General features: G+C 65.2%; 180 protein-coding genes and 1 tRNA gene (2 of these 181 running past the window's edge). 98 read left to right on the forward strand and 83 right to left on the reverse strand.

The features are described 5' to 3' along the window. The 16 genes from ACZ5BO_RS18805 to ACZ5BO_RS18880 form a co-directional block, all read left to right on the forward strand. Positions 1-846, forward strand: partial view of a copper resistance protein B gene (locus ACZ5BO_RS18805; protein WP_464696062.1) — the 3' portion only. 36 nt of this gene lie to the left of the window's left edge; only the last 846 of its 882 coding nucleotides appear in the window; the start codon falls outside the window, past its left edge; the stop codon is at positions 844-846. A gap of 62 nt (positions 847-908) precedes the next feature. Continuing rightward, positions 909-1,286: a copper homeostasis periplasmic binding protein CopC gene (gene copC / locus ACZ5BO_RS18810; RefSeq protein WP_025127478.1), complete on the forward strand. Its 378-nt coding sequence runs from the start codon at positions 909-911 to the stop codon at positions 1,284-1,286. Between the two features lie 3 nt (positions 1,287-1,289). Continuing rightward, positions 1,290-2,195, forward strand: a complete 906-nt coding sequence (gene copD, locus ACZ5BO_RS18815; protein WP_464696063.1) for a copper homeostasis membrane protein CopD — start codon at positions 1,290-1,292, stop codon at positions 2,193-2,195. A 113-nt stretch (positions 2,196-2,308) separates the two neighbouring features. After that, positions 2,309-2,758: a DUF411 domain-containing protein gene (locus tag ACZ5BO_RS18820; protein ID WP_025127480.1), complete on the forward strand. Its 450-nt coding sequence runs from the start codon at positions 2,309-2,311 to the stop codon at positions 2,756-2,758. Continuing rightward, positions 2,755-3,192, forward strand: a complete 438-nt coding sequence (locus tag ACZ5BO_RS18825) for a YqaA family protein (protein WP_025127481.1) — start codon at positions 2,755-2,757, stop codon at positions 3,190-3,192. Before ACZ5BO_RS18820 ends, ACZ5BO_RS18825 begins: the two co-directional genes overlap by 4 nt. 157 nt (positions 3,193-3,349) lie before the next feature. Further along, positions 3,350-4,360: an alpha/beta fold hydrolase gene (locus ACZ5BO_RS18830; RefSeq protein WP_464696065.1), complete on the forward strand. Its 1,011-nt coding sequence runs from the start codon at positions 3,350-3,352 to the stop codon at positions 4,358-4,360. 15 nt (positions 4,361-4,375) lie between these two features. Further along, positions 4,376-5,329, forward strand: coding sequence for a D-2-hydroxyacid dehydrogenase family protein (locus tag ACZ5BO_RS18835; RefSeq protein ID WP_464696066.1), 954 nt, complete (start codon positions 4,376-4,378; stop codon positions 5,327-5,329). A 471-nt stretch (positions 5,330-5,800) separates the two neighbouring features. Then, complete coding sequence (gene glgA / locus ACZ5BO_RS18840) at positions 5,801-7,369, forward strand: glycogen synthase GlgA (protein ID WP_025127484.1); 1,569 nt, start codon at positions 5,801-5,803, stop codon at positions 7,367-7,369. A gap of 13 nt (positions 7,370-7,382) precedes the next feature. Beyond that, a complete protein-coding gene (gene treZ, locus ACZ5BO_RS18845) occupies positions 7,383-9,170 on the forward strand; it encodes a malto-oligosyltrehalose trehalohydrolase (RefSeq protein WP_464696067.1) in 1,788 nt (595 codons plus the stop codon). After that, positions 9,167-11,248, forward strand: coding sequence for a 4-alpha-glucanotransferase (gene malQ / locus ACZ5BO_RS18850; RefSeq protein WP_464696068.1), 2,082 nt, complete (start codon positions 9,167-9,169; stop codon positions 11,246-11,248). The genes treZ and malQ overlap by 4 nt, the downstream gene beginning before the upstream one ends. Next, on the forward strand, positions 11,245-14,031 hold the full coding sequence (locus ACZ5BO_RS18855) for a malto-oligosyltrehalose synthase (RefSeq protein ID WP_464696069.1): 2,787 nt from the start codon (positions 11,245-11,247) through the stop codon (positions 14,029-14,031). Before malQ ends, ACZ5BO_RS18855 begins: the two co-directional genes overlap by 4 nt. 21 nt (positions 14,032-14,052) lie before the next feature. Then, a complete protein-coding gene (locus ACZ5BO_RS18860; protein ID WP_464696070.1) occupies positions 14,053-14,352 on the forward strand; it encodes a DUF2934 domain-containing protein in 300 nt (99 codons plus the stop codon). 140 nt (positions 14,353-14,492) lie between these two features. After that, positions 14,493-16,670 carry a glycogen debranching protein GlgX gene (glgX, locus tag ACZ5BO_RS18865; protein ID WP_464696071.1) on the forward strand — a complete coding sequence of 726 codons (2,178 nt, stop codon included), beginning with the start codon at positions 14,493-14,495 and terminating at the stop codon, positions 16,668-16,670. Between the two features lie 273 nt (positions 16,671-16,943). After that, the gene (locus tag ACZ5BO_RS18870; RefSeq protein ID WP_025127490.1) at positions 16,944-17,702 is read left to right on the forward strand and encodes a PIG-L deacetylase family protein; all 759 of its coding nucleotides are present in this window, start codon (positions 16,944-16,946) and stop codon (positions 17,700-17,702) included. Positions 17,703-17,783: 81 nt separating this feature from the next. Then, on the forward strand, positions 17,784-18,590 hold the full coding sequence (locus ACZ5BO_RS18875) for an endonuclease/exonuclease/phosphatase family protein (RefSeq protein WP_025127491.1): 807 nt from the start codon (positions 17,784-17,786) through the stop codon (positions 18,588-18,590). 106 nt (positions 18,591-18,696) lie between these two features. After that, positions 18,697-19,386, forward strand: a complete 690-nt coding sequence (locus ACZ5BO_RS18880) for an alpha/beta hydrolase (RefSeq protein WP_025127492.1) — start codon at positions 18,697-18,699, stop codon at positions 19,384-19,386. A 108-nt stretch (positions 19,387-19,494) separates the two neighbouring features. Here the strand turns inward: ACZ5BO_RS18880 and glgB are convergent, their stop codons facing one another. From glgB to ACZ5BO_RS18895, 3 genes are all read right to left on the reverse strand, one after another. Then, complete coding sequence (gene glgB, locus ACZ5BO_RS18885; RefSeq protein ID WP_464696073.1) at positions 19,495-21,726, reverse strand: 1,4-alpha-glucan branching protein GlgB; 2,232 nt, start codon at positions 21,724-21,726, stop codon at positions 19,495-19,497. Then, positions 21,723-25,067 (reverse strand): maltose alpha-D-glucosyltransferase, encoded by a 3,345-nt coding sequence (gene treS, locus ACZ5BO_RS18890; protein WP_464696074.1) that lies wholly within the window; start codon positions 25,065-25,067, stop codon positions 21,723-21,725. The genes glgB and treS overlap by 4 nt, the downstream gene beginning before the upstream one ends. Positions 25,068-25,183: 116 nt before the next feature. After that, a complete protein-coding gene (locus ACZ5BO_RS18895) occupies positions 25,184-27,172 on the reverse strand; it encodes an alpha-1,4-glucan--maltose-1-phosphate maltosyltransferase (protein ID WP_464696075.1) in 1,989 nt (662 codons plus the stop codon). Between the two features lie 205 nt (positions 27,173-27,377). On the opposite strand from ACZ5BO_RS18895, the gene ACZ5BO_RS18900 reads away from it, so the two are divergent. Beyond that, entirely contained in the window at positions 27,378-27,560 is a 183-nt protein-coding gene (locus tag ACZ5BO_RS18900; RefSeq protein WP_464696076.1) for a hypothetical protein, read from the forward strand. Positions 27,561-27,596: 36 nt separating this feature from the next. Here ACZ5BO_RS18900 and ACZ5BO_RS18905 read toward each other — a convergent pair whose 3' ends face one another. Continuing rightward, positions 27,597-28,091, reverse strand: a complete 495-nt coding sequence (locus ACZ5BO_RS18905) for an MgtC/SapB family protein (RefSeq protein ID WP_464696077.1) — start codon at positions 28,089-28,091, stop codon at positions 27,597-27,599. Between the two features lie 296 nt (positions 28,092-28,387). Between ACZ5BO_RS18905 and ACZ5BO_RS18910 the strand changes: the two genes are divergently transcribed. From ACZ5BO_RS18910 to ACZ5BO_RS18935, 6 genes are all read left to right on the forward strand, one after another. After that, entirely contained in the window at positions 28,388-28,621 is a 234-nt protein-coding gene (locus tag ACZ5BO_RS18910) for a DUF3203 family protein (protein WP_025127498.1), read from the forward strand. 207 nt (positions 28,622-28,828) lie between these two features. Beyond that, positions 28,829-30,244, forward strand: a complete 1,416-nt coding sequence (gene ccoG, locus ACZ5BO_RS18915; protein WP_025127499.1) for a cytochrome c oxidase accessory protein CcoG — start codon at positions 28,829-28,831, stop codon at positions 30,242-30,244. 156 nt (positions 30,245-30,400) lie between these two features. Continuing rightward, positions 30,401-31,810, forward strand: a complete 1,410-nt coding sequence (mapR, locus tag ACZ5BO_RS18920) for a GntR family transcriptional regulator MpaR (protein ID WP_025127500.1) — start codon at positions 30,401-30,403, stop codon at positions 31,808-31,810. A gap of 601 nt (positions 31,811-32,411) precedes the next feature. Beyond that, on the forward strand, positions 32,412-33,467 hold the full coding sequence (locus ACZ5BO_RS18925) for a hypothetical protein (RefSeq protein ID WP_464696079.1): 1,056 nt from the start codon (positions 32,412-32,414) through the stop codon (positions 33,465-33,467). Between the two features lie 14 nt (positions 33,468-33,481). After that, positions 33,482-34,279, forward strand: coding sequence for a PoNe immunity protein domain-containing protein (locus ACZ5BO_RS18930; RefSeq protein WP_464696080.1), 798 nt, complete (start codon positions 33,482-33,484; stop codon positions 34,277-34,279). A 42-nt stretch (positions 34,280-34,321) separates the two neighbouring features. Further along, positions 34,322-34,888, forward strand: a complete 567-nt coding sequence (locus ACZ5BO_RS18935) for a hypothetical protein (protein WP_464696081.1) — start codon at positions 34,322-34,324, stop codon at positions 34,886-34,888. A gap of 649 nt (positions 34,889-35,537) precedes the next feature. On the opposite strand, the gene ACZ5BO_RS18940 is transcribed toward ACZ5BO_RS18935, so the two are convergent. From ACZ5BO_RS18940 to ACZ5BO_RS18980, 9 genes are all read right to left on the reverse strand, one after another. Continuing rightward, positions 35,538-36,284 carry an SDR family oxidoreductase gene (locus tag ACZ5BO_RS18940; protein WP_025127504.1) on the reverse strand — a complete coding sequence of 249 codons (747 nt, stop codon included), beginning with the start codon at positions 36,282-36,284 and terminating at the stop codon, positions 35,538-35,540. A 104-nt stretch (positions 36,285-36,388) separates the two neighbouring features. Next, the gene (locus ACZ5BO_RS18945; RefSeq protein WP_025127505.1) at positions 36,389-38,464 is read right to left on the reverse strand and encodes a putative bifunctional diguanylate cyclase/phosphodiesterase; all 2,076 of its coding nucleotides are present in this window, start codon (positions 38,462-38,464) and stop codon (positions 36,389-36,391) included. A 356-nt stretch (positions 38,465-38,820) separates the two neighbouring features. Then, positions 38,821-40,314: an efflux transporter outer membrane subunit gene (locus ACZ5BO_RS18950; protein ID WP_464696082.1), complete on the reverse strand. Its 1,494-nt coding sequence runs from the start codon at positions 40,312-40,314 to the stop codon at positions 38,821-38,823. After that, a complete protein-coding gene (locus tag ACZ5BO_RS18955) occupies positions 40,311-43,418 on the reverse strand; it encodes an efflux RND transporter permease subunit (RefSeq protein WP_025127507.1) in 3,108 nt (1,035 codons plus the stop codon). Before ACZ5BO_RS18955 ends, ACZ5BO_RS18950 begins: the two co-directional genes overlap by 4 nt. A gap of 121 nt (positions 43,419-43,539) precedes the next feature. Next, complete coding sequence (locus tag ACZ5BO_RS18960; RefSeq protein ID WP_464696083.1) at positions 43,540-46,632, reverse strand: MdtB/MuxB family multidrug efflux RND transporter permease subunit; 3,093 nt, start codon at positions 46,630-46,632, stop codon at positions 43,540-43,542. Next, positions 46,629-47,960: an MdtA/MuxA family multidrug efflux RND transporter periplasmic adaptor subunit gene (locus ACZ5BO_RS18965; protein WP_464696084.1), complete on the reverse strand. Its 1,332-nt coding sequence runs from the start codon at positions 47,958-47,960 to the stop codon at positions 46,629-46,631. Before ACZ5BO_RS18965 ends, ACZ5BO_RS18960 begins: the two co-directional genes overlap by 4 nt. A gap of 177 nt (positions 47,961-48,137) precedes the next feature. Next, positions 48,138-48,638, reverse strand: coding sequence for a thiol peroxidase (tpx, locus tag ACZ5BO_RS18970; protein ID WP_025127510.1), 501 nt, complete (start codon positions 48,636-48,638; stop codon positions 48,138-48,140). A 337-nt stretch (positions 48,639-48,975) separates the two neighbouring features. Then, positions 48,976-49,659 (reverse strand): type 1 glutamine amidotransferase domain-containing protein, encoded by a 684-nt coding sequence (locus ACZ5BO_RS18975; protein WP_025127511.1) that lies wholly within the window; start codon positions 49,657-49,659, stop codon positions 48,976-48,978. A gap of 49 nt (positions 49,660-49,708) precedes the next feature. After that, on the reverse strand, positions 49,709-50,152 hold the full coding sequence (locus tag ACZ5BO_RS18980; protein ID WP_464696085.1) for an SRPBCC family protein: 444 nt from the start codon (positions 50,150-50,152) through the stop codon (positions 49,709-49,711). A gap of 399 nt (positions 50,153-50,551) precedes the next feature. On the opposite strand from ACZ5BO_RS18980, the gene ACZ5BO_RS18985 reads away from it, so the two are divergent. The 17 genes from ACZ5BO_RS18985 to ACZ5BO_RS19065 all read left to right on the forward strand — a co-directional run bounded on the left by ACZ5BO_RS18985 (position 50,552) and on the right by ACZ5BO_RS19065 (position 71,786). Then, positions 50,552-51,343: a hypothetical protein gene (locus ACZ5BO_RS18985; RefSeq protein WP_464696086.1), complete on the forward strand. Its 792-nt coding sequence runs from the start codon at positions 50,552-50,554 to the stop codon at positions 51,341-51,343. Positions 51,344-51,352: 9 nt separating this feature from the next. Then, a complete protein-coding gene (locus tag ACZ5BO_RS18990; protein WP_464696087.1) occupies positions 51,353-52,810 on the forward strand; it encodes a DUF1254 domain-containing protein in 1,458 nt (485 codons plus the stop codon). 35 nt (positions 52,811-52,845) lie between these two features. After that, positions 52,846-54,261: a DUF1254 domain-containing protein gene (locus ACZ5BO_RS18995; RefSeq protein ID WP_464696088.1), complete on the forward strand. Its 1,416-nt coding sequence runs from the start codon at positions 52,846-52,848 to the stop codon at positions 54,259-54,261. Between the two features lie 12 nt (positions 54,262-54,273). Next, positions 54,274-55,227: a SphA family protein gene (locus ACZ5BO_RS19000; RefSeq protein WP_464696089.1), complete on the forward strand. Its 954-nt coding sequence runs from the start codon at positions 54,274-54,276 to the stop codon at positions 55,225-55,227. Between the two features lie 12 nt (positions 55,228-55,239). Further along, positions 55,240-56,004, forward strand: a complete 765-nt coding sequence (locus ACZ5BO_RS19005; protein ID WP_464696090.1) for a DUF2092 domain-containing protein — start codon at positions 55,240-55,242, stop codon at positions 56,002-56,004. Then, entirely contained in the window at positions 56,001-56,630 is a 630-nt protein-coding gene (locus tag ACZ5BO_RS19010) for a hypothetical protein (protein WP_464696091.1), read from the forward strand. Before ACZ5BO_RS19005 ends, ACZ5BO_RS19010 begins: the two co-directional genes overlap by 4 nt. A 23-nt stretch (positions 56,631-56,653) precedes the next feature. Next, the gene (locus ACZ5BO_RS19015) at positions 56,654-57,634 is read left to right on the forward strand and encodes an AAA family ATPase (RefSeq protein ID WP_464696092.1); all 981 of its coding nucleotides are present in this window, start codon (positions 56,654-56,656) and stop codon (positions 57,632-57,634) included. Positions 57,635-57,645: 11 nt separating this feature from the next. Then, entirely contained in the window at positions 57,646-58,596 is a 951-nt protein-coding gene (locus ACZ5BO_RS19020; protein WP_464696093.1) for a DUF58 domain-containing protein, read from the forward strand. Further along, a complete protein-coding gene (locus ACZ5BO_RS19025) occupies positions 58,593-59,258 on the forward strand; it encodes a DUF4381 domain-containing protein (protein WP_464696094.1) in 666 nt (221 codons plus the stop codon). The genes ACZ5BO_RS19020 and ACZ5BO_RS19025 overlap by 4 nt, the downstream gene beginning before the upstream one ends. Beyond that, positions 59,245-60,243, forward strand: coding sequence for a vWA domain-containing protein (locus ACZ5BO_RS19030; RefSeq protein WP_464696095.1), 999 nt, complete (start codon positions 59,245-59,247; stop codon positions 60,241-60,243). Before ACZ5BO_RS19025 ends, ACZ5BO_RS19030 begins: the two co-directional genes overlap by 14 nt. A 1-nt stretch (position 60,244) precedes the next feature. Further along, entirely contained in the window at positions 60,245-61,837 is a 1,593-nt protein-coding gene (locus tag ACZ5BO_RS19035; protein WP_464696096.1) for a VWA domain-containing protein, read from the forward strand. Then, on the forward strand, positions 61,834-63,162 hold the full coding sequence (locus tag ACZ5BO_RS19040; RefSeq protein ID WP_464696097.1) for a BatD family protein: 1,329 nt from the start codon (positions 61,834-61,836) through the stop codon (positions 63,160-63,162). The genes ACZ5BO_RS19035 and ACZ5BO_RS19040 overlap by 4 nt, the downstream gene beginning before the upstream one ends. Continuing rightward, complete coding sequence (locus tag ACZ5BO_RS19045) at positions 63,159-64,184, forward strand: HAD family hydrolase (protein WP_464696098.1); 1,026 nt, start codon at positions 63,159-63,161, stop codon at positions 64,182-64,184. The genes ACZ5BO_RS19040 and ACZ5BO_RS19045 overlap by 4 nt, the downstream gene beginning before the upstream one ends. 88 nt (positions 64,185-64,272) lie before the next feature. Then, on the forward strand, positions 64,273-65,859 hold the full coding sequence (locus ACZ5BO_RS19050) for an arylsulfatase (protein WP_464696099.1): 1,587 nt from the start codon (positions 64,273-64,275) through the stop codon (positions 65,857-65,859). A 682-nt stretch (positions 65,860-66,541) separates the two neighbouring features. Beyond that, the gene (locus ACZ5BO_RS19055) at positions 66,542-69,049 is read left to right on the forward strand and encodes a spermidine synthase (RefSeq protein WP_464696101.1); all 2,508 of its coding nucleotides are present in this window, start codon (positions 66,542-66,544) and stop codon (positions 69,047-69,049) included. 125 nt (positions 69,050-69,174) lie between these two features. Next, a complete protein-coding gene (locus ACZ5BO_RS19060; RefSeq protein WP_464696102.1) occupies positions 69,175-70,812 on the forward strand; it encodes a molecular chaperone DnaJ in 1,638 nt (545 codons plus the stop codon). After that, complete coding sequence (locus ACZ5BO_RS19065) at positions 70,809-71,786, forward strand: DUF3829 domain-containing protein (RefSeq protein ID WP_464696104.1); 978 nt, start codon at positions 70,809-70,811, stop codon at positions 71,784-71,786. The genes ACZ5BO_RS19060 and ACZ5BO_RS19065 overlap by 4 nt, the downstream gene beginning before the upstream one ends. Positions 71,787-71,837: 51 nt before the next feature. On the opposite strand, the gene ACZ5BO_RS19070 is transcribed toward ACZ5BO_RS19065, so the two are convergent. After that, positions 71,838-72,509 (reverse strand): DUF3313 domain-containing protein, encoded by a 672-nt coding sequence (locus ACZ5BO_RS19070; protein ID WP_464696106.1) that lies wholly within the window; start codon positions 72,507-72,509, stop codon positions 71,838-71,840. Positions 72,510-72,722: 213 nt separating this feature from the next. Between ACZ5BO_RS19070 and ACZ5BO_RS19075 the strand changes: the two genes are divergently transcribed. Beyond that, the gene (locus tag ACZ5BO_RS19075) at positions 72,723-75,080 is read left to right on the forward strand and encodes a tetratricopeptide repeat protein (RefSeq protein WP_464696108.1); all 2,358 of its coding nucleotides are present in this window, start codon (positions 72,723-72,725) and stop codon (positions 75,078-75,080) included. A gap of 140 nt (positions 75,081-75,220) precedes the next feature. Here the strand turns inward: ACZ5BO_RS19075 and ACZ5BO_RS19080 are convergent, their stop codons facing one another. Then, positions 75,221-75,715, reverse strand: coding sequence for a DUF934 domain-containing protein (locus ACZ5BO_RS19080; RefSeq protein ID WP_025127516.1), 495 nt, complete (start codon positions 75,713-75,715; stop codon positions 75,221-75,223). Further along, complete coding sequence (locus ACZ5BO_RS19085; protein WP_025127517.1) at positions 75,712-77,385, reverse strand: nitrite/sulfite reductase; 1,674 nt, start codon at positions 77,383-77,385, stop codon at positions 75,712-75,714. The genes ACZ5BO_RS19080 and ACZ5BO_RS19085 overlap by 4 nt, the downstream gene beginning before the upstream one ends. Before the next feature lie 267 nt (positions 77,386-77,652). Here ACZ5BO_RS19085 and ccoN point away from each other — a divergent pair, with 267 nt between their 5' ends. Continuing rightward, positions 77,653-79,080 (forward strand): cytochrome-c oxidase, cbb3-type subunit I, encoded by a 1,428-nt coding sequence (ccoN, locus tag ACZ5BO_RS19090; RefSeq protein WP_025127518.1) that lies wholly within the window; start codon positions 77,653-77,655, stop codon positions 79,078-79,080. A gap of 59 nt (positions 79,081-79,139) precedes the next feature. After that, positions 79,140-79,358, forward strand: coding sequence for a hypothetical protein (locus ACZ5BO_RS19095; RefSeq protein WP_029978206.1), 219 nt, complete (start codon positions 79,140-79,142; stop codon positions 79,356-79,358). Positions 79,359-79,450: 92 nt separating this feature from the next. Here the strand turns inward: ACZ5BO_RS19095 and ACZ5BO_RS19100 are convergent, their stop codons facing one another. Both ACZ5BO_RS19100 and ACZ5BO_RS19105 read right to left on the reverse strand, forming a co-directional pair. Further along, the gene (locus ACZ5BO_RS19100) at positions 79,451-79,942 is read right to left on the reverse strand and encodes a hypothetical protein (protein ID WP_025127520.1); all 492 of its coding nucleotides are present in this window, start codon (positions 79,940-79,942) and stop codon (positions 79,451-79,453) included. A 183-nt stretch (positions 79,943-80,125) separates the two neighbouring features. Next, on the reverse strand, positions 80,126-80,914 hold the full coding sequence (locus ACZ5BO_RS19105; RefSeq protein ID WP_464696112.1) for a helix-turn-helix domain-containing protein: 789 nt from the start codon (positions 80,912-80,914) through the stop codon (positions 80,126-80,128). 78 nt (positions 80,915-80,992) lie between these two features. Here ACZ5BO_RS19105 and ACZ5BO_RS19110 point away from each other — a divergent pair, with 78 nt between their 5' ends. Beyond that, positions 80,993-81,727 (forward strand): aspartate/glutamate racemase family protein, encoded by a 735-nt coding sequence (locus ACZ5BO_RS19110; RefSeq protein ID WP_464696114.1) that lies wholly within the window; start codon positions 80,993-80,995, stop codon positions 81,725-81,727. A gap of 131 nt (positions 81,728-81,858) precedes the next feature. On the opposite strand, the gene ACZ5BO_RS19115 is transcribed toward ACZ5BO_RS19110, so the two are convergent. The 11 genes from ACZ5BO_RS19115 to ACZ5BO_RS19165 form a co-directional block, all read right to left on the reverse strand. Further along, the gene (locus ACZ5BO_RS19115) at positions 81,859-82,377 is read right to left on the reverse strand and encodes a GNAT family N-acetyltransferase (protein WP_464696116.1); all 519 of its coding nucleotides are present in this window, start codon (positions 82,375-82,377) and stop codon (positions 81,859-81,861) included. Positions 82,378-82,654: 277 nt separating this feature from the next. Next, a complete protein-coding gene (locus ACZ5BO_RS19120) occupies positions 82,655-83,632 on the reverse strand; it encodes a LysR substrate-binding domain-containing protein (RefSeq protein WP_464696118.1) in 978 nt (325 codons plus the stop codon). A 344-nt stretch (positions 83,633-83,976) separates the two neighbouring features. Next, a complete protein-coding gene (locus ACZ5BO_RS19125) occupies positions 83,977-84,933 on the reverse strand; it encodes a peptidylprolyl isomerase (protein WP_464696120.1) in 957 nt (318 codons plus the stop codon). Next, positions 84,930-85,427 (reverse strand): YbjN domain-containing protein, encoded by a 498-nt coding sequence (locus ACZ5BO_RS19130; protein WP_464696122.1) that lies wholly within the window; start codon positions 85,425-85,427, stop codon positions 84,930-84,932. Before ACZ5BO_RS19130 ends, ACZ5BO_RS19125 begins: the two co-directional genes overlap by 4 nt. Before the next feature lie 20 nt (positions 85,428-85,447). Then, the gene (locus ACZ5BO_RS19135) at positions 85,448-86,095 is read right to left on the reverse strand and encodes a hypothetical protein (RefSeq protein ID WP_025131851.1); all 648 of its coding nucleotides are present in this window, start codon (positions 86,093-86,095) and stop codon (positions 85,448-85,450) included. Between the two features lie 17 nt (positions 86,096-86,112). After that, complete coding sequence (locus ACZ5BO_RS19140) at positions 86,113-87,816, reverse strand: putative porin (protein WP_464696124.1); 1,704 nt, start codon at positions 87,814-87,816, stop codon at positions 86,113-86,115. Positions 87,817-87,855: 39 nt separating this feature from the next. Then, positions 87,856-88,572, reverse strand: coding sequence for an energy transducer TonB family protein (locus ACZ5BO_RS19145; RefSeq protein WP_464696126.1), 717 nt, complete (start codon positions 88,570-88,572; stop codon positions 87,856-87,858). 3 nt (positions 88,573-88,575) lie between these two features. Then, the gene (locus ACZ5BO_RS19150; protein WP_011061113.1) at positions 88,576-89,001 is read right to left on the reverse strand and encodes an ExbD/TolR family protein; all 426 of its coding nucleotides are present in this window, start codon (positions 88,999-89,001) and stop codon (positions 88,576-88,578) included. Between the two features lie 11 nt (positions 89,002-89,012). Continuing rightward, entirely contained in the window at positions 89,013-90,830 is a 1,818-nt protein-coding gene (locus tag ACZ5BO_RS19155; protein WP_464696130.1) for a DUF2341 domain-containing protein, read from the reverse strand. 25 nt (positions 90,831-90,855) lie between these two features. Further along, positions 90,856-92,499 (reverse strand): ShlB/FhaC/HecB family hemolysin secretion/activation protein, encoded by a 1,644-nt coding sequence (locus tag ACZ5BO_RS19160; RefSeq protein WP_371261372.1) that lies wholly within the window; start codon positions 92,497-92,499, stop codon positions 90,856-90,858. A gap of 74 nt (positions 92,500-92,573) precedes the next feature. Beyond that, the gene (locus ACZ5BO_RS19165) at positions 92,574-93,185 is read right to left on the reverse strand and encodes a transposase (RefSeq protein ID WP_177330334.1); all 612 of its coding nucleotides are present in this window, start codon (positions 93,183-93,185) and stop codon (positions 92,574-92,576) included. 723 nt (positions 93,186-93,908) lie between these two features. Between ACZ5BO_RS19165 and ACZ5BO_RS19170 the strand changes: the two genes are divergently transcribed. From ACZ5BO_RS19170 to ACZ5BO_RS19205, 8 genes are all read left to right on the forward strand, one after another. Then, entirely contained in the window at positions 93,909-94,892 is a 984-nt protein-coding gene (locus tag ACZ5BO_RS19170) for a DUF1852 domain-containing protein (RefSeq protein ID WP_464696132.1), read from the forward strand. Positions 94,893-94,919: 27 nt separating this feature from the next. Further along, positions 94,920-95,948: a methionine synthase gene (locus ACZ5BO_RS19175; protein ID WP_025131858.1), complete on the forward strand. Its 1,029-nt coding sequence runs from the start codon at positions 94,920-94,922 to the stop codon at positions 95,946-95,948. A gap of 115 nt (positions 95,949-96,063) precedes the next feature. Continuing rightward, a complete protein-coding gene (locus ACZ5BO_RS19180; protein WP_025131859.1) occupies positions 96,064-96,573 on the forward strand; it encodes a flavin reductase family protein in 510 nt (169 codons plus the stop codon). Between the two features lie 179 nt (positions 96,574-96,752). Next, positions 96,753-97,406, forward strand: a complete 654-nt coding sequence (locus ACZ5BO_RS19185) for an epoxyqueuosine reductase QueH (protein ID WP_025131860.1) — start codon at positions 96,753-96,755, stop codon at positions 97,404-97,406. A gap of 207 nt (positions 97,407-97,613) precedes the next feature. After that, on the forward strand, positions 97,614-98,639 hold the full coding sequence (locus ACZ5BO_RS19190) for a DUF2931 family protein (protein WP_157838131.1): 1,026 nt from the start codon (positions 97,614-97,616) through the stop codon (positions 98,637-98,639). A 311-nt stretch (positions 98,640-98,950) separates the two neighbouring features. Further along, the gene (locus ACZ5BO_RS19195; RefSeq protein ID WP_025131862.1) at positions 98,951-99,484 is read left to right on the forward strand and encodes an RNA polymerase sigma factor; all 534 of its coding nucleotides are present in this window, start codon (positions 98,951-98,953) and stop codon (positions 99,482-99,484) included. A gap of 29 nt (positions 99,485-99,513) precedes the next feature. Continuing rightward, positions 99,514-100,473, forward strand: coding sequence for a FecR family protein (locus ACZ5BO_RS19200; RefSeq protein ID WP_464701322.1), 960 nt, complete (start codon positions 99,514-99,516; stop codon positions 100,471-100,473). A 148-nt stretch (positions 100,474-100,621) separates the two neighbouring features. Further along, positions 100,622-103,099 carry a TonB-dependent siderophore receptor gene (locus ACZ5BO_RS19205; protein WP_025131864.1) on the forward strand — a complete coding sequence of 826 codons (2,478 nt, stop codon included), beginning with the start codon at positions 100,622-100,624 and terminating at the stop codon, positions 103,097-103,099. Between the two features lie 203 nt (positions 103,100-103,302). Here ACZ5BO_RS19205 and ACZ5BO_RS19210 read toward each other — a convergent pair whose 3' ends face one another. Together ACZ5BO_RS19210 and ACZ5BO_RS19215 are read right to left on the reverse strand one after the other, a co-directional pair. Further along, the gene (locus ACZ5BO_RS19210; RefSeq protein ID WP_464696134.1) at positions 103,303-104,499 is read right to left on the reverse strand and encodes a contractile injection system protein, VgrG/Pvc8 family; all 1,197 of its coding nucleotides are present in this window, start codon (positions 104,497-104,499) and stop codon (positions 103,303-103,305) included. Between the two features lie 371 nt (positions 104,500-104,870). Beyond that, complete coding sequence (locus ACZ5BO_RS19215) at positions 104,871-105,974, reverse strand: polyamine ABC transporter substrate-binding protein (RefSeq protein WP_025131866.1); 1,104 nt, start codon at positions 105,972-105,974, stop codon at positions 104,871-104,873. Between the two features lie 139 nt (positions 105,975-106,113). On the opposite strand from ACZ5BO_RS19215, the gene ACZ5BO_RS19220 reads away from it, so the two are divergent. The 3 genes from ACZ5BO_RS19220 to ACZ5BO_RS19230 all read left to right on the forward strand — a co-directional run bounded on the left by ACZ5BO_RS19220 (position 106,114) and on the right by ACZ5BO_RS19230 (position 107,715). After that, the gene (locus ACZ5BO_RS19220; protein ID WP_025131867.1) at positions 106,114-106,905 is read left to right on the forward strand and encodes a helix-turn-helix transcriptional regulator; all 792 of its coding nucleotides are present in this window, start codon (positions 106,114-106,116) and stop codon (positions 106,903-106,905) included. A gap of 139 nt (positions 106,906-107,044) precedes the next feature. Then, a complete protein-coding gene (locus ACZ5BO_RS19225; protein ID WP_025131868.1) occupies positions 107,045-107,257 on the forward strand; it encodes a hypothetical protein in 213 nt (70 codons plus the stop codon). Positions 107,258-107,283: 26 nt separating this feature from the next. Beyond that, positions 107,284-107,715 carry a hypothetical protein gene (locus ACZ5BO_RS19230; protein WP_025131869.1) on the forward strand — a complete coding sequence of 144 codons (432 nt, stop codon included), beginning with the start codon at positions 107,284-107,286 and terminating at the stop codon, positions 107,713-107,715. Between the two features lie 55 nt (positions 107,716-107,770). On the opposite strand, the gene ACZ5BO_RS19235 is transcribed toward ACZ5BO_RS19230, so the two are convergent. The 7 genes from ACZ5BO_RS19235 to ACZ5BO_RS19265 form a co-directional block, all read right to left on the reverse strand. Beyond that, the gene (locus ACZ5BO_RS19235) at positions 107,771-108,820 is read right to left on the reverse strand and encodes a type III polyketide synthase (RefSeq protein WP_025131870.1); all 1,050 of its coding nucleotides are present in this window, start codon (positions 108,818-108,820) and stop codon (positions 107,771-107,773) included. Positions 108,821-108,860: 40 nt separating this feature from the next. Then, on the reverse strand, positions 108,861-109,460 hold the full coding sequence (locus ACZ5BO_RS19240) for a LysE family translocator (protein WP_029978780.1): 600 nt from the start codon (positions 109,458-109,460) through the stop codon (positions 108,861-108,863). Between the two features lie 67 nt (positions 109,461-109,527). Then, positions 109,528-111,024: an efflux transporter outer membrane subunit gene (locus ACZ5BO_RS19245; RefSeq protein WP_464696135.1), complete on the reverse strand. Its 1,497-nt coding sequence runs from the start codon at positions 111,022-111,024 to the stop codon at positions 109,528-109,530. Positions 111,025-111,035: 11 nt separating this feature from the next. Continuing rightward, on the reverse strand, positions 111,036-112,154 hold the full coding sequence (locus ACZ5BO_RS19250; protein WP_025131873.1) for an ABC transporter permease: 1,119 nt from the start codon (positions 112,152-112,154) through the stop codon (positions 111,036-111,038). A 4-nt stretch (positions 112,155-112,158) separates the two neighbouring features. Continuing rightward, positions 112,159-113,307, reverse strand: coding sequence for an ABC transporter permease (locus tag ACZ5BO_RS19255; RefSeq protein ID WP_051586124.1), 1,149 nt, complete (start codon positions 113,305-113,307; stop codon positions 112,159-112,161). A 3-nt stretch (positions 113,308-113,310) separates the two neighbouring features. Further along, positions 113,311-115,074 carry an ATP-binding cassette domain-containing protein gene (locus ACZ5BO_RS19260; RefSeq protein ID WP_025131875.1) on the reverse strand — a complete coding sequence of 588 codons (1,764 nt, stop codon included), beginning with the start codon at positions 115,072-115,074 and terminating at the stop codon, positions 113,311-113,313. Beyond that, the gene (locus ACZ5BO_RS19265) at positions 115,071-116,084 is read right to left on the reverse strand and encodes an HlyD family secretion protein (protein WP_464696136.1); all 1,014 of its coding nucleotides are present in this window, start codon (positions 116,082-116,084) and stop codon (positions 115,071-115,073) included. Before ACZ5BO_RS19265 ends, ACZ5BO_RS19260 begins: the two co-directional genes overlap by 4 nt. Positions 116,085-116,195: 111 nt before the next feature. Here ACZ5BO_RS19265 and ACZ5BO_RS19270 point away from each other — a divergent pair, with 111 nt between their 5' ends. Beyond that, positions 116,196-116,831: a TetR/AcrR family transcriptional regulator gene (locus ACZ5BO_RS19270; RefSeq protein WP_464696137.1), complete on the forward strand. Its 636-nt coding sequence runs from the start codon at positions 116,196-116,198 to the stop codon at positions 116,829-116,831. A gap of 5 nt (positions 116,832-116,836) precedes the next feature. Here the strand turns inward: ACZ5BO_RS19270 and ACZ5BO_RS19275 are convergent, their stop codons facing one another. The 8 genes from ACZ5BO_RS19275 to ACZ5BO_RS19310 are packed head-to-tail and all read right to left on the reverse strand — an operon-like array spanning position 116,837 to position 136,356. Further along, positions 116,837-117,619, reverse strand: a complete 783-nt coding sequence (locus tag ACZ5BO_RS19275) for a thioesterase II family protein (protein ID WP_464696138.1) — start codon at positions 117,617-117,619, stop codon at positions 116,837-116,839. Between the two features lie 3 nt (positions 117,620-117,622). Beyond that, the gene (gene pltF, locus ACZ5BO_RS19280; protein WP_464696140.1) at positions 117,623-119,119 is read right to left on the reverse strand and encodes an L-proline--[L-prolyl-carrier protein] ligase; all 1,497 of its coding nucleotides are present in this window, start codon (positions 119,117-119,119) and stop codon (positions 117,623-117,625) included. Continuing rightward, positions 119,116-120,258 carry an L-prolyl-[peptidyl-carrier protein] dehydrogenase gene (pltE, locus tag ACZ5BO_RS19285; protein WP_464696141.1) on the reverse strand — a complete coding sequence of 381 codons (1,143 nt, stop codon included), beginning with the start codon at positions 120,256-120,258 and terminating at the stop codon, positions 119,116-119,118. Before pltE ends, pltF begins: the two co-directional genes overlap by 4 nt. Before the next feature lies 1 nt (position 120,259). Then, positions 120,260-121,894, reverse strand: coding sequence for an NAD(P)/FAD-dependent oxidoreductase (locus ACZ5BO_RS19290; protein ID WP_025131881.1), 1,635 nt, complete (start codon positions 121,892-121,894; stop codon positions 120,260-120,262). A gap of 50 nt (positions 121,895-121,944) precedes the next feature. Then, complete coding sequence (locus ACZ5BO_RS19295; protein ID WP_464696142.1) at positions 121,945-127,275, reverse strand: type I polyketide synthase; 5,331 nt, start codon at positions 127,273-127,275, stop codon at positions 121,945-121,947. A gap of 48 nt (positions 127,276-127,323) precedes the next feature. Further along, entirely contained in the window at positions 127,324-134,694 is a 7,371-nt protein-coding gene (locus tag ACZ5BO_RS19300) for a beta-ketoacyl synthase N-terminal-like domain-containing protein (RefSeq protein ID WP_464696143.1), read from the reverse strand. Positions 134,695-134,726: 32 nt separating this feature from the next. Continuing rightward, on the reverse strand, positions 134,727-136,076 hold the full coding sequence (locus ACZ5BO_RS19305) for an NAD(P)/FAD-dependent oxidoreductase (protein WP_025131884.1): 1,350 nt from the start codon (positions 136,074-136,076) through the stop codon (positions 134,727-134,729). 13 nt (positions 136,077-136,089) lie between these two features. After that, complete coding sequence (locus ACZ5BO_RS19310; RefSeq protein WP_025131885.1) at positions 136,090-136,356, reverse strand: acyl carrier protein; 267 nt, start codon at positions 136,354-136,356, stop codon at positions 136,090-136,092. A gap of 485 nt (positions 136,357-136,841) precedes the next feature. On the opposite strand from ACZ5BO_RS19310, the gene ACZ5BO_RS19315 reads away from it, so the two are divergent. Both ACZ5BO_RS19315 and ACZ5BO_RS19320 read left to right on the forward strand, forming a co-directional pair. Then, positions 136,842-137,870 (forward strand): LysR family transcriptional regulator, encoded by a 1,029-nt coding sequence (locus tag ACZ5BO_RS19315; protein ID WP_025131886.1) that lies wholly within the window; start codon positions 136,842-136,844, stop codon positions 137,868-137,870. Continuing rightward, positions 137,867-139,378, forward strand: coding sequence for an NAD(P)/FAD-dependent oxidoreductase (locus ACZ5BO_RS19320; protein ID WP_464696145.1), 1,512 nt, complete (start codon positions 137,867-137,869; stop codon positions 139,376-139,378). Before ACZ5BO_RS19315 ends, ACZ5BO_RS19320 begins: the two co-directional genes overlap by 4 nt. 182 nt (positions 139,379-139,560) lie before the next feature. Here ACZ5BO_RS19320 and ACZ5BO_RS19325 read toward each other — a convergent pair whose 3' ends face one another. Then, positions 139,561-140,256: a tRNA (adenine(22)-N(1))-methyltransferase gene (locus ACZ5BO_RS19325; protein WP_081818734.1), complete on the reverse strand. Its 696-nt coding sequence runs from the start codon at positions 140,254-140,256 to the stop codon at positions 139,561-139,563. Positions 140,257-140,526: 270 nt separating this feature from the next. Here ACZ5BO_RS19325 and ACZ5BO_RS19330 point away from each other — a divergent pair, with 270 nt between their 5' ends. After that, the gene (locus ACZ5BO_RS19330; protein ID WP_464696146.1) at positions 140,527-141,072 is read left to right on the forward strand and encodes a P-loop NTPase family protein; all 546 of its coding nucleotides are present in this window, start codon (positions 140,527-140,529) and stop codon (positions 141,070-141,072) included. A gap of 84 nt (positions 141,073-141,156) precedes the next feature. Here ACZ5BO_RS19330 and ACZ5BO_RS19335 read toward each other — a convergent pair whose 3' ends face one another. From ACZ5BO_RS19335 to ACZ5BO_RS19360, 6 genes are all read right to left on the reverse strand, one after another. Further along, positions 141,157-141,657, reverse strand: a complete 501-nt coding sequence (locus tag ACZ5BO_RS19335; RefSeq protein WP_464696147.1) for a GNAT family N-acetyltransferase — start codon at positions 141,655-141,657, stop codon at positions 141,157-141,159. 105 nt (positions 141,658-141,762) lie between these two features. Next, the gene (gene lepB, locus ACZ5BO_RS19340) at positions 141,763-142,515 is read right to left on the reverse strand and encodes a signal peptidase I (RefSeq protein WP_464696148.1); all 753 of its coding nucleotides are present in this window, start codon (positions 142,513-142,515) and stop codon (positions 141,763-141,765) included. A 341-nt stretch (positions 142,516-142,856) separates the two neighbouring features. Continuing rightward, positions 142,857-143,018, reverse strand: a complete 162-nt coding sequence (locus ACZ5BO_RS19345) for a DUF2986 domain-containing protein (RefSeq protein WP_081818735.1) — start codon at positions 143,016-143,018, stop codon at positions 142,857-142,859. Between the two features lie 101 nt (positions 143,019-143,119). Beyond that, positions 143,120-143,566 carry an HIT family protein gene (locus ACZ5BO_RS19350; RefSeq protein WP_464696149.1) on the reverse strand — a complete coding sequence of 149 codons (447 nt, stop codon included), beginning with the start codon at positions 143,564-143,566 and terminating at the stop codon, positions 143,120-143,122. Positions 143,567-143,727: 161 nt separating this feature from the next. Then, positions 143,728-143,922 (reverse strand): hypothetical protein, encoded by a 195-nt coding sequence (locus ACZ5BO_RS19355; RefSeq protein WP_464701324.1) that lies wholly within the window; start codon positions 143,920-143,922, stop codon positions 143,728-143,730. Between the two features lie 168 nt (positions 143,923-144,090). Then, a complete protein-coding gene (locus ACZ5BO_RS19360; RefSeq protein ID WP_025131893.1) occupies positions 144,091-144,450 on the reverse strand; it encodes a DUF7677 family protein in 360 nt (119 codons plus the stop codon). A 200-nt stretch (positions 144,451-144,650) separates the two neighbouring features. Between ACZ5BO_RS19360 and ACZ5BO_RS19365 the strand changes: the two genes are divergently transcribed. The 6 genes from ACZ5BO_RS19365 (at position 144,651) to ACZ5BO_RS19390 (ending at position 149,763) form a co-directional block, all read left to right on the forward strand. Continuing rightward, on the forward strand, positions 144,651-145,511 hold the full coding sequence (locus ACZ5BO_RS19365; protein WP_464696150.1) for a suppressor of fused domain protein: 861 nt from the start codon (positions 144,651-144,653) through the stop codon (positions 145,509-145,511). 44 nt (positions 145,512-145,555) lie between these two features. After that, a complete protein-coding gene (locus ACZ5BO_RS19370; RefSeq protein WP_464696151.1) occupies positions 145,556-145,996 on the forward strand; it encodes a hypothetical protein in 441 nt (146 codons plus the stop codon). Beyond that, the gene (locus tag ACZ5BO_RS19375) at positions 145,984-146,868 is read left to right on the forward strand and encodes a tetratricopeptide repeat protein (RefSeq protein WP_464696152.1); all 885 of its coding nucleotides are present in this window, start codon (positions 145,984-145,986) and stop codon (positions 146,866-146,868) included. The genes ACZ5BO_RS19370 and ACZ5BO_RS19375 overlap by 13 nt, the downstream gene beginning before the upstream one ends. A gap of 246 nt (positions 146,869-147,114) precedes the next feature. Next, positions 147,115-148,827: an amidase gene (locus ACZ5BO_RS19380; RefSeq protein WP_464696153.1), complete on the forward strand. Its 1,713-nt coding sequence runs from the start codon at positions 147,115-147,117 to the stop codon at positions 148,825-148,827. Between the two features lie 166 nt (positions 148,828-148,993). Next, positions 148,994-149,164, forward strand: a complete 171-nt coding sequence (locus ACZ5BO_RS19385; RefSeq protein WP_115658651.1) for a YhfG family protein — start codon at positions 148,994-148,996, stop codon at positions 149,162-149,164. Continuing rightward, positions 149,164-149,763, forward strand: coding sequence for a putative adenosine monophosphate-protein transferase Fic (locus ACZ5BO_RS19390; RefSeq protein WP_464696154.1), 600 nt, complete (start codon positions 149,164-149,166; stop codon positions 149,761-149,763). The genes ACZ5BO_RS19385 and ACZ5BO_RS19390 overlap by 1 nt, the downstream gene beginning before the upstream one ends. A gap of 56 nt (positions 149,764-149,819) precedes the next feature. On the opposite strand, the gene ACZ5BO_RS19395 is transcribed toward ACZ5BO_RS19390, so the two are convergent. Next, positions 149,820-150,350 carry a hypothetical protein gene (locus tag ACZ5BO_RS19395; RefSeq protein WP_464696155.1) on the reverse strand — a complete coding sequence of 177 codons (531 nt, stop codon included), beginning with the start codon at positions 150,348-150,350 and terminating at the stop codon, positions 149,820-149,822. Between the two features lie 106 nt (positions 150,351-150,456). On the opposite strand from ACZ5BO_RS19395, the gene ACZ5BO_RS19400 reads away from it, so the two are divergent. The 3 genes from ACZ5BO_RS19400 (at position 150,457) to ACZ5BO_RS19410 (ending at position 151,701) form a co-directional block, all read left to right on the forward strand. Further along, positions 150,457-150,708 (forward strand): hypothetical protein, encoded by a 252-nt coding sequence (locus ACZ5BO_RS19400; RefSeq protein WP_464696156.1) that lies wholly within the window; start codon positions 150,457-150,459, stop codon positions 150,706-150,708. Between the two features lie 193 nt (positions 150,709-150,901). Further along, positions 150,902-151,399, forward strand: a complete 498-nt coding sequence (locus ACZ5BO_RS19405; RefSeq protein WP_025131900.1) for a hypothetical protein — start codon at positions 150,902-150,904, stop codon at positions 151,397-151,399. A 152-nt stretch (positions 151,400-151,551) separates the two neighbouring features. Next, a complete protein-coding gene (locus ACZ5BO_RS19410) occupies positions 151,552-151,701 on the forward strand; it encodes a hypothetical protein (RefSeq protein ID WP_177330335.1) in 150 nt (49 codons plus the stop codon). A 98-nt stretch (positions 151,702-151,799) separates the two neighbouring features. Here ACZ5BO_RS19410 and ACZ5BO_RS19415 read toward each other — a convergent pair whose 3' ends face one another. From ACZ5BO_RS19415 to ACZ5BO_RS19455, 9 genes are all read right to left on the reverse strand, one after another. Next, positions 151,800-153,926 carry a TonB-dependent receptor family protein gene (locus tag ACZ5BO_RS19415; protein WP_464696157.1) on the reverse strand — a complete coding sequence of 709 codons (2,127 nt, stop codon included), beginning with the start codon at positions 153,924-153,926 and terminating at the stop codon, positions 151,800-151,802. Between the two features lie 328 nt (positions 153,927-154,254). Beyond that, positions 154,255-154,548, reverse strand: a complete 294-nt coding sequence (locus ACZ5BO_RS19420) for a hypothetical protein (RefSeq protein ID WP_464696158.1) — start codon at positions 154,546-154,548, stop codon at positions 154,255-154,257. A gap of 222 nt (positions 154,549-154,770) precedes the next feature. Then, entirely contained in the window at positions 154,771-155,016 is a 246-nt protein-coding gene (locus ACZ5BO_RS19425) for a hypothetical protein (protein WP_025131904.1), read from the reverse strand. Between the two features lie 63 nt (positions 155,017-155,079). Then, positions 155,080-155,556 carry a hypothetical protein gene (locus ACZ5BO_RS19430; RefSeq protein ID WP_464696159.1) on the reverse strand — a complete coding sequence of 159 codons (477 nt, stop codon included), beginning with the start codon at positions 155,554-155,556 and terminating at the stop codon, positions 155,080-155,082. A 322-nt stretch (positions 155,557-155,878) separates the two neighbouring features. Further along, complete coding sequence (locus ACZ5BO_RS19435; protein ID WP_464696160.1) at positions 155,879-156,328, reverse strand: hypothetical protein; 450 nt, start codon at positions 156,326-156,328, stop codon at positions 155,879-155,881. Positions 156,329-156,527: 199 nt separating this feature from the next. Further along, positions 156,528-158,105 (reverse strand): FGGY-family carbohydrate kinase, encoded by a 1,578-nt coding sequence (locus tag ACZ5BO_RS19440; protein ID WP_029978783.1) that lies wholly within the window; start codon positions 158,103-158,105, stop codon positions 156,528-156,530. Between the two features lie 20 nt (positions 158,106-158,125). Next, positions 158,126-159,721, reverse strand: a complete 1,596-nt coding sequence (locus tag ACZ5BO_RS19445; RefSeq protein WP_464696161.1) for a glycerol-3-phosphate dehydrogenase/oxidase — start codon at positions 159,719-159,721, stop codon at positions 158,126-158,128. Positions 159,722-159,726: 5 nt separating this feature from the next. Continuing rightward, positions 159,727-161,322 carry an FAD-binding oxidoreductase gene (locus ACZ5BO_RS19450; RefSeq protein WP_025131909.1) on the reverse strand — a complete coding sequence of 532 codons (1,596 nt, stop codon included), beginning with the start codon at positions 161,320-161,322 and terminating at the stop codon, positions 159,727-159,729. A gap of 203 nt (positions 161,323-161,525) precedes the next feature. Then, positions 161,526-162,119, reverse strand: a complete 594-nt coding sequence (locus tag ACZ5BO_RS19455) for an FMN-dependent NADH-azoreductase (protein WP_025131910.1) — start codon at positions 162,117-162,119, stop codon at positions 161,526-161,528. Between the two features lie 112 nt (positions 162,120-162,231). Between ACZ5BO_RS19455 and ACZ5BO_RS19460 the strand changes: the two genes are divergently transcribed. From ACZ5BO_RS19460 to ACZ5BO_RS19470, 3 genes are all read left to right on the forward strand, one after another. Then, on the forward strand, positions 162,232-163,164 hold the full coding sequence (locus tag ACZ5BO_RS19460; protein ID WP_025131911.1) for a LysR family transcriptional regulator: 933 nt from the start codon (positions 162,232-162,234) through the stop codon (positions 163,162-163,164). A gap of 90 nt (positions 163,165-163,254) precedes the next feature. Next, the gene (locus tag ACZ5BO_RS19465; protein WP_464696162.1) at positions 163,255-163,953 is read left to right on the forward strand and encodes a hypothetical protein; all 699 of its coding nucleotides are present in this window, start codon (positions 163,255-163,257) and stop codon (positions 163,951-163,953) included. Between the two features lie 166 nt (positions 163,954-164,119). Then, positions 164,120-164,194, forward strand: a tRNA-Gln gene (locus tag ACZ5BO_RS19470). Positions 164,195-164,207: 13 nt separating this feature from the next. Here ACZ5BO_RS19470 and ACZ5BO_RS19475 read toward each other — a convergent pair. Then, positions 164,208-165,116, reverse strand: a complete 909-nt coding sequence (locus ACZ5BO_RS19475) for a LysR family transcriptional regulator (protein ID WP_464696163.1) — start codon at positions 165,114-165,116, stop codon at positions 164,208-164,210. Between the two features lie 124 nt (positions 165,117-165,240). Here ACZ5BO_RS19475 and ACZ5BO_RS19480 point away from each other — a divergent pair, with 124 nt between their 5' ends. Next, positions 165,241-166,446 (forward strand): MFS transporter, encoded by a 1,206-nt coding sequence (locus ACZ5BO_RS19480; RefSeq protein WP_464696164.1) that lies wholly within the window; start codon positions 165,241-165,243, stop codon positions 166,444-166,446. Positions 166,447-166,467: 21 nt separating this feature from the next. On the opposite strand, the gene ACZ5BO_RS19485 is transcribed toward ACZ5BO_RS19480, so the two are convergent. Both ACZ5BO_RS19485 and ACZ5BO_RS19490 read right to left on the reverse strand, forming a co-directional pair. Next, complete coding sequence (locus tag ACZ5BO_RS19485) at positions 166,468-166,758, reverse strand: hypothetical protein (protein WP_025131915.1); 291 nt, start codon at positions 166,756-166,758, stop codon at positions 166,468-166,470. Positions 166,759-166,815: 57 nt separating this feature from the next. Continuing rightward, entirely contained in the window at positions 166,816-167,220 is a 405-nt protein-coding gene (locus ACZ5BO_RS19490; RefSeq protein ID WP_464696166.1) for a hypothetical protein, read from the reverse strand. A 190-nt stretch (positions 167,221-167,410) separates the two neighbouring features. On the opposite strand from ACZ5BO_RS19490, the gene ACZ5BO_RS19495 reads away from it, so the two are divergent. Then, a complete protein-coding gene (locus ACZ5BO_RS19495) occupies positions 167,411-167,863 on the forward strand; it encodes a hypothetical protein (protein ID WP_464696167.1) in 453 nt (150 codons plus the stop codon). 134 nt (positions 167,864-167,997) lie between these two features. On the opposite strand, the gene ACZ5BO_RS19500 is transcribed toward ACZ5BO_RS19495, so the two are convergent. From ACZ5BO_RS19500 to gspG, 10 genes are all read right to left on the reverse strand, one after another. Continuing rightward, a complete protein-coding gene (locus ACZ5BO_RS19500) occupies positions 167,998-180,567 on the reverse strand; it encodes a filamentous haemagglutinin family protein (RefSeq protein ID WP_464696168.1) in 12,570 nt (4,189 codons plus the stop codon). A gap of 200 nt (positions 180,568-180,767) precedes the next feature. Next, positions 180,768-181,946 (reverse strand): substrate-binding domain-containing protein, encoded by a 1,179-nt coding sequence (locus ACZ5BO_RS19505; protein ID WP_464696169.1) that lies wholly within the window; start codon positions 181,944-181,946, stop codon positions 180,768-180,770. Positions 181,947-182,093: 147 nt separating this feature from the next. Next, positions 182,094-183,272, reverse strand: a complete 1,179-nt coding sequence (locus tag ACZ5BO_RS19510) for a substrate-binding domain-containing protein (RefSeq protein WP_464696171.1) — start codon at positions 183,270-183,272, stop codon at positions 182,094-182,096. 543 nt (positions 183,273-183,815) lie between these two features. After that, positions 183,816-185,027, reverse strand: coding sequence for a type II secretion system inner membrane protein GspF (gene gspF, locus ACZ5BO_RS19515; protein WP_025131921.1), 1,212 nt, complete (start codon positions 185,025-185,027; stop codon positions 183,816-183,818). Continuing rightward, a complete protein-coding gene (gene gspE / locus ACZ5BO_RS19520) occupies positions 185,027-186,445 on the reverse strand; it encodes a type II secretion system ATPase GspE (RefSeq protein ID WP_464696172.1) in 1,419 nt (472 codons plus the stop codon). Before gspE ends, gspF begins: the two co-directional genes overlap by 1 nt. 160 nt (positions 186,446-186,605) lie before the next feature. After that, positions 186,606-188,999, reverse strand: coding sequence for a type II secretion system secretin GspD (gene gspD / locus ACZ5BO_RS19525; protein WP_464696173.1), 2,394 nt, complete (start codon positions 188,997-188,999; stop codon positions 186,606-186,608). Next, positions 188,996-189,559, reverse strand: coding sequence for a type II secretion system protein GspM (gene gspM / locus ACZ5BO_RS19530; RefSeq protein WP_025131924.1), 564 nt, complete (start codon positions 189,557-189,559; stop codon positions 188,996-188,998). The genes gspD and gspM overlap by 4 nt, the downstream gene beginning before the upstream one ends. Then, positions 189,552-190,742, reverse strand: coding sequence for a type II secretion system protein GspL (gspL, locus tag ACZ5BO_RS19535; protein ID WP_464696174.1), 1,191 nt, complete (start codon positions 190,740-190,742; stop codon positions 189,552-189,554). The genes gspM and gspL overlap by 8 nt, the downstream gene beginning before the upstream one ends. Then, a complete protein-coding gene (gene gspK / locus ACZ5BO_RS19540; RefSeq protein ID WP_464696175.1) occupies positions 190,739-191,722 on the reverse strand; it encodes a type II secretion system minor pseudopilin GspK in 984 nt (327 codons plus the stop codon). Before gspK ends, gspL begins: the two co-directional genes overlap by 4 nt. 8 nt (positions 191,723-191,730) lie before the next feature. Continuing rightward, complete coding sequence (gene gspG, locus ACZ5BO_RS19545) at positions 191,731-192,180, reverse strand: type II secretion system major pseudopilin GspG (protein ID WP_025131927.1); 450 nt, start codon at positions 192,178-192,180, stop codon at positions 191,731-191,733. 148 nt (positions 192,181-192,328) lie between these two features. On the opposite strand from gspG, the gene gspI reads away from it, so the two are divergent. Beyond that, entirely contained in the window at positions 192,329-192,715 is a 387-nt protein-coding gene (gene gspI / locus ACZ5BO_RS19550; RefSeq protein ID WP_025131928.1) for a type II secretion system minor pseudopilin GspI, read from the forward strand. Between the two features lie 3 nt (positions 192,716-192,718). Here the strand turns inward: gspI and ACZ5BO_RS19555 are convergent, their stop codons facing one another. After that, complete coding sequence (locus ACZ5BO_RS19555) at positions 192,719-193,159, reverse strand: type II secretion system protein N (protein ID WP_464696176.1); 441 nt, start codon at positions 193,157-193,159, stop codon at positions 192,719-192,721. 118 nt (positions 193,160-193,277) lie between these two features. On the opposite strand from ACZ5BO_RS19555, the gene gspH reads away from it, so the two are divergent. Then, positions 193,278-193,739 (forward strand): type II secretion system minor pseudopilin GspH, encoded by a 462-nt coding sequence (gspH, locus tag ACZ5BO_RS19560; RefSeq protein ID WP_464696177.1) that lies wholly within the window; start codon positions 193,278-193,280, stop codon positions 193,737-193,739. After that, positions 193,736-194,353, forward strand: coding sequence for a type II secretion system protein GspJ (locus ACZ5BO_RS19565; RefSeq protein WP_025131931.1), 618 nt, complete (start codon positions 193,736-193,738; stop codon positions 194,351-194,353). The genes gspH and ACZ5BO_RS19565 overlap by 4 nt, the downstream gene beginning before the upstream one ends. A gap of 230 nt (positions 194,354-194,583) precedes the next feature. Here the strand turns inward: ACZ5BO_RS19565 and ACZ5BO_RS19570 are convergent, their stop codons facing one another. Genes ACZ5BO_RS19570 through ACZ5BO_RS19580 form a run of 3 tightly spaced genes read right to left on the reverse strand, consistent with a single transcriptional unit; the run spans position 194,584 to position 196,861 of the window. Beyond that, positions 194,584-195,534 carry a FecR family protein gene (locus ACZ5BO_RS19570; RefSeq protein WP_464696179.1) on the reverse strand — a complete coding sequence of 317 codons (951 nt, stop codon included), beginning with the start codon at positions 195,532-195,534 and terminating at the stop codon, positions 194,584-194,586. A gap of 38 nt (positions 195,535-195,572) precedes the next feature. After that, positions 195,573-196,118, reverse strand: coding sequence for an RNA polymerase sigma factor (locus ACZ5BO_RS19575; protein WP_464696180.1), 546 nt, complete (start codon positions 196,116-196,118; stop codon positions 195,573-195,575). Further along, positions 196,115-196,861 carry an STN domain-containing protein gene (locus ACZ5BO_RS19580; protein WP_371261377.1) on the reverse strand — a complete coding sequence of 249 codons (747 nt, stop codon included), beginning with the start codon at positions 196,859-196,861 and terminating at the stop codon, positions 196,115-196,117. The genes ACZ5BO_RS19575 and ACZ5BO_RS19580 overlap by 4 nt, the downstream gene beginning before the upstream one ends. Before the next feature lie 154 nt (positions 196,862-197,015). Between ACZ5BO_RS19580 and ACZ5BO_RS19585 the strand changes: the two genes are divergently transcribed. Then, positions 197,016-197,330 (forward strand): hypothetical protein, encoded by a 315-nt coding sequence (locus ACZ5BO_RS19585; RefSeq protein WP_025131935.1) that lies wholly within the window; start codon positions 197,016-197,018, stop codon positions 197,328-197,330. Positions 197,331-197,360: 30 nt separating this feature from the next. Here the strand turns inward: ACZ5BO_RS19585 and ACZ5BO_RS19590 are convergent, their stop codons facing one another. Together ACZ5BO_RS19590 and ACZ5BO_RS19595 are read right to left on the reverse strand one after the other, a co-directional pair. After that, positions 197,361-197,987 carry an FMN-dependent NADH-azoreductase gene (locus ACZ5BO_RS19590; RefSeq protein WP_464696181.1) on the reverse strand — a complete coding sequence of 209 codons (627 nt, stop codon included), beginning with the start codon at positions 197,985-197,987 and terminating at the stop codon, positions 197,361-197,363. A gap of 36 nt (positions 197,988-198,023) precedes the next feature. Further along, positions 198,024-198,464 carry a carboxymuconolactone decarboxylase family protein gene (locus ACZ5BO_RS19595; RefSeq protein WP_025131937.1) on the reverse strand — a complete coding sequence of 147 codons (441 nt, stop codon included), beginning with the start codon at positions 198,462-198,464 and terminating at the stop codon, positions 198,024-198,026. 258 nt (positions 198,465-198,722) lie between these two features. Here ACZ5BO_RS19595 and ACZ5BO_RS19600 point away from each other — a divergent pair, with 258 nt between their 5' ends. The 4 genes from ACZ5BO_RS19600 to ACZ5BO_RS19615 all read left to right on the forward strand — a co-directional run bounded on the left by ACZ5BO_RS19600 (position 198,723) and on the right by ACZ5BO_RS19615 (position 203,285). Then, positions 198,723-200,084, forward strand: a complete 1,362-nt coding sequence (locus ACZ5BO_RS19600; RefSeq protein WP_464696182.1) for an ArnT family glycosyltransferase — start codon at positions 198,723-198,725, stop codon at positions 200,082-200,084. Between the two features lie 95 nt (positions 200,085-200,179). Further along, positions 200,180-201,613: a MocR-like pyridoxine biosynthesis transcription factor PdxR gene (gene pdxR, locus ACZ5BO_RS19605; RefSeq protein WP_464696183.1), complete on the forward strand. Its 1,434-nt coding sequence runs from the start codon at positions 200,180-200,182 to the stop codon at positions 201,611-201,613. A gap of 122 nt (positions 201,614-201,735) precedes the next feature. Beyond that, the gene (locus tag ACZ5BO_RS19610) at positions 201,736-202,146 is read left to right on the forward strand and encodes a cupin domain-containing protein (protein WP_464696184.1); all 411 of its coding nucleotides are present in this window, start codon (positions 201,736-201,738) and stop codon (positions 202,144-202,146) included. Positions 202,147-202,562: 416 nt separating this feature from the next. Continuing rightward, entirely contained in the window at positions 202,563-203,285 is a 723-nt protein-coding gene (locus ACZ5BO_RS19615; RefSeq protein ID WP_256245228.1) for an META and DUF4377 domain-containing protein, read from the forward strand. Positions 203,286-203,389: 104 nt separating this feature from the next. Here ACZ5BO_RS19615 and ACZ5BO_RS19620 read toward each other — a convergent pair whose 3' ends face one another. Further along, complete coding sequence (locus tag ACZ5BO_RS19620; protein ID WP_464696185.1) at positions 203,390-208,249, reverse strand: NAD-glutamate dehydrogenase; 4,860 nt, start codon at positions 208,247-208,249, stop codon at positions 203,390-203,392. 546 nt (positions 208,250-208,795) lie between these two features. On the opposite strand from ACZ5BO_RS19620, the gene ACZ5BO_RS19625 reads away from it, so the two are divergent. The 17 genes from ACZ5BO_RS19625 to ACZ5BO_RS19705 form a co-directional block, all read left to right on the forward strand. Then, a complete protein-coding gene (locus ACZ5BO_RS19625; RefSeq protein ID WP_025131943.1) occupies positions 208,796-209,152 on the forward strand; it encodes a hypothetical protein in 357 nt (118 codons plus the stop codon). 692 nt (positions 209,153-209,844) lie between these two features. After that, a complete protein-coding gene (locus ACZ5BO_RS19630) occupies positions 209,845-210,804 on the forward strand; it encodes an AAA family ATPase (RefSeq protein WP_025130052.1) in 960 nt (319 codons plus the stop codon). 5 nt (positions 210,805-210,809) lie between these two features. Continuing rightward, positions 210,810-211,751, forward strand: coding sequence for a DUF58 domain-containing protein (locus tag ACZ5BO_RS19635; protein ID WP_025130051.1), 942 nt, complete (start codon positions 210,810-210,812; stop codon positions 211,749-211,751). After that, positions 211,748-212,242, forward strand: a complete 495-nt coding sequence (locus ACZ5BO_RS19640) for a DUF4381 domain-containing protein (RefSeq protein ID WP_025130050.1) — start codon at positions 211,748-211,750, stop codon at positions 212,240-212,242. The genes ACZ5BO_RS19635 and ACZ5BO_RS19640 overlap by 4 nt, the downstream gene beginning before the upstream one ends. Beyond that, positions 212,235-213,311 (forward strand): vWA domain-containing protein, encoded by a 1,077-nt coding sequence (locus ACZ5BO_RS19645; protein WP_464696186.1) that lies wholly within the window; start codon positions 212,235-212,237, stop codon positions 213,309-213,311. Before ACZ5BO_RS19640 ends, ACZ5BO_RS19645 begins: the two co-directional genes overlap by 8 nt. Next, positions 213,308-215,047, forward strand: a complete 1,740-nt coding sequence (locus tag ACZ5BO_RS19650; protein WP_464696187.1) for a vWA domain-containing protein — start codon at positions 213,308-213,310, stop codon at positions 215,045-215,047. Before ACZ5BO_RS19645 ends, ACZ5BO_RS19650 begins: the two co-directional genes overlap by 4 nt. Then, positions 215,044-216,678: a BatD family protein gene (locus ACZ5BO_RS19655; RefSeq protein WP_464696188.1), complete on the forward strand. Its 1,635-nt coding sequence runs from the start codon at positions 215,044-215,046 to the stop codon at positions 216,676-216,678. The genes ACZ5BO_RS19650 and ACZ5BO_RS19655 overlap by 4 nt, the downstream gene beginning before the upstream one ends. 249 nt (positions 216,679-216,927) lie before the next feature. Continuing rightward, complete coding sequence (gene capB, locus ACZ5BO_RS19660) at positions 216,928-218,673, forward strand: caprolactamase subunit beta (protein ID WP_464696189.1); 1,746 nt, start codon at positions 216,928-216,930, stop codon at positions 218,671-218,673. 23 nt (positions 218,674-218,696) lie between these two features. Continuing rightward, positions 218,697-220,787: a caprolactamase subunit alpha gene (capA, locus tag ACZ5BO_RS19665; protein ID WP_464696190.1), complete on the forward strand. Its 2,091-nt coding sequence runs from the start codon at positions 218,697-218,699 to the stop codon at positions 220,785-220,787. 99 nt (positions 220,788-220,886) lie between these two features. Beyond that, positions 220,887-221,858, forward strand: a complete 972-nt coding sequence (locus ACZ5BO_RS19670; protein ID WP_025130044.1) for an AraC-like ligand-binding domain-containing protein — start codon at positions 220,887-220,889, stop codon at positions 221,856-221,858. 135 nt (positions 221,859-221,993) lie between these two features. Beyond that, positions 221,994-223,238: an exonuclease SbcCD subunit D C-terminal domain-containing protein gene (locus ACZ5BO_RS19675; RefSeq protein ID WP_025130043.1), complete on the forward strand. Its 1,245-nt coding sequence runs from the start codon at positions 221,994-221,996 to the stop codon at positions 223,236-223,238. After that, positions 223,235-226,876, forward strand: a complete 3,642-nt coding sequence (locus ACZ5BO_RS19680; protein WP_464696191.1) for an AAA family ATPase — start codon at positions 223,235-223,237, stop codon at positions 226,874-226,876. The genes ACZ5BO_RS19675 and ACZ5BO_RS19680 overlap by 4 nt, the downstream gene beginning before the upstream one ends. Next, a complete protein-coding gene (locus tag ACZ5BO_RS19685) occupies positions 226,873-227,499 on the forward strand; it encodes a glutathione S-transferase (protein WP_464696193.1) in 627 nt (208 codons plus the stop codon). The genes ACZ5BO_RS19680 and ACZ5BO_RS19685 overlap by 4 nt, the downstream gene beginning before the upstream one ends. A gap of 187 nt (positions 227,500-227,686) precedes the next feature. Continuing rightward, positions 227,687-228,328, forward strand: a complete 642-nt coding sequence (locus tag ACZ5BO_RS19690; RefSeq protein ID WP_025130040.1) for a DUF1345 domain-containing protein — start codon at positions 227,687-227,689, stop codon at positions 228,326-228,328. A 79-nt stretch (positions 228,329-228,407) separates the two neighbouring features. Next, on the forward strand, positions 228,408-229,247 hold the full coding sequence (locus tag ACZ5BO_RS19695) for an AraC family transcriptional regulator (RefSeq protein WP_025130039.1): 840 nt from the start codon (positions 228,408-228,410) through the stop codon (positions 229,245-229,247). Between the two features lie 50 nt (positions 229,248-229,297). After that, on the forward strand, positions 229,298-229,909 hold the full coding sequence (locus ACZ5BO_RS19700; RefSeq protein ID WP_464696194.1) for a LysE family translocator: 612 nt from the start codon (positions 229,298-229,300) through the stop codon (positions 229,907-229,909). A gap of 132 nt (positions 229,910-230,041) precedes the next feature. Next, on the forward strand, positions 230,042-230,686 hold the 5' portion of the coding sequence (locus ACZ5BO_RS19705) for a choline ABC transporter substrate-binding protein (protein WP_025130037.1). The gene runs 297 nt beyond the window's last position; only the first 645 of its 942 coding nucleotides appear in the window; its start codon is at positions 230,042-230,044; its stop codon lies beyond the right edge, outside the window.

Below are 230,686 nucleotides of genomic sequence, written 5' to 3' on the forward strand. Positions count from 1 at the left end.
CTGCTCGGCCTCGGCTTGTGCAGCGCCCAGGCCGCCGACCATCGGCCAGCCTCCGGTGCCGGCGAACAGCTGCAGATGAACACAATGGCCGACGATGGCTGGCAGGCCATGGACAGCGCCCCGGCGCGCAGCACCTCGCGCACGCCGATACCGACACCGACCGATGCCGATCGCCGGGCCGCCTTTCCCGAAGTGTCCGGGCATGGCGTGCATGACAAGGCCATCAACTCGTTCTGGCTGCTCAATCAGCTGGAGTACCAGGACGCCGACCAGGGCAGCGCCCTGGCCTGGGAATTGAACGGCTGGGTCGGTGGCGACATCGATCGCCTGTGGCTGCGCAGCGAAGGCGAACGCAGCGCGGGGGTCACCGAAAAAGCCGAACTCGAGGCCCTCTGGGGACACGCCATTGGTCCCTGGTGGGATCTGGTTGGTGGCGTGCGCCAGGACTTCAAGCCCGGTTCACCGCAGACCTGGGCCGCGTTCGGCCTGCAAGGCATGGCCCTGTACAACTTCGAGAGCCAGGCCACCTTCTATATAGGCGAAGCGGGCCAGACCGCCCTGCGCCTCAAGGGCGACTACGACATCCTGCTGAGCAACCGGCTGATCCTGCAACCCACAGCCGAGGTCAACCTCTACAGCCGCAACGACCCGCAGCGCGGCAGCGGCTCCGGGCTGGCGCAAACCGAAGCCGGCCTGCGCCTGCGTTATGAACTGCACCGCCAGTTTGCGCCTTATGTGGGGGTGACCTGGAACCGCAGCTATGGCAGTACCGCCGACTATCGCCACGAAGAAGGCGAAAAGCGCAGCGAGGCGCGCTGGGTCCTGGGCCTGCGCCTGTGGTTCTGAGCCTGTACCCCGCACCTCAACAGCAATCCCCCACCTCTCCCCCTTGTCGCCAGGAGCCTTGCATGCCCTACCTGAAAAAACTCAGCCTTGTTCTCGGCTGCTCACTGCTGTTGGCCGGAATCGCCCAGGCCCACCCGAAACTGCTGTCCTCGCTGCCCAGCGAAGGCGCTCGCGGCCCTGCGCCGGAACGCATCGAGCTGAAGTTTTCGGAAAGCCTCACCCCGGCCTTCTCTGGCGCCCGGCTGATGATGACCGCCATGCCCGGCATGGCTCACCCACCGATGCCGATCAAGGCCGGCATCGCGCCGGGCAGCGACCCCAAGACCATGATCATCACCCCGGCCAGCCGCCTGGCAGCCGGTGGCTACAAGGTCGAATGGCGGGCGGTTTCCGCCGACACCCACCCGATCACCGGTGCCGTTACCTTTACCGTGGATTGAGCTATGGACCCTGCCATCACCATCGGCCTGCGCCTGGCCCTGTACCTGGACCTGATGCTGCTGTTCGGCCTGCTGCTCTTTCACAGCCCCACAGCCTGCCAGTCGCGGCACCTGCAACGCCTGGTGCCGGGCCTGGCGCTGCTTGGCCTGCTGCTATCGCTGGCCGCCATGCTGCAGCTGGCCCTGGACCTCAGCGGCTTGAGCCACGTCAGCGAGTTGCAGGCCCAGACGCTGTGGATGCTGTGGACGCAAACCGCCGTCGGCCAGAGCTGGGGCGTACGCCTGCTGATGCTGCTGGCGGTCCTGGCCCTGGCCGGCCATGCCCGGGCATCCCTCCGACGCTGGATCGCGCTCGGCTGCGCAGGCATCGCCCTGGCGACCCTGGCCTGGGCCGGGCACGGCGCCATGAGCGAAGGGACGCGCCATGTCCTGCACCTGTTCAACGACATCCTCCACCTGTGGGCGGCCGGAGCCTGGATCGGCGCGTTGGCCGCATTCCTCCTGCTGCTGTACAGCCGGGCCCCGGCCGACGAAGCACAGGTACGCCTGCTGGCCAGTCGCCTCAGGGGGTTCGAGCAGGCCGGTGGGCTGATCGTGTTCACCCTGCTGCTGAGCGGGGTACTCAATCACCTGCTGGTCAGTGGCCCGGAGTTCATCACCCTGCAGGACGGCCTCTATGGCTCACTGTTGCTGCTCAAGCTACTGCTGTTCGCCGTCATGCTCGCGCTCGCCGCACTCAACCGCTGGCAGCTGACACCCCAACTGCAGCGCTCAATCCAAAGCGGCGACCACCGGCCAGCGATCGCCGCCCTGCGCCGCAGCCTGGCACTGGAGGCATCGTTGGCAGTACTGGTGCTCTGCCTGGTGGCCTGGCTCGGCACCCTGAGCCCGACCAGCGCCCGCAGTTGATTGGTATAACTTTGATACACAAGCCTCGCTCCTGGCGCGTTAAAAACCGCAAAATGCATGACGATCCATCCGGGCCTCCCGGGCCTTCTCTTTCGCTCAACACGAGACACTGCATGAAACACTCCCTGCGTCTGGCGGCCTTGTCCGCGCTGTTCCTCACCTCCCTGGCCCAGGCAGGCGACTTGATCCCCATCGACGTGCACCGGGACGCCAACTGCGGCTGCTGCAAGAAATGGATCGAGCACCTGCAGGACAACGGCTTTGCCGTCACCGACCATGTGGAGGACAACATGAGCGCGGTCAAGCAGCGCCTGGGCGTCGCGCCCCGCCTGGGCTCCTGCCACACCGCGGTGATCGACGGCAAGTTCGTCGAGGGCCACGTGCCCGCCGAACAGGTGCTGGCCCTGCGCAAGCGCGACGACCTGCTGGGCATCGCCGCCCCGGGCATGCCCATGGGCTCGCCCGGCATGGAAATGGACGGCATGGGCGCCGACGCGTTCCAGGTCATCGGCCTGACCCGTGAAGGCCGGGACGTAGTGGTCGCGGACTACCCGGCCCGTTGATCCTCGGCGCCTACTTCAGCCTGTTCGGGGCGGCGTTCATTGCCGCCACCCTGCTGCCCCTGCAATCGGAAGCGCTGCTGGTAGGGTTGCTGCTCAACAGTCAGGCCGCCGTCCTCGGCCTGTGGCTGGTGGCGACCCTGGGCAATGTGCTGGGCTCCCTGGTCAACTGGTGGCTGGGGCTGCGCCTCGAACACTACAAGGACCGTCGCTGGTTCCCGGTCAGCCCGCGCCACCTGGAACGGGCCCGGGTGCATTACCAGCGCTGGGGCCACTGGTCGCTGCTGCTGAGCTGGATGCCGGTGATCGGCGATCCGCTGACCCTGGTGGCCGGGGTGATGGGCGAGCCGCTCAAGCGCTTCGTGCTGATCGTCACCCTGGCCAAGGGCCTGCGCTATGCGCTGCTGGTGTGGCTGACCCTGGGCTGGATCGGCTGACCCTGAGCCCGTTACCTGGCGGGGCCGCACCCCCTGCCGCAGCTTTTACCCGCCAATCCTGCGACCCCGTTGAACCTTTGGTTGCCGGGGCTGCCTGTGCTTAACGTTGCCCTAATCGCACCGTTCCAGCATCGCCCACACCCTCAGGAGTGCTTCCATGTTGCCCATTGCCGCTCGTTGGCTGAGCCCCCTGCTGCTGACCCTGGCCCTGCCTGCCCTGGGGGCCGAGGCACCGGTCTACGGCCCGCAGTTGCAGGGCTTCGCCTACCCCTATGCACTGCAGCACTTCGATTTCCAGTCTCAGGGCCAGTCCCTGCAGATGGGCTACATGGACGTCCCGGCCAAGGCGCCGGCCAATGGCCGCAGCCTGGTGCTGATGCACGGCAAGAACTTCTGCGGCGCCACCTGGGACAGCTCGATCAAGGCCCTGAGCGCCGCTGGCTACCGGGTGATAGTCCCGGACCAGATCGGCTTCTGCAGCTCCAGCAAACCCGAGCACTACCAATACAGCTTCCAGCAACTGGCGCAGAACACCCATCAACTGCTGGACCACCTGGGAATCGACCAGGCCAGCCTGCTCGGGCACTCCACCGGCGGCATGCTGGCTACCCGCTATGCCCTGCAGTACCCGGACCAGGTGCAGCAACTGGCCCTGGTCAACCCCATCGGCCTGGAGGACTGGAAAGCCCTCGGCGTCCCCTGGCGCAGCGTCGACCAGTGGTATCAGCGGGAATTGCAGCAAAGCGCCGAGGGCCTGCGGGCCTACGAACAGCAGACCTACTACGCCGGGCGCTGGAAGCCCGAATACCAGCGCTGGGTGGACATGCTCACCGGGCTCAACCAGGGCCCCGGCAAGCGCCTGGTGGCATGGAATTCAGCGTTGATCTACGACATGATCTTCACCCAGCCGGTGTACTACGAGTTCCAGGACCTGAAGGTGCCGACCCTGCTGCTGATCGGCACCGCCGACAGCACCGCGATCGGCAGCGATATCGCCGCGCCCGAGGTCAAGGCGCGGATCGGCCATTACCAGGACCTGGGCCGCCAGGTGGCTAAGCGCATCCCCCACTCGACCCTGATCGAGTTCCCGGGGTTGGGCCACGCACCGCAGATGGAACAACCCGAACCCTTTCACCAGGCCCTGCTGGGCTGGTTGCAACGTCCCTGACCGAGGAGCCCGGACATGCCCCTGCAGATTGCGGTAATCGACGATTGGCAAGACGTGGCCCGCGACGTGGTCGACTGGTCGCCGCTGCAGAACATCGGCCAGGTCAGTTTCCTCCACGACTACCCGGCGGACACCGCGACCCTGATCCAGCGCCTGCAGCCCTTTGAGGTGATCTGCGTGATGCGCGAGCGCACGACCTTCGACGAACCGCTGCTGCGCGGCCTGCCCCAGCTCAAGCTGCTGCTGACCGGCGGCATGCGCAACGCCGCCATCGACCTCCAGGCGGCCACGGCCCTGGGCATTCAGGTGTGCGGCACCGACAGCTACAAGCACGCCGCGCCGGAGCTGACCTGGGCTTTGCTCATGGCCCTGAGCCGCAACCTGGTGAACGAAGCCAACGCCCTACGCAATGGCCACTGGCAACAGGGCCTGGGGGGCGATCTGCAGGGCAAGACCCTGGGCATCCTCGGCCTGGGCAGCATCGGTCAGCGGGTGGCGCAGTTCGGCCAGGTGTTCGGCATGCGCGTGATTGCCTGGAGCGAGAACCTTACCGCCGAGCGTGCCAGCGCTGCGGGCGTCACCTATGTCAGCAAGCAGCAGTTGTTCGAACAGGCCGATGTGCTCTCGGTGCACCTGGTGCTCAGCGAGCGCAGCCGCGGCCTGGTGGATGCCCAGGCCCTGGCCTGGATGAAGCCCCAGGCGCTGCTGGTGAACACTGCCCGGGGGCCGATCGTCGATGAAACGGCGTTGATCGCCGCCCTGGAGCAAGGTCGGCTGGCCGGCGCCGCCCTCGATGTGTTCGCCCAGGAGCCACTGCCTGCCGACCACCCCTTGCGGCGCCTGCCCAACGTCCTGGCCACGCCCCATATCGGCTACGTCAGCCAGCAGAACTACCGCCAGTTCTTTTCGCAGATGATCGAAGACGCACAAGCCTGGCACGCCGGCCAGCCGATCCGCCGGCTCAACTGAACGCCCGGGCGCGCCCCACGCTGCCCGTTTTCGGGCAGTGCCCGGGGGGCGGCGCACCAGCCCCTTGCGTCCCCTCACCGTTTTCGTGCCGGCAGCGCCAACGCCACGCTCCGGGCCAGTGCACGGCCGACCTTTCGTCGGGAGAAATCCACCCAGCTCTCCCGGGCACGGTAAAAAAACCGCTCGGCTCGGCACCGCTCTAGGTTCTGTCCTAGACTGGTTTTCGCCGCGTGACCGGGCAGTCACATCGGCCATGAAAAAGTCGAAACTTTTCGCTTCGGCCCACGGTCAGCTTAAAGGTAGGGTCGCTGCCACTGGTGCATTCCTTGCAACGGCTCCTCCACCCTTTCTGCTTCAGCATTCGAGCAGCTCAGGCTGATCGAAGTGTGGCGCCTTGCGCCCGGCCACAGGAATTGGCCGACAGCATCGGCTGAGGCACAGGAACAGATCGATAAAAAACGGGAGAGACATATGATCAGCGCCGTATTGGACACTCAGGGAGAGCATCCTCAACAGCCAGCCGGTGAACGTGCCGCCCCCTCGACACCGGTTCCGGGGGGCAAGACCCTGTTGCCGCTGGCACGGCAGAACCCCAACCGCAAGCGGGTGCTGTTCGTCACCTCGGAGCTCGCCGACCTGGTGAAGACCGGCGGCCTGGGCGACGTTTCCGCCGCCCTGCCCCGGGCCATGGCCCATCTGCATGATGTACGGGTGCTGATCCCCGGCTACCCCCAGGTGCTGCACAGCGAGAACCCGATCCATGTCATCGGCGAACTGGGCGGCCATGCGGCGCTGCCAGCGTGCAAGATCGGGCGCATGGACATGCCCGACGGCCTGGTGATCTATGTGCTGATCTGCCCTGAGCTCTACGAGCGCGAAGGCACCCCCTACGGCGCCAACAACGGCCGTGACTGGCCGGACAACCACATCCGCTTCGCCCGCCTGGGGCTGGCAGCGGCCGACATCGCCGCCAACCTGGCGCAGATCCACTGGTGCCCCGACCTGGTGCACGCCCATGACTGGCCTGCGGGCCTGACTCCGGCCTACATGCACTGGCGCGGGCAACGTACCCCGACCCTGTTCACCATCCACAACCTGGCCTACCAGGGCGTGGTCAGCCTGGCCTCGTGCCCGGAGCTGGGGATTCCCGAACACGCCCTGCAACAGGAAGGCATGGAGTTCTACGGCAAGCTGTCGTTCTTGAAGGCTGGCATGGCCTACGCCAGCCACATCACCACGGTCAGCGCCACCTACGCCCAGGAAATCACCACCCCGGCCTTCGGCTGCGGGCTGGACGGTTTTCTTGCCAGCAAGACCCAGCAGGGCCTGCTCAGCGGCATCCCCAATGGCATCGACGAGAGCTGGGACGCCGCCACCGATCCACATCTGTTCTGCCCCTTCAGCCTCGGTGACTGGGAGGGCAAGGCCGCCAATGCCAGCCACGTGCGGCAATTGTTCGGCCTGGAGCCCAGCGATGGCCCGCTGTTCGCCGTGGTCTCGCGGCTGGTCTACCAGAAGGGCCTGGACCTCACCGAAGCCGTGGCGCAGTTCATTGTCGAGTCTGGCGGCCAGATCGCCATCATTGGTCGCGGCGAACCCGAAGAAGAGCAGTCCATGAGCGCCCTGGCCCGGCGTTTCCCGGGGCGCATCGGGGTGCACATCGGCTTCAACGAAACCGATGCCCGGCGCATGTTCGCCGGCAGCGACTTCCTGCTCATGCCGTCACGCTACGAGCCCTGCGGCCTCAGCCAGATGTACGCCCAGCGCTTTGGCTCGTTGCCGGTGGCGCGTAACACCGGCGGCCTGGCGGACACCATCGAGAATGGCGTCACCGGTTTTCTCTTCGATGAGTCCACCGTGGCCAGCTACCAGGAAGCCCTGACCCGGGCCTTCAAGGTGTTCGCCTATCCGGCGTTGCTCAACGCCATGCGCTGCCGCGCCATGGCGGCCCCCTTCAACTGGTGCAAGGCAGTGGAGCCCTACGCCGAGCTCTACGAACAACTGGTGGCCAAGGCCCTCGGACAAGCCGCCCGGCAGTAGGGAGGCCCCACCGATGCCGCCAAGCACCGTGCAAACCTGGACCCACGGCGCCCTGCTGCTGGATCCTGCGCGAACCCGCTTCGCCCTGTGGGCGCCGGATGCGGGTTCGGTCAGCGTCGAGCTGGACCACGGCCGGTCGCTGCCCATGCAGCCGCGGCCCGAGGGCTGGTTCGTGCTCGAGGCCGATTGCCCGGCAGGCAGCCGCTACCGCTTTTCCATCGACGGCCAACTCCAGGTGCCGGATCCCGCGTCCCGGTCCCAGGACGGCGATGTCCACGGCCCCAGCCGGGTAGTCGATCCGGCGGCCTATCAGTGGCAGCACCAGCAATGGCGTGGCCGCCCCTGGCACGAGGCGGTGATCTACGAGCTGCACGTGGGCGTCATGGGCGGCTACCTGGCGGTCCGCCAGGCGTTGCCAGCCCTGGTGGAACTGGGGGTGACCGCCATCGAGCTGATGCCCCTGGCGGAATTTCCCGGCGAACGCAACTGGGGCTATGACGGGGTCCTGCCCTATGCCCCGGAAGCCTCCTACGGCACTCCCGAAGACCTCAAGGCGCTGATCGACGCGGCCCACGGCCTGGGCCTGGCGGTGCTCCTCGACGTGGTCTACAACCACTTCGGCCCCGATGGCAATTACCTGCAGCGCTATGCCGCGCCGTTCTTTCGCGACGACCTGCACACCCCCTGGGGCGCAGCCATCGACTTTCGCCAGCGCCCGGTGCGCGAATTCTTCATCGACAACGCCCTGATGTGGCTGCTGGAGTACCGCTTCGACGGCCTGCGCCTGGATGCGGTGCACGCCATCGACGACCCGGACTTTCTCGTGGAGCTGGCCCAACGGGTGCGCCAGGCGGTGCCGGCCGAACGTCACGTGTGGCTCAACCTGGAAAACGAGTTCAACCAGGCCAGCCTGCTGCAGCAGGGTTTCGATGCGCAGTGGAACGATGACGGGCATAACGCCCTGCACGTGCTGCTGACCGGGGAAACCGACGCCTACTACGCCGACTTCGCCGACCGGCCCACCGAGCAACTGGCCCGCTGCCTGAGCCAGGGTTTCGCCTTCCAGGGCCAGGCCAACCGCCACGGTGAATCCCGCGGCGAACCCAGCGGGCACCTGCCCCCCAGTGCCTTCGTGCTGTTCCTGCAGAACCACGACCAGATCGGCAACCGCGCCTTTGGCGAGCGCCTCAACCAATTGGCGCCGCCCCAGGCGCTGCAGGCAGCCACCGCGCTGTTGCTGCTGTCGCCGATGATCCCGCTGCTGTTCATGGGCGACGAAGTGGCCGCCCAGGAACCGTTCCTGTTCTTCACCAGCCACCAGGGCGAACTGGCCGAGGCGGTGCGCGAAGGCCGGCGCAACGAGTTCGCCGCGTTCAGTGCCTTTGCCGACGCCGGGCAACGCCAGCGCATCCCCGACCCGAATGCCCCTTCGACCTTTCACGCCTCGCGCCCGCAAGCCTTGGCGCAACAGGCCGCGGCGACCCGCGAGTGGTACCGCAGTCTGTTGCAGATCCGCCATCGCGAGTTGATCCCGCGGCTGCCCGGCGCCCGCGCCCTGGGCGCTCGGGTGCTGGCCGAAGGCGCCCTGAGTGCAGGTTGGCGCCTGGGCGACGGCAGCCTGCTGTGCATCGATTTGAACCTCAGCCCGCACCGGGTCGAGTGCGCGCCCCTGAGCGGCGCTCGACTGTGCTTCGAGCATCCAGCACAGGCCCACCCGACCGGCGCCCCGCCATTCCTGCCGGCCTTCAGCGTGCGGGTGCAACTGGACGACAAGACCGCCCCTGATGGAGAACGCCCATGAGCAACGCGCCACTGGAAATACTCGCCAGCCGCGCCGGCCTGGCCGTGGACTGGATCGATGCCAACGGCCGCCCGCAAAAGGTCGAGGACCGGGTGCTGCGGGCGGTGCTGGCTGGCCTCGGTCACCCGGCCGACGACGACCAGCAGATCCGCGACAGCCTGCAGCAGTTGCAACAACAGCAACAAAGCCGCCACCTGCCACCGCTGCTGACCGCCGATATCGGCCAGGCCCTGGACCTGGCCCGCTACTTCGCGCCCCTGACGCCATGCCAGGTGCAACTGGAAGACGGCCAGGCCCTGCAACTGCAACTCGATGACGCCAGCCGGCTGCCCGGGCTGCTGCCCCCCGGCTACCACCAGGTGAACGTCGAGGACGAGCGCTTCATCCTCGCCGTGGCCCCCGAGCGCTGCTACAGCGTGGCCGACGCCGTGGACCAGGCCACCCCGCGGGCCTGGGGCCTGAGCGTGCAACTCTATGCCCTGCGCCGCAGCGGCGACGGCGGTTTCGGTGACGCCCAGGCCCTGGAGGAGCTGGCCCGCCAGGCTGCCGAACGTGGCGCCGAGGCCCTGGCCATCAGCCCGCTGCATGCGATGTTCAGCAGCGACCCCCAGCGCTACAGCCCCTATTCCCCCTCCAGCCGCCTGTTCCTCAATAGTTTGTACGCCGCCCCCGGGGCGATCTTCGGCGAGCGCGCCTGGCGCAACGCGATCGAAAGCTGCGGCTTGAGCGAGCAGTGGCAGGCACTGGAGCAGCAGCCCCTGATCGACTGGCCCCAGGCCGCCCAGGCCAAGCTGCAGGCCATGCGTGCCTTGTACCAGGGCTTTTGCCACAGTGAGCACCCACTGCATCCGGACTTCGCCAGTTACCGCCAGGCCGCCGGCGAGGCCCTGGAAAACCACTGCCGCTTCGAAGCCATCCAGGCCCAGCGCGCGGCCCGGGGCGAACCCCTCGACTGGCGCCAGTGGCCCGAACACTGGCGCGACCCGGCCAGCCCGGCCCTGGCTCGCTTCGCCGAGGAGCAGGCCGAGGAAATCGGCTTCCATGCCTTTTGCCAGTGGCTGATCGCACGCAACCTGCAACGGGCGCAAAGCGCAGCCCGCAGCAGCGACATGGGCATCGGCCTGATCGCCGACCTGGCGGTGGGGGCCGACGGCGGCGGCAGCCAGGCCTGGAGCCGCCAGGACCAGTTGCTGGCGGCGCTGACCGTGGGCGCGCCACCGGACATCCTCAATCGCCAGGGCCAGGGCTGGGGGATTTCCGCCTTTTCCCCCGAGGGCCTGCAACGCCATGGCTTTCGCGCCTTCATCGAGATGCTCCGGGCCAACTTCGCCCACGCCGGTGGCTTGCGCATCGACCATGTGATGGGCCTGCAGCGGCTCTGGGTGATTCCCCTCGGCGCCCCTCCCAGTGACGGCGTCTACCTCTACTATCCGGTGGACGACCTGCTGCGCCTGCTGACCCTGGAATCCCACCGTCACCAGGCCATTGTCCTGGGCGAAGACCTGGGTACAGTGCCCGACGGCCTGCGGGAGAAACTCGCGGCCCGGGCCATGCTCGGCATGCGGGTGCTGCTGTTCGAACAGGACCACGGCTGCCACTTCAAACCCATCCTCGACTGGCCGGACAATGCCCTGGCCACCACCAGTACCCACGACCTGCCGACCCTCAACGGCTGGTGGCACGGCCGCGACATCGACTGGAACCTGCGCCTGGGCCTGGTGGACGAACCCGGTGCGCTGCAGTGGCGCGAACACCGCCAGCGTGAACGCGAGGGCCTGCGCCAGGCCCTCGCCCAGGACCCGCAGAACTTTCGCGAAGAGGCCCACGAAGCCGACCAGGTGCTGGACGCCAGCGTGCGCTTCCTTGGCCATACCCGGGCCCCGTTGGTCCTGCTGCCGCTGGAGGACGCCCTGGGCATCGACGAGCAGGCCAACCTGCCCGGCACCCTCGACACCCACCCCAACTGGCGCCGGCGCCTGGCCAGTGCCAGCCGGCACCTGCTGGACGACGCCGACGCCGCCCGGCGCCTGGAACTGCTGGCCTGCGCCCGGCAACAAGCCCTTGAGCGTGATCGATGAACGAGCCGAGCCAACCCACCCTGCGGGCCAGCCTGCGCCTGCAGTTCCACCGCGACTTCACCCTCGACGACGCCGTGCCCCTGGTGCCCTATTTCGCTCGCCTGGGCATCAGCCACCTCTACGCCTCGCCGCTGCTGTGCGCCCGGGCCGGTTCGATGCACGGCTATGACGTGGTCGACCCGACCCGGGTCAACCCGGAGCTTGGCGGCGAAGCGGCGCTCCGACGCCTGGTGGCGGCCCTGCGCCAGCAGCGGATGGGCCTGATCCTGGATATCGTCTCCAACCACATGGCCGTGGGCGGCGCCGACAATCCCTGGTGGCTGGACCTGTTGCAATGGGGGCGCCTGAGCCCGTACGGCGAGTTCTTCGATATCCAGTGGCACTCCCCGGACCCGCTGATGGAAGGCCAGTTGCTGCTGCCCTTCCTTGCCAGCGACTACGGCGTGGCCCTGCAGGAAGGCAGCCTGCAGCTGCAGCTGGACCACGACCTGCAAGGCTTTCATGTGCAGCACCACGAACACTGCTTCCCGATCTGCCCCACCGATTACGGGGAACTGCTGCGGCTGGACAGCCTCCTGGACAGCAACGCGGCCGTCGCCCTGAAGGACCTGGCCGACGGCTTTGCCGCCTTGCGCTTCAACAGCGACGCCCATGCCCAGGCCCAGCCCTTGCAGCAGGCCCTGGGCCAACGGCTGCAGCAGGCGCCGCTGCGCCAGGCCGTTGAGGGCCACCTGCAGCACTACGATTCCCGGCAGCCGCAAGGTTTCAACCGCCTGCATCAGCTGCTGGAGCAGCAGAGCTACCGCCTGGCCAGTTGGCGTACCGCAGCCGACGACATCAACTGGCGGCGCTTCTTCGACGTCAATGAACTGGGGGGCCTGCGGGTCGAGCGTCCGGCGGTGTTCAAGGCCACCCACGCGAAGATCTTCGAGTTGATCGAACAGGGCCTGGTGGACGGGCTGCGCATCGATCATGTCGACGGCCTGGCCGATCCCCGGGGCTATTGCCGCAAGCTGCGGCGGCGGGTCGATGCCCTGCGCCCCGGCGAACACCTGCCGATCTACGTCGAGAAGATCCTTGGCGCCGGCGAGACCCTGCACCGCGACTGGGGGGTGGACGGCAGCACCGGCTACGAATTCATGAACCAGCTGTCGCTGCTGCAACAGGCGCCCAGTGGCCAGCCGCTGCTGGCTGAGCTCTGGAGCCGGCACAGCCAGCGCCCGGCCGACTTCGAGGCCGAGGCCCGGCTGGCGCGCCAGCAGATCCTCAACGGCTCCCTGGCCGGCGACTTTGAAAGCGTCGCCCAGGCCCTGCTGCAAGTGGCGCGGCTGGACCTGATGAGCCGCGACCTGACCCTGGGCGCGATCCGCCGGGCCCTGCAGGAGCTGATCGTGCATTTCCCGGTGTACCGCACCTACATCAGCGCCTGCGGCCGAGGCCGGCAGGACCAGCACTTTTTCCAGCAGGCCCTGGACGGCGCCCGGTCCCGCCTGAGCGAGGCCGACTGGCCGGTGCTCGACTACCTGCAGCACTGGCTGGGTGGCCAGGGTTGGCGCCGCCAGCCGCCCGGCCGCCCGCGCAAGCTGCTGCGCCATGCCTGCGTGCGCTTCCAGCAACTGACTTCACCGGCGGCGGCCAAGGCGGTGGAGGACACCGCCTTCTACCGCAGCGCGGTGCTGCTGGCGCGCAATGACGTGGGCTTCAACCCCGAGCAGTTCAGCGCCCCGCCGGCGGCCTTCCACAGGGCTTGCGAACAGCGCCTGGAGGCCTTCCCCGACAACCTGTTGAGCACCGCCACCCATGACCACAAGCGCGGTGAAGACAGCCGGGCGCGCCTGGCGGTGCTCAGTGAGCGCGCCGACTGGTACGCACGCCAGGTTGCCGATTGGCGCCAGCAGGCGACGGCCTTGCGCCAGCGTGCCGACGCCCCCTCTGCCGGCGATGAACTGATCCTCTACCAGAGCCTGCTGGGCAGTTGGCCCCTGGACCTGCAGGCCGACGATCCCGAGGCCCTGGAAGAATACGCCGGGCGGATCTGGCAATGGCAGCTCAAGGCCTTGCGCGAAGCCAAACTGCACAGCAGCTGGGCCGCCCCGAACCCGGAATACGAAGGCGCGGTGCAGGCCTTCGTCGAGTCCCTGCTGCGTTCACCCCGGGGCCTGGCGCTGCGTCAGTCGATCGCTGCGGCAGTCCAGGCCATCGCCCCGGCCGGGGCCCTCAACAGCCTGGCGCAAACTTTGCTGCGCATGACCGTACCGGGGGTGCCGGACCTGTACCAGGGCAACGAGTTCTGGGACTTCAGCCTGGTCGACCCGGACAACCGCCGGCCGGTGGACTACCTGGCCCGGCAACGGGCACTGGAGGGCCCGGACGATCCACGCGAGTGGCTTGCCCAGTGGCGCGACGGGCGTATCAAGCAAGGCCTGATTGCCCGCACCCTGGGCCTGCGCCGCCAATACCCGGAGCTGTTTCGCCGGGGGCATTACCAGCCCTTGCCGGTGCTTGGTGAACAGGCCGGGCGGGTCCTGGCCTTCATGCGCGAATACCAGGCGCAACGGCTGCTGGTGATCGTGCCGATCCAGGTCGCCGGGCTGCTGGAGCACAGCGCACGGCCCCAGGTGAATGCGCCACTTTGGGGCGATACCCGGGTGCAGCTACCGTTCGCCGCCTCGGCTCGCAACTTGAATGGACTTTTTCCGATGGGGGCAGTCACACCCCACAGGGAGCTGATGATCAGTGCCGTTTTGCAAGATTTTGCGCTCAACCTTTTGATCCAACCTTGAGTTCAGTCCAGGAGCATTGCGATGAGTACCGACGACAAACGCATTCGAGAGTTTGCCTATCAGATCTGGGAATCGGAAGGCAAGCCTGAAGGCCACGAGGCCCGTCATTGGGAGATGGCGCGCAAGCTCGCCGAGGCCGAGGCCCTGGCGCCGAGCAAATCGCCCAGGGCCGGCAAGGCCAAACCTGCGCCAGCCAAGCCAGACGCCAAGGCCGCCGCCAAGCCCAAGGCCAAGTCGGCCGCTGCCCTGGTGGTGCCGCCGGGCGAACAGCCGCAGGTGGCGAAGAAACCCCGGGCACCGCGCAAGCCGCCCGCCAACTGACACCGCTCCCGCCCTGATCGTTGGCGTGCCCCCGTGGTGCCGTGCGGCGCCACAACCACCGCGCGCGCCCGCAACAAACCCGACGACCTGGCCCGTCACCCGGCCCAGTAACCGCGCACACCTTGACTGCAGGAGCAACCATGACCCGATCCCAGCCGCCCCAAACCTCCACTCCCGAGTGCGACGCCTCGCGCATTCGTGAAGGCTTGCCCTTCCCCCTCGGCGCCACCTGGGACGGCCTGGGGGTCAATTTCGCGCTGTTCTCGGCCAATGCCACCAAGGTCGAGCTCTGTGTGTTCGACGACGCCGGTGAAGTGGAACTCGAACGCATCGAACTGCCGGAGTACACCGACGAAATCTTCCACGGCTACTTGCCCGACGCCCACCCCGGGCTGATCTACGGCTATCGGGTATACGGCCCCTACGATCCGGCCAACGGTCACCGCTTCAACCCCAACAAGCTGCTGATCGACCCCTATGCCAAGCAGTTGGTGGGCCAATTGAAATGGTCCGAGGCGCTGTTCGGCTACACCATCGGCCACCCCGATGCCGACCTCAGCTTTGACGAGCGCGACAGCGCGCCCTTCGTGCCCAAGTGCAAGGTCATCGACCCGGCCCACACCTGGGGCAACGACCAGCGGGTCAGCGTGCCCTGGGACAAGACCCTGATCTACGAGACCCACGTGCGCGGCTTTACCATGCGGCACCCGGCGGTGCCGGAGCACCTGCGGGGCACCTTCGCCGGGTTGATGGTGGACGATGTGCTGGAGCACATCCGCAAGCTCGGGGTGTCATCGGTGGAACTGCTGCCGATCCACGCCTTCGTCAACGACCAGCACCTGCTGCACAAGGGCATGACCAACTACTGGGGCTACAACAGCATCGCCTTCTTCGCCCCCGACCCGCGCTACCTGGCCAGCGGCAAGATCGCCGAGTTCAAGGAAATGGTCGCGCACCTGCATGAGGCCGGGCTGGAGGTGCTGCTGGACGTGGTCTACAACCACACCGCCGAAGGCAACGAGCAAGGCCCGACCCTGTCCATGCGCGGCATCGACAATGCCTCCTACTACCGCCTGATGCCCGATGACAAGCGCTTCTACATCAACGACTCGGGCACCGGCAACACCCTGGACCTGAGCCACCCCTGCGTGCTGCAGATGGTCACCGACTCGCTGCGCTACTGGGCCACGGAAATGCACGTGGACGGCTTCCGCTTCGATCTGGCAACCATCCTCGGGCGCTACCACGAAGGTTTCGACGAGCGCCACAGCTTCCTCGTGGCCTGTCGCCAGGACCCGCTGCTGCGCCAGGTGAAGATGATCGCCGAACCCTGGGACTGCGGGCCCGGCGGCTACCAGGTGGGCAATTTCCCACCGGGCTGGATGGAATGGAACGACCGCTTCCGCGACACCGTGCGCGCCTTCTGGAAAGGCGACGACGGCCAGTTGGCAGACTTCGCCGGGCGCCTGACCGCCTCCGGCGAGATGTTCAACCAGCGCGGCCGGCGGCCCTATGCCTCGGTCAACTTCGTCACCGCCCATGACGGTTTCACCCTGCACGACCTGGTGTCCTACAACGACAAGCACAACGAAGCCAACGACGAGAACAACCAGGACGGCAGCAACAACAACCTGTCCTGGAACCACGGCGTCGAAGGCCCCACCGACGACCCCGAGATCAATGCCCTGCGTCTGCGCCAGATGCGCAACTTCTTCGCCACCCTGCTGCTGGCCCAGGGTACACCGATGCTGGTGGCCGGCGATGAGTTCGCCCGCACCCAGCACGGCAACAACAATGCCTACTGCCAGGACAGCGAGATCGGCTGGGTCAACTGGGACCTGGACGCCGACGGCAAGTCGCTGCTCAAGTTCGTCAAGCGCCTGATCAAGCTGCGCATGAGCTACCCGATCCTGCGGCGCGGGCGCTTCCTGGTGGGCAACTACAACGAGGACATCGGGGTCAAGGACGTCACCTGGCTGGCCCCGGACGGTACGGAAATGACCACCGAGCACTGGCAGGATGCCCACGGCCGCTGCCTGGGCATGCTCCTCGACGGTCGCGCCCAGGAAACCGGAATTCGTCGCCCCGGGGCCGATGCCACGGTGCTGCTGGTGGTCAACGCCCACCACGACATTGTCAACTTCCGCCTGCCCCAGGTGCCCGCCGGAGAGTTCTGGACCTGCATGATCGACACCAATCAGCCCGCGGTGCGTGGCCAGGAGCGTTTTGCCTTTGACCATGAATACTCGGTCACCGGGCGCTCGCTGCTGCTCTTCGAACTCCAGCACGGCTCGGGCAACGGCGAGGCCGAGGGCTGAAAAACTGTGACGCAGTGCGTTGTTGCAGCTTTATCGGCGATTGCTTGCGCTGCGGGAGGCAATTGCCGTCTACCCTGATAAACGACACCTCAAGGGGCCAACGAGCCGTGTATGATTGGCCCCCTGATTCACGGCAACCCAAGGTAGGGAACGCCGGTATGCCACGCTGCGGCCGATGCCGGATACACAGCGTGGGGTACGAACCCCAGGACACCTGCGAACGTCGAACCACTGACCCGCGTGTGCCGCACAGGAACAGGGATGTGACACCTCATGAAAGCCATACCCGCTATAGACAGCATCTGGCCCAGCCAGATCTGGAACTCTGCCCGCAGCCTGGCCGATGTCCCGGCCATCAACCTCGCCAACCTGGTGCCCGCCGGCTCCCGCGCGGTGATCGTCGCCCCCCACCCCGGTGACGAAGTGGTCGCCAGCGGCGGCCTGCTGCAAGTCCTCGCCCATCACGGCCACCCCTTGCAGCTGATCTCCATCAGCGACGGCAGCGCCAGCCACCCGGGCTCGGAACTGTGGCCCAAGCGCCGCTTAAGTGTCTTTCGCCCCCAGGAGAGCGCCGAGGCCCTGCGTCGCCTGGGGTTGCCGCTGCACAGCCTGAAATGGATTCGCGGCGGTTTTACCGACCGAGCCCTGAGCGAACGGGAACAACAGCTGGTGCCCTTCATCAGCCGCTACCTGCGCGCCAGCGATGTGGTGTTCAGTACCTGGCGCGCCGACGGCAACCTGGATCACGAAGCCGTGGGCCGGGCCACCGCCAAGGCCGCAGCGCTGGTGGGTGCGCGCTTTCATGAGATCCCCGTGTGGGCCTGGCACTGGTCGCCCCGGGAGGAGCACCAGATCCCCTGGCATCGGGCCCGCAAGCTGCGCCTGGACACCTGGACCGTGGCCCGCAAGCGCCACGCCGCCCATGCCTACGCCAGCCAGTTGCAGGGCGAACCCGCCATCGGCCTGGAAGCGTCGCTGTCGCCGGTGCTGCTGGAGCGCCTGCGCCTGCCCTACGAAATCATCCTGATGTAGCCGGCCGGGTCAAAATCCACTGGAACGCCGGCGCCGGTCATCAGTCCCAGTGGTATCGGCCACTGATTCAGAGGAGCCAGCGTGAGCAGTGATTCCCCCCGCCAGCCAGCCCCCGACGCGACCCGCCGCCTGCGCGTGCTGACCGTCAACACCCATAAGGGCTTCACCGCCCTGAACCGGCGTTTCATTCTCCCGGAGCTGCGCGAGGCAGTGCGCAGCACCGGTTCCGACCTGGTGTTTCTCCAGGAGGTGCTGGGCGAGCATGAGCGCCATGCCTCGCGCCTGGACAACTGGCCACAGCAGTCGCAATACGAGTTTCTCGCCGACAGCATGTGGAGCGACTACGCCTACGGGCGCAACGCGGTATACCCCGACGGTCATCATGGCAACGCCCTGCTGTCGAAGTTTCCGATTCGCCAGTACCGCAACCTCGACGTTTCCATCACCGGCCCCGAGCGCCGGGGGTTGCTGCACTGCGTCCTCGATGTGCCCGGGCACGCCGAAGTGCACGCCATCTGCGTGCACCTGAGCCTGCTGGAGAGTCACCGGCAGCTGCAGTTGGCCCTGCTCTGCCAGTTGCTCGAATCCCTGCCCGACCAGGCTCCGGTGATCATCGCCGGCGATTTCAACGACTGGCAGCTGCGCGGCAACACCACCCTGGGCCGGCGCAACGACCTGCATGAGGCCTTCGAGCGCCATCACGGGCGCCCGGCCAAGACCTACCCGGCGCGCTGGCCGCTGCTGCGCCTGGACCGCATCTACCTGCGCAACGCCAGCAGCCAGCGCCCGCAGATCCTCGGCAACAAACCCTGGACCCACCTCTCCGACCACCTGCCCCTGGCGGTGGACGTGCACCTGCCGCTCGGGGCCGCACATCAGAATCCCTGAGCAAAAGACCGGCGGCACGGGCAGAATCGTCCATGCTTTTTCCCCGACCTGATCCTCGGCGCATCCGCTCCGGGGCTGGCCGGATCCGAGCAGAAGGAGTCAAGCGATGAGCGATAAACCCACGATCGTCCTGGTCCATGGATTCTGGGGCGGTGCCGCCCACTGGAACCGGGTCATAGCTGAACTGCTGGACCGGGGCTACGAGAAGATCCGCGCGGTGGAACTGCCCCTGACCTCCCTGGCCGAGGACGTTGCCCGCACCCGCAAGATGGTGGCCCAGCAAACCGGGCCGGTGTTGCTCGTGGGGCATTCCTACGGCGGCGCGGTGATCACCGAGGCCGGCCACGAAGCCAATGTTGCAGGCCTGGTGTACATTGCCGCCTTCGCCCCCGACCAGGGTGAAAGCCCCGGCGGCCTGACCCAGGAGTTCCCTCCTGAAGCGGCGGCCAACCTGGAGCCGGACAGCGACGGCTACCTCTGGGTGCGCCCGGAGCGCTTCCAGCAAAGCTTCTGCCAGGACCTGAGCCCCCGGGAAGGCCTGGTCCTGGGCCTGACCCAGAAGGCGCCCCTGGCCAGCACCTTCGGTGACACCCTCGGCGCCCCGGCCTGGCGCAACAAGCCGTCGTGGTACCAGGTGTCCAGTGCCGACCGGATGATCGCCCCCAAGAACCAGGAGCGCATGGCCGCGCGCCTGAACGCGCGCAAGGTGATCCACCTGGACGCCAGCCACGCCTCTCTGGCCTCCCAGCCCGCTGCCGTGGCGACGCTGATCGCCGAAGCCGCGCAAGCCCTCTAGTCCACCCTTCCGATCGCGGCGACAAGGCCCGCCAGGCCTTGCTCGCCGGATGGTCGCGTACTTACCCAGGGGCCCGGATCCGTCACCGGCCTGTGACCGGCGCCGGGATCAGCGATCTGGCCGCAGGATCAGCACTGCCAGGGGCGGTAGGTTGAGCGCCAGGGACAGGGCCTGGCCATGGCTCGCCAGTTCCTCACTGAATGCTTCGCCGCCGTTGCCGTAGTTGGAACCGGCGTACAACTGCGAGTCACTGTTGAGCAACTCGCTCCAGCGCCCCGCCACCGGCACCCCAACGCGGTAGGCCTGGCGCGGCACCGGGGTGAAGTTGGCCACCACCAGCAACGGCTCGCCCTGCCGGCTCCAGCGCAGCCAGGCATACACGCTGTTGATCGCGTCGTCGCCGATCAGCCACTGGAAGCCCTGAGGCGCATCGTCCTGATCGTGCAACGCCGGATACTCGCGGTACAGCTGGTTGAGGTCGCTTACCAGGCGCTGCACCCCGCGATGCTCGGGGTATTGCAGCAGGTACCAGTCCAGTTGCTGGTCGTGATTCCACTCGCGCCACTGGCCGAACTCGCACCCCATGAACAGCAGCTTCTTGCCCGGGTGGGCCCACATGAAGCTCAGGTAGGCCCGCAGGTTGGCGAACTTCTGCCAGCGGTCGCCGGGCATCTTGTCGATCAGCGAATGCTTGCCGTGCACCACTTCATCGTGGGAGATCGGCAGGATGAAACGCTCGGACCAGGCGTACACCAGGCCGAAGCTCAACTCGTTGTGATGGTGGGCGCGGTACACCGGGTCCTGCTGGATGTAGTGCAGCGAGTCGTGCATCCAGCCCATGTTCCATTTATAGGCGAACCCCAGCCCGCCCTGGGCCGTGCCCTGGCTGACCCCGGGCCAGGCCGTGGACTCCTCGGCAATCACCAGCGCGCCCGGGGCTTCCAGGGCCACCACATCGTTGAGGTGGCGCAGGAAATCGATGGCCTCCAGGTTCTCCCGGCCGCCGTGGCGGTTGGGCACCCACTCCCCGGCCTTGCGCGAATAGTCGCGATAGAGCATCGAGGCGACGGCGTCCACCCGCAGCCCGTCGACATGGAAATGCTTGAGCCAGTGCAGGGCCGAGGCCAGCATGAAGCCATGGACCTCGGTGCGCCCGAGGTTGTAGATCAGGGTGTCCCAATCCTGGTGAAAGCCTTCCAGGGGGTTGCCGTACTCATACAGCGCGGTGCCGTCGAACTGGGCCAGGCCGTGGGCATCGGTAGGGAAATGCGCCGGCACCCAGTCGAGGATCACCCCGATCTGCTCCTGGTGGCAGGCGTTGACGAAGGCCGCGAAGTCGCTCGGCGTGCCATAGCGGGCGCTGGGGGCGAACTGCGACAGCGGCTGATAGCCCCAGGAGCCGCCAAACGGGTGCTCCATGATCGGCATCAGCTCGATATGGGTGAACCCCAGGTCCTTGACGTAGGGGATCAGCCGCTCGGCCAGTTCGGCCCAGCTGTACTGGCGCGCCACTTCCCCCAGGTCGTCCACCTCGCACTGCCAGGAACCGGCATGCAGTTCATAGATCGACAGCGGCGCGTCCACCCGCTGGCGCTCGCCCCGGGCCTGCATCCACGCCTGGTCCTGCCAGTCGACCTGCAGGGGCGCGGCAACCTTGGAGGCGGTGTCCGGCGGCAGTTGGGTGGCCAGTGCCATGGGGTCGGCCTTGAGCGGCAGGATCCCGTCGGGGCCGAGAATCTCGTACTTGTAGGCCTCACCGGCCTGCAGGCGCGGAATGAACAACTCCCAGACCCCGGAGGGATGGCGCAGGCGCATCGGATGGCGGCGCCCGTCCCAGATGTTGAAATCCCCCACCACCGAGACCCGCCGGGCATTCGGTGCCCAGACCGCGAAGCGCACACCGGCGATGCCATCGACCGTCACCAGCTGCGCCCCCAGGCAGGCACTCAGGTCCCGGTGATTGCCTTCGGCAAACAGGTACAGGTCCATCTCCCCCAGCAGTGGGCCAAAGCTGTAGGGGTCCTCGGTGACCTGTTCGCCACCGGCCCATTGGATCCACAGCAGGTAAGCCCGCTCCTGGGGCAAATGCCCGGTAAACAGCCCCGCTACCTCGCCGACCTGGAGGCTGCCGAGCACCTCCTGATGCTCAGGGTCCAGCACCTGCACGCTCAGGGCACCGGGCAGGAAGGCGCGGATGAATTGTCCGCCGGCGCCATCGCCATGGGGGCCGAGGATGGCGAACGGATCGTTCTGTTCGGCCCGTACCAGGGCATCGATGGCCTTGGCTGAAGGTTGCGATGCCGATGGGTTCTTTCCCTGTTCCTTGTTCGAGAAACTCATGACTGCTCTCCACCACTCTCAATATCGGAAAAGGGTTTCAGTTCACTCAACAACCCCACCAGGCCACGCAACGGTACGTGCAGCCAGGCGGGACGGTTTTCTGCTTCATAGGCCAGCTCATAGGCGGCCTTCTCCAGGCTGAACAGCGCCAGGGCGGCCTCTGCGGCGTCGGGTTCCTGCCAGCCATGGCCAAGATTAGCCGTCGCCAGCCGATACGCCTCGACAAAGGCCTGGCGCGACTCCTTCAGGTAGCGCTGCAGCACTTTTTCCCGCCCGCTCCGGGCCTGTGCCCCGTCCATGGCCGGGGCCTCAAGGGCCATGGCCGCAGCGTAATCGAAGGAGCGCAACACCCCGCTGACATCCTTGTAGGGGCTGTGCTTGCCTCGGCGCTCGGCCAGGGGCCGCGCCGGCTCGCCCTCGAAGTCGATGAAGTAGGCGTCGCCCTTGATCACCAGCACCTGGCCCAGGTGCAGGTCGCCGTGGACGCGGATGCGCAAGCCCCCCACCAACTGTTTCGCCAGGTGCCGGACATGCCCCAGGATCTGCGCCTGGTGCTGCACCAAGCGATCCACCCGCTGCTGGTCAGCCGCACTCAACCCCGCCTGGTGCTGGGTGAGCAATTGCAACCCGCGTTCCAACTGCCCGGCGACCTGGCGCTCCCAGGCCTCGACATCCTTGCCGGTACTGACTTGCGGGGCAAAGTCCGGGTTGTCGCCGGGGGTGGCCAGCAGCCCGTGCATCTGCCCCAGGCGCAACCCCAGCAGGCCGGCGAAGTCCTTGAGCTCGCCCAGGGCGTTGTAGTGCTGCTCCTGCTCGGAAATGGCCTCGGCCAGTTCGTCGCGCATCGCCCGCTCCAGGTTGTTCTGGGTCCACTCCCAGGCGTCGCCCTGATTGCTCAGGTAGCCCTGGGCGATCATCAGCAAGTGATCCTCGCCCTGCTCGTCGCGGCGCACCACCGAACCGAGCAAGGGCGAGATGTGGGCAAACCCTGCCGCGGTGAGGAAGGCGCCCATTTCCAGTTCCGGATGCACGCCCGCTGCCACCTTGCGTATCAGCTTCAACACCAGGCTGGTGCCCACCACCACCGAACTGTTGGACTGCTCCGCCGACAGGTAGCGCACCTCGGACTCGGCCCCCAGGCCCAGCCCGGCCAACTGCGTGGTGGCCTGGAAGCGGATCTGCCCGGCGCTGCTGTCCAGCCGGGTCTGTGCCTGCAGCGCCAGGAGCACGCTACGCACGAAACTGTCGAGGGCGAAAGCGTCGGTGATCAGCCCCACCTGCCGGCCACGGCGTACCCGGGCCATGGCCAGTTGCTGGGGCAAGACACTGCTGATCTGCTCTTCTGCCAGCAGGCCAAAGGGCAACTGATAACGCTGCGCCTGGCCCGGGCTGCCGACCTCGATCTCGCTGAGCAGCACCGGGTGCTGCGGGTCGCCAAAACGCACGCCGTAGGCGATCCGCACCTGCCCGATGGCGGCATCCTTGCCGGCGAACCAGCGACGCTTGGGCAGCCAGTTGGGCAGCACTTCGTGCTCCAGGGTGGTGCGCGAGGGTGCCTCGAGCAATTCTTCGAGGCGTTTCTTCAGCACCAGGGTGGTGAAGTCGGGCAGGCTCTGGGCCGGTTCCACGTGCCAGCTGGGCATCTGGTTTTCCGCAGCCAGGGCAAACCAGTAGAAGCCATAGGGCGCCAGGGTCAGGAGGAAATTCAATTGGCCGATGGGCGGAAAGGCGTTCCCGCCGAGCATCTCCACCGGCACCATGCCGGCGAATGCCGAGAGGTCCAGCTCCGCCGCCTGGGCGCTGCGCGAGACGTTGGCCACGCAAAGGATGATTTCCGGCTTGCCGTCGGGCCCGGTGTATTCCCGGGTGTAGGCCAGGATCCGCCGGTTGCTCGGCGACAGCATCTTCAGGCTGCCGCGGCCAAAGGCCTTGGACTGCTTGCGCAGCGCCAGCATGCGCCGGGTCCAGTTGAGCAGCGAATGGGGGTCGGCGGACTGGGTCTCGACGTTGACCGACTGGAAACCGTACAGCGGATCCATGATCGGCGGCAGCACCAGGCTGGCCGGATCGGCCCGGGAGAAGCCGCCATTGCGGTCGATCGACCATTGCATCGGCGTGCGCACGCCGTCACGGTCTCCCAGGTAGATGTTGTCGCCCATGCCGATCTCGTCGCCGTAGTAGAGGGTCGGGGTGCCGGGCATCGACAGCAGCAGGCTGTTGAGCAGTTCGATGCGCCGCCGGTCACGCTCCATCAGCGGCGCCAGGCGGCGGCGAATCCCCAGGTTGATCCGCGCACGGCGGTCGGCGGCGTAGTAGTTCCACAGGTAGTCGCGTTCCTTGTCGGTGACCATCTCCAGGGTCAGCTCATCGTGGTTGCGCAGGAAGATTGCCCACTGGCAGTGGGCCGGGATCTCCGGGGTCTGGCGCAGGATATCGGTGATGGGAAAGCGGTCTTCCTGGGCCAGGGCCATGTACATCCGCGGCATCAGCGGAAAGTGGAAGGCCATGTGGCATTCGTCGCCGTCGTCGCCCTTGGCGTCGCCGAAATACAGCTGGGTGTCCTCCGGCCACTGGTTGGCCTCGGCCAGGAGCATGCGGTCCGGGTAGTTGGCGTCGATCTCGGCGCGGATCGCCTTGAGCACCTCGTGGGTCTCGGGCAGGTTCTCGTTGTTGCTGCCATCACGCTCGATCAGGTAGGGAATGGCGTCCAGGCGCAGGCCGTCGATGCCCATGTCCAGCCAGTAGCGCATCACCGACAGCACCGCCTTGAGCACCTGGGGATTGTCGAAGTTGAGGTCCGGCTGGTGGGAGTAGAAGCGGTGCCAAAAGTACTGGCCGGCCACCGGATCCCAGGTCCAGTTGGACTTTTCCGTATCGAGAAAGATGATCCGCGTACCGGCGTACTTCTGGTCGTCATCGGACCACACATAGAAGTTGCGCGCCGCCGAGCCAGGCCGGGCCTTGCGTGCCCGCTGGAACCAGGGGTGCTGGTCGGAGGTGTGGTTGATCACCAGCTCGGTGATCACCCGCAGGCCGCGCTTGTGGGCCTCGGCGATGAAGCGCCGGGCGTCCGCCAGGGTCCCGTAGTCGGGACTGACCCCTCGGTACTCGGCAATGTCGTAGCCATCGTCGCGCCGTGGCGAGGGGTAGAACGGCAGCAGCCAGAGGGTGTTGACCCCCAGGTCCTTGATGTAGTCAAGCTTGGCGATCAGCCCCGGAAAGTCGCCGATCCCGTCGTTGTTGGAATCGAAATAGGACTTCACATGCACCTGGTAGATCACCGCGTCCTTGTACCAGAGCGGGTCCTTGATAAAGGTCGTGGGGCGAGGCTTCTTGGCCATGTCGGACTCCTGAAAAAAGTGAATTCGCAGCCGCCACAAACCACGCCCCCATGGCAGCTGGCTTGCCAGCGAAGGCGGCGGCCGGGCCTGCACAAGGCGCGCCGGCTTGCCGGCGCCTACGCAGCGCTGATGCGCCAGATGCCGAAAGGCTGCGCTGGTTCGATGCGCATGAACTGAGTCTTGCCGTACCAGGTCCAGCGGTGGCCGTTCATCAGGTCCTCGCCCTGGGTCTGGGCGTCATCGGCCAGCCCCAGCTCCCACAACGGCAGCTCGAAGTGCGCCTCCTGGGGATTGAAGGGATCGAGGCTGACCGCCACCAGCACGAAGTTGCCAGCGCTGCGCTTGCCGAAGTACAGGATCCGGTCGTTCCAGGCGTTGTACAGCTTGAGCCCCAGGTGGCTGTGCAGGGCCGGGTTCTGCCGGCGGATGCGATTGAGCTGGGCGATCTCGGCAATGATGTTGCCCGGCGCGCTGAAGTCCCTCGGGCGGATCTGGTACTTCTCCGAATCCAGGTATTCCTCCTTGCCCGGCAGCGCCGCCGATTCGCACAACTCGAACCCGGAGTACATGCCCCACAGGCCCGAACCCATGGTGGCCAGCACTGCGCGAATGAGAAATCCCGGGCGTCCCGAGTCGTGCACAAAGCTGGGGTTGATGTCCGGGGTGTTGACGAAGAAGTGCGGCCGGAAGCATTCGCGCCACGGCGCCTGGTTGAGCTCGCTGAAATAGCTCGACAGCTCGCTCTTGGTATTGCGCCAGGTGAAGTAGGTGTAGCTCTGGGAATACCCGACCTTGCCCAGCCGGGCCATCATCGCCGGGGTGGTGAAGGCTTCGGCGAGGAAGATCACCTCCGGGTGCCGGCCGCGCACGTCGCCGATCAGCCATTGCCAGAACGGCAGCGGCTTGGTGTGCGGGTTGTCCACGCGAAAGGTCTTGACCCCCTCCGCGACCCAGCCCAGGACTATGTCCCGCAGCTCCAGCCACAGGCTGGGAATGGCATCGGCGGCATAGAAATCGACATTGACGATGTCCTGGTATTTCTTCGGCGGGTTCTCGGCGTATTTGATGCTGCCGTCCGGGCGCCAGTTGAACCAGCCCGGGTGCTGCTTGAGCCAGGGGTGGTCCTGGGAACACTGGATGGCGAAATCCAGGGCGATCTCCAGGCCATGCTCGGCGGCGGCGGCCACCAGCCGGCGAAAATCCTCTCGGCTACCCAACTGCGGATGGATCGCCTCATGGCCGCCCTCTTCACTGCCGATGGCATAAGGGCTGCCGGGGTCGTCCGGGCCGGCCGTGAGCGCATTGTTGCGGCCCTTGCGGTGGCTGCGGCCAATGGGGTGGATGGGCGGGAAATACAGCACGTCGAAGCCCATGTCTTGAATCATCGCCAGGCGCGCGTGCACATCATCGAAGCTGCCGTGGCGAGCAGGATCGTCGGTGATAGAACGGGGAAACAGCTCGTACCAGCTGGCGAACTGCGCGCGCACACGCTCCACATCGATCGGGTATTCGGGGCTCAAACTGCGGTACGGCCGCTGGTCGGCCGCGGCCATCAGGCGGGCGCTGTGCGGATCCAGGAACAGCGCCACCTGTTCGGTCTCGAGCAACCCGGCCAGCTGCTGCAGCAGCACCAGCAACTGCTCGCGCAACGCCCCTTCGCTGCGTTCAGCGGCCTGCTGGACCTGGGTCCGGCCTTCCTGCAGCTCCAGGCTCACCGGCACCCCGGCCAGGTGTTTTTTCTCCAGCTCGTAGCAAAAGCTGGCGAACTGATCGAGCCAGGCCTCGATACAGAAACGGTAGCGGCCCACTGCCGGTACCGGGAAACGCCCCAGCCAGCCGTCGTTGCCCTGGTCTTCCAGGGGCTGGCTGTCCCAGTGCTCCTGCTGCTCGTTGCGCCAGCGCACACGCACCGCCAGCTGGTCGTGGCCGTCGGCGAACACCTTGCACGTCACTTCAATGTCCTGGCCGGCCACCGCCTTGACCGCGAACTGCCCGCCGTCGAGCACCGGACGGGTGTTCTCGATGGCAATGCGCGGCAGCAGCAAGGCCTGGGACAAAGGCAGCTGCGCCTGGTATTGCTGTTCGGTCGGTTTGTCTGCAGTCATCGAGCCTCACCCCCTTTCCCACGTCGTCGACGCTCTGGTTGCGGGGCTGGCAGCGCCCCGGTGAATCAATGCACTTAGGTTCCGAGCCACGGGCCCGGATGAAAGTTCATCGCGATTGCGCGGCAAATCGACGGGAATCAAACTCGCGCTGGCGCGGTCCACCCCATGAGCCTGTGCATCTGCAAGCACAAAGGAGGCCATCGCCATGAACATCCCGATCCCGGCAGAAACCCCTGATCCCAACATCGACCAACCGACCCTGCCCCCCAGTGAGCCGGAGCCGGTTCCGAAGCAGGAACCACCGCACAGCACTCCACCGCCCAAGGGCGACCCGCCCAGCACCACGCCCCCGGTGGTGGTCCAGCCAGTGTCGAGCCAGCAAGCATAGACAGCCCCTGGGCGATCTCCGAAAGATCGTGGTCGCTCAGGGTTTTTCCAGGCGCCGGACAATCAGCGGCATGAGGCTGAACACCATCAGCGCCAGCAAGGTACTGAGCACCGCCGTGGCTTCCCGGCCCAGGCCCGCAGCGACGCCGATGGCCGCGGTCATCCACAAGCCGGCGGCGGTGGTCAGGCCCTTGACGTGCTGCCCGCGGTCTTCCTCGTGCCCCTTGAGGATGGTGCCCGCCCCCAGGAAGCCGATCCCGGCGATCACCCCCTGCACCACCCGGCTCATGGCGTCGGCCTCGGCCCCGGACAGGCTCGGCACCAACACAAACAGCGCCGCGCCCATGGCCACCAGCATGTGGGTCCGCACCCCGGCCGCCTTGCCCTGGTGTTCGCGCTCGAAACCCAGGATGCCGCCCAGCAGCGCCGCCACCAGCAAACGCAGAGTGATCTGGGTGACCTGCCGGGCATCGCCGATATCGGCGAACTCGGCTTGCAGGGTCAGCCAGACTTCATGCCACCAGGTGTTCATGCCATCGCTCCTCGTCCCACCGCGGGCTCTTGAGCGATGGACCGCGGCCGCCAGCAAAAGGTGCCGCCCGACCACCGTGGTCACCGTAGCAGCCGGCTTGCCGGCGAACAGGCCCCTGGGCCGGCTGCCCACCTCACGGGCGCCCTCGCTGGCAAGCCAGCTGCTACACAAGCCAGCGCCTATAAGAGCCCGTGTCCATTCCCGCCAGCGTCTGCCCACACCGTTGATCGCCGCTGGCGAACCCTGGCCGGCCCCTGCGCCCTAACCTGTATAGCCATTGCCTTGAGGTAACCGCCATGAGCCTGCGCATCGAAGACCAGACCTGCTATTTCGACACCGACACCCTGCACCAGCGCCTGCCCGCCAGCGCCGTGACCATCATCACCGACGGCGCCAAGTCGATGTCGGCGGTGGACCTGGGCGGCGAGCGCATCTACATCACCGAAGCAGAAGCCGACGCATTGACCGTAGCAGGTGCCACCGACGGCCGACGCCATCTGAAGGCCAGCGACGGTGATTCGGTGATTTGACTGATCTGGATCAGGGTACGCCGCGCAGGCCTGTGTCTACAGGCACCGCGGCCATCCCTGGGGGCACTTCGAGGGGTGCAGCAAGTTGTCGCAGGGGCCTGGAAAAGGCCATCTGATCCGGTTTTTTATCAAATACCTGAGTCTGTTATGCAAACAGATCCGTGGTCATAGTTGCCGGGCCTGATGGAGGCTGATGAGCGAACGACCATGAGCGAAAGAATTCCCGTCCGATTAGTAGAGACCTTCGAACCTTCACACCCTAAACAGATGAAGTCGAAGACCACCGACAAGCAAGTCTTCACCCGTAGTTTCACTGGTTTGTTCCGAACCCTGCGCATGAGCGGCGCGGGTTTCCTGTTCCTGCTGTTCTTCGGCACCGTGTGGCTCAACTGGGGTGGCCGCCAGGCCGTGCTCTGGGACCTGGCCGAAAGCAAGTTCCACATTTTCGGCGCAACCTTCTGGCCCCAGGACTTCATCCTCCTCTCGGCCCTGCTGATCATCTGCGCCTTCGGCCTGTTCGCCATCACGGTGTTCGCCGGCCGCGTGTGGTGCGGCTACACCTGCCCGCAAAGTTCGTGGACCTGGCTGTTCATGTGGTGCGAAAAGGTCACCGAAGGCGAGCGCAACCAGCGGATCAAGCTGCAGGCCGCGCCCTGGGGCCTGAACAAGCTGGCCCGGCGGGCGATGAAGCACACCCTGTGGCTGGCCATCAGCCTGCTCACCGGCCTGACCTTCGTCGGCTACTTCACCCCGATCCGGCCCCTGGCCCAGGAACTGCTGACCCTGCAGATCGGCGGCTTGAGCCTGTTCTGGGTGCTGTTCTTCGCCGCGGCCACCTACATCAACGCCGGCTGGCTGCGGGAGGCGGTGTGCATGCACATGTGCCCTTATGCGCGCTTCCAGAGCGTGATGTTCGACAAGGACACCCTGACCATCTCCTACAACCCGGTTCGCGGTGAAAGCCGCGGCCCGCGCAAGCGCGATGTGAAACCCGCCGACGTTGGCCTGGGCGACTGCATCGACTGCCATCTGTGCGTGCAGGTCTGCCCTACCGGCATCGACATCCGCGACGGCCTGCAGATGGAATGCATCGGCTGCGCCGCCTGCATCGACGCCTGCGACTCGATCATGGACAAGATGGGCTATGCCCGGGGCCTGATCGCCTACACCTCGGAACATGAGCTGCAAGGCGGCAAGACGCACCTGCTGCGGCCACGGCTGGTGGGCTACAGCCTGGTGCTGCTGGTGATGATCGGCGCCCTGGCCCTGGCCCTGGTGCAACGGCCGATGGTGTCCCTGGACGTCAGCAAGGACCGTGGCCTGTTCCGCGAGAACGCCCTGGGGCAGATCGAGAACATCTACAGCCTGAAGATCATCAACAAGACCCAGGAGCGCCAGGAATACCGCGTGGCCCTGGTAAACGGGGACGGCTTCGAGTTGCAGGGCAAGACCCAATTGAGCCTGGCCCCGGGTGAAATCATCGACGTGCCAGTGTCGGTGGCGATGACCCAGGAACGTCCGCAGAGCAGTTCCCAGGCCATCAGCTTCAAGGTCGCCGACAGTGATGATCCAAGCGTCTACGCCGTGGCCAAAACTCGTTTTGTCGCGCCGATGAACCGCTGAGCCTCTAGAATGCCGTGGCGAGGGAGCCCGCTCCCGTAGCCACTGGCAAGCCGCAACGCCCCGTGCCATGGCCAAGTCCATGGCACGGCTGCCAGACCACTCCCTCGCCACCGTATGTACCTTGACTCAATGACCAGACTGGATCTTCAACCGCAGATGAAACGCTACGAAAAATTCGCCGATGACATCGCCGAACTGATCCGCTCAGGGGTCCTCGGCCCGGGCCAGCGCGTGCCTTCAGTGCGCTACGCCAGCCAGACCTATGGAGTCAGCCCGTCGACGGTGTTCCAGGCCTATTACCTGCTGGAGCGTCGCGGCCTGATCCGCGCCCGCCCGCGCTCCGGCTACTTCGTCAACGCCCATGCACCGAGCCCGTTCTCCGAGCCGGTGATCAGCAGCGAGGTCAATGAATCCACCGAGGTCGATGTCAGCGAGCTGGTGTTCTCGGTACTCGATTCGATCAAGGACCCGAGCACCGTGCCCTTCGGCTCGGCCTTCCCCAGCCCGACCCTGTTCCCCCTGCAGCGCCTGTCGCGCTCCCTGGCCAGCGCCAGCCGCGAGATGGACCCGCGGGTGGTGGTCACCGACATGTCCCCGGGCAACCCGCAACTGCGCCGGCAGATCGCCCTGCGCTACATGGTGGCCGGGCTGATGCTGCCCATGGAAGAGCTGCTGATCACCAATGGCGCCCTGGAAGCGCTGAACCTGTGCCTGCAGGCGGTGACCGAGCCCGGCGACCTGGTGGCCATCGAGGCCCCGGCCTTCTACGCCAGCCTGCAAGTGCTGGAACGCCTCAAGCTCAAGGCGGTGGAGATTCCGGTGCACCCCCGGGACGGCATCGACCTCGGGGTCCTGGCCCAGACCCTGGAGCGTCACCCGATCAAGGCCTGCTGGTGCATGACCAGCTTCCAGAACCCCATGGGCGCGAGCATGCCCGAGGCCAAGAAGCAGGAGCTGGTGGAGCTGTTGCGTCAGCACCAGGTGCCGCTGATCGAGGACGACGTCTACGCCGAGCTGTACTACGGCCAGCAGGCACCGAAGCCGGCCAAGGCTTTCGACACCGAGGGCCTGGTGATGCATTGCGGCTCCTTCGCCAAGAGCCTGGCCCCGGGCTACCGGGTCGGCTGGGTCGCGGCCGGGCGCTATGCGCAGAAGATCGAACGGCTGAAGCTGATGACTTCGCTGTGCGCCTCGATGCCGGCCCAGGCGGCGATTGCCGACTACCTGCAGCATGGCGGCTACGACCGCCACCTGCGCAAGTTGCGCTACGCCCTGGAAGAGCAGCAGAGCGCCATGCTGGCGGCGATTGCCCGTTACTTCCCGGCCCAGACCCGGGTCAGCCAGCCGGCCGGGGGCTACTTCCTGTGGCTGGAACTGCCGCCGCAGATGGACTCGCTGAAACTGTTCCAGATGGCCCTGGCCCAAGGCATCAGCATCGCCCCGGGGCCGATCTTTTCCCCGACCCAGCGCTTTCGCAACTGCATCCGCCTGAACTACGGCAGCCCCTGGAACGAAGCCGCGGAACAGGCCATGGAAACCCTGGGCCGCATCATCCGCTCCTTCTGATGTCGGAGCGGGCTTGCCCGCGAAAGCGCCCGCAAGATTCCAGGGCCTCTTCGCCGGCAAGCCGGCTCCTACAGGGAACTGCACGATCTATCTGACTGCTGTAGGAGCTGGCTTGCCAGCGAAAGCGTCGGCCCAGGCGCTGCATGACTTGCAGGCCCCTTCGCCGGCAAGCCGGCTCCTACAGGGAACTGCACGGTCTATCTGACTGCTGTAGGAGCTGGCTTGCCAGCGAAAGCGTCGGCCCAGGCGCTGCATGACTTGCGGGCCCCTTCGCCGGCAAGCCGGCTCCTACAGGGAACTGCCCGGTCTATCTGACTGCTGTAGGAGCTGGCTTGCCAGCGAAAGCGTCGGCCCAGGCGCTGCATGACTTGCAGGCCCCTTCGCCGGCAAGCCGGCTCCTACGGGAAATTGCACGGTCTATCTGACTGCTGTAGGAGCTGGCTTGCCAGCGAAAGCGTCGGCCCAGGCGCTGCATGACTTGCGGGCCCCTTCGCCGGCAAGCCGGCTCCTGCGCACCCGGGGCCGCCAAACAATCCCCTTGCCCCACCCCCTCAATTCATTCAGCATCCGCGCTCCATTTTTCCAGGGAAAGGAACACGTCATGGTCGAAGACCTGTATTACGACGACTACCCAGAGGCCAAGGCCGAACTGCTCCAGGCCATCGAACGCGGCCGCTTGCCACTGCTGACCCAGGAACTCAACGCCTACGACTGCATCCAGGCGATCTTCGAGCTGGACGCGATCAACAACCCCAAGGACGAAGAAGACGCCTTCTTCGATCTGGCCCTGGCCCTGATCGGCTGGATCCCCGGCCCCGGCCAGGGCCTCAAGACCCTCCTGCGCCTGATCAACCGCGCGCCCCAGCGCCACGCCGAAAGCCTCTTCGACCTGATCCGCCATACCCTGCTGGCCTGCCGCTTGAAAACCAGCCCCGAACAGTTGCTGGAAAAGTGCCTGGACCCACAGCGCCTGGCCGAAGAACTGCCGCAGATCATCAGCGGCGTGCGCGCCTCTTCCACCTTCGACAAGCTCACGCCCCAGCAGCGACAACTGGTGCTTCACAACCTCAACGAAGCCCAGGAACACACCGAGTTCCTCATGGTGTCGGTGCAAGAACGCATCGCCCCGTGGATCGCCGAGCAGCGCAACAACTCCGCCGCCGCCCACAGCCGCGGCCCGGCCCTGGCGCCCAAGCCGCAGTCCTCCCTGGAGCCGCGGCCAACGACCATCAGCCTGGCGCCACAATCGGCATCCCGGGATGCCGCAAGCATCGCCCAGGACATCAACCAGGGCCTGGAGCACCTCACCGGCGAGGGCCACTGGCTGGAACTGAACCTGCACTACCCCAACCTCGAACCGGTATCCGGCGCCGCCTACCGAGCCGTCTTCAGCGACGGCTCGCAAGCCGAGGGCAACCTCGACCAAGAGGGTTTTGCCCGCCTGGAAGGCATTCCTGAAGGACCGGTGAAGATTTATTACGGCGAAGACCCGCGGCCTTACCTGCGCCTGCCGATCCAGGCCCTGGCCGCCGATCCGCAGCAACTGGAACAAGAGCTGCAAGAGCTGGAGCTGGAACCGGCCGAGGTCGACTTGCCGACCCTGCTGCTGGAAGCCTCGTACCGCAAGGCGCCCTTCACCCTGATTCCCGTTTACTGAGACAAGGCGCCGACATGAACCGCAGACAAGTGTTTCTCAGCCATAAGCATTACCACCAGTACCTCGAAAGCCTGGCTGGCGAAGAAGCCCATTGGCAAACCCACTCGATGATGGCCGACAGCCCTTTGCAGGAAGCCTCCCTCAAGGCCTGGCAAGTGCAGCAGGCACGCCTGCACCACCTGATCCTGAGCTACACCGGCGGCGCCCCCATGGAAGAACTGGCCCAAGCTCTGGACGGCGTGATCGAAAGCTACGAGGACTACCAGCGCAAGCTGGAGCTGTACGAGGAGCGGCCAGGTATCGCCCCCATAACCATCGACCATTACCCCCACGACTACGAAGAGTACGTACAGGTGATCAGCCTGTGCATCCTGCTGCAGCGCAGTGACCTGCTGCCGCGCCTGGTGCTGTTGCAGGACCGCGCCGGCTATCACGCCGACGACACCCTGGTCGAAGACCTGCTCAAGGCCTACCTGCCTGATCGCGAGGACATTGACGAGTGGTACCACCCCGTCTACACGCCGCTGATCAGAGCCATCTACACCGAGGACCCGAACGAGGCCCGGGAACTGCTCGTGGAGTACTGCAACCAGTGGTACATGGCCTTCGAGCACGCCTCCTGGCACGACAGCCACCTGGATGCCGACGATGGTTGCTACTTTGGCTACTGGGCCTTTGAAGCAGCGGCGATTGCCTACCTGTACGGTCTCGACGACAGCGCCGTGCGGCACATGATCTTCCCTCGGGAGATGCTCGAATACGCCCGGCGCTTCACCCCGCCGCCGATCCCCGAGCTGACCACCCAGGACTGATAGGCGCCCTGCGCCCTGACCCATACAGGCGATGCAAACTTCATGAAGTCCTGGATCAAGACCCTGCTGATCACCCTGCTCGCGGCCGCCTTGTGCCTGCTGTTCGCCCGCGTTGTGCTGCCCCCGCTGCTGATGCACCTGATGCCGCCAAGCTGGGAAGGCGCTGGGTGGTACTGGGCCAATCTGCTGCTGGCCGGTTTCCTTGCCGGGCTGCTGGTCGCGCCCCTGCTGAGCACCCGGCGTTATTACCCAGTGCCGCTGCTGCTGTTGTTGTCTGCCCTGGTGGTGGTCGATGGCTGGGCGCAGAGCCGCTGCAACGAGGCCCAGCTGCAGGCCATCGAACAGCTGGCAATGCGCAGCGCCAGCCACTCGAACCTGGGGTTCTCGAATGAGCCACCAGCGCCTTCGACGCCAGTGGACGTGAGCGCCACACCGGGCGTCTGGGCGGATGAACAAGGCTACGGATTTGGCTACAGCTGTACTCGCCCGGAGGAAACACTGGGGTACGTAATGCCCTTGGCGATGAGCTTCGGCACCAGCGTACTGGGGCTGTCGCTGGCCTTGCTGATCGGCCCCGGCCGACGCCGCACCAACCGAGGGAAACGGTAGGAGCTGGCTTGCCAGCGAAAGCGTCGGCCCAGGCGATGCAAGACTCAAGGGCCTCTTCGCCGGCAAGCCGGCTCCTACGGGAAATTGCGCGGTCTGTCTGACTGCTGTGGGAGCTGGCTTGCCAGCGAAGGCGTCGACCCAGGCGATGCAAGACTCAAGGGCCTCTTCGCCGGCAAGCCGGCTCCTACGGGGATCTGCGCGGTCTATCTGACTGCTGTAGGAGCTGGCTTGCCAGCGAAGGCGTCCACCCAGGCGATGCAAGACTCAAGGGCCTCTTCGCCGGCAAGCCGGCTCCTACGGGGATCTGCGCGGTCTGTCTGACTGCTGTAGGAGCTGGCTTGCCAGCGAAGGCGTCGACCCAGGCGATGCAAGACTCAAGGGCCTCTTCGCCGGCGAGCCGGCTCCTACGGGAAATTGCACGGTCTGTCTGACTGCTGTAGGAGCTGGCTTGCCAGCGAAGGCGTCCACCCAGGCGCTGCAAGACTCAAGGGCCTCTTCGCCGGCAAGCCGGCTCCTACGGGGATCTGCGCGGTCTATCTGACTGCTGTAGGAGCTGGCTTGCCAGCGAAGGCGTCGGCCCAGGCGCTGCAAGACTCAAGGGCCTCTTCGCCGGCAAGCCGGCTCCTACAGGGATGGTGGTGCGCCGGGCTCAGCGACCGCCGCCCAGGTCGACGAAGGTGCCGGTGGCGTAGGAGGCCTTGTCCGAGAGCAGCCAGACAATCGCCTCGGCCACTTCGTCCGGGCGCCCGCCACGGCCCATGGGGATCGCACTTTCCAGCTTGCTGACCCGGTCGGCATCGCCGCTCAGGGCATGGAAGTCGGTGTAGATGTAGCCCGGACGCACCGCGTTGACGCGGATGCCCTCACCCGCCACTTCCTTGGACAGGCCGAGGGTGAAGGTGTCCAGGGCGCCCTTGGAGGCGGCGTAGTCGACGTATTCCCCCGGGGAACCCAGGCGCGCCGCCACCGACGACACGTTGACGATACTGCCGCCCTGCCCGCCATGGCGCGGCGACATGCGCAGCACCGCGTGCTTGGCGCAGAGGATCGGCCCCATGACATTGGTCTTCATGATTTTCTGGATACGGAACTCGGACATTTCGTCGAGGCGCGACTTGTGGCCCACGGTCCCGGCATTGTTGACCAGGGCGGTGACCCGGCCCAGTTCGCTGTCGACCCGCTGGAACAGGCCGATCACTTCATCCTCGATGCTGACATCGGCCCGCACCGCGATGGCCTGGGCGCCCAGGGCGCGCACCTGCTCCAGCACCTGCTGGGCCGCCTGTTCGTCGGCCTGATAGTTGATGCACACCTTGTAGCCCTGCTGCGCGGCCAGCAATGCCGTGGCTGCGCCAATTCCCCGCCCGCCACCGGTGATGACGATGACTTTGTCCATACTGCCAACTCCCACACTGATCAGTTCAACGCGAGCCATTAAACACCGCGCAGAGGGCGATGAAAACTGCGGCAATATCGTTTAGCCATATATTCCGTGTGGAATCAGGCCTTGTGCTCCGCCAGGTGGATGCCCTGCATGAAGCCATCGGCGGGCAGCGGGAGCCCGAGGAAGTAACCCTGCAGGGAATCGCAGCCCAATTGGGTGAGGAAGGTCTGCTGCACGCCGGTCTCCACGCCCTCGGCGACGATCCGCAGGCCCAGGGCCTGGCCCAGGGCGACAATCGCCGAGACGATGGCCGCGTCATCGCTGTCATGCTCCAGGTCACGGACAAAGCCGCGGTCGATCTTCAGTTCGTTGGCCGGCAGGCGCTTGAGGTACATCAGGCTCGAATAACCGGTGCCGAAGTCGTCGATGGACAGGTCCACTCCCATGTCCGCCAGCTGCTGCAGCACCAGCATGCTGACGTCGGCGTCGTTCATCGCCGTGGTCTCGGTGATTTCCAGGGTCAGGCTGTTGGCCGGCAACTGATAGCGTTCCAGGGCCGTGGCCACACTCTTGACCAGCCCCACGTGACAGAACTGCAGGGCCGAGAGGTTCACCGCGATACGCCAGCCGGTATAGCCCTGCCCATACCACTCGCTCATCTGCCGGCAGGCTTCATGCAGCACCCAGTCGCCAATGGGGATGATCAGCCCGGACTTCTCCGCCAGTTCGATGAACTTGTCCGGCAATAGCAGGCCGTGCTGCGGGTGTTCCCAGCGCAACAGCGCCTCGGCTCCCACGGGTTGGCCGTTGGCGGCGTCGAACTTGGGCTGGTAATGCAGGCGGAACTGGTGCTGCTCCAGGGCATTGCGCAGGTCCTGCAGCAGTTGCAGTTGGCGCCGGGCGTTGCTGTTCATCGACGCGTCGAAAAAGCTGTAGCCGTTCTTGCCGGTGCCCTTGGCGTGATACATCGCCGCATCGGCGTTCATCAGCAGCTCCTGGGCACTCAAGCCGTTGCCGGGGTACACCGCGATGCCGATGCTGGCGGAAATCTGCAGCTCATGCTCGACCACCCGGAACGAACGGGACACCAGGCCCACCTGGCGTGCCGCCAGGCGCAGGGCATCGTCGGCCTCGGCGAGCTGCACCAGGAGCACGAATTCATCGCCGCCGATCCGCGCCAGGGTGTCCTCGCTGCGCAGGTCCTCGCGCAGGCGCTGGGCCACTTCCCGCAGCAACTGGTCGCCCATGTGGTGGCCGAAGGCGTCATTGACCGGCTTGAAGCCGTCCAGATCGATGAACATCAGCGCAAAACAGCCACCGTGAGCGGTGACCCGATGCATCGCCTGGTCGATGCGGTCCGCCAGCAGGATGCGGTTGGGCAAGCCGGTCAGGGTGTCGTGCAGGGCCAACTGAGTGAGTTCCTTGTTGGCCTCGGTCAACGACTGGGCCAGCACCGCCGTGCGGGCCTCCAGGCGTGCATCCAGCACCGAGGTCAGCAAGGCGATGATCAGCACCGCCAGGGTGGTGATCAGCACCATGTTGTCCAGGCCCTTGCCGCTCAGCCCACCTGCCAGGGCACCGCAGAAGCTGCCATCGGGAAAGCGCGCCGCGGCCATGCCGGTGTAGTGCATGCCGACGATGGCAAAGCCCATGACCACCGCCGCGCCGCTGCGGGCCAGGCGTACATAAGGGGTGTTGCGCCGCAGGTGGAAGGCAATCCACAGCGCCGCGGTGGACGCACCAAAGGCGATCAGCAGCGAGGCGCCGAACAGGCTCGGGTCGTAGTCGATGCCCGGCTGCATCTGCATTGCCGCCATGCCGGTGTAGTGCATGCCGCTGATCCCCGCGCCCATCACCAGGGCGCCGTACAGCAACTGCAGCAGGGGCAGCTTGGGCTGGCTCACCAGCCACAGGGCAAAACCGCAGGACAGCACCGAAATCAGCAAGGACAAGGCCGTGAGCGAGAAATCGTAGCCAAGCTCCACCGGCAAGCTGAAGGCCAACATGCCGATAAAGTGCATGGACCAGACCCCGACCCCCATGGCCAGCGCCCCGCCAGCGATCCACAGGTAGGCCGCGCGGCCCTGGGCGGTCGCGATGCGTCCGGTCAGATCCAGAGCGGTATAGGAAGCCAGGATCGCCACGAGAATGGAGATCAGAACCAATGCGGGGGAGTAACTACCGATGAGCATGAGGCATCTCTTGGCCGTTGTGCCGACATCCCTGCTCGGCGGGCAAAACCGCAGATTGTACTGATTGCGAAGAAGAACGCATCTACAAAATTGGCAAAAAGCCATTAGTCTGACGGAACGTCTGTTTCGGGCCTTTCATGCCCCTACAAGCCTTGTGGACATGGGCTTTGCTCGCCCTGGACAGCCCCTGCGACTCGCCGCCTGATACAGCCCGCGAGTCGCTGCCAAGGGCTGCGCGGCGGCGGCAATCGGGGCCCCCTCAACCTCAAGCATTGCGCAATCAGGTTTCAACGGTGTTGCTCTGCGCCGCCGGCAACGGCAACGGCGGCGCCCGGGATCCGGCCGGGCCGGCCCGTCTATGGTTTCTCGCTGGCCTGCAACTGGCCATCCCAGCCGCCGCCCATGGCCGCGATCAGTTGCACGCTGGCAATCAGCCGGCTCTGCAATAGCGTCAACACACTGCGCTCGTTGCTCAGGGCGGTGGTCTGGCTGGTGACCACGTCCAGGTAGGCGATCAATCCGGCCTTGTACTGGTTCTCGGTCAGGCGCAGGGCTTCACGGGCCGAATCCAGGGCTTGCTGGCGCACTCCGGCCTCGTCTTCCAGGACCTTGAGCTGGACCATGTAGTTCTCCACTTCGCGAAACCCGTCGAGCACGGTCTGCCGGTACTTGGCCACGGTCTGGTCGTACACCGCCTCGGTGCGATCGACTTCCGCCGAGCGCTGGCCGCCGTCGAACAGGGTCATGGCGAGCTTCGGCCCCACCGACCAGAAACGGTTCGGCAGGCTGATCCAGTCGGCGTAGGTGCTGCTGCTGTAGCCACCGGCCAGGCTCAGGGTCAGGTCCGGGTAGTAGGCGGCCTTGGCCACACCGATCTTGGCGTTGGCTGCAATCACCGAGCGCTCCGCCGAGGCGATGTCCGGGCGGCGCTCCAGCAGTTGCGACGGCACGCCCAGGGGCACCTGTGGCAGCACCGGGATGTTGTTGCTCGCGGCCAGGTTGAACTCGGCCGGCGGCACGCCGATCAGCACGGCGATGGCGTTCTCGAACTGCGCCCGCTGCCAGATCAGGTCGATCAGGTCGGCCTGGGTGCTTTTCAGCTGGGTCTGGGCCTGGGCCACCGCGTCCTTGCCGGAGACTCCAGCCTGGTACTGATTCTGGGTCATGGTCAGCGAGCGCTGGTAGGCCGCCACCGTGGCTTCCAGCAGGCGCTTCTGCTCGTCGATCACCCGCAGTTGCAGGTAGTTCTGCACCAGCTCCGACTGCTGGCTCAGGCGCATCGCCGCCAGGTCGGCAAAGCTGGCCTCGGCACTGGCCTCGTTGGCCTCCAGGTCACGCCGCAGCTTGCCCCACACGTCCGCCTCCCAGCTCACCCCCAACTGGGTGTTGTAGGTGTCGCGGATGCCGCTGCTGGAACTGCTCAGGGCCGAACTGCTGCTGCCGGTGCCCTGGCTGGCGCGGGTCTTGCCGGCGCTCAGGTCGACGCTGGGAAAGAACGAACCCCGAGAACTGCGCACCAGGGCCCGGGCCTGGCGGAATTGCGCCTCGGCCTGGGCCACGCTCTGGTTGGAGCTGTTGAGCTTGTCGATCAGGCCATTGAGCTGGGCATCGCCATACAGCTCCCACCAGGCGCCACGGGCCAGGGCGTCGCTGGGGTTGGCCTGGCGCCAGCCCTCGGCCTCCTTGTAATGCACCGGCTCGGCCACCTCGGGCCGCTGGTAGTCGGGACCGATGGCACAGGCGCTGAGCAGCAGCACGCACAAGCTCAGGCTCAGGGCTCGCGAGCCCCGGGCCAGGGCCAGGCGCTGGGCGGACAGCGGGAAAACAGGACGGGACGAGTGTTCGGTCATAGCGGCGTTTCCAGAGCAGCATCGGTACGGACCCCACGCCAGTGGTTGAACTTGTGGCGCAGGCGATCGAGATAGAGGTAGACCACCGGGGTGGTGTAGAGAGTCAGGACCTGGCTGAAGACCAGGCCGCCAATGATGGTCAGGCCCAGGGGCTGGCGCATTTCCGAACCTTCGGCGCCGCCCAGCAGCAAGGGCAGCGCGCCAAGGATCGCCGCCAGGGTGGTCATCAGGATCGGCCGCAGGCGCTGCAAACAGGCGCTGCGGATCGATTGCAACGGGTCCATCCCGTGGTGGCGCTCCAGTTGCAGCGCCAGGTCGATCATCAGGATCGCGTTCTTCTTCACCACGCCGATCAGCAGGAACAGCCCCAGCAGGGAAATCAGGCTGAATTCACTGCCCAGCACATAGATCGAGAGCAAGGCGCCGACTCCCGCCGATGGCAGGGTCGAGAGAATGGTCAGCGGGTGAATGTAGCTTTCGTACAGCACCCCAAGCACCAGGTACACCGCCAGCAAGGCACCGAGGATCATGAACGGCTGGCTCTTCTGGGTCGCGGCGAAGGCATCGGCGGTACCGGCCATCTTGACGATCACGTCCTCGGGCATGCCGAGCTTGGCGATCGCCCGCTCGATGGCGGCGGTGCCCTGCTCCACCGTCACGCCTTCGGCCATGTCGAAGGAAATGCTTTCCGAGGCGAACTGCCCTTCGTGGCTGACCCGGTCGTCTTCCAGGCTGTTTTCATAGTGGGCGATGGCCGACAGCGGGATCCGTGCCCCGTCCGCAGTGATCACCTGCACCTGGTTCAGGGTGATCGGGTCCTGGGCGTATTTCGGATTGACCTCCATCACCACCTGGTACTGGTTGAGGCTGTCGTAGATGGTCGATATCTGCCGCTGGCTGTAGGCGTTGTTGAGCACCGCGGTGACCATGTCCATGTCCACCCCCAGGCGCTTGGCCTGGTCGCGGTCCACCATCAGGGTCACTTGCTGGGCGCCGCGGCCTTCCCGGGCGTCGATGGCCGTCAGCTCGGGCAAGGCGCGCAGCGCCGTGACCACTTTCGGGTACCACTCGCGCAGGGCCCCCAGGTCGCCGCTCTGCAGGATGTAGGAGTACTGCGAAGTGGTCTGCTCGCGGCCGCCGCCGAACTGCAGGTCCTGGTCGGCCATCAGCATCAGCTGGGCCCCGGCCACCTTGGGCATTTCCTTGCGCAGGCGCTCGATGACCTTCTGCGCCGAGATATTGCGCTCCTTGATCGGTTTCAGGCGCACCAGCATGAAGGCGTTGTTGGTGCCGTTGTTGCCACCGATAAAGCCGGCCACGCTTTCCACTGCCGCATCCTTGAGCACCGCACGGCGGAAGATTTCCATCTTCGGCTGCATCACGGTGAACGACAGCCCATCGTCACCGCGGACAAAGCCGATCAACTGGCCAGTGTCCTGCTGCGGCAGGAAGGTCTTGGGCACCACCACGTACAAGGCGATGTTGACGCCAATGGTCAGCAGCAGGCTGAACAGGGTCAGGCGCTTGTGGCGCAGCACCCAGTCCAGGCTGGTGGCGTATTTGCCCATCATCCAGTCGTTGCTGCGCCGGCTCCAGCGTTGCAGGCCGTTCTCCTGGCCCGGGACGTGGGGCTTGAGCCAGCGCGCACAGAGCATCGGGGTTAGGGTCAGGGACACCACCAGGGACACCACGATGGCCGCCGCCAGGGTGATGGAGAATTCGCGGAACAGGCTCTGGATGATCCCGCCCATGAACAGGATCGACAGGAACACCGCCACCAGCGACACGTTCATCGACAGCAGGGTGAAACCGACCTCCTTGGCCCCCAGGTACGCCGCCTTCATCGGTGCGATGCCTTCGTCGATGTGCCGGGAGATGTTCTCCAGGACCACGATGGCATCGTCCACCACCAGCCCGGTGGCGAGGATCAGCGCCATCAGCGACAGGTTGTTCAGGGAGAAGCCGTACAGGTACATCACCGCGAAGGTGCCCACCAGCGACACCGGCACCGCCAGGGTCGGGATCAGCGAGGCGCGGAAATTGCCGAGGAACAGGTACACCACCAGGATCACCAGGGCCACGGCGATCAGCAGGGTCATCTCGGCCTCGTGCAGGGTGGCCTTGATCACCGGCGAGCGGTCCATGGCCAGGTTGAGCTTGACGCTGGCCGGCAATACCGCCTGCAACGCCGGCAACTGGGCCTTGATCTCGTTCACCGTCTCGATGATGTTGGCCCCGGCCTGGCGGTTGATCACCAGCAGCACCGCGGCGTCATCGTTGAAGAAACCACTGTTGTAGCGGTCCTCGACGCCATCGGTGACCTTGGCCACATCCTTCAGGCGCAGGGTCGAACCGTTCTGGTAGCGAATGATCAGCGGCTCGTAGTCACGGGCCTTTTCCAGCTGGTCGTTGGCCTGGATCTGCCACAGCCGCTGGTCATCCTCCACCGAGCCCTTGGGCCGGCGCTGGTTGGCGTTGGCGATGGTGTTGCGCACATCGTCCAGGGCCACGCCGTACTGATTGAGCAGTTGTGGCTCAAGCTCGATGCGGACCGCCGGCAAGGAACTGCCGCCGACCTGCACCTCCCCCACGCCCTGCACCTGGGACAGGCTCTGGGACAGGATGGTCGAGGCCAGGTCGTAGAGCTGGCCCTTCTCCAGCACATCGGAGGTCAGCGACAGCACCATGATCGGCGCCTGGGACGGGTTGACCTTCTTGTAGGTGGGCATGCTGCGCATGCCGCTGGGCAACAGGTTGCGCGAGGCGTTGATGGCCGCCTGCACTTCCCTGGCGGCACCGTTGATGTCGCGGTCCAGGTCGAACTGCAGGATCACCCGGGTCGAGCCCTGGCTGGAACGGCTGCTCATGGTGTTGACCCCGGCGATGGCGCCGAAGGAGCGCTCCAGGGGCGTGGCCACGGTAGAGGCCATGACTTCGGGGCTGGCCCCGGGCAGGCTGGCCTGGACCACGATCACCGGGAAATCCATCTGCGGCAGCGGCGCCACCGGCAGCAGGCCGAAACTGACCCCGCCCAGCAGCATGATTGCCAGTGAAAGCAGCATGGTCGCCACCGGGCGCTTGATGAAAGGACCGGACAGGTTCATGGGCGACCGCTCCAAGCTTCAAGCGGCAAGCGGCAAGAGAAAAGCGGGATCGGTGCACGCGCTTGCTTCTGCTTCTGATCGAGCTTGCAGCTTGCGGCTTGCAGCTTGCCGCTGACGCCCCTCACACCACTTCTCCTGCGGCGGGCTTGGCAAACCGGCGGCCCAAGCGGTCGAAGTACAAGTAGATAACGGGCGTGGTGAACAGGGTCAGGACCTGGCTCACCAGCAGGCCGCCCACCATCACCAGGCCCAGGGGCTGGCGCAGTTCGGCGCCGGAGCCGGTGGCCAGCATCAGCGGCACGGCGCCGAACAGCGCCGCCAGGGTGGTCATCAGGATCGGCCGGAAACGCAGCAGCGCCGCCTGGTAGATCGCCTGCTCCGGGGCCATGCCCTGGTGGCGTTCGGCGTCGAGGGCGAAGTCGATCATCATGATCGCGTTCTTCTTGACGATGCCGATCAGCAGGATGATGCCGATGATCGCGATCATGCCCAGGTCGTTGCCGCTGAGGATCAACGCCAGCAAGGCCCCGACCGCCGCCGAGGGCAAGGTCGAGAGGATGGTGATCGGGTGGATGTAGCTCTCGTAGAGCACCCCGAGCACGATGTACATGGTCACCACCGCCGCCAGGATCAGCAGCAAGGTACTCGACAGCGAGGCCTGGAAGGCTTCGGCCGCGCCCTGGAAGCGGGTCTGCACCCCCACGGGCATGCCGATTTCCTGCTGCACCTGCTCGATGACGTTGACCGCCTCGCCCAGGGCCACGCCGGGCGCCAGGTTGAAGGACATCATCACCGCCGGGAATTGGCCGATATGGGCAATCGCCAGTTGCGCCTGGCGCTCTTCGACCCGGGCCAGGCTCGACAGCCGCACTTGCCCGCCGTCAGTGGTCTTGACGTGGATCTGCTCCAGGGCCTGGGGCCCGATGCGCTCCCCGGCCTGGGCCTGGAGCACCACCCGGTACTGGCTGGCCTGGGTGTAGATGGTGGAGATCTGCCGCTGGCCGAAGGCGTCGTACAGGGCGTCGGTGATGTTCGACACCGACACGCCGATCCGCGACGCCGCGTCACGGTCGATCACCAGGTACACCTGCAGGCCCTTGTCCTGCAGGTCGCTGGCCACATCGGTGAGTTCCGGGCGCTGGGCCAGGGCTTCCACCAGGCGGCCGCTCCACAGGCTCAGCAACTCGGCGTCCGGCGACGACAGGCTGAACTGGTACTGGGTGCGGCTGACCCGGTCCTCGATGGTCAGGTCCTGCACCGGCTGCATGAACAGGCGGATGCCCAGCAGCTTGTCCACCTCGGGCTGGATCCGCGCGATCACCTGGGCCGCGCTCAGGTCGCGCTCGCGGTGGGGCTTGAGGTTGATCAGCAGGCGGCCGCTGTTGAGGGTGGCGTTGTCGCCGTCGACCCCGATGTAGGACGACAGGCTCTGCACCGCCGGGTCCTGCAGGATGATCTTCGCCAGGTCCTGCTGGCGCTGGCTCATGGCGGCGAAGGACACCGACTGCGGCGCCTCGGAAATGCCCTGGATGACCCCGGTGTCCTGCACCGGGAAGAAGCCCTTGGGCACCACCATGTAGAGGAACACGGTCAGGCCCAGGGTGCCGACGGCCACCATCAGGGTCAGGAACTGGTGCTTGAGCACCCACTGCAACTTGCGCCCGTAGCTTTCGATCAGCCAGTCGATCCAGGCCCCGCTGGCACGATAGAAGCGCCCCTGCTGTTCCGGCTTGGGCTCGGGCTTGAGCAGCCGGGCACACATCATCGGGGTCAGGGTCAGGGACACCACCAGGGAAATCAGGATCGCCACCGCCAGGGTGATGGCGAACTCGCGAAACAGCCGGCCCACCACGTCGGCCATGAACAGCAGCGGAATCAGCACCGCGATCAGCGACAGGGTCAGGGAGATCAGGGTGAAGCCGATCTGCTTGGCGCCCTTGAGCGCGGCCTGCATCGGGCTGTCGCCCTCCTCGATGAAGCGCGAGATGTTCTCCAGCATGACGATGGCGTCATCCACCACGAAGCCGGTGGCGATGGTCAGGGCCATCAGGGTCAGGTTGTTGACCGAGAAGCCGGCCAGGTACATCACGCCGAAGGTGCCGATCAGCGACAGCGGCACGGCAATCGACGGAATGATGGTGGCGCTGGCCCGGCGCAGAAAGAGGAAGGTCACCATCACCACCAGGGCAATGGCGATGAACAATTCATGCTGCACGTCGGTGACCGAGGCGCGGATGGTCTGGGTGCGGTCGGTGAGCACGGTGACGTCGAGGCCCGCCGGCAGGTTGTCGGTGATGCTCGGCAGCAGGGCCTTGATCCGGTCCACCACCTCGATCACGTTGGCCCCGGGCTGGCGCTGGATGTTCAGCAGCACCGCCTGGTTTTCATTGGCCCAGGCCGCCAGGCGCTCGTTCTCGGCGCCGTCGACGATCTGCGCCACGTCCTTGAGGCGCAAAGGCGCGCCGTTGTTGTAGGCCAGGATCAGCTCGGCGTAGTCCTTGGGCGAGGTCAACTGGTCGTTGGCATCGAGCATCGAGACCCGGGTCGGGCCGTCGAAGTTGCCCTTGGGCTGATTGACGTTGGAGGCGCCGATCAGGGTGCGCACATCCGCCAGGTTCAGGCCGTTGGCCGCCAGGGCCTCGGGGTTGACCCGGATCCGCACCGCCTGGCGCTGGCCGCCGGCGATGCTGACCATGCCCACGCCGCTGATCTGGGCGATCTTCTGCGCCATGCGCGTGTCCACCAGGTCATTGAGCTTGGGCAGGAGCATGGTCTTGGAAGTGATCGCCAGGGTCAGCACCGGAGTGTCCGCCGGGTTGACCTTGTTGTACACCGGTGGCGCCGGCAGGTCCTTGGGCAACAGGTTGGTAGCGGCGTTGATCGCTGCCTGCACCTGCTGCTCGGCCACGTCCATGTTGATATCGAGGCTGAAGCGCAGGGTCAGTACCGAGGCCCCGCCGGAGCTGGTGGAGGCCATCTGGGTCAGCCCGGGCATCTGCCCGAACTGGCGTTCCAGGGGCGCGGTGACCGCGCTGGTCATCACGTCCGGGCTGGCGCCTGGGTACAGGGTCATGACCCGGATGGTCGGGTAGTCGACCTGGGGCAAGGCCGAGACCGGCAGCAACCGATAGGCGATCAGGCCGGCCAGGACAATGGCCAGCATGCTCAGGGTGGTGGCTACCGGACGGAGGATGAACAGCCGCGAGAAATTCATGCGCCGACCTTTTGCGCCTTGCCTTCAGCCGGCTGGCCATTGGCTGCCGGTGCACCGGCCGAGCCGGCGGGCTGGCCCTGCAGGTGCTCGGTCGGGGTGGTGGGAACGTCGATGCTGTCGTTGACCACTTCGACCTCGCTGCCGTCCTTGAGGCGGTCGGTGCCTTCCATCACCACCCGGTCGCCGGCCTTGAGGCCATCCTTGATCACGGTTGCGTCGCCGTTGCTGGCGCCGACCTGCAGGGTGCGGATCTTGACCTTGTTGTCGCCGTCCAGGGCGTAGACGAAGGTGCCGTTGGTGCCGAACTGAATCGCCGCCGAGGGCGCCATCACCACATTCTTCAGGGTGTCGGCCAGCAGCCGCACGTTGACGAACTGATTGGGGAACAGGCTCTGGTCGCGGTTATCGAAGCGCGCCTTGAACTTCAGGGTGCCGGTGGTGGTGTCGATCTGGTTGTCCAGGCTCTGCAGCACGCCGCTGGCCTGCAGTTTCACATCGCCACGATCCCAGGCTTCCACCGGCAGCTTGGCGCCGCTGTGGTAGCGGCCGAGCACGGTTTCCAGGCTGTTTTCCGGCAAGGTGAAGGCCACGCTGATCGGTTGGGTCTGGGTGATGATCACCAGTGCCGTGGTGTCGTTGGCCGCCACCAGGTTGCCCACGTCCAGCTGGCGCAGGCCCAGGCGCCCGGCAATCGGCGCGCGGATCTGGGTGAATTCGAGGTTGAGCTTGGCGTCGTTGACCGCCGCCTGGTTGGTCTTGACCGTGCCCTGATACTGGCCCACCAGCGCCGCGGCGGTGTCCAGGGTCTGCTTGGCGATGCTGTCCTGGGCGTAGAGGCCGCGGTAGCGCTCCAGGTCGACCTGGGCGTTCTTCAACTGGGCCTGGTTCTGCAGCAAGGTGCCTTCGGCCTGGAGCAAGGCGTTCTGGTAGGGACGCGGGTCGATCTGCGCCAGCAGGTCACCAGCCTTGACCGTCTGCCCTTCCTCGAAGTTGACCTTGACCAGTTCCCCCGCCACCCGGCTGCGCACATTGATGGTGTTCAGCGCCGTCACCGTGCCCAGGGCCTTGTAGTACACGGCGAAATCCCCCTGGGTCACCGGCGCCACGCGCACCGGGATCGGCCCGCTGGCACCGCCAAAACCGGGGCGCATGCTGCCGCTGCGCCCGGTATGCCCGGTGGCGGACTTTTGCCCTGCGGCCTCCTGGTGAGTGCTGCCGGCTGGCCAGAACTTCCAGCACAGGCCGCCAACCAGCAGCAGGACAAACAGGCCGAACAGCCAGCGACGGGAGTTGCGGGGAGCAGAGGATTGCATGGAGTGATCAACCATTGGGCGCGAGGGAGCTTCTTTTGAGAAGGCTGAAAGATAAGCACTGGAGCTGTTTTAGCAAAGCGCCTTTACCGGCAATTTACCTTTGCCTGACGTTTCAAGGTGCGGCGCTAAGCCACTGAAGCACAAATAAAAACGGCCTGGACAGTGCCAGGCCGTGAATAATTGTAAAACCTGTTACTTGAGCACGGCCAAGGCGGCGGCGTAGTTCGGTTCTTCAGCGATTTCCTTGACCAGCTCGCTGTGCAGCACCTTGTCGTTTTCATCCAGCACCACCACGGCGCGGGCAGTCAGGCCAGCCAGGGGGCCGTCGGCAATCGCCACGCCGTAGTTCTCGATGAACTCGCGGCCACGCAGGGTCGACAGGTTCTGTACGTTTTCCAGGCCTTCGGCGCCGCAGAAGCGCGCCTGGGCGAACGGCAGGTCGGCGGAGATGCACAGCACCACGGTGTTGGCCAGGCCATTGGCCTCGGCGTTGAACTTGCGCACCGACGTGGCGCAGGTCGGGGTGTCGACGCTTGGGAAGATGTTCAGCACCTTGCGCTTGCCAGCAAGGCTGCTCAGGGAAACATCGGCCAGACCGGCGCCCACCAGGGAGAACGCAGGGGCCTTGGAGCCGACTTGCGGCAGTTGGCCGTTGACCTGGACCGGGTTGCCTTTGAGAGTGACTTGAGCCATGAACGGAGTCCTTTATTGAACAGTGATGATGGAACAGCAATGAGAAATTCTTGAGAGGCGGAAGTTAAGCATGAAACGGCCCGGGCACCTATGCCCCACGGGCAAATTGTCCAACAACCCGCCCCGACACCGGCATTACCGGATGCAGGAGCTGGCTTGCCAGCGAAAGCGCTTTCAAGCCTTGCGCAAGCCTTAACGACCTCTTCGCCGGCAAGCGGCTCCTACGGGGAGCCGCACGGTCTATCTGACTGCTGTAGGAGCTGGCTTGCCAGCGAAAGCGATTTCGAGCCTTGCGCAAGCCTCAAGGCCGCCTTCGCCGGCAAGCCGGCTCCTGCGGTTATTTGTTGAGGTGCGCCAGGAGCAGATCGGCCACCGGGCCGCCGGACGCCGGGTTCTGCCCGGTGATCACCCGCTGGTCTTCCACTGCAAACGGCGCCCAGGGCGCGGCGGCCTTCTGGTACAGGGCACCACGCTTGACCAGCTCGGTTTCCGTCAGGTAGGGCACGTACTGGTCCAGTTCGGCGAGTTTCTCTTCTTCATTGGAGAACCCCGTGACCTGTTTGCCGGCGATCAACAGCGAACCGTCCCCCAGCTTGATGTTCAGCAAGCCCACGGCGCCGTGGCACACCGAACTGACGTAGCCGCCCTGCTCGTAGATCTCGCGGCTCAGGGCCTGCAGCTCGGGGTTGTCGGGAAAATCCCAGACCACGCCGTGGCCACCGGCGTAATAGATCGCTACATAATCCCGGGCCTTGACCTGCGCAGGCTTCAGGGTTGCGCCCAGGCGGCTCATGAAGGCGCTGTCCTGGTACCACTGCCAATCGGTTTCGTCGGCCATGGCCAGGCTGTGGGGATCAATCGGCACATAGCCGCCCTTGGGGCTGACGTAGTCGACCTGGAAACCGGCGGCTTCGACCTTCTTCACAAAATGCACCGCCTCCCCCAGCCACAGGCCGGTGGCGCGGTTCAGGTTCGGGTATTTGGCCACGCTGGTCAGGACCACCAATATCTTCTTGCTCACGGGCATGCTCCTTGTCGTCGCAAAAGAGGAAAAACCACGGCGGCGCCCATCAGCTCAGCAGGCGCAACATGTTGCGGTGCCGGGCGTCGAAAATCCGCGCCATGTAGGCGTTGACCATCAACCACTCAAAAGGTGCACCGCCGATGGCCCGATAGGTCACCCGGTCGGTGTACAGCGTGCCCCCTTCGGCAGCCTCGACCCGGTGTTCATGACGAAAGGCACGCAACGGCCCCTTGAGCATCTCGTCGACAAAATGCCGATCACTGACCTCACGTATAACCACTGTCCATTTCGCCGGTATAACACCGAACATCCAGTGCAGAAAACTGAACTGGCGCCCGGCACTGATGCGCAGATCATTGATGTCGACGCCCCCCAAGGGCGTGACAGGCTCGGGAAAGATCTTCGGGAAGTTGGCGCCCTCAAGGCAGAAGTCCAGCACCTGCTGCGGGCTGTAGCCGGCGAAAAAAGTCGTGCGCTCTACTACTGGCATGCTTGTCATCCCTCCCTGAATCCGGCGATATCCGGCCGCATAACTTCCAATAAAACACTTTAATAAAAATCGATATCTTATTGTTTTATATGTATTTTTTATAAAAATAAAATACATCACCATAACCATGCACAAAGCATGGAAATAATCACAAAGCACATGAACAACAAACCCTGTGCCCGGCCCATTGCGTGACTGCTTCAGGGGCATGCTCTGTTCACCGCAATGGAGTGATCTGCCGCACAAAAGCCAATGAATTAATACCTTCGACTGGCTAAGCAAAAGTTAGCTGCTAGCTTCATCAGACAATTCCTACGGGCAGTCGAGAGAAACATTATCAGGTGGCCAACGGCTCAAGAAGTGCCGCTCGGTGACAATTCGCAAAAGGATTGAACCCGCATGTCCAGAGCATTTCTTGCCCCCGCTGTCTCAGCCGTAATCGCCCTGATCTCATCGCTGCCGGCCTTGGCCGACAACGCGCAAATCGCTAACAAAAGCAACAATCCGCTGAACCTGGCCCCCGGTCTCAACCTGCAGGATTACTACACCCCGCGCCTGTACGACAGCAATGCCCACAGCAACGATCTGCTGCTGCGGGGCACCCTGCCCATCGCCCCCGGCGATGTCATCGGCGTTCCCCAGTTGCTGCGTGCCACCCTGCCGGTCAGTACCCGCCCCGATCCGCACCACGGCTACAGCAGCGGCATCGGCGACCTCAACCTGTTCGATATCTTCCTGCTCAAGACCGACGGCGTGCAGCTGGGCATTGGCCCGCAGATCACCGCGCCCAGTGCCGAACAGGACGAACTGGGCACCGGCAAATGGCAGGCCGGGCTGGCCGCAGTGGCCATCGATGCCTCGCCCCGGGGCCTGCTGGGGGCGCTGGTGCAGTACCAGAGTTCATTCGCCGGCGACCATGACCGCGCCCATGTCGAAAGCGCCACCCTGCAGCCCTTCATCATCCACAACCTGCCCCGGGGCTGGTACCTGCGCTCCACCGGCACCTGGACCTTCGACCTGAAGAACAACAGCCACTACATCCCCATCGGCCTGGGGATGGGCAAGGCCTGGAAAGCCGGTGACAACATTCTCAACGCCTTCGTCGAGCCGCAGTGGACCGTGGAGCGCAAAGGCGACGGCATGCCCCAGTTCACCCTGTTCGCCGGGGTCAATGTCACTTTCGGAAAGTAAGGACGCCCCATGCAGCCACTAGTGCGCACTGCCGGTTTCAGCCTGTTGCTCCTGGCCGCCAGTTGCGGGGTCGGCGCCCAGCCCGAGCCGCAGAACAGCCGCCTGACGGCGATCAAGATGGACGGCGAACTGCCGGCCCGTGCAGCCATTGCCGGGCTGTTTGCCGAGCTGGATTTCCAGCAGGCCACGCAAAGCTACCTGTGGGCCCTGCCGCTGGTGTCCTACGCCCAGTGGCAGGCGGAATTTCGCGACAAGCTGCACGCCGGCAATGGCGACCTGATGGTGCTGGAAAGCTACGAAGACAAGCTCGGGGTGATCACCGCCAACGCCACCACGCCCTATATCCTGGGCTTTGTCGACCTCAACCAGACCGGGCCGATGGTCGTCGAGCTGCCCCCCGGCCCCACCGCTGGCGGGGTCGGCGACTTCTGGCAACGGGCGATCACCGACATGGGCCAGACCGGCCCGGACCAGGGCAAGGGCGGCAAGTACCTGGTGCTGCCGCCGGGCCATCCGGAACCGGCCGACGCCGACCAGTACTACCTGGCCCAATCGGAAACCATGAATGTGCTGGTGGGCTTTCGCGTGCTCGACCCGGACCCGGCCAAGGGCAAGGCCCTGGTGCAGCAGTTCAAGATGTACCCCTACGCCCAGCGCGCGGCGCCACCGGCAACCCGCCTGCTGTCTCCCGGCGGCAAGCCCTGGTCCGGCACCCAGCCGCGGGGCATGGCCTACTGGGAACGCCTGCACCAGATCATCCAGCAGGAGCCGGTCAACGAGCGCGATCGCTTCTACATGGCCATGCTCGCCAGCCTCGGCATCGAGAAGGACAAACCCTTCAACCCCAACGCGCACCAGCGCCAGGCCCTGGAACAGGGCGCGCGCCTGGGTGAGCTGATCGCCCAGGCCAACACCTTCGCCAAACGCTTTGCCGATGCCCAGTACTGGCCGGACCGGCAGTGGGACAAGGTGCTGAACATCGCCGCCCCATCCCAGCGCGTGGCCTATTACGACCAGTTGTGGGAGCGCAGCGCCTGGTTCTACGAAGCGGTCACCAACACCAAGGGCATGGTGTCCAAGACCCCGGGCCTGGGCCAGACCTACCTCGGCGCCTACACCGATCACAACGGCCAGTGGCTGGACGGCGGCAAGCACTATCGGCTGCACCTGGGCAGCAATCCGCCGGCCAGGCAGTTCTGGTCGCTGACCGTCTACGACAGTGCCAGCCGCTGCCTGATCGACAACCCGCAGCGCAAGGCCGATCTGTCCTCGCGCCAGGACCTGAAGCCAAACCCCGACGGCTCCCTGGACCTGTATTTCGGCCCCAGCGCCCCCAAGGGCCTGGAAAGCAACTGGGTGCAGACCCTGCCGGGCAAGCACTGGTTCAGCTACTTCCGGCTCTACGCGCCCACCGAGGCCTACTTCGACAAGAGCTGGAAACTCGACGACATCACCCTGGTGCAATAACCCCCGCCCCCTGACATTGGCAAAAGGATTCGACGATGTTCATCAAGGCTGTGATTCCCACCCTGCTCGGGGCAATGGCACTGACCCTCAACGGTCCGGCCCTGGGGGCCTTCAGCGCGTCCCCGGAGCAAGCCCGGGGCATCGCCAAGCAGGCCTATCTCTACGGTTTCCCGGTGGTGGAGATGTACAAGACCCTCTACACCCAGGCCGTGGACCAGGGCGGGCCCAACTTCAAGGCGCCGTTCAACCGCATCGGCAACACCGCCCAGGTCTTCAGCCCCAAGGATACGGCCTTCGTCACCCCCAACTCGGACACCCCCTACTCCTTCGCCTGGCTCGACTTGCGGGCCGAACCCCAGGTCCTGAGCCTGCCGGCCATCGATGCCCAGCGCTACTACTCGGTGCAGTTGATCGACCTCTACACCCAGAACTTCGACTACCTGGGCACCCGCAGCACCGGCAACCAGGGCGGCCACTACCTGATCGCCGGGCCTGACTGGCAAGGCCCTACGCCGGCAGGTATCGACAAGGTGCTGCACAGTGAAAGCAACATCGTCTACGCCCTGTACCGCACCCAACTGTTCGATGAAAAAGACCTGGAGCAGGTGCAGAAGATCCAGCAGCGCTACCAGGTCCAGGCGCTGAGCCAGTTCCTCGGCCGGCCGCCGCCCCCGGCGCCGGCAGCGATCCACTGGCCCCCACCCAGCCCCGGCATGAGCGACAGCCCGGAACTGTTCAGCTACCTGAGCTTCATGCTGGCCTTCGCCCAGCCCCAGCCCGAGGAAAAGGACCTGCTGGCACGCCTGGCCAGCATCGGCATCATTCCCGGCCAGCCCTTCCCCCTCAAAGCACTGGACAGCGCGCAAAAGCAGGCCCTGGAAGACGGCATCAGCGATGGCAAGGCCGCCTTCGCCGCCTTCAAGAAAGAACAGGTCGATACCCACAAGATCACCAGCGGCGACCTGTTCGGCAGCCGCCAGCACCTGCAGGACAACTACCTGTACCGCTACGCCGGGGCCAACATGGGAATCTTCGGCAACTCCGCCGAAGAGGCCAGCTATATCGGCTATTTCGTCGATGACCAGGGCCAGCCGCTGAACGCCGGCCAGCAGCGCTACCGCCTGCACTTCGCCAAGGGCCAGTTGCCACCGGCCAATGCCTTCTGGTCGCTGACGATGTACGACGGCAAGAGCAAGCTGCTGGTGGCCAACCCGCTGCAACGCTACCTGATCAACTCACGCATGCTGCCCTCGCTGAAAACCGACGCCGACGGCGGCCTGACCCTCCATGTGCAGCACCAGCCGCCGGCCAAGGAGCTGCAAAGCAACTGGCTGCCGGCCCCCGACGGCCCCTTCTATGGGGTGCTGCGGATCTACCTGCCCAAACCCGACGTCGGCAACGGCCAGTGGAAGATGCCGCCGCTGACGCCGGTTGCCACTCAAAAACAATAAGCGGAGCCCGTCATGCCCAGCCCTTCGCCCCTGCGTTCATCCCTGGCCCTTTGCCTGCTGGCCGCCAGCCCCTGGCTGCATGCCGCTGAAGGCGGGGTCGGCCGGCCCATCACCGGCCAGCAGATCTACTCCAATGCCGGGATCATCCCCCCGGAACCGGGCTGGGTGATGTCCCTGACCAGCATCTACTACGACGGCGAGCTCAAGGGCAGCGGCCAGGTGCCGATCATCGGCGATCTCAGCTCGGGGCTGAAAATGAAGGTGTCCTACACCATGGGCAACTTCACCCGGGTCTGGGACACCGGCAAGGGCCGCTGGAACTACGCCTCGGCCATCGGCGTGCCGGTGCAGTACACCGACATCCAGGCCAGCCTCACCGGCCCTCGCGGGCGCACGGTGGGCACCCAGGACAGCGGCACCCAGTTCGCCGACCTGCTGGTCACGCCGATCGCCGCCGGCTACCACATCAACCAGCGCGACCACATCGCCCTGTCGCTGCCGATCTACGTGCCCACCGGGGCCTACAACGACAACCGCCTGGCCAACCCCGGGCAGAACAACTACACCTTCATGCCGACCATCGCCTTCACCCACCTGGACGGCAAGGGCGGCGAGTTCAGCCTGATGGGCGCCCTGGAGTTCTACACCCGCAACGACGCCGCCGATTACCGCAACGGCAACATCCTGCGCCTCGATGGCTTGTGGACCCACGGCTTCGCCAGCGGCTGGAACGCCGGGCTGGTGGTCGGTTACATCCAGCAGATCAGCGACGACCAGGGCCCCACCGCCGACAGACTCAACGGCTATCGCGGGCGCTCCGTGGGCGCCGGGCCGACCCTGGGCTGGAGCGGCAAGTTCGCCGACGCCCAGGCCAACATCAGCGCGCGCTGGATCCCCGAGTTCGACACCAAGAACCGCCCCGAGGGCAACGGCGTCAGCGTCAACCTGACCCTGGCCTTTTTCTGACAGGAGTGCGCCATGCCGCATTATCCAAGGGTCCTTGGTGCCCTGCTCGGCCTGCTCTGGGCCGGCGCCCCGCTGCAGGCCGCCGATGAGCTGGAGCCCGGAGCCCTGAGCGCCCTGCAGCAGATGGGCAGCTACCTGCGCGGCCTGCGCCAGTTCGCGATCGAGGCCGACAGCGTCACCGACCAGTTGCTGGAAAGCGGCCAGGCCCTGGAGTTTCGCCACCACACCGAACTGCTGGCCCAACGGCCCGACAGGCTGCGGGTCAGTGTCGACAGCCAGGGCGTGCGGCGCAGCCTGTACTACGACGGCGAAGCCTTCAGCCTCTACGACAGCCGCGGCCACTACTACGCCCAGGCCCCGGCGCCTGCCAGCATCGATGCTCTGGTACAGCGCCTGAGCGACAGCTACGGCATCGAACTGCCCCTGGCGGACCTGTTCCGCTGGGACGCCGACACCGCGCAGAAGGTCGGCCTGAGCGCGGCGCTGTACATCGCCAGCGAGACCCTGGGCGACCAGCGCTGCGCCCACTATGCCTTCCGCCAGAGCGACATCGACTGGCAGTTGTGGCTGCGCGAAGGGCCTCAGCCGTTGCCCTGCCGCCTGGTCATCAGCCGCCGCGACAGCCCCGAGCAGCCGCGCCACAGTGTCGACTATCGCTGGCAGCTCAAGCCGGCGTTGAATGCCGCAAGCTTTGTCTTCAAGCCCCCGACCGGCGCCACGCAAGTGCCACTGCGGCGCCTGGAGCGCAGCGAGCCACACACGCAGGTGCAGCCATGACGCGCAATCATTGGCTGTTGTGCAGCGTGCTCACCCTCGGCCTGTTGCAGCTGTCCGTGGCCCAGGCCTGGCAATTGCGCGGAGGTGGCGGTGGCGCAGCCCGCACCTTCGTCGTGCCCCACGGCGGTGGCGGGCCGGCACCAAGGCCCATGCCCGAGCCACGGCCAATGCCGCCGCCCATGCCCCATCCACCACCGCCGGGGCCGCACCCCGAGCCCGGGCCCCATCCCTATCCGCAACCCCATCCCGGGCCGGGCCCGGGGCCAGGGCCGCATCCTGATCCAGGTCCGGGGCCCGAGCCACGCCCTTACCCCTATCCGGGCCCGGGCCCTGAGCCACACCCCTATCCAGGGCCAGGGCCCCAGCCCTATCCGGGACCGCCGGGGCCACCGCCACCACCGCCCGATCACGCTGATGACTGGTACCACCCCTGGGCCGCAGCGGCGGTGGTCGGCGCCACCAGCGCCGCGGCATTCGCCCTTGGCACCCAGGTCGACAGCGTGCCGCCGGACTGCGTTTCGGTGGTGGCCAGCGGCGTGGCCTATCAACACTGCGGCAACACCTGGTACCAGCCGCAATACATCGGCGGCAGCCTGCGCTACGTGGTCGTGGCAGCCCCCTGGTAATGGCTATGCACAAGGAACCGAGCATGAGCGCACGTAACGATATACAGGCCCTGCAAGCCAGCATCAGCGAAGCGGTGCTGGGCCAGGACGCGGTGATCCGGCAGATCGTCATCGGCCTGCTGGGCAACGGCCACCTGCTGCTGGAAAGCCTGCCCGGGCTGGCCAAGACCCGCACGGTCAAGGCCCTGGCCCGACACCTGGAGGCCAGCATGCGGCGCATCCAGTTCACCCCCGACCTGCTGCCCTCGGACATCACCGGCGCCGAAGTGCTGCACCAGGAACAGGGGCAGAACCAGATCCGCTTCCAGCCCGGGCCGCTGTTCGGCAACCTGATCCTGGCGGACGAGATCAACCGCGCCCCGGCCAAGGTCCAGGCAGCGCTGCTGGAAGCCATGGAGGAACGGCAGATCACCGTGGCCGGCACCAGCCATGCCCTGCCCGAGCTGTTCATCGTCCTGGCGACCCAGAACCCCATCGAGCAGGAAGGCACCTACCCGCTGCCGGAAGCGCAGATGGACCGCTTCCTGATGAAGGTGCTGCTGGACTACCCCCAGCCCGAGGACGAAAGCCAGGTGCTGCGCCTGTTGCGCGCCGAAGAACAGGCCCTGGGCAGCGCCACGCCCGGGGTGCCGGGCTTTGCCTTGTCCCAGGCGGTGATCTTCGATGCCCGCCGCGAAGTCAGCGCGGTGGCCGTGGCCCCGGCCATCGACCGCTACCTGATCGACCTGGTCAACGCCACCCGCCACCCCGCCGACTATCACCCGGACCTGGGGCGCTGGATCGCCATCGGCGCCAGCCCCCGGGGCGGCATCGGCCTGGACCGCTGCGCCCGCGCCGATGCCTGGCTGCAGGGCGAGGCGTTCGTCAGCCCGGACAACGTGCGCAGGGTGCTGCACCCGGTGCTGCGCCACCGCCTGCAACTGAGCTACGACGCGGTGGCCGACGGCGTCGGCGCCGACCAGGTGCTGGACCTGCTGCTGGACAGCGTGGCCATCCCGGCCTGAGGAGAAACGCCATGGCAATGCCACTGCACGAAGCCGACGGGCAGGTCTATGTCGCCCTGAGCCAGCTGATGGCCCTGGAGTTCCAGGCCCGTTGCCTGAGCTTTGTCGCCCGCCAGCCACAAGCCAGCATCCTCGCCGGCAACCACGCCTCACGCCTGCGCGGGCGCGGCCTGAACTTCGACGAACTGCGCCGCTACCAGCCCGGCGACGACCTGCGTCACCTGGACTGGCGTGCCACCTTGCGCACCGGCAAGGCAGTGGTGCGCACCTTCACCGAAGAGCGCGACCGCCCGGCGCTGATCCTGGTGGACCAGCGCATGTCGATGTTTTTCGGCTCGCGGCGAGCCTTCAAGTCGGCCCTGGCCGCCGAACTGGCGGCCCTGGCGGCGTGGATGGTGTTCCAGGCCGGCGACCGGGTCGGCGGCCTGGTGTTCAACGACCAGGGCATCGACAGCATCGCCCCGCTGCGTAGCCGCAAGCGCGTGGAAGCCCTGTGCAGCCGGATCGTCCAGCACAACCAGCAACTGCACGCCGGCAACCCCGACCATGAGGGCGACGGGCAGTTGGACCGGGTGTTGCAGCAATGCCTGAACCTCGCCGCCCACGACCACCTGGTCTGTATCGTCAGCGACTTCGCCGGCACCAGCCCGCGCACCCTGCAGTACCTGCGCCAACTGGCCCGGCACAACGACGTGATCGCCCTGCAGGTCTATGACCCCCTGGCCCTGGAACTGCCGCACAACGGCCGACTGCTGGTGACCCAGGGCCAGCTGCAAGTGGAACTGGCGGTGGAGCAACGCCAGGTGCACCGGCCCCTGGGGGACTTCCTCAGCGGCCGGCTCAAGGACGTGGCCAGCCTGCTGCGTCGCAGCCAGGTGCCGCTGATGATGTTCAGCACGGCCCAGGAGGCCCTGGGGCAACTGCGCAGCGAGCTGGGCAGGCTGGGAGCGCCGCGGCGATGAACCCGACCCTCCCCAGCATCGACCAGTTGCAGGAAATGCCCTTGCCGCCCGCGCCCGCCTACCTGCCGCAGACCTGGGGCTGGGCCGTGCTGCTGGCCCTGCTGGTGCTCGGTGCGTTGGCCTGGGGCGCCTGGCGCTATTGGCGCTGGCGCCGGGATGCCTATCGGCGCGAAGCGCTGGCGCAACTGGCCCGGCTGCAAGCCAGCGCCGACCGCCTCGGCGCCCTGCGCGCATTGCCCGAACTGCTCAAGCGTGTGGCCCTGTCCATGCCCGCCCCCATCAGTCTGCGCAGGGGCCGGCCTGCCGACCCGGATCTTGTCGCAGCCGCCTTCGCTGGCGAGCCAGCGCCTACAACAGCCGAACCGCCCCATACCTCAGGTAGGAGCCGGCTTGCCGGCGAAGCTCTTGCCGCGGCCCACTCCGCCTTGGCTGGCAAGCCGGCCCCTACAGCCCGCCATGGGGTGGCGACACTGCAGGGGGCGGGCTGGCAGGCCTTTCTGCAACAGCATTGTCCGCTGCCGCTGCCCGAGGATTTCAGCCAGCAACTGGCCAGGCTGGCCTATGCGCCCGAGACGCAACTGCTGGCCCTGTCGCCCGCAGAGCAGCAACAGCTGTTCGCCCATTGCCGGACCTGGGTGGAGCAGCACCATGTGGCAGCTTGACTACCCCTGGCTGTTGCTCCTGCTGCCGCTGCCCTGGTTCGGCTACCGCTGGCTGCCCGCCTACCGCGAGGCCCGCAGCGCGGTGCGGGTGCCGTTCTTCGCCGCCATGAGCCGCGCCGTCGGCCAGGCGCCGCAACCGTCCGGCAGCCGCCGCAACCGCGGGCAGTTGCTGCTCAACCTGCTGGTCTGGGCCCTGCTGGTGCTGGCGGTGGCGCGGCCGGTGTGGGTCGAGCCGCCCCTCGAACAGCAGCGGCCGGTACGCGACCTGATGCTCGCCATCGACCTCTCGCAATCGATGCAGACCGAGGATTTCAACGACGCCAACGGCCAGCGGATCGACCGTCTGAGCGCAGTGAAACAGGTGGTCCAGGGCTTTATCCAGCGGCGCACGGACGATCGCCTGGGGCTGATCGTGTTCGGCAGCGGCGCCTTTGCCCAGGCGCCCCTGACCCTGGACCACGCCAGCCTGAGCCTGCTGCTCGAAGACAGCGGCATCGGCATGGCCGGGCCCAACACCGCGATTGGCGACGCCATCGGCCTGGCGCTCAAGCTGCTGGAACAGGCCAATGAGCCGGAGAAAGTGCTGATCCTGCTCACCGACGGCAACGACACCAGCAGCGCCATCACCCCGCAGCACGCCGCCGCCATGGCCGCAGCCAAAGGCGTAGTGATCCATACCATCGGCATCGGCGACCCCAGCGCCGCAGGTGAAGCCAAGGTCGACCTGTCGGCCCTGGAGCAGATCGCCCGGACAACCGGAGGCCGCTACTTCCGCGCCGAGGACCGCAACGCCCTGGACCAGGTCTACGCCACCCTCGACCGCCTCACCCCCCATCAAGTGCAGACCCTGCGCCACCAGCCCAAGCGCGATTTGTTCCACTGGCCCCTGGGCGCGGCCCTGGGCCTGCTGGCGCTGTATCACCTGCTGGCCTGGCTGGCGCCGCGCCTGCGCCCGAGCCGGGTGCGCCCGCCGCAGGAGGCCTGAAATGCAGATCAACCTCAGCGACCTGCACCTCCTGCGCCCACTGTGGCTGCTGCTGATCATTCCCGGGGCCTTGCTGCCCTGGCTCTGGCAGCGCCGGCATGACCTGCAGGCGCGCCTGCGGGGCAGCATTGCCCCCCACCTGCTGACGCACCTGCTGGTCACCCCGCAGGACTCCCAGCGCCTGCGGCCGGTGCATCTGCTCAGCGCGCTGCTGGTGCTCGGCGCCCTGGCCGCTGCCGGCCCGACCTGGGAACAGGACCGCCCGGATTTCCTGCAGAACCGCGCACCGCTGATCATCGCCCTGGACCTGTCTGCCTCGATGAACGCCAGCGACCTGCCGCCCAGCCGCCTGGAGGCCGCCAAGCACAAGCTGCAGCAGCTGGTGCAGCAACGCCGTGGCGCCCGCACCGGGCTGATCGCCTACGCCGGCAGCGCGCACCTGGTGCTGCCGGCCAGCGACGACCCGGCCTTGCTCGACAGCTTCATCCAGGCCCTGGGCAGCGAGCTGATCCAGCGCCCGGGCAAGGATGTGCTGGGGGTGATCCGGCAAGCCCAGCGCCTGCTCCAGGCCGAGCACAGCCCGGGCAGCCTGCTGTTGATCAGCGACGGCGCCGACACCTCGCAATTGGCGGCGATCAAACAGCAACTGGCCGGCAGCCCCTTGCAGGTACTGATCCTGGCGGCCGGCAGCAGCGACGGCGGGGTCATCCGCGATGCCAACGGCCAGCCGCTCACCGACAGTGACGGCCGCCCGCAACTGGGGCGTTTCGACAGCGCCGCGCTCAAGCAACTGGCCGCCGCCAGCGACGCGCCCCTGGGCAGCCTGACCCTGAATGACGACGACCTGGACTGGGTGCAGTTGCATGCCCAGCAGCATTTCACCGCGGCCAACGACACCGACCGGCAACTGCAATGGAAAGACGCCGGCTACTGGCTGTGCTGGCCGCTGCTGCTGTTGGCGTTCTGCTGCGTGCGCCGCGGCTGGAGCCTGAACTGGCTGGGTGCCCTGCTGCTGGGCCTGGGCCTGAGCCTGCAAGCGCCGACGGCCCGGGCCAATGCCCTGGCCGATGCCTTCTTCAGCGCCGACCAGCAAGGCCGCTGGGCCTTCGAACACGGCCACTACCCGGCCGCTGCAGCGCTGTTCACCGATCCCTGCTGGAAAGGCATCGCGGCTTATAAAGCCGCTGACTTCGACCTGGCCCTGGCCAGCTTCGCCCGCCTGGACAGCGCCGCGGCGTATTTCTACCTGGGCAATATCCATGTGCGGCGCTTCAGGTTCGACGAGGCCATCGCCGCCTATCAGCAAGCCCTGAAGTTGCAGCCGCGGTTTGCCGAAGCCCGCGCCAACCTGGCCCTGGCCCAGGCGCTGAAAAAAGACACCGAGAGCGCGCAGCAGAACGCCCCCGAGGTCAAGCCCGATGCCATCAAGTTCGACAAGCCTGCGGGCCAGGGCCAGAGCAAGAAGGTCGAGACCCAGCAGGCCGCCAGCGACGAGCTTTGGCTGCAGAACCTCAACACCTCCCCGGCGGCCTTCCTGCGGCAGAAGTTCAGCCTGCAGGACCTCGACAACACCCCGCCGCAGGTGACGCCATGAACCCGATAGCGTTGAGAGGTCTGTGGGCAGTGGCGCTTGGGCTGCTGCTCTGGGGCTGGCAGGCGCTGGCGGCCGAGCCGCAGTTGCGGGTGCAGGCCCAGTTGCAGCCCGATACCTCGGTGATGGTCGGACAGACCCTGCAGTTGCAGGTCGATGTGCTGACCAATACCTGGTTCACCCAGGCCGCGACCCTGCCGCAGCTGCAACTGCCCGGGGCCCTGGTGCTGGCACCCGACGGCGAAGCCGAGCACTTGAACCAGACCCTCGACGGGCAGCCGTTCTTCGGCATGCGCTACCGCTACCGGATCACCCCGCAACAGGCGCGTTCGTTCCAGATTCCGCCCCTGGTGGTGCGCGCCACCCCGGCCCAGGCCAGCGCCGAGCAGTCGGCGCAGACCCCGCCCCTGGCCTTCAGCGCCAGCCAGCCGCCGGGCTTCGCTCCGGGGGAAGCGGTGCTGGTGGCCGATGATCTGCGCCTGACCCAGGCCCTGCACTGGTCCACGACGCCAGCGGCGGTGGGCGACACCCTGGTCCGCGAACTGACCCTGCAGGCCGACGGCCCACCGGGGTTGTCCCTGCCGCCGCCGCAAACGGCCGCCGTGGCCGGCCTGGAGGCCTACCCGGTGACCCCGCGCATCAGCAACCTGGATGACGGTCGCGGGCATATCAGCGGTGGCCAGCGCATCGATCGCCTGAGTTACAGGATCCAGCGCCCCGGGCACTACCAACTGCCGGCGCTGCGGATCAAATGGTGGAACAGCCGGACGCATCGGGCCCAGGTCAGCGAGGTGCCGGCCTTGAGTTTCGAGGCCACGGCCGCCAGCCGCTATCAGCCGGTGTTTTCCATCAGCGACGATCTCAAGGCCCTGGGCCGGCAAAACCCCTGGCGCATTTCCCAATACCTGGTCGGCCTGGCCCTGCTGCTGGCGCTGAGCGTTTTGGCGCTGTACCTGGGCCGCCCCTGGTGGCAACGCGGGCAGCAGGCCTGGCAACACTGGCGGGCCGCACGCCAGGCCGCCTGGCAGCGCTCTGCCGCCTGGGCCTGGGAACAGCTGCCGGGCCAGCTCAAGCAGCAGCCGCCGCAACTGAGTGCCCTGTACCTGTGGTACCGGCGCAGCAGCGGCCGCCTCGATCTGGCCCGCCTGGGCCCGCGCCTGCGCGCCCTGCTGCAGGCCTGCTATGGCCCTGCGCCCGACACCGCTGCGGCCCTGGAGCAACTGCGCCAGGCGCTGCCGGCGCTGCACGCCGAAGGCACGCCGCACGCCCCTCCACAAGGCCACGGCCTGCGCCCCCTCAACCCCGGTCACGAGAAGGATTTCCCATGACACTTCCAGCCCCCTGGCGCCTGCGCCACCTGCCTCTCCTGCTGCTGTTGCTGGCCGCCCCGCTGCTGGCCCTGGCCAACAGCGACCCCTTGCCCTCGTGGAAGGACGGCCCGAGCAAGCGGCACATTCTCGCCTTCGTCCAGGCGGTGACCACCCAGGGCGGCCCGGACTACGTGAAACCCGCCGAGCGCATTGCCGTGTTCGACAACGACGGCACCCTGTGGAGCGAGCAGCCGGCCTATTTCGAGGTGCTGTTCGCCTTCGACGAAATCAAGCGCCTGGCGCCCCAGCACCCCGAGTGGAAGACCCGCCAGCCGTTCCAGGCGGTACTCGAAGGCGATCACCAGGCCCTGGCCGCCAGCGGCATGCAGGGCCTGCTGCAGATCATTGGCGCCACCCATACCGGCATCAGCAGCGAGGCCTTTATCGACAATGCCCGGCGCTGGCTGGCCGAAGCCCGCCACCCGAAGACCGGGCGGCCGTTCAACCAGATGATCTACCAGCCCATGCTGGAGATGCTCGACTACCTGCGCAGCCAGGATTTCAAGACCTACATCGTCTCCGGTGGCGACACCGCCTTCATGCGCGCCTTCGCCGAAAGCGCCTACGGCATCCCGCCGGAACAGGTGATCGGCAGCAACTTCGTCACCCAGTGGCAGTTCCAGGACGGCCAGCCGTCGATCCTGCGCACCGCCAAGCTGGCCCACAACGACGACGGCCCGGGCAAGCCGGAAAGCATCGACGGGATCATCGGCCGGCGCCCGCTGCTGGCCTTCGGCAACTCCGACGGCGACCTGCAGATGCTGCAGTGGACCGCCGCCGGCAGTGGCAAGCGTTTCATGGGGCTGGTGCACCACACCGACGCAGCGCGCGAGTGGGCCTACGACCGCAAGTCCCAGGTCGGGCGCCTGGACCAGGCCCTGGATCAAGCACAGCAGCACGGCTGGACCCTGGTGGACATGGCCGCCGAATGGCGGCGGATCTACCCCTTCGAGCCCCTGGCACCCGAGCAAGCGCAATGACCACAGGAGCACTAACAACAGACGTAAGGCAGGACAGCACTCAACGTGGCTCGCCCCAGGCGAGCGAACCCGAAAAGGAGCAAGTCAGATGACGTGCATACGCAAGTGGCTACCCAAGGCCGCCCTGGTGGCGACCGCGGTGATGGCGTTCTCGGCAACTGCCGGGGCGGCAGAGAAACCCAATATCCTGGTGATCTTCGGCGACGATATCGGCCAGACCAATATCAGCGCCTATTCCATGGGCGTGGTCGGCTACAAGACGCCGAACATCGACCGCATCGCCAAGGAAGGCATGCTGTTCACCGACTACTACGCGGAGAACAGCTGCACCGCCGGGCGTTCTTCCTTTATTACCGGGCAGACGCCGCTGCGCACCGGGCTGTCCAAGGTGGGCATCCCCGGGGCCCCGGTGGGCCTGCAAAAACGCGACATCACCATCGCCCAGGCGCTGAAGTCCCAGGGCTACGCCACCGGCCAGTTCGGCAAGAACCACCTCGGCGACCGGGATGAGTACCTGCCCACCGCCCACGGGTTCGACGAGTTCTTCGGCAACCTCTACCACCTCAACGCCGAAGAGGAGCCCGAGCGCCCCTACTGGCCCAAGGACGACCCGGACTTCGTCAAGGCCAACTCGCCACGCGGGGTGATCCACAGTTTTGCCGACGGCAAGATCGAAGACACCGGCGCCCTGACCAAGAAACGCATGGAGACCATCGACGACGAAACCACCGCCGCCGCCCAGGCCTTCATCGAGAAGCAGGCCAAGGCCGACAAGCCGTTCTTCGTCTGGATGAACACCACGCGCATGCACGTGTTCACCCATGTGCGCGAGTCCATGGCGGGCCAGAGCGGCATGCCCGGCAACGAATACGCCGACGGCATGGTCGAGCACGACAACGATGTGGGCAAACTGCTCAAGACCCTCGACGACCTGAAAATCGCCGACAACACCATCGTCGTCTACACCACCGACAACGGACCCAACCAGTTCTCCTGGCCAGATGCGGCGACCACGCCGTTCCGCAACGAGAAGAACTCCAACTGGGAAGGCGCCTACCGGGTGCCGGCGATGGTTCGCTGGCCGGGCAAGGTCAAGGCCGGGGAAGTCTCCAACGAGATGTTCTCGGGGCTCGACTGGTTCCCCACCCTGCTGGCGGCGGCCGGCGACAACGGGGTCAAGGACAAGCTACTCAAGGGCTGGGCCCCCAGCACCGGTGGCGCCAGCTTCAAGGTGCACCTGGACGGCTTCAACCAGTTGCCCTACCTGACCGGCCAGCAGCCCAAGGGGGAACGCCACGAGTTCTACTACTTCAACGATGACGGGGTGCTGGTGTCGATGCGCTTCGACAACTGGAAAGTGGTGTTCTGCGAGCAGCGCCAGCCGGGAGGGTTCCGGGTCTGGAGCGAGCCGTTCGTATGCCTGCGGGTGCCGAAGATCCTCAACTTGCGGATGGACCCCTACGAGCGGGCGGACGTGGTCTCCGACCAGTTCTATGACTGGAACACCAAGAACGTCTACCTGGCCGGGGTAGCGGTGACCAAGTCGGCGAAGTTCCTCGAGACCTTCATCGAATACCCACCGAGCCAGAAACCGGCGAGCTTCAGCATCGATCAGATCCGCGCTGCGGTGGATGCCAAGATCGCCGAGAAAATGAAGGCTCAACCGGCCCAATGACCCGACGCCGCCCGTCCCACCGGGCGGCCTCTCCCCCCACACAGCAGGCGTCGGCTTGCCAACGAAGAGGCCCGCAAGCCCTGCGCCATCCTCGACAACGCCTTCGCTGGCAAGCCAGCGCCTACGGACGGGCACGCATATTCCCTGTAGGAGTCGGCTTGCCGACGAAGAGGCCCGCAAGCCCTGCGCCATCCTCGACAACGCCTTCGCTGGCAAGCCAGCACCTACGGACGGGTACGCATATTCCCTGTAGGAGTCGGCTTGCCGACGAAGAGGCCCGCAAGCCCTGCGCCATCCTCGACAACGCCTTCGCTGGCAAGCCAGTTCCTACGGGCGGGCACGCATGTTCCCTGTAGGAGTCGGCTTGCCGACGAAGACGTCCGCAAGCCCTGCGCCATCCTCGACAACGCCTTCGCTGGCAAGCCAGCTCCTACGGGCGGGTACGCATACTCCCTGTAGGAGTCGGCTTGCCGACGAAGAGGCCCGCAAGCCCTGCGCCATCCTCGACAACACCTTCACTGGCAAGCCAGCTCCTACGGACGGGCACGCATGTTCCCTGTAGGAGTCGGCTTGCCGACGAAGACGTCCGCCAGTCTTGTACTACGCTTGAGTCCGCATTCGCCGAGACTCCGGCACCTGCCAATCCGTAGGGCATTTCGATTTCTGCATAAGGCCATGGAACATGAGTTCTCCCCTCTCGCGGCCACACCTTGCCAGCCACAGCCTCGACACCCGCGCGCAGTGGTTTCCGGCACTGCTGTTATTTGTCTCCGGCACCGCGGCGCTGATCTTCCAGGTGCTGTGGATCAAGCAACTGTCCCTGGTGGTGGGGGTCGAGGTCTATGCCATCACCACCGGTATCAGCGCCTTCTTCGCCGGGCTGGCCCTGGGCGGCTGGCTGTTCGGCCGCCTGGCCGACCGGGTGGGCAACCCCTGGCGCCTGTACGCGCTGCTGGAGTTGCTGGTGGCGCTGACGGCCGTGGGTGCGACCCTGGCCCTGGCCGGCGCCGCCGCGCCCTTCGCTGAATTGGCCCTGCACCTGGGCCTGCTGGCCTGGGGCCTGCCGCTGCTGCTGGTGGGCGCCCCGGCGGTGCTGATGGGCGGCACCCTGCCGGTGCTGGTGCGGGCCCTGGCGGCCGACCCGAGGCAACTGGGCCGCGCCGCTGGCAGGCTGTACGCGGCCAACACCGCCGGGGCAATTGCCGGCACCCTGCTCAGCGCCTTTGTGCTGATTGCCACCCTCGGCGTGCGCGGCAGCGCCCTGGCCGCAGCACTCCTGAACCTGCTGGCGGCCCTCGGTGCCCTGGCCCTGCGACAACCGCAGGCCCTGCCCGCCAGCGCGCCGGCAAAGCTGGTCCGCAACCCGCCGCCGGCACGACTGGCCCTGCTGCTGTACAGCATCGCCGGCGGCGTGGCCCTGGGCTACGAGGTGGTCTGGTCGCAGTCCATCGTGCCGTTCATGAGCACCCGCACCTACGCCTTTGCCGTAGTCCTGGCCACCTACCTGGGCGGGCTGTTCCTGGGCAGCAGCCTGATGGCTTCGCGGGCCGACCGGGTGCGTGACCCCTGGGGCCTGTTCGGCCTGCTGATTGCCGGTGCCGGGCTCCTGGCCCTGCTGGAGATGGCGCTGCTGGGGCGCTGGCTGATCCTCGCCCAGACCCAGGTCGAAGCCCTCATCCTCAGCCTGGGGGGCAGCCCGCTGCTGGGCATGAGCGGGCGCTTTGCCGTGGCCGCGCTGTGCATCGTGTTCCTGCCCACCCTGCTGCTGGGGGCGGCCTTCCCCCTGGCCCTGCGCCTGTGCTGTGACGGCCGCGCAGTGGGCCGCGACGTTGGCGCCGTGCTGGCCTGCAACACCCTGGGCGGGATCATTGGCGTGGCCCTGTGCGGCTTTGTGCTGATCCCCTGGCTGGGGCTGGTGCGCACCCTGGGGCTGCTGGCGCTGATCGCAGCGCTGGTGGGCCTGCTTGCCGTGCGCCAGGGCCCCGGGGTACGCAAGGGCCGGCGCCAGGGGGTGGTTGCCCTGGGGCTGCTGTCCCTGGCCGTGGCCCTGCTGACCCCGCCCCAGCGCCTGGCGCAACTGTTGCCCGGGGCCCGCCACGCCGAACTGAGTTTCTACCAGGAAGGCCGCGGCGCCACGGTGGCGGTGGTGACCCAGGGCCAGCCCGAGCGGCGCTTCCATCGCCTGTATATCCAGGGCGTGTCGAACACCGGCGATGCCATGCCATCACTGCGCTACATGCGCATCCAGGCCCTGCTGCCGCTGCTGATCCACAACGGCGAACCGCGCTCGGCGCTGGTGATCGGCTTCGGCACCGGGATCACCGCCGGGGCCTTGCTGCGCTACCCGGGGCTGGAACAACGGGTGGTGGCGGAATTGCTGCCGGCGGTACTGCAAGCCGCGCCGCTGTTCCAGGGCAACTTCAATGCCGCCAGCGATCCGGGCATACAGATCCGCCTGCAGGACGGGCGCCAGGAACTGCTGCGCAGCCCGCAGAACTATGACCTGATCACCCTGGAACCGCCGCCGCCCTCCGCTGCCGGGGTGGTCAACCTGTACTCCCGGGACTTCTACCAACTGGCCGCGCGGCGTCTCAACACTCAAGGCCTGGTGGCCCAATGGCTGCCCCTGCCGACCCAGAACAGCGAAGACTCCCGCGCCCTGGTGCAGAGCTTCCTCGAGGTCTTCCCCTACGCCACCCTGTGGACCAGCGAGTTCCACGAGATGCTGCTGGTGGGTTCCCTGGACCCCATCGAGCTGGACGCGGCCAGGATCGAGCGGCGCTTTGCCCAGGACAGCGTGCGCAGCGCCCTGGGGGAAGTCGGGGTCGATTCCGCCCAGGCGCTGCTGGCCACCTGGGTCAGCGACCGCGATGGCCTGCAGCGCTTTGCCGGCGATGCCCCGGCGGTCACCGATGACCGGCCGCACATCGAGTACGCACCCTGGGTGCGCCCACGGGAGATCATCCGGGTTCTGCCGGAGCTGCTGAACCTGCGCCATCCACCGGTGCTGGTGAATGTCAGCCCCGAGTTTCGCCAGCGGATGAACCAGGAAAGCCGCAACCTGATGCAGTTCTACCGCGCCAGCCTGCACGCCTATGATGGCGACCGCGAAGCCTGGGCCCGGGAGATCCGCGAGCTGCTCCAGGTCGATGGCGGCAACCCCTACTACCGCTGGTTCGTCGGCCAGTGAGCTGAAGCGCCCATCCCGGGCCGCGGCATGCGGCCTGGGACTTTTTTTCAGGAAACCGGTAGGGTGCGCGGTTTCAGCGCGCCTGTGCCCGGGCGCGGCGGTCTTTCATGGAGTCGTACCGCCCAATGAGTTGCTGGACCCTGCTCGGCCTGCCGGCCACGACCGATACCCGCACCATCAAACGCCACTACGCCAGGCTGCTCAAGCAGACCCGCCCGGATCAAGACCCGGTGGCGTTCCAGCGCCTGCGCGAAGCCTATGAATCGGCGCTGGAGCAAGCCCGCTGGCTGGGCATGCAGGAGCAGGATCCACACCCGGACGAAGCCCCGGTGCCGCTGGCCGTGCAGGCGCCGCACGGCCCAAAGCCGTTGTCGCCGGCGCAGCGAGTCGCCCCCTTGCTGGAGGGCATCCGCATCGAGCAACTGGACCTGCGCTATCAGCAGGCAATCGAGAGCGACTGCCTGCTGGAGTTCGAGCTGGGCCTGTTGCGCCACTGCGTGGAACGCCCGGAACAGTCGCAACAGCTGCTGGCCTGGGCCTTTGTCACGTTCCACTGGCTCAGCGCCTGGCAGCGCCTGGAACTGCCGGAGTACCTGACCGAAGCCTTGTTGGAACAGTGCCAGGAAAAGCTCTTGCAGCCCCTGCAGGACGCCCTGGCCCAACGCGACGACCAGGCCCTGCTCCAGGCCTACGCGCGACGCCAGCAGCAGCCCTGGCTGAACAGCCTGGACCAGGGCCAATGGTTCAACCTGCAACTGGTGCAGTTGCTGCTCAACAGCCCCTACTGGTCCAGCCCGGGGTTCGCCGCGGTGTGTGCTGGTCAGGGCTGGCACAACGGTGAGGACAACTCCTGCCCGGCGCTGGAATGGGCGCGCCTGAAAACCCGTGACGAAGCACCGGTATTCATTGCCCAGCAGCAGGCCCTGGCCACGCAGGCGCCGGCCAGCCCGCAACAGCGCGCCGCCTACCTGCTGCTGGCGCCCATCAGTTTTACCCGTCGGCGCAATTTTGCCCGGCGCCTGCGCCCCGATGACTGGGCCTGCTGCCGCCAACTGAGCTCGCGGCTGCACGCCAATCACCCCGAGGTATCGGCCGGCATGCCCGGCGGCACGCCGTTCTTCTGGCGCGACTGGGAGTTCGCCTTCAACACCTGGCCCATGTACCTGGGCATGGTCCTCGCCTGCCTGCTGGGGGCTGTGGCCCGCTATGCGCCGCAAGCCGCCAGCCTGGGTGAAATCATCGGCGTGACGCTGTTCTGGAGCACCTGTTTTGCCGGCGCCGGGGCCCTGCTGGGGTGGCTCTGGCAGCCTCTGGCTCAGCGCCTCTGGGTGCGCGACCAGGCACTCGGCGCACGCCTGCCGCGCTGGCTCGACCCGGACCGCGAGGTGCTGATCCTGCGCGACCTGCTGCCGGCCCTGCTGCTCAGCAGTGCCCTGGGGTACTTCTGCGGCCCGCTCAGCGCTGCCACTTACCTGGCCGTGCTGCTGGGGGTGGCGATCCTGCGGCGCCGCGAACTCAAGGCCCCGGCTTCCTGGGAAAAAGCCGCGCCCTGGCGCCGACGGCTGTTGATCGGCCTGGGCTGCATGGTGCTAGTGGCAGGCCTGGGCAGCCTCCAGCTGTTCACCAGCCAGCGCACGCTCAAGCCCAACCAGGGCCTGCAGCAATGGAGCGAACGCCTGTGCGCGCGCATGCCCGCCAATGCCGAGGGTTGCGCGGCCCCGGCCAGCGCCCGCCAGTGGTACGGCCAGGAGGGCACGCCATGAAGCCCGACTGGTTGCTGCCCATCGGCCTGGGTCTGGGGCTGACGCTGGTCGGCCTGGCCGGGGCCAGCAAGCCCCTGGTGCACCTCGACCTGTGGCTGGACCGCCTGGACAGCCCGGCCACCGCCCAGGCCAATGCACTGGCGCCGATCATCAACTGCATGAACCAGCTGGACGTGCCCTGGCGCATGGCCCATGAGGCCTTCCTGGCCGAGGGCGCACCCCGGGCCAAGGCGACCGGCGCCTTCGACCTGAGCCCCAATGGCGGTCAGGACATCGACGCGCTGCAGCGCTTCGTCTGCACCCGCCACATCACCGAAAAACTGCAGTCCCTGGCCCCGGACAGCCCCCTGCTCGCCGCCACCGAAGACTATCTGCAAGTGCTCGGCCCCTTCGCCGCCCTGACCAAGGATGCCTACATGCAGCGCCGGGGCTTTGGCCGGCCCCTGGACGAGGCGCAACTGGATGAATTTGCCCGCCAGCTGGCGCAACAGAGCGAGGCTTACCTGGAAGCTTCCAATGCCGTGCGCCAGTTGCTCCCGGCCCTGGATATCGAGCCGCGCAGCGAACAGTTGCTGCGCCTGGAACAGCGCTTGGGGCGCACTGCCCACTGGGCGCTGCTGGAGTACATGATCCAGGCCCGCAGCACCGTGGAATTTCTCGAACAAGGCGTACGCCAGCAGAGCCTGACCCCGGACGAGCTGGAAGAAGTCACCCGCCAGTTGCGCTACGCCTGGGACGCCCGTCAGCCGTTTCTCAAGATCGACCCGACGGACAAGAACACCGAGCAGGTGCTGTACCTCTGGCAACTGATCGCCCAGCCCGGCGAACAGTACCTCAAGGCCCTGGACACCCTGCACCGCGACTGGCGGGCGCACGCCGAGCCGCAACGCCTGAGCGACGATTACCACGCGGTCACCCAGGGCTACGACCAGATGCTCTACCACTACAACAAGCTGGCCCGTAAACAGTACTGAAGCGCAACGACGGCCACGGCCCTTTCAGGTGCCGCGGCCGTCAACGGTCGGTCATTTTTTCTTCAGTTGCAGGTAGGACTGGTGCATGTCCGAAGCCCAGCCGTCGATCACGTTCTTCACGTCGCTGGCCTGCATCACCTGGGTATCGTTCTCCAGGGGCTTGCCGGTGCCTTTGCGGACCACTTCGGCAATCACCGCGTGGGTGCTGCCATCCAGGAACGCCGCCTCGGTGGCCAGGGTGGTTTCCTGGTCGCGGATGCCACTGGCGGTGCTCACCGCCGCCGCCACCAGGGCCACGGGAATGATTTCATAAGGCTTCAGGCCCTCGGTCTTGCTGGTGACGGCGGTAATCGCCGCGCGCACCACGATCACCCCCGGGCCCGGGCCGGTGGCCAGCGGCAGGGATTTGCTCACCTCGCGCTGCAGTGCCTGGTCGTAATAGCGGGTGATGGCGGTCAGGGTGCTCTGGGGGATCTTCGCCGTCGGCTGCGGTTGCGGATAGAACTGGGTCGGTTCGATGTACACGCTGCTGTAGTTGCTCAGCTTGAGCTTGGGATCGATCCAGCGCATCACCTCCACCCCGGACGGCGACTTGGCTTCCTTGAGCTGGCTGTAGTCGCTGAGAAACCCGGAGTACTCGTCAGGCTGGGGCACTTTGCTGGAACAGCCCACCATCCCGAGGGTGGCGAGGCACAGCGTGCTGAGGGTCAGAGCAAGCTTCATGTGTAACTCCTGTAGGTGCAGCAGCCAGGGACTGGCTAGGGGGAAATTAAGGTATAGCCAAAAGCCGGCGCTTTGCCCCGCCGGCGCGGGTTGTTTGTCACGGCTTGCGGGCTGATTCACAGCCCGGATTTGACAGACCGGTAGCTGCCGTCAAAGCTCCATCGAGCCTGAGAGAGCCGATCAAGGCAGCGCATTCTGGATACGGACGTCGTAATGCCCAAGCCGAAGAAGAATAACCCACGCCCAACACCCCCTGATTCCACTGCAGCTTCGCCCCACCGCTACCTGTTCCCCTTCGGCGCCCTGCTGTTGCTGCTGGTGCTCGGCGGGCTCGGCTGGTTCCTGCTGGCCGAACCGCCCCGCCTGGCGGCGCCGCCGGTGGCTGCGGCCCCGCCCCCCGCGCAGCCCAAGGCGGTGCCGGCGCTGCCGGCCGCCCACTACGTCGATGAACAGGCCTGCCAGGGCTGCCACCAGGCCCAGGCCAGGGACTGGCAAGGCTCGCACCATCAACTGGCGATGCAGGAGGCCAACCCGCAGACGGTGCTGGGCAATTTCAATGAACAGCGTTTCAAGGCCGCAGGCGAAAGCACCCGGTTGTTTCGCCGCGGGGCCGAGTTCTGGGTCAACACCCCCGGCGCCGACGGCAGGCCCGCGGACTTCAAGGTGGCCTACACCTTCGGCATCGAACCCTTGCAGCAATACCTGATCGAGGTCGGCCAGGGGCGCCTGCAAGCCCTGGGCGTGGCCTGGGATAGCCGCAAGCAGCAGTGGTTCCACCTGTATCCGGGCCAGGGCGTTAATTTCAAGAACCCGCTGCACTGGAGCAAGCCCAGCCAGAATGCCAACTTCATGTGTGTGGAATGTCACACCACCGGCTACCAGCGCAATTTCAGCGCCAGCCAGGAGCGCTTCGACAGCCGCTGGAACAGCCTCGGCGTTGGCTGCCAGGCCTGCCACGGCCCGGCCTCCAACCATCTGCAGGCCACGGCCAGCAACGCCACCCTGGCCAACGCCGGCTTCGCCGTGGACCTCAAGGCCGCAAGCGCCACCCAGGAGATCGAGACCTGCGCCCGCTGCCACGCCCGACGCGCGCCCCTGGGCGACGGCTACCACGTCGGCCAGCGCTTGATGGATGACTACCTGCCCAGCGCCCTGACCCGGGAGCTGTACGCCCTGGACGGCAAGATCAAGGACGAGGTGTTCGAGTACGGCTCCTTCGCCCAGAGCAAGATGTTCGACAAGGGGGTGCGCTGCAGCAATTGCCACAACCCCCACAGCACCCAGCTCAAGGCCCCGGGCAACGCCGTATGCCTGCAATGCCACAACCCCGCCGGCAAGGGCACGGCAGCCGGCATCGACGGACGCGGGTTGCAGGCCAAGAATTACGATGCCCCCGAGCATCACCGGCACACCCCGGGCCAGCCCGGTGCGCAATGCGTGGACTGCCATATGCCGGGCAAGGTCTACATGGGCAATGACTATCGCCATGACCACAGCTTCAGCCTGCCCAATCCGCTGCGGGCGCAGAAGCTTGGCACCGCCGATGCCTGCCTGAGCTGCCACCAGGGGCCACAGGCCGGCGAACGCATCAGCCGGCAGTTCCAGCTATGGACCGCCAACAGCCCACCCCAGCCACCGCGCTACGACGACAGCCTGTGGCTGATCCGCGGCGGCCGGCCAGGGGCGGCCCAGGCGCTGCAGGAGCAACTGCAGCGCAGCGATCTGCCAGCGATCCAGCGGGCCACCCTGCTGGCCGAACTGGCCAACTATCCCAGCGCCCAGGCACTGCAACTGGCCACCCAGGCCCTCGGGCATGCACAGCCCCAGGTGCGCGAAAGCGCAGTGCGAGCCACCAGCGCCCTGGTGCCGCCGGCCGAACGCGGCCCGCTGCTGGTGCCCCTGCTGCAAGACCCGGTCAAGGCCGTGCGGATCGCCGCGGCTCGCGATCTGCTGGGCGCCGCACGCAATGGCCTGGGCCCGGCTCAAGGGGCCTGGGACAAGGCCCTTGGCGAATATGAAGCGGTGCAGTTGAGCCTCGTGGAGCGGGCCGAAGCCAACCTCAACCTGGCCATGCTCTACCAGGCCAGCGGTCGCGGCGCCGAGGTCGAACCCTACCTGCGCGCAGCCCTGCGCCGCGACAGCGACTTCTTCCCGGCCCTGGTGACCCTCGGCCAGTGGCTGGAAGCCAACGGCCGCAGCCAGGAGGCGCAGCAACTGCTGGCCCAGGCCCTGCAACAACACCCGGGGTCGGCGCTGTTGCAGCACACCCAGGGCCTGAGCCTGATTCGCCGTGGAGACACTGCCCAGGCCATGGCCGCCCTGAAAGAGGCTGCCGAGCTGGAACCGCAGAATGGCCAGTACGCCTATGTGCTGGCGGTGGCCCTGCATGACAGTGGCCAGGAGGACGCTGCCAACCGTCAACTGGAAACCCTGTTGCAGCACCTGCCAACCCAGCGCAACGCGCGCCTGAGCCTGATCCAGTACTACCTGGAGAGCGGCCAGGAACCCAAGGCCCAGGCACTGATGCAGCAATGGAAACAGCTCAACCCCGGGGACCCGGCGCTGCAATAGGTGGGCTGGCAAGGAGGGCTCGGTTACCCGAGCCCCCTACCAAAACCAACAAACAAGATTAAATATCAGCTTTAATGCATTGTTTTTAAACGATTATTTATTCTAGAAATTACATTAACTTGAGCGGTTGGCCGCCAGCCTCAGCGCCGACGGAACAGCGGCCGCGGCTCGATCACCGAGCGCCCATACAGCACGCTCATCCCTGCCAACCCTTTGAGTGCGTCCAGCGCGCACTTGTCTTCACGCACGGCAAAACTGTCGAAACCGCATTGGCGCATATGGCTCAACTGGTCACGCAGTACATCGCCAATCGCTCGCAGTTCGCCCATCCAGCCCAGGCGAGTGCGCAGCAGGTAGGCCTGGCTGTAGCCACGGCCATCGCGAAAGCTCGGGAAGTCCACGGCGATCAGCGGGATCAGCTTGAGCCAGGGCTTGAGGCTTTCCACCTCGTCGTCCGGGCCGATCCACACCCCGTCCCGGGCCGGGTGGTGCTCGATGCGGCGCATCAGCCACAGGGCCAGGGGCAGAATCAGCGGCCCGCCTGGCAAGGCGTCGTCGACCCCGCGCACCAGGCTCCAGGCATCGTCTTCCACCAGTTGGGCCTCGCCTTCGTGCAAACGCAGCAGGTTGTTCATGCCAGCGCCTCCAGGGCCTTGGGGTAGACCCGCTCCTTGAACGGCTCCAGGCCGATGCGCTGCAGGGTCTCGACGAAGGGTTCGTCGCTTTCCCGGTAGCGTACGAAGGTGGCGATGATGCGTTCGATCACCTCGGGGATTTCCTCGGCGCTGAAGGACGGGCCGATCACCTTGCCCAGGGCGCTGTCACGGCCCTTGGCCCCGCCCAGGGTGACCTGGAACCACTCGCTGCCGTTCTTGTCGACGCCGAGGATGCCGATATTGCCGATGTGGTGGTGGCCACAGGCGTTCATGCAGCCGGAAATGTTCAGGCTGATGTCCCCCAGGTCGTGGAGGTAGTCCAGGTCGTCGAAGCGCTGCTGGATGGCCAGGGTAATGGGGATCGAGCGGGCGTTGGCCAAGGCGCAGAAGTCACCGCCCGGGCAGGCGATGATATCGGTCAGCAACCCGGCGTTGGCGGTGCCCAGGCCGTGCTCGCAGGCCCGCTGCCACAGCTCGAACAGGCGCGACTTGGGTACATCCGGCAGGACGATGTTCTGTTCGTGGGCAATGCGGATCTCGCCAAAGCCGTAGTCCTCGGACCATTCGGCCACCGCGTCCATCTGCTGGCCGGTGACGTCCCCCGGTGGCGAAGCCGGGCCCGGTTTGGTCGACAGCACCACGCAGGTGTAGCCCGGCACCTTGTGCGGGTGCACGTTGCGCGCCACCCAGCGGGCGAAGGCCGGGGACTCGGCCAGGTGGCTGCCGTACTCCAGGTCGGTGTCCGCCAGGCGCTCGTAGATCGGCGGCACAAAGGCGCTGGCCACCCGCTGGTATTCGTCCTCGGTGAGTTGCGCCGGGCCGTCCCTGAGGTGCTGCCACTCCTCCTCCACTTCCCTGGCGAAGGCCTCGATGCCCAGGGCCTTGACCAGGATCTTGATCCGCGCCTTGTACTTGTTGTCGCGCCGGCCGTAGCGGTTGTAGACCCGCAACACCGCTTCGACATAGGACAGCAAGTGCTGCCAGGGCAGCCCGTCGCGGATCTGCAGGCCGAGGATCGGCGTGCGCCCCAGGCCGCCGCCGACTATCACCCGCAGGAGCATCTCGCCGCTGCGGGCGCGGTAAAGATAGAGGCCGATGTCGTGCATCATGATCGCCGCGCGGTCTTGCTTGGCCGAGCAGATGGCGATCTTGAACTTGCGCGGCAGGAACAGGAATTCCGGGTTGATGGTGGACCACTGGCGCAGGATCTCCGCCAGGGGGCGCGGGTCCAGGTATTCATCGCCGGCCACGCCGGCAAAGGCTTCGGTGGTGATGTTGCGCACACAGTTGCCGGAAGTCTGGATGGCGTGCATCTCCACTTCGGCCAGGCGCTGCAGGATGTCCGGCACCTGGGCCAGCTCGATCCAGTTGAACTGCAGGTTCTGCCGGGTGGTGAAGTGGCCGTAGCCGCGGTCGAAGTCCCGGGCGATGCTGGCCAGGGTGCGCATCTGCCGGGCGCTGAGGGTGCCGTAGGGAATCGCCACCCGCAGCATGTAGGCGTGCTTCTGCATATACAGGCCGTTCTGCAGGCGCAGGGGCAGAAACTCCTCCTCGCTCAGTTGGCCGCCCATGAAGCGCTCGACCTGGTCGCGAAACTGCGCCACCCGCTCAAAGACCAGGGCCCGGTCATAGTCGTCGTACTGATACATGTCCCTACCTCATCGAAGCTGATCGTGCTCTAAACGGCGCGTGGTGTGAGGAGGCGACTATGCGCGTACGGCGCAGAACGTTACAGATTCAGGTAAAAACTAAAAAACCATATCAGCCAGCGCCACGACACCGTGAACATGAGGAAAATCTGATCCGTATTAATGTGGTTTTTCTGAGCCTGTTTTGTTTCCCCGCTGATTCCTACAGTGCACCCCGTGCCAGACCGGGTGGCCTGGCAAGACTTTGCAACCGTGGAAGCATTGACCATGAACTCAGCAACAATCGGACAGGCCTACAACTACAAGGTGGTTCGCCAATTCGTCGTCGCAACAGTGGTATGGGGCGTGATCGGCATGGCCATGGGGGTGTGGATCGCCTCGCAACTGGTGTGGCCGGAAATGAACCTCGACCTGCCCTGGACCAGCTTCGGCCGCCTGCGGCCCCTGCACACCAGCCTGGTGATCTTCGGCTTCGCCGGCAGCGCCCAGTTCGCCGCCAGCTACTACGCGGTACAGCGCACCTGCCAGGTGCGGCTGTACTCCGACAGCCTCGCCGCCTTCACTTTCTGGGGCTGGCAATCGGTGATCGTGATCATGCTGGTCACCCTGCCCCTGGGCTACACCACCACCAAGGAATACGCCGAGATCGAATTTGCCGGCGCGGTGTGGATGGCGGTGGTCTGGGTGGCCTACGCCATCGTGTTCTTCACCACCGTGGTGCGGCGCAAGTGTCAGCACATCTACGTCGGCAACTGGTTCTTCGGCGCCTTCATCCTGGTGATCGCCATGCTCCACGTGGTCAACCACCTGTCGATCCCGGTGGACTGGTTCAAGTCCTACCCGGTGTACTCCGGCGCCACTGACGCCATGGTCCAGTGGTGGTACGGCCACAACGCCGTGGGCTTCTTCCTGACCACCGGCTTCCTGGGAATGATGTATTACTTCGTGCCCAAGCAAGTAGGGCGCCCGGTGTACTCCTATCGCCTGTCCATCGTGCACTTCTGGGCGCTGATCACCCTGTACATCTGGGCCGGCCCCCACCACCTGCACTACACCGCCCTGCCGGACTGGGCCCAGTCCCTGGGCATGGCCATGTCGCTGATCCTCCTGGCCCCGAGCTGGGGCGGCATGATCAACGGCATGATGACCCTGTCGGGCGCCTGGCATAAGCTGCGCACCGACCCGATCCTGCGCTTTCTGGTGCTGTCCCTGGCGTTCTACGGCATGTCGACCTTCGAAGGCCCGATGATGGCGATCAAGACCGTCAACGCCCTGTCCCACTACACCGACTGGACCATCGGCCACGTGCATGCCGGGGCCCTGGGCTGGGTGGCGATGATCACCTTCGGCGCCATCTACCACATGGTGCCCAAGGTCTTCGGCCGCGAGCAGATGTACAGCGTGCCGCTGATCAACCTGCACTTCTGGCTGGCGACCATCGGCACCGTGCTGTACATCGCCTCGATGTGGGTCAACGGCATCACCCAGGGCCTGATGTGGCGCGCGGTCAACGAGGACGGCACCCTCACCTACTCCTTTGTCGAGGCGCTGGTGGCCAGTCATCCGGGCTTTATCGTGCGCTTCGCCGGTGGCGTGTTCTTCCTCAGCGGCATGCTGCTGATGGCCTACAACACCTGGCGCACCGTCCGCGTGGCCGATGAAAAACTCGCCCTGAACGACGCCCAGATCGCCTGACCACTCTTGCCACGCCGGTCATCGCGACCGGCGCCGGCATTTCAGGAAGCCAAATGCTGATGGACATTCTCTTCAACCTGCTGGGGGTGGCGTTCCTCTACCTCTGCATCGAGTACTGCCTGCGCCACCAGAGCGCCAAGAGCCTGGACGAGGCCAGCCTGATTCCTTTCGCCGATGATCCGGACGTGGCGCGCCGGGTCGAACTGGCCACCGGCAAGAAGATCAACGCCGTGGCCCCGGAGGAAGCCAAGCCGGGCTGGATCAACCTCGACATGTAGCCCCCCCGGCTTGCCGGCGAAGAGGCCCGCAAGACCTGCACATGGCCGGCGAGCGCCTTCGCTGGCCAGCCAGCTCCTGCAGTAGGTGGCGGTCAGGCGCGCTCGCGGGGGATCAGGCTCTGCAACTGAGCGGCGAGGAAATTGCCGTCAAAGGCAAAGACGTCAGGGTCCTTCAGGCCGTTGGTCTTGCGCCATTGCCAGTCGCCCGACGCCTCGCCTACCAGGGACACGCTGCCCAGGCGCGCCGCAGTCAGGCCGATCACCGCCAGGGAAATCTGCCCTTGGGGGCCCATCACATCCGGCACGAACTCCACCGGTTTGCCGGCGATGTGGATGGTCAGCTTCTCGCTCTTGAAGGTCGAGACCTCCAGCGGCACCGCGGGGCTGAAGGCCACATAAGGCTCGCGCTGCAACGCCAGCAGGTCCGGCAGCAATACCGGCGCCAGCCAGTCTTCGATCTGCCCGAACAATTGATGAATGCGACGCGCCCAGACCACCGACTGGCTGTCGAACAGCTGCTTCTTGTGGGCTTCACTGGCCGCGTAGTGGCGCAGCATCTCGCCCAGTTGCTGGATATCGTCCATTGCGCTGTGTCCCTGGCTTCGACCTTTGAGAACAGCAGGTCGCCGGCCCTGAGCATGGCAGATGCCGGTGTCGGGCGTTGAGTTGTTTGCCCGCCGGCTCGCCGATCCCTGTAGCTGCGACCAGCGATGATGATCCTGCGGGACGCTGGCGGCGATCAGCGGCGGAGCATTACCAGGCAAAAGCTACGGCGCGGTATCCGCCGCTCGGCGCTGAAACTGCAGCCGGTACTGACGCGGCGTCAGGCCAGTGGCCTGGCGCAAGGCGCTGCCCAGGTGGGACTGATGGGCAAAACCACAGTCCTGGGCAATCGCCGCCAGGGGCAGGTCGGTGTGCTCCAGCAGACGCCGGGCCGCTTGCAGACGCACCTCGGTGATCCAGGCATGGGGCGTGATGCCTACAGCACGACGAAAGTCGCGCAGCAGGCGCAGTTCGTTGTGGCCGTAGGTCAGGGCCAGTTGCGCCAGTGACAGGGGCCGGGCGTATTCATCGGCCATCTGTTGCAGCACCTGCCCCAGATCCGGCGCCGGGGCCGGCGTTGCCCGACCGGGCTGGGCCAGCCCCAGAAACGCCAGCGCGCATTGCTCCAGGGCCAGCTCATCGGCCTCGGGCGCCAGCAGCAGGCGCCGGGCTTCGCGCCCCAGGGCCAGGGCGCGGGCATGCCCCGGGCTCTGCATCCGGCGCTGGCCAGGAACCAGCGGCGCCGCGCCCTGCCAGCGCAACAGCAGGTACTCGCCACCCATGGCGGATTCGGAAAACACTTCAATGCCTGCGGGCGTCAGGGCCAGGGTGCCGGGCCAGGTGTCGAAATCCTCGCGGCGGTCGGAGTCGATGGCATGCACCCCGCGCTGACGTTCCAGGGTCACGCCCAGGGTCTGCCACTGGGCCGGATCGCGGGCGCTGTAGGCCGCGGCCGGCAGCAGTTGCAGCAGCAGGCGGCCGTCCAGCAGGCGATGTTCGAGCACCTGGGGCATGTGAAATTTCCTGATAGATCGCCACCCGGGGCGGCGTGAAACTGAGGCTTACCCAACCGCACCACAGAGGAGTTGCCCATGCGTACCATCGGCCTGATCGGCGGCATGAGCTGGGAATCCAGCGCCGAATACTATCGCCTGATCAATCAGCAGGTCCGTGATCGACTGGGACCGCTGCGCTCGGCGCGGTTGCTAATGTACAGCGTCGACTTCGGGCCTGTCGAACAGGCCCAGCATGCCGGACGCTGGGACCTGGCGGCAGCGATCCTGGTAGACGCCGCCCGGCGCCTGGCGGCCGGCGGCGCCGATTGCCTGGTGCTCTGCACCAACACCATGCACAAGCTGGCCGGCCAGATTCAGGCCGCAACCAGCCTGCCGTTCCTGCACATCGCCGATCCCACCGCACAAGCGGCGCTGGAGGCCGGCACCCTGAGTGTGGGCCTGCTGGGCACCGCCTTCACCATGGAGCAGGATTTCCTCAAGGGACGCCTGGAGCAGCAGGGCCTGCAGGTGCTGGTGCCCGATGAACAGGAGCGCCAGGCGGTGCACCGGATCATCTACGAAGAGCTGTGCGTGGGCATCATCAGTGCGCAATCGCGCCAGGTGTACCAGCGGGTGATCGAGTCCCTGCAGGCCCGTGGCGCCCAGGCGGTGATCCTCGGCTGCACGGAGATCGGCCTGCTGCTCAAGCCCGAGCACAGCCCCCTGCCCCTGCTCGACACCACCGAGCTGCACGCCCGGGCGGCAGTGGCTTTCGCCCTCACGGATGAAGCCAAAGAGCCGGGGCGCGACCAGCCATTGACCGCCCCCTGAAAACGCCAGCGACTGCCCATCCGGGCCCGGGCCTCACGGAGTCCCGGGGCAAGGCGGCGCTGCGGTCGAGCGCCACCGGCTGCCGGAACAGCAAGGCGACCCACTCAGCGGCAAAGTCGACGCCGGCCTCGTCAGGGCATGGTGCGCAAGCGCGCCATGCTCAGTACGTCGAGGTAACGGCCATCGCGAATGGCGTAATCGCGCAGTTGGCCTTCGGTTTCGAAACCGAACTTCTGGTACAGGCCGATGGCGGGCAGGTTGTCGGCATAGACCGTCAGTTCGACCCGGCGCAGGTTCATCCAGTTATCCGCCACCTCCAGCACCGCGGCCAGCAGGCGGCTGCCGATGCCCTGGCGCTGCCAGGCCGACGCCACGCCCATGCCGATGCCTGCGCAATGGGACCGGCGCACCCGGGAAAACTGCTCAAGGCTGCAACTGCCGATCACCGTGCCCTGGTGCACGGCCACCAGGGACACCAGGCGCTCATTGTCCGCCCGCTGGGCCAGGCGCTGGCGCCACAGCTCGCGCGACTGATAAGGCATCTGCAGGGTCTGGGCCGCCACGCTGGGTTCGCTGTACAGCACCGTCAGACCGTCGATATGGGCTTCGTTGCACCGCTCGATGACGATGGTGGGATGGGCGTTGGGCATGGCGAGGTCATCCTTGAAGTCGAAGTGGCCATCGAGTGTACGTGCATGCGCCTCTGGATGACGAGGGGCATGGAGCTCGTCCGCCGGCAAGGAATCGCCGCGCAGCCCTCCCCGCAGGAGCTGGCCGGGCGGCGCTCCGCTTGCCAGCGAAGGCGTTTTCGAAGGCAGCGCCGGGCTTGCGGGCCCTTTCGCCGGCAAGCCGGCTCCTACACGGAGTCGCGGTGGCTGCCCGCTCGTGGGCGCTGGGGTGAATGTCCGGGCGAGCGGGCGAGCCAGTTCAGGCAAACCACTCCTGGCGCTCGCTGAAGGTGTTGAGGATCAGGTCCGCCAGTTGCTGCACTTGGGTTTCGTGCTGCACCTGGGCATTGATCGCCAGCCAGGCCCGGCGCTGCATGCCTTCGTTGAACAGCCCGGGCAAGGCGATCAGGCCGCGATCGTAGCTGCTGATATAGCTGGGCAGCAGGCCGATGCAGGCGCTGCAGCGGATCATCTCCAGCATCAGTTCGTAGGAATGCACGTGCACCACCCCGGCCAGGCGCTGCTCCACCAGGCTGTTCCAGGGCCGGAAATGCTCCACCTGGCGATCGTGCTGCCACTGCACCAGCATGTAGTCCGCCAGGTCGTCGAGGCTGTCCGGGCGCACCGCCACCCGCGAATAGCGCTTGGCAATGTGCGGCAGGTAGTCGATGCGGGCCAGGGGCTGGGGTTCGCGGGTGGCGAAGCTGGGGCCTGGCAAGGGTGAATCCTCGGCTGCCAGCCACAGCACCAGGTCGGCACTCAGGGCCTGCAGTGACAAGTCGCTGTCGATGGCGATGATCTCCAGGCGCGCACTGGCGTTGCGCCGCAGCAAGGCGATCAGGTCGCGCCCGAGAATGTCATGAAGGATGCTTTCGGCCACCGCCAAGCGGATCAGCGGCTGCTCGATCACCGGCAGCCGCCGCTGGTGGGCCAGGGCGATCAACTGCGCCTGCAACTGCAGGCCTTCGCGACTCAGGCTCAAGGCATTCCCCTGATAACAGAACAGTGAACGGCGCAAATGCTCTTCCAGCAGCGCCAGTTGCTTGCGCAACAGCGTGGCCTTGATATTCAGGCTGCGGGCCGCCTGCATGAAGCAGCCGCAGCGGGCGCTCACCAGAAAATACTGCGCCACCTCCGGGTCGATCCCCGCTGCCAGGGCCAGCCAGGCTTCCCGGGGTTCGCTGGGGGCGATATAGGGCGCAACCCCCTGGAGTGGAACAGGCTCTAGAAATGACATCGTTGACTCCCTGTCTTGTTGAATGTTGCTTCCTTGGCGGGCGGGCGAAGGGGACCGTGAGATCGCCTTCGCTGGCAAGCCAGCTCCTACAGTTGTCGGTGCTGTGTGTTGCCCCCGTGGGAGCCGGCTTGCCGGCGAAGGGGGCCGTGAGTTCGCCTTCGCTGGCAAGCCAGCTCCTACAGTTGTCGGTGCTGCGTGTTGCCCCCGTAGGAGCCGGCTTGCCGGCGAAGGGGGCTGTGAGATCGCCTTCGCTGGCAAGCCAGCTCCTACGGTTGTCGGTGCTGCGTGTTGCGCCCGTAGGAGCCGGCTTGCCGGCGAAGGGGGCCGTGAGTTCGCCAGCAGTCCTAGAGCTTTTCCTCCAGCACTTGGTTGAGCACGGCACCGTCGATGCTCAGGGTCGCGGTGTTGAGCATGCCTTCCAGGTAGGCCTTGGCGATCTGTTCCTGGCGCTGGGCGCGCAGGGCCTGGGTCAGGCGATCACGCAGTTCGTCCAGGCTGGCAGTCCGTGCAGGTTGCTGTTCGGTGAGCTTGAGCACGTGGAAACCCGCCGCGCTCTGCACCACGTCCGAGACCGCGCCAACCTTCAACCGCGCCACCGCGTTGCGCACCTCCGGTACCAGTTGCTGCAAAGGCTGCAAGCCGGAATCGCCGCCGCGCTTGGCGCTGTCGGGGTCCTGGGAGTATTGCGTCGCCAGGGCGGCGAACTCTCCCGGCGCGGCCTGGGCCTTGCGGCTCAACTCCTGGGCCTGCTTGCGCACCGACTCCAGGGCTTGCGGGTCACCGACCCCGAGGAAAATCTGGCTGACCCGGTACAGCGGCGGGGTCAGCCACGCCGATTTGCCGCTGTCATAGGCCTGTTGCAGTTCCGTGGCGCTGGGGTAGTCCGCCGGCACCTGGCTGACCGATTGCAGGTAGTCGCGAAAGACGATCTGCTCGGTGACGGCACGGGTCTGCAGCTCCACCTCGGGGCGCTGGCGCCAGCCCTGGGCATCGGCCTGCTCCAGCACGGCCTTTTGTGCCAGGCGTGAACGGATCCACGCCTCCAGGGCCGGGCGATTGCCCCGCAACTCCTCGCGGGACACCTCGGGCAAGCCGGCGAACAGGCTCTTGAGCTCTTCGGCCGCCACTTGCTGGTTGCCCAGGCGCGCCACCGCCGGGCCACTGGCCGCGCTCTGCTGCAGCGCTGCCGTGGCCGGCTGCTGGGCCGCCACCGGCTCGTTGCCCGGGCGCAGGCTCAAGCCCACCGCCAGCCCGAGCAAGGCCAGGGCCCCGGCACCTATTACCAGGGTTGGCTTCTTCACAGGCTGGTTGCCTCCTCGCGCAGCTGGGCCTCGGGCGTCGCCGGTTCGGCCTGGGCCTGGGCTTGCAGTTGGGCGGCCTGCTGGCTGTATTCGCGCAAGTAGACGATGAACTCCTGGAGCAGGCGGTCCCACAGTTCCAGGTTGCCCCGCAGGTGGGTTTCACCGACACCGGCCACTACCACGTCCATTTCCATGACCAGGAACTCGCCCTGCAGCGACAGCCGGGCAAAACGCCGCGAGGCGTTCCACAGCTCCGCCAGGCCCGCCGGCAGTTCACCCTGGACCCGCAACGCGCAACTGAAGGTGAAATCCACGTAATGGCCCGACTGCGCCGCCGGGTTGCCGAAGCGCACCGCGTAGCCGATGCCCTGGCTGGCACTGAGCAGTTGCACGATGCCGTTCTGCTCGGTCTGGTTGACCCGGTAGCCAGCGCCTTGCAGCAGGTCGGTGAGGCTGTCGATGGAAACGCTGTTGATCAGAGTGCCTTGAGTCATGGCTGATTCTTCCCTGTTGTTCAGTGAGCGAGCGCCGCCTTCGGCGCATCGAACTGGTTAGTGTAGAGCTCATCGCCAAAACCCTGAGCCAGCTCTTCGAACTTGACCCGGGCGCTGCCGGCGAACGGCTGGCGGATCTTCACCACCTCGGCCACGTCGATCTTCTCGTAGGCCGTGAGGATCTCCTTGGCGATGCCGTACATCTGTTGATTCTTGACCGCACATTGCTGCACTTGTGTGTCACGTTCGGCCAATTGCGCCTGCAACCTGGCCCGTTCGGCCTCCTTGCCCCGGGCCAGTACCAGCAAATCGTCGTAGGCCTTCTTGAACTTGCCCAACTGTTCACTGCTGGCCGCCGCCTGGGCCTGGGCCTGGCTGTGGAGGGTCTGCTGCTGGCCAGCCAACTGCTCGGCCACGCCGCGGGCCTTGGCCAGCTCGGCGCTAAGCTGCTTGACCTGGGCCTGGGCGTCCTTGGCCGCGCTCTGTGCCGCATCCCGTGCGGCGCTGGCCTGGGCCTGCTCGCTCTGCAGGGCCTGCAATTGCTGGGTGGTGCTGCGCAGTTGGGTACGCAGGCGCTCTTCCATGCCTTCGGCCGCGGCAGGCCCTGCGGCTAGCGCCCCCCAGACCAGCAACAGGCCTGCGGCCCCTGCCCTCGCTCGGCTGTTCATAACGATCCTCCCTGCGCTTAGAAGCGCGTGTTGAGTTCAAGCTGCATGACGTCGACCTCGTAGCGCGGGCCATAGACTTCCGAGCCATTGAGGTAGCGAGCGCTGGCGTAGATGTTCTTGTCGATGCCGTAGTTGCCGCCGATGAAATAGCCCTTGGCGTTGGTCCCGCCGAGGTGGAACGAGGAGTCGTTGAAGCCGTCCGGCAAGGCATCGGGCTGGATGTACTTGTAGCCGGCCAGCAGGTTCCAGTCGCCGGCCTTCTTCATCTCCAGGGCGTTGCCCAGGGTGAACTGCACCATCAACGCATTGCCGCCACTTTCAAACTGGCCGTCGCGGTTGATGTTGTTGACGATCTGGCCCTCGCTGCGCTTGAGCATCTCGCCCTTGTCGTAGGCCAGGTTGTGAATGAAGTTGGTCTGGCTGCGCAGGCGCAGGTCGTCCGGCAATTCAGTGTCCCAGGCCAGGTTCAGGTCCAGCACATCGAACTTGGAGGCCAGGCCGACGAACTGCGGCTGCGGGGTCAGGCCCGGCGTGGCCGGATTGGGGGTGATGTTGCGCAGCAGGAACACGCTGTTGCCCTTCTGCATGAAGGCCACCCGCGAGCCGTCGGTGTCGCAGCCCGGGGCCCCGGCCCAGGGTGCGCAGGGGCTCGAGCGCTGGCCTTCGATGTCGTCGAAGCGGTAGTAGGCCAGGGCGCCCTTGAGGCTGTTGCTGCGGTTGATCTTCCAGTTGGCGCCGATCTGCCCGCCGAACAGCCACTTGGTGTCGCTCTCTTCCTTGTCCCAGCCGTTGCTGCTGGCGGTGTCGTTGGTGTATTCCACGGGGAACGCGCCGAGGGTGCCGAACAGGCCCCAGTCGCTGTTGAGCTTGTGGTTGAAGATGGCCGCCACACCGTCGAAGTTCAGGTCGTTGGAATACATCATGTCGGTGGAATAGAACGGGTTGGCGAAGCGCCCGCCGGTCAGGGTCAGGTCCGGGGTGGCCTTCCAGGTCAGGTAGCCCTGGTCGAGCCAGATGTCCTTCTTGCCGAACCCGCCGCCCAGGGTCTGGGTGGTGGACACCGGGTTGTTGTCCGAGCCGGTGCCGATGCGGATACCCGCGGTCCACTCCGGGGTGATCACTGCCTTCATCCCCAGGCGCGCCCGCAGGCGGAACAGGTTGTCACGGTCTTCCCGGCTGTTGAGCAGCGGCGGCAGACGGGTGTTGGTGTCCTTGTTGACGTCGTAGGGGCCGTTGTCATTGAGCTTGGCGTAGTCCACCAGCTCGTTGCTGTTGTTGTCGTCGAAGAACCGCGATTCGCTGCGCAGGCGGATATCGCCGTCGAAGCTGATGCGCGACACCCAGTCCGGGAAGGTGTTGGGCTGGGCCCAGTTCTCCTGCTTGGCGGTGGCCATGACCTCGGCCTTGACCTGATCGCGAATCTGCTCGCGGACAATCGCCGGCACGTACTGCACCCGCACATCCCCCGGTGCCGCGGCGGGCCCGCTGGCTGCCACGGCAACTGCGGCGCTGGCCTGGCGGGCCTGCTGGGCTTCCTTCTCGGCCTGGGCGATCAGGCCGTCGGCCTGCTCCTGCTTCAGTACCCCCTGCTGCACCAACAGACGGATCAGGTTGATCGTGGCGTTCTCCGAGGGCGCGGCCGCGGCGGCCACGGCCTGTCCGGCCAGGGTCAGGGCGACCATGCCGAGCGCCAGGGTCAATCGATTCACGGTGGAAATCATCTGCACACAACTCCTGTAGAAACTGCAAAAGGGGTTCGATCAATCCGGACGCCGGCCCTTCAGGGACAGGCGCACCGGCAGGGTCAGGGAAGCCGGGACGCGCTCCTTCAAGCGCGGCGTGGCACGCAAGGCGGCCAGCACCTGTTCATCGATCTGCGCGTCGCCGCTGGACTTCACCAGCTCGGCACGGGTGACCTGGCCATCGGCGCCGAGCCACAGGTCGGCCTGCACCGCATAGGCCTTCTTGCGCAGTTCCGGGTCATCACGCAGGACCTTCTGGAACATCGAGGCCAGGTACTGCTTGTAGGTCCCGGTGCCCAGGCCGCCACCGCCGGAACCGGCCATGCCGCCGCCCTTGCCGGCGCCGATGTTGAAGGCGTCATTGCCGGACTGGGCGTCGCCGTCGATCTGCATCGGGTTGGCCAGGTCGTCCGCCGGCGAAGGCGGCGCCTCCTCCTCGGGCTTGACCTCTTCCGGGGTCGGCGTGGGTTCGGGCTCGGGTACCTTTTCCTCCACCGGTTCAGGCTCCTTGGGTTTTTCCGGCGGTGGCGGCGGAGGCGGTGGTGGTGGCGGCAACGGGATGATGGTCGGCACCTTCGGCGCTTCGCGGCGCACCCCGGCCATGTCATTGGCCCACTGCCACAGCAGCCAGGCGGCCACGGCCCCGAGCAGCAGCCCGGCGCCCCATTTCAACAGGCGCAGAGGGGCGGGCTTGCGCTGCACCGGCGGTGGCTGGATTGGTGGTTGTGCGGTCATGACTCAGCCCTGGCTCGGTTTGCCGGTGACCAGGCCGACCTGGGACAACTCCAGGCGACGCAGCAGGTCGAGGACTTCGATGACCTTCTGGTACTGCACCGTGGCGTCGCCGCGGACGATGATCGGGAAATCCGGGTTCTGCGCCTTCTCGATGCGCAGGCGCTCTTCCAGCTCGCCCAGGGTCACCGGGTAGGCGTCGAGGAACACCTGGCCGCCGTCATTGACCGAGATCGCCTTGGTCTTGGCCTCGGACAGCGACACCGAGGCACTGGCCTTGGGCAGGTGGATCTGGATGCCCGAGACCTGAGCGGTGGCGGTGAGGATGAACATCACCAGCACCACCATCAGCACGTCCACCAGGGGCGTGATGTTGATGCTGTCCACCGCTGCGTCGTCTTCGTCATCGTGGGAGGCATTCACGGAAGCCATGGCAGTTCTCCTCAGGCCGGAACCGACGCGTTGCTGTGGGCCACCCGCCAGTGCGCGGCTTCGCTGTGCTGGCTCTCGCCATGCAGCTCCGCCAGGCGGGTGATGAACTCGTCGACGAACACCCGCATGTCGGCACCCACTTCCTTGTTGCGGGTGATCAGGCGGTTGTAGCCAAACAGCGCCGGGATCGCCACGAACAGGCCCATGGCGGTGGCCAGCAGGGCCGCGGCCATGCCCGGTGCGATGGCATTGATGTTGACGTCACCGGCCATGGCGGTGCCGAGGAACACCACCATGATCCCCAGTACCGTGCCCAACAGGCCGATGTAGGGGCCGCCGGCAATGGCGTTGGACAGGGTCGAGAGCTTGGAACTGAGCTGCTGGTTTTCCCGGGTGCGCACCCCGTCCATGGAGCAGCGAATGGCTTCGATGGTGGCCGCCGACACCGACGAGGTATCGGCGCCCTGCTCGCGGCGGGTGCGGATCTCCTTGACCGCCACCTGGTACAGGCGCCACAGCGAGGAATCCACCAGGCGCTGGGCCAGGTCGTGGTCGTCGGCGAACATCTCCAGGCGCGTGCCGACCTTGGCGAACTGCTCGCGAAACACCTGGTTGGCGGCGCTGATCCGGCTGACCATGCGGTTCTTGCGCAGCATGATGACCCACGACTGGATCATCATCCCCACCAGTACCAGGATGATCACCCAGGCATCCACCGGCACTGCCTTGAGCAGGAAGCCCAGGCTGCCGAAACCGAAGCCCGACTGTTCCTCATCGACGCCGTAGGCCACCAGCTTCGATTCGGCGCCCTGTGCGCTGGCATCCGCCAGGATCAATGCTGCCGTACGCGCCACCTTGGACAGGCGCACCTCGTCCATGGCCCCGGTGAACGGCAGGAAATGACTGGCCTCGGCCCCGGCCGCCGGCGGCAGGTCGGCCCCCAGCGCCAGCACTGAATTGAAGGTCGGGATGGCTTGGGCCAGGGTCGCGGTTTCCCGGCCGTTGACGTACAGGCCGAGCTTGCTGCCCTCGCCGCTCAGGGCCAGGTGCTGCCACTGGCCCGGGTTCAACGGCTGGGTGGACACCGCGCGCTGGCCGTCCACTTCAACGAAAGGCATGCCCTGGTTGACCCCGACCAGCAGGCTGCCGGCGCCTTCGCGACGGGCCAGGATCAGTTGCTCGCCATTGGCCTGGTCCAGGCGCACCCAGGCGCTGAAGGTGAACGCGCCACCGGCGTTGTGCTGCAGCGACGGGCTGGCCGGCAACAGCAACGGCTGGCCGCTGAACTGCAAGGCGCGGCCGATCACCCCGTCGATGCTGGCACCCACTGCGTTCTGTGCGGTGTTGCCATAGGCGGTGGTGTCTTTCGCTGGGGTTCCGTTACTGCCGTCGAAGTGATAGATCGCGGTGTAGCTGGGGTCGAAGGTCAACTGGCCATTGGCGGTGCTCGGCGCCTTCTGGTTGCCGTAGTACATCCAGATGTCCTGGCGCTGGCCGCCCTGGACCTGGGGCACATCGACCCAGATCAGCGCCATGCCCATCAGCGGATCGAAGCTTTCGATCTGATGGTTGAGCACGGTCTTGTCATCGGCGGCGACAAAACGCAGGTCGGCGCCGTCTTCCTTGACCCCGTCGAAGGTGAAGTTGCCGGTGTGCAGCCGCACCAGCAGCGCGGTGCGCCCCAGGTTCTCGTTGATGCCGGCGCCCTGGGGCGTGGTGTCCACCGAGATCTGCTTGCGGTAGTGCCAGTCGTCCTGCCACCAGGCATGGGCCGTGGCCGGGAGCACGAAGCCCAGGCAGATCAACAGGCTCAGGAATAAGCGTTGCATGTGAAGGGTTCTCCGTAAGAAGGCGTCAGAACGTCGCCTGCACACTGAAGTGCACGCGCGGGTCGTATTTCTGGGTATTGGGTCCGTCCAGCAGCGGATAGCCCCAGTCCAGGCTGCCGGACAGCCACTTGCTCAAACTGGCGCGGGTGCCCAGGCCAACGCTGGCCAGGCTGTACTCGTCTTCCTGTTCCACCAGGGGTTCGTGCAGGCGCATCCGCGCGCCCTCGGCAAAGGCGTAGAAGCGCCACTCCTGCACATAACTGCCCAGGAACTTGGCCAGCGACGGCGTGCGCAGCTCCTGGGACAGCAGGTAGCCCTCGTCGCCGGTGCGCTCGGCGGCCAGGTAGCCGCGCACCGACGTGGCGCCACCGGCGGAATACTGCTCGTTGGACACCAGGGGCCCCGAGGCCAGCTGGAACGCGCCCTTGGTCGCCGACTGCCAATCGTTGGCAAAGGTGTAGGTGAAGTTCAGATCGCCCTTGAGCACCGAAAAACTGGCGCTGGCTTCGTCGCGCTTGTACTGGAACTCCTTGGCGTCGCTGCCGTAGCCGAAGGAGCGCCGGGTGCCGATGACCAGGTTCAAGCCCAGGCCCAGCTGCGACTGCTCGCTGTAGCGGTAGCCGTTGTAGCCGAAGGTCAGCGGCGCGTACTTCAGCGGAATCTGGTCGCTGCTGCGGCCAAAGCGCATCTCTTCGTCGAAGTCCTTGAAGTCCACCCCCACCGACAGCGAGTTGGCCCACTGGCCTGCGGTGGGCAGGCTGTAGATCGCCGACACCCCATAGGAATGGCCCTTGCCCAGCACGTTACTGCCGCCGATGGTGGCGATATTGCTGTCCGACTGATAACCGGAGAACTGCAGGCTCCAGCGCTCGTTCAGCGGTGCGGTGTAGGACCCGGACCAGACCTTGGCGTTATCGGTGTCCTGGGGGGCGGTGAAAAAAGTCAGGGACACGCTGTGGCCCAGTTGCCAGAGGTTGTCGTAACCCACAGTCGCCACGCTGCGCAGCTTCTCGGTGTCGGCGCTGTAGTCGTTGTTCAGGCCGACGCTGGCGTGCCAGGGGTTCTGGTCCTCCACCTGCAGGTCGACGTCCATGGTCCCCGGGCGCTGGCCCTCGCGCACCACCGGCATGACCTGGCGCCCGGCGCCACGGTTGAGCCCGGACAGCTGGTTCTGCACCGTGGCAAAATCCGGCACCTGGCCCTCCTTCAGCGCCGGCACCTGCTCGCGGATATCCACCGGCGAATAGTGCTTGGCCCCGACCACCCGCACCCGGCCGACCTTGGTTTCACTGACCTGCAGATAGACGATGCCGTCCTCGACCTTCTGCTCCGGCAGCTCGACGAACACCGACTGGTAACCCTTGGCCTGATAGGCCTTCTGCAAGGCATCCCGGGCGCCCTCGATATCGCTCAAGGCCTTCTGCGGCCCGAGAAACGGATACACCGCCTCCTCGATGGCCCGGGCATCGAGTACGGTATTGCCGCGCACGAAGTACTCATTGACGTCCACCAGCCGCGCCGGCGCCGCCTCCTGAGCGGCCTGTGCCGGAACCGGCTCGCCCTCCTCGGCCTGCACCGCCGGCACCAGCGCCAGCAGGGTCAGCCAGCCGCACAATGGCCACCAGCGCCCACTACTGCCCGGCCGTCCTGATTTCAACAGATGCTCCACAGCGCCCCCTAGATGTCCGAAGATTGGCGCCCAGGCGCCCCTGGCCGTCGCCGATTGCACGGCGTTTGGCCGACTCAATTACTGGCTGTCGAGGTGGTTTCGTGGCGGGCCAGCCAGGTGTGCAGCAACGCGAAGTTCAGGGAGAACTCCGGCATTTGCAGCAAGGCGCCGCAGAACACTTCACCGATGATTTTCTGGATCAACTGCACCGCTCGCGGGTTGTTCAACAGCGTGGCGATGTCGCGGCTCAAGACGTTGAAGCTCCAGACCTTCTGATTCAGGTCCAGGCCGACGAACCAGCGGAACAGCAGGTTGTAGCTGAGCTGCTCGTACAACTGCTGCTCGCTGGGCACCGAATACAGCAACTGCAGCAACAGAATGTGCATCACCGTGCGCGGCGCGATCAGCATCCCCGGCTCGGCGTCGAGGGCCTGAAACAGCGGACGGTGCTGATCCAGCAAGTCATCGATCTGCGGGCGCAGCAGCACCAGCGAATGCCCTGGCGGGATATAGCTCGACACTTCCTTCAAGGCGCCCTGCCAGTCATCCTGGGACACGATCCAGACCCACGGCGCACCGTAGCGATAGACCGACACCGGCTTCTTGCGCGCGGCCTCAACGATCTTCGACAGTCGCTGATCCAGCTCCTGCATGCCCACTTTCGAGTAGCGTTCCATAGTCCCCATAGCCTCACTCCCGGCGTCCCGCCTCGGCTTAAAAAAGTGGCCTTGCGGCCCCCTCAAGCGCGTTACATAGCCAAGACGTGCGTGGCGATGTGCTACCGAACTTTTGTCATAAAAGCTTCATTCACAGAGAGAGGGGCTGGGGATGGCGCAGGAGGTGGCGAGTTGAGGAGGTGTTGCAGAAGGCCGTCATCGGCGTAGACAGGATTGCAGGCGAGACAGAGCAGGGTCGGTACCCGCGCAACCCGAGCGCCCTCCTTCACCGGCATGCGGGTTCTCACGGAAAACAGCTCGTTCACATTGATAAGAATGAAAAAGGCGTGACCCGGGCGATGCGCAATCGACTCTGGCGTGTGGCTTGCGCTGTTGCGCCAGCCGCCAATCGGTGTTGGCAGCAGAGCCCCTCAAAGTTCAACGGCCCACTGGATTTCAAGGTGCCGGGTTATCCGCCCTCAAATGAAACGGCCGCCACAAAAGCCAATATCACCCAGTAAATGCTGCAAGACAGAAACTTGCGCAAACAACCCTGCAGCCATCATGAACACGGCTAAAGATTCAGTGAAATCAATTCATTTTCACTCAATCCATGGCCCGACATAAAATACATCTCAATTACAGATTAATAAATACCATTGAGCAGAAATCAGACAAGAGAATTTGAACACACCGAAAGGTGCAACTAACAAATTCCGATTTCGCCTCAAATTACCAGGGTGCCAAGTCACAATGAACAAAGACTTTACATTCGCCATTAAAAGCACTTCTTTCGACGAAAACTATCACCCATCGGAAAACACCCGCATCACCACCAACTTTGCCAACCTGGCCCGTGGCAAGAGTCGCCAAGAGAACTTGCGCAAGACCTTGAGAATGATTGACAACCGTTTCAACGCCTTGGCGCACTGGGACAACCCCAAGGGCGACCGTTATGCGGTCGAACTTGAAATCATTTCCGTGGAGATGGACATTGAGGGTGAAAAGAATGGCAATGCCATCCCGCTGATTGAAATCTTGAAAACCAACATCATTGATCGCAGGACTGACGAGCGTATTGAGGGCATTGCAGGAAACAACTTTTCCTCTTACGTGCGAGACTACGACTTTAGCGTAGTGTTGTTGGGGCACAACAAGGACCAGGCAAACTTCAGCACTCCGGACAACTTTGGAGAGCTGCATGCAAAGCTGTTCAAATGCTTTTTAAACTCAAGTGCCTATAAAGAAAACTTCAACAAGCCACCGGTCATATGCCTGAGTGTTTCGAGCAGCAAGACCTATCACCGGACTGAAAACCGACATCCCGTACTGGGGGTGGAATACCAGCAGGATGAATACTCTCTGACTGATGAGTACTTCAACAAGATGGGCTTGAAAGTTCGCTATTTCATGCCTTCGAACAGCGTTGCGCCTTTGGCCTTTTATTTTGTCGGCGATTTGCTCGGTGATTACACCAACCTTGAACTGATCAGCACCATCAGCACGATGGACACCTTCCAGAAGATCTACCGCCCTGAAATTTACAATGCGAACTCAGCGGCAGGAAAGTCCTATCAGCCCAGCTTGAAGCACCAGGACTACTCACTGACGCTGATTGTCTATGACCGCGAAGAACGCAGTCGCCTGGCTATCGAGCAGGGAAAGTTTGTTGAAGAAAACTTCATCAAACCCTACCAGGCCGTTCTTGAGCAGTGGTCCGCCGATTACGCTCTTTGATCCATTAAAAATACAAGGTCATCTTTCATGAAAAAACTGTTGCCCACTTCAACTGCTGGCAGCCTGCCTAAACCCTCTTGGCTTGCACAACCCGAGACACTCTGGTCTCCCTGGAAACTGCAAGATGAGGAGCTGATCGAGGGCAAGCAGGATGCCCTGCGCTTGTCATTGCAAGAGCAACAACAAGCAGGCATCGATATCGTCAGTGACGGTGAACAAACGCGCCAACACTTTGTCACCACGTTTATCGAGCACCTGAGCGGGGTTGATTTCGAGAAGCGCGAAACCGTCAGGATTCGTGATCGCTATGATGCGAGTGTGCCAACGGTCGTGGGGGCTGTAGCTCGGCAAAAGCCGGTTTTTGTCGAAGATGCCAAGTTCCTGCGTCAGCAAACCCAACAACCCATCAAATGGGCGCTGCCAGGCCCCATGACCATGATCGATACGCTGTACGACAACCACTATAAGAGTCGCGAAAAGCTCGCCTGGGAATTCGCCAAGATCCTCAATGAAGAAGCCAGGGAGTTGGAAGCTGCGGGCGTCGACATCATCCAGTTTGACGAGCCGGCTTTCAACGTCTTCTTTGACGAGGTGAATGACTGGGGAGTGGCCACCCTGGAGCGGGCAATCGAAGGCCTTAAATGTGAAACGGCCGTGCATATTTGTTATGGCTACGGCATCAAGGCCAATACCGATTGGAAAAAGACCCTGGGGTCAGAGTGGCGGCAGTATGAAGAGGCTTTCCCCAAGCTGCAAAAATCCAGTATCGATATCATCTCGCTGGAATGTCACAACTCTCATGTGCCCATGGATCTCATTGAGCTCATTCGCGGTAAAAAAGTGATGGTAGGGGCCATTGATGTGGCAAACCATGCAATTGAAACGCCTGAGGAAGTGGCCACTACCCTGCGAAAAGCCCTGCAGTTTGTAGATGCCGACAAACTCTATCCTTGCACCAACTGCGGCATGGCCCCATTGCCTCGTCAAGTCGCCAGGGGCAAGTTGAAGGCATTGAGTGCAGGCGCCGAAATCGTCCGCAGAGAACTCTCGAACTAGTACTCAGCTAAAGCCGGAAGTGTCCTGAAGAGGTACAGCGGTAGATTGAAAACTACCGAACGACTTCAGGCCTTCCCTGGCATTTTCGAGCGGTACTCAATATTCAGGATCTACCATGTCACTTCCTAGTACGGCTATCGAGCCATTGAGCTTTCGCCAAGCGCTCGGGCACTACGCCTCCGGAATCACGGTGATTACATCGCACATTGATGGCGAGCCGATTGGCTTCACATGCCAGTCGTTCTATAGCGTGTCGATGAACCCACCACTGGTGTCGTTCAGTGTAATGTCCAGTTCGGCCAGCTATCCCAAAATCCGCCAGGCAGGACGATTCGTAGTCAACATTCTCTCCGGTGAACAGGTGCGGATCTCCAACCAGTTCGCACGCAAAGGCACGGACAAGTGGCACGGGGTCGACTGGCAGGAATCACCGTTGGGGAACCCGATCATTGCCGGCAGCCTGCACTGGCTCGATTGCGAAATTCACGCCGAACACGCCGCTGGGGATCACCTGATCGTGATTGGTGAAGTCAAAGCGTTGAACCTGCAAGAAGCCGCTGCTACGCAGCCATTGCTGTACTTCAAAGGGCAATACTGCAACCTCGCCGCCCATGGCGCGGTGTGAGCCTGTACTGGCGCGCCCCTCTTTGACACTGCAATCAATCGAGCGTCTTGCCCGTCCGTGAAGCTTCATGGCATCGGAGCCGCTCTTGAGGCCCCCTGGGGCCTTTGCCTACAAGCTGCCGGAGCACTTTCGCGTGCTCGGCTTTTTCATTTGGCTCGCTACTCCCGGGACACACCGCCATGACAGGCATCAAAAGGCCTCAACTCAGCCTTCCCAATGGCGCGGACAGCTTGCTGTTGCACTCCTGCTGCGCGCCCTGTTCAGGAGAAGTGATGGAGGCGATCAGCGCCTCGGGCATCGACTACACCCTCTTCTTCTACAACCCGAACATCCACCCGGAGCGTGAGTACCTGTTGCGCAAGGACGAGAACATCCGTTTTGCCGAAGATCACAAAGTGCCGTTTATCGATGCCGATTACGATAAAGACAACTGGTTCGAACGTGCCAGAGGCATGGAACATGAACCCGAGCGCGGCGTGCGCTGCACCATGTGCTTCGACATGCGCTTCGAACGTACGGCGCTTTACGCCTATGAGAACGGCTTCAGTGTGATTTCCAGCTCCCTGGGTATCTCACGCTGGAAAGACATGAAGCAAATCACCGACAGTGGCATCCGCAGCGCGCAAAAGTATCCTGGAATTAGCTATTGGGACTACAACTGGCGCAAGGGTGGCGGCTCGGCACGGATGATCGAAATCAGCAAGCGCGAACGTTTTTATCAGCAGGAGTATTGTGGTTGCATTTATTCCCTGCGCGACACCAACCACCATCGCAAGGATCAGGGGCGGGACATCATCCGTATTGGCGTCAAATACTACGGGGACGATGAATGATCGCCTCGCAATCTGTCTCCAGGGAGTTGATGCGGGGTCTGGTGCCACCGGTTAAGCAGGCATTCTCGACCTGTGAGTGCTCGGTAAAAGGTACTGGACGGCCAGTCCTCCGTTCAACTTGAAGCCAGGTAAAATGCCGGCCAATAAAGCCCCCTATCAACAAGGAAGTGGTGACGGCACATGCGAGCAAAAACTCAAAAAACAATAATGACTTCCATCCTGTGCTGTTTCTCGTTGCTCGGTTGCAAGCACACAAGTACCGCAGAAGGCTATGACTGGTCGGGAACGGTATCGGCCCCGCAGGAATACCCGATGGAAGTCTATAGCGGCGCGATAGTTTCCAAGGACTATAGCTTCGCCTTTGACTCGATCTGGGGCACCCAGAATACAGGCTGGGGCAACGGTGGCGGGACCATGAGTGTGGGGGCCAGGGAAAAAGCAGCCCCGTATCAACTGGAGTTCACCTGGTACTCCCTGGTAGAGAAAAAGTTCTATACCGGCAAATGGGCGTTGGACAAAGAGAGAATCGAACACCTCTTTGATCAAGGCTTTATCGACCAGGACACCCACAAGAAAGACACCTACAGCGTTTTTAAAGTAGGCCTGGCGCCCAAGGGACGAGTCGTGCTTTGGCTGTCCGGGCCTGGCAATCAAAAGGAAGTCGGCGCATTCAGTGCGCAGAGCGTCATCATCAAGCCAGAGGACGCCTACAGCAATGCACAGTACATGTTCAAGGATGGCTATGCAGAGCGCATGCTGAACGACCCTGCTTATAAAACCTTCACCCCGGCCATCAGAGAGAAAATACGAGCCCAAGGCTATCCCGCGGCGGAGGTCTATGACACATACCGAGAAAAATACGTTTGGAAGCCGGTAGTTGTGTTGCCCGATGGCGGTCACTGGATGGACTTCGGCATGCACACCTTCAATGGTGAACAGGAAAGCCTTTTCGGCGACAGTTTGCTGAACAATCAATATGAAAAAAGAGCCATCCCCAAGTTCACTGCCTTCTACTGGCAAGACGCGGCAGCAAACAGGTATGGCGTATGGATTGACGCTTATGATGAGCAAGAGATGTTTGAAATTTTCCAGAAGCTCGGCCAAGAAACAAACATCGACCTCATAATGAAAGTCAATTCAGACAATACCAGGCTGTCTCTGGCATTGAAGTCGGCGGATCAACAACTGCCGATTACGAAAGCCACAATCAGACTCTCGCGTAAAATCGAATGAACAGGCATTTCTCATGAACCCAGGAGCGGCTGCGTCGCGCCGCTTGCCGCCTCCGCTCAACAAGCCGAACCGTGAAAGCGATGAAACCGCCCGCACCGAGCAGCGCTTCGGCAAGTCCGGAGCGCTCTTGCCAGCCCGTCAGGCTCTGAGGAATCACCGGTAACTCCCCGACTCTTGCCATATGGGCCCCGCCTTCTCCATCCCCTGAACGGCGCCACCCCGGCGTCCCCCGCAAAACATATCAATTGCGAATCACTCGCATCTTCTGCTAGCGTGCGCGCTCCCGAACGCCCCTTGATCAAGGTAGTGCTGTGCCCTCCTGGAATAAGCAGATTGCGCGCCTGTTCACCGAACAGAAGAAGGCCCTCGAAGCGTTCGTCACCCGCCGCACCGGTAGCGCCCAGGTGGCCGCCGACCTGACACAGGAATCATTCCTGCGCCTGGCCCGCCTGGAGTCCGGCCAAAAGATCGAAAACCTGCCGGCCTTCCTCTTCACCATCGCCAGCAACCTGGTGCGTGATCATCAGCGCCAGGCCATCCGCCGTGAGCGCCTGGAGGTCGGCGAGCCCAGCGAAGAACTGCCCTGCGACAGCCCCTCGGCGGTCGAACAACTGTCTGCCTATCAGGACGAAAGCCTGATGCAGGATGCGATTCACGCCCTGCCCGAGGCCACCCGGCAGATCTTCCTGCTTTATCATGTCGACGAATATTCCTATCGGGAGATCGCCGAACGTCTGGCCATCAGCCCGCGGAGTGTCGAATACCAATTGCGTCGCGCGCTGATCGATTGCCGGGCCTATATCCAGGCACGGCTGGCGGGCGACTCCCGAGGATCGCGGCCATGACTCGCGAACCCGTAGCCGTGGAATCACTGATGACCGACTCCGTTGCGCCGTCGCTTGACGACGATCTGTTTGCTCAGGCTTCGGGCTGGTACTTCCGCCTGCAGGCCGAGGACGTGAGCGCGAGCGACCTCGACGCCTTCGCCCTGTGGCTGGCTCAAGGGCAGCCCGAGGAGGATGCATGGCAGGAGGTCCAGGCGCTGCTTGGCGCCCTGCGCGCCCCCGCGCGGGCCATTCGTCAACAGCAGCAGGCGCGCTGGCGCAAACCCGCGGCCCGACAATGGATGCAGTGGTCTTGCGCTGCTGCGGTGCTGTTGATGGTCGGGCTGCTGGCAGTGCAAACGCCCTGGCTCGACCGCCTGCGCGCCGACTACGCCACCGGCACCGGCGAGCAGCGCCGGGTGCTGCTCGCCGACGGTTCCGAGCTGCTGCTCAATACCGACAGCGCGGTACAGGTCCGCATGAGCGATGGTGAACGGCAAATCCGCCTGCTGCGCGGCGAGGCCTGGTTCGCGGTCACCAAGGACCCGACACGGCCCTTTGTCGTCAAGTCCGGTGCTGGCCGGGTGAAAGTGCTCGGTACCCAGTTCAGTGTCGCCCGGCGCGCTGAACAGACCCAGGTGCAGGTGGCTGAAGGACGGGTCGAGGTCAATGCCGGCAGCGGCGAACCGGTCTACCTGGAACCCGGGCGTGCCGTGGAGTATCAGGACCGGGCCCTGACCCCGGTCCATGGATTCGATCCCCTGGTCGGTCTGGCCTGGCGCCAGCGCCAACTGGTGTTTCGCCAGCAACCGCTGTCCGAGGTGGTGGCCGAGTTGAACCGCTACTGGCCGGGCCACACCCTGGTACTGGGGGATGAGCTGCGCAATCGGCAGGTATCCGGTGTGTTCGACATCGACAAACCGGATGCCGTACTCAAGGCACTGGTCTACACCCTGGGTTTGCGCGCCGAGCATTACACCCCGTATCTGCTGGTCCTGCGTGGCGATTGATGGGGTATTTCGCCGCGCCTGCAAATAATTCTCAAATAGTTTCAGGGTTTTCCCGTGGCGCGTCGTCCTTGATCACTGAGGCGTAAACAATAAGCACTCTCAAGTAGTGCCGCGCCGCCACATCGACTTCGATCATTGGGGAACATCCATGGGACATCCGATTGCTGCCCGGCGCCTGCCCGGCGTGCCGACCTTGTTAACGCTGGCCCTGGGCTGTGCCCTCGTGGGCTTGCCGGTCCAGGCGCAGACCAGCGCCGCGGCGCAGGCTCAGCTCTACCGTTTCGATATTCCGGGGCAATCCCTGGATGCGGCCCTGGCGGCCTTTTCGGCGGCAACCCGGGTCCAGGTGCTGGTCTCGGCAGAGGTGACCCAAGGCCTGCACTCCCCCGGCTTGCACGGCAGCTTTGCCAAGGACGAAGCCCTGAGCCGGCTGCTGGCCGGCACGGCGCTGCAGGCCCGGTTCATCGACGCTGACAGCGTGACGCTGGAACAACCTCGAGCCACCGGCTCGGCCCTGGAGCTGGGAACCACCCAGGTGAATGCGCAACGCTTGGGGACCACCACTGAAGACAGCGGCTCCTACACCACCGGGGCGGTGACCATCGGCAAGAGCACACAGAAACTCAAGGAGATTCCGGAGTCGGTCAGCGTGCTGACGCGCAAGGCCATGGATGACCAGAACATCAGCACCCTGACCCAGGCTGTGGAAGCGGTGCCGGGCCTGGCTTCGGTCAAGTCGCCGGGGCCGGGCATGTTCATGTTCGCCCGGGGCTTCGAGATCGAGTCCCTGCAGTACGACGGCGTACCCGTGCCGCGCAATGTCTATGCCCTGGGCAGCTACATCACCGAAAACATGGTGATCTATGACCGCATGGAAGTACTGCGCGGCTCGGCCGCTCTGCTGCAGGGGGCCAACAGCCCCGGCGGCGCGATCAACATGGTGCGCAAGCGTCCGCAAGCCGTCCCGACCGTGACCTTGAGCGCCAAGGCCGGTAGCTGGGACCGCTACGCCTCCCAGGCCGATGTGGGTGGGCCGCTGAACGAAGCCGCAACAGTTCGCGGCCGAGCGGTGGTCAACTACGAGAAAGGCCATTCCTTTTCCGATTACGTGTGGAACTGGGAGCAGACCCTGTACGGTGCCCTGGATTTTGACCTGAGCGACGACACCGTGCTGGGAGTCGGCTTCAGCAACAAGAAGAGCCATGGCCGTCCGTACTTCATTGCCTTGCCGCGTTACGCCGATGGCAAGGCCCTGGACCTGTCGCGCTCCACTTACACCGGCTCGACCTGGAACCGTTCGGCGAACGACCAGACGGCGCTGTACCTGGACCTGGAGCATCACTTCAACGACAACTGGAAGCTCAAGGTCGCAGCGACCGGGATGAACGAATCCAACGCAGCGACCTATCAGTTCATCGCCGGTGCCGTGCAGCCCGGGACCACCAGCGGCCCGAGCTATTCCGACTTCGCCACCGACTTCTACGGCAAGAGCCGCGGCCTCGACCTGTTCATCAACGGCGATTTCCAAGCCCTGTCGTTCAAGCAGAGCCTGGTGCTGGGCGCCAACTACTCCAAATACACCACGAACGACGGCTATGCCCGCAGGTTTACACCTGGCGCGGACATCAGCGACATCGACCATCACCGCCCTCAACCGAGCTATGACTCCATTGCCGACCAGGCCAACCTGGCGCTCAGCACCTATGACGTGCGGCAAAAAGGCATCTACGGCTCCTGGCGGGTCAAGCTGACCGAGCCGCTGACCCTGATTCTCGGCGCACGCACCAGCTGGTACGACTACAAGTTCGACCAGGACAACTACTCGGCCCGCAAGCTGCAGGAAGGCGGTGAGAAGAACTCGGTCAAGACCAGTGGCAAGGTCACGCCCTACACGGGCCTGGTGTATGCACTCAATGATCAGTGGTCGGTGTATGGCAGCTACGCCGAGGTATTCATTCCCCAGGTGCAGTTGACCAAGGAAAAGTCCGCACTGATGCCGGTCGAAGGCAAGAACTACGAAGTGGGGATCAAGGGCGAACTGATGGATGGCCAGCTCAACACAGCGTTGTCGCTGTTCCGCTACATTCACCAGAACCGTGCCGTGACCGACCTCACAACCGACATCAACAGCGATGAGGCGTGCAATGGCTGGTACTGCTCGACGGCCTCGGGGAAAGTCCGCAGCCAGGGCATCGAAGCCGAGCTCAGCGGTGAAGTCGCACCGGGCCTGCAACTGGCCAGCAGCTACACCTACAACACCACCACGTTTCTGGAAGATACCAAACTCAAGGGCAAGGTATTCGCCACCTCCACCCCCAAGCACATGCTGCGCATCTGGAGTGACTACCGCTTGCCGGGGGACTTCAACAAGGTCAGCGTTGGCGCCGGGGTCAATGCCCAAAGCAGCACCATCAGTTTTGACCGCGCGTTCGAGCAGGCCGGGTTTGCCATCTGGAACTCACGCATAGCCTACGACGCCAGCGATGAGGTGCTGCTAGCGGTCAACCTGAACAATATGTTCGACAAGCACTACTTCATTCCGTCCTACAGCCAGGTGACGGGCAACAACTACTTCGGTGATCCGCGGAACTTGATGTTCAGTGTGACCTACAAGCCACAGTTCTAAGCCGGGGCAGTCGAACATACTTCGCCGCGGGCGGGGTATGTTCGTAACCATCATCGATAAGCATCTCCGCGCTTCTGTGCTGGTCATGCCGCTCAAGCGCCCTGCCCTGCATGCCCCACCAAACAGTATCCCGGTCGATTCGCAGCTCCATCTTCCGGGCGCTGCCCAACTGCCCTGGAGAGCGCGCCAAGAACGCTTGGCATTCAGCCGCAGCACGGGCAGGCGCTGATCCACGGACGGCAAGGGTCGCTGTCGATAAATGTGACCATGACTTCAGTCCCCGGCCCCAGGAGAATCGCCTCACACTGCCAGTGAGAGGCGTCCAGCCAACAACTGCTCTTGTCATCAAACCGACCTTCGCGGTCCCAGGGAAATTTGACCTTGACCCGGGCGGGGCGCGCTTCTTCGCCTTCCACTGCAATGACCACTGCGGTCTGAGTGCTGGGCACCAGGGGTTTGCGGTGAGCCACAGGCGGACGATAGGGCCGATCCCAAGGTAGAGCGGTGAAGCGGTTGCGATACCCCTGATCAAAGTCGTTCTGGCTGCCAGTGCTGCCTAGGGCAGTCTTGTCCCTCAGCACCTGGGGTTGCTTGCCCTCGTGGATGACCCGGGTCAGTAGCCAGAGGTCGTTCCGCTCCTGGCCCAACGTGCCCGAGATCGGCACAACCTGGCCGCTGGCCAGCCAGGCCTGGTCGCCTCGCCCTTCAGTGTGAAGATAAGTCTCGTGGCCGTGCTCCAGCGCTGGACGGTCAAACGCCGCCAGGCCCGGATGGCATGGCTGGCCCCGTTGCGCCTTGGTCAGTCTATCGTTCCCCTGTCTCTTGGCGGTGACTTGTGCGCCCCGGGGAAAAGCGGCTAACTCATCGCCAAACACCAGCACATGGCCCTGGGGGCTGTGTTGGAAGTGAAAGTGAATCCCCTCTTCCTCACACAGGCGCTGGATAAAGTGCAGGTCCGTTTCGTCGTACTGGGTACAGCACTCACGCTTGGGGTAAGTCGCCCGTAGATGAAAGCGATAGGCACCTCCCAGAATCCCGTGTTCCTCCAGTATCAGGGCGACGATGTCCGGCACTGAGTACTGTTGATAGACCCTGCGGTTAAGCCGGTGGCGCAAGTAGGACAAGTGCGGAACCAGGGCCAGGTTGTAGCGCCCCTTGCCGCGTTGGGCAATGTGATAGACCCGCCCATGAATGCCTTCACCCTGAGTGCCGAAGGCCAGAAAGGCCTCTGTGTCGAACAGGCGCTGGAGATCCAGGCCGGCCTCCTCGCCCACCAGCTCCAGATTGAAGAAGTAAGGCCTGTTGATCGCCTCTTCCCCGGTGAAGGCCAGTACTTGAAAGTCAGGCTCAAAGCCATCGATTGTCAAACTCAAGGGCGTCTGATTGGCTGGGCTGAACATCCGCTGTTCTCTTCTTGCATAGATGTTGAATGGATGCTGTCGCAGACAGCGATGTCAGGACACCGGAGCAATCCGGTCCGGAACTAGAACCTGCAACCTGGGCTCGGCAGCCCACTCGCCCCAGCAGCGACGCAACAGCCATTGCCGGCAAGCGTCAACGCTGGCAGTACTCGTTCAGTACCCGGGAACGCCCTTGCGGGAATTCAAGGATGCAGTACCCGCGACGCTGCACTTCGAGCGCCCTCCCACTGGCATCTTGAAACCCGCACGGCGATAGCCTCGACCTGCTGTCCCGCGTCCTTGTTCATGGCCATGGCCATGGCCTGCAACAAGACACTGTCGGAAACCGCAAGTGATCCATCAAGCCGCTATCAAATACTGCTCTTCACCTTGGTCCAGACCCGGGTGCGGATACGCTCCAGTTTCAATGGCAGCGGCTCAAGGGGCACCAGTGTGGCAAGGGTATTCCTGTCTGGATAAATCCACGGATTGTCCCGCAGCTTCTGCTCGACAAACTCGGTGGCGTCCTTGTTGGCGTTGGGATAAAGAGTGTGGTTTGAGGTTTTGGCAATGACTTCCGGTTGCAACATGTAGTTGATGAACGCCATGCCCGCCTTGGGATGGGGGGCATCCTTCAGCAACACCAGGTTTTCCGACCAGACCAGCGCGCCTTCGCGCGGAAGGCTGTAGGTAATCCTGCGCCCGGTGTTGGACTTCTCATTGATGGCCTGGGCAGCAAGGGCGCCATTGGCCCACCCCACCACCGCACAGATATTGCCGTCCGCCAGGTCGGCGTCGATCCTCGACGAGTCGAAATAGAGGATGTAAGGGCGGATCTTCAACAGCAGGGCTTGAGCTTTCTGATAGTCCTCCGGGTTCCTGCTGTTGCTGGGCAATCCCAGGTAATGCAAGGCAATCGAAATGATCTCGCTGGGAGAATCAAGCATGGCCACGCCACAGGACTTCAGCTTGCTGATGTTCTCTTCCTTGAAGATCAGGTCCCAACTGTCCACCGGAGCCTTGTCGCCCAGTGCCGCCTTGACCTTATCAATGTCATAGCCAATCCCGGTGGTGCCCCATAGATATGGCACGGCATAGCGATTGCCCGGGTCATTGACCGCAAGCTGGGACAGAATGTCAGGGTCGATATGGGACAAATTGCTCAGTTGGGCGGGATCCAGCGGCTGCAGCACTCCCGCCTGGATCAGGCTGGGCAACACATTGGAAGTGGCCACCACCACGTCGTACCCCGTGCGCCCGGCCATGACCTTGCTCTGCATGATTTCGGCGCTGTCGAATGCATCCATATGGATCCTGTTGCCGGTCTCTTGCTCGAACGCCTTCGGCGTCTCGGGAGCAATGAGCCCGAACCAGTTATACAGATACACTCCAGGCCCTGCCGCTGCGACAGATGTGCTTATCCCTGCACAGAGAAGCGAGACCGAAAAAAGGGTTCGCAAAGGTGAATTTCTCATGCAACATCCTTGTAAAAAACGATGTGCCTTCATGGCCATCGCAAATCCTGGCAGTGAATATACGGGGCATTCCCGAATAGTAAATACCTACGAATACTTACCTCAGACCCACGACTCCCTAACCCTAAAGGGGTAGAAGATGCCACTCGACCTTCACAGCCTGGCCTGGCACCGTTCGATTGGAAAACTGATCATGCAATTGAACCGTCCAGAGTTCTGGAGCTCGCTTGTTCGCACCCTGAATGAGTATGTGCAGATCGATAACTGGGTTGTACTGATCTTCAGTAACCAACATGTACAAGTTGTCAGTCTTCCGGAGATAGCCGATGCAGAGGAAGTCGATGCCTTTATCCATCGCTACGTGAAGGGGCTTTACCTGCTGGATCCTTTTTACATAGCCAATCGAGAAAACCCGCAAAGCGGATTCTTTCATCTGCTGGATATTGCGCCTGAGTACTTCATTGAGACCGAGTACTACCATCAGTATTTCGAGCAGTATATTTCCGTAGATGAGGCGCAGTACAACGTCCAGCTCGACGCCGACAGAACCTTGTGCATTTCCATTGGCAGCAGCGTTCGCTTCAATCAAGAGCAGATTACGATGCTTGATCTCATCAAGCCTTGGGTGAGCGCGTTAATGCACCAGCGCATGAGCTTCGAGACGGAGGTGGAAAAGAACCTCGCCGCGCCCCCTCTCTGGCCGGAAACCATCACCCGCCTCGGCACCCAGATAACAGCCCGGGAAAGTGATGTACTCAGGTTGTTACTGAGTGGTTTCTCCAATAAGGAGATTGCGGGGAAACTTTCCCTTTCGTCAGAAACGATAAAAGTCCACCGTCGCAATATCTACGGCAAATTGAACATCAAGTCACAGTCCGAGCTGTTTGCCCGATTTTTCATGCCCAAACACGAGGCCCTTGCTTCAAGTTGAAAGCAGCGAAGCCGCCGGAGCATTCTCTGCATCAGCCCCCGTTCGGCGCATGATCAATGGCCTGTCATCCACGCCAGCGACAAGGATCCAGACCTCCCTGGCAACCCCCTCGCCCTGCAACACGGACGTAAAGGAAAAAATGTTCAACGCGATTCTCTTCAGCCTGCTCTCGAGCATCTTGGTCCTGATTGTTTTCGGCTTCTTGATATCACAATTGCTCCCTGCCCAGTTCATCGCGGGCAGCCAAATGGACTGGGGGTATTTCACCTCCTGCCTGCTCATCCTGCCCGCCGCGCTTGCCGGCGCCAGGCAGGTCAGGAAAATCACAGGCCCGAACCCTCGGGTTGCCTGAGGCCCACAGAAAAGCCGAGTTGCCCCATGAAGTTCACATCCGCCGGCAAACCCATCGACCCTCGTACCCTCAGCTACCGCAGCCTCGGCTTCGGAGAAGCCGTCAGTCTTGATACAACACCCTATGAACTGATCTTGGAGCACAGCGACTTTCCACAACACTTCCTCGAATGTGCCGACACCTTCATCAGCGAATGCAGGACAGACGACCTTGAGCAAGGCTTTGCAGACATCCCGGGGCTCGAGCGGCTGAATTACCCGACCTTTCAGGAGCTGTTGGAGAGTCAACCCGAAGTGGCAGCCGCCTTGATTGACGACTACCTGTATTTCGAGTTGTTTTTCGCGCTGTTCCGGGACCCAAGTCCCCTGGCGTTAGTGATTAACAGCCTCACCAGCACCTCTGCAAAAGGCAGGTCGATCATCATGGTCGGCGAGACCTTTGCTGCCAGGCAGGTCTGAACAGCCTTCACCTTGAGGCCTGGATGCCCCGCCCGCCCACGCCGCTCGCTGCCCCTCAGGCATGCCATTGGCCCAGGCTCATCTCGACGCTGAAGCCCGGGCCAAAGGCGGCCATCAGGCCTTTGCTACCGGCCTTGGGGGGCGATTCGAACTGGCGGCGCAACACGTCGAACACCGCCACGCTGGCCACGTTTCCAGCCTCGGCCAGGCTGGTTCGGGACAACCCTACACTGTCCTCAGGTAACTGGAGGTGGATGACCAGCTCATCAAGGATCTTGCGGCCACCGGTGTGAAAAATGAAAAAGTCATTGTCCGCACAGCCCTGCCGCTGGTGATCCTGGTTGAACCGTTCAAGGACCGGAGCGATGTCCTTGATCGAGTGCATGACGGCCTTGTCCAGCGCGAAATGAAAGCCGCTGTTCTTTACCTCGTACCTGATGAAATGCTCGCTGTCGGGCAACAGGTACGAGCGTCCAGCCGTGATCCGGACCCCCTGCGCTCGGTCATCGGCACGCAAGACACAGGCGCCGGCGGCATCGCCGAACAACGCCGCGCTGATCAGCGAATGCAATTGCTTGTCCCCCGCCTGATAGCACAGCGAGGAAAACTCCAGGGAAACCATCAGTACATGGTTGTCGACATCCAGGGCGGCAAAATCCCGAGCCCGGTTGATCGCCGCCATGCCGGCCACACAGCCCAACTGGGCAATCGGCAATTGCACGGTCGTCGCCGGCAGGCGCAGGTCGTTGATCAGGTGGGCGGTCAGGGACGGCATCATGAACCCGGTACAGGAAGTGACAATCACCATCCGTATCGCGCTCGGGGTCAGGTCGGCATTGACCAGTGCCTGACGTGCCGCGGCGCACGCCATGTCTCTAGCAGCGCGCTCATAGAGGATGCTGCGCCGGGTAATGTCGGACTGCTGGAGCAGTTCATCCAGCGGCAGCAGCAGGTGGCGCTGTTGCACCTGGCTGTTGCGGATCATGCGCTCGGACAACGCCGTGCCTGGCTGATCGCCGTGCAGCCGCCGCAGATGCTCGATCATCTGTTGCTGGCTGATCCTGTGCTCCGGAAACAGTACATGAGGCAGACAAAGGGTCGGCATCGAACTTCCTTGTTGAAGGCTGGCCGGTCAAGGCCCGGGCTTATACCGCGCGAACCACGGTGTAGGTGAGCGTGGCGGAAAACAGCGCCAGGACGATGGCGGTCCCCCTCGAGAACAAGGGCCCCGAGACACGTCCCAGGTACTGGGCGCGAATCCCCGCCCCCAACGAGACCCAGAGCAAGGCAATGGGCGCCAATGCCAGGAAGAACGCGCACAACGCGGGCAGGAATTCCCCCACGCTGGAGAAGGACCGGGCCGGAAATATCACACTGGCAAAGATCAGCCCCTTGGGGTTGAGCAGGGTCGCGATCAGCAAATGCCGGGGCCAGCTCTCGAAGCGTTCGGTGTGCTGGGCGCCGGCGGTCGAGGTCTTCCAGGTTTTCAGAGCCAGCGCCGCGATATAGAACGCGCACAGCAGCTTGATCAGGTGGATCAGCCACGGGTAGTCGTGGGACAGCAGCACCAGCCCCCAGCCCCAGGTGCAGATTGACACGGTGTAGCCGAGCATCTCGATCAGCACCAGCGGCAGCGAGCGCAGCACGCCGAACTTGAAGCCCGAGGCCAACAACAGGGTGTTCGAAGGCCCCGGTACCACCAGTATCAGGGATGAAAACAGCGCGATCTTGTAGAGGTCATCCATTTGCAGGGTTTCCTATTCCGTTAGGAAAAATCAGTCCGAAAGGGTTGTGCTGCGGTGCTGCGACGGGTCAGGAGGAACGCCCGCCCATGGATTTGTAGAGGCTGATCAGGTGGGTCCTGAGCTGGCTGTCGCTATTGACCAGGTCGCGCTGCGCCTCGAGCAGCATCTGTTGCGCCTCCAGTTCCTCCAGGTAACTGGCATCCCCGGCGGCAGACCTGACACGAGTCCACTGGTAGGTGCGGGCCCTGCTCTCATAACTGTCCTGGAGGTGTGCCGCACGCTGGTATTCGTGGTGATACCGACTGAGGGCATCATCCACCTCCTGCCAGGCCGCCAGGACGGTTTGCTGAAACGCCACGGCCGCTTCTTGCTGCTCGAGCTTGCGCAATACCACCGTCTTGCTGCGGCGTCCGCGATCGAACAGCGGCAGGTCCAGACGCGGCCCCACCGACCAGGCCCTGCTGCTCCAGTCGGCAAACTTGCCGCCCTTGTAGGATTCAAAACCGAAGTCGGCGCCCAGCGTCACGCTCGGGTAGAGCTCCGCTTCAGCCACCCCGATGCCGGCCGTGGCCCGGTGCAAGCGGGCTTGTGCAGCGCGGATATCCGGACGCTCACGCGCCAGCTCTGCCGGTACGCCCAGCTGCAGGTTGGGCAGCGGGCTCCCCAGGGCGGTGTCCGGACGATCCGCCAGCAAGGTTTCCAGGGCCCCGGGATGCTCCCCCAGAAGCACTGCAATACGGTTCGCGGCCTGGGTGTGCAGGGCCTTCCAACCCGGTATCTGTGCATTCAGCGCCGCCAGCCTCGACTGCTGGCGCTCGACGGCGAAGCCATCCTCATCACCTTCGCGAGCCTGTACCACAACCACCTGCAGGCGCGCGTCCAGCACGTGCAACTCCTGCTCCAGCAGACGGGTCTGGCGCTGCGCAGTGCGCATCTCGATGTAGTTTCTCGCCAGCTCGCTTTGCACGCTGAGCAACACATCGTCCAGCGTCGCCGCCGCGCCGTCGACTTCGGCCTGGGCGGCTTCGCCCAGGCGCGCCACCCGGCCCCAGAGATCCAGCTCCCATGAAACATCGAACCCGGCCTGGTAGAGGCTGTAAGGGTCGGTCAGGACCTTCTCCAGGGCCTCGCGGTCGCTGCCCAGTGCTTCGAGCATGCGATTGTTCGGGGCATACCGGCTTTGCCGGTTGCGGGTTGCAGCGCCCGTGAAGGACACCTCTGGGGTCTCCAGGGAAGAGACAATCTGGCGTTGCAACCTGACCTGGGCGAATCGCAGCATGGCCGTGTGCAGATCCGGGTTGCCCTCGCGCACTTGGGCCTGCAGCTGATCCAGGACAGGATCGGCAAATACCCGCCACCAGTTGGCCTCGGTCCCCGGCACGACGCTCGCGGTGTTCTTTGCCGACAGCACCGGCGTCACCGGGCCGCTGTGCCAGTCAGTCCATTTTTCCGGGCTTGGCACCACAGGCGCCTTGAAATCGGGCCCAAGGGTGCAGGCGCTGAGAGCCATCATCAAGGCCGCCGCCAGCCCGTTGAACAGGTATCCAGAGTGAGTCGTTTTCATGACGTTCCTTATCACACCAATCGATTGCGAAACAGCCAGGCCGCCAGTGGCAGGGTCACCAGCGCGACCGCGAGCATGGGCACCAGATTCCAGGAGACGTCGGCCAGCGTCGCCCCCTCCAGGTAGATCCTTCTGACCAGGTCAATGGCGAAGCGCAGCGGGTCCAGGTAGGTCAGCACCTGCAACGCTTGGGGCATGCCGTGCACCGGGGTGATCAGCCCGGACAGCAGAATCAGCGGCATCATCAGCACGAAGGTGTACACCATGGCCTGCTGCATGTTGGCCGAGAGCGCCGAGATGGACAGGCCGATGCCCACGCAGGCGCAGGTGAAGACAAACAGCCCCAGGTACAAATCGAGCACGGAGCCGATCATCGGGATCTCGAACCAGAACAAGCCAATGGCCAGGATCAGGCTCGACTGCAGGAGGCCGATCAGGACCGATGGCAGCGCCTTGCCCAGGAGAATGACGAAGGGTGTCAGGGGGGTGACCAGCAACTGGTCGAACGTCCCCTGCTCGCGCTCTCGGGCCACCGACAGCGCTGCCAGCATCAAGGTCTGGATCATGCTCAACGCGGCGATCAGGCCGGGCACTATGTTCCAGCGGGTTTGCAGGTTGGGGTTGAACCAGGCCCGGGTTTCCAGGCGTACAGGCGCATTCTCCAACGCCAGGAACTGCTGGTTGAAATCAGCCACCAGATTGGCAATGTGCCCCGCCGCCATCCCCGCGGTCGTCGAGTTGCGCCCGTCCAGCACCAGCTGCAGGCCGGCATTGTCATGCCGGCTCAAGCGCTCATCGAAGTCCGAGGAGAACTGCAGCACCAGCAGGGCCTTGCCCTGGTCGATCACCGGGGCAATCTCGCCCACGCTGTTCAAGGTCGCCACCCGGGCAAACACTCCCGAGGCATCGAAACGCGCCAGCAGCTCCGTCGAGGCCCGCCCCTGGCTTTGGTCCAGCACCGCATAGGGCACGTAGTTCAGGTCATAGGTGGCGCCGTAGCCAAACAGCAGTGACTGGACAATCGCCGGTGCAATCAGGATCACCCGATTGGCCGGGTCCTTGACGATGGCCAGGAACTCTTTCTGAAACAGGAACAGCAATTCGCGTATGAAACTCATCAGCTTGTCCATGGCGTCAATCCAGCTTCTTGCGGGTGCACAGCCGTGCAGCGTTCAACAGAAACAAGGCGTAGGCCGTGAGGATGGCCAGGTTCTTGGCAATCAGCGGCCAGTTGTTGCCCGCCAGGAACAGGGTCTTCACCAACTCCATGAAATAGGTCGCCGGCAGGATCGAGCCGACCATGCGGATGAAGGTCGGGACATTGCGCAAGTCAAAGAGAAAGCCCGACAGCATCAGCGCCGGCAGGAAGCTGAAGATGATTGCGATCTGGCTCGCCAGGAACTGGTTGCGGGTCTTCGCCGAGATCAGCAGGCCGATGCCCAGGGTCACCACCAGGTAAAGCATCGAGCTCAATAGCAAGAGCACCAGCGAGCCCTGGATCGGCACCTGAAACAGCAGTCGAGCGGACACCAGGCACATCATCAGGCCCAGCAGGCCCACCAGAAAGTAGGGAATGATCTTGGCCAGGAGTATCTCGATCGACCTGACCGGGGTGACGAACAGCGATTCGAGGGTTCCCCTCTCCCACTCCCGGGCCAGCACCAGTGAGGTCAGGAACGCCCCCACCAGCGTCATGATCAGGGCAATGAGCCCGGGCACCAAATACCAGGTACTGCTGTTGGCCGCGTTGAACCACATCCGCTCGACCAGCAGCACCCGCCCTGCAGCCTGTGATGGCCTGGCACGGTCAAGCTGCTGCTGTTGCCAGACATTCAGCGCCCCCCTGACGTAGCGTCCAAGCGTCGCCGCACTGTTGGCGTCGGCGCCATGCAGCAGCAGTTGCAAGCGCGCATCCTGGCGCTCGAGTCGGCGGGAAAAGTCCGCCGGTATGCGCACGATGCCATCGACCCGACGCCGGTCCATCAAAGCCTGTGCATCGGCCATGCTGGTGACCCGGATCACCGAGAAGTAATCCGAGCTCTCAAGCTTGGCCACGACGCTGCGAGCACTGGGCGAGCTGTCTTCCATCACCACCGCCAGAGGCGAATTGCGAATATCCAGGGACAGGCCGTAACCGAATATCAGGATCAGGACGATGGGCAGGACGATGCCTATCGCCAGGTTGCTCTTGTCCCGCAGCAATTGGCGGAACTCCTTTTTGGTCAGTGCCATCAGGCGGCGCCTGAAACCTGATGCAGCTCCATTGAAATCGGACATGCTCATTCCTCACTGCACCCTGGCACTGGCCTGCGCTCGAGCACGCTCGACCACGGCAATGAAGGCGCTGTTCATGTCGGCAAGCGACTCATCGCCCTGGTGGCGGACCTGCTCCGGGGTGCCCAGGGCCAGCAACCGCCCGGCATCCTGGATCACGATGCGGTCGCAGTACTCGGCTTCTTCCATGAAATGGGTGGTGATGACGATGGTGGTACCGCTTTGCGCCAGGGCGGTGATACGTCGCCAGAAAGCCCTGCGGGCCAGGGGATCGATGCCGCTGGTGGGCTCGTCGAGAAACAGGATTTCAGGCTCGTGCAGCAGTGCGACTGCCATCGCCAGGCGCTGCTTGTAGCCACCAGGCAACTCACCACTGCGCAGGTGCTTGTGCTCGTCGAGGTCGAACTGTTCGAGCATCAGCGCCATTCGCGCCTTCAACTGCGCACCGTGCAGGCCATAGGCGCCGCCGAAGAAACGCAAGTTCTCCAGGGCCGAGAGGTTGGCGTACAAGGCGAACTTCTGCGACACGTAGCCGATCTTGCGGCGCGCCGCCGCTCGCGCGGTACGCAAATTGACCCCAGCCACTTCCAGCTGCCCGCTGGAAGCGGGAAGCAGGCCGCAGAGCATGCGAAAGGTCGTGGTCTTGCCTGCGCCATTGGGCCCCAGCAAGCCAAATATCTCGCCCTTGAGAACCTCGAACGAGGTGCTGGCCACCGCGGTGAAGTCGCCGAACTTGCGCACCAGGTCACGAACTTCGATGACCACCGCGCGGCCGGCATCGGCGGCGTCCTGGCTATCGCCGGAGGGTGGCGTGTCAAAGGGTAGCGTGACCGCTGCCACCTGTTGCCTGAGCAGCACCATGAAGCCGTCTTCCAGACGCGCTTGCAGGGCCTCGGGGGCGCTCAGCCCGTCCAGGGAGGGGATGTCCTGCAGGGGCACCTGGGCATTGCGGATGAATCGCACCTTGCCGCCTTCGGGCACGGCATCGACGATGTGCTCGCGGTCATCGAGCAAGTGCGCCTGCAGCAGCCTGGCCGGGTTGCCGGAGCGGGGGGCGACGCCATAGCACAGCCCCTGCGCCAGCTCACAGAGTTGTGCTGGCGGCCCCTGGGCAATCAGCCGTCCCTGATACAGGACGAAGACCTGAGCACAACGCTGAGCCTCGTCCATATAGGCGGTGCTGATCAGCACCGTGAGGTTTTCCTGCTCGATCAATTGCTCGATGATGCTCCACAGCTCCCGGCGCGACAGCGGGTCGACTCCCACCGTGGGCTCGTCCAGCAGCAACAGCTGGGGCGAACGGACCAGCGTGCAAGCCAGCCCGAGTTTCTGTTTCATGCCGCCGGACAACTGCCCGGCCAGGCGCCCGCGGAATCGCGTCAGGTCCATCATCTGCAGCAACCGGGCAAATCGTTCATCGCGCTGCTGGGCAGGGACGCCATGCAGGTCGGCGTACAGCTCGAGGTTTTCCTGGATGGTCAGGTCTTCGTACAGGCCGAATTTCTGCGGCATGTAGCTGATGCGGTCCTGTACCTGCTGGGGGTGCGCGGCGACGTCCAGCCCCAGCACATTCAGCTGTCCCTGGTCCGCCTTCATCAATCCGGCAATCAGCCGCAGTAACGTGGTTTTCCCTGCCCCGTCCGGCCCCACCAGCGCGCTCAGCTTGCCCTGGGGAATGTCCAGGGAAATACCCTCCAGGGCCGTCTGCTGGCGCGCACCAACGCGAAAGTGCTTGACCAGATCGACAGCCTGGACCGTTGCCACCGACGCGCTCATGGCGCGGTCCCGACGGCCGGAGAACGCTCAAGGTAGACCGTCGCCGGCATGCCTAGCCGCAGGCGGTCGTCGGGGTCCTTGACCAGCACCCTGATCTCGTAGACCAGGCTGGTACGCAGGTCGTCGGTCTCCACCGATTTGGGGGTGAATTCAGCGACCGAAGAGATATAGCCGACCTTGCCGTCGATGGATTGCTCCGGAAAGCTGTCGGTAAACACCTGCGCCACCTGACCCGGCCGCACATGGCCCAATTGACGCTCATTGACATAGGCCCGCACCCACTTGGGGTCGGTCAGGGCCAGGGCGAATACCGGTCGCTGCGGCGAAGCCATATCGCCCGGCTCCAGCAGGCGTGTGCGAACCCGTGCCTGGGTAGGCGCCTTGAGCTGAGCGCGTGCCAGATAATGTTGCAGCAGCTCCAGGTCGGCCTTGGTGGCTTGCAGGTCCGCCGATGCCTGGGCGATGTCTTCATTGCGCGGGCCGATCTTGGCCAATGACCAGGCTTCGCGCTGTTCCTGCACCTGGGCCTGGGCGACCTGCAGGCGTGCCGCCGCCTGGTCCAGGCGTTGCTGGCTGACGCCTCTGCCCTGAGTCTCGGCGGCGATCCGACGCAAGCGCTGCGACTCCAACCGAGCCAGTTGCACTTGTGCCTGCGCGGCATCCAGACGTGCCCTGGACTGTTCGATCTCCTGGGGGCGCGTGCCATTTTTCAAACGCAGCAGCGCCTGTTCCTGGACGCCGATCCGGGCCTGAGAACGACTGATTTCAAGGCGCAACGTGCGCGTGTCGAGTTCGGCCAGCACCTGGCCCGCCTGCACCAGGTCGCCCTCCTCGGCATACAGCGCGGTGATTCGCTCGCTGCCATCGAACGCCAGGGAGACCTGACGAATATCGACGTTGCCATGAAGCTTCAGGCGATCGTGCTGTTCCTCGGGGCGAAGGAGAAACCAGGAAACACCTGCTGTTACCGCCAGCAGTACGGCAACCCCTGCAATCCACTGCTTCTTCATCCGTGAATCCTTTGTTTACCAAGACCTAGTTTAAATTCAATTTGAATTTAATCTAAAAAATAACAGATACTGGCGGTGAAGCAACCCCTATGTCCAACCATGAGGAACGCCATGAGCACTCGACGCAGATCCAGCAGAAGCGACGGCGAGCACACCAGGATCCGGATTCTCGAGGTGGCTGCCCGCCTGTTTGCCCAGCATGGCTATGCCAACACCGCGAGCAAGCTCATCAGTGAAGAAGCCGGCACTGACCTGGCCGCCATCAACTACCACTTCGGCAGTCGGGAGGCCCTGTACAAGGCCGTCTTGATCGAAGGACACAAGCAGTTGGTGAGTTTCGAAGCCCTGTCGCAACTGGCCGGGAGCGACGAACCGGCACTGGTCAAGCTCGACGTGTTCATTGATGCCATCGTCAGCCGGGTACTCGATGAGCAAAGCTGGCAAAGCAAAGTCTGTGCACGGGAAATACTCGCGCCTACCGTCCATTTCTCCAGCCTTGTCCAAGAAGAAGTGATGCCCAAGTTTCGGCTGTTGGAAACGATCATCAGCCAGATCACCGGCTTTCCGTCCGGCGACCCGGCGCTGGCGCGCTGCGCCATCAGCATCATCGCCCCCTGCCTGATGCTGGCGGTGATCGACCGCCAGCAGCCCAGCCCACTCCAGGCCGTACTGCAACACGATGCAGACGCCCTGAAAGCGCACCTCAAGCTGTTTGCCCGGTCCGGACTCGCCGCCATTGCCCACTGAACGGTTCATCCCACCAGACTGCCCGGCTGATTGTGCAGGGCACTCCCCAGCACCGCCTTGATCCGCGACATAACCTGTCCATCGAGAAAGAAATGGCCTCCGGCAAACACGAACTGCTCGAAGCGGCCCCGGGTATAGCCTCGCCACTGCTGCATCTGCTCGGGCGGCGCGATCAGGTCCTGGGTACCGCTCAGGCAGACCATGTCGATGTCCAGCGGCCGGGCCTGAGCCTGGGCATAGGAGTAGACCATCTGGATATCGGCCTGGATCACCGGCAGGTACATCTGCATCAGGTCCTCTTCGGCCAGCACCACTGCGGGAACCCCGCCCATGGCCTGCAGCACCGCGGTGGCCTGGGTCGCCGGCAACTGATGCAAGGGCTCGACCCGTTGCGGTACATGGGGAGCGACCATGCCCGATAGCATCAGTTGCAGCGGCACCTGCCGCTGCCGCTGTTGCAGGACACTGGCGACCGCGAAGGCCAGCAACGCCCCCATGCTATGGCCGAAGAAGCAGCAGGGAATGTCATCGCTGAACTGTTCCAGGCAATCGGCCACGTCATTGGCCGCCGCCTGCATGTCACAGTAACGGTGCTCCTGGCTGCGACCCTCACGGCCCGGCAACTGCAGGGCATACAGGTCGACCTGGTCATACAGCGGCAGAAACCAACGGTGAAAGACCGACGCCCCGCTGCCGGCATAGGGGAAAGTGAAGAGTCGCATCTTGCCCCGTGGCCGGCTGGCATAGGGAAACCAGACTTCCCGGGCGATGGATGATGGCGTCGACATCGCTCAACCCTCCACTCGCCGGGCCAGGGCGAAGCGATCGACCTTGCCGTTGGCGTTGCGCGGCAGCGCCTCCAGGCACAGCATCTTGTCGATGATCATGTAGCGCGGCAGGCACTGTGCACAGTGGCGCTTGAGGTCGATGATCGAGAGGCTGGCCCCCGCCCGGGGCACCAGCGCTCCCCAGAGTTGGGCATTCATCCCCTCCCCGATCACCAGCACCGCGGCCTCGCTGACCTGGGGGTGGGCCAGTAGCGCAGCTTCCACTTCACCCCGCTCGATCCGGTTGCCACGCACTTTGAGCATGTCATCGCGGCGCCCCAGGTATTCGTAGTTGCCATCGGCCAGTTGCCTGACCATGTCGCCGGTCTTGTAGGGCCCCTGCTGTTCCGGCAGGGCGAAATACCCCAGCATCACCGTGGGCCCCTGGACCACCAGTTCCCCCTCTTCCCCCGGGGCGCAGCGACTGCCGTCGGGTTTCTGCGCCCACACCTGGTTGCCCGATGCCGCCGTACCGATCGGTACCGGAAGCAAACGCTGAGGATCAATGGCATCGACCTCGAACGCGGTGCAGACATTGGTTTCCGTAGGGCCGAACAGATTGGCCAGGCGGACCTCGGGATAAGCTGCGCGCAGCTCGCGCAGGTGTTTGATCGGGAACGGCTCGCCGGCGAACAGCAGTACCCGCAGGGTGCCTTGCAGGTCCGTCAGCAGGCCGCCGTCCTGCATCATCATCATGAGCACCGAAGGCACCGAGTACCAGACCGTGATCTCGTGGGAGCCGATGAAGTCAGTCAGCAGCCGCGGCGAGAAAGCCATGGCCTCGGGCACCAGGTGCACCGTAGCGCCCACATTCAGCGCGCAATAAAGGTCCAGGACCGAGAGATCGAAATGAAACGGCGCGTGGTTGGCGAAACGCTCGTTGGCCTTGAAGCCATAGCGTTCGCACGCCCAGTCGACGAACGCCAGGGCATTACCGTGACTGAGCGACACCCCTTTGGGAGTGCCGGTGGAGCCTGAGGTGTAGAGGATGTAGGCCAGGTCGTCCGGCTGAATCTCGACCTTCGCCATGACGCTGGAGCGGGTATCGATGCTGCGCCAGTAGCGCGCACTGGTGGGGTCGTCCAGCACCACGCAGCGGGCCTGGGCAAGTTCGCCGCCAGCGATTTCTTCCAGGTGCGCGGCCGTGCAGATGATCAGCACCCCCTGGCAATCGCGGGCAATCTTTTCCAGGCGCGACACCGGGCTCAGCGGGTCCACGGGCACGTACACCACCCCCAGCCGCAGGGCCGCCTGCATGAGCGCCACCAGGTCGACCGACTTGTGTGCCCAGAGCAGAATCCGCTGCCCCTGGCGCATGTCCAGGGCACAGAGCATGGCGGCGAACTCAGCGGTCCGCCGCTCCAGCGCGGCATAACTCAGGCCTTGCTGTTCATCCACCACCGCCATCTGCTGCGGATAGCGCGCGGCACTGCGCATCACTCGTTCATGAATCAGCGTCATAGTCTCAGCTCCCGGGCGATGATTTCGTGTTGCATATCGGTGGTGCCGGAAAAGATCGTGGTGCCAATGGAATCGCGCAGCATTGCCTCGATACCGAAGGACTCGAGACAGCCCCGGCCGCCGAAGATCCTCACCGCATCGATACTGGAGGCCAGTGCACCTTCGCTGATGGCCAGCTTCGACAGGGCGATGTTGAGTTGTCCCGGATCGCCCTGGTCCATGCCCCAGCACGCCCTGAACAGCAGCAGGCGGGCCGACTCCAGGCGCAGCTTCATCTGCGCAATCCGGTGGGAGACCGCCTGGTTGTCGCCGATCGGCTTGCCGAACTGGCGCCGCGTGCGCGCATGCTCGATGCATTGTTCCAGCTGCCGCTCCATCATCCCCAGGAAAGCCGCGAACAGGCAGGCGCGCTCCCATCCCATGGAACTCTGGAACACCTGCCGGCCCTGCCCCTCCTCGCCCAGGCGGTGGACCCCAGGGACCATGCAGTCATCGAAGAACACCTCGCCAGCCGGGCAGCTTTTCAGGCACACCTTGCCCAGGGGCTCGCTGACTCGCAGGCCCGGCGTGTTGCAGTTGACGATGAACCCACTGACGCCCAGGGCGCCATACTCGGGCTGGGTGGTGGCGTAGGTCACGAAGATGTCGGCGATCGGCGCATTGCCGGCAAAACTCTTGTGGCCGCGGAGGCGATAACTGCCATCGGCCTGAGGCAAGGCCCGGGTCTTCAGATTGCTCGCATCCGAGCCCGCCTCGGGCTCGGTAATGGCGTTGGAGCCGATGAACTCACCACTGGCCAGTTTCGGCAGGACATCGCGCTTGGTTGCCGGCGAGGCGAACTCGACGATCGGCATGGCACAGGCAAACTGGTGCGCGGCCGCCGCAAATACCAGCCCCATGTCCGTGCAGCCCAGGCCAAATGCGTGCATCGCAATGGCCGTCGACAGCGCCCCCAGGCCCTGGCCACCGTACTCTTTGGGAATCGACAGCCCCAGTAACCCGGCCTCGCCGCAGATGCTCCACTGCTGCTGGGTGAAATATGGCGAATGCTGGTTGCTGCAGGCCGCCAGTTGCTCGGCACACACCTGCGCGATCATTGCTGCGTGTTCTTTCTGGGTGGCGTCATAGTTGAAGTCCATTTCAACTCTCCTTGCGCATGGAAGGTTTTCTGAAGGATCGATAGAAGATCAGCCGCCCGACCTCTGAAGGCACCTGCATCAGGCCCCACCAGAGCGCCTTGAGTTTTCTCAGGGTGGTCAGTTGATAGACACGAGCGTGAGGATTAGCAAAATCAAAAATAGGCGGAACAAAGCTGGCATTGGCAAGCGCCGAGAAAATGCTGCTTGCAGCTTGCGCAGCCGAGACCTTGGCGCTTTTGACGTCATCACAAAGGCCCAGCGTAGTGTTGAGAATATCCTTGTACCCTTGATACAGAGGCATCCAGAAACCGTCCTCGGCGAGGCGGTCGATGTCATCGAACACCCGCGGGTCCAAGGCCTTGGCAAAGGCATCGTTGATCTTGCGCGCAGTGATGGTGGCGGCAATCGACTGCAGCAACCACACCCGGGCGAAGGCATTCCACAGCTCGGGGTCACGGAACGCGACATGGGCCGCCGCTGCGATCCGGTCGCTCAAAGCGATGATGCTGTCCTGGGTCATGACAAAGTCGTTCAGCGCCGGGCTGCGGTAGTCACCGCTGTGCGCCGCCTCGATCAAGCGGTGCGCCAGGGCCAGGACCAGTTCCGCGCCATTGGAAAGCTTGCGCGAGAACAACAGGTCGTTGCTCGCGGCGCCCTGATCGAACATCAGGCAGCGACGTTCGAGTGCCGTGCGATAGACCTCACGTTCAGGCTCGCGCACTGCCCACTCACGCACCCGCCTGGCGCCGGACAAGTGCTTGCCCAGGCCGGGGTATTGCTCGATCAGTCCAGCCAGGACCTGGTCGCCGTCGGTACTCTGGCAGGCCTCCTCGCGCAGCGACACCAGCACGCTGACCAAAGGATTGCGCGAGTGCTGATGGTTGTTGAACCCAATGACGCCGATCCAGCCTCCATCGAACACATGGTGCAGGGTGCCGCCATGCCACTGGCCGGGAAAATCCCCGTGGGCGCACTCATCGAATGGCACCACTCCGAGCATGTGGGTGGAAAACTCCAGGGTGCGGGTCTGCAGCGTCGCGGGCCGGCAATCCAGCCCCGCCTGACCAGCGATTCGATGCCCGGCCGGGCTGCCGTCGACCATGAACCGGGCACTGACCCACGGCCCCTGGGCCGTCGCCACCTTGATCCCATCGACTTCGAGCACGACTTCCGGGCTGTCGTCGATCTCCACCAGCTGTGCGCCATAGCGCACCGCCGCGGCCAGCAGATAGGCGTCGATATCAGGCCGGAACAAATGGTTCTCGCCGTGCTCGGAAGGCACGTTGAACTGCAGCGCCTGCCCCAGGTCGACGGCCTGGCCAGGCCGGTGATAGATGAAGCCGAGGTTCTTCTTGACCCCTGAAGACGGCATCACCTTCTGCTGGATATCGCGGGTGCGGGCAATATCCTTGATTTCCGGCACGCCATAGCGGTCGGCGATCAGCTCGAAGATCATCGAGGTATAGGGAATGGTCGCTTCGCCGGTCAGGTCCGGCGGCAGGTGGCGGTTGCGCAACAGGCCAACCCGTACATTGTTCCTGGCCAGGCAAGCTGCGAGCATGAGTACGCTCAGGCTGTTGCCCGCCAAGAGAATATCGTAATGGTTTGGCGCCTGGCCAAACGGCTGGTCATTCATATTCACCTCAATCACAGATCATTGCTCAGGGTTGCACTCACCGCAGGCCGTCAGGCCTCGACCAGGCAGCCCTGTTCCTTTATCGAGCGGGCCAGGAAGTCCGGCCACATCAGGCCCGGGCACTCGAGAAACTCTCGGGCCTTGATCTCCAGCTTCAGGTCTCGACGACAGCGCGCGACCATGTCCATCACCAGCAACGAGTCCAGGCCGAAGTCCATCAGGCTGCCGCCATCCTCGAGCTTGGCCCGGACCTGCTCGGTCTTGACCCCGAGCAACTGCGCGTACTGCTCCCAGACGTAGTCATCGAGCAGTGCCAGGGCGCCGGCGTCATCCACCCCTTCCAGTTGCTGCAGAATGTCGGCGTGCATGCTCTCCCCAGGTCGGCAGACGGCGACCTGGGCGCGGATGTACTGCAGCAGAGGTTGCGGCCCGCGGGATTCGAGCAGTGGCTTGAAGCGGTTCCAGTCGACTCCGGACACCACCATCTGGGGCAGGTCGCTGGCGAGGATCCGCGACAGCAGGCCGATGTTCTGCGCCGGCGCGATCTGCTTCAGTCCGACGCTGGTCAGGAAATTCAGCACTTGCTCGTCGAACAGGTGGCTGCTTGCCGCCCAGAGCCCCCAGTCGATCACCAGGGCACTCAAGCCCATGGCCCGGCGATGCCACGCCAGGCTGTCGAGGAACTGGTTGGCGCCGGCGTAGCTGGCCACGTGCTGCGATCCCCAGACGCTGGCGATGCTCGAGCACATGACGAAGAAATCCAGCTCCAGCTCCTGGGACAGCTCGTGCAACAGCCAGGCGCCTTCGACCTTGGGCCGCATGACCTGATCGAAGCTGGTGCTGTCGATGTCCTGCAGATCCTGCGGGATGGAGATCCCCGCCCCATGGAAAATCCCCTTCAGCCCTGCTCCCGACGATGCCAGCACGGCGAACACCCGGAGCATGTCCTGGCGTGAAGTGATATCTGCCTGTATGTAGTGCACCCGCGATGCCGCCGGACCAAAGCGGTCCAGCCCCGCCGCGACCTGCTCAAGGGGACGCCGGCCGGTGATGACCACCCTGGCAGCGCCTTGGTCCAGCAGCCATTGGCCCATGGCCAGGCCAATGCCGCCCATTCCGCCAGTGATCAGGTAGCTGCCCTGTGCACAGGGTGCATAGGCCTGTGCCGGCAACTGCGCGGCGCTGAAGTGGTTCAGGCGCTGCACGTAGCGTTTGCCCGGGCGCAGGCAGATCTTGTCCTCGCCGTCCGGGTCACTGACCTCTTCGGCCAGTGCCCGCGCCCATTCGGGGTCCCCGGGTGCCAGGTCGACCAGTGCTCGCCAGTGCTCGGGATGCTCCAGGGCCAGGGTCTTGCCCAGCCCCCACAAGGGGCCAGTCGCCACTTGCAGGGCCTGGCCGCGCTCCAGACCAATCGCGTTCGCCCCCTGGGTAATCAGCCACAACCTGCCGCCACGCTGACCCAGAGCGATCAGCGCCTTGAACAGCTCCAGCAGCGGGTGGTACAGCGTTGCCAGCAGGCTCGACAGGCTGTCCTGGGTGGTCTCGCCGGCATCCTCGATGTGCGTGCCGTCAAGCACGATGATCTCGCCAGCCAACGCCTGCGCGTCATCGGTGAGTGGCAGGTTCGGGTCCTCGGCCAGCGCGACCCGGGCAGCATCGAGCAGTACCTGCAGGCTGGTGATCCGCGTCCGGTGGCCGGCACGCTGCAGGTGCTCGGCCAGGGGCCGGGCAGCCTCCGGCGAATCGCTGACCAGGGTGAACAGCCGATCCTGTGGCGGCACCTCGGTACGCTGGCGCGGGCGCTCGAGCCAGTCGAGGCTGTAGAGCACATCCGGCTGGTAAACCGAGCCACGCAGTTGATCGTCACTGAGGGTTGCAGCAAACGTCACCCCTTCCAGGCTCCCCACGCACTGGCCATCGGCGTCGTACAGCACGCAGTCGAACTGCTGCGGATGCGCGGCACTGGCGGCAATGACCAGGCTCTGCGCGCGGTGCGTGGCGCAGCGGTTGGCGACCCAGCGGCGGATGCCAGTGATCGATCCTGGCGCATCACCGGGCACCGCCTGCCCCAGGTACTCGAGGATCTGCCCATGGCGGTTGCCGCAGGGGTCGGCGTCTGCGGGCAACTGCAGGTGGTAGACGAAACCTGCATCCTGGGTGGCCGCATGGCCCGGGTCCGACAGCGGCTCATCGGCGGTCGCGGGCATCGCCTGCAGGGTCAGCGACAACACCGGCTGCCAGGCGGCACCGGCGGCTTTTGCCCCATCGCTCAAGGCAGAGCAGCAGACTTCCCAGGCCGATGCAGACAACGGCTTGAGCTCAGTGAACAGGTGCAGCTGATCGTCGGGATGAAGCACCAAGCCATGGGTGATGCTCGCAAGGCTTACTGCGTAGGTGTCCAACTGCAACTGCGCGGCGATCTCATCGGTCAGGGTCGCCAGCAGCCGGGCCGGGCGCAGCAGCGCCAAATCGTTGAGGATCTCGCCGCCCAGGCGTTGCAACAGCGCACTGTCCAGGGTTGATTCGAATGCCGGGGTGGGGGCGTTGACCCGGTGCCCGAGCAACAGCCCAGCCTCCCCCGACACGCCGTGAGCCTGCTGCGCGGCGCCGCTGCCGGCAGTCTCAAACCAGTAGCGCTGGCGCTGGAACGCGTAGCTGGGCAAGGGTTGGCGCAAGGCCCCGTCATGCTCGTGCAGCCGGGCCCAGTCAAGGTTCTGGCCGCCAACGTAAAGCTGCGCGGCGGCCAGTCGCAGGTCCCTGGGTGGATCGCCGGCACGGCGCAGGCTGGCGAGGGCAATCCCATCGGCCGTCCCTTCGTGGCGCCCGATCAACGGCGTCAGGATCGCGTCGGGGGCTACTTCGAGGAAAGTCTTCACCCCCAGTTCTTCGAGCAAGGCAACGACCCCGTCGCTGAACCTCACGGTCTGCCGGGTATGCCGGCACCAGTAGTCCGGCGAGCGCAGGCTGGCAAGCGTGTGCGCCCGGCCGCTGACACCGGAGATGACCGGCAGGCGCGGCTCGCTGAAGGCAACCTGCGCCACCACCTGCCGGAAGGATTCGAGCATCGGCTCGGTGGCCGCCGTGTGGAACCCATGGGACACCGCCAGCCTGCGGACCTTGTGGCCACTGGCGAGCAGCTGTTCGGCCAGCGCCTGGACCTGCGCCAGCGGACCGGCCATCACCACATCCTGCGGACTGTTGATCGCGGCCAGCTCGATGGCGGTGCCTGGCAGGTCCTGGAGCACGGCGTTGAATGACGCCTCGCTCATCCCCAGTGCGTACATGGCCCCGCCCGCCGTCATCAGTTCCTGCGCCAGGCGCCCCCGCGCCTCCACCATGCGCAGTGCATCACTCAGGGAAATCGCCCCTGCCACGCAGATGGCGCTGATTTCACCGAAACTGTGCCCCAACAACGCATCGGGAATGATCCCCCAGTGCATCCAGAGACGGGCCAATGCATATTCGACGGCGAATATCGCCGGCTGGGCGTACCGGGTCTGCTCCAGGTAACGGTCACTGTCGGCCCCGGCGTCCAGGACCAGGGTCAGCAGGTCGACCTCCATCATCGGGCTCAACAGGGCCCGGCATTCATCGATCTGCGCCTTGAAGAATGGCTCGCTGTCATACAGCGCCTGAGCCATCGCCCGATACTGGCAGCCCTGCCCCGGAAACAGCATCGCCAACGGCGCCGCGGCGCCCTGGCAGCGGCCGTCGAACACATGCCCCACGAGTTTGCGCGAGGCGTAGGCCGCCAACTGCTGGCGCAACCCCTCCGGGCTGTCGGCAACGGCGGCGAAGCGATGGCCAAAATGCGCCCGCCCAAGGTTCGCCGTGTAGCACAGGTCCTTGAGTTCGAGCGAACTGTTGTCGGCGATGAAGCGCTCATAGCGCCCGGCGATCTGGCGCCGCGGCGTCTCGCCCTTGGCCGAGATGGTGAGCAGTTGCCAGGGGTTCTCGCGCCCCAGGGCGCGTTCCCTGAGCGGTGGCTCGCCCACCACCACATGGGCGTTGGTGCCGGTAACGCCAAAGGAACTGACACCGGCGTGCCGGGCTGTTGCCTGGCGCGGCCAGGCCGTCGGCTGGGTAACGACTTTCAGGGCCAGGCGGTCCCACTCGACTCGCGGATTCGGCGTATTGAAGTGGACCTGCGGAACCAGCGTTTCCTGTTGCAGGCACAGCAGCACCTTGGCCAGCCCGGTCACCCCGGCGACAGGCTCCAGGTGCCCCATGTTGGCCTTGATCGATCCCACCAGCAGGGGCGACTCGGCTGGCCGCTGCGGCCCCAGCACCGCATGCAGGGCATGCAGTTCGATCGGATCGCCCAATGCCGTGCCGGTGCCGTGGGCCTCGACATAATCCACCTCGCGGCCCTGGATCCCGGCCTGGGCCAGCGCCAGCCTGATGACGTCCTCCTGGGCATGGATATTGGGCACGGTAATGCCGCTGCTGGCACCGTCGTTGTTCACCGCGCTGCCCTCGATCACGGCCATGACCGGGTCCTGATCGCGCACGGCATCGCTGAGGCGCTTGAGGGCCAGGATCACGCAGCCTTCAGCCCGTCCGTAACCGTCAGCCGCGGCATCGAACGTCTTGCAGCGTCCATCGGGCGCGACTGCCCGCAGCTTGCTCACCAGGATGAATCCGTAGGGCGAGAGGATCAGGTTGACCCCGCCGGCCAGTGCCACCTCGCTCTCGTGGTTGCGCAGGCTGGTGCAGGCCTGATGCAGGGCCACCAGCGAGGATGAACAGGAGGTGTCGAGGACCACGGCCGGCCCCCTGGAACCCAGGGTGTAGGCAATGCGTCCGGCGACGAAACTGGTTTCGCCATAGAACTGATAGGCGTTGACGTCCTCGATCGGGCCCAACTGCTGGCGCAGGCGCACATAGTCATTGGTACTGACCCCCATGAACACGCCCAGCTTCTTGCCGTGCAGGCTGTCGGGGGCGATGGCGGCGTTCTCCAGGGCTTCCCAGGCAACCTCCAGGGCCAGCCGCTGTTGCGGGTCCATTCCTTGGGCTTCCTTTGGCGAGATGCCGAAAAAGCCCGGGTCGAACTGGTCGACCCCATCAATGAAGCCGCCACGCATGACGTAGGCCTTGCCCGGGGCCTGCGGGTCCGGGTCGTAGTAGTCGGTTCCGTACAAACGATCGCTGGGCATGTCGCCCACGGCATCGGTTGCGTTCTTCAGCAGGTTCCACAAGCGCCGGGGGGTGTCGGCGCTGCCCGGCAGCCGACACCCCAGGCCGACCACGGCGATGGGTTCGCTGGAGGCCGGGGTTTTGCCGGCCACCTTTTCCTTGAGCGCACGAATGGTGGTGATGGCTTGGGCAAGGCTCTCCTGCAGCTGTTCCTTGCTTACGTCGCGGGTCTCGTTATCCATAAAAAGCCTCGATCGATGATTCTCTGGCAGTGGTGATCCAGCCGCCGGTCAGTAGTTGGCGATGTCCCGCAACTCGTCCTCGAGCGCGCCAATCAACTCGGCCCGTGACAGTCCATTCAGGTCCTGGTGCTGCGATGCAGGTGTTGCCGATGCGGGCGCCGCCACCGGCTCAGGGGCGCCCGAGAGCCTGCCGATGAGGTAGTCCGTGACCTGCTCGATGGAGGTGTACTCGAAGCCGAACGTCGACGGCAGGTCGAGACCCAGCGCTCGGCCCAATCGTGAGCGAAGGTCCAGCGACATGACCGAGGACATGCCCATGTCGAAGAAGCCCTTCCTGGCATCGAGCGCCAGGCCATCGGCAAAACCGAATACCTGCCCGACGACTTCGCAGACCAGCGCCTGCATGGCCCGGCGCTGTTGCATGGGCGGCAGGCCGGCGAGCTCGCGCAGGCGTTGCCCTTGATCCGCGTCCGGCGCGCCGAGGTGTTCGAACAACGGCCAGGGCAGGACGCTCCGGTACAGCCCCTTGAGTTGCTGCCAGTCGACATTGAGCAGGCCGCACGGGCCCTGGCCAGGCCCAAGCAAATCAGCCACGGCATGCACGATCTGCTCACGCACCAGGGGCTGCAGGCCACTGCTGTGCATCGCCGCCCGCGCTGCCGGGTCGTGCTCCAACTCCTGTTCGCTCTGGGTGATGTGCAGCATCTGGCAATTCAAGCCCCGGCGCTGACGCTGGGCACACAGCCAGGCGCCATAGGCATCGGCAATCGCACAGGAAGCAAAACCGGCGCCGCCCAACAGGGAGGAGACACTGCCCAGGATCAGGAAAAAAGCCTGGGGGCTGTCGATGAAAGAGTCGACCCATTGCAAGACTTCAAGCTGCCGGGCCATCTCCTGCAGCCGGGCGCTGAACGCTTGCTCCTTGAGCGCGAGCGTCCGCCAGTCATGCCCCAGGTGGACAAAACCGGCGATGCCGTCTTGCGCCTGCAACGCTGCGAGCACGCGCTCCAGCGCTTGCCGGTCGACGGTTGCCTGGGTGCTGACCAGCAAGGGGGGCGATTCAGCCAGCTGCAGTTGCTCGGGCGCTTCGCAGAGCAGCAGCACGCGCTGTACGCCGCGCTGTGCCAGGGCAGCCAGTACCGGCTCCGGGTCACTCCCGGGGCTGGCATGAACCAGCACCGTGCCGTGCAAGGCAGGAGGCTCCAGGAAACGAGCGCCACTGGCTTGGTCCTCGAACAGGTATTGCACCTGGACCCGTGCACCGTGGATCGCAAAGTGATCATGGCTGGGCTGCCCATGCAGCAACTGGCACAGGCTGGCATAGCTTCTTCTGTCGCTGCTCGCAAGAGTGACCCGCCCGCCCCACCAGGCCGGATGTTCCAGGGCGAACATCGGTACCGCGCCCTGCCAGGTCGCCAGGGCTGCCGCCGCCGCGGGCCCTGCGCTATCGCTGGCGTGGAGGGCGAACCAGATCGGCTTGGCCTGGGCCCCGGCACTGGCAACCGCGGCGGCCAGCGCTTGCACCTGCCCGGAAGCAGTCGCGAAGGCTTGGCCGATACTGCCACCCTCCGCCGCAGCAGCCCCCTCGACACCGGCCACGATCAGCCCCAGGCAGGTGCTGTCTGCCGTTGCGCGACGCAGCGCCTGCATCAGATCCCGGGCCAGCGACGGTTGCCCGTGCTGCAGTTCGCTGACCTCGACCGCAAAGCCCTGGGCTGCGAACGCTGCGGCAAGCGGTTGCACCGCATCGCGGTGCCAGGCCAGTACCCTCCAGTGCCCCTGACGGCGGACGGTGCTTGTATCCATCAGCGGGTAGTCTCGCCATTGCTGACGAATCATCGGCCTGTCCGCCACGGCCTCGGCGCAATCGGCCCCGTACAACGAACCGGGAGAGGCAAACTGCGGCCCCTCGAACAACGCCACCTGGCACCCCTCTGCATCAAGGACCTGCAGATGATCGGGCCTGCCGGTGGCGCCTGCGGACAGCCGGACCCGCACCAGCGTCGGCAGGTCGGTCAGCACCTGGGCACGAGCCAAACCCAGCAGGGCTGCGGCGTGAGCCCCTTCAAACAGGTCGACCATGCTTTGCAGCAACTCGGCTTGGCGCCCGCTGGCCGTCAGCTCGGGGGCAAAGCGGTACCAGGCCTGCTGCCGGCCCCCGGGCGCACACTCGGACAACGCAGCCAGGCAGGCCGCCGAAGCCTGCTGCGGGGCTTCCTCCTGCATCGGTGCATCGGCGCAGGTTTCCCCGACCGGCTGAGCCTCACAGTCGACCAGTGTGCCGCGCAGGCAGACAAGGCGGTTCTGCGCCTGGGCGCCTTGCAGGGCCAGTTCGAACCTGGCAGTTCGCTCCTCGGTGAGGCTGATGGTCAAGTGCGTAATGATGCTCGCCTCGCCCTGCAACAGCACCGGGGTAATCTCCAGCTCGCGAACCTGCTGCACCCCGCGAGGCGTTTGCTGCGCAGCCTGGAGCACCGCGTCCAGCAGCAGGTGCACCTTCACCTTGCGCCCCTGGCCCAGCGTGTCGCAGTACTCGGCCTGGGGTTGCAGCACGCCCGACCAGTACCAGAGGCTGTCGGCGGGTTGCGCCTGAAATTGCAGACAGGGAGAGTTGGACCCTGCCGATGCGTGGGGCATCGGCGGTGCCGATAGGTTGGCGTCGATCCAGTAATCGTTGAGCTGCCACGGATAGCTGGGCAGTTCGATTGCCGGGCAGTCATCCGGCAGGCGCCCAGGGCCGGGCTGCTGGTCACCCCGGGAGAACGCCTCGGCCAAGGCTGGCCAGGCACTCCCAGGCTCAGGAACAAGACCCGACTCAAGCGTTGTGCCGGCAAGCCAGGCCTGCAACGCCTGGCTCAGTTCGCGGCAATCCTGTCCCTGCACGACCAGGCGCTCCTTGAACGCCGTACGCCGCACCAAGGCGTTGTAACAGACGGTCCGCGCAGCCTGTTCAGTGGCGGCCAGGAACGCTACATAGCGGGCGGCCAGTGCCGACAAGGCGGCCGGCGTGGCGGCGGACAGGCACAGTGACACCGGCGCCTCAGGACGCGGCAATGGCGTTGCCGGTGCTGCCTGGCAGCCCTTGAGCAGCACGTGCACATTGGTACCGGTGAACCCGAAGGCACTGATGCCGGCAATCCGCGATTGCGCCGGCTCCGGCCAGGCCACGGCCTGGCGCGCCAGCTGCAGGTTCATCGCCGCCCACTCCACACGAGTGTTGGCCCTGTGCAGGTGCGGTTGCGGCGGAATCAGGCCCTTGCCCACCACCAGGCAAGCCTTGATCAGCGCAGCGATGCCCGCCGCCGCTTCCAGGTGGCCGATGCTGGCCTTGATCGATGCCACCGTCAGCGGCGCACTGCCCGGGCAATCCTGGCGGTAGGCCCTGTTCAAAGCATTGAGTTCGATGGGATCGCCGAGCACGGTCCCGGTGCCGTGTGCCTCGACATAGCTGACCTGGGCAGCCTGGACCCCGGCATTGGCCAGTGCCTCGCAGATCAAGGCCTCCTGGGCCGGCCCGTTGGGTACTGTCAGCCCCGCACAGGCGCCGTCGTGATTGACCGCCGAACCGAGGATCGTTGCCAGGATCGGGTCCCGGTCCTGCTCGGCCTGCGCCTGGCGCTTGAGAATCACCACCCCACAGCCCTCGCCTCGACCGTAGCCATCGGCGCTGTCATCGAAGGCCTTGCTGATGCCGTCCGGCGACAGTGCACCAGCCTGCCCCATCGATTGAAAGATCGAGGCCGATGCAATGACATTCACCCCACCGACGATCGCCAGGTCGCATTCCCCCGAACGCAGGCTGGTGCAAGCCAGGTGGATGGCCGTGAGCGACGACGAGCACGCGGTATCGACCGTCAGGCTGGGTCCGCGCACACCGAGAAAATGCGAGAGACGCCCGCAGATGGCCGAAAACGAGCTGCCGGTGCCGTAGTGAGCATCCACCCCCTCAGCGCAGTTCAGCACTCGGGCTTCGTAGTCATGGGAGTTGGCGCCGACAAACACGCCGACCCGCTGATCCAGCAGTGCCTCCTGCCTGATGCCCGCGTGCTCCAGGGCCTCCCAGGCGACCATCAACAGCAATCGCTGCTGGGGGTCCATGCTGCGTGCTTCCTTGGGAGAGATCCGGAAAAACCCTTCGTCAAACCCTTCGGGTCGTTCGATCAGGCTGGCAAACCGCGGGAAGTTATCCGCCAGGGCTGCCCCGGCCAGACGCGACGCCGGGACCGGAGCCACGGTCGGTGTCTGCTCGAGCAACAGCGTCCAGAGCGCCTCGGGGCTATCGGCGTGAGGCAGGCGACAGGCCATGCCAACCACCGCGACGCCGCCGTCAGAAGGCGCCACCCCCTCGAGCTTGAGCGGGGTGCTCTCGATCTTGCTGGACAGCAGCCCTTCCAGATAGTGTCCGAGCCGGTTGATGGTGGGGTAGTCGAAGCCCACGGTTGCCGACAACTTGAGGTCAAACTGCCGCTCCAGCTTGCGCCTGAACTCCACCAGGGAAATAGAGCTCAGGCCCAGCTCGAAGAAACCGCGATCCGGGTCGGGATCGGCGCAGGCTGCACCGACGATCTCTGCCAGCAGCACGCCGATCTGTGCGCGCACATCCACCCTGGGCGAAGCCGCGACTGGTTCGCTGCTCTTTACCGCCGGCCCTGGCAGCGGTTGCACCACCTGGCTCAGCAGTACGTCATTGGCCTGGGCGCAGACATTGCCATGCGCGTCATACACCAGCACCTGGGCTCGCAGGTCCGCCAACGGCAGCGCCTGGGCCGATGCCGGCGCGGGGGTGAACCAGTAGCTGTGGTGCTGCCAGGGATAGGCCGGCAGTTCGAGCGCCGCTTCCCTGGGCTGGTAGGCTTGCCAGTCGGGCACCACGCCCTTCTCGTACAGCCGGGCAACAACGTTCGCCAGTTCCAGGGCTCCATCGCCCTGCTTGTGCAAGGCACCGCAGACCAGCCCCTCGACTCCCTTGTCGGCCAGGGTCTGATTGATCGACGCCGCCAGTACCGTGTGGGGGCCAATCTCGACGAACAATCGGTGCCCTTGCGCCACCAGGTGTTCGATGGCGCGATCAAAGCGCACGATACCGCGGGCATTCCGCGCCCAGTAGTGGGCATTGGCTACGATCTGCTCGCCCACCGGGGCACTGGTGGAAACCCAGGGCGTTTGCGCCGCTTCGACCGGCAGCGTCTGCAGCCCGGCGTGGATCGCCGTCAGACAGTCTTCCATCTGATAGGAATGGAAGGCGTATTCGGCGGGCATCAGGTAGGTAAACACACCCTCGCCGTTCAGTTGCTGTTCCAGCGCCTGCACTGCCTGCGGGCTACCCGAAACCACGCAACTGTTGCGACTGTTGACCACCGACAGCTCCAGTTGTGGCTCACCGGCCACTCGCTGTTCAAGGGATTCTGCAGGCAAGCCCACCACCAGCATCCGTCCTTGTCCCAGCGTGTCCTTCATCGCCTGGGCGCGGTGATGGATCACCTGCACCGCCGACGCCAGGTCCAGTGCCCCCGCGCAGTAGGCCGCGGCCACCTCCCCCATGGAATGCCCGACCACTGCCGCGGGCAGCACGCCCCACTGGCGCAGGCATTCGCTGATCGCTACCTGAATGGCGAAGATGCAGGGCTGGGCGAACTCCGTCAGGTGCAGCCGGGAAGTACTGGCATCGCTGCGCAGTTCGGCCTCGACAGACCACGAGGCCCACGCCGCCATGGCGTGATCGCAGCGGCGGATCATCGCCAGGAAAATCGGTTCGCGCTCCAGCAGGTCCCGGCCCATGCCGACCCACTGGGCGCCCTGCCCGGTGAACACGAACACCGGGCAAACCTCCTCCTCGTCGTCTGTCAGGCACGCCGAACGCGGGGCCGCCAACTGCGCCAGTTGGGTCTTCAGCTGGTCGGCCGTCGAACCGACTACGGCCGAGCGATAGGCGAAGTGGTCACGACGGTGGATCGCACTGGCGACAAAGGCCTGCAACCGCACCTCGTCCTGCTCAGGCAGGTGGGTCGCATAGGCCCGGGCCTGATCGACCAGCGCCGCCGCCGATTTCGCCGAAACCGGCAGGATCCACGGCCTGGCCCCTGGTGATGAAAGAGCCTTGGCGCCTGCTTGCCGATAGGCGCCAGCATCCTCGAGGATCAGGTGCACATTGGTGCCACTGAGGCCAAAACCGCTGATCCCGGCCAGGCGCCGCCGCTCCGGCAAACGCTGGAGCTCGGTGGGTATGCACAGCCTGGAGCGCTTCCAGTCCACCAGTTCGTTGAGTCGCGTGAGGTGCAACTGTGCAGGCACCTCGGCGTGTTCGAGGACCATCAGGGTCTTGATCACACTGGCCATACCGGCCGCGGCGTCCAGGTGCCCGATGTTGGCCTTGACCGAGCCCACCAGCAGCGCGCGTTCACGTCCCTGGAACACACGCTCCAGGGAGGAGATCTCGATGGGATCGCCCAGCGGTGTTCCGGTGCCATGGGCCTCAACGTAGTCGATGTCGTCCACCGTCAACCCGGCGACCTGCAAGGCTTCGCTGATCACCGCCGCCTGGGCATTGGCGTTTGGCACGGTCTGGCCGGCACTGGCGCCGTCCTGGTTGATCGCCGATCCACGGATCACCGCCTGGATCGGGTCGCCGTCACGCAGGGCATCCGCCAGGCGCTTGAGCACAGTCACCCCACACCCTTCGCCACGGACAATGCCGTCGGCCGCCGCGTCGAATACACGGCAGCGCCCGCTGGGCGAGATGGCCCTGATCTGACTCATGTAGATCGTCAGGTCCGGCGCCAGCATCAGGTTCACCCCGCCGGCCAGGGCCAGGTCCGCCTCGCCGGCCTGCAGGGCGCGGCAGGCCAGGTGCATGGCGACCAGGGAGGAGGAACAGGCGGTGGTCACGGTCATGGCCGGACCATGAACCCCCAGGTGATAGGCGATTCGCCCCGCCGCGAAACTGAATTCCTTGCCTGCGGCGTAGTAAGGGTTGATCTGCTCGATACCGGCCTCACGCGAGTGCAGGGCCAGGTAATCCATGCCCAGCATGCCGACATACACCGCGGTCCGGCTGCCCTTGAGCTGTTCGCGGCTCATGCCGGCGCGGGCGATGCTCTCACAGGCGACTTCCAGCAGCAGGCGCTGCTGGGGGTCCATTTCCTTGGCTTCGGAGGCGCTAATACCGAAGTAATGTGCATCGAAGCGATCAATGTGGGGCAGGAACGCTCCCACCTTGCAGTAGGTCGTCCCGGTTTCAGCTGCGTGTTCATCGTAGATCGCCTCTGTATCCCAACGCTGGTCAGGCACCGGTCCGACAAAATCGGTCCCAGCACGAAGGAGTTCCCAGAATGCCTCGGGAGTCGATGCGCCTTTGGCAAAGCGGCAGCCACTGCCAATGATTGCAATGGGTTCAAATTCCATGGGCGCACGGGCATCCATTCAGTCATCTCCTTCGACTGGGTATTTATCGTTTAGAACGCGGGTTTGGCAGTAGGGACTTGCATGTCGCCCAGGTACTTATGCCAGAGATGCTCCGGGTCACTCTCAACGGCGGCGATGACTTCGCGCATCTTGTCCAGCACTTCGAGGCGCTTGCCGCTGTAGACGTCGCCCTGGAGCAATTGCAGGATGTCCAGGCGATAGCGCGGGTCTTGAACGAACGCGGTGAACAGGATGTTCAGTCGGTAATAGAGCGTGATGAACTCGTACCAGTTCTTGATACCGTTTCTGATCATGCCTTCGTAGTGAGTGAAACTGGACTTGGAAAAATCGTTGTTCTTGACCGCCTCGATAATGTCGCCGCTGGCAATCCGTGCACTGTTGAGTGCAACGCTGACACCGCTGGAGAAGATCGGATCGACAAACCGGGCGGCGTCGCCGATCAGCACGAAGCTGTCACCGCACACTTCCTTCATGCCGTAGCTGTAGTCCGCCTCTTTCTTGAACGGACGAACCTGCTCCGAGGCTTTCAGGGCGTCATGGAGGTTTTCCCGGGTCTTGACCGCTTCCCAGAAGAACTCCTCGTAGGAGAGGTTGGAGTTGGTGTAGTTCTGCTTCTGCGTAACCACGCCGACACTGGTGATCGTCTCGGTGATCGGGATCTGCCAGACCCAGGTATTGGTCAACGGCAGGAAGTGAATGAAGATGTAGTCGACCTTGTCCGGGCTCTGGGTCGCGGACTTGCGGTCAAAGTTGTCAAACCAGGAATGGATCGCGAACTGGTTGAAGACCGGATCCTTTTCCCGCAACCCCAGGCGACGCCCCAGCAGCACGTTTCGCCCACTGGCATCGACCACCATCTTCGCCTTGATCTCGACGCTGCGCTTACCCAGCTTCGCATTGACGATGACATTGCCCGGACTGAGAAACTCGACATCGGCAATTTCTACCCCCTGGAACACCTTGGCCCCCAGGGACCCGGCGTGCTCCAGAAGGATCCGGTCAAACTTGCCGCGATCGACGTGGAAGGTGAAATCGCGATCCACGCCTTCCTGCTTGCGTTCATTGAAGAGGATTTCCGCTGAACGAAAATCGTGATCCAGCCCCTGGAACCCCATCTTGTCCTCCGGGCCAGAGTCCGCCGACGTCCAGGCAGCACCGAACTTCTTCGGGAAGTTGGCCTTTTCAATCTTTTCCATCACCCCGATATCCAGCAGCACCGGGGTGGTGGCCGGCACCAGGGACTCGCCGACATGCTCGCGCTCGAACAGCTCCTTTTCGAAGACAGCGCATTTGACACCCGCCTTTGCCAGGTAGGAGGCCATGGTCGAACCCGCCGGGCCTCCCCCGATAATCACTACATCATAATCATGATCGTTCATTGCACACTCCCTGTTATGCGCACTCGGCCTTTAGTTGTTCGACGGTCTTAACTATTGCATTCAGGTCTTTGAAGTACCTGCCGGTGATATGCGTGCTTGGTATCGAAACACCCATCTCATCCCGAATGTAAACCATCAGTTTGACGATATTCATGGAGTTCAGAACGCCCCACTCAAGTAGTGGAGTCTGGTCATTAAGCTCATCGTCTTTTGCACTTGGCCCGATCAGATCTTCCATGATGTACCGACGAATTTTTTCTTTTACTTCATCTCTTTCCATAGACGTTCGCTCCTGAAGTCAACAACCGTGGATTGGAAAAACCCGTCCACCTTCCGCAATAAGAGCGCACTTGTGAATAGCCTGTTTTGCAAAGCGCCTTTGCAGAATTGCAAAGGCAAAGAGCCCCCAGCTACATGGGTGCCAGAGAACTTAACAATGTTTCACATCAATGACGGTCACCCGCCGACTGATGCTTTAGGGGGGGCCAAGCATAGTTTTGCCATCCAGCGCAATTAGTCTCTTGACCTATGTCCGCATCCGGATAGCGCAACCTCAGCCTGGCACTTAACGCCGCTACGGGCTGCGTCAAAATGACCACCCGGCAACTGAAACGTTATGAATTAATTTTTTCAGGAGCAGCGAAACGGGGCCTTCGGCATGGCTTGACAAACAAAAAGCCTAGCCGTACTAAGGAGGTTGTCCTGATCTATTTGTAATTTGCCTTTACAAAAATAAGACACAGCAAAATCTAAAAGGATTTAGAAATGAAGGCGCTAGGCGTTGTCAATGACATAGACCTTTATATCTCCGTTACCAAGACGGGTAGTTTCTCCGAAACAGGAAGACTACTTGGTATCCCTCCCTCATCAGTGATGCGCAGAATAAACAGCCTGGAAAAGGAGCTGGAGACCTGTTTATTCAATCGCTCGACAAAATGCCTGGTTCTTACCGAAATAGGCCTACTCTTTCTCGAGCACGCAAAGAGCATTTCAAAATGCATCGGGCATGCCAGGTCTGACGTCAAGGAACATACCGCCTCGACTTTGGGCGTTCTTAAAGTATCAGCCCCCGTGGCGTTTGGCCGACGTCATGTTGCGCCCTTGTTGAGCCGGATCTTGAATCATCATCCCGGCTTGAAAATCGACTTCTCGTTGAATGACAAAGTTCTCGACCCGAGCACCGACAATGTCGATGTGTGCATCAAACTAGGCATATTGCCGGACAGTGACTTGATCCCATCGAAACTTGCAGACATGCGACGCGTACTCTGTGCAAGTCCGGAGTACATCCGCCAGCGCGGCTGCCCGCAGACCCTGGATGACCTGTACGAACATGCCTGCCTGATCCACAGCACCTGCAGCAACTTTTCCCTGACCTGGCAATTCATGGTGGACGGGCAGATCAAGAAGCTGATCCCCAACGGCCGGCTTTCGGTCAACAGTGCAGAGTTGCTGGTGGATGGCGCCCTTCAGGGCATCGGAATCATTCATGCACCCACCTGGCTGGTCCATGAGCAGATTGCCAGCGGCCAACTGGTGTCCATTCTCGATGAGTATTGCGTCGCCGATCCGCGGCAGGGGGCGATCTATGCCCTGCGGGCGCGCAGCAGCGTGGTACCGGCAAAGACCAGTCTGTTCATCAATGAGCTGAAGCGCTCGATCGGCAGCACACCCTACTGGGAACTGCCCTTTGACAAGGAAACACCTCGGCCCCTGGCAGCCCTGCATTTCGACGGCGCGCTACATGCGTCACATTCCAGATCCATCACGATGCAGGAAAAGAGCCGGCCATGATGAACAAGTACGACGTGATTATCATTGGAAGCGGCATCAGCGGCGCGCTGACCGCCGCGATCCTCGCGAGGTCCGGGTTGAGCGTGCTGATCCTCGACTCGGCCCAGCACCCGAGGTTTTCCATTGGTGAAGCCACGACACCGGAAAGCGGCGTGCTGTTGCGCCTGCTCTCGCGGCGTTTCGACATCCCTGAAATCGCCCACCTGTCCTCCCCCGATCAAATCATCGAGCATGTTGGCTCGAGCGCCTGCGGGATCAAGCTGGGGTTCAGCTTTGCCTGGCATCAACAGGGAGCGGCGTCTTCCCCCGAGCATCTGGTTGCCCCGCCGCTGAAAGTGCCGGAAGCGCACCTCTTCCGTCAGGACATCGATTATTTCGCCCTGCTGATTGCCTTGAAATATGGGGCTGAATCACGGCAGAACATCAAGATCGAGGGCATCACCCTCACCTCCGATGGCGTCGAGGTGGCGTTGGCCAATGCCGCCCCGGTGCAGGCGGCGTTCATCATCGATGCGGCGGCCCAGGGCGCCCCGCTGGCCCGGCAACTGGGGGTGCGCACCACCGAGGGGCTGGCGACCGACACCTGCTCGTTCTTCACTCACATGCTCAACGTCAAGAGCTACGAAGACGCGCTTGCCCCCCTGTCTCGTAGCCGCGCGCCCATTGCGTTGTTCCAGAGCACCCTGCATCACATCTTCGAGGAAGGCTGGCTGTGGGTCATCCCGTTCAATAACCACCCACAGGGCACCAACCCCTTGTGCAGCGTCGGCTTTCAGTTCAACAACGCCAAGTATCGCCCCACCGAGGCGCCCGAGATCGAGTTTCGCAAACTGCTGAAGAAATACCCGGCCATCGCCGAGCACTTCAAGGATGCAGTCAATGCCAGGGAATGGATCTACGCCCCGCGAATCAACTACCGCAGCGTACAGAGTGTTGGAGATCGTTTCTGCCTGCTCCCCCAGGCCACGGGGTTCATCGACCCGTTGTTCTCCAGAGGGCTGATCACCACCTTCGAGTCAATCCTGCGGCTGGCTCCCAAGGTGCTCGAGGCCGCACGCACCCAGCGCTGGCAACGGGAGCATTTCATCGAGGTCGAGCGCCATTGCCTGAACGCGGTCAGCACCAATGACCAGTTGGTTTCCTGCTCCTATGAGGCCTTCAGCGACTTTCACCTGTGGAACGTCTGGCATCGGGTGTGGCTCAGCGGTTCCAACCTGGGCAGTGCGTTCCTGCAAGGCCTGCTGCGTGACCTGGAACACAGCGGTGACTGTGATCAGTTCGACGCCGCGCTACAGGCCGCACGCTTTCCTGGGTGCCTGTCCTTGAACTCGCCGGCCTACGAAAGCCTGTTCGCACAGTCGTGCCAGGTGGTTCAACGCGCCAGGGAACTGGCTGCGCCAGTGGCGGAAACGGCCAGGAAGCTGCATGAGCTGATCAAGGAGCATGAGTCCGAATTACTGCCCTTCGGCTATTCGCAGATTTCCAATCGCTTTATCGTCAAGACCTGAATGCCCAGCCGGGCTCGATGCCGGTCAGTGATCGGCATCACACCGCGCCAGCCAGCAGGCTGCAAGCCTGCCCCCCAGCGTGAATTGCCGGGCCGGATACAGGTCCGAACCCGCACGGCCATTGATGCTTGTACGCCGGGCATGGGTCGATAGGCCAGCAAGCACCTCCCCCGGGGCAGGGATCAAGCCAGCAACTCGGTGATCCAGCGGACCTGTCGGCGAATGTCTTGCACCTTGTCCTCGGGCACCCGTTGTTGCGCCCGGGCGAAGTGGGCCAGGGTCTTGTGCCGGACTCGCAGCAGCCGCTGCCACTTGGCCAGAAACGCCGGGCTGCGGACCTGCATCTGCAACGGGCCAAAGTACAGCTCCCGGGCACTGTAGGTCACAGGCCCAGTGCGTTCGGCGACGATGATTTCGTAGTCGAAGCGGTTCTCCCGCAGCACTTCCTCGAAGACGATGCGGTAGCCGTTTTCCATCAGCCACTGGCGCAATGGCTGCTCGCCGCCGTTGGGTTGCAGGATCAGTTGTTCCTGACCGCTCAGCTGTGCCTTGCCGCTGTCGAGAATGTCGCGAATGGTTTCGCCACCCATGCCACAGAGGCTGATGGCCGTGACCGCATCGCCCGGTTCAATCGCCGCCAGGCCATTGGCCAGGCGCACGCTGATCCGCTGCGCCAGCCCGCTTGCGCCGACCGTGCGTTGCGCTGCATGAAACGGCGTCAGTGCGATTTCACCCGCCACCGCCGCGGTGATGAGGCCACGCTGCATCAGCGCCACCGGCAGGTAGCCGTGGTCCGAACCGATATCGGCCAGGCGTGCACCTGGGGGTACGTGCGCCGCCACGCGCTCCAGGCGCATGGACAATGTCTGTCGATTCAACTGCTAACCCTTGTCACTACGAACATCCGGCACCGATGGCCGGATCGGGGGGCGATTCTGTCGATCAACGCCGCGCATTTCAACTTTATGTGATCAAGCTCATGCTTCGATCCGTCGCAATCATCCCTCACACGCTCATTTTGCCCGCTTGGCTGGCGCATAGAGCGCCGGCGACAGCTGTCAGGAACCAAGGAGTTCTGGGCTTTGAATTGAATACCGGGGACAGCCGGTTGTTGATAATCTGGCGCGTTTACAGCAAGGACCTGAACCATGCGGCGCATCGTGATATTGGGCAACGCAGGAAGCGGCAAGTCGACCCTTGCGCGCAAGCTAGGCAGCCGCCTGGGACTACCCGTGGTCCACCTGGACAGGTTGTTCTGGGAGCCTGGCTGGGTCGAAGCCGATAGCGAGGTTTTCCGCAGCCGGGTTCGACAAGCCCTCTGCGAGGATGAATGGATCTGCGAGGGCAACTATTCGCGGCGAACCTTCGATTTACGCTTGCCTCGTGCCGACCTGGTCATTTGGCTCGATACCCACCGAGCCACCTGCTTGAGGCGAGTGATGCTGCGCAGTGCGTTGAACCGGCCCCGTGCGGATCTGCCTTGCGGCTGTATCGAGAAGTTGGACCGGGAGTTCTTGAAATTCCTCAATTTCATCTGGAACTTCGACCGGGTAAACCGCCCTGGCATCGAGGCGGTGCGCCTGGCCATCGGGCCGCAGGTTCCGGTGATCCATCTACGCAGTGCTCAAGAGTTGTCAGGATTCCTGGATGACCTGCCCACCCGCACTCAGGTCACCGCCCAGCGGCAACCCTAGCGCGTTGCAGTTACGCCAGCTGCGGCAACACCATCCCTGTGTTCGCTCCGGGAGCGATTTGCCCTGCACATTGCAAGGCCCCTGCTAAAGCGCAAGAACGAGGCAGTATTCGCTTTGCGCAGGCTGATTCGCAGCAGGTTCTTCAAGCAGGAACCCACAGCGGTCGAGCACTTTTCTGGAGCCGATATTTTCCTTGAAGACATAAGCCACCAGCTGCCTCAGTTGCCAGCGCACCTGGGCCTGCTGAATCAGGTGTTTCAGCGCCAGCGTCGCCAGGCCCTGGCCACAGAGCTGCTGATCCACCCGATAGCCGACTTGTGCCACACCCTGCGCTGGGTTGATGCTTTTCAGATTGGCGCGGCCGACGATCCGCTCATCGGCGTCCTCGATGACAAAGGGGTGCCAGGTCCCCTGCGCCAGGCCGCACAGATACTCTTCTATGTGCTCGCCGACGCCCTGCACAGAGTAGAACGCAGGGTCACGCGCATCGATCTGGGATTCGAACCATTCGCGGTTACGCACTTCGAATGCCAACAATCCATCGACATCGGTGCTTCGCAACTCACGCACCTTGAATCTTGCCATGGGTGCCCTCTCCTTTACCGCGTTTCGAAAGCCGGACACCCTGATGGTGTCAGCGCCAGGAACTTGCGCAGCACAGCATCACGACTTGATCATCGATGACTGCACTCACTCAAACGTACGGCCGATCTTCGCAGTGTCCTTGGAGAACCAGATCCCCGTCACTTTGCCGGTTAAATCGGCCAGTGCGACCTGGCCCATGAAGCGGCTGTCGTTACTGCCATCGCGGTTGTCCCCCAGCAGGTAAACATGGCCCGATTCAACCTGGAGCGGCGCCAGGTCCAGCGAGTAGTCCTTTCTAACCCGGTCGGCAGGCGCGAAGAACAGCCCGAGGTTCTGCCCGTTGACGATCAACTCGCCGTTGGCGATTTGCAGGGTGTCGCCTGCCACGGCGGCAATACGCTTGGTCGCCTCGGTAGCGTTGAACCGGTACACCACGATGTCGCCAACCTTAGGTTGGCTGTAGCGGGTGTTCGTGACGATGTAATCATCGATCTCCAAGGTCGGCACCATCGAGCCGCTGGGGATGTGGTACAGCTGATAACCCAGCACCGGCGACCTGAGCGGATAGAGCAGCACCAGGGTGATGACAGAGAGCGCGGCCACATAAAGGAGATGGCAGCCCAGGCTGGGCAGCGTCGTTGCCGCATCGGTTCGACGACACAGCACTGCCGCGGCGATGGCCGACGTCAGCTTGACCAGGACAATGAACGCAAGGAGCCCATACAGCCCTTTGGGGCTTGCCAGCCATCCCAGCACGCCCGCCAGGATCAGCCCCCCGTACAGCACGGCGGCGACACGCAGCGCCCATTTGACCCGTCCGACATACACCAGCCCCCAGCCGGCGATCAGGCAGGACATGACAAAGGCAGCAGAGGGCAATCGAGGAGAAGGCATAAGGTTCACTGTGCTTGATTGAGGTTTCACCACCGATGTGGCAACGCAAAAGCCTGATGGGACGGTTCGAACAGAGCGGTTTCGTGGCAAACGACCATGACCGTCTCGACAGGCGGGTCATCCATCACCGCCCTGGTGCACAGGCAGTGATCGGCCAGCTGTGGCCAATCTGCTGTGCCTTGGGCGGGCGAACGGCAAATGTTCTCGACCCGGGCAGGTGCCAAGGCCCCATCCTCGCGGCATGGGTCGTCGGCCCGCCTGCCGCTGACAGAGGCACGAATGCCGCTGCGGCCTGTACCCCCGGATCAGCTTTCAGAGGACTGGAGCGAATCTTCAGCGGACTCGGCCGCCAGCTTCAAGCGGTCCGCCTTGCTGATGTACTTGGGCTTGTTTTTCGGCGCCAGTTTGGCACTGGCTTTTTTGGCGTGGGCCTCTAATAGCTGCTTGATCTTTTTGCGGCGATTCATGGGTTTCTACTCGGTTTTTGCATTCGTCGAATGATATCAGCTTGAATGTTGGCGTCGCTGCCCATGCCGCGTTATTGGTCCAGGCCGTTATGCCCATGACCTCATGCGGCTGGATTCGATGCCTCCAGTAACTGGGCAATGCGCTTGCGCAACGCCCCATGGGTTGGCTCGGCATAGGCAATCGCGGTTTTCCAATCGTAGAACCAGACGGGCATCTTGCGTTTCTGCTCCGGCTCGGTGGCATAGCGCGGGAAAATATGACAGTGCAGCTCCGGCTCCGAGTTGCCGAGAATTTCATAGTTCATGCGCGAGGCCCCCGTGGCCTGCAAAACCGCATCGCCGATGCGCGCCATGTCCAGCAGGTAGGTCGCTCGGGCTTCGGCATCCAGATCATTGAGGCTGGGAACCACGGGGTCAGGCAGCAACAGGCAGTAGCCCTCCAGGAACTGCACATCGCCCATGACCGCCCAACCGGAGGCCATCCGGCAAATGACTTTATCGTTGGCGCCAATACGCGCCAGTTCTACTCGTTGTGAAATCAGTGACATGCACAATCCTTGATGATGAAGTGTGGGCTTGCAGGAGCCTGAGCCAGGGCCAGGGCCAGCGAGCCGGTTAACTTTTTGCCTGTTTGCTCGACCAGATCTGCCTGGGGGTTGCCGGGATTGATACGCAGAGTGCCTTGCGCTACATCGGCCAGGCCATGCGCTTAGGCCTCCCCCGACTGCACATCCAGGCCAATACAGGTCGCTGCGAACAGGCAGCGATCAACCCCCTCTTTAGCCGACGGCAGTTGAGCGAAAGACCTGCCGAATCGCTGCTCGTACCCAAGGTCAACGCGCGCCTGACTGTTGATGTCAACGGTGGCGCCCAGGTCCTGGAACCGCCTCTGAACCGCGCGGATGGCTTCATTCTCAGCCTCCCAGGACTGGTCATTGCGAGGTCAAAGACCCCATCGTCCTTCCCCAGGCGGCCGGCAATTGCGACTGGCGGTTGCCTACCGTCTGGAACAGGCCGCCGGCGCTGAGCCTGCACGGCTTCCCTCCGAGTGAAGGCCCGCGTGAGTCGATACCTAAGCCACTCCCGGCGGCCAGGGTTTGCAGTCCTGGCGATCAGGCGGCTCAAACAATTCCTGCTCCCACGCCTCGAACTTCGGCATGGCGCTGTACCCCGGATCGCAATACTGGCGGATATATTGCGCAGCCCTGAACTCTGCATACTTGGCATTCACCGGAACGCCCTGCTCATCCAACTCCAGTACATTGGCAAAGATCGCATAGGCGATCTCCAGCATGCTCGGTTCCTCGACCAAGCAGGCGCGATAGTCCACGCCTTCCAGCAACGGATAGCCAAGAGTGCCGTTGGCGACCCAAAAACTGAATGTTCTCAGCGCCCCGGAAAACTCCGGGCTCAGCTTCTTCGGGTAGTGCATCTTCAGCCCCTCTCCATGGTCTCGCGTCGGGGCGGATTCTCGGCTGCAGATCGTTTCCAAGGCAAGGCCCAAGTTGACTGGATCGCTCGCTTTCGAGCAAAAACCACCTTGCGGTTTGCGGCACCCGCGCAACCCGTCACAATGCTCGGCATTTGATCCGCTGTACCGGGTACAGCCCAGCCCCACTGCAAGGACCGCCCATGGATTTTCTGAAAAAACTCTTCAATGCCTTCAACAAGCCCCGCCCACAACAGCTCGAACCCGGCCTTGCCACGGCGGCCCCGGCCCCGGCCACTACTGACACCAATGACACCGCTGCACCCTTCGACCTGAGCCCAGCCGAGCAGGCCAACCAGGCGCTTCGCGATGCCTCTGCTGCCAGCCTCGACCGTCACTGGCAGACCGTCGGCACCTGCGAAACCGATGTCCTGGGCTACATGATCAGCCCCAGCCTGATGGGCGGCCCGGACTGGCCCTCGACCCGCCAGGCCTTTCGTATCGTCCGTCGCCCCCACTCCCTGCTGCTTGCGACCGAAGGCCTCAGCGACCCGTTCGACGGCGTCGAGGGCGATGACCTGGGCAATGGCTTTGAAATGGAGCTGTTCATTGAAACCCCGGACATCCCCGCCCACGCCCAAGGCCCGGTGGGCGATGTCGCGCCCTTCGTCAACAGCTGGACCTTCGAACTGCTGCGCCATGTCGCCAACACCGTGGCCGAGGCCGGCGGCATTACCCATCAACTGGCACAACACGGCGTGCTGTCCCTGGAGCTGCCCGGGTTCAGCCAGTCCCATGCCATGAGTGAGCAACTGCCCGCGCACTTCGCCACCGAGGACGACTGCGTCGGCGTGCTGCTCGGCGGCCCTGCCCCCGACTTCCCGACCCGTCTGGAAGACATGCCGCTGTCCCCGGTCAGCCTGGTGCCGCTGGTGCTGATTACCGCCGCCGAACTGGAGTTCGTGCGCCAGGGTGGCCGTGCCGCCCGGGAAGACCTGGTGAGCCGCCTGAACGCCGCCGGCCTTGGCCATGTCGTCCGCCTGGAACGCGCCAGCGTCGTCTGACCCTGGCCCCGAGCGCCCCGCCCACCGGAAGAGTTCGTCACCCGATGCAAGAACACGATGCCTATTATGCCTTCCACCTGTTCGCTGGCAGGTTTGCCGACGATCAGCAAGCCCAAGGGTTCGCCTTCGAGCAGTGGGAACCCGAGCCGGACGCCAGCGCCAGCAACGCCGAGTACCAGGCCTGGGAAGAGCGCAACCCCAGTTGGCGCCTGGAGCAGGAGCTGGGCTTCTACATGGACTCTGACTTCATCGAGCTGGTGTCCAGCCAGGACTGTCCGCAGTACCTGGAATCGCTGATCCGCGACGACGCGCAGAAGCAGCGGCTGCGCTCCCGGGTAGAGCCGGGCCACAGCCATTTCATCATCGTTGCCCAGCAGTCGATCTACGGCGACCGGCAATCGACGACGTCGGGAGCGCCTCAACGTCAGCCGTCCAGCACTGCCACCCTCGACTACCTGGGTGAGTTCAACAGATGCCCTGCATGAACAAAGCTATCGCCCTGCTGCTGGCCAGTACCTTACTCACAGGCTGTCAAAGCACTGCCGAGCGAGAAACGGAAAACAAGCTCGCCAGCCTGCGCTGCTGGCATTTTCGTGATCAGCAACCCATCACCCGGGAACAGATCAGCTATATCCGTGAACGCAGCGACAACGGCGACCTGCTGTGCAAGACCATGCTCGGCGACCTTTACGAACGAGGCCACGGCGTGCCGCAAGACGTGAGCAAGACCAAGGTCCTCTATCAAGCGGTAGCCGAGGTGAATCCCTCGGCCTACTACCAACTTGGTCGCCTGGAGGATGAAGGCATCGGCGCGCCCCCTGACTACGTCAAGGCCAGGGAATTTTACCAGCGTGCCGCGGCCCTGCCCGACAACTCGGCGAGCAAGAACCACCTGGCCAGGCTGATGGAGGACGGCAAGGGCGGACCAGAGGATCCTGAGGGCGCGTTGCGGCTGTATTTCAGCGCGCTCACCGTCAGTTGGGGTGACGCCTGGGAGGGGATCGGGCGGCTGCGCGCCAGGGGCCTGGTGCTGACGGCCGAACAGGAAAAACGCTACAACCAGGCCTGGGTCGCCAGCACCACGGCCAGGCTACGTAGCAAGCTGCGCAGCGTACAACGGGGCTTGTCGAAGAATCTCGAGCCGGGCGCTGCGAAAAGGCCGGTCAAGTTCCAGCTTGAATATATCCCGGGCTCCAATGTGCCGACGATCTCGCTGCTGGAAGGGTCGGGCGACGACGCCATTGATCAGGCCGTGCTGCAGGCCATGAGCAGCTACCGCTTTTCCGGTGAGCCGATCCTGCCCGAGGGTCAGAAAAGCTGGAAGGTGAATTCCAGTCTCCACCTGAACGTGCCGTGATACGCCCCAGGGGTTGAGCGGTGGCGCAACGCAGATGCGGCGCTCTTTTATCGGTGGCCAGGGTGCACAAAACCTCGCAACGATTCCTCTGCCCCGCGCTAGATGCTAAAAAGACCCACGGATTTCCCCTGTCACCCTTGTCGTGCCCAGTCGTACCACGAGAATCGAAATGAACACCCAGTACAACAGCGGCGCAACCGTGCGCCCTCTTCACCCTGCCCCCCATCAGCCAGCGGCGAGAGCAGCATGATCGAAGTCACCGAAGTCTCCATCGCGCAATTGCGCGCCGCCCTTGAATCCGGCCAGGCCACCGCCGTGGAACTGGTCCAGGCGTACCTGGCACGGATCGACGCCTATGACGGTCCGAACACCTCTACCGCCCTCAATGCGGTGGTGGTGCACAACCCCGATGCCCTCAGCGAGGCTCGTGCATCCGATGCCCGTCGCGCCCAGGGCCAGACCCTCGGACCGCTGGACGGCATTCCCTACACCGCCAAGGACAGCTACCTGGTCAAGGGCCTGACCGCCGCCTCCGGCAGCCCGGCCTTTGCCGACCTGGTGGCCTACCGCGACGCCTTCACCATCGAGCGCCTGCGGGCTGCCGGGGCCATCTGCCTGGGCAAGACCAACATGCCCCCCATGGCCAACGGCGGCATGCAGCGCGGGGTCTATGGCCGCGCCGAAAGCCCCTACAACGCGGACTACCTCACCGCGCCTTTCGCCTCGGGCTCATCCAACGGCGCCGGTACTGCCACCGCCGCCAGCTTTGCCGCCTTCGGCCTGGCCGAGGAGACCTGGTCCAGCGGTCGCGGCCCGGCCTCGAACAATGGCCTGTGCGCCTACACCCCGTCCCGCGGGGTGATCTCGGTGCGCGGCAACTGGCCGCTGACCCCGACCATGGACGTGGTAGTGCCCTTCGCCCGAACCATGGCCGACCTGCTGGAAGTGCTGGAGGTGGTGGTGGCCGAAGACCCGGACACCCGTGGCGACCTGTGGCGCTTGCAGCCCTGGGTGCCGATCCCCAGCGTGGCCTCGGTGCGCCCGGCGTCCTACCCGCAACTGGCGGCGGCCCCTGGCGCCCTCGCTGGCAAGCGCTTCGGCGTGCCGCGCATGTACATCAATGCCGACCCCGAGGCCGGCACCAGCGAAAAACCCGGCATCGGCGGCCCCACTGGCCAGCGCATCCACACCCGGCCTTCGGTGATCGCCCTCTGGGAGCAGGCGCGCAAGGCCCTGGAAGCGGCCGGCGCGCAGGTGCTGGAGGTGGATTTCCCCCTGGTGTCCAACTGCGAGGGCGATCGCCCCGGTGCGCCCACCGTGTACAACCGCGGGCTGGTCAGCAAGCAGTTCCTGCATGACGAGCTGTGGGAGCTGTCGGGTTGGGCCTTCGATGATTTCCTGCGGGCCAACGACGACCCCAAGCTCAATCGCCTGGCCGATGTCGACGGGCCGAAAATCTTCCCCCACGACCCCGGCACCCTGCCCAACCGTGAAGACGACCTGGCCGCCGGCATGGATGAATACGTGAACATGGCCCAGCGCGGGCTCAAGACCTGGGACCAGATCGCCAGCCTGGCGGACGGCCTGCGCGGCCTGGAGCAGACCCGGCGCATCGACCTCGAAGAGTGGATGGACCGCCTCGGGCTGGACGCCGTGCTGTTCCCCACCGTGGCCGACGTCGGCCCGGCCGATGCCGACATCAACCCCGCGTCGGCGGACATTGCCTGGAGCAACGGCGTATGGGTGGCCAACGGCAACCTCGCCATCCGCCACCTGGGGGTGCCGACCGTGACCGTGCCCATGGGGGTGATGGCGGACATCGGCATGCCGGTAGGGCTGACCTTCGCCGGCCGCGCCTATGACGATTCGAGCCTGCTGCGCCTAGCTTCGGCGTTCGAGGCCACCGGCAGCCAGCGCCTGATTCCACCGCGCACGCCGGCATTGCACCGCGGTCAGTGACGAACCGGGACCGGGGCCGCAACGGCCCCGATTCACGCCGCGGGTAATCCACTTGGCAATTGACTTGCCTGCACCAGGCTCAGACAACTGATTGCAAAGGGCTAGCGCTGCGGTCCTCTAGTGAGATCGACTATAATTCGCCCACTCACGCCATTGAGACCTCCCCATGGGAACCATCAGCCTAGAAGCCAAGAAGGCTTACGCCGCCAAGACCCGCAAATCCAACTATGCAGCCAGCCTGCGCCTGGAAGGCTTCAAGGTCTCTCCCGCAGACGCTGAGCGTGCCCTGCCTTCACGAGAGGAACTGTTGAAGGCCTTCGCCAAGTCCAAAGCCTGATGTCCGACAAATATGGAGTTGGCCAGGATCCCTACTGTTACCCCAACTCTACTGTGCTGCGTAACAAACTCGGCATTCGCAACGATCTGAGCCTGAGCACCGCTGAACAACTGTTCTCCTCCCTGGCTGCAGAAAGCCTCGAGTTCAGCCCTCCACCCTATGACCTGAACTATCTCAAGAGCATCCACCTGACTCTGTTCGAGGACCTGTATGACTGGGCCGGAGAACTTCGAACAGTGGGCATATCCAAGCAGGACACACGCTTCTGCCAACCGGCCTACATGGAGAAAGAAGCCGGCAAGATCTTCAAGATCATGGCCGCGGCCAACTGGTTCGACGGCATGCAGCGTACAGAACTGATAGCCGCTGTTGCCCATGCCTATTCCGAACTCAATGTAGTGCATCCATTTCGCGACGGTAATGGCCGAGCACAACGCATCCTGTTCGAACACCTGATCATGAATGCCGGGTTTGAAATCAGCTGGTGGGGCATCGAAAGCGATGAGTGGATCCTGGCCAATATCGCTGCCTACAACGGCCACCTGGAGCCTATGGAACAGGTCTTCCAGCGCTGCATCGGCCAGCCGATTCACGCCTGATCCGAGCGTGTCAAAGGCGCCTCATGCAGGCTCCGGCCCTGGCTCTGCAAACTCCCTCACTGCTCATCCTCTGGCCGCAATGGCGAGTGCTGCCAATCGAAGTGGGTGAGCAACTGCCGGCACAGGTCGTCCAACTGCGGGTGATAGTGGTGGGTATGGGGCACGGGCAACTGCGGCTCGCCATGGCCGAAGCCCAGTGCGTGCAGGGCCGTGACGTAGTCTTCCACTGGTCCGTAGCCGTAGATCAGGTTGTGCCGATCCCAGACCACGGTGGCCTGCTGCTCGGGCGAGTGGACCCACAGGTCGAAACGGCTGTCGCCACAGAGCAGTGGCTTGAAGTCGTAGATGAAATCCTGAACGTCTTCACGCGATAGCTCCGGACTCCAGTAGCGGCCGGCTTGCGATTCGTCCCGGGGCGTGTGCAGCACGAACAGCAGCACCAGCGGCTCGGCCAGGCAGCCCAGCAGGCTGAGCAGGACCTGCGGGTCCGAGCCTGGGGCACCCGCCACCACGCGCTGCCCGTCGCCGATGGGAGCAACCACGAATACCGGCGGATAACTGTGCTCCACCCACTGGTTGTCTATCATGTGCCCAAGTCTGTACATAGCCAGCCTGATCCTCCTGATCAATTCCTAGGTTTAGCCAAAAAGGCCGCGCATTATGCCGTACCCGGCAGGGCCGCTCACTGCCTGATTGACCCAACAGCGCGCTGCAGCAGAGCCCGCCAAGGTCATCCCCTGCGCGCTTCATGCCCTGATTCGCGACGGCCCACCGCTGGCCCCACAGCAACCCCAGCCACGGGTGCCCTGCTGGAGTTTCACCCAGACCCTGCGTTGCGCGGCGCCCCTGAACCTGGTGCGCGACAGCCTGCCGGGGCTGGATCAGCCGCTGCCCCAGGGCCCCTTCAGCCTGCGCCAGTTGCTGCGGTATCAGGCCGGAGAGTGACCAGGGCCAGGTCGAAACCCGGGCCCTGGCGCATGTGCGCCACGCACTGGCGTGGCTAGCCATAGGGCACTGCCACAGGCACAGGAAAACTCGCATGCCGACAAGACTGATCGGGCGCCACGGATCCTGCCGTTTCCCACAGCGGCTGACGTACAATTCCCAGCCTTCAGGGACAGCCAACACCAGGACGACCATGACCACACACAGCATCACCCTTGCCAACGGCTGGACTGCAAAATTCACCGAGCAAGGCGAGTTCCGCATGGGCGCCGTCGGCTGGAACCTGCAGTTGCACGGCCCCGAGCAACAGGCCATCCGCTATTTCGAAAGCCAGATCGTGCTGGTCAACGACGAGGATGGCGTGCAGGCACGAAAAGCCATCAGCCTCTCCGAGGATGGGGTCTACGGTTACCTGGGCAGCGACATGAGCCATGGCTGGGTGATCGACTTCTCCCGCGGCATGATCGCGCCCCACCGGGTGACGATTTCCCACTACCACCACGCCTATGACGAATACATCTCGCTGCTGGAGCAGCCGGCGTACAAACGGGTGCGGGAGTACATCAGAGTCATCGGTCGGACTTACTACCTGACCTTCCCCCTGACCCGGGACGAGGACTTTCCCAAGGTCTGGGAGGAGTACCTGGTGATACGCCGGCGGCAGCTGGACGAGCTGTATTTTTGCAACTGAGCCTGGGCCGGGCGGCACAGTGCTGCACATGGGCCATTAGCACATTCGGGCTAATAGTGCCGGGGGCAGTCTGGGCCTATAGTCCGCAGCAGCCCCCCCCCTTCAGGATGGCGCCTACAAGAACGTGCGGCTTCATAACAAGGAGTTTTCCCATGTCGCTGAAGAAAATCGTCTATGCCTCGGCCATCGCCCTGGCCCTCACCGCCTCCAACGCCCACGCCTTCGCCAACGACTGCGGCGACTCGCTGTGGAAGTTCAGCGCCCTCGAAGCGCTGACCTGCGTGTTCTCGGGCCAGTGGTAAATCACTGCCACCTGGGCTGACACCGCCCGGCCTCAACAAAGTGCCCGCTGTTGCGGGCACTTTCATTTGCGGGTGTCGGCTCGCTCGCAGCCCTGCTCTCAGCGCAGGTTCCAGGACACGCCCAGGTACACCCCCAGCCCCTCCCCCGGCGTCGAACGCGCCACGTCCAGCCCCTTGTCGTCGTAGCCCGGAGTCACGGTGGCGGCGTAGCGCTTGTCGGTCAGGTTGCGCACATCGACCCAGGTCTGCCAGTCGTTCTTCGGCGCGTTGTAGCCCAGGGTGGCGCCGAACAGCGCATAGGGATCGGCGTAGTAGCTGTTGGCGTAATCCACCGCCACCTTGGACACCAGCTGGGTATTGACCGCAGCGAAGAAGCCCAGGGGCCAGTCGTAGCGCAGCTCACCCTGGTAGTAGTGCATCGGCAGGCCCGGCAGGCGGTTGTCGCCAAAGCGCGAATCGTCACGATAGTGGAAGTCGCTGAAGGTGTAGGCCTGGCGCAGGCTCAGGCGGCCGACGCCCGGCTGCGACCACAGTTCACTCTGCAGGCTGGCCTCCACGCCCTGGTGCACCGTGGGGCTGGCGTTGAGTTCGTAAGGCGTGGTGGCGCTGGCGTCCGGCAGCACCGAAAGCAGTTCGTGGCGCACCTGGGCGTAATACCAGGCCAGGCTCCACTGGCCCAGGCGGCTATCGCCGCGCCCGCCCAGTTCCAGGGTGGTAGCGGTCTGATTGCGCAGCTTGATCGGATTGCGCTGGGCACCGCTGGCGACGCCGCTGCCGGCCGGGAAACGCTGATTGGCGCTGTAGATCAGCGACCAGGGATGGGGCGCTTCCACCGAGCGGCTGAGGTTGGCGAACAGTTGCAGATCCGGGTTCAGCTGGTAGCGCAGGCCCAGGCGCGGCGCGTAGTCCCAGTCACCGAGGCTGGTCTTGCCGCCGCCCTCGGGGTAGGTCACCGCGCTTTCGCGGCGGGTGTAGATCGCCGCCAGGCCGGTGGTCAGCCACAGGTCTTCGGCCATCTCCAGGTCATTGCCAAAGTGCAGGACGGTATCCGAGCCCTGGTAGGTGAAGTTGCGGATCCGCGTGCCCGGCGCGTAGGTCTTGGTATTGCCGCCAGGAATGCGCACGAACTCGCTGGCACCGTCATTGGGCAGGTGTTTGGTCACCCGCAGGCCCAGGGTGCTGCGGCTTTCCATGCCCCAGAGGCTGTCGCGGCGCTTGTAGTCCAGGGTGCCGCTGACGTCGCTGTAGGCCACTTTCAGGCGGTTGGGGCCTTCGCGCAGGTCCATGGGGTAGTCGTGGTACACCAGCCCGGCCTGGAGACTGGATTGGTCATCGATGTAGTAGGTGGTCTTGTTGCCGATGAAGGTGCTGCCCGGCTGCTTGCGCCGGTCGTCGCGGCTGACGTAGGCCGGGTTGGCCGCCCGGGGGCTGTGTTCAATGGAGCGCTTGGTGACGCGCCCGGCCAGATCGTTGTCGGTCTCGCGGTAGCGCAGGTAGAAGCGGGTTTCCAGGTTCGGGTTGAAGCGATAGCCGAAGTTGCCGATCACCCCCCTGCTCTGGCTGCGGGTGTGATCCTGGTAGCCATCGGCATTGGAGTCGGTCAGCGAGACGTAGTAGTCGAAGTCCCCCAGCACTTGCCCGGAACTGACCTGACGCTGCTGGTAGCCATGGCTACCGGTGGCGTAGCGCACCTGCAACAACGGCGCGTCATAGCCGGTGTGGCTGACGTAGTCGATGGCCCCGCCCAGGGCCAGGGCGCCACGGTCGAACCCGTTGGCGCCGCGCAGCACTTCCACGTGGTCGACCCACAAAGGTTCCAGCAATTCGTAGGGCGTGCCACCAGGGCCGGTCAGGGGCAGGCCGTCGAGCATCGTATACAGCCCCGAGGCATGGGCGCCCGGAGCACGGTTGATGCCCGAGCCGCGGATCGAGATCTTCACCCCTTCGTTACCCGCCGACTGGGCATAGACCCCGGGCTGGTAGGCCAGTACATCCTGGTTGCTGGCCACCCGGCCCTGCAGCGGGCGGCGCATGTCCACCAGATTGCTGCCCCCAGGCACCTGGGCCAGCCGGGCCCGGGCCTCTTCCACCCCCTGCCCTTCCCCGGCCGGATCCTGCCCCTGGATCAGCGCCGGGGCCAACTCCACGCCCAGGTTCTCGGCCAGCGCCGGGCAGGCAAATGCCAGGCCCAACAGGGCCGTGGGCAGGGATTTGGGCAAGGGCATCTGGAAAACTCCAACTCAGATAAACGGGCAGTGAAAGCTGCGACGTATCAAGGAACGAAGGAAACACATGGCAATTTGGCTTTTTTAACCGGCAAGCGGGTGTTGCCGGGGTTTTCTCTGGTTCCCCAAGGAGTGGCCCGATGGGCCCCATGGGCAGTTGCCAAGCGTGCCGCAGCCGCGCACCGGTGAACGCCTTCCATGGCTCACGGCGGGTCGCCGCGCCAAGCTAGCCAGCCGATCTTCGCTGCTCGTCTTCAGCGCGCCAGGGCGAGTAGGACCAGTCGCAACCCTGGAGAGTCGGCCTGGAGCTTTCATCCTGCTGCTGATGCTAGTGATGGGTGTCGGGCACTGGCAGTTGCGGCTCGCCGTGGCTGAACCCAAGGGCCCTCAGCGTGGGTGCATAGTCTTCAGGCGGGCCATGGGCGTTGAGCAGGTTGTGGCGGTCCCAGAGCACCGTGGCCTGTTGCCCGGGCGAATGCTGCCAGCGGTCGAAACGACCGGCGCTGGACAGGTAGGTGTTGAACTCGTGAATGAAGCCGGTGACGCCCTGGAGGCTCAGCGCCGGACTCTGATAGCGGCCCTGCTGCCCGCCTCCCCGACCGGTATGCAGGACCTGGTGCACGATCAACGTGCTCGGCGAGGCAACGGGCCAGCGCGAGCATGACGTCCGGCTCCAAGCCTGTACACAGGGATTGATCCTCCTGATCAATGAACATGCCGAGCTGAAAGCCCGCTCAGCACCGGCATGGCCAAGGGTTTCGATGAGGCTCGGAGCAGGCTGTGAACGCTCGGGCGGTCCCCGCGGGGCCAGGTTTTCACAGCCTTGCCCACGACCCGCTGCTCGCTAGACCGCGGACTTCTTGTACACGGCAATGGTCCCGGCCTTGCGCACGAACACCAGCCCGTAATGGTCAAGGTTGGCGCGCACCGACTTGCCAAAGCGATGGCGATTTTTTCGCTGCAACGGCTGCCACAGGTCTTCACCGATGATCTGGCGAATGGTTCTTTCCTGCCCGGCAGGCAACAGCGTCACATTGTGCTTCAGGGCTGCGGATACCAGGTCCCAGGCCGAAGTCTGCAAATCGTTCATTGTTCAATCTCCTTGATGTTCAACAGTAAGGGCCAGCGGCCGAGGATGGCCGGGCCGGGCCGATCAGCGCACGAGGATTTCCAGGCGGTGCCCTTCGGCACCGGCTTCCATCTTCACCAGGGTGCAGACCAGTGAATGGGGGAACCCCAATTGCGCCTGCAGGGCTTGCTGGATCACGCTCTCCAACTGCGCCGGGCTGCAGGAGCGCAGGCTGTCGGCGACGCTGGCACCGACGGGGATGGCCGGCGGTTGCTGCGGGCTGGACCCAGCCACGTGCTGGGCGCAGTAGTCGATGAGCTTCTGGCAATGCTTCTTGCGGCCGTAGCCGTTATTGCGCCAGCGATCGAGCCCCGCCACCGAGAGGTCGGCGATCTCGGCGATCTTGCGCCAGGACAGGCCTCGCTCCTGGTTCAGGGCTTCCACCAGGGGGCCCATCCCCAACACCACCTCTCCCAGGGTGTTTTTCCCCGGGAAACGGCGGTTGAATTCATCCTGGGTGAGAACTTCAAGGGCCTTGAAGGCATGGTCGAGAGTGATCATGGGAGCGCCTTAGCTGTTAGTGTTTTCACATACTAATACGCCAACCACGAAAAACAAAACCTTATTTGTAGGTGTTTTCACCTACAACAACCCACCCCCTACTCCTAACCTTCATCGCCATCCGCCCCGGCCTGCAAGATGGCAGCAGAACGCCGCGCCCCCGGCACGGTGCCCAATACTGGCGGCCGGGTGTCGCATTGAAGATCAAGACGTTTGCCATTTGAGCGCAGCCTACGACTGCTGAAGGATGCGGCAGCGGGCTTGAGAGTCACGCTCCAGGCTCACACTCTAGGCGCCAGGTACCACAGACAAGAGCGACCTTTCACTTCACCAGGCAGATGCGCTCGCCCTCAAGGCCATACAGCCCTTCCAGAACCCCGCAGAGAGGTTCCAGCCCAAGCAGCCTTTGCGATGCATAGGCCAGCGGCAGCGCCTGGCGGAGGCACTGTACTGGCGCGGGATAATCCGCCCAGGAGGGGGTGGCGATACCGCTCCAGAAGGCAATGCAGTCGCTGTTGCCAACAAAAACCACCGGTTGCGAATCACAGACGTGCGCACTGGCGTGCCAGTACAGGTAGCCCAGGTAACGGCTGCCCTCGCGGCTCTCGAAGGTGGTCCTGACGATGACCTGATAATCCTGTTCGAACCCCTGCCCTGGGCCTGCCGGACGAACCGTCAGTTCATCCTCCACGGTTTCATCCATCGGGAAATACCAGACGCCGTGCTCGAGGAGGTCTTGCAGCGTCAACTCGTAGACTTGTTTGTCAGCCATCGTCCTACTGCCGGGTTGGCTCAGGGTTGCACCGGTGCATTGCGGTCGCGCCATTTCACTACAAGAGCCTCTTTCCTGCAGCAGAAATCTGCTGCAGGAGCCGCAGCTGCAAGGCCCCGTGCGCCCTGACGAAGGGCCGCATCCAGAGCGCTCATGGATGCGCGATTGGCCAGGCCGGCTTGCCGCCCCCAATCGCCCCTCACGCCGGGTACCCGGTAATCTCGCGAATGCTCTGGTACAGCGGCTTGAGCTGGCGGTACATGCGCAGGTAGACCTCGCTGTACAGCCGCTGGTACATCTGCTGCGCCGCGGGCTGCGGCTCGAATACCGCCCCCACCCGAGTCATGGCACCGATGGCGCTGGCAAAGTCCGGGTACAGCCCCAGCCCCACCGCACAGGCGATCACCGCCCCCAGGCCTGAGGCCTCGTACACATGGGGCCGCTCCACCGGCAGGCCGAAGATGTCCGCGGTCAGTTGCATGGCCGCATCGCTCTGGGAGCCACCACCGGCGACCCGCAGGCGGGTGATCTTCAGCTTCGAGCGCTTCTCCATGCGCTCCATGCCCTGGCGCAGGGCGTAGGCCAGGCCTTCGAGGATCGCGCGGTAGATATGCGCCCGGGTGTGCACGTCGCCAAAGCCGATCATCGCGCCCTTGGCTTCCATGCCCGGCTCGCGGATGCCCGGCGACCAGTAGGGTTGCAGGGTCAGGCCCATGGACCCCGGCGGCACGGCCTGGACCAGGGCATCGAACAGTTGCTCCGGCTCCAGCCCCTGCTGCGCCGCCTGCTGCACCTCCCGCAGGCCGAACTGCTGCTTGAACCAGCTGACCATCCAGTAGCCGCGAAAGATCATCACCTCGCAGTTGTAGTGGTCCGGCACCGCCGCCGGATACGGCGGGATCAGCGGCACCACCTCCAGGTAGCGCGCGCGGGTGGTGGTGATGGTGGCCGTGGTGCCGTAGGACAGGCAGGCAGTGGTCGAGTCCTGGACGCCCGAGCCCAGCACCTCGCAGGCCTTGTCGGCGCCGGCGGCAATCAGCGGCAGGCCCTCGGGGATACCGGTATGGCGGCTGGCCTCGGCGCTGATCCGGCCCAGGGTCTCGCCGGGCTTGAGCAGGGTCGGCAATTGTTCCTGGCGCACCGCCAGGGCCTGCCATTTCCAGTCGCTGGGGGCGGCCCAGCGCAGGCGCTTGTAGTCGAACGGCAGGTAGGCCACGCAGCAGCCCACCGAATCGACGAAATTGCCGGTCAGGCGATGGGTAAGAAACCCCGAGAGCAGCAGGAACTTGTCGGTGGCGGCCCAGATGTCCGGCTGGTGCTGGGCCACCCAGTTGGCCTCGGCCTGGGCACGAAAATAGTCCACGGTGGCCTCGGCGCCGATCAGCTTGAACAGCCAGCCCCAGGGCCCCTTGATCCGGCCCTCGACCGCGCCCTGGCGCTGGTCGAGCCAGAGGATCGCCGGGCGCAGGGCCCGGCCCTGGGCGTCGACGTTGATCAAGGTGCCGCGCTGGGTGGTCAGGGACACGCCGCGGATCTGCGAGCGGTCGATGCCGGTCTGCTGCCAGAGCAGTTGGCAGGCTTCGCCGAGCTTGGCCCAGTAGTAGTCCGGGTGCTGTTCGGCCCAGCCGGGCTGGGTGGAAAAATAGGCTTCAAGTTCCACCTTGCCCTTGCCCAGCAAGTTGCCCTGAAGGTCGAACAGCAGTGCCCGCACGCTCTGGGTGCCGTTGTCGATCGCCAGCAGGTAGGCCTGCTTATTCTTGTTCTCGGGGTTGTCCATGGGGCTCTCTGGGTTGGGCATCAATGGGCGCTCGCGGGCAGGCTGTGATGGCGTTGCCACAAGGTGCGGTAGCGCTGTTCCTCGGTGTGCCAGCGTTCATCGCTCCAGCCCAGCCGCGGCTGGCACACGCGGCGAATGGCCGGCAGGTAGGCGGCTGCCCCTTCGGCCAGCAACAGGCCGATGCGGGTACGCCGCAGCAGCAGATCGTCCAGGTGCAGGACCATCTCCGCCTCGGCGGCCACCGCCAGTTCGGCCCACAGGGTGTCACTGGCGCCGATGCAGTCGCTGCCCAGTTCGCCAACCCGTTGCGCCAGCCGGGGCAGATCGCGGCCATGGCGCCCGGCCAGCCGCCGCTCCTGGGCGGCGCTGAGCCCGGGGATAGCCAGCGCCGCCACCGGGCTGAACACCGGCGCGCCGTCATCACTGACGCTGCGCCCGATCATCGCCGCGCAGGCCTGCAGCACCTCGATGGCCTGGGGCCGGAACGTGGTCAGCTTGCCGCCGGCCAGGGTCACGCAACCGGGCTCCTGCCACAGCACATGCTCGCGGGATTCACTGGACGGCTTGCCATGGGCCTGGCCCCCGGCACTGCCCACCACCGGGCGCACCCCGGCCCAGGTCGACAGCACATCGGCACCCGTGATGTGCGCCTGGGGAAACTGCTGGGCAATGGCCGCCAACAGGTACTCCAGCTCTTCAGGGCTGATGCTGGCGCCCAGGTCCAGCGCCTCCCGGTGATCGAGGTCGGTGGTGCCCACCACCGTCGCCCCTTCCCAGGGGAACACGAACACCGGCCGGCCATCGTCGGCGTGCATGAAGCTCAAGGCCTGGGCCACCGGCAGGCGCCAGCCGGGCAGCAACAGGTGGCTGCCCCGCAGGGGACGCAATTGCCGTGGGGTCGCCACTGGGCGCAGGCGTTCGGCCCAGGCGCCGGTGGCCACCGCCAGCACCTGGCAGCGCAGTTGCTGGAGGGTGCCACTCTCCACATCCTCGACCTGCACCCCACAGACCCGCTCGCCCTCGCGCAGCAACTGCTCCACGCGCATGCCGTTGACCACCCACGCACCGTCAGCCCGGGCCTCGGCCAGCACGCGCATCACCAGGCGTGCGTCATCGGTCAGGGCATCGACGAAACAGGTGCCACCCAGCAGTCCCACGTCCTTGACCCCGGGGGCCAGGTAGCAGGTCTGCCGGGCATCGTGAAAGCGATGGCTGCGCCGTCCGGCCAGGGCGTCGTAGACCGTCAGCAGGCCACCGAACACTCGGGGCCCGGGAAAGCCGCCACGGTAATGGGGCATCAAAAAACTCATCGGTTCCACCAGCCCCGGGGCCTCGTGCAGCAGGCGCTGGCGTTCGCGCACCGAGTCACGGGTCAGCCGCCACTGGCCCTTGGCGATGTAGCGCAACCCGCCATGGACCATCTTCGAGGAGCGGCTGGACGTGCCCCAGGCAAAATCCCGCTGCTCCAGCAGCAGGCAGCGCCAACCGCGCCGGGCGGCCTCGCGCAGGATGCCGGCACCGCTGATGCCGCCGCCGATCACGATCAGGTCCCAGGTCTGTTCTGCCAGCTGCGGCAGCGCCTGGCGCCGCCATTGCTCGTTCCACGCCTCGTCCATGGCCCTCACTCCTCCAGCAGGGTGCCGGGATTGAGCCTGGCGGCCGGGTCGAAATGCCGGCTCAGGGCCCGCAGGGTCTCCAGGGCCAGGGGACCTTTTTCCCGCAGCAGATAGGGTGCATGGTCCTTGCCCACGCCGTGCTGGTGGCTGATGGTGCCGTGGTGCTCGACGATGGTCTGGCTGGCGGCATGCTTGAGCGCCTGCCAGCGCGCCAGGGTCGCGGCGTAAGTGGCCGCCGGACGGAACACATAGGTGGTGTAGATGCTCGAGCCTTCACCGTAGACATGGGACAGGTGGGTGAACACGTGCACCTGCTCGCCCTCGGCGGCGAGGCCGTCACGCAGGCTGTTTTCGATGCGCTGCAGCAGGCTGTCGACGTTGCTCCAGTCGGTGGCGGTTTCCAGGGTGTCCACCAGGTAGCCGGCGTTCCACAGGCTTTCCCGCAGGTAGGGAAAGCGAAAACGGTTCTGCGCCCATTTCTTGCCCAGCAAGGTGCCGGTAAAGACCCCGCCGAAAGCCTTGAGGTGCCGGCGCGCCTGACGCAGGGACAAGGCGTTCTGCTGGCGATTGCCGGTCACGCCGAAGGTCAGCAGGCACTTGTCCGGCCCGGCGCCGCGCAGGGCCAGGTATTTTTCCAGCCAGGCGATCTGCGTCGGATGACCGGCCAGGGCCAGTTGAGTCAGGGTTTCCACGGCGTTGGACAGGCGCAGCATCGACAGCGGGACCCGGGCCTGGGCCAGGGCTCGCACGGCTTGCAGCGCCTGGGTCCAGTCCGGCAGGAACACCCCGTAGAAACGCTCGTCGTCCGGCAAGCGGCTGACCCGCACCTTGGCCTCGGAAATGATCCCGAAGCGCCCTTCGCACCCCAGCACCATTTCCCGCAGGTCCGGCCCGGCGGCCGAGGCCGGGAACGTGGCGATGGGCATCGGCCCGGCAAAGGTTTCCAGGGTGCCACCGGCGAACAACTGCTCGATGCGCCCATAACGCAGCGACTGCTGGCCACTGGAACGGCTGGCCACCCAGCCCCCCAGGGTCGACAGCTCCCAGGACTGCGGGAAGTGCCCCAGGGTGTAGCCCCGGGCGCGCAACTGGCTCTCCACTTGCGGACCACTGGCGCCCGGGCCGAAGGTTGCCAGCAGGCTGTCTTCGTCCAGCTCCAGCAGGCGGTTCATCCGTGCCAGCGACACCGTCAGCACCGGCCGTCGGGACCCGGGCGGGTTGATGTGCCCGGCCACCGAGGTACCGCCGCCATAGGGAATCAGGCACAGGTCCAGGTCCTCGGCCAGGGCCAGCAACTGCCGGACCTGCTCGGCGGTTTCCGGAAAGGCTACCGCGTCGGGGTAGGCCCCCAGCTCGCCCTCGCGCAGGGCCAGCCAGTCCGGCAGGCTCTGGCCCCGGGCATGCAGCAGGCGCTCCTGGGCAGTGATGCTGTACAGCGGATGAGCCTCCAGGCGCGAAGCCGGCACCCGGGCCAGCGCCTGCTCCAGGGTCGCCTCCGGCAACCGCCGGCCCGGCCCCAGGCGCTCGGCGAGAAACCCCGCGCCCTCGGCCGGCAATTCGACCACCGTGGTTGCATCCCCCCAGCCGTTCCAGCGTCGCATGCGTGTGTCCTTGTGCCGTTGTTATAGGTCTTGTTTCAGGCTCCCTATACTAGTCAGCCGCTGGCCGCTGTCACGGTCACATTGAGCCAGCGGGTGTAGCCAATTGAGTCAACACCGGCCGGCCCCTGGCTCGGCTGGCGGCCGGCGCCACACGCCCCCGCAGCACCTCGGCGGCCCAACCGGCAGCGCTATTCGACCGGCCTTCAAAGCATCGCCATCTGCTCGTGCGCCTGCTGCAACCCCTGCGCCAGCCCCTGAGGCCGGGCATCCAGGCCTTCGGCATAGACGAACTGCACCTGGTCGATGCCCATCAGGCCCAGCACCGAACGCAGGTAAGGCGTTACCGCATCGGTCTCCTGCCCCAGATGCACACCACCGCGGGAACTGAAGACCACCGCCCTCACCCCCTGCACCAGGCCCATCGGGTAGTGGTCGGTGTAGTTGAAGGTCACCCGAGCCCGAGCCACCAGGTCGAACCAGTTCTTCAACGGCGTTGGCACATTGTGGTTGTACATCGGCGCGCCGATCAGCAGCACATCGCAGGCCTTGAGTTCGCCGATCAGCTCATCGGACAGGGCCACCACCGCCTGGGCCCGCTCACTCGGGTCCTGGGCACCGCGCAGTGCATGGAACAGCTCGTGGTCGAGCACCGGCAGCTCCAGGGCCGCCAGGTCGCGGACCACCACGGCGTCGTCGCAGCCCTTGGCCTGACGCTGCACAAGGTAGCGGTCGATCAATGCACTGGTGGTGGAAAGGCTGCCCATGAGGCTGGACTTGAGGACAAGAAAACGCGACATGCAAGGTTCTCCAAAAGCATCGATAAATGAATGGGAAAAATCCTAACATCGCCTTTTTATCCCCAGTGGCGATATTATTTCCTCCCATTGGAGACTCAAGAGCTACACACTCATGCGCGACAACCTGAGCGGCATCGAAGTTTTGGTGGCCGTGGTCGAGGCCGGCAGCTTTGCCCAGGCCGCGGACCGGCTGCACATCACCCGCTCGGCAGTGGGCAAGGCCATCGCCCGGCTGGAGCAGCGGCTGGGGGTGCAGTTGTTCCTGCGTACGACCCGCAGCCAGAGCCTGACCCTGGAAGGTTCACTGTTCCACCAGCACTGCCTGCGGGCGCTGGAGGAAATCCGTGCCGGCGAGGCCCAGCTGGAAAGCGGCAAGGCCCAGGTCAGCGGCCGCCTGCGGGTCTCGATGCCGGTGCTCTTCGGCCACCTGTGCATCGCCCCGATCCTGATCGAGATGGCTCGCCAGCACCCTGAACTGGTGCTGGAGCTGTGCTTCAGCGACCGCAGCGTGGAGCTGGTGGAGGAAGGCTTCGACCTGGTCATCCGCATCGGCCACCTGGCCGACAGCAGCCAACTGGTGGCCCGTCACCTGGGCGAACACCGCATGGCCCTGTGCGCCTCTCCCGCCTACCTGCAACGCTGCGGCCTACCGCGCAACGTCGAGGCGCTGCACCAGCACCAGACCGTGGCCTATGTACGCTTTGGCCAGGTACGGCCCTGGCAGTTGCAGGTCGATGGCCAAGCGCTGGCGTTCATGCCCAATGCCCGCCTGCTGATGGACGACCTGCGGGCCGTGACCGACGCCATCCTGGCCCATCAGGGCATTGCCTGGCTGCCGTACTGGCTGGCCCGGGAGCACTTGCTGCGGGGTGAGTTGCAGGAAGTGCTGGCGGACTGCTCGGGCGTCACCTTTGCAATCAGTGCCTTGCGCCCCCAGACCCCGCACCTGCCGTTGAAGACCCGGGTGGCAGTGGATGCGCTGCTCAAGCACCTGCCCGAACGCCTGGCGGTGGTCGAAGCCCCGGCCACGGGGGCTGAAGCCTGATGCCCCACGCCCAGCACCGCGTTTAACAAGCGTGACAAGCCGGCGCCAGTGCCGAACAATTCCCCCTCGAACCACCAAGTCGATCACCCCATGCCTGCACCGATGAAAACCTGCGCCCCACTGTTCTGGTCCACGGACCAGGGCATCGACTACGCCGCCCCCCAGCTCAGCCTCGGCGATCTTCTGCCCAAGGCCGGCCAGACCAGCACCGCCTACTTCGATCACCAGGACCAGGTGAGCGTCGGTGAAACCCTGCAACTGATCTGGTGCCCGCCGATTGCCGACCTCAACAGCTGGGGGGAACAGCCCTCGGAAATTGCCCACAGCCACCTCCTGCAAGCCCGGATCACGGGGCTGGCACCGCAGGCCAAGCCCCCCCATGAGATCCATCGGGGCCTGCAGCGCTACCAGTTGCAGATCCTCGACAGCCAGCCCTTGCTCGCCGCCCTTCAGGCACAGCCCCTCGATCCCCAGGCCTGGGCACTGCCCACCATCGGCAGCGAGCAGGGTTCATTCCAGGCCTGGGCTCAAGCCCGCAACCCGCGCCGCGCCGAAGTCGAGGGCCTGATTTACCTGACGGCCAGCGAGGCACAAACCTGCATGGAGATAATCCTCGAGGTCGATGGCCAGCACCTGGTCGGGCTGCTCTTGGCGCACCTGGGACCGGCTGGCAACTGCTACGAGCTGGGCCGGCGGACCCTGCTCGGGGACGAACTGCAGGCCATTGGCCAAGCGCTGAAAGTCGCCCAACCGCTGCGCGATACCCAGGAACCCTACCTGATCGCTTGAGGCGATCCGGGCGAAAAAACCTGCTGCAAGACTAACCAGCTGTTTTCAAACCTGTTTTTTGCACTTCAGGGCTTCCCAGGCGGCAAAAAAATTGATAAATTGCCGCCCGTTCCTGCAGCGGCCCTCCCAAGGCTGCAATCACTGCCAGGAATCTCGCAACAGCTACAGGGGCGTCGCCAAGCGGTAAGGCAGCAGGTTTTGATCCTGCCATGCGTTGGTTCGAATCCAGCCGCCCCTGCCATTTTTTCTCATCGTTATCCCCGCAGATTCCGTTCCAGCATCTCCAGCAATGCACTGACCTTGGGCAACCCCTGGCGGCTTTTCAGCCACAGCAGATGGATCGCCTGCCCTTCGCTGGCCCATTGCGGCAGCACCTCCACCAGGCTTCCTTGCTCCAACTGGCGCTTGACCAGCCAGGAAGGCAGTTGCGCAATGCCGTAGCCTTGCTGCACGGCCATCAACAGCCCCTCGCCATCACCCACCACGCAACTGGCGGACATCACCCGGCGCTCAGTCTCGCCCGGGCGGCCACTGGCGAAGTTCCAGGGGCTGACCCGGCCATCCACCCAGCCATAGGCAATGCACTGATGCTGCTCAAGGTCCTGGTCGGTCAGTGGCACGCCATGGCTGCGCAGGTAATCGGGCGAGGCGCAGAACAGGTGCCACTCGCGGCCCAGGCAACGGTGCCCCAGCGCCGCCGGCCACTGCCCCGCGCCGCCCAGGCGCACGGCGATGTCCGCGCCGGCTTCCAGCGGCTCGACCCCAGGATCGGAAAAGCTGATGTGCGGCTGCAAGCCCGGATGCTCCCGGGCAAAGCGCAAGACGGCGGCCAGCACCTGGGAGCGGCCGAAGGTCCCGGGCAGGTCGATGCGCACCCGCCCCCGCAGCTCGGAGTTTTCCGCGTTCAGCGCCAGCTCGGCCTCTTCCAGGTCAGCCAGCACCCCGCTGCAGGTGCGGTAGAAGGCCGTGCCCGCGTCGGTCAGCGCCAGGCTGCGGGTGGTGCGCTGGAACAGCCGCGCCTGCAGCCGCCCTTCCAGCCGGGCGATGGCCTTGCTGACGGCGGAAGCCGTAAGGTTGAGCCGTTCGGCGGCGGCCTTGAAGCTGCCGCAGTCGGCCACGCAGACAAATACATCGATCCCCTTCAAGCGTTCGGAAGAAAACATCGGCGCCTCTTATTCATGAATCTGATTCCTTTCACTGGGTAAAAAACATCATAAAACAGAATCAGATTCCCCAGTAAGCTGGCTGGCATTCTCAAGAACGCCGTTACAGACCGATGAGGCACGGATGCTGCGCACCCTGAAAAGCTACCCGAAAGCAATCAACCTGCTGCTGGCCGGCACCCTGGTGCTGACCCTGGCCCGAGCCATTACCCTGCCCTACCTGGTGATCTACCTGAGCAGCGCTTTCGGCCTGCAAGTGAGCGACATCGGCCTGGTGATCGGCAGCAGCATGATCCTCGGCTCGCTGCTGAGCCTCTACGGTGGTTTCCTGGTGGACCGCACGCCCAGCTACCGGCTGATCCTGGCCTGCTGCGCGCTGTTCACCCTGGGTTTCATCGGCGCCTTCAGCGCCCGCCAGCTGTGGCTGTTCTACCTGTGCCTGGTGCTGGTCAACCTGGCCTATGCGGTGATCGACATCGCGATCAAGGCCGGCTTTGCCCAGCGCCTGACGGTGGCACAGCGCAGCGAAGCCTTCTCGATCAAATACACCCTGACCAATATCGGCTACGCCGTGGGCCCGTTCCTCGGCGCCGGGCTGGCGCGCCTGGACATCAGCCTGCCGTTCCTGATCTCCGCCGCCCTGGGCGCCGGGTTCCTGGCAATCCATCTGCGCTGGGGCGACCGACAGCTCGATGCCGCCGGCCCGACGCCAGCGCCGCTAGCCTTCACGGCCCTGGGCAAACAGCTGCTACGGGACTACCGCCTGGTGTGCTTCACCCTCGGCGGCCTGCTCAGCGCCGTGGTCTTTGGCCAGTTCTCGGCGTACCTGTCGCAGTACCTGGTGGTCACCACCTCGGCCGAGGCCACCTACCGCATCATCAGCACCCTGGTGGCGACCAATGCGCTGCTGGTGATCGCCCTGCAATACGCCATCGGCCGCAGGATTAGCCAGCGCCACCTGAGCCGCTGGCTGGCGCTGGGGCTGGGCCTGTTCCTGCTGGGGGTCAGCGGCTTCGGCCTGGCCACCAGCCTGACGTTCTGGGTGCTGTCGATGGTGGTGTTCACCCTGGGCGAGATCATCGTGTTTCCCGCCGAGTACATGTTCATCGACCTGATCGCCCCCGAGCACCTGCGAGGCCTGTATTACGGCGCGCAGAACCTCTCCAACCTCGGCGGCGCCCTGGGCCCGATCCTCTGCGGCATGCTCCTGGCCAGCCACCCGGCGCACTGGATCTTCTACATGCTGGCGGCGTTCATCCTCGCCGGCGGGCTGTTCTACTGGCTGGGCGCGGCCAACCTGAGCCAGCCAGGCGCCAGGAAGGCGCATTGAGGCTTAATCCCGCTCATGCCTTCAGGGGTACCCCAGGCGTTCGGCTAGCCGCGCCAGGGCTGCCCGACAATGCGCTGAAATCAGCAAAGCTGGCTCATTGATCATGTACAGCAGATGCTCGAAGGCGACCCCGGCCTCGTTGTGCGCCAGGTAATCGAGCACGATTTCCCGCCCATGTTCCAAGCCCGCCTGGGCCAAGGCGTGATCCTCGGGTACCGGGCCGAGTTGCTCATAGGCACGGGCCAGCAAGGGGCCCACTTCATCCAGGACTTCAATGAAGTCCGCTCGCAGGCGGGGTATTCGCTCAGGCATCAAAGCCACTCCTCATGGGGCAGAAAAACCGCCAATCGCCCATCCGCCGTGATCGACCTAGTCGAGCAACTGGCGCCGGACTTGCAGAGCGATGGCCGCAAAGCCCTGGCCTGTACCTCGGTTACGCGTCGAATGATCCAGCGTGGCAGTGATGTCTTTCCAGCACTCCACCGCTGCCACCTGCCGGTGAGTGGGGTCGGTTTCGATTTCAAAGTCGATGAAGCGCTCGTCCTGGGTCAACAGCAAGCCAAACAGGCTGGGCATTCCGGGAAAGTCGATAGCCAACTTGAGCACGATGGTCGCCGACCAGTCGACACCCTGTGACCGGGCGTAATCCAGCAAGGCCTGGGGCATACCTTCGTCCCGCCAGCTCCTGGCGGTGCATTCGAGTTCGTAGGCTTCGAGAGTGTTTTGTTCCTGAACATTGAGCTGGCGTTTTTTCAGGAGACGTTCGATACCCATATCCAACCCGCGTGCTTGGTTGATGACTGCCGGCATCCGCCGTTGGAACCTTCATCTGGCGCCATGGGGCAATGACTGGCCCGGCCGATTGCCGGCCGCGAAGAATACCCCACCCAGGGCCCGGCCGGCAGATTCACAGCCGCCTGCTGCCGCGCGTTCCTCTTTGCGCCCCAACCAAAAGGAATGCGCCATGAAGAACACCGACCTCAGCCAACTGATCCTCAGCGACCACGCCCGCATCGAAGCCGCCATCAGCACCGGCGCCGCCTGGGAAGTGTGGTTTCAAGTGGAGTTTCTGATCCTGCTGCGTTCGGCCCAGGTGTCCGCCGCCCGCGAAGTGCCCTATCCCGAACCGAATTCGACCTTGCGCCTGGACGTGCTGGCCAAGCACACCAACGAGCTCTACGCCATCGAGCTGAAAGTCGAAAGCGCCACCAATGCCGGCAACAAGCTGCTGGCCGAAACCCTGAAGGACATCGAAAAACTCACCAAGTACACCAGCCCTGTAGCAGCACGCTGGGCCGTGGCCCTGGGCTACAGCGACGTTGCCAAGCGTGGCTTGCGCGACTTCGCCAACGCCCACAAGGCCCGGGTCATCTACCAGGAATCCGGCGCCCTGGGGTGCATGATCGCCACCAGCTGACCACCGCGGCAAAACGGCCCCACCACGGCGGGGCCCTCGATGTCCAAAGGCATTCCCGCCTGAAATAGCAGCGGCCCTGGTAAAAAAAAGGGGCGATCGACGATCGCCCCCAAGCCTTGCTACCACGAGAGAACCTATAGGGTCAGTTGCTTGCGCTCCTCATCGGTCAGGCGTGCCCGCGCCTGCTCGCTCAAGGGCCCGGCGCCCAGCACCTGCACCGGGCTGTCGGGGTTATAGCCCGGGGCACGGCTGGCCTCCTCACGGGTGCGCTGCACCGGCTCGCTGCCAAAGCCCAGCACCTCCACGGTGACGATCGACGCCCGGCCCTGCCTGGCCGCCGCCTGCTGGTTGCGCGCCGCATCCTCTGCGGCCTGGGAAGCCGCCGAACCTGCGGCGCTGGCCGAAGTCATGGCGCCGGTGTTGATCGTCGCACTGATCGGCACCCCGGAAGACTTGCCCTGGGTCTGGATGTTCGCGGCGTTGACCACCCGCAAGGCGGCGATGTTGATGTTGCCCGAGACCCGGATGCCCGCCTCGCCGGCATCGATGGTGCCCAGCGGAGCGATCAGGTCGATGTCGCCGGCGGCCACTTCAGGGATCGGGTTGAGGGTGGCGATCCCCGCCCCGGTGCTGGGCACCGACGGCGACAGGCTGACGTTGCCCCAGTTGTCGTAGACCCGCTTGGGCGGGGTGTAGACCACGGTGGTCTTGGAGCCGCGACCGGCGTTGATGTCGCCCGCCGCCGACCAGCCCATGATCGAGCCGCCGAAGGTGGTCATGATCCGGCTCTGGCCCAGCAGGATGCTGCCCAGGGAGTACAGCTGGATGTCCCCCGCCCCCTGGGTGATGATCCCCGCCGAGGCCGGTGGCGCCGTGCCTTCGATGCCGAAAGTCTGGTTGCCGCCGGGGCTCAGCATCTGGATGTTGCCGCCAAAGTCGGTGTGCACCCCGGCCCCGCCGAACAGGGTGATATCGCCCTGGTAGGTAATCGGGTTGCCGGCCACGTCGGTGCTCGGGAACAGCCCGGCGATCGCCGCACGGCCGCGGGCGTAACTGCCCTGGCGGACCCCGCCCGCTTCGTTGTACTCGCGGCCGGCGGCCTTGAGTTCGGCAAAATACACGTTCCGCGCAAACACCCGCTGCTGTTCCGCAGGCAGGGCCGCGTAATAGGCCCGGGCCTGGTCGCTGTCGCCGGCAAAACCGAAGCGCTCGGCCAGCCAGTCCAGCAGTTCGGCCTCGTAGGTCTTGGCCACCTTGGTGCCCGACAGGCTCTCGCCCGGCTGGGCGAGGTTGGCCGGATCCAGGTAGGCGCTGACGAAGCGCCGGTAGTCCGGGCCGTTGGCGCCGACCCCGGCCTGCATCACGATGCTCGCCCCAGGCCGGTTATCCCCCGGCGCCACGGCACCGATGCTGGTGACGCTGACCTTGTCCTCCATGAGGATGTTGCGCCCCGCCATCAACTCCAGGGTGCCGGGGCCGGCAACGTTGAAGTTGCTGTAGAGGATGTCGCGCCCGGCACTGACGATGGAGATGTCGCTGGGGTTGTTGTGCACGAACAGGTTGCCCTGGGAGGTCGAGCCATAGACCGGATCCCCCACGCCAAAGGTCCGGCCGCTGCTGACGATATCGCGCCCGGCCATCATCCACACCGGGCGGCTGCCCTCGTACCAGGTCTGCCCCGAGTGCAACTGCGAGGCCGCCTGGCCGAAGGTGAGGATCCGGCCGCTGTTGACCCCCACCAGGTCGCCGTTCACCGCATAGAAGCGCGCCGGATCCGCGGGGCCGGCCACCAGCCCGGCAACGCTGCCGGAACCGAAGGCGAACAACGGCAAGGTCGAGCCGGTGACCGGGTTGCCGTTGACCGACAGGTTGCTGGCCACCACCTCGCCGTCGATGCTGCCGACAAACGCCGGACGCCAGGGCGTGGCCACCGAAGCGGCCGCGGCGCCCGACTGGCTGACGGTAAAACCGCCGGCGTAGATCGAGTCCTGGGCCAGGAACTGCAACTGCCCTGCAGCGCCCGGCGCCAGGAACAGCGGCACCCGGAAGTTGAGGTCGCCGACCTGCGCGCTGGCGGCCTTGCCATAGTAAAGGCTGCCGCTGGCTGCCACGGCCCGGAGGATCGACGGGTAGACCACCGCCAGATCGGTGCTGTCTGGGCTGGTGAGCGGGGTCAGGTTGCCGCCCAGGGACAGCAGGTCGATGGCGGTGCGCTCGGTCCACAGGGTGAACCAGCTCTGGCCGCTGCCTTGCTGGCTACCACGGCTGAAGAGCGCGGTGTTGAACTGGCGGACCCGGCCCGGGTCCTCAACGTTCTGCACTACCAGGTCGCCGCGGCTCTGCAGGTTGAAGGTGGCGTCGCCAGGCACCAGGGTCAGGCCGCCCTGGGCCAGGCCACGGGTGGCGCGCAACGGGTCGAAGGCCCGGGCTTCGCTGGGGTTGTGGTCGGCGGCAGTGCCGCCGTAGTGCAGGTCGATGCTGCCCAGGGAAGCGCTCTGCAAACGGCTGCTGCCACGCAGGTTGACCACGACGCCATTGCGATGCTCGATGACCAGGTTGCTGGCTGGGTTCAAGGCGCCTGCAATGTTCACCTGCAGGTCGCCACCGCCGGTCAGTTGCAGGCTGCCATCGCTGGCGACCCGGCCGGTACTGCCCACCGCCAGCACCAGCCCCTGGCTGCGGGGCGCCACCGTGGAGACGCTGGCGCTGTCCGTCAGGCGCTGGAGGAGGCCCGCATCACCGCCGACATTCAGCTCCAGATTGCCGCCGCCCAGGGTGCCGAACCCGGTAAAGCCCAGCATCCGGTCGGCGCTGCCGTTGCCGCTGTAGGTGCCGAAGTTGATCCACCAGGCGCTGGGTTGCGCCGAACCGCCGGTGGCGACATCGCCGCTGCCCTGGCGCCACAGCCAGTTGCCCACTTCGGCCGAGTCCTGGCCGTTGTCCTTGGGGTTGGGCCAGGCACGGCTGTCGTTGGCGGTACTGCTGATGTTGCCGGTCAGGTTGCCCCCGGCACTGACCCGCAGGTTGCCCCCCGCCTCCGGGTACCAGGCGCGGTACAGGCTGGTGCCGCTGCCATTGACGAACTGCTCGAAGTAACTGCCCGGCTCATTGAGCACCGTGCCCCCCGCTCCCAGGGCCCGTGGCTGGTTGTAGGGATCGCCGGCCGCCGTCGCGGTGGAGGACGTACCGGCGGTGTAGACCCCGTACAGCGAGTCCATGCTCAGGTTGCCGGCGCTGAGCAGTTCAAGGTCGCCGGTGCCGGTGCGGATCACGCTGAAGCGGCTGCTGGACGGGGTTGCGCCATAGGTCTTGCTGTCCAGGGCCATGCAGAAGGCGGGCGACTCTTCACAGAAGGCCGCGACGGACGTCTGCCCCAGGTCCAGCAGCAGTTGTTCATCGATCGGATCGCCGGCCTTGACCACCACCCCGGCGCCCGCCAGCTCGTCCACCGCCAGCTGGGTCCAGGCGTAGCTGGCCTTGATCGCGCAATAGGCCGGGCTGTCGGCACAGAATTGTTCGATCGACGTCTGCCCCAGTTCCACCAGCAGTTGTTCATCGATCGGATCGCCGGCCTTGACCACGATCCCTGCGCCCGCCAGGTCATCCACCGCCACCTGGGTCCAGATCCGCACCACCTGGCTGGGCAGTTCCTTGGCGAACATCCCGTAATGGCTGTCCGCCAGGTGCAGGTCGCCGCTGCGTGGCGCCGCCTGCAGGATACGGCTGTCGGCGGCGCTGGTATCGGCCCCGGCCACCAGGCGCAGGGACCAGGATTGCGCGCCCTCGGCGAGCATCGGCGCAATGGCCCAGAGTTTGCCCTGGCGCCCGACCTCTTCCGGCCGCAGCTGCACTGAGTCGACGCCCGCCGGCAGCTTGACGTTGGTGCCCGCAGGGATCAAAGCGCCCTTGGGCAGCGCCTTGTCGCCGGCGAGCATGACCAGGTTGTTGTTCACGTTGGCCCGGTCCACCTGGGGCAACGGCACGCCCTTGGGCCAGGTCATGGGCCGCAGCTGGGTGCCCTGGGTCAACAGCGTTCCGGCCTCCAGGCGCGTACCGGCGACCAGGGTCTGGGCCTCGCCGAGCAAGGTGCCGGCGGCGAACAGCAGGTTGCCCGAGGCATCGCGAATCGCCGCCGCCAGTACCGTACCCGCCGGCAGTACCAGGGTCTGGTCCAGGGTCGCGGTGACCGGCAGGCGCGTGCCCGCGGCCACGGTCAGCCCCTTGATCGGCAGGTCGTAGTTGAGGGTGCTGCCCGCCGGGAAGGCGGTGCCGTCGGCCAGGGTCACGCCGTTGCCCGGCACGATGACCGTGCCGCCGGTGAAGTCCACACCCGGCAGCAGCACCCAGCCCTTGTCATCCACCGTCGGCGGCGGCGGTGCGAAACCGTCGTTGATGCTGCCATAGACATTCAGGTCGCCACCGGCGCGCAGGGTCAGGCTGCCAACTTCGCCAGAGCCGTAGACCGAGGTCTTCTGGCTGTGGGGGTTGAGGCTGGCATAGCGATAGCCCGACAGGTCCAGGTCGCCCTGCACCACCAGGTCGCCGTCCGCGCTCTTGCTGACGATCTCGACCCCGGGCCGCAGATGGAAGGCGTCGGCATAACCGGCGTTGTTCAGGGCGGCCAGCTTGTTCTGCAGCAGGTCGCTGTTGTTCAAGGCCGCGTTGATAAAGGCCGTGCTCAGGGCATGCTTGGCGTCCAGGTAGGCCTGGGTGATCTCCTGGTAAGGCCGGCCGCTGGCGGTGGCGTCGGTTTTTTCCGGCGCATCGTTATAGCGGATCATGCCGTTGACCGCGATCGAGCGTGCGCCCTGGATATCCAGCGAGCCACGGGCATCGATGTCGATGTCGTTGCTGCTCTGGTCCGCCTGGACGATACGCGGCGCGTTCAGCTCCAGGGTGCCGCGGCTGCGACCATCGTTCTGCCCGGCAGCGCCGCCCACCGCCACATCGGTGCCGTGGCGCAGGTCGATGCGCGCACCGTCGGCCAGGGTCAGGCGGCCCAGGCCCGAGCTGAGCACCACGCTGGCGCGGTTCGGTGAGTCGATGATCTTGCCGTAGCTGTCCACCCGCAGTTTGCTGCCGTGGGCATCGAGCAGCGCGCTGCCGTCCAGGGTCAGGCCCTTGCCGGCTGCCAGGTTGATACTGCCGACCCGTTCGCCGCTGGCGTCCACTCGCCCACTGACCCGCAGGCTGCCGTTGTCCACCGAGACGTTGACGGTGCTGGCCCTGACCCCGTCGCCGATGGTCAGGTCGCCCTGCTTGAGCTGGAAGCTGCGTGCGCCAAAGACCTGGCCCTGGTTCAGGCGCTGGTTGAGGGCGGCGAACTGCTCGTCCAGGGTGCCGCTGCTGCCCAGGTGCTGGGCCTGGATTTCCACCGTGGCGCCGAGGAACGGCACCAGGGTGCCGCCGGCATCGTAGTAGCCGCTGCTGCCGCCGAGGATCTTGCCCGCCAGGTCGACCCGCCCGGCCGCACTGTCCAGTGCCACCGCCCGCAGCTTGCCAGCCTGGTTATGGGTGGCCGAAAGGTCGATGGTCGAGCCCGTGGCCTGCAGCACATTGCCGCTGCGGCTCTGCAGCAGCACTTCGCCGCCGGCGCCGTATTTGTTCAGGTCATTGAAGGCAAGGGTGCGGCCCGCCACATCGATCAGCGCCGCATCGGTCAGGCTGACATCCCCCCGGGCCCCCAGGGTCACCTTGCCGCTGGGCAGCACCACGGCACTGGCCAGGCGCAGGCTGTCGCCCTGCAGAGAGAGTTCCGCGCCCTGGCCATTGGCCTCGCCACGAGGGCCGGCCGAGGCGCCGATATCAATCGCGCCGCCAGCGCTGATGCGGTTCACCGAACCGGCCTCGCCGGTCATCAGCGGGGTGAGGATATTCAGGTTGCCGCCGCTGTAGGCAAACCCTGTGACCGGGTCAAAGGCACCCTGGCTCTGGTACACCGAGAGGCTGCCCTTGTGGTTGGCGGTGATGCGCTGGCTGGCATTCAGGTTGACGTTGGCAAAACCCAGGGCCAGGCGGTCCAGGCTCTTGGTGGTACTGGGCTGGGCAAAGGCGCCGTAGCCGAACTCGATGCGCTCGGCATCGATTTGCAGGCGCCCGCTGCCGGTTCCGGCGCCACCGCTCACCACCGCTCCGGCCGGGGTTTCGGAACCCTGCCAGATCAGGTTGGCGGTGTGGATGCTGGCCACATCATTGGCGCCCCCGGCGCCGTAGATCGCCGGGGTGGAGAGCATCAGGTTGCTCAGCAGCGACTTGCCGGTCGCCGGGTCGTAGGTGTCCAGGGAGGTGCTGCCGTAGAAGTTGAAGCCGTCCCGCGCCGAGAGCTGCAAGGTCTCCAGGGCCGGGGCACCGAATTGGCTATCGCCGCGCAGCAGGCGGTCGAGTACCTGCTGGGTCAGGGTCATGCCGCTGGGCAGGCGGTTGCCCGCCGCAGCCGCCGCCAGCGCTTCAGGGCTGCCGACGTTGATGTTGTTCAGGCCCAGGTTGAGGTGGCGGGTGCCGTAGCGCACCTGGTCACCCAGTTCGAAGGCGTTGTCGGTCAAGGCGACGATGCTGCCGTCGGAATACAGTGCGGTCTGCCCGCTGCAGGTTGCGCCGGGGCAAATCCCGAGCTTGATCCCGCCACTGGTCTGTCCGCCGGCCTGGGCCTTGCTGATCACGTTGAGCAGGCCGTTGGACACCGCCAGCATATTGGCCACCTGGTAGGTGAAGCCATCACGGGCGTCATAGCTGGCCTTGCCGCGGCCCAGGGTATTGATCGAGGCGCCCTGCTCCAGGACGATCTCGCCGGTGTTGCTCACCAGGAACACTTCCGGCGCGGCCAGGGTGGCGCCCTCACGCAAGGTGATCGAGCCCTTGGGCGTGTTCACGCCTTCGGCCACGGTGATGTAGTTGCCGCCCTGGCCGTATTTGACCAGCGTCAGGCCGCCCAGCATCAGGCGCGCGGCGCCCATGGCGTTGAGGCTGGCATCGTCCAGGGTGACGCCGTTGAAGCCGCTGGTGGCCGCCTTGCCGGCCGCCACCACTTCGATGTTGCCACTGCCCATGTTCAGCACCGCGACGGTGCCGCCATAGCCCCCCTCGGCGGCATCGAAGCGGCCAATGCCCTTGAACGAGAAGGCGTCCGCACCGGCCCCCGGTTGCAGGGCCAGCTTCAGGGTCTTGGCGTCCACCGGCAGCATCGGCCGTGGCACCCCGAGCTTGGCGGCATCGGCCAGGGCGAACTGGGCATAGCCGGTTTCGTTGTATTGCGAATAACGGCGCAGGGTGTCGGCGGAGGTCAGGATCACCTGGCTGGCGAGGCTGTTGCTGATCCCGGTATGGGCGATCGACAAGCGCCCGGCGGTGGACCAGGAGCCATTGCGCAGTTGCTGGGTCGAGCCTTCGGTGCCGAGCCCGGCCAGGCCGTTGATCTCTACCCGAAAGGCCCCCGGCATCAGCGCATAAGTGGACGGCATCAGGGTGTAGGTGCCCGCCGCCAGCCCCGGAACCCCGGCACCGATGCTGATCTGCTGGCCAATCAGCGGATCCACCGCACCGCCCTCCGGCGCCACCGGCGCATAACCCGGCTGCACCCCGGGCACAATGGCGTAGATCGGGTTGCTGCCCAGGCCAGGAAGGGTAAAGCCGCCGTTGGCGCCGATCTGCACCAGCGGGCTGTAGCGCGCATCGGTGGAGCCGCCGCGCCCGGAAATGAACCCGGCGCCCAGCAGTTCGCCGCCGCCGGACAGGTCCACGGTGGCATCGGGCTGCACCTGCACCGACTTGCCCCCCAGGATCACCCCGACGCTCAGGTCGCTGTTCTCATTCACCAGGGCGCCCTGGCCGAGGAAGGTCACGGTCTTGCCGTTGTACTTGTAGACCTGGCCATCGACGGTGCCGCCGTAAGGCAGCACCAGGCCCTTGCCGCTGACCGACGTCAGGCTGCCGGGCAACAGTTCGACCTTGCTCGCGCCCAGGTTGCCGATCTCGATCAGGCCCAGGGGCGCACGCACCACTCCGCCCTGCCTGATGTTGGCCGCGCCCAGCTGCAGGCGGCCGAAGGCCGAGTACGGCACCGGCGCCTCGCCTTGGCCGGTGCGGCCGATGGTCAGGGTGCGCGTGGGGTCGAAGTTGATGCTGGTGCCGGAGATGTCGTTGAGGTAGCCGGCAATCACCCGCGCCCCGACCTCGGTGCCCGGGTACAACTGCGCGGCTCGCAGGGTCATGTCGCCCTGGGTGAGCAACTGGGTACTGATGCCCTTGGCAATCACATCGGCGCCGGCGCCAGCGAGGAAACGCAGGTCGCCCTGGCTGGTCAGTTGCACATCATCGAACCCACGGCGCTCGACCCCGAGCAGGCTGTTGTCGGCCTGGCGCAACGTGCCCTTGCTGCCGAACACCACGTTGCCACGCACGTCGATCAGGTTGCCGCTGGCATTGAACTGCGCCTGGGTGGCCTGTTGCGACGGCGTGCCGGTGGAGACCGGACGCACGTACTGGTCCTTGGCTTCCAGCGGCGCGAGGATGCCCGCCAGCAACAGGTAGGGTGCCGACAGGTTGACCCGGCTATTGGCCGCGGCGCTTTCGCTGAGGTTCAGCGCGCCGCTGTACAGGCGCAGGCTCTGGCCCATGTTCAGCGCCACATCGCCATCGAAGCTCAACAGGCCGTTGCTCAGCAGTGCCAGGTTGTCGAAACCGCCGGCGCTGACTTGATCCACCCCGAGGCGGCCATGGCCGTACTCCAGGCTGGCGGCCGCGGCGTCGGCGCTAGCGGGCAGCGCACTGCCCTGGTGGCTCTGGCTGAGCACCAGTTCCCGGGCCTTGAGCACCCGGTCGTTGACCGCGTTCTTGATGTAGTACGGGCTTTCCAGGGCCAGCGACAAGCTGCCGCCGGCAGCACCGGCGCCTCCGGCCCGGGCGACGAAGCTGCCGTCCAGGTACAGGCCGTTGTTGGACGCGAAGCTGATGCTGCCACCGTTGCTGGCCACCTGCACCCGGCCCTGGCCGGGAATGTCCAGGGCCGCCTGGGCGCCGGAAGCGTCGAGACGCGCACCGTCGCGCACCACCACAAACAGGTCGCTGGCCTTGGCGATGCCGGTGGCCAGGTCGATCTCGCCGCCGATGGCGATCTTGCCGCCATTGCGCACCTGGCCGTAGCGGTCGCCGCGGTTGTCCACGGCGCTCACGGCCCGGGCCGCGACATCGATCAGTGCCTGCTCGCCGACCCAGATCGAACGTCCGTGACCGGCGGCATTGGCGGCCTCGGAACTGGCCACCGTCAAGCCGCCCAGACTGACGCTGCCACCCCAGGCATTGAGCGTGCCGTTGAGGGTCAACTGGCCGACGCTGCGCAGGTTGATGGCCTGCCCCGGGTCGACACTGATCACCGCCCCCGGCCCCACGCTCAGCGCCGTGGTGGCCAACTGGGCAGCCGTGGAGTACTGGTTGCCGGCGCTCAGGGTCAGGCCGGCGCCACGGCGCTGGGTCAGCACGCCCTTGGCCGCGTCTTCCTGGTAGAGGCCCGGCAACCAGCGTTCCAGAGCACTGGCCGGGTCGCTGCCAGTGGCAGTGCCGCCGGCCTGGGAACCGAAGCGGTAGACCGGCATATTGACGTCCACCTGGGCGCCGTCGGCCACCGTCAAGCCTTCGTTGCCGGTAATGTCGTAGGCGCCGAAGCCCTTGTTGAAGAAATCCCCGGCCAGTTGCAGGGTGCCGGCCTCGGCGGCCGAATCATGGGCGCCAATCAGCACCTTGTGCGCCTGCAGGGCCAGGGTACCGCCGCCGTTGACCCCATACCCGCGCAGCTCGCCATTGAGGTCGAGCTTGCCGTCGGCGGCCAGGGTCACGTCGCCGCCCTTGCCACCGCTGGTCTTGCCGTCATAGGCGATGCTGGCACCGGAGCTGGCGTCCACCCGGGTGCCGTTGGCCAGGTTGAGGTCGCCGCTGCTGCGCAACGACACCTTGCCACCGTTGATAAAGGCCAGGCCGCTGCTGTCCGAGGGGTCCAGGGCCAGGTTGTTCCAGCGTCCGCTGACATCCAGCTTGACCCCGCTGGCCACATCGACCCGGGCCTGGGTGCCGCCGGTGGGCGCGAGGATCACGTCACCGACCACGAAGTTGCGGTTCACATCCACCTGGTTCAGCACGTTGCCGGCATTGATGCTGCCGCCGTGGGCGGTGAGGTTGGCGTTGATCTTGACCTCTGGCCCGAACAGGGTGATGTCGCCGCCGTCCGCGACCTTGAGCGCGCCGTTGAGCTGAATCTGCTGCTTGGCGCCAACCTTGATCGCCCCCAGCTGGAAGCCGTTGAGTGTGTCGCTGTCGAGCACCAGCTGGCCCTGGCGATTGCCCGGCAAGGCAGTAGCCAGGTCCAGGCCGTCGGCGATCTTCTGCTGGTTGGCCTCGATCAGTACGTTGTCCACGGTCGGGCTCAGGGCATAGCGCAGGGTGCCGCTGGTCTTGTTGTAGATCGGCGTGTAGTTGCCAATGATCAGTTGCGCGCGCTGGGCCGCGGCCTTGTGGGATTGCTGGTAGCCGTCGAGGTTGAGGTTGGGCGCCTGGGTCTGGCGGTCGCCCTTGAACACCTCGCTCACCAACTGGCCTTCGAGCACCGCGTTGCCGGTGCCGATCACCAGCTTGCCGGCGTCGCGGCCGACGGTGTAGCCGGCCTCGTAGCGCTGCTGCTGGGCAATCAGCGGGTTGTAGTAGTAATCGGTACGACCCCAGCGCGGGCTGTTGTCGACATAGCCCTTGTAGATCCCGGTGTAGAGCAGGTCGCCCGGGGCTCGGGACAGCTCGTACAGGCGTCCGTCGCCCCCCTTGAGCCAGGTCTGCTGGATGTAGCCGCCCTGCACATCGACGGTGCCGCCGGAGAGGTTCAACTGGGCGCCGGACTGGGTCACCACGTCCTTGCCGGTGAAGGTCAGGGTGCCGCCCTGGGCCATCCACTCGCCGATGTTGTGGCCCTGGGTGCCCAGGTAGCCGCCGACTTCCAGCAGGCCACCGGCGGTGTACCAGCGATCGGTGGCGTAGCCGTTGGTGCCCGCCGGAACGAACACCAGCTCGCGCAGGTCGACCCAGACGTCGTTGTTGATCAACTGGCCGCTGTCGCGGTTGCCCGCCGAGTCGCGCTGCTCGTTGCCCTGGATGTTGATCTTGATGTTGTTGGACTCCATCGCCACCTTGACCCCGACGGCGCCGGCGACATCGATCACCGCCCCCTCGCGCACCAGGCTGCGCTGCCCGGCACTGACCGCCACCTGGCCCCCGGTGGCCAGGGTGATGGAGCCGTTCTGGAAATCCACGGTGCCGCCGCTGACGATCTCCACCCGGGACTGGTCGGTGCGGTCGGCCACGCTGCTGAGGTTGTTGAACTGGCCGCTGCTCAGGTTGGTCGGGGTGCCGTCGAGGTTGATCAGGCCGTTGTTGCGCTGGCTGTCCAGGGCGCTGCTGCCACTGCTGTCGAGGAGGATCGCGGTGGTGCTGCCCTGCCCCAGGGTCACGCTGCCGGTGCTGTCGCTGGCGGAGTTGAGCAAATGGAGGGTGCCGCGGGTGTCCACCGAGGTGCTGGCCAGGGCTACACCGTTCTGTTGCACCTGGTGCCCGGTCAGGGTGATGTCGCCGGTGGCGGCCATGATCAGGCCATTGTTGCTGACCTTGCCAGCGCTGCTACCCGCCTTGAGCGAAGTGGCGACCTCATTGCCACGGGTGGTGGAACGCTGGTTGCCATCCGTACCGAGCCCGCGGCGAATGTAGAAACTGTCACCTGCCGCCAGGGTGGTCTGGCCCTTGGCGGTGACGATGGTGCCGGCGTTCTCCACTTCCGCGCCCAGCAGCAAGGCATATCCGCCAGATTCGCTGGAACTGGCCGGGGCGTGGGTCTGGATCAATGCACCGCGCTGCACCTCGACCTTGCCCAGGGCATCGCTGAAGGTCGGTTGGGTGCCGTTGGCGTCGACATAGAGCCCGCGCTGGGTGAACTGCTGGTCGCTGATGGTGGCCGCGGCCGCCACCAGGTTGCGCACATTGACCTGGCTGGAGCCGGTAAAGATCACCCCGTTGCGGTTCATGATCATCACCGTACCGGCGCCCTTGATCTGGCCCTGGATCTCGCTGGGCCGACCGTTGGGGTCGTTGACCTTGTTCAGCAGCGCCCAGGTGGACTGCTGCTGGAAATCCACCGTGGTATTGCGCCCGACGTTGAAGGTCTCCCAGTTGAGGATCGCCTTGTCGGCGGTCTGCTCGATGGTCACCGTGGTCTTGCCGCCAGACTGGCTCTGCACCGGCCCCTTGGCGTTGATCCAGCCCTGGGTCAGGCTGGTGTCGACCTTGAGCCCGCCCTGGCCAAGGCCGTCGGGAATGCTGCTGGCCGTAGCCAGCGCTGCCTGACGCGCTGCGGCCTGGGCCGCTTGCTGGGCGGCGATGGCGGCAACGCTGGCATTGAGGTTGCCCAGGGAGCGCTGCAACTGCTGGTTGGCCCGGGTCTGCTGGGACAGCGTCGGGATTCCCGGCACCTGGCCGTTGGTGCGTGCGGCCGTGGCGGCCTGGGACGCGCCCTTGTCGGCAAACCAGCCGGAACTGAACGCCGTGGCGCCCTGGGCACTGCCTGCACCGGCCACCATCAACAGGGCAATCGCCTGGGCCAGGGGTTTCAACCGCAGGATCGAAGCCTCGCTGGCGAGGGACTGGGCATTGCGATTGACCGGTGGTTTGCAGCGAACCATTACTACTCATCCTTTCGTTATGACGCCCACGGGAGCGCGACGCATGTTGGGCCCAGGGCGCGCGTCACTGCTTTAGGGGATAGGCCGTTGCCAGCGCGCGCGACCGAACTGGTGTCTTAAAAAATTCATCTGCGCGCGCACGGGGCGCCCGCGGCAGGCGAACCTGCGCGAGCCCCCGGCGACAGCAGGCCCAAGGGACGCTACAGAGGCCGGCCAATGCCATTGCAGACGTTGGGGTTGCCGATGCTCAGTGCACTGTCAGCGTTCAGGAAGGTATCGCGCACCGCGTTCTTCCAGACCGCTGGCAAAGGAACCAAGCGGTTGTTCCTGATGGCGATGTCGTTGTTCGCCAAATTACGAAAGTGACGAGTGATGAAGGCTCGGATTTGCGAGGTCTGCACAGCATCCGCGTAGCACTGGCTGACAATCAGGTTGGTAAAACCCAGGATCGGATAACCGCTGTAGGGATACGCCACCACGCTTGGGTCCTGGTAATTCGCACTGGCCGCAAATACCGGCACCCAATTGCCCGGATTGGCCAGGTCCGCGGGGTAACCATTAGGGTACTGAGTCGGTGCCCGAATGCTCGCCACCGCATCGACAATGTTGGCCGGCGTCGGTGCCATGCCCGCTACCCTGGCGACCTTGGTCGCATCGCTCAGGCCCTCCAGCGTAGAAGCTGCATAGGCCGGACTGACGAAACTGATGCGCCCTTCCTGGGCATTCAGCAGCTGCATGATCTCTTCACTGGTGTTGGCTGCCACGGCACCGGCAGGCAAGCCGCCCGAGTAGCTCGAGGCGAAGTCGGTGGTAATGGCGAAGGTGCCGGCCTCACTGCACTTGGCATTCAAGAAGCGGGTGAACAACTCCGTTGCCCCACTGCGGTTGGGGTACACCACGTTGAGAAAACCGGAACGCCCGGAAGCGAAAATCTGGCTCCAGTCGGTGATGCGGCCGGAGAACACCCCGCACAATGTATTGACACTCAGGTCCACCTCGGCGCTGCCGGCCTTGTTGAACGCAATGGCGATGCTGGTCGCCGCCGCGGGCACCTGGATCAGCCGGCCCCAGGCCGCCTGGTGGGCAAACGCATAGGCATTGAGTTCGGCATAGGTGAGCTTTGACTCGCTTGCCACCCAATGCACGCTCCTGGGGTTGGAGCCAGGCACCAGCAGCCCGTAGTCATTGATGAGGAACGCCGCCTTGTCTCGGCCTCTGTCCATGCCGGCGTAGGCTGCAAACCCGGCCGTCAACACACCTTGGGTCTGGTACAGCGGTTGCGGCAAGGTCGAACCACCCCCGTAGACATCGGCCTGTACCTGCTGTGCGCCCAAGGCACCACAGAGGATTGAAGCCATCCACCATTGAAATTTCAGCATGACAAGACTCCTGTCGATCGGGCCGTAGCAACGTCGTCCGGTTGGCGCATGCAGCATTGATGTGCCTGGAGGGCGGGCCCTGAACAAAAAATCAGCAACGGTCGAAACCGTTGCTGATCCGGGTGGTGCAGGTATCGGGCGCGAAAGTTACAGCGGACGACCGATGGTGTTGCAAACGCTGGAGTTACCGATGCTCAGGCCGTTGGAAGCGGTGACGAACGAGTCACGTACTGCGGTTTTCCAGGCAGCTGGCAGAGGCACGAAGCGGTTGTTGTTGATGGCGGCGTCGTTGTTCACCAGGGCACCGTAGTGACGGCTGAAGAAAGCCCGTACTTGCGAGGTCTGGGTAGCGTCGGCGTAGCACTGGCTGAAGATCAGGTTGGTGAAACCGAGGATCGGGTAGCCGCTGGTTGGGTACAGGCGCAGGCTCTTGTCGGTCGGGTTGGCGTCGATGTTGGCCTGGGAAGTGAAGACTGGAACCCACAGGTTCTGGTCGGCACGGGCAGCAGCATCAGGCACGGCAACCGCGGCGATAGCCGAGGAAACGTTGCCAGGTGCTGGGGATACACCGGCAACCTTGGCCACTTTGGTGGCGTCGTCCAGACCGGCCAGGGTAGGTGCGGCGTAGTCCGGGCTCATGTAGGTGATGCGACCGTCGCCAGCGTTCAGCGCGTCCATGACGCCTTGGCTGGTAACAGCGGCCACAGCACCGGCAGGCAGACCGCCCGAGTAGCTGGAAGCGAAGTTGGTGGTGACGGCGAAGGTGCCGGTTTCAGCGCACTTGGCGTTCAGGAAGCGGGTGAACAGCTCGGTAGTACCGCTGCTTTCGTTACGGTAAACCACGGTGATGGCACCGGTGCGGCCCGAACCGGCGATCTGGTTCCAGGTCGACACGCGACCCGAGAACACGCCGCACAGGTCGTTGACGCTCAGGTCAACGGCTGCAGTACCAGCCTTGTTGAACGGAATGGCAACCGAAGTGGCCACCGATGGCACCTGGATCAGCTTGCCCCAGGCCGCTTGGTGGTTGTCTTGGTAACCTTTGAGCTCTGCTGCGCTGAGCTTGGAATCGCTACCAGCCCAGTGCACGTTCTTGCCAGTGGTGCCGGCCACGAACTTGGTGTAGTCGTTGTTCAGGAAGGCAGCCTTGCCGTTGCCGCTGCCTACGCCGATGTAGGGAGCGAAGCCGGCGGTCAGAACGCCCGCGGTCTGGTACAGCGGTTGTGGCAGGGTGGCGCCGCCGCCGTTGATGTCAGCCATTGCAGCCTGTGCCGAGCACAGGGCAGCCAGGGTCAGGGATGCCGCGAGAACGTTGCGCTTAAACATGAAGAATCTCCTTTCGTCGTGTTCGTACGTTGGGTGAATAGCTCTTGCATGACGCCATGGCGCTCGGGCCAGAAGCCTTGAACCAGACGGCTTGTGGGGTGAGGCCATGGGAAGAGAAGTTCGCAGCTTCCGGTGACAGATAAAGGAAAAAACCTCGGGAGAAACCGGCTGTTTCTGCAAAAGATTCTCGGGTGTTTGTCGCCGGTTTTCGCGCCTTTCCCGGGAAAATGAGCGCCCGGTTGCCGGGGCTGGAAGCGGCATTGCCCTGCAAGCGCCGAGGGTGCTGCAGGCAGCGTTGCAACATGACAGAACGAGGAACCCGAGGTTGGCCCGTTGCCCGGTCGGGAGTGAGGCACGCGGCGCGAAATTTTATGGCTGCCCTGCCCTGTGCTTCGGACCCCAGCTTCACTCTCGTAGGAGCCGGCTTGCCGGCGAAGGGGCCCGCCAGCCCTGCATCGCCGGTGCCGACGCCTTCGCTGGCAAGCCAGCTCCTACGGACCGGGCCGGACGGAGGTCAGGTCGGGTTGGGTTGGGTTGGGCGGGTCAGGTCACCAGCTGGTTGATCTCGATGATCGGCAGCAGCACCGCCATGACGATCACCAGCACCACGCCCCCCATGACCACGATCATCAAGGGTTCGAGCAAGGCGGTCATGCCCATGGCCCGTCGTTCGATGTCCCGGGACAGGGTCTGCGCCGCCCGCTCCAGCATCGGCGGCAAGTTGCCGGTCTTCTCGCCGCTGGCAATCAGGTGGATCAGCACCGGAGGGAAGACCTTTTCCACCCGCAGCGCCGCCGCCAGGTTGGCCCCTTCGCGGACCTTGGCCGTGGCCTCGCTGACGCTCTGGCTCAGGCGGTCGTTGGACAGGGTCTGGCGCGCCGCCTCCAGGGCCCGCAGCAACGGCACCCCGGCGCCGCCGAGAATCGCCAGGGTCGAGGCGAAGCGTGCGGTGTTGAGCCCCAGGACAAAACGCCCGATCAGCGGCAGGCGCAGGATCCGGCTGTGCCAGTTCAAGCGCGCCAGGGGATTGCGCAGGTACAGCCGCCAGCTCCAGAACCCGGCCACCATCCCGGCAAAGCACAGCCCGCCCCAGGCACGGATGAAATCACTGGCGTTGAGCATCGCCAGGGTCAGCCCCGGCAGGTCCTGGCGCGCCTGGGAAAAGGCGCTGACCACCTGGGGCACCACGTAGCTGAGGAGAAAGATCACGATGCCGATGGACACCAGCCCCACCACCCCGGGGTAGATGAACGCGGTGAGAATCTTGCCCCGCAGGCCGTTGCGCTCTTCGATGTAGTCCGCCAGGCGCTCCATGACCTGGGCCAGGTCACCGGACTCCTCGCCCGCGGCGATCAATGCCCGGTAGATTTCCGGAAAGTCCCGGGGCCGGGCCGCCAGGGCCTCGGCCAGGCGCATGCCGCTACGCACGTCGCTGCGTACCGCGCTCAGGGTCTGGGCAATGTGCTTGCGTTCGGCCTGCTCCACCGTGGCACTGAGTGCCGCTTCCAGGGGCAGGCTGGCCCCCAGCAGGCTGGCCAGCTGGCGGGTGGCCCAGGCCAGGTCGTTGTCCGACAGCCGAGCACTGAACAGCCCCCCTGCCCCGGTGCTGCCCGAGTTGCTGTCAAGCTGCACCTGCAGCGCGGTCAGGCCGCGACTGCGCAGGGTGGCGAACGCCGCCCCCTGGCTGTCGGCCTCCAGGTGCCCGGCCTCGATCTTGCCGGCGCTGTCGGCGGCTTCGTAGCGATAGCGATTCATCAGGCGTCCCGTGTCACGCGTAGGATTTCTTCCGCTGCGGTGGCGCCGCTGCGCACCCAGCGCTCACCGTCCTCGCGCATGCTGAACATCCCGGCCCGGCGCGCGGCGGCCCGCAGCGCCTGTTCATCGGCGCCCTGGTGGATCAGGCTGCGCACCTCGTCATCGATGCAGAACAGTTCGTGGATCCCGGTTCGCCCGCTGTAGCCGATGTGGTTGCAGGCCGGACAGCCCACCGGGCGCCACGTGCCGGGGCTGGCCGGGTCTTGCTCCTTGCACTGGTTGCACAGGCGCCGCACCAGGCGCTGGGCCAGCACCCCGAGCATCGACGAAGCCAGCAGGAACGGCTCGACGCCCATGTCGATCAAACGGTTGACTGCCGACACCGCGTCGTTGGTGTGCAGGGTCGCCAGCACCAGGTGCCCGGTGAGCGAGGCCTGGACCGCGATCTGTGCGGTTTCCAGGTCGCGGATCTCGCCGATCATGATGATGTCCGGGTCCTGGCGCAGGATGGCCCGCAGGGCCAGGGCGAAGGTCATGTCGATCTTGGCGTTGACCTGGATCTGGCTGATGCCCGGCAGGTCGTACTCCACCGGGTCCTCGACGGTGAGGATATTGCTGGTGCTGGCGTCCAGCCGGGCCAGGGCGGCATAGAGGCTGGTGGTCTTGCCGCTGCCGGTGGGCCCGGTGACCAGGACAATGCCGTGGGGCTGGCGGATCAGACCGTCGAGCCGCGCCAGCAGGTCCGGGTCCATGCCCAGGGTTTCCAGCTGCAGGCGCCCGGCCTGCTTGTCCAGCAAACGCATTACCACCCGTTCGCCGTGGCCGGTGGGCACGGTCGACACCCGTATGTCGATCGGTCGTCCGGCCACCCGCAGGGCGATGCGGCCGTCCTGGGGCAGGCGTTTTTCGGCGATGTCCAACTGGGCCATGATCTTGATCCGCGACACCAGGGCACCGTGCAGCGCCTTGCGCGGCGAGACCACGTCACGCAGGGTGCCGTCGACCCGGTAGCGCACCACGGAATGCGTCTCGTAGGGCTCGATATGGATGTCGCTGGCCTCGTCCCGCGCGGCCTGGGTGAGCAAGGCGTTGATCATGCGGATCACCGGGGCGCCGTCCTGGGTGTCCAGCAGGTCGGTGATTTCCGGCATGTCCTGCATCAGGCGGTCCAGGTCCACCTCGTTCTCGGCGGCGCCGACCACCGCGGCGGCGCTGCCGGTGTCGGCGTAGGCCGTGGCCAGCAGGCCGTCGAGTTCGTCGTCGCGGATGCGCTCCAGGCGCGCGGGGCCGAACTGGCGACGGGCTTCACTGATGGACCAGCCAGGGGTCGTGGGGCAGACCAGCAGCACGGCGCCCTCTTCGCTGTGGCGCAGCAGGATGCGTTGGGATTTGGCCCAGGCGTAGGGGAGCTGGGTCATTGGCGGGACTCCTGGATTGGGATGTGGCCGGGGCGCTGGGCATGGCCGCTTGAGGGGATGGGCTGGCAGCGGTGGCGTGCATATCCCGTGCTGCGGTCATGCCCGCTTAGGGGGGCATGACCGCAGCAACGGATCTGCCCCCGCAAAAAAGCACCCCGCTTCATTGCACCGGCACCGCGCGAATCGTCGCGCGCGGGGCCCCTTCCTGCGGCACCCCCTGCAACGACACCGGCTGCGGCCGCGGCCCCGGGATCGCCTTCGCCGCCGACGGCAACTGCGGCGCCTGCATGTCCGGCATCGCCCAACTGCGCTCTGGCTGCAACTGCCCCTGGGCCCGACGCATGAAGTCGTAGCGATTCAGGGTAATGCTGCGCCCCGCCCCGCTGTCGCGAATGATGTAGGGCCGCAGGAACACCATCAGGTTGGTCTTGGTAACGCTGCGCTTCTCACTGCGAAACAACGCCCCCAGACCGGGAATCTCCGACAGCCACGGCACCGCATCGTTGCTCTGGGTGTAACCGTCCTGGAGCAACCCGCCCAGGACCATGATCTGCCCGTCATCGAGCAGGATGCTGGTGTCGATCGCACGCTTGTTGGTCACGGTGCCGGCGTCCACCGAAGCCCGGGAATCGACGCTGCTGACTTCCTGGTAGATGTCCAGCTTGACCGTGCCGCCCTCGGAAATCTGCGGCCGGACATTGAGCTTGAGCCCCACTTCCTCGCGCTGCACGGTCTGGAACGGGTTGTTGCTGGTGCCACCGCCTCCGGTGACATAGCTGCCGGTGACAAAGGGAATGGTCTGGCCGACGAAGATGCTCGCGGCTTCGTTGTCCAGGGTCAGCAAGTTCGGCGTGGACAGTACGTTGGTCCCGCCCTTGCTCTTGAGCGCGCGGGCCAGGACCTTGAGGTCCAGCACCTTGCCGATGCCGGGGATGTCCACGGTGCCGTCCACCACGCCGATGTTCAGGCCCTTGCCCAGCACGTCGATGCTGGTCTTGCTGGCAGGGCTGGCCACCAGGCCGCTGCCTCCCAGGTTGACCCCGCCGAAACCGCCCTTGCCACCCAGGTTGCCGGCCTGCCACTGCACGCCGAACTCACTGGCATCGTCTTCGCTCACTTCGACGATCAGGCTTTCGATCACCACCTGGGCACGACGCTGGTCGAGCTGGTCGATGACCTCCCGCAGGTTGCGGTACAGCGGGTCCGGTGCGGAAATCAGCAAGGTGTTGGTGGTCGCGTCGGCCTGGATGGTCACCCCGCCGGCGCTGAAGGCGGTGTTCTGGTCGCTCTGCTGACCATTGGCACCCTGGCTGCTGGCACTGCCGCCCTGGCCATAGGCCGCGCCGCCATTGCTGTTGTTGAGGTTGCCGCTGCCAGTGGGGGTGGCGCTGCTGTTCTGGCTGCTGCCCTGGCCATTGGGCGTGGTGCCGCCCATGCCGCTGAGCATGGCCCGGGCGCCGTCGCTGCCGCCGCTGTCGCTTTCCCCGGTGAGCAGGCCGCGCAGGGCCTGGGCCAGTTTGCCGGCCTGGGCATTGCGCAGGTAGACCACGTGCAGGTTGCTCGGGTTGCTCTGGGCGTTGTCCAGTTTGTAGATCAGGTTGCGCGCCAGCTCGGTGCGCTCCGGGCTGCCGGCACGGATGATGATGGAGTTGGAACGCGGGTCGCCGATCACGCTGATCTTCTGGGTCGGGTCGGCACCCTGGGTTTCCAGCAGTTCGGAGACCATGGTCGCGATGTCCACGGCAATCCCGTTCTGCACCGCCACCACATCGGTGTCGATGGCGCTGGGGCTGTCGATGCCGTCGATGATCTGTGCCACCCGCTGCAGGTTCTCGGCGTAGTCGGTGACCACGATGGTGTTGTTGCCCGGGTAGGCATTGATCGGGTTGTTCGGCGAGACAATCGGCCGCAACACCGGGATCAGGTTCACCGCGTTCTCGTATTGCAGGCGGAAGGTGCGAGTCAGCATGCCGTTGCCGGCCGGTTTGTCGGCGCTGTAGATCGGCCCGCCGAGCAGCTTGGCGTCGGCCTCGGGCACCACCTGGGCCACGCCGCCGACATCCACCACGCTGAAGCCCTGCATGCGCAGGGCCGCCAGGAGCATGTCGTAGGCCTGGTGGGCCGGCACCTGGCCTTCGCTGACCAGGGTCAGGTTGCCCTTGACCCGTGGGTCCACCAGGAACTGCTGCCCGGTGGAGCGGGACAAGGCGCGGACCACCGCCTGGATGTCGGCGTCGACAAAGTTCAGCTGCACCGGCTGATCCCCCAGCGGATTGCGCGGCACGCTGGTGCTGCGCGGTGTGCCGGGGGCTCGGTTGCGGGTGACCGGGTGCAGCACTTTCGGCCGTTGGGCCTGCTGTGCCTGCAAGCGCTGGCGATCCACCAGGGCATCACCGCTGCTGTGGGTACTGCCCAGGGGCTGGCCCAGCTCGCTGTCCACCAGTAACGGCGGTGGCGTGGTGGACTGGGTGTTGCTGCAGGCCCCCAACGCCAGCAGCAGAAAAGGTGCGGCCTTGCGACACTGGCGCACGTAGATGGAACCTGACCACTTCATGAAGCTTCCTTAGCGCCCTGCGCCTGATCCATGCGAACGGTCCCGGACAGTGTGCCTGCCGAGTCATCGGCGGCGGCCGTGCCTGCGCGTTGCAGTCGGGCCTCCACCACCTGCAGTGAAAATTGCCGGGGAGCCCCCAGCAGCCAGCCGACCGCGGCATCCGCCGGGGCCTGCTCAAAGGTCAGCTGCCAGCTCTGGGGGCCGGCTTCATCAGCGGGTTGCAACTGGTAGTGGTCCTTGAGCCCGGCTCCATCCAGGGTCTGGCGCAAGGATTGTTCCAGGCTTTGGCCCTGGCCGGCGCGAGGGCCCGCCACTTCGTGCAGCAGCACCTCCAGGGCTTCGGCCTGGGAGCGCAGCTTCGGGGTTTCGGCTTGCCAGTAATCGATCTTCTTCAGCGGCGGCTGGATCAGCAGCAACCACAGCAACAGCCCCAGCACGCCCACGGCCATGGCCGTCAGCAGGCGCTTCTCCCGCAGGGCCAGGCCCTGCCAGTGTCCCTGGGCCCGGCTTCGAAGGCCGGCCCAACGGGCCTGGTACTGCGCCAGCATGGCCTTATTCATCGTCAGCTCCCTGGGGGTTCTCGGTGGCATTGTCCGCCCCGGGTGCCGCCGGGCTCAGAACCCAGCCCGAGGATTCGCGCTGGACGCTGTAGCCGGCCTGGTTCAAGACGCCCTGCCAGCCGCTGTCGGCCACCTTGGGGGCGTCCGCCAGCGGTTCCAGCTGCAGCCGATCCTGGGCGAAGCTCAGGCTCTGCAGGCTGCCTACCATGAAGGGCATGGCGTTGCCGGCCTGCAGCAACAGGTTGACGAAGCCCTGGGTCGGGTCCGTGGCCGCGCCGCTCTGACGCGCGGCCAGTTGCTGACGCGCCTGTTGCAGGGGGTTGAGCACCACCGGCAACTCGGGAAACACCTGTTTGACCCGCTCGCTCATCTGCGCCTTGAGCCGCTGGCCCTGCTCGGCTTCACGGGCCGCATACAGGTTCAGCCCCAGCACCCAGACCGCCACGGCCAGGGCACAACAGCCCAGGGCCCGCCCCCAGCCTCGGGGGCCCGCGCGCTCCAGCGCCGCCCCGCTGTGCAGGCCCCAGGGCGGTGGCACGCCACTCCAGCGCTGCTTGTCCGGCCGTTGCTCAAGCACCGTCAGCGGCGGCTCGTCACCGATCCAGCACAGCGCGCTGCCAGAGGCCCGCAACTGCTCCAGGGTTTCCTCCACCAGGGGCTGCACGCTGCCCTGCTCGACGCTCTGGCGCATGAGCAACTGCTGGTCCAGCAGGCACAGGCTCAGTTGCCCCGGGGGCGGCACCGGCAAGGCGTAAGGCGCCGGGTACAGCCCCTGGAGTTTCAACCCGGCCTGCTCCAGCAAGCCGCCCAGGGCCTGCAGGCGCTGGCGTGGCAGCCAGCTCAGCGCCACCTGCCCCTGGGCATCCCGGGGGCCGTGGGCCACATGCATCTGCTCGCTGGGGCCGAGGATCAGGGTCTGCGCGGCGCAGGCCACAGCCGCCTTGATCCGCGCGGCCGGCAGTTGCGGCATGTCGATGTGGGTCAGCAGGCTGTCCAGGGGGTGCAAGAAGCACTCCACCGCGATCGGTTTGCCGCCGCTGCGCCATTGCCCCAACGGGCAACGGCCGACCTCGTCGACCCGCCCGGCACGATCCAGCCGGGCAAAATCCAGGAGGCATTCCAGAGGCCGTGGAGCCTCGAGCAATGATTCCAGCGGCGGCAAGGCAATGCGCAGCCGGCTCATGCCCCCACCCGCGACCAGATCACCTGGGGCATGCGGTCCTCGGGGCGGTAGAGCAAGGCTTCCAGGCTGACCCGGCGCTGGTCGCGACGGGCCTGGCCCTGCAACAGGAACCATTCGCTGGTGATGCCGACCTTGAGCTGGTCCACCTGGATCTGCGGGTTGTGCAGGCGGTTGATGAAATCACCACGGTTGATGAACCAGCGCCCGGCATCCCGCTCGGCCACCAGGGCCCTGGCCCGTGCCAGCTCCAGCCCGGGAACCACGGCCGCCAGCACTTCGGCGCTGGCGGTATTGCCGTTGACCCAGGTATTGCCCGGCAGGATACCGACGTACTGCTCGAGCCGCGCCAGCTGGGCGTCGCCCAGGCCCTGGAGCCCGCGCAGATCGTCGAGGCTGCGCAGCATCGGCTGCTTGGGCGGCAAGGTCTGGGCCGCCGCGCCCGGCGAGGTCAAACGACCGCTGTTGAATCCGCCGCGGGTGCTGCTGTCGGCCGACGGGTTGCCCAACTGCTGGGGATAGGACGCAATCACCCGCTGGCTGATGCGCCGGCTCAAGGCCGCGTCGATGCCGATCAATTGGCACAGCTGTTCGAAGCTCTGCAGTTGCGCGGCGTCCACCTGGTGATTGAACACCAGGTTGCGCAGGTTGAACTTGCCTTGCTGGTCTTGCAGGCGGCCCTGGAATGCACTGTTGAAACCACCCAGGGCCGGGTCACCAATGGGCCGTGCCCAAGCCTGGTCGAGGCGCGTCAGGACATCCCGCTGGCGCGCCGTCCAGAGCAGTTGCCGGCTGTATTCCAGGCCGCCCTGGAGCACCCCGCTGCCGACGATCCGGCCTTGCTCGGCCTCCACGGCCCGGGTAAAGGAAGTTTGCCGGGTGAGCATGCCGCCGGCGATCACCGCCACCACCGCGGCGATCAGCAAGGCGCTGATGATGGCCATGCCACGCTGCTTCGCCGCACTGGGCGAATGGGCTTTCATGGCTGGCCTTAAAGCTGCCAAGAGCCGATGTCGGCGTTCACGCCTTCGCCATCGGGCTGGCCGTCGGCGCCGAGGGAAAACACGTCCACTTCGCCGTTGGCACCCGGGTTCAGGTAGTGATACGGGCGGCCCCAAGGGTCATTGGGCAAGCGCTCCAGATAGGAGCGCCAGTTGCTGTCCTTGGCATTGGCCGGGCGCTCCACCAGCACCTTCAGGCCCTGGTTCTGGTTCGGGTAGCTGCCGTGGTCGAGGCGGTACAGCTTCAAGGCCTGCATCAGCCCGGCAATGTCCTGCTTGGCCGCAGTGGCGCGGGCCTGGTCCGGGCGGTCGAGGACCTTGGGCACCACCATGGCAGCGAGGATCCCGAGGATGACCACCACCACCATGATCTCGATCAGGGTGAAGCCCCGCTGCCGCCGAGGCCCCCGGGACAGGGATGTTACAGGCGCGATATCCATCTCGACATTCCTTGGCTTGAGTTCGATTCGTCGCGCAGTGTTGCAAGAACATATGTCAGTGATATTGAAAAACCTCGGGAGTTTCAGTCGCCATTCGGTCAAGCCCGCAGGCTAGTCTGCGAGGCTGTTTCCCGGTCTCGAGCGGCCCATGCACGCCTTGCGCAAACAAGCTGGATTTACCCTGATCGAGGTGCTGGTGGCCTTGGCCATCATTGCCGTAGCGATGTCGGCGGCGGTGCGCGTGGCCGGCCTGATGACCCAGAGCAACGGCCTGCTGCGGGACAAGTCCCTGGCCCTGCTGGCGGCCCAGAGCCGCTTGGCCGAACTGCGCCTGGAGGGCCGCTGGAACAGCGGATTGAAGAGTTTCGACTGCGACCAGGGGCGGCTCAAGCTGCGTTGTGAGCAGGCGATTGCCGCAGACAGCGCCCCGGGCTTGTTGCGGGTCAGTGTGCAGGTGCGCGACCGCAGCCGCGAAGCGCCGCCCCTGGCCCGGCTTGAGACCCTGGTCAGCCGCGCGCCGGTGGCGCGGCAATGAGCCTTAGCGGCTCAGGCGCGGCATGGCCGGCGAGTCCGGCAGCTTGCTGACCTTGACCCGGGACTGTTCACCGCCGCGCTCGATCAGCACGCCGTCGGCCTCGATGGCCGCCAGGCGCACGCCCTGGGACAGTTGCTCGCCAGCAAGAAAACTGCGCGGCGGTCCATCGTTCAAGCGCAGGATCGCCACCGCGCCACGAACGCCGGCCATGACCCCGGAAACCTCGACAGCAAGCGCTGTCGGCTGGTTGGCAAACCACTGCAGGGCCGGGTTGTCGGAGCGCGCGGCCAGGACCTGGGGCGCCACTGCCGGGGTTTGCGACTCGGCCGGGGTCAGCAGCAGGGACGACCAGGTGGCGACACCGGCCAGGGCCGCCAGCAGCGCCGCGTACTGCAGCAGCTGGGGAGCGGTTAGACGCGGGGCAAGTTGCATGACACGTAGCATCGGCGGGACCTCCTGTTTGTCCGTCCCCGCAGCCTACAGGGCAATTCTCACGGTTTTATTTCACTGGACGATCATCTGCGCCAGTCAGGATGCAACGGTCACCAAGGAGAGCAATGTGATGGGCACCGAGCGGCAAGCAGGCTTCACCCTGATCGAATTGATGGTGGTACTGGTGATCATCGGCATCGCCAGCGCAGCAGTGGGCCTGAGCATAAGGCCCGACCCGCTGCAGTCCCTGCGCAAGGACGCCGAGCGCCTGGCGCAGCTGCTGCAGGTGGCCCAGGCCGAAGCCCGGGCCGACGGCCGGCCGATCACCTGGCGCGCCAATGCCAAGGGCTTTGCCTTCAGTCGTCCAGAGGATGGCGGTCCCGGCGTCGATGAGTTTCGCAACGACAGCCAACTGCGCCCGCGCACCTGGGAAACCCCATCGGTGCAGGTGAGCATCGAACCCAAGCAGCGCCTGGTCTTGAATGCCGAATGGATCAGCCCGCCCCTGCGGGTGCAGTTGTCCGACGGCCAGCACCGCCTCAGCGTCGAGCGCACGGCCGCAGGCCAGGTGCGAGTGGTGAAACAGCCATGAAGCCTCGGCAAAGCGGCTTCACCCTGATCGAAGTGATGGTGGCGATCATGCTCATGGCGGTGGTCAGCCTGATTGCCTGGCGCGGCCTGGACAGCGTCACCCGGGCTGACGGCCACTTGCAGGCAAGCACCGAGCAGACCGAAGAACTGCTGCGCACCCTCAACCAGCTGGAGCGCGACGTGGCCCTGCGTGCCAGCACCCAGCTGCGCGAGCCGAACCTGGTCGACAGCGAGAGCGAGGGCAGCGAGCCCGACAGCCCGGCGCCGCTGAGCGTACGCAGTTCCGACAGCAAGGGCTTTCGCCTGGAAGTGATCCGCAGCGCCGCGAACCCGGGAGAAGGCCTGCAGCGGGTGCGCTGGTGGCTCAAGGGCGACACCCTGTACCGCGCCGTCGCCGAGGCCCGGGACCGCTATCCGTTGCCGGCGCCCAAGGGCGGCGTGGCCGTCTTGAACCGGGTCAGCGACCTGCAGGTGCGCACCTGGAACCCGGACAAGGGCTGGCGCCAGCTCAGTGGCAATCGCCAGGACAACCCTTCTGGACTGGAGATCCGCCTGGTGCGCCAGACGCCCCAGGGTGAAGAACGTTACCGCCAGGTGCTGGGGCCCCTGGACTGAGGCCATGGGCAAGGACCGGCAGCCCTAGACAATCAACCCGGAACTTGATGCCGATGGCATCGATCTGCGCCCGCTCGAACCATGGTCCGCAGCCGGCAGCATGCCGAGGGGCCCGGCCCCCTTGGCGTTGGCGAAAGCACAACAGGGGCAGACCTGATCGCGCTGGAGCGGCGCCGTGCAGGGGAACCGCGGTCGGGGGAAGCCCCGGCGACACTAAGCCATGGTGAGACTCAGCTGAGCAGCACCACGCCACCCGGCAATTCGGTGCACCTGGCGCCGTAGGCATCGCGAATCAGCAGGGCCACGCCGGCCAGCTGGTTGAGGTTGAAACGGGCCTGGACCTTGCGCTTGCCCAACTCGGCATTGAGCAGCAGCAACATCCCCGGGCGATAGCGATTGATCTCGCTGATCACGGTGTTGAGGCTGGCGTTGTCGAACACCAGCACTTGTTCGCGCCAGGCGATCACGCTGTGAGTGTCCACCACCACCGGCTCGCCCACGGACCTGGCGTCGTAGGTCAGCTGGCGGCCGCTGTCCAGGCGGATGCTGCGTCCCGCCACCTCCACCTGCAGGCTGCCCTCGATGCAGGTCACACACACCTGGCGCTCGGTATTGCGCAGGTTGAAACGCGCCTGACGGGCACTCAGCCAGCCATCACCGGCCTGGACCTTGAACGGTTGCGGGCTCTGGCTGAAAACCTCGACCTCGCCCTCCAGCAGTTCGATGCCCTGCTGGCCCGCGCCGACTTCGCGCCGGCTGATGCGGGTCTGGGTATTGAGCTCCAGGCTCACACCCTCGGCCAGGTCGACCCGGCGTTGCTCGCCGACTTCGGTGGCGAAATCCGCGGTCAGCCCGGCAAAGCCGCCCGGCACCGTGAGCCGGACCATGAACAGCGCGGCCGAGGCCGCCAGCGCGCCACCGATAAAGGCCCGGCGGCCCAGATGCCGTGGCCGCGACTGGCGCTGCAACTGCTCGGCGGCCGGCTGCAGGCAATGCCACAGGGCCTTGGTCTGCTCGAACGCCGCCGCATGCCGGGGGCTTTGCGCGCACCACTGGCGCAGCGCCCGGGCATCGGCGGCGGTGGCCTGGCCCGAGGTCAGGAGGACCAGCCAGTCCCGGGCTTCGCTCAGCAGTTGCTGGTCCGCCGAGGCCTGGGGAGTGGAAATGCTAAAGATGTTCAAGCGCGCAGGTACTCACGGATTGATCAGGGACTCTTTGTCTAGGACGGTTTTCCGGCCCCGGGACCGAACCGCTGAATGACTTTTCTTTCAAGACGCAGGGCGCAATGGCCCAGGGCCGCCTTGAGTTCCTTCTCCACCATCCGTGTGGAAATGCCGAAACGCAGGGAGATTTCCAGGTGCGGCGCCTCTTCCAGGCGCGCGGCAATAAAAATCTTGCGACGCCGCGCCGGCAGCTCGTAGAGGGCCTTGAGCAGGGTCTGGATTTCCTTCTGGCCACCCACCACCCGCGCCGGGTCCTGGGCGTCATCGGCGATCTGCAGCAATGTTTCGACTTCCTCGCCGGTGAGCAGGCGCGCGTCGGACTGGCGGCGGTCGGCGGCGATGTTCAGCGCCATGCGGTACAGGTAGGCATTGGGTTGCAACAGGTTCGGCGGCTCTTCCATGCGGTCGACCCGCAGGTAGGTTTCGTGCAGGACGTCGTTGGCCAGGTCCTCGGAGCCCAGGCGCCTGCGCAAGCGCACCCGAAAGTCCTCGTAGGACGTCAGGAACAGCCTGACCATCGTACTCTGTCCGGTATTTTTCATACCCCGGAAGCTCCTTCCCATTCCTTGCAGTCCATGCGTTTCCCTGTTGTGTCCGGTATCAAGAGTAAGGTCAGAGGCTGGCGCAGCGAGCTCGGCGCCGGGCGCTCGACCCGGGTGGCCGCCAGACCCAGCACCAGGGCCTCGTCACGCTGCAGGTCACCGGTGGAGCTCACCAGGCGACTGTGCTGCACCGCACCATCGGCGCCGATCCACAGCTGCAGCAAGGCGCGAAAACGCCCGGGCCGAGTCAAGGACGAACGACACAGGCTACGCTCCACCGCCTGCTGCAAGGCACTGGCATAACTGCTGTTGAGCCTGGCCGCCCGGCGCGCTCCAGCCCCCTGCAGCGGCGGCACCGGCGTGGCCGGCGGCACCTGCAAGGTGAAGGCATCGCTGCGCGCATAACGGGCCATCAGGCCACTGCCCGCGAGCAAACCACTCAAGCCCTCGCGAGCGCTGTAGCGGCCCTTGATCCCCACCGAACGCCGGCCCCGGGTCAGCTCCCGGTCCACCAGCACCGCCATCCCGGTGGCACGGCTGAACCGCTCCAGAGCCTGCGCCAGGTCCTGCGCCGGGATATCCAGTGCCTGCAAGGCCTGGGAATCCACCCGCGGCGGCCCCTCGACAGCGGCCTGCGCCCACTCCTGCCGCACCAGCGCGAGCAACGCGAAGCCCACCACACAGGTCGCCAAGCCCCCGCGCAATGAAGTCCATCGCCCGACCTGCGCTCTGCTTCGCTGCACGGTGGTCCAATCCCTGAAAAGCGTCATCCTGAGGCCAGTTTATGAATCTGGTGTTACGGCCACGGCAAAAAAACCATCACTTTTTCAGCGCCCGGTTTGCACTACACTCGGCCGGCATCGAGGCCCGCTTTCCCGGGCCTGCCAGGAGGCCAGGATGAAACGATTAAGCCGATACACCGCAGCGTGCCTGCTGCTCAGTGCCCTGCCCTGGACGCTGCAGGCCGAAGAAGCCAGTGAGGGGTGCGTGGAGGTCAGCGTCGGAGGCTACAAGGCCCCCGACTACAACTGCCTGAGCAAACAGATGGGCAACAACCCGGAGGCGGCCAAGGCGGCCCAGGCCAATCAGCAGGCCCTGCAGGACCCGGTGAACAAGCGTCCGCCCAATCAGGTCGGGCTGGCCACGCCGGCGGCCACCAGTGTGCGCATGGGCAATACCTTCGGCACCTCGGTCAAGCCGCAACGGCCCTGAGGGAGCGCCACTTGCGCAGCGCCTGGTGAATCAGGCAGCCCACTGCCGGGCTACCTGCTGCAACTCGATACGCGCCCGCTCCAGGGCCTCGGTACGGGCCTCGGGGTTGGCGAACTGCAGGGGCTGGGCATCGACGAACTGCGGATGTTGCACGCCGATAAAGGCGAAGGCCGCCCGCAGCGCCGGGGTCAAGGCATCCATCCAGGCCATGGGGTTGCCCGGACGCAGGTCGGCGCCGCGGCTGGTGAGAAACAGCACCTTCTGCCGAGTCAACTGGCCGACGATGCCTTCAGGGGTGTTGAGATAAGTCAGCTCGGTGCGGGTAATGCTGTCGATGAACGCCTTGAAGGTCGACGGCATCGACCAGTTGTACATGGGCATGGCGAACAGGCAGGCGTCGGCCTCCATCACTCGCCGGCACAAGGCATCGGACGCCGCCAGGGTCTGGCGCATGGCCGCGGTGCGCGCCTCGGGGGCGGTGTAGGTGGCGATGGCGAACGCCTCGGTCACCGCCTCCGGCGCCTCCTGGGCCAGGTCCAGGTAATCGATCTCCAGGTTCAGGCCCTGGTCCTGCAACTGCTCAATGAAAAAGCGCCCCAGGGCGCGGGAATTGGAACGCTCGCCCTTGGCGCTGGAGTCGACGTGCAACAGCTTCATGCGGGATACCTGTATTGCGGAGTTGATAAAACGGAGTCATTCGCTGGGTTGCTGGCCGAAGCTCACGGCCAGGCGGTTCCAGCAGTTGATGGTGGCGATGGCCAGGGTCAGGTCCACCAGTTCGCGCTCGCTGAACTGTTCCCGGGCCCGGGCATAGAGCTCATCCGGGACGCCCGCGGCCGGCAGCAGGGTCACCGACTCGCACCAGGCCAGGGCGGCGCGCTCCCGAGGCGTGAAGAACCCCGAGTCGCGCCACACGCTCAAGGCATACAGGCGCCGCTCGCTTTCCCCCTGGCGCCGTGCCTCGACTGCGTGCATGTCACTGCAGAAGGCGCACTGATTGAGCTGGGAGACGCGAATCTTCACCAGCTCCAGCAGGGGTTTGTCGATGGACAGCCCAAGGCTCACGGCCTCCAGCATCAGCAAGCCCTTGAGGGCCTCCGGCGAGGCGCTGTAGTAATCCAGGCGCGGTGGCATGGTTCAAACCTCTGGCGGTCAACGGGAGCACACAGGCTAAAGGTGCGGCCGAAAATGCCCTATAGCCAATCCCGGGTTTTCCCGGGAGACCACTGCCCTCGCGGCGCCCCCCTGCAACATCCACCTGACCCGCCCGGCATCGCCGCGAAACGCCGCCGGAGGCCGTACCTGTCGCACGCCTGAACAGTCATTGAGGCTGTATGGTGCGATCTGAAACGGCCGTTATATGATCCGTTTTTTTTTTGAACAGTTGAAAGCATGGACGTTTTGAAACGACAGGTATTGCACAAACCCTGCCTCAGTATCTTCCTGGTCGCGCTGGCGGTTTTCATGGGCTTGCAGTACAAGGCTGCGATCCTCAACTACACCACTCGCTTTGTCGATTTTGCCCAGTACATGCTGTACCACGGCATGACCCTGTTCCCGATCTCCGACGACTTGCAGCCCTACCCCGACTACACCATTGCCAATACCTGGCTGATGTACCTGGCCTCCCTGCCCACGGGGCGAGTGTCGATCCTGTCGATGGGCCTGCCCTATTGCATTGCCGCGGCGCTGATCCTGGTGTTCATCTACAAGCTCGGGGCCCTGCATGAGAAGCGCTGGGGGCTGTGCGCGGTGCTGTTCTCACTGTTCACCTGGGCCTTCCTGGACAGCGTCAATTCCCTGGCCCTGGATGTCTATCCGGCGCTGTTCGCCCTGCTGAGCTTCTACCTGTGCTACGCCACCGACCTGAAGCAGAAACCCTCGCGCCAGGGCCTGGTGTACCTGGCCCTGGCCCTGGGGTTCGCGTTTCGCGGGCCTATCGGCCTGATCGGCCCGGCGATCGTGGTCGCGGCCTATTTCCTGCTGAGCCGGCAATGGCGCAGGCTGCTGGTGTTCTCGCTGGTCTCGGGGCTGATCTTCATCGTCGCCGTGGCCTTGCTGGTGTGGGCCGCCCATGTGCAGGGCGGCGCGGCCTTCATGCAGGAAGTGCTGATGATGCAAGGGCTGGAGCGCATCGCCAGCGACCACGCGCCCCGCTATTACTTCTACTTCAGCGCCGGGCTGTTGACCTACGGTGTCACGGTGTTCTTCGCCGTGATCGTGATCGCCCGCAAGTACAGGCACTTTTTCCAGGCGAAGCGAACGCCCGAGACCAGCCTGCTGCTGTACCTCAGTGCCTGGTTCCTGGCCCTGATTGTGTTCTTCACCATCCCCAACTCGAAGAAGGCCCGCTACATCCTGTCCATCACTCCGGCCATCTCGCTGCTGGCGGCTTATATCTTCATCGACAAGAGCGGCGTATTTCTCGCGGCCAGGAACTGGATGCTGCGCTTCTGCCTGAGGCTGCCCCTGGCCATACCGGGCCTGGTCCTGGTGGCCTGCCTCTACAACCACTTCGCCACAACGCCTGTGCAACCGAACTACCTAGGCCTCTTCGCCAGCTTCATGGTGCTGGCGGCAATGCGCCATGTGATTGTCCGGCAGGGCGGCGAGCATCCCCATCGCGAGCTGATCATCCTTGGCTTCGGCGCCCTGACCTTCCTCTGCCTGGATGGCTTTTTCTTCAACGCCATCACCTATCACCTGGAACTGGCCAAAGAACCCACTCCCAAGTTCCTGCCCTATTGGTTCTGAAACCGTGGGCACCGGGCCGCAGTGCCCGGTGCCGACTACACGAAGCCCCTGGGGACGAGTAACCTTGCGCCCATGAATCAGCGTCAGGTGGGGCAATGGAACTTCATATAGTGATCAACGGCCGCAAGGATCTGGCCCAGCAGCTGTACCAGCAATTGCGCGATGCCATCGAATCCGGGCGCCTGGTTGCCGGCGCCCAACTGCCTCCCAGCCGCCTGCTGGCCGAGCAACTGGGCATCTCGCGCAAGACCGTCTCCGACACCTACGCTGCGCTGACCTACGAAAACTACCTGGTGGGCAAGATTGGCCGCGGCACCTTCGTCACCCCGCGGCCGGTCAAGACCGAACGCAAGCAAGGCGCCCAGGACCTGGCCTGCGCCCACAGCCTGGCGCGCTGGCAGGCACTGCCCTCGCCCCTGCCTCACCCGACCCTGGAAGGCACCCTGCGCTACGAGTTCATCGGCGGCGCCACCAGCCGCGCCCAGTTCCCCCAGGAAGACTGGCGCCGCTGCACCCAGGACGCCCTGCGGCGCATGGCCCAGAGCGGCGGTTTCTACAGTCAGGCCGAAGGCCTGCCGGCCCTGCGCAGCGCCATCGCTGGGCACGTGGCCTTCTCCCGGGGGGTGGTCTGCAGCGACCAGGACCTGGTGGTGTGCAACGGCGCGCAGCAGGCCCTGGACCTGATCGCCCGGGTGGTGCTGGAACCCGGCAGCCTGGTGGCCATGGAAGACCCCGGCTACACCCCGGCGCGCTTGCTGTTCAGCGCCCAGGGAGCCCGGGTGGTGGGCATTCCGGTAGACGAAGAAGGCATCCAGGTGGCGTTGATACCCGACGGGGTGCGGCTGATCTACGTCACCCCGTCCCACCAGTTTCCGCTGGGCATGCCCATGAGCCAGGCCCGCCGCGAAGCGCTGCTGGAGCGCGCCAGGGCGCTGGGGGCGATCATCATCGAAGACGATTACGACAGCGAGTTCCGCTACGAAGGGCGGCCCACCGATTCCCTGCAGAGCCAGGACAGCCACGGCATGGTGGCCTATGTCGGGACCTTCTCCAAAAGCATGCTGGCGCAGCTGCGCCTGGGCTACGCGGTGCTGCCGCCGGCGATCCTCGCGGCGGTGATCAAGGCCAAGCAGCTCAGTGACTGCCACACCCCGACCCTGGGCCAATGGGCCCTGGCCAAGTTCATCAACGACGGCTGCCTGCAAAAACACATCCGCCGTTGCCATGGGGTGTATGCCGGGCGCCGGGAACGCATCCTCCAGCGCCTGCAGGGCGACCTGGCGCCCTGGTTGCAGGCGGTGCCCTGCACCGCCGGGTTCCACATGGCGGCACTGTGCAAGGTGCCGGTGAACATCCCGCTGCTGCTGGAGCTGGCGAAGAAGGTCGAAGTGGGCCTCTATTCCCTGCATCACTTCTTCCATGACACCCCGGTACGCGACGGCCTGATCATCGGCTTCGGCGCCATTGAGACCCTGGACATCGACCCGGCCCTGGACAAGGTGCGCGACATCCTGCGGCAGATCGCCTGAGCCCGGGGCCTTGCTTGCGCCACGTCGGCATTGGTCTGGTGTTCTTTGCCGGGATTGGTTATCGGACTTCGGCGGTCGAGGGCTTAGCCTGGCTCCACCTCAACCTGCTGGAGAAACTGAAGATGAAAGCCCTGACTGGTGCCCTCGCCGCCCTGGCCCTGATGACCTCCCTGGGCGCCGTCGCCCACGACCCGGTGTACGGCCAGGAAAAACTGGCGGTGCTGCAAGACCACGCACTGGCCAATCTGCCGGGCAAGAAGGTCATGATGCTCACCGTCGACTACGCCCCGGGCCAGGCCACCGTGCCTCACCGGCATGCCCGCGCGGCCATGGCCTATGTGCTGCAAGGCGCCATCACCTCCCAGGTCAACGATGGCCCGAGCATCACCTACAAGGCCGGGGAGTCCTGGTTCGAACCCGCCGGTTCGCAGCATCCGCTGTCGGCCAACGCCAGCCAGACCGAGCCGGCCAAGCTGCTGGTGTTCATGCTGATGGACGCCAAGGATGAAGTGCTGACGCCCCTGGCCCATTGAGCCCCTGCAGCCCATGACTCGTATCGGGCCCCAGGGGCGAGGCTCGATACGGCCACGGGCTTGTGCGAGGCGCATCATGCAAAATTTGGTAACACTCCCTGACAGCCCCGGCCATGAAACCGATCCCAGCTCGTGCTGTCACATTGCAATCGGTCAAGGCCGGGATCATCCATTGAGGATTGCAGTGGCCGCTCGCGGCCCGTACTGCGGGCACCGTTGACCGTATGCAAGCCCCTGCAAAGGGCCTCGATGCCCCGGTTTACCGGCGCGTGCATCCTGCCTGCGCAGCATGCCGCCTCCCCCTATCCAGGCTGAAAGAGCGAACCATGAAGCAAAATATTCTCCTAGTCTCCGTCTGCGCTGCCCTGCTCCAGGCCTGCGCCCCGGTCTCTACCTCTCATGAAGGATCGCCTTCCGTGCCCGTTACCAGCACCTCCGCCACGGCCCAGCCGGCGCTCTCTGCCTACTACTGGAACCTGGTCTCGGCGACCGACGCCTCGGGCCAGCCCATCGCAGCCCTGAACAAAGGCATCGAACGCAAGCTGCGGCTGAACTTCGCCGACCAGCGCCTGAACATCAGCGGCGGCTGCAACGGCCAGTTCGGCGGCTATCGCTATGAAAACGGCGTACTGCACATCACCCAGATGGCCTCCACCATGATGGCCTGCGAGCGCAGCCTGATGGAGCTGGACGCGGAAATCGGCCGGCGCCTCAAGGGCGAGTTGCGGACCGCCCTCACCACCGACGGCGCCGAGCCCAGCCTGCAGCTGACCACCCAGGACGGCGCCGTGCTCACCTTCGCCGGTGAAGCCACCCCCGAGACCCGCTATGGCAGCCAGGGCGAGATTCGCTTCCTGGAAGTGGCCGCCAGCACCGTCAAGTGCAGCCACCCATTGATCCCCAACTACCAGTGCCTGCAGGTGCGCGAGCGCCGCTATGACGCTGCCGGCCTGCAACTGCCGACCCAGGATCAGTGGCACCCGCTGTACCAGTCCATCGAGGGCTACGAACACCAGGACGGCGTGCGCAACGTGCTGCGGGTCAAGCAGTACCAGTGGAAGAACCCGCCGGCCGACGCCCCGTCCACGGTCTACGTGCTGGACATGGTCGTCGAGCAGGACGCCTCGGGCAAACACTGATCGGTTGCGCCACGGCGCGGCTCGCGCCGGCATGATCGACAGCCAATAAAAAAGCCCCGTATCGACAGATACGGGGCTTTTTTGGTTAGGGCGGGATCAGGCCGTTACAGCACCGACTGACCGCTCATGGCCAGGTCCAGCAGTTCACGGTTGGCCACCGCGTACATGGCGTAGTCAGTGCCGCTGGCGGCACGGATTTCCACCATCATGGCGCGCCAGCGATCGGCCATGCTCGCGTTCTGCTCCAGCCACAGGGCCACGCGGGCTTCCATGTCGTCCGGCGCATCGGCCATCTGCAGCACCTTGATGGTGATCGCCCGCTGCTGCCAGTCCACGTCGTCGCGGAAGGCTTCACGGGCCTGGGCCTGCCAGTTGTTGCCCACCGGCAGATCGCTGATCTGCTGCAGGTACCACGGCAGGTCCAGGGCGCTGCCCACGGCGAAGTAGGCCTTGGCCACATCGGCCGCGCTCTGGCCGGTGACGTCGGCGGCCTCGATGATCGGCAGCAGGGTGTACAGGTGGGTAGTACCTGCAACCATGCGCGCCAGCAACTCCGGCACACCGGCCTCGACATAGGCCTGGTAACGGTTCTGCCAGCCCTCACGGGTCGGGCCTTCCAGCAGTTCGTCGAGCTTCAGCCCCAGGGCCGCCAGGTGCGGACCGAAGTGCGCCACATCGCGAGCGGCATCCTGCTCGTTGCGCCGGCTGCGCAGGAACCAGCGGGTAGCCCGACGGCCAAGGCGCATCAGCTCGTCCATCAGTTCCAGCTGGACCTGGGCCGAAACCTGGTGGTCCAGGGCTTCGATCTGCCGGAACCAGTGCGGCAGGTGGAAGATGTCCCGCACGATCACATAGGCGCCCGCCACGTTCGCCGGGCTCATGCCGGTGGACTCCTTCAAGCGCTGCACGAAGGTGATGCCCATGTGGTTGACCAGGTCGTTGGCGATCTGGGTGCTGACGATCTCGCGCTTCAGGCGGTGGCGACGCATGGCTTCAGAGAACTTGGCCACCAGGCTTGGCGGGAACGCGGTCTCCATGTCACGGGTCAGGTAGTCGTCATCCGGTACCAGGGACTTGAGCAAGGCTTCCTTGAGGTCGATCTTGCTGTAGGAAATCAGCACCGACAGCTCCGGACGGGTCAGGCCCTTGCCAGTGGCGGCGCGCTCGACGAGCTGCTCCTCGGTCGGCAGGTACTCGATGGCGCGGTCCAGCTTGCCCCGGCCTTCCAGGTCGCTCATCAGGCGCTTGTACTCGGCAGCACGCTCGTAGGCACGGCGCGCGGCCAGGGACAGGGCCTGGGTCTGCTTGTAGTTGTTGCCCAACACCAGGCCGCCGACTTCGTCGGTCATGCTGGCCAGCAGCTGGTTGCGCTGCTTGTCGGTCATGTCACCGGCCTGCACCACTTCGTTGAGCAGGATCTTGATGTTCACTTCGTGGTCGGAGCAATCCACGCCACCGGCGTTGTCGATGAAGTCGGTGTTGGAACCGCCGCCATTGAGGCCGAACTCCACACGACCCAGCTGGGTCATGCCGAGGTTGCCGCCCTCGCCCACCACCTTGCAGCGCAGCTCGTTACCGTTGACCCGCAGGGCGTCGTTGGCCTTGTCGCCGACGTCAGCGTGGCTCTCGGTGCTGGCCTTGACGTAGGTGCCGATACCGCCGTTCCACAGCAGGTCCACCGGCGCCTTGAGCAAGGCATTGAGCAGCTCGGTCGGGGTCAGCTTGTCGGCCTGGATGTCGAAGCGTTCCTTCATCTGCGGCGAGATGGCGATGCTCTTCGCGCTGCGCGAGAAGATCCCGCCGCCTTCGGACATGATGCTGGTGTCGTAGTCGCTCCAGGCCGAGCGCGGCAGGTCGAACATGCGCTGGCGCTCGACGAAGCTGGTGGCCGGGTTCGGGTTCGGGTCGATGAATATGTGCAGGTGGTTGAACGCCGCCACCAGTTGCAGCTTGTCGGACATCAGCAAGCCGTTGCCGAACACGTCGCCGGCCATGTCGCCGACGCCGACCACGGTGATGCTGTCTTCCTGGACATTGATCCCGCGCTCGCGGAAGTGGCGCTGCACGCCGACCCACGCGCCCTTGGCGGTGATACCCATCTTCTTGTGGTCGTAACCGGCCGAACCACCGGAGGCGAAGGCGTCGCCGAGCCAGAAGCCGTAGTCGATGGCAATGCCGTTGGCGATGTCGGAGAAGGTCGCGGTGCCCTTGTCTGCCGCCACCACCAGGTAGGGGTCATCGTTGTCGTGACGGACCACGTTGGCCGGTGGCACCAGGGCGCCGTCCTTGAGGTTGTCGGTGATGTCCAGCAGGCCGGAGATGAAGATGCGGTAGCAGGCGATGCCCTCGGCCGCGATCTCGTCCCGGCTGCCGCCCAGCGGCAGGCGACGAGGCAGGAAGCCGCCCTTGGCGCCCACCGGCACGATCACCGAGTTCTTCACTTGCTGGGCTTTTACCAGGCCCAGGACTTCGGTACGGAAGTCTTCTTCACGGTCGGACCAGCGCAGGCCTCCACGGGCCACGTTGCCAAAGCGCAGGTGCACGCCTTCCACCCGTGGCGAGTAGACGAAGATCTCGAACTTGGGCACCGGCTTGGGCAGCTCGGGGATCAGGTGCGGGTTGAACTTGAAGCTGAAGTAGGACTTGTTCTGGCCGTTGGCGTCGGTCTGGTAGAAGTTGGTGCGCAGGGTGGCCTTGATCAGGTCCAGGTAGCGCCGCAGGATGCGGTCTTCGTTGAGCACCTGGACCTCGTCCAGGGCGGTGAGGATCGCCTGCTCCAGACGCTGCTGCTTGTCTTCCAGGTCATCGCTGGTGAGCTTGCGCGCCAGGTAGAAGCGGGTCTTGAACAACCGGGTCAACTCGCGGGCGATGTCGGTGTGGTTGGTCAGGGTGCTGGCGATGTAGCCCAGGTCGAAGCCCAGGCGGATCTGCTTCAGGTAGCGGGCGTAGGCACGCAGCAGCGCCACGTCGCGCCATGGCAGGCCGGCGGTCAGCACCAGGCGGTTGAAGGCGTCGTTCTCGGCGTCGCCACGGACGATGTGGACAAAGGCGTCCTGCAGGGTGTCGTTGAGCTGCTGGATGTCCAGGTCCAGGCCTTCGGCAGCGGTGAAGGCAAAATCGTGGATCCAGAACTCGCGGCCGTTGTTGTGACGCAGGCGGTACGGGAACTCACCCAGCACCCGCAGGCCGAGGTTTTCCAGGATCGGCAGCACGTCGGACAGCGCCAGCGGGGTGTCGGCGTGGTACAGCTTGCAGTGCAGCTCGCGCTGGCCGGAGACCTGGCCCAGGGGCTGGTAGAAGCTCATCACCAGCGGGTTGGCTTCGGTCAGGCTCAGCAGGTGCTGCATGTCCACCACCGCCGAGTGCGCGGCGAAGCGCTCGCGGTAGCCGGCCGGGAAGCCTTTGGGGAAGTCCGCCAGCACGTTGGTGCCGTGGGCTTCGCCGAAGCTTTCCACAACCAGGCTGGCGTAGTCGTCCTGCCAGCTGCGGCAGGCCTGTACCACTTCCTTTTCCAGCAGCAGCGGATCGATGTCGATGCGCTGTTTCGGGTCCACCCGCAGGATCAACTGCACCCGGGCCAGTACCGACTCGGAGAAGAAGGTCCAGAATTCGCAGTCGGTGGCTTGCAGGCGATCCATCAGCACTTGCTGGATCTTCTGCCGCACTTCGGTGGAATAGATGTCACGCGGCACATAGGCCAGGCAGTAGCAGAAACGGCCGTAGGGGTCTTTGCGCAGGAACACGCGGATCTTGTTGCGTTCCTGGATCTGCACGATGGACATCACGGTGCTGAACAGCTCGTCCACCGGAGTCTGGAACAGATCGTCGCGAGGCAGCACCTCGAGAACCTGGGCCAGTTCCTTGCCCAGGTGCGCCTTGGCCTGGAAGCCCGAGCGCTGCTCGATGACTTCGACCTTGCGGCGGATGTAGGGAATCACGCGCACGCTCTCGCCGTACACCGAAGAGGTGTAGAGGCCCATGAAGCGGCATTCCTTGATCACCTTGCCGTCGGCATCGATCTGGCGGATCGAGACGAAGTCCGGGTAGGCCGGACGGTGCACGCGGCTCGGGTGCGCGGCCTTGGCGAACGACAGCGGCGTCGGTTCGCGCAGGTAGTTGACCGCGTAGTCTTCGATGCGCAGGTCTTCGCTGGTCAGGCCGGCGCGCAGCAGCTTGGCCAGGCCGAGGAACGAGCTCGGGTCATATTCGATATGCCCGCCGTCCTGGTCGGCGCCGACCACGAATTCTTCGTAGCCGAGGAAGGTGAAGTGGTTGCCCACCAGCCATTCGAGGAAGCTCTTGATCTCGGTCTTTTCTTCGGCGGCGATGGCGAACTGGCTGTTGTCGATGCTCTGGATCAGTTCCTGGACCTTGGCCTTCATCGGCTCGAAGTCGGCCACGGCGACCCGCACCTCGCCCAGTACCTGCTCCAGCTCCTTGCCCAGCACGCTGAGTTCGGCGGCGTTGGCGCAGCGGTCGATTTCCAGGTACATCAGCGATTCTTGCTGGACGCCTTCACCCTGGGTGCCCTTGGGCAGGATTTCCTGCAGCTCGCCCTTGCTGCCGCGACGCACGCTGAGCACGGTGGTCTGCAGGGTGTGGATGCTGTAGCCGCGACGGTTGAGCTCGGTGCGCACCGAGTCCACCAGAAACGGCAGGTCATGGTGCAGGACTTCCACGGCGGTGTGGGTCGACTGCCAGCCATGGCGTTCGTAGTCGGGGTTGTAGACGCGCACCTGCGGCTGCGCGTGATCGAAGCGCTCAAGCAGGCGCCAGGCAGAAAGGGTGCAGCCCGCCAGGTCGGACATGCGACGCTGGGTGAGTTCGTCCAGGGAAATGATGCCGAAGAATTGTTCAGCGAACAGCGCCACTTGTGGCAGTGCCTGTTCACTGATGTGCTGGGCCAGTGCCGCTTGCAGTTGGTGCTGGAAGTCGGCCTTGCTGGCTGCGGTGAAGAACGCCATCTGTGGTACTCCGCTTGGGCTTGTTATTGATGAAAGCGTCGCGTGCAATCCCCTTGCGGGGCGGTGCTGCATCCTGCTCCTGATCTCGGGCAGAGGTTGCAGGATGACAGGTGGGTGAAGCTGGACGAGACACGCAGGTCACATTCACCTTCGAAGGGATGGGCATCTGCAAAAACGACCGGAGCTTTCATACAAAAGCGCAATGCCTTTACAGGTGACCATCACGATTCAGACGCAACCTATTGCACTTGAAGACAATGTGTCCGCTGCGCAGCTTAACGAGTGCGATGCGACAGCTGCTTGCGATGCTGCGACATATTCGGTCATCGGCACGCTACTGACGGCTCGCCTGCTGAACAACACTAGCAGCCGGAGAGGAAAAACCCCGGGTTTCTCCCGGTTTCACGGTACTTGCGTACCAGAAACCAGCAGGCCGTTGCTTGCGCCGGCAACCTGTTGTCTGACAGACAAACCAGCAGAAATTCCCCCGGGCTGGCAGAATTGCCGATTTGCGGCCCCCATCGCGCCACCTTCAGGACCCCTGCCATGCAAATGACCACTGCCCATCTGATCGCCAACCCGTGCGACGACGAAGAAGACAACATGGCCATGCTCTGCTGCCACAGCACCCAGGGCGAGATGTTCCTGATGAGCCGCTACCCGGACGAGGACGAACTGGAAATCACCCTCGACGGCGAGCCCTCGACCCTTGACGGCGTCAAGGTCACCCTGAGCCCCACTGCCCTGCTGATCGAGATCGCCGCGGCCGACGCCGACGCCCTGAACGGCGCCGACCATCTGGAGATCCGCCACAGCACCGCGGCCTCGGACCTTGCCGAAGTGGAACAGACCCTGCAGAACATCCTCAAGGGCACCGGCACCTACATCAGCCAACTGCCCTGACCCAGCACCGCCCTCCTGTAGGAGCTGGCTTGCCAGCGAAGGCGCCCGCACGCCCTGCGCACAACCCAAGGCCCCCTTCGCCGGCAAGCCGGCTCCTACAACACGCCCAACACCGCACCCAACCGTAGGAGCTGGCTTGCCAGCGAAGGCGCCCGCAAGCCCTGCGCACATCCCAAGGCCCCTTTCGCCGGCAAGCCGGCTCCTACAACACCCCCAACATCGCACCCAACCGTAGGAGCTGGCTTGCCAGCGAAGAGGCCCGCAAGCCCTGCGCACAATCCAAGGCCCCTTTCGCCGGCAAGCCGGCTCCTACAACACCCCCAACATCGCACCCAACCGTAGGAGCTGGCTTGCCAGCGAAGAGGCCCGCAAGCCCCACGCACACCCCAAGGCCCCCTTCGCCGGCAAGCCGGCTCCTACAACAACCCCAACACCGCACCCAACCGTAGGAGCTGGCTTGCCAGCGAAGGCGCCCGCAAGCCCTGCACACACCCCAAGGCCCCCTTCGCAAGCAGAGCCCCCCCGCAGGGAGCACCAGGCAAGGGCTGCAAAAAAACACGGAATTTTTCGACTAATTGGCTAAATCAGGTTTTCCCCGTTAGTCGCCGACCCCCGCTATGGATTAAAGTATCGCCCCCAGCCCCGGCGTTATTCGACCGCCCGTGGCGCACCCTCTGCAGGAACCGTCACCGATGGAACATCGTGAAGCGCTCTTGGCGCTGCGAACCTTTCTTTCAACGCAGATTCTCGGCCAGGAAAAACTCATCGAGCGCTTGCTCATCGCCCTGCTCGCCGACGGCCACATGCTGGTCGAGGGCGCTCCGGGCCTGGCCAAGACCAAGGCCATCAAAGAGTTGGCCGAAGGCATTGAAGCGCAATTCCATCGGATCCAGTTCACCCCCGACCTGCTGCCCGCCGACATCACCGGCACCGAGATCTATCGCCCGGAAACCGGCAGCTTCGTGTTCCAGCAAGGCCCGATCTTCCACAACCTGGTGCTGGCGGACGAAATCAACCGCGCCCCGGCCAAGGTCCAGTCGGCGCTGCTGGAAGCCATGGCCGAACGCCAGGTCAGTGTCGGGCGCAGCACCTATGAACTGTCGCCGCTGTTTTTGGTGATGGCGACCCAGAACCCCATCGAGCAGGAAGGCACCTACCCGCTGCCCGAAGCCCAGCTCGACCGCTTCCTGATGCACGTCAAGATCGGCTTCCCGGATGCCGCCGTCGAGCGCCGCATCCTCCAGCAGGCCCGGGGCGAAGCCCTGAACGGCGAGACCAAGCCCGAGCGCCGGGTCAGCCAGCAGGCGATCTTCGCCGCGCGCAAGGAAATCCTCGGCCTGTACATGGCCGACGCGGTGGAGGAGTACCTGGTACAGCTGGTGATGGCCACCCGCACCCCGGGCAAGTTCGACCCGGAGCTGGCGGAGTGGATCGCCTACGGCGCCAGCCCCCGCGGCTCCATCGCCCTGGACCGTTGCGCCCGGGCCCACGCCTGGCTGGCCGGGCGCGATTTCGTCAGCCCGGAAGACATCCAGGCCGTGCTGTTCGACGTGCTGCGCCATCGCATCATCCTGTCCTTCGAGGCGGAAGCCGCCGGCATCGACCAGGACCGGGTGGTCCAGCGCATCCTCGACGTCGTTGCCGTCGCCTGACCCCCATGACCCTAGCCAGCGCCGAACCCGGCATCCGCATTACCCTTGGCGAGTTGATCGAGATGCGCCATCGCGTGCGCGAGGTGCAGCTGTTCTCGACCCCAAGCCAGCGCAGCCCGCTGATCGGCCTGCACCACTCCAAGCTGCGCGGGCGCGGGGTGGATTTCGACCAGGTGCGGGTCTACCAGGCCGGCGATGACGTGCGCACCATCGACTGGCGGGTCACCGCACGCACCCAGGAGCCGCACACCAAGCTGTTCCATGAGGAGCGCGAGCGGCCGATCTTCATCATGGTCGAGCAGAGTCGCCAGCTGTTCTTCGGCTCCGGGCTGATGTTCAAGTCGGTGCTCGCGGCCCAGGCCGCCGCGCTGATCGGCTGGGCCGCCCTGGGCCACAACGACCGGGTCGGCGGCCTGGTGTACGGCGACGACGAGCACTATGAGATCAAGCCCCGGCGCAGCAAGCAGAGCCTGCTGCAACTGCTCAACCGCCTGGTGCGGGTCAACCAGTCGCTGCACGCCGATACCCAGCCCCAGCGCGACGCCCTGGGCACCGCCCTGCTGCGCGGCCGCGAAGTGCTGCGCCCCGGCAGCCTGGTGATCGTCATCTGCGATGAGCGCGCCCTGAGCGACGCCGCCGAGCAGCAACTGAGCCTGCTGTCCCGGCACTGCGACCTGCTGCTGATGCCGCTGTCCGATCCCCTGGACCACGCCCTGCCCGCCGCCGGCCTGCTGCGCTTCGCCGAACGCGGTGCGCAGCTGGAGCTCGATACCCTGAACTACGACCTGCGCCAGGCCTACCGGGCCATGAGCGAAGCGCGCATTGCCCGTTGGGAACGCCTGGCGCAGAAACTGCGGGTGCTGCTGATGCCCCTGAGCACCCAGAGCGAGATGGTCGAGCAGCTGCGCGAGTACCTCAACCCCAAGCGTCCGGGAGCCGGACGATGAGCAGCCTGGAACAACTGCAGCCCTTGCTGCTGCCTCCTGCGGTGAGCCTGTGGCCGCCGGCGCCGGGCTGGTGGCTGCTGCTGGTGTTGCTGCCCCTGCTGGGCCTGGCCCTCTGGCGCTGGCGCCACCTGTGGCCGCGCAAGGCCGCCGTGCCCCGTGGCGAACAACCCCTGGACCCGGTGCGCCTGGCTGCCCTGGCGGAGCTGGCACTGCTGCCCAAGCCCTATGACGGCGCCCCCGCCGGGGCCTGGTTGCAGGCCCTCAACGGCCTGCTCAAGCGCCTGTGCCGCAACCACTATCCCTACAGCCAGAGCCACACCCTCAACGGCCGCAAATGGTTGGCGTTTCTCGACAACCGCTGCCCCGCCGCCGGCCTGACCCGCTGGATGGTGCTGGTAGAGGGCGCCTACAAACCCGAGTGCAAGCTCGACGACAAAGCCATCGCCGGCCTGACCCAGGCGGTGGACACCTGGATTCGCAAGCATGTTTGAGTTCGCCTGGCCGTGGATCTTCGCCCTGTTGCCCCTGCCCTGGCTGCTGCGCCGGGTGCTGCCGGTGGCCGACAGCGGCGAGCCGGCGCTCAAGATCAGCTTCCTCACTGAACTCGAAGGCCTGTCCAAGCGCCGTGCCCGCGCCCACCTGCCTTCCTGGCGCCAGCAGGCACGCTTCATCCTGCTGTGGGTCTTGCTGTTGCTCGCCGCGGCACGCCCGCAATGGCTGGGGGAACCCTTGCCGGTGGCCGCCAGTGGCCGCGACCTGCTGGTGGCGGTGGACGTGTCCGGCTCCATGGATTTTCCCGACATGCAATGGCAAGGCGACGACATCAGCCGCCTGGACCTGGTCAAGAACCTGCTGGGGGACTTTCTCGAACACCGCGAGGGCGACCGGGTCGGCCTGATCCTGTTTGGCAGCAAGGCCTACCTGCAGGCACCGCTGACCTTCGACCGGCACACGGTGCGGGTCTGGCTGGATGAGGCGAAGATCGGCATCGCCGGCAAGAACACCGCCATCGGCGATGCCATCGGCCTGGCCCTCAAGCGCTTGCGCCAGCGTCCGGCCCAGAGCCGGGTGCTGATCCTGGTCACCGACGGCGCCAACAACGGCGGCGAGATCGCACCGATCACCGCCGCCCGGCTGGCGGCCGAGGAAGGGGTGAAGATCTACCCCATCGGCATCGGCGCGGACCCGGAGCAGAGCGCCACCCTCGGCGTGCTCGGGGTCAACCCGAGCCTGGACCTGGACGAACCGGCCCTCAAGGAACTGGCACAGGTCACCGGCGGCCGCTATTTCCGTGCCCGTGACGGCCAGGAACTGCAGGCGATCAAGGACACCCTCGACCAACTGGAGCCCGTGGCCCAGCAACCGACCCAGGCCCGCCCGGCCCAGGCCCTGTATCACTGGCCCCTGGCTGCGGCGCTGCTTTTGAGCCTGTTGCTGGTGCTGCGCGAGCGTTGGCCGGACAACCCGTTGCAGCGGTTGTTTTCCCGCCCGCACTTTCTCCAGCCGTCCCATGACTGGCGCCAGCGGCTCAAGCGCCTGCGCCTGCGGAGGCGCCGATGATCAGCCTCTGGCCCCATTGGTTCCGGCCGTACTGGCTGCTGGTGCTGCCGTTGCTGGCGCTGCTGCTGTGGCAACTCTGGCACCGGCAGAAACGCGCCGGGCGCTGGCAGATGATCCTGCCACCGGCCTTCCACGCGGCCCTGCTCAGTGGCGGCAACGGCCGCGAAAGCAAGCTGCCCTGGATCGCTCTGGGGCTGGCCTGGCTGCTGGCGGTACTGGCCTTGCTGGGCCCCAGCTGGCAACGGGTGGAACAGACCAGCCAGAAACCCGCCGACCCCTTGGTGGTGGTGCTGGAACTGACCCCGCAGATGCTGGCCGACGACGTGCCGCCCAACCGCCTGGAACAGGCCCGGCACAAGCTGCTGGACCTGCTGGCACTGCGCAGCGACGCGCAAACCGCGATCGTGGTCTATGCCGGTAGCGCCCACACCCTGGTGCCGCTGTCCGACGACCTGGCCACCAGCCGCAACCTGCTGGACGCCCTCAAGCCGTCGATCATGCCCCAGCCCGGCCAGCGCGCCGACCTGGCCCTGCGCAAGGCCCTGGACCTGCTCGCCCAGGGCGCCCTGGGCCAGGGCCGGGTGCTGCTGATGGCCTCGTCCCTCAACGAACAGGAACGCCAAGGCATCCGCCAGGCCCTGGACGGCGAGGCGCCACAGTTGCTGATGCTCGGCATCGGCAGCCGCGACGGCGCTCCGGTGGCCCTGGAAGACGGCAGTTATCTCAAGGACGACCAGGGCGCGATCCTGGTGTCGCGCCTGGACAGCCCGGCCCTCAAGCAGTTCATCGGCGATGTCGGCGGCCGCTACCGCCAGGCCCGCCTGGACGACAGCGACCTGCGCGGCCTGGGCCTGCTGGGCAGCCCCCAGGGCGTGCGCAGCGATGGCCAGACCCTGCGCCTGGACACCTGGGCCGACCAGGGCTACTGGCTGCTGCTGCCACTGTTGCTGCTGGCGGCCTGCGCCGGGCGCCGTGGCTGGCTGTTCTGCCTGCCGCTGCTGCTGTTGGCCGTGCCGCAACCCAGCTACGCCTTCGACTTCAACGACCTGTGGCTGCGCCCCGACCAGCAGGGCCAGCGCCTGCTGGAGCAGCAGCGCCCGGCCGAAGCGGCGCGGCATTTCCAGGATCCGCAATGGCAAGGCGTGGCCTTGTATGAAGCGGGCAACTACAATGCCGCCGCCGAGCGCTTTGCCGAAGGCAACGATGCCCGCGCCCACTACAATCGCGGGAATGCCCTGGCCCGCAGTGGCGAGCTGGAAGCCGCCATCGACGCCTACGAGCAGGCCCTGGAACGCCAACCGGACCTGCAACCGGCACTGCAGAACAAGGCCCTGGTGGAAAGCCTGCTGCAACAGCAGCACGCCGTCGAGCCAGCGCCGCCGGAGAAAGCCCAAGACCCCGACAGCGACGACAACCGGCCCGGCCCCAGCAGCACCGCCAACCCGCCACCGGCCGCCAGCGACACACCCGGCACTCCCGGCGAAGCACCGGCCGGCGAGGGTGAAGAACCGGCGCCGCCGCCTCCGGGCAATGGCCACAGTGAAGTACCCGGCAGCGAGCTCGACGACCAGCACACCACCACCCCGCTGCGTCCGGTGGAGGACGGTCTGGATGCCGAGCACCAGCAGGCGCTGGAACAATGGCTGCGCAAGATCCCGGACGATCCGGGAGAACTGCTGAGGCGTAAATTCTGGTACGAACAGCAACAACATCAGGATCAGGGAAAAACTCGATGACCCGCTGCACCGCCCTTCTGCTCGCCCTCGCGCTCTGGACTGCCTCGTCCCAGGCTGCCGGCCTGCTCGCCAGCCTGGACCGCAGCCAGGTGAACGCCGGGGAGACCGTCGAGCTGACCCTGGAGTCCAGTGATGTCACTCAGTTCGGCAAACCCGACCTCAGCCCCCTGGAGGCGCAGTTCGAGGTGCGGGGCACGCGCCAGGTCAACCAGCTCAACACCCTGGGCGACAGCCACGCCAGCACCCGCTGGATCATCACCCTGCTGCCACGCCGCACCGGCACCTTGCAGATCGCCCCGCTGCAACTGGGCAACCTGCAAAGCCAGGCGCTGAGCCTGCAGGTCAGCGCCAGCCCGGCCCAGGAGCAGCAGACGCGCCTGGAACCGGTGTTCATCGAGGCCGAGCTTGACCAGCCCCAGGTCTACGTCCAGGCCCAGGCCCTGCTGACCCTGCACATCTACCACTCGGTGCCGCTGTTCGACGACAGCAGCCTGAGCCCGCTGCTGCTCAACGACGCCCGGGTCGAGCAACTGGGGGAACCGCGCACCTACGAAAAACTCATCAACGGCGTGCGCCATGGGGTGATCGAGATGCGCTACGCGGTCTATCCCCAGCGCAGCGGCCCGTTGCAGATCCCGGCGCTGACCTTCAGCGCCACCCTGGCCAACCCGCCCAACGACCAGGAGTCGGCGCCCCAGACTCCCAGGCCCGGCAAGTTGATCCATGTCGCCTCCAAGGCGCTGTCCCTTGACGTCATGCCCAAGCCCGCCAGCTACCCCGCCGACACCCCCTGGCTGCCGGCCCGAGAGCTGAGCCTGAGCGAAAGCTGGAGTCCCGAGCCGGACCAGCCCCAGGTCGGCGACTCCCTGACCCGCACCCTGACCCTGCGCGCCCAGGGGCTGTCCAGTGCCCAACTGCCACCGCTGCCCCTGGCCGAAGTCAACGGCCTGCGCAGCTACCCGGACCAGCCGCAACTGAGCAACCAGCACGTCGAACAGGGCCTGCTGGGGATCCGCGAAGAGCGCCAGGCCCTGGTGCCGACCCGCACCGGCCTGGTCGAACTGCCGGCCCTGGAAGTGACCTGGTGGAACACCCAGGACAACCGCCTGGAAGTCAGCAGCCTGCCGGCCCACCGTCTGCAGGTGGCGAACAACCCGAGCCTGGTGGTGGACACCCCGGCCGGCACGCCCCAGGCCAGCGTCGACAACAGTGAACTGTGGCCCTGGCAACTGAGCACCCTGCTGCTGGCCTGCACCAGCCTGCTGGGTTTCGGCCTGTGGTGGCGCGCCCGCTCGCAACCGGCGGTGCTGCGCGCAGCGCAGACCGGCCCCAGCCCCCGCTCGCTGCTCGACGACCTCAAGCGTGCCTGCCAGGCCAACGACCCGCAGGCCACCCGCCAGGCCCTGGACGCCTGGGCCCGCCAGCAGCCGGAAACCCTGGCCGAAATGGCGGCACGCTTCATCCCCCTGTCCGATGCCCTGGACGGCCTCAATGGCGCCCTCTACAGCGAAACCGGCCAGTACTGGCAAGGTGAGGAACTGTGGCGTGCGATCCGCGCCATCCCGATCGCCGAACGGGTCCAGGACCCGGTGGCAGACACCACCAGCCTGCCGCCGCTGTACCCCAAGTAACCCGTCCTCCGCGCCCCTCTCTCCCACGTAGGAGCCGGCTTGCCGGCGAAGGCGCTCTTGCGGGGCCCTTCGCTGGCAAGCCAGCTCCTACAGCGCGTGGCTCCACATTCAGCAGGGGCGACAGTGCACCAGAACGCAAAAAGCCCTGCACCCGGCGACAAGCCAGGGGCGCCCGTCTGCGCGTAGCTTAAGGCTGTGGGCCGGACCAGCGTCCGGCCCCCCCGAGAACAACAAGAACTCAGGTGAGCCATGAGCACAGTAGATCCGATCACTCTCGCCGTGGTGCGAGGGGCGCTGGAAACCGCACAGCGTGAAATGACCCTGACCCTGGAGAAAACCGGCCGTTCCAGCGTCTTCAACCTGGCCCATGACTATTCCAACGCTTTGTTCGACCACCTTCCGGAAATGGTCCTCCAGGGCCAGGACATTCCGATCCACCTCGGTTCGCTGATTCCGGCGATGAAATGCGTCGCCGGGTTCTTCGGCCAGGACATCCAGGAAGGCGACGTGATCTATCACAACGATCCGGCCTACCAGGGCAGCCATATCCTCGACTGCTGCATGTACAAGCCGGTGTTCTACCAGGGCGAGCTGGTGTTCTGGGCCGTGTGCAAGGGCCACCTCACCGATATCGGCGGCCCGGTGCCCGCCGGCTACAACCCGGACGCCAGGGAGATCTACGCCGAAGGCCTGCGGATTCCGCCGGTCAAGCTGTGGTCTGCGGGCCAGCGCCGGGAAGACGTGATCAACCTGCTGTTGACCAACATGCGTGCCCGGGCCTACCAGGAAGGCGACCTGAACGCCCAGTACGGCGCCTGCAGCGTCGGCGAGCGGCACCTGCTGGCGTTGCTCGAACGCTACGGCGTGGAGCAGGTGCGGGCCTGCATCGGCGAACTCAAGGACATGGCCGACCGGCACATGCGCGCTCTGCTGCGCAAGGTGCCGGACGGCGTCTACCACGGCAGTGCGGTGCTGGAGGATTCCGGCCACGGCCTGGGCCAGTTGACCATCAACGCCCAGGTGCGGATCAGCGGCGACCAGGCCCACGTGCGCATCGACAGCCCGCCCCAGGTGCCCTACTTCATCAACTCCTATGCCGGCAACTCGGTGTCCGGGGTGTACCTGGGGCTGATGATGTTCGCCCAGGTGCCGCCGCCCTACAACGAAGGCCTGTACCGCTGCATCAGCGTCGACCTCGGTGCCCCCGGCACCCTGTGCAACGCCACGGAGCCGGCGCCCCACGTCAACAGCACCACCACCCCCATGGAGACCCTCGCCGACGCCGTGCGCCAGGCCCTGGAACAGGCGGCGCCGGAACGGGTCACCGCCTCCTGGGGCCATGCCAGCGGGATCAATATCGCCGGGCACGACCCGCGCAACGGCAACGCCGAGTACGTGACCATGGTCCTGGCCTCGATCATCTCCGGGGCCGGGGCCAACCAGGCCATGGACGGCTGGCCGGCCTGCGGGCCGCTGTGCTGCTTCGGCGCCCTGATGTCCGGGGACATCGAACTGCTGGAGTACGCCTACCCGATCCTCATCCACCGCTACAGCCTGATCACCGACAGCGGCGGCGCCGGGCAGTATCGCGGTGGCTCGGGCACCCGCATCGACATCGAACCGTTGCAGCACCCGATGACCGTGGTGGGCTTCGGCGAAGGCCGGCAGCTGCCCACCGCCGGAGCTGCCGGGGCCCGCAACGGCCTGTTGCCGCCCAAGCTCGGGCGCTTGATCCATCGCCGTGCCGATGGCCAGGAACAGAGCTACCAGCACAACGCCCAGTTGACCGCGCAGCCCGGTGAGCGGGTGATCAACTGCAACCCCGGCGGCGGCGGTTATGGCGACCCCTTCCAGCGCCCCCTGGAACGCGTTGCCGAAGACCTGCGCAACGGCCTGATCTCCACCGCCGGCGCACGCCTGGACTACGGCGTGGTGTTCGACGCCGAGCAGCAGTTGGACCACGACGCCACCCGCGCCCTGCGCGCCCGCCCCTGAGCCGAACCCACGGAGCATTTGCCATGACCAAGCAACACTATCGCCTGGGTATCGACGCCGGCGGCACCTTCACCGATTTCATCCTCGCCGACCACAGCGGCCATGTGCAGCTGTTCAAGGCCCCCTCGACCCCGGAAGACGGCACCCTGGCGATCCGCAACGGCCTGGCACAGATCGCCGATGCCATTGGCCGCAGCCCGGCAGAGATCATTGCCGACTGCGACCTGTGCATCAACGGCACCACCGTGGCCCTCAATGCCCTGATCGAGAAGACCGGGGCCAAGGTCGGCCTGCTGTGCACCCTGGGCCACGAAGACAGCCTGGAGATTCGCCTGGGGCACAAGGAGGACGGCCATCGCTACGACGCCAGCTACCCTCCCGCCCACATGCTGGTACCGCGCCACCTGCGCCGGCCCATCGGCGGGCGGATGCGCAGCGACGGCGTGGAGCACGCCCCTCTGGACGAAGCGGCGATCCACGCCGCCATCGACTATTTCCGCCAGCAGGAGGTCGAGGCGGTGGCCATTTCCTTTGTCTGGTCGGTGCGCAACCCGGCCCATGAGCAGCGCGCGGCGCAGTGGGTGCGTGCGGCGCTGCCCGGGGTGTTCGTCTGCACCGGCAATGAAGTGTTCCCGCAGATCCGCGAGTACACCCGCACCTCCAGCACCGTGGTCAACGCCTACCTGAGCCCGCTGATGGGCCGCTACATCCAGCGCATCGACAGCCTGTTCGAAGAGCTGGGGGCCCAACAGCCGACCCGCTACTTCCAGTCCAACGGCGGCCTGGCCCCGGGTTCGATCATGAGCACCCGGGCGGTCAACGCCATCAACTCCGGCCCGGCCTCGGCGCCCCAGGCCGGCTTGTGCGTGGCCCGGCCCTTCGGTATCGACAACGTGATCACCGTGGACATGGGCGGCACCTCCTTCGACATCACCCTGAGCCAGGGCGGGCGCACCAACTTCAGCAAGGACAGCGACTTTCTGCGCTACCGCATCGGCGTGCCGATGATCCAGGTGGAAACCCTGGGCGCCGGTGGCGGCTCCATCGCCCACCTGGACCCCTTCGGCATGCTGCAGGTCGGCCCGCGCAGCGCCGGCGCCAACCCCGGGCCGGTGTGCTACGGCAAGGGCGGCAGCGAACCCACCGTGACCGATGCCAACCTGGCCCTGGGCTACCTGGCGGACGGTGCGCTGCTGGGCGGCAGCATCCGCCTCCAGCGCCAGGCCGCACTGGACGCGATCCGCAGGCGGATCGCCGAGCCCCTGGGCATCAGCGTCGAGCGCGCGGCGCTGGGGATCATCACCCTGGTCAACCTGAACATGGTCAGCGGCATTCGCCGGGTCTCAGTGGAACGCGGCTATGACCCGCGCCAGTTCGCCTTGATCGGGGCCGGGGGCGCCGCGGGCATGCACGTGATCCGCCTGGCCGAGGAAATCGGCAGCCAGGTGGTGCTGATTCCCAAGGTGGCCTCGGGGCTGTGCGCCTTCGGACAGATTCTCTCGGACATCCGCTATGACCAGTTGACCACCCTGCCCATGCGCCTGGACGACGCCCATGTGGATCTGGAGCGGCTCAACCAGGCCCTGGCGCAATTGCGCGAGCAGGGCCTGGAGAACCTGCGCCAGGACGGCTTCAGCGGCGGCAACCGGATCGATACCCAGTACACCCTGGAGATCCGCTACCTGGGGCAGATCCATGAGTGCAGCGTCGACCTGGCCAGCAACCAGCTCGACCCGGCGGGCCTGGTGGCCCTGCGCGAGGCCTTCCATGCCCGGCACAAGGTGCTGTTCTCCTACAGCGAACCCCAGAGCCCCATCGAACTGGTGAACCTGGAGTGCTCGGTGATTGCCCGCCTGCAGCATCCGCCGATGCCCGGGCTGGCGGTTGCCGACCAGCCACAGCCGGCGCAGCCTCGGGAACAGCGCTCGATGCTGTTCGATGATGCTCGCGGCTGGCAGCCGACGGCGGTGTTCGATGGCGCGCAGGTCCAGGTCGGCCAGCCCCTCACGGGCCCCTGTGTGATCGAGGAAGCCACCACCAACATCGTGGTGCCGCCGGGCTGGCAGGCAATCCTCGCGCCCTCGGCCTGCTACCGGCTGACGCCTGTCGATTGACCCTCCCGGGCTTTTACCCAAAGATGACCCTCCCCAGGCACCGTGGCTGACCACCCGGTGCCGTCCTGGCTATAAAAAACACAACGGACAGGAGTGATCATGGTTCAGCAGCTTTCCACCCGCCGTTGGCCCGACAGCCAGTGCCAGCCGCGCTGGGCCGAGGCGATCGGCAACGCCTACTTCCCCCTGTCCCTGGAGTTCAGCAGCGATGCGCGCTTCCAGGGCAACCTGCAGATCTGGGAAACCCCCAGCAGCGCCCTGGCCCTGTCCCGCCTGCGCTCCAGCCGGCTGGGCTACTCGCGCAGCAAGGCCCAGGTCAGCGACGACACCCAGGCCTGCTACCTGGTGACCATTCCGCGACGCCACGAGGTGCTGTTCGAGCAGGATGGACGCCAGCTGCAATGCCGCCCCGGCGGCTTCATCTTCGAACGGGGCGATGCGCCCTACCGCTTCCGCTATGCCAGCGACAACGACCTCTGGGTATTCAAGCTGCCGGAACAGGCCCTACAGGGCCGGCTGCGCGGCGCCGAGCGCTACACCCGCTTCTGCTTCGATGCCCGGCGCGGGCTGGGACGGATCTTCGCCGACCAGTTGGCGATGTGCGCCGCGCGTTTCGAGGAGTGCGCCCCGGCGGCCCGGCACATGCTGCTGGAACAGGCCCTGTCGACCCTGCTGCTGACCCTGCGCCAGGACGAGCGAGTGCTCAGCAGTGAAAGCTCCAGCCTGGCCGCCCTGCACCTGCAACGCATCGAAAGCTACGTGGAGCAGCACCTGGGCTCGGCGGAGCTCAACCCCAGGCAGATCGCCAGCGCCTGCGGCATTTCCCTGCGCTACCTGCACAAGCTCTTTGCCGACCGCCCCTTCAGCCTGGGCGAATGGATTCGCCAGCAGCGCCTTTGTGCCGTGCACCGCCAACTGCGCGACGCCCACTGCCGCCTGTCGATCGGCGAGCTGGCCGCGCGCTGGGGGTTTGCCGACCAGGCTCAGTTCGCCCGGCACTTTCGCCAGCGCTTCGGCTGCACCGCCAGCGAAGTGCGCGCCGGCCAGGGCACTGCCGCACCGCGTCACTGAACGCCGGCACCTACCGGGCGGCGCCGGAGCATTTGCCACGGCGCCGGGCATGAACACGCATTTGCCAGTAAACTCTCTGCCCTTTCGCCGCGGTCACCTTCTGTGCGGCCAAGCCTTTTGCATGCGGAGCCTGCCTTGCGTCTGTTTCACACCTCCGACTGGCACCTGGGCCAGAACCTCCACGGCCAGGAACGCGACTTCGAACACGCCTGTTTCCTTGAGTGGCTGCTGCGCCAGCTCAAGCACGAGCAGCCGGATGTGCTGCTGATCGCCGGCGATATCTTCGATACGGTCAACCCGCCGGTCAAAGCCCAGGAGCGGCTCTACGACTTCATCGTCAGCGCCCACGAGCAGCAGCCGGCCCTGACCATCGTGATGATCGCCGGCAACCACGATTCCGGCTCGCGCATCGAGCTGCCGGCAGCGCTGATGCGACGCCTGCGCACCCATGCCCTGGGCCGGGTGCTGTGGCTGGATGACGGCCAGTTGGACGCCGAGCGCCTGCTGCTGCCACTGCCCGACGCCAGCGGTGCGATCGCCGGCTGGTGCCTGGCCCTGCCCTTTCTGCGGCCGGCGGAAGTCACAGGCCCACAGCTGGGCGACGACTACCTCAAGGGCATCGCCCAGGTCCATGAATGGCTGATCGCCGCGGCCAACGCCAAGCGCCAGCCAGGCCAGGCGCTGATTGCCGTGAGCCACGCGCACATGGCCGGCGGCTCGGTGTCCGAGGACTCCGAGCGCAGCCTGATCATCGGCAACGCCGAGGCCCTGCCCGCCAGCCTGTTCGGCGCCGACATCAGCTACGTTGCCCTGGGCCATCTGCACAAGCCGCAAAAGGTCAACGGCGAGGAACGCATCCGCTACAGCGGCTCGCCGATCCCGCTGTCGTTTTCCGAGATCAACTACCCGCACCAGATCCTCGATGTGCGCCTGGACGGCGAGACCCTGGTCAGCGTCGAGTCGCGGCTGATTCCCCGGGCCGTCAACCTGCAACGCCTGGGCCCAGCGCCCCTGGCCGAGATGCTCCTGCAACTGGCTGAACTGCCGGACCTCGACCTGCTGGCCGAAGAACAGCGCCAGCCCTGGCTGGAAGTGCGGGTGCGCCTGGACGAGCCGCAGCCGGACCTGCGCCAGCAAGTGGAAAGCGCCCTGCAGGGCAAGGCCGTGCGCCTGGTGCGGATCGCCGCCGAATACGCCGGCAACGGCGAACACGACGCAGATGACGGCGCCAGCCAACTGCTGGAGCTGGACCAGCTCAGCCCCCAGGACCTGTTCAGCCGTGCCTGGCTCGACAGCTATGGCAGCGAGGTGGATGAACAGACCCTCAAGGACTTCGCGCAATTGCTCCAGGAAGTGCAGCACGAGGAGGAACAGCCATGAAAATCCTCGCCATCCGCCTGAAGAACCTGGCCTCCCTGGCCGGCCCCTTTGAAATCGACTTCACCGCCGAGCCCCTGGCCAGCGCCGGCCTGTTCGCCATCACCGGCCCCACCGGCGCCGGCAAGAGCACCCTGCTGGACGCCCTGTGCCTGGCGCTGTTCGGCGCCGTGCCGCGGCTGAACAACATCGCCAAGGAAAACAAGGTCCCGGATGTCGATAGCGACATCTCTACCGGCGACCCGCGCACCCTGCTGCGCCGGGGCACCGGCAACGGTTACGCCGAGGTCGACTTCGTCGGCATCGACGGCCATCGCTACCGCGCGCGCTGGGAAACCAATCGCGCCCGGGACAAGGCCAACGGCAAGCTGCAGGCCAGCAAGCAGAGCCTGCACGACCTGGACAGCAATCAACTGCTGGCCAGTGGCAAGCGCGACTACGAGCAACTGATCGAAGCCAGGCTAGGGCTCAACTTCGAGCAGTTCACCCGGGCGGTGATGCTGGCCCAGAGCGAGTTCAGCGCCTTCCTCAAGGCCGACGACAAGGAGCGCAGCGAGCTCCTGGAAAAACTCACCAACACTTCGATCTACAGCCAGCTGGGGCGCCGCGCCTACAGCAAGAGCAAGGAAGCCGAAGAAGCCCACAAGACCCTCAAGGCCCAGGCCAGCGGTATCACTCCGCTGGAGCCCGAAGCCCGGGCCGAACTGGACCAGCGCTTCGACGCCGCCCAACAACAGCTCAAGGCCCAGCAGGCGCAGCTCAAGCAACTGGAGTTGCAACACGGTTGGCTCCAGGAGCTGCAGCAGTTGCAGGCGCAGCAGCGCAACGCCGCCGAACAGCTGCAGCAGGCACAGGCCGCCTGGGCCGGCCTGGACGGCGAGCGGACCCGGCTGACGCGCCTGGAGCAACTGGCGCCGCAACGCCATCAGTTCGCCCGGCAGGTCGAGTTGAACCAGCAACTGACCCCGCTGGCCGAACAGATCCGCCAACAGCGCCTGCAACACAGCGCACAGCAACAGCACCAGGCAGAACTGCAGCAGCAACTGGGCACCGCCCAAGCCGCGCTGCTCGGCGCCCAGGCCCAGCAAAGCGCCAGCGCGCCCCTGCTGCGCGAAGCCTTTGCCGAGCAGAGCACCCTCGCCCACAAGGACAAGGCCTGCGCCGAAGCCGACGCGCTCAAGAGCCAATTGCAGCAGGCCAGCGAGCAGGGCCGGCAAGGGATCCAGGCCATGCTCGAGCAGCAACGGCAGGTGGCCGAGCGCCTGCAGCGAATTGCCGAGCAATTGCAGCACAGCACGCACCTGGCGCCGCTGAGCGATGCCTGGAGCGCCTATCGCGATCGCCTGCAACAGCTGATGCTGGCCGGCAACCGCCTGAACAAGGGCCAGCAAGAGCTGCCCGACCTGCAGCAACGGGCCAGCAGCGCGGCGCAGCAACTGGCCACGCAACGCGATGAACTGCACCTGCTGTACAGCGAAGCCGGCGCCGAGCCCCACGCGGTGGCCGAGCAGTTGCAGATCCTCAGCGACCTGCTGCAGGACAACCGCAAGCAACAGCGCGCCTTCGAAGAGCTGGCACGCTTGTGGGCCAGCCAGCAGGAGCTGGACCAGCGCGCTGCCCAGCTGGCGGAAAAACGCCAGGCCGCCGCCCAGCAGCGCGAAGAGCTGAACCGGGCCGGCCTGCAGCGCAAGGCCGAACTGACGGTCGCCGAACAGGCCCTGGCAGTGACCCAGCAACTGCTGGAACGCCAGCGCCTGGCCCGCAGTGCCAGCGTCGAAGAATTGCGCGAGCAGTTGCAGGACGATCAGCCCTGCCCGGTCTGCGGGAGCCACGAACACCCCTATCACCAGCCCGAGGCGCTGTTACAGAGCCTGGGTCGCCATGACGCAAGCGAAGAAGCCAACGCACGCCAGGCGGTGGACGAGCTCAAGGAAAAGCTCGCCGACCTGCGCAGCCAGGTGGGTGGCCTGATCGCCCAGCAGAAGGAGTTCCTGCAGCAACAGGAGCAACTGACAACGCAGCAGCAAACCCTGGCGCCGAGCATCGAAGGCCATCCGCTGGCGGCGGCGCTGCTCGACCTGGACGCTCCCCAGCGCGACGCCTGGCTGCACCAGCAACTGAGCCAGTTGAACCAGAGCATCCAGCAGGACGAACAGCGCCAAGGCGCCCTGCTGAAACTGCAAAAGGACGCCGGGCGCCTGCAACAGCAACTGCAAGCGGCGGTCGAGGCCAGCCAGCAGGCCAGCCAACAGCTGACCCAGCAGCAACAGCAGCTGGGCGCGGATCGCCAGCGCCTGGAGGAAGAGCTGGCGGCCTTCGCCACCCTGCTGCCGGCCGACACCCTGCAAGCCCTGCGCAGCGACCCGGCGGCAACCTTCATGCAGATCGACCAGCAGGTCATGCAGCGCCTGGAACAGCTCGACCAGCACCGCGAAGAACAGCAGGAGCAGCAACAGCGCCAGCTGGCCCTGGACAAGGAACAGGACCGCCAGCAAACCCGCGAACTGCAACTGCAAGCCGCCCTGGAGCAATTCAACACCCTGGCCGAACAACAACAGGCCGCCGGCAACAAACTCGCGCAACTGCTGGGCGCGCACAGCAGCGCCGAACACTGGCAGCAGCACCTGGAACAGGCCGTCGAACAGGCCCGCACCGCCGAGGTGCTGGCCAACCAGCAGTTGCAGGAAGTCCGCAGCCTGCTGGTGCAGTTGAGCGCGCAGCTGCAAGGCAAGGAGGAGCACCTGCAGGCTCTGGAAGCCGAACAGCAGGCACTGGGCAGCAAGATCAGCGACTGGCGCCAGCAGCACCCGGAACTGGACGATGGCGAGCTGGAACAGTTGCTCAGCCTGGACGAGCAACAGGTCGCCGCCTTGCGCCAACAACTGCAAGCCCACGAAAAGGCGGTGGAACAGGCCAAGGTCCTGGTCACCGAACGCGAGCAACGCCTGCACAGCCACCAGGCCCCGCAACAGGGCCAGCTCGATGCCGAACAACTGGCCAGCGCCCTGAACGAACTGCACGGCCAGTTGGCCGCCAGCGAACAACTGAGCGCCGAATTGCGCGCCCAGCAAACCGATGACCAGCGCCGCCAAGACGCCAACCAGGCCCTGGGCCAGCAGATCGCCCAGGCCTACGCCCAATGGCAGCGCTGGGCACGGCTCAATGCCCTGATCGGCTCGGCCACGGGCGACACCTTCCGCAAGATCGCCCAGGCCTACAACCTCGACCTGCTGGTGCACCACGCCAACGCCCAGTTGCGCCAGCTGGTACGGCGCTACCGCCTCAAGCGCGGCGGCAGCATGCTCGGCCTGCTGGTGCTGGACACCGAGATGGGCGATGAAACCCGCTCGGTGCATTCGCTGTCCGGCGGCGAAACCTTCCTGGTGTCCCTGGCTCTGGCCCTGGGGCTGGCGTCCATGGCGTCGAGCACCCTGAAGATCGAGTCGCTGTTCATCGACGAAGGCTTTGGCAGCCTCGACCCCGAATCCCTGCAACTGGCCATGGACGCCCTCGACGGCCTGCAGGCCCAGGGGCGCAAGGTGGCGGTGATTTCCCACGTGCAGGAAATGCACGAACGGATTCCGGTGCAGATCCAGGTCAGCCGCCAGGGCAACGGCCTGAGCACCCTGGAGGTGAAATGAGCACACTGCAAACGCCGGGGGCGACCCTCTACTCCTTCCGCCGCTGTCCCTACGCCATGCGGGCGCGCCTGGCCCTGCGCTATGCCGGGGTGGCGTTGGAGATCATCGAGGTCAGCCTCAAGGCCAAGCCGGCGCAGATGCTGGCACTGTCGCCCAAGGGCACGGTGCCGGTGCTCAGTGTGGATGGGCGGGTGATCGAGGAGAGCCTGGAGATCATGCACTGGGCGCTGGAGCAGCATGACCCCGAGAACTGGCGCCTTGACGGTGACCCCAAGGCCCAGGCGCAGATCACCGCGCTGATTGCCGAGAATGATCAGCAATTCAAACTGCATCTGAACCGCTACAAGTACGCCGAGCGCTATCCCGAAGCGCCCATGGAGCATTATCGGGCCCAGGGCGAGGTGTTTCTGGCGCGGCTGGATGGCCTGCTGCAAGAGCGGCGCTATCTGCTGGCCGAACATCCGAGCTTGGCGGACATGGCCGTGCTGCCGTTTGTACGGCAGTTTGCCCATGTGGACCGGGAGTGGTTTGGCAAGGCGCCCTATCCGGCGTTGCAGGGGTGGTTGCGAGGGTTGCTGGAGGGGGAGTTGTTTTTGGCGGTCATGAGTAAGGGTGGGGGCTGAGGTTTTTGGGGGACAGTCGGGTGATGCCGACGGGGTTGCTTGAGGTTGTCTGCTGACCGTGAGGTTGGCGCGTATATCCGGAGCTGCGGTCATGGCCGCGTGCCGCAGGAAGAGCATCACTCACGCCGCCCGCCCTAGCGGGCGCCATGCTAAGGTTTGGTAACTTTTCCTGCCGGCGCCACTGCCCATGTCCTTCGTGATTCGAACCCACCCCCGCCTGACCTTCGGCGTCTTGATCGGCTGCGTCGTCGGCGCCCTAGTCCCGGCACAGACGCTGATGGGCAAGGTCCTCATCGGCTGGAACGCCGCCGTCTGGACCTACCTGGCGCTGATGTTCTGGCTCACCCTGCGGTCTCGGGCCGACGATGTGAAACGCATCGCCGAGGCCGAGGATGAAAACGCCGGGCTGGTGCTGCTAATCGTCTGCGTCGCGGCCATCGCCAGCCTGGTGACCATCACCCTGGAACTGGTGGGCAGCAAGGACCTGGAAACCCAACGCCGGCTGCTGCACTACGCCTTCACCGGCCTCACGGTGATCGGTTCCTGGCTGCTGGTGGGGGTGATCTTCAGCGTGCACTACGCACGCCTCTACTACACCTGGGGCGGCAAGGAACCGGCCCTGCGCTTCGCCGAGCAATTGACCACCCCGAACTATTGGGACTTCCTCTACTTCTCCTTCACTATCGGCGTGGCGGTGCAGACCTCCGATGTCGGCGTGGCCACCCGGGAAATGCGCAAGATCGTCCTCGCCCAGTCGCTGATCGGCTTTCTGTTCAATACCGCGATCCTCGGCTTTTCCATCAACATCGCCGCCGGGCTGTTCAGCTGAGGCTGCACAAAACTTCTAGACCCAGCCCTGGCACCGGCGTTAACTGCCAGGGTTGCCGCCACGCCCTACGGACCGCTCCATGACCACGCCCAACTGGATCGACCTGGCCCAGGATGCCGACACCGGCATCGAGACCCTGCGCGCGCATTTCACCGGCCACGCCTATGACCCGCACTGGCACGACAGCTACCTGGTGGGCGTCACCGAACAGGGGGTGCAGCAGTTCAACTGCCGCCGGGCCCGGCACCAGAGCACGCCGGGCAAGGTGTTCCTGCTGGAACCGGGGGAGATCCACGACGGCGAAGCACCCACCGAGGGCGGCTTTACCTATCGCATGCTGTACCTTGACCCGCAGTGGCTGGAGCGCGAACTGGGGGCGCTGTTCGCCGAGGCGCCGGCCAATACCCAGCTGGGGTTTGGCAGCACCCTGGCCAGCGATTCGCGTCTGGCCCAGGCCACCAGCGCGGCCTTTCACAGCCTGCACCATGGCCAATTGCGCATTGTCCGCCAGAGCGCCCTGGACCTTCTGCTGGAGCAACTGACCGGGCACCTGCACTGGCGCCAGCGCTATGGCCCGGACCCGCGCCTGCCGCTGGTGGCGCAACGGGCCAGGGACTACCTGCATGCCCACCTGTACCAGGACCTGAGCCTGGAAACCTTGAGCGCCGTCTGCGGGGTCGATCGCTTTCGCCTCAGCCGTGCCTTCAAGGCAGCCTACGGCCTGGCGCCCCACGCCTACCTGGTGCAACTGCGCCTGAGCCGGGCGCGGCGCTTGCTGGCCGGCGGTGCCGCACCGGCGGACGTCGCCAGCCACCTGGGGTTTGCCGACCAGAGTCACCTGGGGCGCTGGTTCATGCGTGCCTATGGCTTGAGCCCGGCGCTGTATCGCAAGCGCTGCACAAAGCTTCCAGACGCCTGACGCCCAGCCCCTGACAATCAGCCTCCGGATCATTACTGGAGCGGCCTGCGATGCCCCCTTCTCTCTCCTCCCTGTTGCCCTTCGTGCTGTTCGCCTTTGTCGCCTCCATCACCCCGGGCCCGACCAATATCCTGGTGCTGAGCAACAGTGCCCGCTACGGCGCCCGGGCGGCGCTGCCGATCATTCTCGGCGCCGGCGCCGCGGCGGCCGGCATCGTGCTGCTGGTGGGCAGCGGCCTGGGGGACGGGCTGGCGCTACTGCCCAGGGTGCAGCGGGCCATGCAATGGATCGGCCTGCTGTGGCTGAGCTACCTGGCCTGGCAGATCTGGCGGGCACCGGCGCGCCCCCTGGATGCCCAGGCCTCAGACGCCCGGCGATTGGGGGTGCTGGGCGCTGCCGCGTTACAACTGGTGAACCCCAAGACCTGGATGATGGCCCTGGCGGTGGTCAGTGTGTTCGCCGGCAGCGATAGCGACCGCCACGGCCGGGTGCTGTGGCTGTCCCTGGTGTTTTTCCTCGTCGCCCTGCCTTGCCTCGGCACCTGGGCGCTGCTGGGCGCCGGTTCGGCCCGCTGGCTGCGCTCGCCTCGGGCCCTGCAGCGTTTCAACCGGGGCATGGCCTTGCTGTTGCTGGCCTCGACCTGGATGAGCCTGGGGGCCTGAGGCAGTCGTCACAGTGCAAAAGCCGGTCGCTATGGAGCGTTTCCCGGACCGCCAGGGCCACGTAAGGTGACCAGCACGGCGCAATAAGACGCCGCTCTGAACAATAAACCACCTGCCGGAAGAGATCCTCTGATGCAAGCACCGTTCAAGCGTTGTTTCCTGGCCCTCTGCGCCGCTGCACTTGTGAGTTCCCCGACCTGGGCCGCCGAGCCCGCCTCCTGCAAGAACCTGCGCATGGGCGTGGTCAACTGGACCGACGTGATCGCCACCAGCGCCATGGCCGACGTGCTGCTCAGCGGCCTGGGCTACGACAGCAAACAGACCAGTGCGGTGCAGCAGATCATCTTCGCTGGCATCCGCGACAAGCGCCTGGACATCTTCCTCGGCTACTGGAAACCGGCCATGGACCCGAACATCGCGCCCTTCCTCGCGGCTGGCCAGGTCAGGGTCATGGAGCGTCCCAGCCTTGCGGACGCCCAGGCCACCCTGGCGGTGCCGGACTATGTAGCCCAGGCCGGGCTCAAGACCTTTGCCGACATTGCCCGTTTCAAGGAACAACTGGGGGGCAAGCTCTACGGCATCGAACCCGGCAGCGGCGCCAATACCACGATCAAGACCCTGATCGACACCAACCGTTTCGGCCTCAAGGGCTTCAAGCTGATCGAGTCCGGCGAAGCCGGGATGCTGGCCGCCGTGCAGCGAGCCATCAACCGCAAGGAGTTCGTGGTGTTCGTCGGCTGGACCCCGCACCCGATGAACATCAACCTGCGCATCAAC

Source organism: Pseudomonas sp. FFPRI_1 (assembly GCF_055384485.1).

Bases quoted from the DNA above. Each gene is read 5' to 3' on its own strand.
- copC (WP_025127478.1), top strand. From the start codon at position 909: ATGCCCTACCTGAAAAAACTCAGCCTTGTTCTCGGCTGCTCACTGCTG.
- copD (WP_464696063.1), top strand. From the start codon at position 1,290: ATGGACCCTGCCATCACCATCGGCCTGCGCCTGGCCCTGTACCTGGAC.
- ACZ5BO_RS18820 (WP_025127480.1), top strand. From the start codon at position 2,309: ATGAAACACTCCCTGCGTCTGGCGGCCTTGTCCGCGCTGTTCCTCACC.
- ACZ5BO_RS18830 (WP_464696065.1), top strand. From the start codon at position 3,350: ATGTTGCCCATTGCCGCTCGTTGGCTGAGCCCCCTGCTGCTGACCCTG.
- ACZ5BO_RS18835 (WP_464696066.1), top strand. From the start codon at position 4,376: ATGCCCCTGCAGATTGCGGTAATCGACGATTGGCAAGACGTGGCCCGC.
- glgA (WP_025127484.1), top strand. From the start codon at position 5,801: ATGATCAGCGCCGTATTGGACACTCAGGGAGAGCATCCTCAACAGCCA.
- treZ (WP_464696067.1), top strand. From the start codon at position 7,383: ATGCCGCCAAGCACCGTGCAAACCTGGACCCACGGCGCCCTGCTGCTG.
- malQ (WP_464696068.1), top strand. From the start codon at position 9,167: ATGAGCAACGCGCCACTGGAAATACTCGCCAGCCGCGCCGGCCTGGCC.
- ACZ5BO_RS18855 (WP_464696069.1), top strand. From the start codon at position 11,245: ATGAACGAGCCGAGCCAACCCACCCTGCGGGCCAGCCTGCGCCTGCAG.
- ACZ5BO_RS18860 (WP_464696070.1), top strand. From the start codon at position 14,053: ATGAGTACCGACGACAAACGCATTCGAGAGTTTGCCTATCAGATCTGG.
- glgX (WP_464696071.1), top strand. From the start codon at position 14,493: ATGACCCGATCCCAGCCGCCCCAAACCTCCACTCCCGAGTGCGACGCC.
- ACZ5BO_RS18870 (WP_025127490.1), top strand. From the start codon at position 16,944: ATGAAAGCCATACCCGCTATAGACAGCATCTGGCCCAGCCAGATCTGG.
- ACZ5BO_RS18880 (WP_025127492.1), top strand. From the start codon at position 18,697: ATGAGCGATAAACCCACGATCGTCCTGGTCCATGGATTCTGGGGCGGT.
- glgB (WP_464696073.1), bottom strand. From the start codon at position 21,726: ATGAGTTTCTCGAACAAGGAACAGGGAAAGAACCCATCGGCATCGCAA.
- treS (WP_464696074.1), bottom strand. From the start codon at position 25,067: ATGGCCAAGAAGCCTCGCCCCACGACCTTTATCAAGGACCCGCTCTGG.
- ACZ5BO_RS18895 (WP_464696075.1), bottom strand. From the start codon at position 27,172: ATGACTGCAGACAAACCGACCGAACAGCAATACCAGGCGCAGCTGCCT.
- ACZ5BO_RS18900 (WP_464696076.1), top strand. From the start codon at position 27,378: ATGAACATCCCGATCCCGGCAGAAACCCCTGATCCCAACATCGACCAA.
- ACZ5BO_RS18905 (WP_464696077.1), bottom strand. From the start codon at position 28,091: ATGAACACCTGGTGGCATGAAGTCTGGCTGACCCTGCAAGCCGAGTTC.
- ACZ5BO_RS18910 (WP_025127498.1), top strand. From the start codon at position 28,388: ATGAGCCTGCGCATCGAAGACCAGACCTGCTATTTCGACACCGACACC.
- ccoG (WP_025127499.1), top strand. From the start codon at position 28,829: ATGAGCGAAAGAATTCCCGTCCGATTAGTAGAGACCTTCGAACCTTCA.
- mapR (WP_025127500.1), top strand. From the start codon at position 30,401: ATGAAACGCTACGAAAAATTCGCCGATGACATCGCCGAACTGATCCGC.
- ACZ5BO_RS18925 (WP_464696079.1), top strand. From the start codon at position 32,412: ATGGTCGAAGACCTGTATTACGACGACTACCCAGAGGCCAAGGCCGAA.
- ACZ5BO_RS18930 (WP_464696080.1), top strand. From the start codon at position 33,482: ATGAACCGCAGACAAGTGTTTCTCAGCCATAAGCATTACCACCAGTAC.
- ACZ5BO_RS18935 (WP_464696081.1), top strand. From the start codon at position 34,322: ATGAAGTCCTGGATCAAGACCCTGCTGATCACCCTGCTCGCGGCCGCC.
- ACZ5BO_RS18940 (WP_025127504.1), bottom strand. From the start codon at position 36,284: ATGGACAAAGTCATCGTCATCACCGGTGGCGGGCGGGGAATTGGCGCA.
- ACZ5BO_RS18945 (WP_025127505.1), bottom strand. From the start codon at position 38,464: ATGCTCATCGGTAGTTACTCCCCCGCATTGGTTCTGATCTCCATTCTC.
- ACZ5BO_RS18950 (WP_464696082.1), bottom strand. From the start codon at position 40,314: ATGACCGAACACTCGTCCCGTCCTGTTTTCCCGCTGTCCGCCCAGCGC.
- ACZ5BO_RS18955 (WP_025127507.1), bottom strand. From the start codon at position 43,418: ATGAACCTGTCCGGTCCTTTCATCAAGCGCCCGGTGGCGACCATGCTG.
- ACZ5BO_RS18960 (WP_464696083.1), bottom strand. From the start codon at position 46,632: ATGAATTTCTCGCGGCTGTTCATCCTCCGTCCGGTAGCCACCACCCTG.
- ACZ5BO_RS18965 (WP_464696084.1), bottom strand. From the start codon at position 47,960: ATGGTTGATCACTCCATGCAATCCTCTGCTCCCCGCAACTCCCGTCGC.
- tpx (WP_025127510.1), bottom strand. From the start codon at position 48,638: ATGGCTCAAGTCACTCTCAAAGGCAACCCGGTCCAGGTCAACGGCCAA.
- ACZ5BO_RS18980 (WP_464696085.1), bottom strand. From the start codon at position 50,152: ATGCCAGTAGTAGAGCGCACGACTTTTTTCGCCGGCTACAGCCCGCAG.
- ACZ5BO_RS18985 (WP_464696086.1), top strand. From the start codon at position 50,552: ATGTCCAGAGCATTTCTTGCCCCCGCTGTCTCAGCCGTAATCGCCCTG.
- ACZ5BO_RS18990 (WP_464696087.1), top strand. From the start codon at position 51,353: ATGCAGCCACTAGTGCGCACTGCCGGTTTCAGCCTGTTGCTCCTGGCC.
- ACZ5BO_RS18995 (WP_464696088.1), top strand. From the start codon at position 52,846: ATGTTCATCAAGGCTGTGATTCCCACCCTGCTCGGGGCAATGGCACTG.
- ACZ5BO_RS19000 (WP_464696089.1), top strand. From the start codon at position 54,274: ATGCCCAGCCCTTCGCCCCTGCGTTCATCCCTGGCCCTTTGCCTGCTG.
- ACZ5BO_RS19005 (WP_464696090.1), top strand. From the start codon at position 55,240: ATGCCGCATTATCCAAGGGTCCTTGGTGCCCTGCTCGGCCTGCTCTGG.
- ACZ5BO_RS19010 (WP_464696091.1), top strand. From the start codon at position 56,001: ATGACGCGCAATCATTGGCTGTTGTGCAGCGTGCTCACCCTCGGCCTG.
- ACZ5BO_RS19015 (WP_464696092.1), top strand. From the start codon at position 56,654: ATGAGCGCACGTAACGATATACAGGCCCTGCAAGCCAGCATCAGCGAA.
- ACZ5BO_RS19020 (WP_464696093.1), top strand. From the start codon at position 57,646: ATGGCAATGCCACTGCACGAAGCCGACGGGCAGGTCTATGTCGCCCTG.
- ACZ5BO_RS19025 (WP_464696094.1), top strand. From the start codon at position 58,593: ATGAACCCGACCCTCCCCAGCATCGACCAGTTGCAGGAAATGCCCTTG.
- ACZ5BO_RS19030 (WP_464696095.1), top strand. From the start codon at position 59,245: ATGTGGCAGCTTGACTACCCCTGGCTGTTGCTCCTGCTGCCGCTGCCC.
- ACZ5BO_RS19035 (WP_464696096.1), top strand. From the start codon at position 60,245: ATGCAGATCAACCTCAGCGACCTGCACCTCCTGCGCCCACTGTGGCTG.
- ACZ5BO_RS19040 (WP_464696097.1), top strand. From the start codon at position 61,834: ATGAACCCGATAGCGTTGAGAGGTCTGTGGGCAGTGGCGCTTGGGCTG.
- ACZ5BO_RS19045 (WP_464696098.1), top strand. From the start codon at position 63,159: ATGACACTTCCAGCCCCCTGGCGCCTGCGCCACCTGCCTCTCCTGCTG.
- ACZ5BO_RS19050 (WP_464696099.1), top strand. From the start codon at position 64,273: ATGACGTGCATACGCAAGTGGCTACCCAAGGCCGCCCTGGTGGCGACC.
- ACZ5BO_RS19055 (WP_464696101.1), top strand. From the start codon at position 66,542: ATGAGTTCTCCCCTCTCGCGGCCACACCTTGCCAGCCACAGCCTCGAC.
- ACZ5BO_RS19060 (WP_464696102.1), top strand. From the start codon at position 69,175: ATGAGTTGCTGGACCCTGCTCGGCCTGCCGGCCACGACCGATACCCGC.
- ACZ5BO_RS19065 (WP_464696104.1), top strand. From the start codon at position 70,809: ATGAAGCCCGACTGGTTGCTGCCCATCGGCCTGGGTCTGGGGCTGACG.
- ACZ5BO_RS19070 (WP_464696106.1), bottom strand. From the start codon at position 72,509: ATGAAGCTTGCTCTGACCCTCAGCACGCTGTGCCTCGCCACCCTCGGG.
- ACZ5BO_RS19075 (WP_464696108.1), top strand. From the start codon at position 72,723: ATGCCCAAGCCGAAGAAGAATAACCCACGCCCAACACCCCCTGATTCC.
- ACZ5BO_RS19080 (WP_025127516.1), bottom strand. From the start codon at position 75,715: ATGAACAACCTGCTGCGTTTGCACGAAGGCGAGGCCCAACTGGTGGAA.
- ACZ5BO_RS19085 (WP_025127517.1), bottom strand. From the start codon at position 77,385: ATGTATCAGTACGACGACTATGACCGGGCCCTGGTCTTTGAGCGGGTG.
- ccoN (WP_025127518.1), top strand. From the start codon at position 77,653: ATGAACTCAGCAACAATCGGACAGGCCTACAACTACAAGGTGGTTCGC.
- ACZ5BO_RS19095 (WP_029978206.1), top strand. From the start codon at position 79,140: ATGGACATTCTCTTCAACCTGCTGGGGGTGGCGTTCCTCTACCTCTGC.
- ACZ5BO_RS19100 (WP_025127520.1), bottom strand. From the start codon at position 79,942: ATGGACGATATCCAGCAACTGGGCGAGATGCTGCGCCACTACGCGGCC.
- ACZ5BO_RS19105 (WP_464696112.1), bottom strand. From the start codon at position 80,914: ATGCCCCAGGTGCTCGAACATCGCCTGCTGGACGGCCGCCTGCTGCTG.
- ACZ5BO_RS19110 (WP_464696114.1), top strand. From the start codon at position 80,993: ATGCGTACCATCGGCCTGATCGGCGGCATGAGCTGGGAATCCAGCGCC.
- ACZ5BO_RS19115 (WP_464696116.1), bottom strand. From the start codon at position 82,377: ATGCCCAACGCCCATCCCACCATCGTCATCGAGCGGTGCAACGAAGCC.
- ACZ5BO_RS19120 (WP_464696118.1), bottom strand. From the start codon at position 83,632: ATGTCATTTCTAGAGCCTGTTCCACTCCAGGGGGTTGCGCCCTATATC.
- ACZ5BO_RS19130 (WP_464696122.1), bottom strand. From the start codon at position 85,427: ATGACTCAAGGCACTCTGATCAACAGCGTTTCCATCGACAGCCTCACC.
- ACZ5BO_RS19135 (WP_025131851.1), bottom strand. From the start codon at position 86,095: ATGAACAGCCGAGCGAGGGCAGGGGCCGCAGGCCTGTTGCTGGTCTGG.
- ACZ5BO_RS19140 (WP_464696124.1), bottom strand. From the start codon at position 87,816: ATGATTTCCACCGTGAATCGATTGACCCTGGCGCTCGGCATGGTCGCC.
- ACZ5BO_RS19145 (WP_464696126.1), bottom strand. From the start codon at position 88,572: ATGACCGCACAACCACCAATCCAGCCACCGCCGGTGCAGCGCAAGCCC.
- ACZ5BO_RS19150 (WP_011061113.1), bottom strand. From the start codon at position 89,001: ATGGCTTCCGTGAATGCCTCCCACGATGACGAAGACGACGCAGCGGTG.
- ACZ5BO_RS19155 (WP_464696130.1), bottom strand. From the start codon at position 90,830: ATGCAACGCTTATTCCTGAGCCTGTTGATCTGCCTGGGCTTCGTGCTC.
- ACZ5BO_RS19165 (WP_177330334.1), bottom strand. From the start codon at position 93,185: ATGGGGACTATGGAACGCTACTCGAAAGTGGGCATGCAGGAGCTGGAT.
- ACZ5BO_RS19170 (WP_464696132.1), top strand. From the start codon at position 93,909: ATGAACAAAGACTTTACATTCGCCATTAAAAGCACTTCTTTCGACGAA.
- ACZ5BO_RS19175 (WP_025131858.1), top strand. From the start codon at position 94,920: ATGAAAAAACTGTTGCCCACTTCAACTGCTGGCAGCCTGCCTAAACCC.
- ACZ5BO_RS19180 (WP_025131859.1), top strand. From the start codon at position 96,064: ATGTCACTTCCTAGTACGGCTATCGAGCCATTGAGCTTTCGCCAAGCG.
- ACZ5BO_RS19185 (WP_025131860.1), top strand. From the start codon at position 96,753: ATGACAGGCATCAAAAGGCCTCAACTCAGCCTTCCCAATGGCGCGGAC.
- ACZ5BO_RS19190 (WP_157838131.1), top strand. From the start codon at position 97,614: ATGACTTCCATCCTGTGCTGTTTCTCGTTGCTCGGTTGCAAGCACACA.
- ACZ5BO_RS19200 (WP_464701322.1), top strand. From the start codon at position 99,514: ATGACCGACTCCGTTGCGCCGTCGCTTGACGACGATCTGTTTGCTCAG.
- ACZ5BO_RS19205 (WP_025131864.1), top strand. From the start codon at position 100,622: ATGGGACATCCGATTGCTGCCCGGCGCCTGCCCGGCGTGCCGACCTTG.
- ACZ5BO_RS19210 (WP_464696134.1), bottom strand. From the start codon at position 104,499: ATGTTCAGCCCAGCCAATCAGACGCCCTTGAGTTTGACAATCGATGGC.
- ACZ5BO_RS19215 (WP_025131866.1), bottom strand. From the start codon at position 105,974: ATGAGAAATTCACCTTTGCGAACCCTTTTTTCGGTCTCGCTTCTCTGT.
- ACZ5BO_RS19220 (WP_025131867.1), top strand. From the start codon at position 106,114: ATGCCACTCGACCTTCACAGCCTGGCCTGGCACCGTTCGATTGGAAAA.
- ACZ5BO_RS19225 (WP_025131868.1), top strand. From the start codon at position 107,045: ATGTTCAACGCGATTCTCTTCAGCCTGCTCTCGAGCATCTTGGTCCTG.
- ACZ5BO_RS19230 (WP_025131869.1), top strand. From the start codon at position 107,284: ATGAAGTTCACATCCGCCGGCAAACCCATCGACCCTCGTACCCTCAGC.
- ACZ5BO_RS19235 (WP_025131870.1), bottom strand. From the start codon at position 108,820: ATGCCGACCCTTTGTCTGCCTCATGTACTGTTTCCGGAGCACAGGATC.
- ACZ5BO_RS19240 (WP_029978780.1), bottom strand. From the start codon at position 109,460: ATGGATGACCTCTACAAGATCGCGCTGTTTTCATCCCTGATACTGGTG.
- ACZ5BO_RS19245 (WP_464696135.1), bottom strand. From the start codon at position 111,024: ATGAAAACGACTCACTCTGGATACCTGTTCAACGGGCTGGCGGCGGCC.
- ACZ5BO_RS19250 (WP_025131873.1), bottom strand. From the start codon at position 112,154: ATGGACAAGCTGATGAGTTTCATACGCGAATTGCTGTTCCTGTTTCAG.
- ACZ5BO_RS19255 (WP_051586124.1), bottom strand. From the start codon at position 113,307: ATGAGCATGTCCGATTTCAATGGAGCTGCATCAGGTTTCAGGCGCCGC.
- ACZ5BO_RS19260 (WP_025131875.1), bottom strand. From the start codon at position 115,074: ATGAGCGCGTCGGTGGCAACGGTCCAGGCTGTCGATCTGGTCAAGCAC.
- ACZ5BO_RS19265 (WP_464696136.1), bottom strand. From the start codon at position 116,084: ATGAAGAAGCAGTGGATTGCAGGGGTTGCCGTACTGCTGGCGGTAACA.
- ACZ5BO_RS19270 (WP_464696137.1), top strand. From the start codon at position 116,196: ATGAGCACTCGACGCAGATCCAGCAGAAGCGACGGCGAGCACACCAGG.
- ACZ5BO_RS19275 (WP_464696138.1), bottom strand. From the start codon at position 117,619: ATGTCGACGCCATCATCCATCGCCCGGGAAGTCTGGTTTCCCTATGCC.
- pltF (WP_464696140.1), bottom strand. From the start codon at position 119,119: ATGACGCTGATTCATGAACGAGTGATGCGCAGTGCCGCGCGCTATCCG.
- pltE (WP_464696141.1), bottom strand. From the start codon at position 120,258: ATGGACTTCAACTATGACGCCACCCAGAAAGAACACGCAGCAATGATC.
- ACZ5BO_RS19290 (WP_025131881.1), bottom strand. From the start codon at position 121,894: ATGAATGACCAGCCGTTTGGCCAGGCGCCAAACCATTACGATATTCTC.
- ACZ5BO_RS19295 (WP_464696142.1), bottom strand. From the start codon at position 127,275: ATGGATAACGAGACCCGCGACGTAAGCAAGGAACAGCTGCAGGAGAGC.
- ACZ5BO_RS19300 (WP_464696143.1), bottom strand. From the start codon at position 134,694: ATGGATGCCCGTGCGCCCATGGAATTTGAACCCATTGCAATCATTGGC.
- ACZ5BO_RS19305 (WP_025131884.1), bottom strand. From the start codon at position 136,076: ATGAACGATCATGATTATGATGTAGTGATTATCGGGGGAGGCCCGGCG.
- ACZ5BO_RS19310 (WP_025131885.1), bottom strand. From the start codon at position 136,356: ATGGAAAGAGATGAAGTAAAAGAAAAAATTCGTCGGTACATCATGGAA.
- ACZ5BO_RS19315 (WP_025131886.1), top strand. From the start codon at position 136,842: ATGAAGGCGCTAGGCGTTGTCAATGACATAGACCTTTATATCTCCGTT.
- ACZ5BO_RS19320 (WP_464696145.1), top strand. From the start codon at position 137,867: ATGATGAACAAGTACGACGTGATTATCATTGGAAGCGGCATCAGCGGC.
- ACZ5BO_RS19330 (WP_464696146.1), top strand. From the start codon at position 140,527: ATGCGGCGCATCGTGATATTGGGCAACGCAGGAAGCGGCAAGTCGACC.
- ACZ5BO_RS19335 (WP_464696147.1), bottom strand. From the start codon at position 141,657: ATGGCAAGATTCAAGGTGCGTGAGTTGCGAAGCACCGATGTCGATGGA.
- lepB (WP_464696148.1), bottom strand. From the start codon at position 142,515: ATGTCCTGCCTGATCGCCGGCTGGGGGCTGGTGTATGTCGGACGGGTC.
- ACZ5BO_RS19345 (WP_081818735.1), bottom strand. From the start codon at position 143,018: ATGAATCGCCGCAAAAAGATCAAGCAGCTATTAGAGGCCCACGCCAAA.
- ACZ5BO_RS19350 (WP_464696149.1), bottom strand. From the start codon at position 143,566: ATGTCACTGATTTCACAACGAGTAGAACTGGCGCGTATTGGCGCCAAC.
- ACZ5BO_RS19360 (WP_025131893.1), bottom strand. From the start codon at position 144,450: ATGCACTACCCGAAGAAGCTGAGCCCGGAGTTTTCCGGGGCGCTGAGA.
- ACZ5BO_RS19365 (WP_464696150.1), top strand. From the start codon at position 144,651: ATGGATTTTCTGAAAAAACTCTTCAATGCCTTCAACAAGCCCCGCCCA.
- ACZ5BO_RS19370 (WP_464696151.1), top strand. From the start codon at position 145,556: ATGCAAGAACACGATGCCTATTATGCCTTCCACCTGTTCGCTGGCAGG.
- ACZ5BO_RS19375 (WP_464696152.1), top strand. From the start codon at position 145,984: ATGCCCTGCATGAACAAAGCTATCGCCCTGCTGCTGGCCAGTACCTTA.
- ACZ5BO_RS19380 (WP_464696153.1), top strand. From the start codon at position 147,115: ATGATCGAAGTCACCGAAGTCTCCATCGCGCAATTGCGCGCCGCCCTT.
- ACZ5BO_RS19385 (WP_115658651.1), top strand. From the start codon at position 148,994: ATGGGAACCATCAGCCTAGAAGCCAAGAAGGCTTACGCCGCCAAGACC.
- ACZ5BO_RS19390 (WP_464696154.1), top strand. From the start codon at position 149,164: ATGTCCGACAAATATGGAGTTGGCCAGGATCCCTACTGTTACCCCAAC.
- ACZ5BO_RS19395 (WP_464696155.1), bottom strand. From the start codon at position 150,350: ATGATAGACAACCAGTGGGTGGAGCACAGTTATCCGCCGGTATTCGTG.
- ACZ5BO_RS19405 (WP_025131900.1), top strand. From the start codon at position 150,902: ATGACCACACACAGCATCACCCTTGCCAACGGCTGGACTGCAAAATTC.
- ACZ5BO_RS19410 (WP_177330335.1), top strand. From the start codon at position 151,552: ATGTCGCTGAAGAAAATCGTCTATGCCTCGGCCATCGCCCTGGCCCTC.
- ACZ5BO_RS19415 (WP_464696157.1), bottom strand. From the start codon at position 153,926: ATGCCCTTGCCCAAATCCCTGCCCACGGCCCTGTTGGGCCTGGCATTT.
- ACZ5BO_RS19425 (WP_025131904.1), bottom strand. From the start codon at position 155,016: ATGAACGATTTGCAGACTTCGGCCTGGGACCTGGTATCCGCAGCCCTG.
- ACZ5BO_RS19430 (WP_464696159.1), bottom strand. From the start codon at position 155,556: ATGATCACTCTCGACCATGCCTTCAAGGCCCTTGAAGTTCTCACCCAG.
- ACZ5BO_RS19435 (WP_464696160.1), bottom strand. From the start codon at position 156,328: ATGGCTGACAAACAAGTCTACGAGTTGACGCTGCAAGACCTCCTCGAG.
- ACZ5BO_RS19440 (WP_029978783.1), bottom strand. From the start codon at position 158,105: ATGGACAACCCCGAGAACAAGAATAAGCAGGCCTACCTGCTGGCGATC.
- ACZ5BO_RS19445 (WP_464696161.1), bottom strand. From the start codon at position 159,721: ATGGACGAGGCGTGGAACGAGCAATGGCGGCGCCAGGCGCTGCCGCAG.
- ACZ5BO_RS19450 (WP_025131909.1), bottom strand. From the start codon at position 161,322: ATGCGACGCTGGAACGGCTGGGGGGATGCAACCACGGTGGTCGAATTG.
- ACZ5BO_RS19455 (WP_025131910.1), bottom strand. From the start codon at position 162,119: ATGTCGCGTTTTCTTGTCCTCAAGTCCAGCCTCATGGGCAGCCTTTCC.
- ACZ5BO_RS19460 (WP_025131911.1), top strand. From the start codon at position 162,232: ATGCGCGACAACCTGAGCGGCATCGAAGTTTTGGTGGCCGTGGTCGAG.
- ACZ5BO_RS19465 (WP_464696162.1), top strand. From the start codon at position 163,255: ATGCCTGCACCGATGAAAACCTGCGCCCCACTGTTCTGGTCCACGGAC.
- ACZ5BO_RS19475 (WP_464696163.1), bottom strand. From the start codon at position 165,116: ATGTTTTCTTCCGAACGCTTGAAGGGGATCGATGTATTTGTCTGCGTG.
- ACZ5BO_RS19480 (WP_464696164.1), top strand. From the start codon at position 165,241: ATGCTGCGCACCCTGAAAAGCTACCCGAAAGCAATCAACCTGCTGCTG.
- ACZ5BO_RS19485 (WP_025131915.1), bottom strand. From the start codon at position 166,758: ATGCCTGAGCGAATACCCCGCCTGCGAGCGGACTTCATTGAAGTCCTG.
- ACZ5BO_RS19490 (WP_464696166.1), bottom strand. From the start codon at position 167,220: ATGGGTATCGAACGTCTCCTGAAAAAACGCCAGCTCAATGTTCAGGAA.
- ACZ5BO_RS19495 (WP_464696167.1), top strand. From the start codon at position 167,411: ATGAAGAACACCGACCTCAGCCAACTGATCCTCAGCGACCACGCCCGC.
- ACZ5BO_RS19500 (WP_464696168.1), bottom strand. From the start codon at position 180,567: ATGGTTCGCTGCAAACCACCGGTCAATCGCAATGCCCAGTCCCTCGCC.
- ACZ5BO_RS19505 (WP_464696169.1), bottom strand. From the start codon at position 181,946: ATGCTGAAATTTCAATGGTGGATGGCTTCAATCCTCTGTGGTGCCTTG.
- ACZ5BO_RS19510 (WP_464696171.1), bottom strand. From the start codon at position 183,272: ATGTTTAAGCGCAACGTTCTCGCGGCATCCCTGACCCTGGCTGCCCTG.
- gspF (WP_025131921.1), bottom strand. From the start codon at position 185,027: ATGAATCGCTATCGCTACGAAGCCGCCGACAGCGCCGGCAAGATCGAG.
- gspE (WP_464696172.1), bottom strand. From the start codon at position 186,445: ATGACCCAGCTCCCCTACGCCTGGGCCAAATCCCAACGCATCCTGCTG.
- gspD (WP_464696173.1), bottom strand. From the start codon at position 188,999: ATGAAGTGGTCAGGTTCCATCTACGTGCGCCAGTGTCGCAAGGCCGCA.
- gspM (WP_025131924.1), bottom strand. From the start codon at position 189,559: ATGAATAAGGCCATGCTGGCGCAGTACCAGGCCCGTTGGGCCGGCCTT.
- gspL (WP_464696174.1), bottom strand. From the start codon at position 190,742: ATGAGCCGGCTGCGCATTGCCTTGCCGCCGCTGGAATCATTGCTCGAG.
- gspK (WP_464696175.1), bottom strand. From the start codon at position 191,722: ATGAAAGCCCATTCGCCCAGTGCGGCGAAGCAGCGTGGCATGGCCATC.
- gspG (WP_025131927.1), bottom strand. From the start codon at position 192,180: ATGGATATCGCGCCTGTAACATCCCTGTCCCGGGGGCCTCGGCGGCAG.
- gspI (WP_025131928.1), top strand. From the start codon at position 192,329: ATGCACGCCTTGCGCAAACAAGCTGGATTTACCCTGATCGAGGTGCTG.
- ACZ5BO_RS19555 (WP_464696176.1), bottom strand. From the start codon at position 193,159: ATGCTACGTGTCATGCAACTTGCCCCGCGTCTAACCGCTCCCCAGCTG.
- gspH (WP_464696177.1), top strand. From the start codon at position 193,278: ATGGGCACCGAGCGGCAAGCAGGCTTCACCCTGATCGAATTGATGGTG.
- ACZ5BO_RS19565 (WP_025131931.1), top strand. From the start codon at position 193,736: ATGAAGCCTCGGCAAAGCGGCTTCACCCTGATCGAAGTGATGGTGGCG.
- ACZ5BO_RS19575 (WP_464696180.1), bottom strand. From the start codon at position 196,118: ATGAAAAATACCGGACAGAGTACGATGGTCAGGCTGTTCCTGACGTCC.
- ACZ5BO_RS19585 (WP_025131935.1), top strand. From the start codon at position 197,016: ATGAAACGATTAAGCCGATACACCGCAGCGTGCCTGCTGCTCAGTGCC.
- ACZ5BO_RS19590 (WP_464696181.1), bottom strand. From the start codon at position 197,987: ATGAAGCTGTTGCACGTCGACTCCAGCGCCAAGGGCGAGCGTTCCAAT.
- ACZ5BO_RS19595 (WP_025131937.1), bottom strand. From the start codon at position 198,464: ATGCCACCGCGCCTGGATTACTACAGCGCCTCGCCGGAGGCCCTCAAG.
- ACZ5BO_RS19600 (WP_464696182.1), top strand. From the start codon at position 198,723: ATGGACGTTTTGAAACGACAGGTATTGCACAAACCCTGCCTCAGTATC.
- pdxR (WP_464696183.1), top strand. From the start codon at position 200,180: ATGGAACTTCATATAGTGATCAACGGCCGCAAGGATCTGGCCCAGCAG.
- ACZ5BO_RS19610 (WP_464696184.1), top strand. From the start codon at position 201,736: ATGAAAGCCCTGACTGGTGCCCTCGCCGCCCTGGCCCTGATGACCTCC.
- ACZ5BO_RS19620 (WP_464696185.1), bottom strand. From the start codon at position 208,249: ATGGCGTTCTTCACCGCAGCCAGCAAGGCCGACTTCCAGCACCAACTG.
- ACZ5BO_RS19625 (WP_025131943.1), top strand. From the start codon at position 208,796: ATGCAAATGACCACTGCCCATCTGATCGCCAACCCGTGCGACGACGAA.
- ACZ5BO_RS19630 (WP_025130052.1), top strand. From the start codon at position 209,845: ATGGAACATCGTGAAGCGCTCTTGGCGCTGCGAACCTTTCTTTCAACG.
- ACZ5BO_RS19635 (WP_025130051.1), top strand. From the start codon at position 210,810: ATGACCCTAGCCAGCGCCGAACCCGGCATCCGCATTACCCTTGGCGAG.
- ACZ5BO_RS19640 (WP_025130050.1), top strand. From the start codon at position 211,748: ATGAGCAGCCTGGAACAACTGCAGCCCTTGCTGCTGCCTCCTGCGGTG.
- ACZ5BO_RS19645 (WP_464696186.1), top strand. From the start codon at position 212,235: ATGTTTGAGTTCGCCTGGCCGTGGATCTTCGCCCTGTTGCCCCTGCCC.
- ACZ5BO_RS19650 (WP_464696187.1), top strand. From the start codon at position 213,308: ATGATCAGCCTCTGGCCCCATTGGTTCCGGCCGTACTGGCTGCTGGTG.
- ACZ5BO_RS19655 (WP_464696188.1), top strand. From the start codon at position 215,044: ATGACCCGCTGCACCGCCCTTCTGCTCGCCCTCGCGCTCTGGACTGCC.
- capB (WP_464696189.1), top strand. From the start codon at position 216,928: ATGAGCACAGTAGATCCGATCACTCTCGCCGTGGTGCGAGGGGCGCTG.
- capA (WP_464696190.1), top strand. From the start codon at position 218,697: ATGACCAAGCAACACTATCGCCTGGGTATCGACGCCGGCGGCACCTTC.
- ACZ5BO_RS19670 (WP_025130044.1), top strand. From the start codon at position 220,887: ATGGTTCAGCAGCTTTCCACCCGCCGTTGGCCCGACAGCCAGTGCCAG.
- ACZ5BO_RS19680 (WP_464696191.1), top strand. From the start codon at position 223,235: ATGAAAATCCTCGCCATCCGCCTGAAGAACCTGGCCTCCCTGGCCGGC.
- ACZ5BO_RS19685 (WP_464696193.1), top strand. From the start codon at position 226,873: ATGAGCACACTGCAAACGCCGGGGGCGACCCTCTACTCCTTCCGCCGC.
- ACZ5BO_RS19690 (WP_025130040.1), top strand. From the start codon at position 227,687: ATGTCCTTCGTGATTCGAACCCACCCCCGCCTGACCTTCGGCGTCTTG.
- ACZ5BO_RS19695 (WP_025130039.1), top strand. From the start codon at position 228,408: ATGACCACGCCCAACTGGATCGACCTGGCCCAGGATGCCGACACCGGC.
- ACZ5BO_RS19700 (WP_464696194.1), top strand. From the start codon at position 229,298: ATGCCCCCTTCTCTCTCCTCCCTGTTGCCCTTCGTGCTGTTCGCCTTT.